The sequence below is a fragment of the Microbacterium sp. EB106-03-03-XG65 genome (assembly GCF_058791955.1).
The window spans coordinates 644695-871637 of the sequence record NZ_JBYTEB010000001.1; the positions used below are offsets into that span (position 1 = coordinate 644695).

The 226943-nt window shown below is 68.3% G+C and carries 213 protein-coding genes and 1 pseudogene (2 of these 214 only partly in view); 123 read left to right on the forward strand and 91 right to left on the reverse strand.

Annotation, left to right across the window (positions count from 1 at the left end):
* Both AC3WS6_RS03115 and AC3WS6_RS03120 read left to right on the forward strand, forming a co-directional pair.
* A protein-coding gene (locus tag AC3WS6_RS03115; RefSeq protein ID WP_492499608.1) for a tyrosine-protein phosphatase crosses the window boundary here: on the forward strand, positions 1 to 10 show its end. 758 nt of this gene lie to the left of the window's left edge; only the last 10 of its 768 coding nucleotides appear in the window; the start codon falls outside the window, past its left edge; its stop codon occupies positions 8 to 10.
* Positions 11 to 126: 116 nt separating this feature from the next.
* Positions 127 to 747: a TetR/AcrR family transcriptional regulator gene (locus AC3WS6_RS03120; protein WP_492499609.1), complete on the forward strand. Its 621-nt coding sequence runs from the start codon at positions 127 to 129 to the stop codon at positions 745 to 747.
* Positions 748 to 1110: 363 nt separating this feature from the next.
* Here AC3WS6_RS03120 and AC3WS6_RS03125 read toward each other — a convergent pair whose 3' ends face one another.
* Positions 1111 to 3651, reverse strand: coding sequence for an MMPL family transporter (locus tag AC3WS6_RS03125; protein WP_492499610.1), 2541 nt, complete (start codon positions 3649 to 3651; stop codon positions 1111 to 1113).
* Between the two features lie 72 nt (positions 3652 to 3723).
* On the opposite strand from AC3WS6_RS03125, the gene AC3WS6_RS03130 reads away from it, so the two are divergent.
* Positions 3724 to 4293: a TetR/AcrR family transcriptional regulator gene (locus AC3WS6_RS03130; protein WP_492499611.1), complete on the forward strand. Its 570-nt coding sequence runs from the start codon at positions 3724 to 3726 to the stop codon at positions 4291 to 4293.
* 25 nt (positions 4294 to 4318) lie between these two features.
* Here AC3WS6_RS03130 and AC3WS6_RS03135 read toward each other — a convergent pair whose 3' ends face one another.
* The 6 genes from AC3WS6_RS03135 to AC3WS6_RS03160 form a co-directional block, all read right to left on the reverse strand.
* Positions 4319 to 4528 carry a hypothetical protein gene (locus AC3WS6_RS03135; protein WP_492499612.1) on the reverse strand — a complete coding sequence of 70 codons (210 nt, stop codon included), beginning with the start codon at positions 4526 to 4528 and terminating at the stop codon, positions 4319 to 4321.
* 62 nt (positions 4529 to 4590) lie between these two features.
* Positions 4591 to 5298: a DUF2786 domain-containing protein gene (locus AC3WS6_RS03140; protein WP_492499613.1), complete on the reverse strand. Its 708-nt coding sequence runs from the start codon at positions 5296 to 5298 to the stop codon at positions 4591 to 4593.
* Between the two features lie 273 nt (positions 5299 to 5571).
* Positions 5572 to 5715, reverse strand: a complete 144-nt coding sequence (locus AC3WS6_RS03145; RefSeq protein ID WP_492499614.1) for a hypothetical protein — start codon at positions 5713 to 5715, stop codon at positions 5572 to 5574.
* Positions 5712 to 8045, reverse strand: coding sequence for a phosphoribosylformylglycinamidine synthase subunit PurL (gene purL / locus AC3WS6_RS03150; protein WP_492499615.1), 2334 nt, complete (start codon positions 8043 to 8045; stop codon positions 5712 to 5714). Before purL ends, AC3WS6_RS03145 begins: the two co-directional genes overlap by 4 nt.
* Before the next feature lie 108 nt (positions 8046 to 8153).
* Positions 8154 to 8852, reverse strand: a complete 699-nt coding sequence (locus tag AC3WS6_RS03155) for a helix-turn-helix domain-containing protein (protein ID WP_492499616.1) — start codon at positions 8850 to 8852, stop codon at positions 8154 to 8156.
* Complete coding sequence (locus tag AC3WS6_RS03160; RefSeq protein ID WP_492499617.1) at positions 8839 to 10377, reverse strand: APC family permease; 1539 nt, start codon at positions 10375 to 10377, stop codon at positions 8839 to 8841. Before AC3WS6_RS03160 ends, AC3WS6_RS03155 begins: the two co-directional genes overlap by 14 nt.
* A 238-nt stretch (positions 10378 to 10615) precedes the next feature.
* Here AC3WS6_RS03160 and AC3WS6_RS03165 point away from each other — a divergent pair, with 238 nt between their 5' ends.
* Genes AC3WS6_RS03165 through AC3WS6_RS03180 form a run of 4 tightly spaced genes read left to right on the forward strand, consistent with a single transcriptional unit; the run spans position 10616 to position 14934 of the window.
* Positions 10616 to 12088, forward strand: a complete 1473-nt coding sequence (locus AC3WS6_RS03165; protein WP_492499618.1) for an APC family permease — start codon at positions 10616 to 10618, stop codon at positions 12086 to 12088.
* 4 nt (positions 12089 to 12092) lie between these two features.
* Positions 12093 to 13298 (forward strand): ornithine cyclodeaminase family protein, encoded by a 1206-nt coding sequence (locus AC3WS6_RS03170; RefSeq protein ID WP_492499619.1) that lies wholly within the window; start codon positions 12093 to 12095, stop codon positions 13296 to 13298.
* The gene (gene solA, locus AC3WS6_RS03175) at positions 13295 to 14506 is read left to right on the forward strand and encodes an N-methyl-L-tryptophan oxidase (protein WP_492499620.1); all 1212 of its coding nucleotides are present in this window, start codon (positions 13295 to 13297) and stop codon (positions 14504 to 14506) included. The genes AC3WS6_RS03170 and solA overlap by 4 nt, the downstream gene beginning before the upstream one ends.
* Before the next feature lie 17 nt (positions 14507 to 14523).
* The gene (locus tag AC3WS6_RS03180) at positions 14524 to 14934 is read left to right on the forward strand and encodes a RidA family protein (protein ID WP_492499621.1); all 411 of its coding nucleotides are present in this window, start codon (positions 14524 to 14526) and stop codon (positions 14932 to 14934) included.
* Positions 14935 to 14953: 19 nt separating this feature from the next.
* Here AC3WS6_RS03180 and AC3WS6_RS03185 read toward each other — a convergent pair whose 3' ends face one another.
* Positions 14954 to 15901: a helix-turn-helix transcriptional regulator gene (locus AC3WS6_RS03185; RefSeq protein ID WP_492499622.1), complete on the reverse strand. Its 948-nt coding sequence runs from the start codon at positions 15899 to 15901 to the stop codon at positions 14954 to 14956.
* Between the two features lie 100 nt (positions 15902 to 16001).
* Between AC3WS6_RS03185 and AC3WS6_RS03190 the strand changes: the two genes are divergently transcribed.
* Positions 16002 to 16463: a VOC family protein gene (locus tag AC3WS6_RS03190; RefSeq protein ID WP_492499623.1), complete on the forward strand. Its 462-nt coding sequence runs from the start codon at positions 16002 to 16004 to the stop codon at positions 16461 to 16463.
* A 270-nt stretch (positions 16464 to 16733) separates the two neighbouring features.
* On the opposite strand, the gene AC3WS6_RS03195 is transcribed toward AC3WS6_RS03190, so the two are convergent.
* The gene (locus AC3WS6_RS03195; protein WP_492499624.1) at positions 16734 to 18233 is read right to left on the reverse strand and encodes a serine/threonine-protein kinase; all 1500 of its coding nucleotides are present in this window, start codon (positions 18231 to 18233) and stop codon (positions 16734 to 16736) included.
* Positions 18234 to 18545: 312 nt separating this feature from the next.
* On the opposite strand from AC3WS6_RS03195, the gene AC3WS6_RS03200 reads away from it, so the two are divergent.
* The 4 genes from AC3WS6_RS03200 to AC3WS6_RS03215 all read left to right on the forward strand — a co-directional run bounded on the left by AC3WS6_RS03200 (position 18546) and on the right by AC3WS6_RS03215 (position 22082).
* Positions 18546 to 18773: a DUF2188 domain-containing protein gene (locus AC3WS6_RS03200; protein WP_492499625.1), complete on the forward strand. Its 228-nt coding sequence runs from the start codon at positions 18546 to 18548 to the stop codon at positions 18771 to 18773.
* Between the two features lie 4 nt (positions 18774 to 18777).
* Positions 18778 to 19524, forward strand: coding sequence for a 3-keto-5-aminohexanoate cleavage protein (locus tag AC3WS6_RS03205; protein ID WP_492499626.1), 747 nt, complete (start codon positions 18778 to 18780; stop codon positions 19522 to 19524).
* 171 nt (positions 19525 to 19695) lie between these two features.
* A complete protein-coding gene (locus tag AC3WS6_RS03210) occupies positions 19696 to 20880 on the forward strand; it encodes a MalY/PatB family protein (RefSeq protein WP_492499627.1) in 1185 nt (394 codons plus the stop codon).
* Positions 20881 to 20945: 65 nt separating this feature from the next.
* The gene (locus tag AC3WS6_RS03215; RefSeq protein ID WP_492499628.1) at positions 20946 to 22082 is read left to right on the forward strand and encodes a GntR family transcriptional regulator; all 1137 of its coding nucleotides are present in this window, start codon (positions 20946 to 20948) and stop codon (positions 22080 to 22082) included.
* A gap of 111 nt (positions 22083 to 22193) precedes the next feature.
* Here AC3WS6_RS03215 and AC3WS6_RS03220 read toward each other — a convergent pair whose 3' ends face one another.
* The 6 genes from AC3WS6_RS03220 to AC3WS6_RS03245 all read right to left on the reverse strand — a co-directional run bounded on the left by AC3WS6_RS03220 (position 22194) and on the right by AC3WS6_RS03245 (position 29266).
* On the reverse strand, positions 22194 to 23312 hold the full coding sequence (locus tag AC3WS6_RS03220; protein WP_492499629.1) for a glycoside hydrolase family 76 protein: 1119 nt from the start codon (positions 23310 to 23312) through the stop codon (positions 22194 to 22196).
* A 148-nt stretch (positions 23313 to 23460) separates the two neighbouring features.
* Positions 23461 to 24714, reverse strand: a complete 1254-nt coding sequence (locus AC3WS6_RS03225) for an ABC transporter substrate-binding protein (protein WP_492499630.1) — start codon at positions 24712 to 24714, stop codon at positions 23461 to 23463.
* Positions 24715 to 24790: 76 nt separating this feature from the next.
* Positions 24791 to 25747 carry a carbohydrate ABC transporter permease gene (locus AC3WS6_RS03230; RefSeq protein WP_492499631.1) on the reverse strand — a complete coding sequence of 319 codons (957 nt, stop codon included), beginning with the start codon at positions 25745 to 25747 and terminating at the stop codon, positions 24791 to 24793.
* Positions 25747 to 26694: a carbohydrate ABC transporter permease gene (locus tag AC3WS6_RS03235; RefSeq protein WP_492499632.1), complete on the reverse strand. Its 948-nt coding sequence runs from the start codon at positions 26692 to 26694 to the stop codon at positions 25747 to 25749. The genes AC3WS6_RS03230 and AC3WS6_RS03235 overlap by 1 nt, the downstream gene beginning before the upstream one ends.
* Before the next feature lie 5 nt (positions 26695 to 26699).
* A complete protein-coding gene (locus AC3WS6_RS03240; RefSeq protein WP_492499633.1) occupies positions 26700 to 28040 on the reverse strand; it encodes a glycoside hydrolase family 125 protein in 1341 nt (446 codons plus the stop codon).
* Positions 28041 to 28240: 200 nt separating this feature from the next.
* Complete coding sequence (locus tag AC3WS6_RS03245; protein WP_492499634.1) at positions 28241 to 29266, reverse strand: G5 domain-containing protein; 1026 nt, start codon at positions 29264 to 29266, stop codon at positions 28241 to 28243.
* Between the two features lie 273 nt (positions 29267 to 29539).
* Here AC3WS6_RS03245 and AC3WS6_RS03250 point away from each other — a divergent pair, with 273 nt between their 5' ends.
* Positions 29540 to 30502: a hypothetical protein gene (locus AC3WS6_RS03250; RefSeq protein WP_492499635.1), complete on the forward strand. Its 963-nt coding sequence runs from the start codon at positions 29540 to 29542 to the stop codon at positions 30500 to 30502.
* Between the two features lie 254 nt (positions 30503 to 30756).
* On the opposite strand, the gene AC3WS6_RS03255 is transcribed toward AC3WS6_RS03250, so the two are convergent.
* Together AC3WS6_RS03255 and AC3WS6_RS03260 are read right to left on the reverse strand one after the other, a co-directional pair.
* The gene (locus AC3WS6_RS03255; RefSeq protein ID WP_492499636.1) at positions 30757 to 31944 is read right to left on the reverse strand and encodes a MalY/PatB family protein; all 1188 of its coding nucleotides are present in this window, start codon (positions 31942 to 31944) and stop codon (positions 30757 to 30759) included.
* A gap of 150 nt (positions 31945 to 32094) precedes the next feature.
* Positions 32095 to 33075 carry a hypothetical protein gene (locus AC3WS6_RS03260; protein WP_492499637.1) on the reverse strand — a complete coding sequence of 327 codons (981 nt, stop codon included), beginning with the start codon at positions 33073 to 33075 and terminating at the stop codon, positions 32095 to 32097.
* A 169-nt stretch (positions 33076 to 33244) separates the two neighbouring features.
* On the opposite strand from AC3WS6_RS03260, the gene gnd reads away from it, so the two are divergent.
* Positions 33245 to 34300: a phosphogluconate dehydrogenase (NAD(+)-dependent, decarboxylating) gene (gene gnd, locus AC3WS6_RS03265; RefSeq protein WP_492499638.1), complete on the forward strand. Its 1056-nt coding sequence runs from the start codon at positions 33245 to 33247 to the stop codon at positions 34298 to 34300.
* Between the two features lie 304 nt (positions 34301 to 34604).
* On the opposite strand, the gene AC3WS6_RS03270 is transcribed toward gnd, so the two are convergent.
* The 5 genes from AC3WS6_RS03270 to AC3WS6_RS03290 are packed head-to-tail and all read right to left on the reverse strand — an operon-like array spanning position 34605 to position 39830.
* Positions 34605 to 35411 carry an ABC transporter ATP-binding protein gene (locus tag AC3WS6_RS03270; RefSeq protein ID WP_492499639.1) on the reverse strand — a complete coding sequence of 269 codons (807 nt, stop codon included), beginning with the start codon at positions 35409 to 35411 and terminating at the stop codon, positions 34605 to 34607.
* Positions 35412 to 35419: 8 nt separating this feature from the next.
* Positions 35420 to 36313 (reverse strand): ABC transporter permease, encoded by an 894-nt coding sequence (locus tag AC3WS6_RS03275; RefSeq protein ID WP_492499640.1) that lies wholly within the window; start codon positions 36311 to 36313, stop codon positions 35420 to 35422.
* A gap of 2 nt (positions 36314 to 36315) precedes the next feature.
* Positions 36316 to 37320, reverse strand: a complete 1005-nt coding sequence (locus AC3WS6_RS03280; RefSeq protein WP_492499641.1) for an ABC transporter substrate-binding protein — start codon at positions 37318 to 37320, stop codon at positions 36316 to 36318.
* 60 nt (positions 37321 to 37380) lie between these two features.
* Complete coding sequence (atzF, locus tag AC3WS6_RS03285) at positions 37381 to 39102, reverse strand: allophanate hydrolase (protein WP_492499642.1); 1722 nt, start codon at positions 39100 to 39102, stop codon at positions 37381 to 37383.
* Positions 39099 to 39830: a GntR family transcriptional regulator gene (locus AC3WS6_RS03290; protein WP_492499643.1), complete on the reverse strand. Its 732-nt coding sequence runs from the start codon at positions 39828 to 39830 to the stop codon at positions 39099 to 39101. Before AC3WS6_RS03290 ends, atzF begins: the two co-directional genes overlap by 4 nt.
* Before the next feature lie 348 nt (positions 39831 to 40178).
* Here AC3WS6_RS03290 and AC3WS6_RS03295 point away from each other — a divergent pair, with 348 nt between their 5' ends.
* The 3 genes from AC3WS6_RS03295 to AC3WS6_RS03305 all read left to right on the forward strand — a co-directional run bounded on the left by AC3WS6_RS03295 (position 40179) and on the right by AC3WS6_RS03305 (position 41936).
* The gene (locus AC3WS6_RS03295) at positions 40179 to 40733 is read left to right on the forward strand and encodes a dihydrofolate reductase family protein (protein ID WP_492499644.1); all 555 of its coding nucleotides are present in this window, start codon (positions 40179 to 40181) and stop codon (positions 40731 to 40733) included.
* 100 nt (positions 40734 to 40833) lie between these two features.
* A complete protein-coding gene (locus AC3WS6_RS03300) occupies positions 40834 to 41421 on the forward strand; it encodes a hypothetical protein (protein ID WP_492499645.1) in 588 nt (195 codons plus the stop codon).
* Positions 41421 to 41936, forward strand: a complete 516-nt coding sequence (locus AC3WS6_RS03305) for an RNA polymerase sigma factor (protein WP_492499646.1) — start codon at positions 41421 to 41423, stop codon at positions 41934 to 41936. Before AC3WS6_RS03300 ends, AC3WS6_RS03305 begins: the two co-directional genes overlap by 1 nt.
* 1 nt (position 41937) lies before the next feature.
* Here the strand turns inward: AC3WS6_RS03305 and AC3WS6_RS03310 are convergent, their stop codons facing one another.
* Complete coding sequence (locus AC3WS6_RS03310) at positions 41938 to 42399, reverse strand: hypothetical protein (protein WP_492499647.1); 462 nt, start codon at positions 42397 to 42399, stop codon at positions 41938 to 41940.
* A 74-nt stretch (positions 42400 to 42473) separates the two neighbouring features.
* Here AC3WS6_RS03310 and AC3WS6_RS03315 point away from each other — a divergent pair, with 74 nt between their 5' ends.
* From AC3WS6_RS03315 to AC3WS6_RS03330, 4 genes are all read left to right on the forward strand, one after another.
* Positions 42474 to 43043, forward strand: a complete 570-nt coding sequence (locus tag AC3WS6_RS03315) for a TetR/AcrR family transcriptional regulator (RefSeq protein WP_492499648.1) — start codon at positions 42474 to 42476, stop codon at positions 43041 to 43043.
* A 78-nt stretch (positions 43044 to 43121) separates the two neighbouring features.
* Positions 43122 to 43586: a hypothetical protein gene (locus AC3WS6_RS03320; RefSeq protein ID WP_492499649.1), complete on the forward strand. Its 465-nt coding sequence runs from the start codon at positions 43122 to 43124 to the stop codon at positions 43584 to 43586.
* 67 nt (positions 43587 to 43653) lie between these two features.
* Positions 43654 to 44409, forward strand: a complete 756-nt coding sequence (locus tag AC3WS6_RS03325; RefSeq protein ID WP_492499650.1) for a GIY-YIG nuclease family protein — start codon at positions 43654 to 43656, stop codon at positions 44407 to 44409.
* A 129-nt stretch (positions 44410 to 44538) separates the two neighbouring features.
* Positions 44539 to 44949, forward strand: coding sequence for a DUF1428 domain-containing protein (locus AC3WS6_RS03330; RefSeq protein ID WP_492499651.1), 411 nt, complete (start codon positions 44539 to 44541; stop codon positions 44947 to 44949).
* A gap of 6 nt (positions 44950 to 44955) precedes the next feature.
* On the opposite strand, the gene AC3WS6_RS03335 is transcribed toward AC3WS6_RS03330, so the two are convergent.
* Together AC3WS6_RS03335 and AC3WS6_RS03340 are read right to left on the reverse strand one after the other, a co-directional pair.
* Positions 44956 to 45339, reverse strand: coding sequence for a hypothetical protein (locus AC3WS6_RS03335; protein ID WP_492499652.1), 384 nt, complete (start codon positions 45337 to 45339; stop codon positions 44956 to 44958).
* A gap of 32 nt (positions 45340 to 45371) precedes the next feature.
* The gene (locus AC3WS6_RS03340) at positions 45372 to 45683 is read right to left on the reverse strand and encodes a hypothetical protein (RefSeq protein ID WP_492499653.1); all 312 of its coding nucleotides are present in this window, start codon (positions 45681 to 45683) and stop codon (positions 45372 to 45374) included.
* Between the two features lie 105 nt (positions 45684 to 45788).
* Here AC3WS6_RS03340 and AC3WS6_RS03345 point away from each other — a divergent pair, with 105 nt between their 5' ends.
* Positions 45789 to 46271, forward strand: coding sequence for a hypothetical protein (locus tag AC3WS6_RS03345; RefSeq protein ID WP_492499654.1), 483 nt, complete (start codon positions 45789 to 45791; stop codon positions 46269 to 46271).
* Between the two features lie 629 nt (positions 46272 to 46900).
* Here AC3WS6_RS03345 and AC3WS6_RS03350 read toward each other — a convergent pair.
* Entirely contained in the window at positions 46901 to 47902 is a 1002-nt protein-coding gene (locus AC3WS6_RS03350; protein WP_492499655.1) for an SDR family NAD(P)-dependent oxidoreductase, read from the reverse strand.
* Positions 47903 to 48135: 233 nt separating this feature from the next.
* Between AC3WS6_RS03350 and AC3WS6_RS03355 the strand changes: the two genes are divergently transcribed.
* The 5 genes from AC3WS6_RS03355 to AC3WS6_RS03375 all read left to right on the forward strand — a co-directional run bounded on the left by AC3WS6_RS03355 (position 48136) and on the right by AC3WS6_RS03375 (position 56597).
* Positions 48136 to 49305, forward strand: coding sequence for a DNA cytosine methyltransferase (locus AC3WS6_RS03355; protein ID WP_492499656.1), 1170 nt, complete (start codon positions 48136 to 48138; stop codon positions 49303 to 49305).
* 63 nt (positions 49306 to 49368) lie between these two features.
* On the forward strand, positions 49369 to 50829 hold the full coding sequence (locus AC3WS6_RS03360) for an ATP-binding protein (protein ID WP_492499657.1): 1461 nt from the start codon (positions 49369 to 49371) through the stop codon (positions 50827 to 50829).
* Entirely contained in the window at positions 50816 to 53566 is a 2751-nt protein-coding gene (locus AC3WS6_RS03365) for a Z1 domain-containing protein (RefSeq protein WP_492499658.1), read from the forward strand. The genes AC3WS6_RS03360 and AC3WS6_RS03365 overlap by 14 nt, the downstream gene beginning before the upstream one ends.
* The gene (locus AC3WS6_RS03370) at positions 53563 to 54525 is read left to right on the forward strand and encodes a PD-(D/E)XK motif protein (RefSeq protein WP_492499659.1); all 963 of its coding nucleotides are present in this window, start codon (positions 53563 to 53565) and stop codon (positions 54523 to 54525) included. The genes AC3WS6_RS03365 and AC3WS6_RS03370 overlap by 4 nt, the downstream gene beginning before the upstream one ends.
* Positions 54522 to 56597 carry an AIPR family protein gene (locus AC3WS6_RS03375; RefSeq protein ID WP_492499660.1) on the forward strand — a complete coding sequence of 692 codons (2076 nt, stop codon included), beginning with the start codon at positions 54522 to 54524 and terminating at the stop codon, positions 56595 to 56597. Before AC3WS6_RS03370 ends, AC3WS6_RS03375 begins: the two co-directional genes overlap by 4 nt.
* A 553-nt stretch (positions 56598 to 57150) precedes the next feature.
* On the opposite strand, the gene AC3WS6_RS03380 is transcribed toward AC3WS6_RS03375, so the two are convergent.
* From AC3WS6_RS03380 to AC3WS6_RS03400, 5 genes are all read right to left on the reverse strand, one after another.
* Positions 57151 to 58071 carry a metallophosphoesterase gene (locus AC3WS6_RS03380; RefSeq protein ID WP_492499661.1) on the reverse strand — a complete coding sequence of 307 codons (921 nt, stop codon included), beginning with the start codon at positions 58069 to 58071 and terminating at the stop codon, positions 57151 to 57153.
* Positions 58072 to 58108: 37 nt separating this feature from the next.
* Entirely contained in the window at positions 58109 to 59134 is a 1026-nt protein-coding gene (locus AC3WS6_RS03385) for a LacI family DNA-binding transcriptional regulator (protein ID WP_492499662.1), read from the reverse strand.
* Entirely contained in the window at positions 59131 to 60924 is a 1794-nt protein-coding gene (locus AC3WS6_RS03390) for an ABC transporter permease (protein WP_492499663.1), read from the reverse strand. The genes AC3WS6_RS03385 and AC3WS6_RS03390 overlap by 4 nt, the downstream gene beginning before the upstream one ends.
* A gap of 118 nt (positions 60925 to 61042) precedes the next feature.
* Positions 61043 to 62059: an ABC transporter ATP-binding protein gene (locus AC3WS6_RS03395; protein ID WP_492499664.1), complete on the reverse strand. Its 1017-nt coding sequence runs from the start codon at positions 62057 to 62059 to the stop codon at positions 61043 to 61045.
* Positions 62060 to 62095: 36 nt separating this feature from the next.
* Positions 62096 to 63175 carry an extracellular solute-binding protein gene (locus AC3WS6_RS03400; RefSeq protein WP_492499665.1) on the reverse strand — a complete coding sequence of 360 codons (1080 nt, stop codon included), beginning with the start codon at positions 63173 to 63175 and terminating at the stop codon, positions 62096 to 62098.
* An 838-nt stretch (positions 63176 to 64013) separates the two neighbouring features.
* On the opposite strand from AC3WS6_RS03400, the gene AC3WS6_RS03405 reads away from it, so the two are divergent.
* The 16 genes from AC3WS6_RS03405 (at position 64014) to AC3WS6_RS03480 (ending at position 83494) form a co-directional block, all read left to right on the forward strand.
* Positions 64014 to 65714, forward strand: a complete 1701-nt coding sequence (locus AC3WS6_RS03405) for an ABC transporter substrate-binding protein (protein WP_492499666.1) — start codon at positions 64014 to 64016, stop codon at positions 65712 to 65714.
* 2 nt (positions 65715 to 65716) lie between these two features.
* Positions 65717 to 66691, forward strand: coding sequence for an ABC transporter permease (locus tag AC3WS6_RS03410; protein ID WP_492499667.1), 975 nt, complete (start codon positions 65717 to 65719; stop codon positions 66689 to 66691).
* Positions 66688 to 67686, forward strand: coding sequence for an ABC transporter permease (locus AC3WS6_RS03415; RefSeq protein ID WP_492499668.1), 999 nt, complete (start codon positions 66688 to 66690; stop codon positions 67684 to 67686). The genes AC3WS6_RS03410 and AC3WS6_RS03415 overlap by 4 nt, the downstream gene beginning before the upstream one ends.
* Positions 67683 to 68588 (forward strand): ABC transporter ATP-binding protein, encoded by a 906-nt coding sequence (locus tag AC3WS6_RS03420; RefSeq protein WP_492499669.1) that lies wholly within the window; start codon positions 67683 to 67685, stop codon positions 68586 to 68588. Before AC3WS6_RS03415 ends, AC3WS6_RS03420 begins: the two co-directional genes overlap by 4 nt.
* Positions 68588 to 69520, forward strand: coding sequence for an ATP-binding cassette domain-containing protein (locus AC3WS6_RS03425; protein ID WP_492499670.1), 933 nt, complete (start codon positions 68588 to 68590; stop codon positions 69518 to 69520). The genes AC3WS6_RS03420 and AC3WS6_RS03425 overlap by 1 nt, the downstream gene beginning before the upstream one ends.
* Positions 69517 to 70824 carry an alpha/beta fold hydrolase gene (locus AC3WS6_RS03430; RefSeq protein WP_492499671.1) on the forward strand — a complete coding sequence of 436 codons (1308 nt, stop codon included), beginning with the start codon at positions 69517 to 69519 and terminating at the stop codon, positions 70822 to 70824. Before AC3WS6_RS03425 ends, AC3WS6_RS03430 begins: the two co-directional genes overlap by 4 nt.
* Positions 70821 to 72263, forward strand: a complete 1443-nt coding sequence (locus AC3WS6_RS03435) for an aminopeptidase P family protein (protein WP_492499672.1) — start codon at positions 70821 to 70823, stop codon at positions 72261 to 72263. The genes AC3WS6_RS03430 and AC3WS6_RS03435 overlap by 4 nt, the downstream gene beginning before the upstream one ends.
* Positions 72260 to 75133: a beta-L-arabinofuranosidase domain-containing protein gene (locus tag AC3WS6_RS03440; RefSeq protein ID WP_492499673.1), complete on the forward strand. Its 2874-nt coding sequence runs from the start codon at positions 72260 to 72262 to the stop codon at positions 75131 to 75133. The genes AC3WS6_RS03435 and AC3WS6_RS03440 overlap by 4 nt, the downstream gene beginning before the upstream one ends.
* A 109-nt stretch (positions 75134 to 75242) precedes the next feature.
* The gene (locus AC3WS6_RS03445; RefSeq protein WP_492499674.1) at positions 75243 to 76151 is read left to right on the forward strand and encodes a dihydrodipicolinate synthase family protein; all 909 of its coding nucleotides are present in this window, start codon (positions 75243 to 75245) and stop codon (positions 76149 to 76151) included.
* A 16-nt stretch (positions 76152 to 76167) separates the two neighbouring features.
* Positions 76168 to 77169, forward strand: a complete 1002-nt coding sequence (locus tag AC3WS6_RS03450; protein ID WP_492499675.1) for a proline racemase family protein — start codon at positions 76168 to 76170, stop codon at positions 77167 to 77169.
* Positions 77166 to 78176 carry an ornithine cyclodeaminase family protein gene (locus tag AC3WS6_RS03455; RefSeq protein WP_492499676.1) on the forward strand — a complete coding sequence of 337 codons (1011 nt, stop codon included), beginning with the start codon at positions 77166 to 77168 and terminating at the stop codon, positions 78174 to 78176. Before AC3WS6_RS03450 ends, AC3WS6_RS03455 begins: the two co-directional genes overlap by 4 nt.
* Complete coding sequence (locus AC3WS6_RS03460) at positions 78163 to 78867, forward strand: GntR family transcriptional regulator (protein WP_492499677.1); 705 nt, start codon at positions 78163 to 78165, stop codon at positions 78865 to 78867. Before AC3WS6_RS03455 ends, AC3WS6_RS03460 begins: the two co-directional genes overlap by 14 nt.
* Positions 78867 to 80033 carry an NAD(P)/FAD-dependent oxidoreductase gene (locus AC3WS6_RS03465; RefSeq protein ID WP_492499678.1) on the forward strand — a complete coding sequence of 389 codons (1167 nt, stop codon included), beginning with the start codon at positions 78867 to 78869 and terminating at the stop codon, positions 80031 to 80033. Before AC3WS6_RS03460 ends, AC3WS6_RS03465 begins: the two co-directional genes overlap by 1 nt.
* A complete protein-coding gene (locus tag AC3WS6_RS03470; protein WP_492499679.1) occupies positions 80030 to 80536 on the forward strand; it encodes a (2Fe-2S)-binding protein in 507 nt (168 codons plus the stop codon). Before AC3WS6_RS03465 ends, AC3WS6_RS03470 begins: the two co-directional genes overlap by 4 nt.
* Positions 80529 to 82028, forward strand: a complete 1500-nt coding sequence (locus AC3WS6_RS03475) for an FAD-dependent oxidoreductase (protein WP_492499680.1) — start codon at positions 80529 to 80531, stop codon at positions 82026 to 82028. The genes AC3WS6_RS03470 and AC3WS6_RS03475 overlap by 8 nt, the downstream gene beginning before the upstream one ends.
* Positions 82025 to 83494: an aldehyde dehydrogenase (NADP(+)) gene (locus AC3WS6_RS03480; RefSeq protein ID WP_492499681.1), complete on the forward strand. Its 1470-nt coding sequence runs from the start codon at positions 82025 to 82027 to the stop codon at positions 83492 to 83494. The genes AC3WS6_RS03475 and AC3WS6_RS03480 overlap by 4 nt, the downstream gene beginning before the upstream one ends.
* A 290-nt stretch (positions 83495 to 83784) precedes the next feature.
* Here the strand turns inward: AC3WS6_RS03480 and AC3WS6_RS03485 are convergent, their stop codons facing one another.
* From AC3WS6_RS03485 to AC3WS6_RS03500, 4 genes are all read right to left on the reverse strand, one after another.
* On the reverse strand, positions 83785 to 85686 hold the full coding sequence (locus tag AC3WS6_RS03485) for a glycoside hydrolase family 127 protein (RefSeq protein WP_492499682.1): 1902 nt from the start codon (positions 85684 to 85686) through the stop codon (positions 83785 to 83787).
* 382 nt (positions 85687 to 86068) lie between these two features.
* On the reverse strand, positions 86069 to 87565 hold the full coding sequence (locus AC3WS6_RS03490; protein WP_492499683.1) for a SulP family inorganic anion transporter: 1497 nt from the start codon (positions 87563 to 87565) through the stop codon (positions 86069 to 86071).
* Positions 87566 to 87694: 129 nt separating this feature from the next.
* Complete coding sequence (locus AC3WS6_RS03495; protein WP_492499684.1) at positions 87695 to 89110, reverse strand: MFS transporter; 1416 nt, start codon at positions 89108 to 89110, stop codon at positions 87695 to 87697.
* A gap of 79 nt (positions 89111 to 89189) precedes the next feature.
* Positions 89190 to 89753 carry a TetR/AcrR family transcriptional regulator gene (locus tag AC3WS6_RS03500; RefSeq protein WP_492499685.1) on the reverse strand — a complete coding sequence of 188 codons (564 nt, stop codon included), beginning with the start codon at positions 89751 to 89753 and terminating at the stop codon, positions 89190 to 89192.
* 237 nt (positions 89754 to 89990) lie between these two features.
* Between AC3WS6_RS03500 and AC3WS6_RS03505 the strand changes: the two genes are divergently transcribed.
* From AC3WS6_RS03505 to AC3WS6_RS03520, 4 genes are all read left to right on the forward strand, one after another.
* Positions 89991 to 90749: a DUF2520 domain-containing protein gene (locus AC3WS6_RS03505; RefSeq protein WP_492499686.1), complete on the forward strand. Its 759-nt coding sequence runs from the start codon at positions 89991 to 89993 to the stop codon at positions 90747 to 90749.
* The gene (panC, locus tag AC3WS6_RS03510) at positions 90746 to 91600 is read left to right on the forward strand and encodes a pantoate--beta-alanine ligase (RefSeq protein ID WP_492499687.1); all 855 of its coding nucleotides are present in this window, start codon (positions 90746 to 90748) and stop codon (positions 91598 to 91600) included. The genes AC3WS6_RS03505 and panC overlap by 4 nt, the downstream gene beginning before the upstream one ends.
* Positions 91597 to 92466 carry a 3-methyl-2-oxobutanoate hydroxymethyltransferase gene (gene panB, locus AC3WS6_RS03515; protein ID WP_492499688.1) on the forward strand — a complete coding sequence of 290 codons (870 nt, stop codon included), beginning with the start codon at positions 91597 to 91599 and terminating at the stop codon, positions 92464 to 92466. Before panC ends, panB begins: the two co-directional genes overlap by 4 nt.
* Before the next feature lie 134 nt (positions 92467 to 92600).
* Entirely contained in the window at positions 92601 to 93575 is a 975-nt protein-coding gene (locus AC3WS6_RS03520) for a hypothetical protein (protein ID WP_492499689.1), read from the forward strand.
* 208 nt (positions 93576 to 93783) lie between these two features.
* Here the strand turns inward: AC3WS6_RS03520 and AC3WS6_RS03525 are convergent, their stop codons facing one another.
* Positions 93784 to 94992: an MFS transporter gene (locus tag AC3WS6_RS03525; RefSeq protein WP_492499690.1), complete on the reverse strand. Its 1209-nt coding sequence runs from the start codon at positions 94990 to 94992 to the stop codon at positions 93784 to 93786.
* Positions 94993 to 95084: 92 nt separating this feature from the next.
* On the opposite strand from AC3WS6_RS03525, the gene AC3WS6_RS03530 reads away from it, so the two are divergent.
* Entirely contained in the window at positions 95085 to 95390 is a 306-nt protein-coding gene (locus tag AC3WS6_RS03530; protein ID WP_492499691.1) for an ArsR/SmtB family transcription factor, read from the forward strand.
* 56 nt (positions 95391 to 95446) lie between these two features.
* Here the strand turns inward: AC3WS6_RS03530 and AC3WS6_RS03535 are convergent, their stop codons facing one another.
* Positions 95447 to 95722: a helix-turn-helix domain-containing protein gene (locus AC3WS6_RS03535; protein ID WP_492501440.1), complete on the reverse strand. Its 276-nt coding sequence runs from the start codon at positions 95720 to 95722 to the stop codon at positions 95447 to 95449.
* Between the two features lie 38 nt (positions 95723 to 95760).
* Between AC3WS6_RS03535 and map the strand changes: the two genes are divergently transcribed.
* Positions 95761 to 96531: a type I methionyl aminopeptidase gene (map, locus tag AC3WS6_RS03540; RefSeq protein ID WP_492499692.1), complete on the forward strand. Its 771-nt coding sequence runs from the start codon at positions 95761 to 95763 to the stop codon at positions 96529 to 96531.
* Between the two features lie 25 nt (positions 96532 to 96556).
* Here the strand turns inward: map and AC3WS6_RS03545 are convergent, their stop codons facing one another.
* A complete protein-coding gene (locus tag AC3WS6_RS03545) occupies positions 96557 to 98101 on the reverse strand; it encodes a glycosyltransferase family 2 protein (RefSeq protein WP_492499693.1) in 1545 nt (514 codons plus the stop codon).
* 142 nt (positions 98102 to 98243) lie between these two features.
* On the opposite strand from AC3WS6_RS03545, the gene AC3WS6_RS03550 reads away from it, so the two are divergent.
* From AC3WS6_RS03550 to AC3WS6_RS03560, 3 genes are all read left to right on the forward strand, one after another.
* Positions 98244 to 98843 carry a PadR family transcriptional regulator gene (locus tag AC3WS6_RS03550; protein WP_492499694.1) on the forward strand — a complete coding sequence of 200 codons (600 nt, stop codon included), beginning with the start codon at positions 98244 to 98246 and terminating at the stop codon, positions 98841 to 98843.
* Between the two features lie 24 nt (positions 98844 to 98867).
* Complete coding sequence (locus AC3WS6_RS03555) at positions 98868 to 100556, forward strand: ABC1 kinase family protein (RefSeq protein ID WP_492499695.1); 1689 nt, start codon at positions 98868 to 98870, stop codon at positions 100554 to 100556.
* Between the two features lie 95 nt (positions 100557 to 100651).
* A complete protein-coding gene (locus AC3WS6_RS03560) occupies positions 100652 to 102709 on the forward strand; it encodes a BCCT family transporter (RefSeq protein ID WP_492499696.1) in 2058 nt (685 codons plus the stop codon).
* A 120-nt stretch (positions 102710 to 102829) separates the two neighbouring features.
* Here the strand turns inward: AC3WS6_RS03560 and AC3WS6_RS03565 are convergent, their stop codons facing one another.
* Positions 102830 to 104443, reverse strand: a complete 1614-nt coding sequence (locus tag AC3WS6_RS03565) for an SDR family oxidoreductase (protein ID WP_492499697.1) — start codon at positions 104441 to 104443, stop codon at positions 102830 to 102832.
* A gap of 91 nt (positions 104444 to 104534) precedes the next feature.
* Between AC3WS6_RS03565 and AC3WS6_RS03570 the strand changes: the two genes are divergently transcribed.
* The 3 genes from AC3WS6_RS03570 to AC3WS6_RS03580 all read left to right on the forward strand — a co-directional run bounded on the left by AC3WS6_RS03570 (position 104535) and on the right by AC3WS6_RS03580 (position 106702).
* The gene (locus tag AC3WS6_RS03570; RefSeq protein ID WP_492499698.1) at positions 104535 to 104786 is read left to right on the forward strand and encodes a hypothetical protein; all 252 of its coding nucleotides are present in this window, start codon (positions 104535 to 104537) and stop codon (positions 104784 to 104786) included.
* Positions 104787 to 104839: 53 nt separating this feature from the next.
* Entirely contained in the window at positions 104840 to 105010 is a 171-nt protein-coding gene (locus tag AC3WS6_RS03575; RefSeq protein WP_314427939.1) for a CsbD family protein, read from the forward strand.
* Positions 105011 to 105109: 99 nt separating this feature from the next.
* Entirely contained in the window at positions 105110 to 106702 is a 1593-nt protein-coding gene (locus AC3WS6_RS03580; protein ID WP_492499699.1) for an MFS transporter, read from the forward strand.
* Positions 106703 to 106909: 207 nt separating this feature from the next.
* On the opposite strand, the gene AC3WS6_RS03585 is transcribed toward AC3WS6_RS03580, so the two are convergent.
* Complete coding sequence (locus tag AC3WS6_RS03585) at positions 106910 to 107467, reverse strand: MarR family winged helix-turn-helix transcriptional regulator (protein WP_492501441.1); 558 nt, start codon at positions 107465 to 107467, stop codon at positions 106910 to 106912.
* Positions 107467 to 107730 carry a hypothetical protein gene (locus AC3WS6_RS03590; RefSeq protein WP_492499700.1) on the reverse strand — a complete coding sequence of 88 codons (264 nt, stop codon included), beginning with the start codon at positions 107728 to 107730 and terminating at the stop codon, positions 107467 to 107469. The genes AC3WS6_RS03585 and AC3WS6_RS03590 overlap by 1 nt, the downstream gene beginning before the upstream one ends.
* Positions 107731 to 107881: 151 nt before the next feature.
* On the opposite strand from AC3WS6_RS03590, the gene AC3WS6_RS03595 reads away from it, so the two are divergent.
* The 8 genes from AC3WS6_RS03595 (at position 107882) to AC3WS6_RS03630 (ending at position 114354) form a co-directional block, all read left to right on the forward strand.
* Positions 107882 to 108286 carry a MarR family winged helix-turn-helix transcriptional regulator gene (locus AC3WS6_RS03595; RefSeq protein ID WP_492499702.1) on the forward strand — a complete coding sequence of 135 codons (405 nt, stop codon included), beginning with the start codon at positions 107882 to 107884 and terminating at the stop codon, positions 108284 to 108286.
* Between the two features lie 118 nt (positions 108287 to 108404).
* Positions 108405 to 108737: a DUF7882 family protein gene (locus tag AC3WS6_RS03600; protein WP_492499703.1), complete on the forward strand. Its 333-nt coding sequence runs from the start codon at positions 108405 to 108407 to the stop codon at positions 108735 to 108737.
* Between the two features lie 3 nt (positions 108738 to 108740).
* Positions 108741 to 109034: a hypothetical protein gene (locus AC3WS6_RS03605; protein ID WP_492499704.1), complete on the forward strand. Its 294-nt coding sequence runs from the start codon at positions 108741 to 108743 to the stop codon at positions 109032 to 109034.
* A 99-nt stretch (positions 109035 to 109133) separates the two neighbouring features.
* The gene (locus AC3WS6_RS03610; RefSeq protein ID WP_492499705.1) at positions 109134 to 110357 is read left to right on the forward strand and encodes an MFS transporter; all 1224 of its coding nucleotides are present in this window, start codon (positions 109134 to 109136) and stop codon (positions 110355 to 110357) included.
* Between the two features lie 112 nt (positions 110358 to 110469).
* Positions 110470 to 111777, forward strand: coding sequence for an ABC transporter substrate-binding protein (locus tag AC3WS6_RS03615; protein ID WP_492499706.1), 1308 nt, complete (start codon positions 110470 to 110472; stop codon positions 111775 to 111777).
* 72 nt (positions 111778 to 111849) lie between these two features.
* Positions 111850 to 112722, forward strand: a complete 873-nt coding sequence (locus AC3WS6_RS03620; protein WP_492499707.1) for a carbohydrate ABC transporter permease — start codon at positions 111850 to 111852, stop codon at positions 112720 to 112722.
* Complete coding sequence (locus tag AC3WS6_RS03625; protein ID WP_492499708.1) at positions 112719 to 113627, forward strand: carbohydrate ABC transporter permease; 909 nt, start codon at positions 112719 to 112721, stop codon at positions 113625 to 113627. Before AC3WS6_RS03620 ends, AC3WS6_RS03625 begins: the two co-directional genes overlap by 4 nt.
* 1 nt (position 113628) lies before the next feature.
* Positions 113629 to 114354, forward strand: coding sequence for an alpha/beta fold hydrolase (locus AC3WS6_RS03630; protein ID WP_492499709.1), 726 nt, complete (start codon positions 113629 to 113631; stop codon positions 114352 to 114354).
* A gap of 159 nt (positions 114355 to 114513) precedes the next feature.
* Here AC3WS6_RS03630 and AC3WS6_RS03635 read toward each other — a convergent pair whose 3' ends face one another.
* The 3 genes from AC3WS6_RS03635 to hisD (AC3WS6_RS03645) are packed head-to-tail and all read right to left on the reverse strand — an operon-like array spanning position 114514 to position 117340.
* The gene (locus AC3WS6_RS03635; protein ID WP_492499710.1) at positions 114514 to 115254 is read right to left on the reverse strand and encodes an HpcH/HpaI aldolase family protein; all 741 of its coding nucleotides are present in this window, start codon (positions 115252 to 115254) and stop codon (positions 114514 to 114516) included.
* The gene (locus tag AC3WS6_RS03640) at positions 115254 to 116012 is read right to left on the reverse strand and encodes an SDR family NAD(P)-dependent oxidoreductase (protein ID WP_492499711.1); all 759 of its coding nucleotides are present in this window, start codon (positions 116010 to 116012) and stop codon (positions 115254 to 115256) included. Before AC3WS6_RS03640 ends, AC3WS6_RS03635 begins: the two co-directional genes overlap by 1 nt.
* Entirely contained in the window at positions 116009 to 117340 is a 1332-nt protein-coding gene (gene hisD / locus AC3WS6_RS03645; protein WP_492499712.1) for a histidinol dehydrogenase, read from the reverse strand. Before hisD (AC3WS6_RS03645) ends, AC3WS6_RS03640 begins: the two co-directional genes overlap by 4 nt.
* 106 nt (positions 117341 to 117446) lie before the next feature.
* Between hisD (AC3WS6_RS03645) and AC3WS6_RS03650 the strand changes: the two genes are divergently transcribed.
* The 4 genes from AC3WS6_RS03650 to AC3WS6_RS03665 all read left to right on the forward strand — a co-directional run bounded on the left by AC3WS6_RS03650 (position 117447) and on the right by AC3WS6_RS03665 (position 121628).
* Complete coding sequence (locus AC3WS6_RS03650) at positions 117447 to 118442, forward strand: LacI family DNA-binding transcriptional regulator (RefSeq protein ID WP_492499713.1); 996 nt, start codon at positions 117447 to 117449, stop codon at positions 118440 to 118442.
* A gap of 134 nt (positions 118443 to 118576) precedes the next feature.
* Entirely contained in the window at positions 118577 to 119557 is a 981-nt protein-coding gene (locus tag AC3WS6_RS03655) for a nuclear transport factor 2 family protein (RefSeq protein WP_492499714.1), read from the forward strand.
* A gap of 30 nt (positions 119558 to 119587) precedes the next feature.
* Positions 119588 to 120757 carry a cupin domain-containing protein gene (locus AC3WS6_RS03660; RefSeq protein WP_492499715.1) on the forward strand — a complete coding sequence of 390 codons (1170 nt, stop codon included), beginning with the start codon at positions 119588 to 119590 and terminating at the stop codon, positions 120755 to 120757.
* Positions 120750 to 121628, forward strand: coding sequence for a nitrilase-related carbon-nitrogen hydrolase (locus tag AC3WS6_RS03665; protein ID WP_492499716.1), 879 nt, complete (start codon positions 120750 to 120752; stop codon positions 121626 to 121628). Before AC3WS6_RS03660 ends, AC3WS6_RS03665 begins: the two co-directional genes overlap by 8 nt.
* A gap of 4 nt (positions 121629 to 121632) precedes the next feature.
* Here AC3WS6_RS03665 and AC3WS6_RS03670 read toward each other — a convergent pair whose 3' ends face one another.
* On the reverse strand, positions 121633 to 122595 hold the full coding sequence (locus AC3WS6_RS03670; RefSeq protein WP_492499717.1) for a LysR family transcriptional regulator: 963 nt from the start codon (positions 122593 to 122595) through the stop codon (positions 121633 to 121635).
* 40 nt (positions 122596 to 122635) lie between these two features.
* Here AC3WS6_RS03670 and hisD (AC3WS6_RS03675) point away from each other — a divergent pair, with 40 nt between their 5' ends.
* Positions 122636 to 123952, forward strand: coding sequence for a histidinol dehydrogenase (gene hisD, locus AC3WS6_RS03675; RefSeq protein ID WP_492499718.1), 1317 nt, complete (start codon positions 122636 to 122638; stop codon positions 123950 to 123952).
* A gap of 148 nt (positions 123953 to 124100) precedes the next feature.
* On the opposite strand, the gene AC3WS6_RS03680 is transcribed toward hisD (AC3WS6_RS03675), so the two are convergent.
* From AC3WS6_RS03680 to AC3WS6_RS03690, 3 genes are all read right to left on the reverse strand, one after another.
* Positions 124101 to 124853, reverse strand: coding sequence for an SDR family NAD(P)-dependent oxidoreductase (locus tag AC3WS6_RS03680; protein ID WP_492499719.1), 753 nt, complete (start codon positions 124851 to 124853; stop codon positions 124101 to 124103).
* Between the two features lie 199 nt (positions 124854 to 125052).
* A complete protein-coding gene (locus AC3WS6_RS03685; RefSeq protein WP_492499720.1) occupies positions 125053 to 126099 on the reverse strand; it encodes an NAD(P)-dependent alcohol dehydrogenase in 1047 nt (348 codons plus the stop codon).
* 76 nt (positions 126100 to 126175) lie between these two features.
* The gene (locus AC3WS6_RS03690) at positions 126176 to 127036 is read right to left on the reverse strand and encodes an IclR family transcriptional regulator (protein WP_492499721.1); all 861 of its coding nucleotides are present in this window, start codon (positions 127034 to 127036) and stop codon (positions 126176 to 126178) included.
* Between the two features lie 113 nt (positions 127037 to 127149).
* Here AC3WS6_RS03690 and AC3WS6_RS03695 point away from each other — a divergent pair, with 113 nt between their 5' ends.
* Genes AC3WS6_RS03695 through AC3WS6_RS03750 form a run of 12 tightly spaced genes read left to right on the forward strand, consistent with a single transcriptional unit; the run spans position 127150 to position 138773 of the window.
* Positions 127150 to 127815, forward strand: a complete 666-nt coding sequence (locus AC3WS6_RS03695; protein ID WP_400862890.1) for an ABC transporter permease — start codon at positions 127150 to 127152, stop codon at positions 127813 to 127815.
* Positions 127808 to 128854, forward strand: coding sequence for an ABC transporter ATP-binding protein (locus AC3WS6_RS03700; protein ID WP_431074620.1), 1047 nt, complete (start codon positions 127808 to 127810; stop codon positions 128852 to 128854). The genes AC3WS6_RS03695 and AC3WS6_RS03700 overlap by 8 nt, the downstream gene beginning before the upstream one ends.
* On the forward strand, positions 128851 to 129648 hold the full coding sequence (locus AC3WS6_RS03705) for an ABC transporter permease (RefSeq protein ID WP_492499722.1): 798 nt from the start codon (positions 128851 to 128853) through the stop codon (positions 129646 to 129648). Before AC3WS6_RS03700 ends, AC3WS6_RS03705 begins: the two co-directional genes overlap by 4 nt.
* A 50-nt stretch (positions 129649 to 129698) precedes the next feature.
* Positions 129699 to 130631 (forward strand): glycine betaine ABC transporter substrate-binding protein, encoded by a 933-nt coding sequence (locus AC3WS6_RS03710; protein WP_431074618.1) that lies wholly within the window; start codon positions 129699 to 129701, stop codon positions 130629 to 130631.
* Positions 130631 to 131155, forward strand: a complete 525-nt coding sequence (gene fae, locus AC3WS6_RS03715) for a formaldehyde-activating enzyme (protein ID WP_492499723.1) — start codon at positions 130631 to 130633, stop codon at positions 131153 to 131155. The genes AC3WS6_RS03710 and fae overlap by 1 nt, the downstream gene beginning before the upstream one ends.
* 4 nt (positions 131156 to 131159) lie before the next feature.
* Positions 131160 to 132122, forward strand: coding sequence for an NAD(P)-dependent oxidoreductase (locus tag AC3WS6_RS03720; RefSeq protein ID WP_492499724.1), 963 nt, complete (start codon positions 131160 to 131162; stop codon positions 132120 to 132122).
* Positions 132119 to 133591 (forward strand): NAD-dependent succinate-semialdehyde dehydrogenase, encoded by a 1473-nt coding sequence (locus AC3WS6_RS03725; RefSeq protein ID WP_492499725.1) that lies wholly within the window; start codon positions 132119 to 132121, stop codon positions 133589 to 133591. The genes AC3WS6_RS03720 and AC3WS6_RS03725 overlap by 4 nt, the downstream gene beginning before the upstream one ends.
* 55 nt (positions 133592 to 133646) lie before the next feature.
* Entirely contained in the window at positions 133647 to 134423 is a 777-nt protein-coding gene (locus AC3WS6_RS03730) for an SDR family oxidoreductase (RefSeq protein ID WP_431074614.1), read from the forward strand.
* A 37-nt stretch (positions 134424 to 134460) separates the two neighbouring features.
* Positions 134461 to 135942, forward strand: a complete 1482-nt coding sequence (locus AC3WS6_RS03735) for an FAD-binding oxidoreductase (RefSeq protein ID WP_492499726.1) — start codon at positions 134461 to 134463, stop codon at positions 135940 to 135942.
* The gene (locus AC3WS6_RS03740; RefSeq protein WP_492499727.1) at positions 135939 to 137345 is read left to right on the forward strand and encodes an FGGY-family carbohydrate kinase; all 1407 of its coding nucleotides are present in this window, start codon (positions 135939 to 135941) and stop codon (positions 137343 to 137345) included. The genes AC3WS6_RS03735 and AC3WS6_RS03740 overlap by 4 nt, the downstream gene beginning before the upstream one ends.
* 43 nt (positions 137346 to 137388) lie before the next feature.
* Entirely contained in the window at positions 137389 to 137793 is a 405-nt protein-coding gene (locus AC3WS6_RS03745; RefSeq protein WP_492499728.1) for an ArsR/SmtB family transcription factor, read from the forward strand.
* A 2-nt stretch (positions 137794 to 137795) separates the two neighbouring features.
* Entirely contained in the window at positions 137796 to 138773 is a 978-nt protein-coding gene (locus AC3WS6_RS03750) for an SRPBCC family protein (protein ID WP_492499729.1), read from the forward strand.
* An 80-nt stretch (positions 138774 to 138853) separates the two neighbouring features.
* On the opposite strand, the gene AC3WS6_RS03755 is transcribed toward AC3WS6_RS03750, so the two are convergent.
* The 11 genes from AC3WS6_RS03755 to AC3WS6_RS03805 form a co-directional block, all read right to left on the reverse strand.
* Complete coding sequence (locus AC3WS6_RS03755) at positions 138854 to 139267, reverse strand: DoxX family protein (RefSeq protein WP_492499730.1); 414 nt, start codon at positions 139265 to 139267, stop codon at positions 138854 to 138856.
* A gap of 24 nt (positions 139268 to 139291) precedes the next feature.
* Complete coding sequence (locus AC3WS6_RS03760) at positions 139292 to 140674, reverse strand: NtaA/DmoA family FMN-dependent monooxygenase (RefSeq protein ID WP_492499731.1); 1383 nt, start codon at positions 140672 to 140674, stop codon at positions 139292 to 139294.
* Positions 140671 to 141972 (reverse strand): acyl-CoA dehydrogenase family protein, encoded by a 1302-nt coding sequence (locus tag AC3WS6_RS03765; protein WP_492499732.1) that lies wholly within the window; start codon positions 141970 to 141972, stop codon positions 140671 to 140673. Before AC3WS6_RS03765 ends, AC3WS6_RS03760 begins: the two co-directional genes overlap by 4 nt.
* Positions 141969 to 143633, reverse strand: a complete 1665-nt coding sequence (locus AC3WS6_RS03770; RefSeq protein ID WP_492499733.1) for a dipeptide ABC transporter ATP-binding protein — start codon at positions 143631 to 143633, stop codon at positions 141969 to 141971. The genes AC3WS6_RS03765 and AC3WS6_RS03770 overlap by 4 nt, the downstream gene beginning before the upstream one ends.
* Complete coding sequence (locus tag AC3WS6_RS03775; protein ID WP_492499734.1) at positions 143630 to 144529, reverse strand: ABC transporter permease; 900 nt, start codon at positions 144527 to 144529, stop codon at positions 143630 to 143632. Before AC3WS6_RS03775 ends, AC3WS6_RS03770 begins: the two co-directional genes overlap by 4 nt.
* Positions 144526 to 145494 carry an ABC transporter permease gene (locus AC3WS6_RS03780; RefSeq protein WP_492499735.1) on the reverse strand — a complete coding sequence of 323 codons (969 nt, stop codon included), beginning with the start codon at positions 145492 to 145494 and terminating at the stop codon, positions 144526 to 144528. The genes AC3WS6_RS03775 and AC3WS6_RS03780 overlap by 4 nt, the downstream gene beginning before the upstream one ends.
* A gap of 23 nt (positions 145495 to 145517) precedes the next feature.
* Positions 145518 to 147179 carry an ABC transporter substrate-binding protein gene (locus tag AC3WS6_RS03785; RefSeq protein ID WP_492499736.1) on the reverse strand — a complete coding sequence of 554 codons (1662 nt, stop codon included), beginning with the start codon at positions 147177 to 147179 and terminating at the stop codon, positions 145518 to 145520.
* A gap of 240 nt (positions 147180 to 147419) precedes the next feature.
* Positions 147420 to 148160 carry a ribonuclease H family protein gene (locus AC3WS6_RS03790; protein ID WP_492499737.1) on the reverse strand — a complete coding sequence of 247 codons (741 nt, stop codon included), beginning with the start codon at positions 148158 to 148160 and terminating at the stop codon, positions 147420 to 147422.
* A 106-nt stretch (positions 148161 to 148266) separates the two neighbouring features.
* Positions 148267 to 148497 carry a hypothetical protein gene (locus AC3WS6_RS03795; RefSeq protein ID WP_492499738.1) on the reverse strand — a complete coding sequence of 77 codons (231 nt, stop codon included), beginning with the start codon at positions 148495 to 148497 and terminating at the stop codon, positions 148267 to 148269.
* Between the two features lie 59 nt (positions 148498 to 148556).
* Positions 148557 to 148883: a protealysin inhibitor emfourin gene (locus tag AC3WS6_RS03800; protein ID WP_492499739.1), complete on the reverse strand. Its 327-nt coding sequence runs from the start codon at positions 148881 to 148883 to the stop codon at positions 148557 to 148559.
* On the reverse strand, positions 148858 to 149922 hold the full coding sequence (locus AC3WS6_RS03805; protein WP_492499740.1) for a M4 family metallopeptidase: 1065 nt from the start codon (positions 149920 to 149922) through the stop codon (positions 148858 to 148860). The genes AC3WS6_RS03800 and AC3WS6_RS03805 overlap by 26 nt, the downstream gene beginning before the upstream one ends.
* Positions 149923 to 150124: 202 nt before the next feature.
* Here AC3WS6_RS03805 and AC3WS6_RS03810 point away from each other — a divergent pair, with 202 nt between their 5' ends.
* Complete coding sequence (locus AC3WS6_RS03810) at positions 150125 to 151642, forward strand: SDR family NAD(P)-dependent oxidoreductase (RefSeq protein WP_492499741.1); 1518 nt, start codon at positions 150125 to 150127, stop codon at positions 151640 to 151642.
* 168 nt (positions 151643 to 151810) lie between these two features.
* On the opposite strand, the gene AC3WS6_RS03815 is transcribed toward AC3WS6_RS03810, so the two are convergent.
* The gene (locus tag AC3WS6_RS03815; RefSeq protein ID WP_053098511.1) at positions 151811 to 152149 is read right to left on the reverse strand and encodes a winged helix-turn-helix transcriptional regulator; all 339 of its coding nucleotides are present in this window, start codon (positions 152147 to 152149) and stop codon (positions 151811 to 151813) included.
* 78 nt (positions 152150 to 152227) lie between these two features.
* On the opposite strand from AC3WS6_RS03815, the gene AC3WS6_RS03820 reads away from it, so the two are divergent.
* Entirely contained in the window at positions 152228 to 152884 is a 657-nt protein-coding gene (locus tag AC3WS6_RS03820) for an FMN-dependent NADH-azoreductase (protein ID WP_492499742.1), read from the forward strand.
* Positions 152885 to 153200: 316 nt separating this feature from the next.
* On the opposite strand, the gene AC3WS6_RS03825 is transcribed toward AC3WS6_RS03820, so the two are convergent.
* Positions 153201 to 154313: a sensor histidine kinase gene (locus AC3WS6_RS03825; protein WP_492499743.1), complete on the reverse strand. Its 1113-nt coding sequence runs from the start codon at positions 154311 to 154313 to the stop codon at positions 153201 to 153203.
* Entirely contained in the window at positions 154306 to 154977 is a 672-nt protein-coding gene (locus AC3WS6_RS03830) for a response regulator transcription factor (RefSeq protein ID WP_492499744.1), read from the reverse strand. Before AC3WS6_RS03830 ends, AC3WS6_RS03825 begins: the two co-directional genes overlap by 8 nt.
* Before the next feature lie 102 nt (positions 154978 to 155079).
* On the opposite strand from AC3WS6_RS03830, the gene AC3WS6_RS03835 reads away from it, so the two are divergent.
* The gene (locus AC3WS6_RS03835; RefSeq protein ID WP_492499745.1) at positions 155080 to 155682 is read left to right on the forward strand and encodes a M15 family metallopeptidase; all 603 of its coding nucleotides are present in this window, start codon (positions 155080 to 155082) and stop codon (positions 155680 to 155682) included.
* A 20-nt stretch (positions 155683 to 155702) separates the two neighbouring features.
* On the opposite strand, the gene AC3WS6_RS03840 is transcribed toward AC3WS6_RS03835, so the two are convergent.
* Genes AC3WS6_RS03840 through AC3WS6_RS03855 form a run of 4 tightly spaced genes read right to left on the reverse strand, consistent with a single transcriptional unit; the run spans position 155703 to position 159833 of the window.
* Positions 155703 to 156527, reverse strand: coding sequence for a galactosyltransferase-related protein (locus AC3WS6_RS03840; protein WP_492499746.1), 825 nt, complete (start codon positions 156525 to 156527; stop codon positions 155703 to 155705).
* Positions 156524 to 157537: a glycosyltransferase gene (locus AC3WS6_RS03845; protein ID WP_492499747.1), complete on the reverse strand. Its 1014-nt coding sequence runs from the start codon at positions 157535 to 157537 to the stop codon at positions 156524 to 156526. The genes AC3WS6_RS03840 and AC3WS6_RS03845 overlap by 4 nt, the downstream gene beginning before the upstream one ends.
* Complete coding sequence (locus AC3WS6_RS03850) at positions 157534 to 158691, reverse strand: glycosyltransferase (protein WP_492499748.1); 1158 nt, start codon at positions 158689 to 158691, stop codon at positions 157534 to 157536. Before AC3WS6_RS03850 ends, AC3WS6_RS03845 begins: the two co-directional genes overlap by 4 nt.
* Positions 158688 to 159833: a glycosyltransferase gene (locus AC3WS6_RS03855; protein ID WP_492499749.1), complete on the reverse strand. Its 1146-nt coding sequence runs from the start codon at positions 159831 to 159833 to the stop codon at positions 158688 to 158690. The genes AC3WS6_RS03850 and AC3WS6_RS03855 overlap by 4 nt, the downstream gene beginning before the upstream one ends.
* 40 nt (positions 159834 to 159873) lie before the next feature.
* Here AC3WS6_RS03855 and AC3WS6_RS03860 point away from each other — a divergent pair, with 40 nt between their 5' ends.
* From AC3WS6_RS03860 to AC3WS6_RS03870, 3 genes are read left to right on the forward strand one after another with little or no spacing between them, the layout of a single operon-like run.
* Positions 159874 to 160803, forward strand: coding sequence for a WcbI family polysaccharide biosynthesis putative acetyltransferase (locus tag AC3WS6_RS03860; RefSeq protein ID WP_492499750.1), 930 nt, complete (start codon positions 159874 to 159876; stop codon positions 160801 to 160803).
* Entirely contained in the window at positions 160800 to 161771 is a 972-nt protein-coding gene (locus AC3WS6_RS03865; protein WP_492499751.1) for a hypothetical protein, read from the forward strand. The genes AC3WS6_RS03860 and AC3WS6_RS03865 overlap by 4 nt, the downstream gene beginning before the upstream one ends.
* A complete protein-coding gene (locus AC3WS6_RS03870; RefSeq protein ID WP_492499752.1) occupies positions 161768 to 163090 on the forward strand; it encodes a glycosyltransferase family 2 protein in 1323 nt (440 codons plus the stop codon). The genes AC3WS6_RS03865 and AC3WS6_RS03870 overlap by 4 nt, the downstream gene beginning before the upstream one ends.
* Here AC3WS6_RS03870 and AC3WS6_RS03875 read toward each other — a convergent pair.
* The 3 genes from AC3WS6_RS03875 to AC3WS6_RS03885 form a co-directional block, all read right to left on the reverse strand.
* Positions 163087 to 165594 carry a DEAD/DEAH box helicase gene (locus AC3WS6_RS03875; protein ID WP_492499753.1) on the reverse strand — a complete coding sequence of 836 codons (2508 nt, stop codon included), beginning with the start codon at positions 165592 to 165594 and terminating at the stop codon, positions 163087 to 163089. The two genes, AC3WS6_RS03870 and AC3WS6_RS03875, sit on opposite strands and share 4 nt — an antisense overlap.
* A gap of 125 nt (positions 165595 to 165719) precedes the next feature.
* Complete coding sequence (gene deoD / locus AC3WS6_RS03880; RefSeq protein ID WP_492499754.1) at positions 165720 to 166433, reverse strand: purine-nucleoside phosphorylase; 714 nt, start codon at positions 166431 to 166433, stop codon at positions 165720 to 165722.
* Positions 166434 to 166467: 34 nt separating this feature from the next.
* On the reverse strand, positions 166468 to 167136 hold the full coding sequence (locus tag AC3WS6_RS03885) for a DNA alkylation repair protein (protein WP_492499755.1): 669 nt from the start codon (positions 167134 to 167136) through the stop codon (positions 166468 to 166470).
* 99 nt (positions 167137 to 167235) lie between these two features.
* On the opposite strand from AC3WS6_RS03885, the gene AC3WS6_RS03890 reads away from it, so the two are divergent.
* Positions 167236 to 167427 carry a hypothetical protein gene (locus AC3WS6_RS03890; RefSeq protein ID WP_492499756.1) on the forward strand — a complete coding sequence of 64 codons (192 nt, stop codon included), beginning with the start codon at positions 167236 to 167238 and terminating at the stop codon, positions 167425 to 167427.
* A gap of 13 nt (positions 167428 to 167440) precedes the next feature.
* On the opposite strand, the gene AC3WS6_RS03895 is transcribed toward AC3WS6_RS03890, so the two are convergent.
* Positions 167441 to 168475: an FUSC family protein gene (locus tag AC3WS6_RS03895; RefSeq protein WP_492499757.1), complete on the reverse strand. Its 1035-nt coding sequence runs from the start codon at positions 168473 to 168475 to the stop codon at positions 167441 to 167443.
* Positions 168476 to 168627: 152 nt separating this feature from the next.
* On the opposite strand from AC3WS6_RS03895, the gene AC3WS6_RS03900 reads away from it, so the two are divergent.
* The 11 genes from AC3WS6_RS03900 (at position 168628) to AC3WS6_RS03950 (ending at position 179032) form a co-directional block, all read left to right on the forward strand.
* Positions 168628 to 169578, forward strand: coding sequence for a manganese catalase family protein (locus tag AC3WS6_RS03900; protein ID WP_492499758.1), 951 nt, complete (start codon positions 168628 to 168630; stop codon positions 169576 to 169578).
* 112 nt (positions 169579 to 169690) lie between these two features.
* Positions 169691 to 170146, forward strand: coding sequence for an SRPBCC family protein (locus AC3WS6_RS03905; RefSeq protein WP_492499759.1), 456 nt, complete (start codon positions 169691 to 169693; stop codon positions 170144 to 170146).
* A 182-nt stretch (positions 170147 to 170328) separates the two neighbouring features.
* Positions 170329 to 170580, forward strand: coding sequence for a hypothetical protein (locus AC3WS6_RS03910; RefSeq protein ID WP_492499760.1), 252 nt, complete (start codon positions 170329 to 170331; stop codon positions 170578 to 170580).
* 68 nt (positions 170581 to 170648) lie between these two features.
* Positions 170649 to 171137: an AAA family ATPase gene (locus AC3WS6_RS03915; RefSeq protein WP_492499761.1), complete on the forward strand. Its 489-nt coding sequence runs from the start codon at positions 170649 to 170651 to the stop codon at positions 171135 to 171137.
* 81 nt (positions 171138 to 171218) lie between these two features.
* Complete coding sequence (locus AC3WS6_RS03920; protein ID WP_492499762.1) at positions 171219 to 173534, forward strand: helix-turn-helix transcriptional regulator; 2316 nt, start codon at positions 171219 to 171221, stop codon at positions 173532 to 173534.
* Positions 173535 to 173611: 77 nt separating this feature from the next.
* On the forward strand, positions 173612 to 173815 hold the full coding sequence (locus AC3WS6_RS03925; protein WP_042538190.1) for a cold-shock protein: 204 nt from the start codon (positions 173612 to 173614) through the stop codon (positions 173813 to 173815).
* Between the two features lie 287 nt (positions 173816 to 174102).
* The gene (locus AC3WS6_RS03930) at positions 174103 to 175137 is read left to right on the forward strand and encodes an iron-siderophore ABC transporter substrate-binding protein (RefSeq protein ID WP_492499763.1); all 1035 of its coding nucleotides are present in this window, start codon (positions 174103 to 174105) and stop codon (positions 175135 to 175137) included.
* A gap of 32 nt (positions 175138 to 175169) precedes the next feature.
* On the forward strand, positions 175170 to 176213 hold the full coding sequence (locus AC3WS6_RS03935) for a FecCD family ABC transporter permease (RefSeq protein ID WP_492499764.1): 1044 nt from the start codon (positions 175170 to 175172) through the stop codon (positions 176211 to 176213).
* Positions 176210 to 177289 (forward strand): FecCD family ABC transporter permease, encoded by a 1080-nt coding sequence (locus AC3WS6_RS03940; RefSeq protein WP_492499765.1) that lies wholly within the window; start codon positions 176210 to 176212, stop codon positions 177287 to 177289. Before AC3WS6_RS03935 ends, AC3WS6_RS03940 begins: the two co-directional genes overlap by 4 nt.
* The gene (locus AC3WS6_RS03945; protein WP_492499766.1) at positions 177286 to 178086 is read left to right on the forward strand and encodes an ABC transporter ATP-binding protein; all 801 of its coding nucleotides are present in this window, start codon (positions 177286 to 177288) and stop codon (positions 178084 to 178086) included. Before AC3WS6_RS03940 ends, AC3WS6_RS03945 begins: the two co-directional genes overlap by 4 nt.
* On the forward strand, positions 178076 to 179032 hold the full coding sequence (locus AC3WS6_RS03950) for a siderophore-interacting protein (protein WP_492499767.1): 957 nt from the start codon (positions 178076 to 178078) through the stop codon (positions 179030 to 179032). The genes AC3WS6_RS03945 and AC3WS6_RS03950 overlap by 11 nt, the downstream gene beginning before the upstream one ends.
* A 35-nt stretch (positions 179033 to 179067) precedes the next feature.
* On the opposite strand, the gene AC3WS6_RS03955 is transcribed toward AC3WS6_RS03950, so the two are convergent.
* The gene (locus AC3WS6_RS03955; RefSeq protein WP_492499768.1) at positions 179068 to 179670 is read right to left on the reverse strand and encodes a GrpB family protein; all 603 of its coding nucleotides are present in this window, start codon (positions 179668 to 179670) and stop codon (positions 179068 to 179070) included.
* A 107-nt stretch (positions 179671 to 179777) separates the two neighbouring features.
* Here AC3WS6_RS03955 and AC3WS6_RS03960 point away from each other — a divergent pair, with 107 nt between their 5' ends.
* Entirely contained in the window at positions 179778 to 180644 is an 867-nt protein-coding gene (locus tag AC3WS6_RS03960) for an alpha/beta fold hydrolase (protein WP_492499769.1), read from the forward strand.
* Between the two features lie 216 nt (positions 180645 to 180860).
* On the opposite strand, the gene AC3WS6_RS03965 is transcribed toward AC3WS6_RS03960, so the two are convergent.
* Positions 180861 to 181868, reverse strand: a complete 1008-nt coding sequence (locus tag AC3WS6_RS03965; protein WP_492499770.1) for a LacI family DNA-binding transcriptional regulator — start codon at positions 181866 to 181868, stop codon at positions 180861 to 180863.
* A gap of 215 nt (positions 181869 to 182083) precedes the next feature.
* On the opposite strand from AC3WS6_RS03965, the gene AC3WS6_RS03970 reads away from it, so the two are divergent.
* The 5 genes from AC3WS6_RS03970 (at position 182084) to AC3WS6_RS03990 (ending at position 190864) form a co-directional block, all read left to right on the forward strand.
* On the forward strand, positions 182084 to 184090 hold the full coding sequence (locus AC3WS6_RS03970; protein WP_492499771.1) for a beta-galactosidase: 2007 nt from the start codon (positions 182084 to 182086) through the stop codon (positions 184088 to 184090).
* A 95-nt stretch (positions 184091 to 184185) separates the two neighbouring features.
* On the forward strand, positions 184186 to 185412 hold the full coding sequence (locus AC3WS6_RS03975; protein ID WP_492499772.1) for a sugar ABC transporter substrate-binding protein: 1227 nt from the start codon (positions 184186 to 184188) through the stop codon (positions 185410 to 185412).
* 126 nt (positions 185413 to 185538) lie between these two features.
* Entirely contained in the window at positions 185539 to 187161 is a 1623-nt protein-coding gene (locus AC3WS6_RS03980; protein WP_492499773.1) for an ABC transporter permease subunit, read from the forward strand.
* Positions 187161 to 188072 (forward strand): sugar ABC transporter permease, encoded by a 912-nt coding sequence (locus AC3WS6_RS03985; RefSeq protein WP_492499774.1) that lies wholly within the window; start codon positions 187161 to 187163, stop codon positions 188070 to 188072. Before AC3WS6_RS03980 ends, AC3WS6_RS03985 begins: the two co-directional genes overlap by 1 nt.
* 29 nt (positions 188073 to 188101) lie before the next feature.
* The gene (locus tag AC3WS6_RS03990) at positions 188102 to 190864 is read left to right on the forward strand and encodes a glycosyl hydrolase 53 family protein (RefSeq protein ID WP_492499775.1); all 2763 of its coding nucleotides are present in this window, start codon (positions 188102 to 188104) and stop codon (positions 190862 to 190864) included.
* Between the two features lie 217 nt (positions 190865 to 191081).
* Here AC3WS6_RS03990 and AC3WS6_RS03995 read toward each other — a convergent pair whose 3' ends face one another.
* Positions 191082 to 191924, reverse strand: coding sequence for an alpha/beta fold hydrolase (locus AC3WS6_RS03995; RefSeq protein ID WP_492499776.1), 843 nt, complete (start codon positions 191922 to 191924; stop codon positions 191082 to 191084).
* Between the two features lie 96 nt (positions 191925 to 192020).
* Between AC3WS6_RS03995 and AC3WS6_RS04000 the strand changes: the two genes are divergently transcribed.
* The 3 genes from AC3WS6_RS04000 (at position 192021) to AC3WS6_RS04010 (ending at position 193958) form a co-directional block, all read left to right on the forward strand.
* Positions 192021 to 192584: a TetR/AcrR family transcriptional regulator gene (locus AC3WS6_RS04000; RefSeq protein WP_492499777.1), complete on the forward strand. Its 564-nt coding sequence runs from the start codon at positions 192021 to 192023 to the stop codon at positions 192582 to 192584.
* Between the two features lie 272 nt (positions 192585 to 192856).
* Entirely contained in the window at positions 192857 to 193654 is a 798-nt protein-coding gene (locus AC3WS6_RS04005) for a TspO-related membrane protein (RefSeq protein WP_492499778.1), read from the forward strand.
* A gap of 31 nt (positions 193655 to 193685) precedes the next feature.
* Entirely contained in the window at positions 193686 to 193958 is a 273-nt protein-coding gene (locus AC3WS6_RS04010) for a DUF1905 domain-containing protein (RefSeq protein WP_492499779.1), read from the forward strand.
* A gap of 25 nt (positions 193959 to 193983) precedes the next feature.
* Here the strand turns inward: AC3WS6_RS04010 and AC3WS6_RS04015 are convergent, their stop codons facing one another.
* The 6 genes from AC3WS6_RS04015 to kdpF all read right to left on the reverse strand — a co-directional run bounded on the left by AC3WS6_RS04015 (position 193984) and on the right by kdpF (position 202047).
* On the reverse strand, positions 193984 to 194655 hold the full coding sequence (locus tag AC3WS6_RS04015) for a response regulator (RefSeq protein ID WP_492499780.1): 672 nt from the start codon (positions 194653 to 194655) through the stop codon (positions 193984 to 193986).
* Positions 194652 to 197171, reverse strand: coding sequence for an ATP-binding protein (locus AC3WS6_RS04020; protein WP_492501442.1), 2520 nt, complete (start codon positions 197169 to 197171; stop codon positions 194652 to 194654). Before AC3WS6_RS04020 ends, AC3WS6_RS04015 begins: the two co-directional genes overlap by 4 nt.
* Before the next feature lie 14 nt (positions 197172 to 197185).
* Entirely contained in the window at positions 197186 to 197785 is a 600-nt protein-coding gene (kdpC, locus tag AC3WS6_RS04025) for a potassium-transporting ATPase subunit KdpC (protein WP_492499782.1), read from the reverse strand.
* 74 nt (positions 197786 to 197859) lie between these two features.
* On the reverse strand, positions 197860 to 200277 hold the full coding sequence (gene kdpB, locus AC3WS6_RS04030) for a potassium-transporting ATPase subunit KdpB (protein WP_492499783.1): 2418 nt from the start codon (positions 200275 to 200277) through the stop codon (positions 197860 to 197862).
* A 1-nt stretch (position 200278) separates the two neighbouring features.
* Positions 200279 to 201958, reverse strand: a complete 1680-nt coding sequence (gene kdpA / locus AC3WS6_RS04035; protein WP_492499784.1) for a potassium-transporting ATPase subunit KdpA — start codon at positions 201956 to 201958, stop codon at positions 200279 to 200281.
* The gene (gene kdpF / locus AC3WS6_RS04040) at positions 201958 to 202047 is read right to left on the reverse strand and encodes a K(+)-transporting ATPase subunit F (protein ID WP_375087795.1); all 90 of its coding nucleotides are present in this window, start codon (positions 202045 to 202047) and stop codon (positions 201958 to 201960) included. The genes kdpA and kdpF overlap by 1 nt, the downstream gene beginning before the upstream one ends.
* 326 nt (positions 202048 to 202373) lie before the next feature.
* Here kdpF and AC3WS6_RS04045 point away from each other — a divergent pair, with 326 nt between their 5' ends.
* The 3 genes from AC3WS6_RS04045 (at position 202374) to AC3WS6_RS04055 (ending at position 205133) form a co-directional block, all read left to right on the forward strand.
* Positions 202374 to 203552 carry an SLC13 family permease gene (locus AC3WS6_RS04045; RefSeq protein ID WP_492499785.1) on the forward strand — a complete coding sequence of 393 codons (1179 nt, stop codon included), beginning with the start codon at positions 202374 to 202376 and terminating at the stop codon, positions 203550 to 203552.
* Positions 203553 to 203745: 193 nt separating this feature from the next.
* Positions 203746 to 204429 carry a GntR family transcriptional regulator gene (locus tag AC3WS6_RS04050; RefSeq protein ID WP_492499786.1) on the forward strand — a complete coding sequence of 228 codons (684 nt, stop codon included), beginning with the start codon at positions 203746 to 203748 and terminating at the stop codon, positions 204427 to 204429.
* Between the two features lie 71 nt (positions 204430 to 204500).
* Positions 204501 to 205133 carry a GntR family transcriptional regulator gene (locus AC3WS6_RS04055; protein ID WP_492499787.1) on the forward strand — a complete coding sequence of 211 codons (633 nt, stop codon included), beginning with the start codon at positions 204501 to 204503 and terminating at the stop codon, positions 205131 to 205133.
* Positions 205134 to 205139: 6 nt separating this feature from the next.
* Here AC3WS6_RS04055 and AC3WS6_RS04060 read toward each other — a convergent pair whose 3' ends face one another.
* From AC3WS6_RS04060 to AC3WS6_RS04070, 3 genes are all read right to left on the reverse strand, one after another.
* Positions 205140 to 205721: a GNAT family N-acetyltransferase gene (locus AC3WS6_RS04060; RefSeq protein WP_492499788.1), complete on the reverse strand. Its 582-nt coding sequence runs from the start codon at positions 205719 to 205721 to the stop codon at positions 205140 to 205142.
* A 203-nt stretch (positions 205722 to 205924) separates the two neighbouring features.
* Entirely contained in the window at positions 205925 to 206524 is a 600-nt protein-coding gene (locus AC3WS6_RS04065) for an FMN-binding negative transcriptional regulator (RefSeq protein WP_492499789.1), read from the reverse strand.
* The gene (locus tag AC3WS6_RS04070; protein WP_492499790.1) at positions 206524 to 207471 is read right to left on the reverse strand and encodes a DMT family transporter; all 948 of its coding nucleotides are present in this window, start codon (positions 207469 to 207471) and stop codon (positions 206524 to 206526) included. Before AC3WS6_RS04070 ends, AC3WS6_RS04065 begins: the two co-directional genes overlap by 1 nt.
* Here AC3WS6_RS04070 and AC3WS6_RS04075 point away from each other — a divergent pair.
* Positions 207470 to 208876, forward strand: a complete 1407-nt coding sequence (locus AC3WS6_RS04075; RefSeq protein WP_492499791.1) for an aminotransferase-like domain-containing protein — start codon at positions 207470 to 207472, stop codon at positions 208874 to 208876. The genes AC3WS6_RS04070 and AC3WS6_RS04075 overlap by 2 nt on opposite strands.
* Positions 208877 to 209095: 219 nt before the next feature.
* On the opposite strand, the gene AC3WS6_RS04080 is transcribed toward AC3WS6_RS04075, so the two are convergent.
* Positions 209096 to 211183, reverse strand: a complete 2088-nt coding sequence (locus AC3WS6_RS04080) for an APC family permease (protein WP_492499792.1) — start codon at positions 211181 to 211183, stop codon at positions 209096 to 209098.
* A gap of 97 nt (positions 211184 to 211280) precedes the next feature.
* Positions 211281 to 211640: a nuclear transport factor 2 family protein gene (locus tag AC3WS6_RS04085; protein ID WP_492499793.1), complete on the reverse strand. Its 360-nt coding sequence runs from the start codon at positions 211638 to 211640 to the stop codon at positions 211281 to 211283.
* A 98-nt stretch (positions 211641 to 211738) separates the two neighbouring features.
* Here AC3WS6_RS04085 and AC3WS6_RS04090 point away from each other — a divergent pair, with 98 nt between their 5' ends.
* From AC3WS6_RS04090 to AC3WS6_RS04110, 5 genes are all read left to right on the forward strand, one after another.
* Positions 211739 to 212437, forward strand: coding sequence for a GTP pyrophosphokinase (locus tag AC3WS6_RS04090; protein ID WP_492499794.1), 699 nt, complete (start codon positions 211739 to 211741; stop codon positions 212435 to 212437).
* 78 nt (positions 212438 to 212515) lie between these two features.
* On the forward strand, positions 212516 to 212791 hold the full coding sequence (locus AC3WS6_RS04095) for a hypothetical protein (protein ID WP_492499795.1): 276 nt from the start codon (positions 212516 to 212518) through the stop codon (positions 212789 to 212791).
* Positions 212792 to 212876: 85 nt separating this feature from the next.
* Positions 212877 to 214535, forward strand: a complete 1659-nt coding sequence (locus AC3WS6_RS04100) for a molybdopterin-dependent oxidoreductase (protein ID WP_492499796.1) — start codon at positions 212877 to 212879, stop codon at positions 214533 to 214535.
* A gap of 56 nt (positions 214536 to 214591) precedes the next feature.
* Positions 214592 to 215077 (forward strand): MogA/MoaB family molybdenum cofactor biosynthesis protein, encoded by a 486-nt coding sequence (locus AC3WS6_RS04105; RefSeq protein ID WP_492499797.1) that lies wholly within the window; start codon positions 214592 to 214594, stop codon positions 215075 to 215077.
* Positions 215077 to 215517 (forward strand): molybdenum cofactor biosynthesis protein MoaE, encoded by a 441-nt coding sequence (locus tag AC3WS6_RS04110; protein WP_492499798.1) that lies wholly within the window; start codon positions 215077 to 215079, stop codon positions 215515 to 215517. Before AC3WS6_RS04105 ends, AC3WS6_RS04110 begins: the two co-directional genes overlap by 1 nt.
* A 422-nt stretch (positions 215518 to 215939) precedes the next feature.
* Here AC3WS6_RS04110 and AC3WS6_RS04115 read toward each other — a convergent pair whose 3' ends face one another.
* Genes AC3WS6_RS04115 through AC3WS6_RS04130 form a run of 4 tightly spaced genes read right to left on the reverse strand, consistent with a single transcriptional unit; the run spans position 215940 to position 218660 of the window.
* The gene (locus AC3WS6_RS04115; protein ID WP_492499799.1) at positions 215940 to 216173 is read right to left on the reverse strand and encodes a MoaD/ThiS family protein; all 234 of its coding nucleotides are present in this window, start codon (positions 216171 to 216173) and stop codon (positions 215940 to 215942) included.
* Positions 216170 to 216649: a cyclic pyranopterin monophosphate synthase MoaC gene (gene moaC / locus AC3WS6_RS04120; RefSeq protein ID WP_492499800.1), complete on the reverse strand. Its 480-nt coding sequence runs from the start codon at positions 216647 to 216649 to the stop codon at positions 216170 to 216172. Before moaC ends, AC3WS6_RS04115 begins: the two co-directional genes overlap by 4 nt.
* Entirely contained in the window at positions 216646 to 217893 is a 1248-nt protein-coding gene (locus tag AC3WS6_RS04125) for a molybdopterin molybdotransferase MoeA (protein WP_492499801.1), read from the reverse strand. The genes moaC and AC3WS6_RS04125 overlap by 4 nt, the downstream gene beginning before the upstream one ends.
* Complete coding sequence (locus tag AC3WS6_RS04130) at positions 217890 to 218660, reverse strand: HesA/MoeB/ThiF family protein (RefSeq protein WP_492499802.1); 771 nt, start codon at positions 218658 to 218660, stop codon at positions 217890 to 217892. The genes AC3WS6_RS04125 and AC3WS6_RS04130 overlap by 4 nt, the downstream gene beginning before the upstream one ends.
* Positions 218661 to 218778: 118 nt before the next feature.
* Here AC3WS6_RS04130 and AC3WS6_RS04135 point away from each other — a divergent pair, with 118 nt between their 5' ends.
* Genes AC3WS6_RS04135 through AC3WS6_RS04150 form a run of 4 tightly spaced genes read left to right on the forward strand, consistent with a single transcriptional unit; the run spans position 218779 to position 221803 of the window.
* On the forward strand, positions 218779 to 219171 hold the full coding sequence (locus AC3WS6_RS04135) for a TOBE domain-containing protein (RefSeq protein WP_492499803.1): 393 nt from the start codon (positions 218779 to 218781) through the stop codon (positions 219169 to 219171).
* Positions 219172 to 219174: 3 nt separating this feature from the next.
* The gene (gene modA, locus AC3WS6_RS04140) at positions 219175 to 219960 is read left to right on the forward strand and encodes a molybdate ABC transporter substrate-binding protein (protein WP_492499804.1); all 786 of its coding nucleotides are present in this window, start codon (positions 219175 to 219177) and stop codon (positions 219958 to 219960) included.
* Positions 219957 to 220745, forward strand: coding sequence for a molybdate ABC transporter permease subunit (modB, locus tag AC3WS6_RS04145; protein ID WP_492499805.1), 789 nt, complete (start codon positions 219957 to 219959; stop codon positions 220743 to 220745). Before modA ends, modB begins: the two co-directional genes overlap by 4 nt.
* A complete protein-coding gene (locus AC3WS6_RS04150; RefSeq protein WP_492499806.1) occupies positions 220742 to 221803 on the forward strand; it encodes an ATP-binding cassette domain-containing protein in 1062 nt (353 codons plus the stop codon). Before modB ends, AC3WS6_RS04150 begins: the two co-directional genes overlap by 4 nt.
* 144 nt (positions 221804 to 221947) lie before the next feature.
* Here the strand turns inward: AC3WS6_RS04150 and AC3WS6_RS04155 are convergent.
* Positions 221948 to 222121 (reverse strand): annotated as a pseudogene (locus AC3WS6_RS04155) (RpiB/LacA/LacB family sugar-phosphate isomerase); the annotation flags it as partial.
* Positions 222122 to 222244: 123 nt separating this feature from the next.
* Here AC3WS6_RS04155 and AC3WS6_RS04160 point away from each other — a divergent pair.
* Positions 222245 to 222676 (forward strand): hypothetical protein, encoded by a 432-nt coding sequence (locus AC3WS6_RS04160; protein WP_492499807.1) that lies wholly within the window; start codon positions 222245 to 222247, stop codon positions 222674 to 222676.
* A 134-nt stretch (positions 222677 to 222810) separates the two neighbouring features.
* Positions 222811 to 223896 (forward strand): GTP 3',8-cyclase MoaA, encoded by a 1086-nt coding sequence (gene moaA, locus AC3WS6_RS04165; protein WP_492499808.1) that lies wholly within the window; start codon positions 222811 to 222813, stop codon positions 223894 to 223896.
* 9 nt (positions 223897 to 223905) lie between these two features.
* Here the strand turns inward: moaA and AC3WS6_RS04170 are convergent, their stop codons facing one another.
* On the reverse strand, positions 223906 to 225120 hold the full coding sequence (locus AC3WS6_RS04170; RefSeq protein ID WP_492499809.1) for an amidohydrolase: 1215 nt from the start codon (positions 225118 to 225120) through the stop codon (positions 223906 to 223908).
* 10 nt (positions 225121 to 225130) lie between these two features.
* On the reverse strand, positions 225131 to 225778 hold the full coding sequence (locus AC3WS6_RS04175; protein ID WP_492499810.1) for a TetR/AcrR family transcriptional regulator: 648 nt from the start codon (positions 225776 to 225778) through the stop codon (positions 225131 to 225133).
* A gap of 167 nt (positions 225779 to 225945) precedes the next feature.
* On the opposite strand from AC3WS6_RS04175, the gene AC3WS6_RS04180 reads away from it, so the two are divergent.
* Positions 225946 to 226943, forward strand: the 5' portion of a protein-coding gene (locus tag AC3WS6_RS04180) for an ABC transporter substrate-binding protein (protein ID WP_492499811.1). The gene runs 670 nt beyond the window's last position; 998 of the gene's 1668 nt are visible here — the first part of the coding sequence; its start codon is at positions 225946 to 225948; the stop codon falls past the right edge of the window.

Sequence of the window (226943 nt, forward strand, 5' to 3'; positions counted from 1 at the left end):
CGCCGCGTGACCCTGCTCGCTTCGGGTGGTGTCGTGGGCGTTCCGGTCGCAGTTGGTGCCGCTTCGGACCCCCTGCATGCGGCACGAACTGCAACCGGAGCGCGGGGAACCGCACGACCAGCAGGCATGACGGATGCCGAGGTGGCGGTTCCCCGCCGCCCCGGCCGTCCGCGCGATGAGGACATGGACGGCCAGATCCTCGCGGCGACGCTCGACATCATCGATGCGGGTGAGGATGTCACCGTCAGCCGCGTCGTGACGCGGAGCGGTGTGAGCCGGGCCGCGCTGTATCGGCGGTGGCCATCGCTCACGACGCTGATCGCGGCAGCGCTCGACGTCGGACGAACGATTCCGCCGGAGTACCCGCAGGGCGCCGATCTTCGCGAGGCAGTGTTCGACGGGTTCGGTATCGGCGGGTCTGGACTGGCCATGTCGGTTGCGGCATCCGGCTACTCCGAGGAGCGATTCCGTCAGCGCATCCGGCTCGTGATGGCCGACCGCGCTGTGCAGAAGGAGTACTGGCAGTCGCACGTGTCGCGGCGCCGGGTGCCACTGCTGAACGCGCTGCGCGCCGGGATCGCTCGTGGAGAACTGCGGGCCGACCTCGACGTCGAGGCGTGCTTCGACGCGCTCGCCGGCACGGCCTACTATCAGATCGTCGTGCGGGGCGATCGAATGGACGACCCCGCGGTGACGGCGCGCATGCGCGCAGCCGTCGACGTGCTCTGGCGCGGGATGGTCGCCTGACTCTGGCTCTGGCTCTGGCTCTGGCTCTGGCTCTGGCTCTGACTCTGACTCTGACTCTGACTCTGACTCTGACTCTGGCTCTGGCCTGGTGCTCTGACCTCACGTGCAGGCTGCCTTCGTATGGCACCTGTTGTCGCAATCGAGACGTAATTCTGACAACAGGTGCCAACTGAACCCCGAGCACCGATCTTCAGTTGGCACCTGTTGTCGCTTGGGCGGCGTAATTGCGACATGAGGTGCCAACTGAGCGGGCACGAGGTCCTAGGCCCTCCAGGTCCAAAGGATCCTCAAGCGTCCAAGCCTTCAAGCCCACAGCCCAGGGCCCGGAGGCGTGCGAGGCGCACTGAGGCACCTCAGTGCGCCTCAGTGTGCGGCGGGCTTTTCGGCGTTCGCGACGACCGGCACCGCATCCGTGCGCACTCCGGGGTGCTCGCGCTCGAGCGCTGCGCCCTCCATGTCGACGTTGGGCAGGATGCGGTCGAGCCACCGCGGCAGCCACCAGGCCGAACGATCGAGCAGGTGCATGAGCGCCGGCATGAGCAGCATTCGCACGACGAACGCATCGAGCAGCACACCGAAGGCGAGGCCGAATCCAATCGAGCGGATGATGGTCGACTCCGAGAAGATGAACCCGCCGAAGACCGACACCATGATGAGCGCGGCCGCGACGACGACCGAGCGTCCGGCCCGGAAGCCCTGCGCCACGGCATCCCGTGCGGAGGCTCCGTGCACATACGCCTCGCGCATTCCCGAGGCCAGGAACAGCTGATAGTCCATCGCGAGTCCGAACAGGATGCCGACCAGGATCACCGGCAGGAAGCTGAGGATCGGTCCTGCGCTGTCCAACCCGATGAGGTCTGCGCCCCAGCCCCACTGGAAGACGGCGACGATCAGGCCGTACGTCGCGAACAGCGACAGGACGAAGCCACCGGTCGCGATGATCGGCACGAGCAGCGACCGGAAGACGACGATCATGATGAGCAGCGAGAGTCCGACCACGACCACGAGGTAGAGCGGCAGCACGCCGGCGAGCGCCTCCGAGATGTCGATGTTGGTCGCCGCCTGGCCGGCCACGCCGAGCGTGATGCCGCCGTCGAGCTGCGGCAGGGCACGGATGTCCTGCACCAGCTTCTCGGTCGACGCACTGTTGGGGCCTTCGGCCGGCAGGACCTGGAACGCGAGCAGCGTGTTGTCTTCGGATGCCGCGACCGGCGCGACGGCGACGACGTCGTCGAGGTCGGAGAGCGTCTGCGCGACCTCGACCTGGGTGGCGAGCAGATCGTCGTCGCTCACCGCGTCATCGAGCGTGGCGGTCACGAGCAGCGGCCCGTTCGCGCCTTCGCCGAACTGCTCGTCGACGACGTGGAACGCGCGGTAGCTCGTGGAGTCCGAGGGCTCGCTCGCGCCGTCGGGCAGGCCGAGGCGCATCGACATCGAGGGAATCGCGACGATCAGCAGCGCCACGACGCTGACGAGCACCGTGACGATCGCGCGCAGCGTCGACATGCGCTTCACGGGCTTGCCCGCAGCGTGCGGCTGCCCGATCGTGGCCCGGGCCTTGCCGCTGAGCAGTCGAGTGCCCACGAGGCCGAGGATCGCGGGGGCGAGCGTGATCGCGACGAGCACGGCGACCGCCACGCAGACCGCGCCCACGGTGCCCATGAGTCCGAGGAACGGAACACCCGTGACATTGAGGGCGAGCAGCGCCACGATCACGGTGGTTCCCGCAAACACGACCGCCGTGCCGGAGGTGCCGGTGGCCAGCCCGATGGATTCGCGTACCGGAACGCCGTTGAGCAGCTGCTTGCGGTGCCGGTTCACGATGAAGAGCGAGTAGTCGATGCCCACGGCGAGACCCAGCATCACGCCGAGCACCGGGGTCACGGATGCCATGTCGACGACTCCCGAGAAGGCGAGGGATGCCGTCACACCCACGCCGACGCCGACGACCGCCGTGACGATCGGGAGTGCCGCGCCGATGAGCGAGCCGAGCATCACGATCAGCACGACTGCCGCGAACGCGAGGCCGATCGCCTCGCCGACGCCGAAGATCTCGGGCACGCCCTGTGCGATGTCGGTGCCGAAGTTCACCTCGACGCCGTCGATCGGCGAGGACTCGAAGTGCTCGATCGTGCCTTCCTTGACCTCTTCCGAGAGCTCGAGGCGCGGGTCTTCGAACGAGACGTTGACGATGGCGGCCGAGCCGTCGTCGGACACGACGCCGATGCCGTTCGTGAGGTCGAGGAGGGTCGAGCCGAGTTCGGCCTGCTCGGCGTTCTGCTCGAGCTCGGCACGCGACTCGTCGAGGGTGTTCTGCTGCGCGTCGAGCTCGGCGGCCTGGGCGGTGAGCGCGTCGATCTGGGCATCCAGTGCCGCGAGCTGCTCGGCCGGGGCTCCGCCGGCCTCTGCCTGCGCCCGAGCCGCGGTCAGCTGCTCGAGACCCGCATCGAGCTGCGCACGACCCGCGTCGAGCTGGGCCTGCCCGGCATCGAGCTGCGTGCGACCGTCGGTGATCTGCTTCTCGCCGTCGGCGAGCTGCTGCGCCTGGTCGGACTGCTGCTGCTGTGCGTCGAACGGGTCGACGACCGAGGCCACGCCGTCCAGATCCTCGGCGCTCGCCGCGAGGGCCGAGATCTCCTGCTTCTGCTCGTCGGTGAACTCCGAGCCGTCGGTGGTCTGATAGACGACCGTGCCGGTGCCGCCCGCGGTGTCGGGCAGCTTCTCGGCGAGCTGGTCGGTCACTGCGCCCGAGGCGGTGCCGGGGATGTCGAAGCTGTTGCTCAGTGTGCCGCCGAGTGTGAGGAAGGCGCCGACGCCGAGCCCGAGGATCACGATCCACGACACGATCACCGTCCATGCCTTGCGTGCAGCGAGCGAACCCAGGCGGTACAGCAGTGAAGCCAAAACGATCTCCTTCAGACGAATAGATCATACGGTGCGTATCGTCTAGGGTTCTGTGGTTATCCTGAACGGGTGGTGAACGAGCATCGAAGCGGACCTGTGCGCAGCACGGCTGCCCGCGAGGCGATCCTCGACGCGACGGCGCGGCTGTTCCACAACCAGGGGTACGACCGTCTCACGATCGAGGGGATCGCGAAAGAGGCCAGCGTCGGCAAACAGACGATCTACCGATGGTGGCCATCCCGCGGTGCACTGATCGGCGAATGCCTCGCAGAAGGACGTCTGATACCCGTCGACTTCGTGGTGCCCGACACCGGTGACCTCGCTGCCGATGTCGAGACGTGGCTGCGCAGTGTGCTCTCGATCCTCGACGCGCCGGAAGGCGGCGCGCTGCTGCGCTCGCTGGTGGCAGCGGCCACAGAGGATGCCGGCGTCGGCGCGCACCTCGGCGACAGCCTGGGCGTCGAGAAATACCTCACGGAGCGCATGCGGGGCGGCATCCGCGACGGACAGCTGCCCGCAGACGCTCCCGTCGAGCAACTGGGCCGAGCGATCCTCGGGGCGATCATCGTGGAGTCCCTCGGCCGGGAAGCCCACGATCCCGAGTCGATCGTGCAGCTGACGCGTTACCTCTTCGGGCGCTGACCTCGGCCGTCGAGGTGCGCCGTCGTCACGCCGACGGCGTCTGCGCGCCGGCGGCGGTCTGACGACGAGCCGCACGCCAATCCAGCCCGCCACGGGTGAACATCACGGCAGCACCGGCGAGGGTCACGACGATGGTCAGTATCGACCACCACTCCGACTGCGCGGTCGACATCGTGAGCATGAATGCCGTGAGGCTCGATGCTCCTCCGAGGAACCAGTAACCGGATTCGTCCATGCGGGCAGCATAGCTCTCGCACGACGACGGGCACATCTCGGATCCGCCGCGCGGACACGAGGTCATCTCGATGCCACCGAACGACCACCGGTCTGCGCCTGCCGTCCTGATCGATGCCCGTGCGACCACGAGCCGGCATCCGCGGTGCGTCGACGCCGTGCGTGCGAGGTGTGCATCTCGTCGACCGCCGCATCGACGCGGCTCCGCCGGGAGGCGAGAACGAGCTCTGTGCCCGTGCCGCTCTCTTCGACGGTGACGCGGCGACTCTCTTCGATCCGGCTCATGGCGCCGACGGCGAATCCGCGCAGGAATCCGCTGCGCGCACGCCGTTTCACCCCTTCGCGTTGCTCGACGTAGAAGTGGCGGTGTTCGAGCCACCAGCTGCGCATCGCGACCATCGCCTGCACCTGCAGGCTGGCGGTCAGCGTCTGCACCTGTGCGACATCGGACGAGTGGCCCACCAGCAGCAGTCCGGCGATCGGCGGGTACTCGGCCAGAAGCGGCCGCACGGCGCCGAGCCCCCGGGCCACCCCGATGCCGATCTCACGCAGATCCTTCGCGTAGACGCCGCGGAACAGCATCCGTTCTGTGACGATCTGCTCCTGCGTCTGCCCGAGCCGCCCTCGTCGCTCGTCGATCTGCGCCTGCTCGATCCCGTATTTCACGATCAGGCGCTCGGCGTGCTCGGTCAGCGCCTCGGCTTCTTCGGGTGTGGTGCTCTCAGCCTTCGCCAGCAGCTTGGCGATCAGGTCGAGTTTGGCTTCGGTCATGGCATCCCCCTGGAGTTCGTGGTGCCGTGAATGCTCCCCGGCGGCACCGACATTCGGATGCCGATTTCCGGTGCCTGTGCAGAACCCCAGGTGACGGATGCCGGTGCAGAAGAGGATGCCGGGGTCGGGCCGGGCACAAACTCGGAGCCCGCCGCCGACTCGCCGTCACAACGGCCCGGTGCGCCGGGGTGTTGCCCGGGTGCTCCGAAGTTGTGCCCGGGGCCCGGGGCCCGGGGCCCGGGGCCGGGGGTGGGGTGGAGAGGCGAGACCGACTCAGCCGAGAAGCAGAGTGATCACGGTCGCGCCGCCGCCACCCAGGATGAGGGCGATGATGACGGTCCAGGCGACGATGCGCAGCCGGCGATTGCGCTTCTCGCCGAGATCGCCGTAGTCCTCGCTCAGACCGTCGCCGCTCATGCGCTGACCGGCTCGGTGACCGTCGGCCCGAAGGCGGCGGGCAGCGTGGCCTGCGAACGCTCGCGGATCTCGGCGATCGGCACCGTGAACACGTCCTGCACCTCGAGCTTCGCGCCCTCGGAGTCGGTCACGCCGATGCGCATCACCGGGTAGTCGCGGCCCTCGCAGAGTCCGCGGAACTTGACGTCGTCTTCGCGGGGCACGGTCACGATGACGCGGCCGGTCGACTCGGAGAACAGGGCGGATGCGGCATCCACACCGTCGCGCTCGATGATCTCGTTCAGCCAGACGCGCGCGCCGACGCCGAAGCGCGAGACGCCCTCGGCGAGGGCCTGCGCGAGGCCGCCCTCGGACACGTCGTGCGCCGACGAGATCAGCCACTCGTCACGGGCGGCTCCGAGCAGACCCGCGAGGCGCTTCTCGCCCGCGAGGTCGACCTTCGGGGGCAGCCCGCCGAGGTGCTGGTGCACGGTCTCGGCCCACGCCGAACCCGACAGCTCGGTCGAGGTCGTGCCGAGCAGGTAGATGTTCTGGCCCTCGTCCTGCCATCCCGAGGGGATGCGGCGCGAGACGTCGTCGATGATGCCGAGCACGCCGACGAGCGGGGTCGGGTGGATCGGCACGTCGCCGGTCTGGTTGTAGAACGAGACGTTGCCGCCGGTGACCGGGGTGCCGAGCTCGTAGCATCCGTCGGCCAGGCCGTCGACGGTCTGCCCGAACTGCCACATGACCTCGGGGTTCTCGGGGGAGCCGAAGTTCAGGCAGTCGGTGATCGCGGTCGGCACCGCTCCGGTGACGGCGACGTTGCGGTACGCCTCCGCGAGGGCGAGCTGTGCACCGGCGTACGGGTCGAGCTGGCAGTAGCGGCCGTTGGCGTCGGTCGAGATCGCGAAGCCCAGGCCCGACTCCTCGTCGACGCGGATCATGCCGGCGTCATCGGGGAACGAGAGGGCCGTGTTGCCGAGCACGTAGTAGTCGTACTGGTTGGTGATCCAGCGGGTGTCGGCGAGGTTCGGCGAGGCGACGAGGTCGAGGAACTGCTCGCGCAGCACCTCGGGGTCGTTCGACCGGGGCAGGTTCTCGGCGGCATCCGCCTGCAGTGCGTCGATCCACGTCGGGTACGCGACCGGACGGTCGTAGACCGGGCCGTCGACCGCGACGGTCGAGGGGTCGACGTCGACGATGCGCTCGCCCTGCCAGTCGATGACGAGGCGGCCGTCTCCGGTGACCTCACCGAGCACGGAGGTCTCGACGTCCCACTTCTGCACGACGGCGAGGAACGCGTCGAGCTTCTCGGGAGCGACGATCGCCATCATGCGCTCCTGCGACTCCGACATGAGGATCTCCTCGGCCGTGAGCGACGGGTCGCGCAGCAGCACGTTGTCGAGCGAGACCTTCATGCCGCTGTTGCCGTTGGCCGCGAGTTCGCTGGTCGCGCACGAGATGCCGGCGGCACCGAGGTCTTGGATCGCCTCGACGAGCTCGTCGCGGTACAGCTCGAGGCAGCACTCGATGAGCACCTTCTCGGCGAACGGGTCGCCCACCTGCACCGCGGGGCGCTTGGTGGGTCCGCCGTCGGCGAAGGTGTCGGATGCCAGGATGCTGGCGCCGCCGATGCCGTCGCCACCCGTGCGGGCGCCGAAGAGCACGACCTTGTTGCCGACGCCGGTCGCGTTCGCGAGCTTGAGGTCTTCGTGGCGCAGAACGCCGACCGCGAGCGCGTTCACGAGCGGGTTGGCCTGGTAGACCGAGTCGAAGACCGTCTCGCCGCCGATGTTCGGCAGGCCCAGGCAGTTGCCGTAGAAGCTGATGCCGCTGGTCACGCCGTGCACGACGCGGGCCGTGTCGGGGTGGTCGATCGCGCCGAAGCGCAGGGCGTCCATGACCGCGACCGGGCGTGCGCCCATCGAGATGATGTCGCGGACGATGCCGCCGACGCCGGTCGCCGCACCCTGGAACGGCTCGATGAACGAGGGGTGGTTGTGCGACTCGGCCTTGAAGGTGACGGCCCAGCCCTCGCCGACGTCGATGACGCCCGCGTTCTGGCCCATGCCCACCATGAGGCGTTCCTTCATCTCGTCAGAGACCTTCTGGCCGAAGCGGCGCAGGTAGTTCTTCGACGACTTGTACGAGCAGTGCTCCGACCACATGACGGAGTACATCGCCAGCTCGCCGGAGGTCGGGCGGCGGCCCAGGATCTCCTTGATGCGGGCGTACTCGTCGTCCTTGAGGCCCAGCGCTGCGTACGGCTGCTCCTTCTCCGGAGTCGCGGTGGCGTTCTCGACGGAGTCGGGGACGTGCTTGTGGGCAGGTGCAGGGGCGGTGGTCACGCGCACTCCTAGATGAGGGGCCGGCGGGGCAGGGCCAGTCTACCGGGGGATGCTGCGGGCCGCGGTGCGTGCGTCGGGGCGACGGATGCCGGCATCCGCTGCCCGTGTCTAGGTCAGGAGCGGTCCGAGCTCCCGTGCTGCCGCGATGACGGCGACGGCGATCGAATCGGACTCGTCGATGTATCTGCGCGGACCCGAGTAGGACAGTCCTCCGGCAAGCGCGCCGGAGGCGTCGGTGATCGGCGCGACCAGGCACCCGCGCTGACCGTGGCGGGCACGGATCACGCCCTGCTCGCGCAGCTCGGTGACAGGGTCGTCGGCGACGTGCTCCCCGCCGACGACCTCCCCTCGCACGACGAGCGGCAGCAGCCCCAGTGCGTATCGGGTGGGTTCGTGCTGCAGGCCCTGCCGGTTCGAGAGGGGGAAGTCGGGGTCCTCATCGGCGATGACGACTCTGTGGTCGCGGTAGAGGACGAGGTGGATGCCGCCCCGCGCGGTCGCCCTGGTGCGCTCGAGCACGTCGAGCGCGGCGCGGGGGACGCGCTCGACGGCGATGCTGCCGGCCAGCAACGCCACTTTCGTGCCGAGGGCGAAACCGGTGAGATCCGGTGTGCGGACGAGGTATTCGTCCTGCACCAGCAGATTGAGCAGCCGATAGGTCGTCGCGCGCGGCATGCCCAGATGCTCGGCGAGTTGCCGCGCCGTGACGCCGGCTCCCATCGCCGCGACGGCTTCGAGCATCGACAGCGCACTGTGGATGGCGGTGGGCTGGCGGGCCGAGATCGATACCGCCTCACCGCCCGTCATCGGTGGCGTCCCCCGGCTCGCCCCCGTCTGCGCTGCTGTTACTGCTGTCGCCGGGACTGCCGCTGCGGGCGACGCCGCCGAGCACGTGAGCGGCGACCGGCTCGTCGTAGCGTCCGAGTTCACCGAGGGGCGCGCGACGCCGCCATCGGATCAGTGCCGCCGCGATGACGGCGATGCCGACCGTGAGCCACACTCCCGGATTCCCCGCCGTGGCCTCCGCGGCGAGATACACGGTCAGGCATCCCGTCAGGGCTGCCGCCGCGCTGACGGCCACGATCACGGATCCGGCGGTGACCTCCCCGATGCGGCGCAGGAACAGAGGCGCGGCGATGCAGACCAGCACGTACGCGACGATGTAGCCCGAGGCCGAGATCAGCAGGACGACCCGCATCGCGTCCCAGGGCGACACCCCGGCCGCGACGACCGCGATCGGAACCAGGGCGATCGGCGGGGCGGCGATGGCGATCGCGCGGATCGGAGTGCGGTGGCGGCGGTGCGTGCGTCCCAGCTCGGCCGGGGCGACGCCGTCGCGGGCGAGTGCGAACACGATGCGGGTGAGGGCGGTCGTCGATGCGATGGCGCAGGCCAGGCCCGAGGTGGCGATGCCGACGTCGGCGACGGCGGCCCAGGCGGAGAGGCCGAAGCGCGACGCCAGCTCGTCGAGGAGCGCGACCGATGTCGTCCCCCCGATCGCGGCGGCCCCGGCGATCTGCGTGTAGCCGGCGATGAGGTAGAAGACGCCGGCCACGCCGACGCTCCACACGATGGCGCGGGGGATGTTCTTCAGCGGCGAGCGCGCTTCGACGCCGAGCGTCGCCGAACTCTCGAAACCGACGAACGCGGTGATCGCGAGCACTGCGCCTCCCGCGACGCCCGCGACCGACACGTCGTCGGACGAGAAGACCGCCGCCGGATGGATCGGTCCGATCTGCACGAGGAGCACGATGAGGAGGAGCAGGATCAGCGCGACGGAAACGAGCTCGACGACGAGAGCGACCCGGGACGAGAGACGGATGCCGCGCACGAGCACGATCGCGAGCACGGCTGCCTCGACGACGAGAGCGCCGAGGGCGATCGGGGTCGCGGGGAGCTGCGGCCACAGCCGGGTCACGAGCATCGTCGCGTAGTGCGCACCGCCGAGGAGCGCGAAGACCGAGATGAAGGCGTACCCGACGACGATCGCCGCGCCCGTCGCGAGCCCGGCGGTCGTGCCGAGTCCCCGTGCGGCATACGTGTAGAGCGAGCCGCTGGCGGCGAACCGTCGCGTGAACTGGTTGATCGTCCGAGCGACGAGGAATGTGATGACCGTCGCGAGGGCCATCACGAGGACTGTCGCTCCGCCGGCCAGATCCGCGACCATCAGCACGGCCATCGCCGACGCCGCAGCAGGGGCGATCGCGGCGACCGACTGCGCGAGGACGTCGGCGAAACCCACGGTGTGCCTGTCGAGCCCGTGCAGCGGTGAGCGGCCGGCGAACGATCGAACGGTCTCGGGCCGCTCGATCGCGTCTTGGAGTGCAGACATGGGGCCTCCGCCTGTCGAGCGATGAACGCTGCTGCGCGATGAGAAGAGGCTACGAGCGGCCGGTTGCAGGGACGCTTCAGGCGTGTTTCGCGCAGATCTCACCCGAATGAGACAGCCCGCATCCGGATGTCCCGTTCACGGCGACCGCAGACGTCACTCCTCCGAGACGGCCGGGAAACCCCGTCGCGGCAGGGTGAGGGAATCGCTCCGCTCCACTTCTTTTCCGAAGGGTTTGCACATGGTTCAGATTCAACCCAGCGCCGCCGAGGCCTCCTCGAAGAAGGTCCTGTCGGGATCACTCGGCGCCACGGCGATCGTCTTCATGGTCGTCGCCGCCGCCTCGCCCCTGACCGTCATCGGCGGGTCCGCCCCGCTCGGCATCCTGCTCGGCAACGGCTCGGGCTTCCCGGCGCTGTACGCGATCAGTGCCGTGGTCCTCCTGCTCTTCGCCGTCGGAGTCTCGGCCATGGCCAAGCACGTCCCCAATCCCGGTGCGTTCTTCACCTACGTCGGATACGGTCTCGGACGCTCGACCGGCCTCGCCTCCGCATGGATCGCGATGCTCACGTACACGACGATCCAGGTGTCCGTGTACGGCTACATGGGGTACGTGCTGAGCTTCACGTTCGAGGGCTTCGGCATCTCGCTTCCCTGGTGGCTGTACTCCGTCGCGGTCGTCGCTCTCGTCGGCTTCCTCGGCTACCGCCACATCGATCTGTCCAGCAAGGTGCTGGGTGTGCTGCTCTGCGCCGAGGTCGGCATCGTCCTCATCCTCGTCGCTGCCGTCGTGCTCTCCGGCGGCCCCGAGGGGCTGAGCCTCGCGCCGTTCGAGCCGGTGAATGTGGCGAGCGGTTCGCCGGGTGTGGGCCTGATGATGGCGATCGCCGCCTTCATCGGGTTCGAGGCGACCGCAGTGTTCCGCAGCGAGGCGCGCGACCCCGACCGCACGATCCCGCGGGCGACCTACATGGCGGTGATCGGCGTGGGCGTCTTCTACACGCTCGCCTCGTGGGGCCTGGTGATGGCGTGGGGGCCCTCGAACATCCTCGATGAGGCCGCTGCCGACCCCGGAACGCTCATCCTCCGGACGATGTCGGCGTATCTCGGACCGGTCGGCGAGATCATCACCAACATCCTCCTCATCACCGCGATGTTCGCGTGCGTGCTGTCGTTCCACAACGTCGTCGCCCGCTACCAGTACTCCATGGCCGGCGCCGGCGTCCTGCCCGACCGTGTGGCCTCCGTGCACCCGCGGCACATGTCGCCGCACGTGTCCTCGCTCACGCAGACCATCACGGCGGTCGTCCTCGTCGCGCTGTTCGCCGTGCTCGGCCTCGACCCGGTGCTGCAGGTGTTCACCTGGTTCGCCGGCGTCGCGACGGTCGCCATCGCCATCCTGATGGCCGTGACCTCGATCGCGGTGATCGTCTACTTCGCCAGGACGCGCAAGGACAGGCGGATCTGGAACACCGTGATCGCCCCGGTGCTCGGGTTCATCGGGCTGGTGCTCTCGGTGGTCATGATCGTCGTCTACTTCCCGATCATGGTCGGCGATGCGGATGCCGAGGGCAACCCCGTCTTCGGCGCGGTCAGCTGGTGCCTGCTCGGGCTGGTGATCGTCTTCCCGATCCTCGGATACATCCAGGCGGCGTGGATCAGAACCCGCCGACCCGCCGCCTACGCCAAGCTCACCGACGCGATCGCCGGCTGAGGCCATGAGCACGACCACCACGTCCACGGCCACTCCCTCCCCGACCACCCCCTCCCCGAACAGGAACCTCATGCCCCTGCCCCACGTCGATTTCCTCTACCTCTCCGAAGCCGACATGATCGCGGCGGGCGTGACCGACATGCACCAGTGCGTCGACACGATGGAGGAGATGTTCGCGCTGTTCGCCGCCGGCGACTACCGCATGACCGGTGAGAGCAACGATTCGCACGGTGCGATGATGACGTTCCCCGAGACGTCGCCGTTCCCGAACATGCCGGTGCCCACCGAGGACCGACGGTTCATGGCGATGCCGGCGTACCTCGGCGGCGACTTCCAGACGACCGGCGTCAAGTGGTACGGCTCCAACATCGCCAACCGCGAGAAGGGGCTTCCCCGGTCGATCCTCATGTTCACGCTCAACGACACCGACACCGGGGCGCCGCTCGCCTTCATGTCGGCGAACCTGCTGTCCGCGTACCGCACGGGCGCCGTGCCGGGTGTCGGCGCTCGGCACTTCGCGCGCAAGGATTCGCGCGTCGCGGGGATCGCCGGACCCGGCGTCATGGCGCGCACCGTCTTGCTGGCCTTCATGGACGCATGCCCGTTGATCGACACGCTGAAGATCAAGGGTCGCGGGGCCGAGAGCCTCGCGCGTTTCCAGGAGTGGGTGCGCGATGAGTTCCCGACGATCACCACGATCGAGGTCGTCGACACGATCGAGGACGTCGTCCGGGGAAGCGATTTGGTGAGCTTCTGCACCACGGGCACCGGCGCCGGCGGGTCGGAGAACTACCCGACGATCCAGCGGGAGTGGATCAAGCCGGGGGCGTTCTTCGCGATGCCCTCGCTGTGCAACACCGATGACTCGCTCCTGGAGGGCGACATCACCAAGGTCGTCGACGCGTACGGGCTGTACGAGACCTGGTACGAAGAGTTCCCCAAGCCCTCCTTCGAGTACATCCCGATGGTCGGGCAGAAATGGATGGACCTCGTGAAGGCGGGAGAGCTCGCGCGCGAGGAACTCGTCGACATCGGCGACGTCGTCTCGGGGAAGCGGCCAGGGCGGCAGAGCGACGACGAGATCGTCATCATGTCGGTCGGCGGGATGCCGGTGGAGGACGTCGCCTGGGGCACGAAGGTCTATCGCAACGCGCTCGAGCGCGGCATCGGCCAGAAGCTGAACCTGTGGACCGAGCCGGCACTCGCATGAGCGCGGGGGAGGTCATCCGGATCGTCGACGTCGCGGTGGTGGGCGCCGGCTCCATGGGGTCGATGGCGCTGTGGCACCTCGCGAAGTCGACGGGGCTGTCGGTGCTGGGCATCGAGCAGTACGGGCCCGCGCACGGCCACTCCGCTTTCGCCGGTGAGTCGCGTCTGTTCCGCGCGGCGAACAAGGAGGGTGCGCTGTACACGACGGCGGCTCTCGAAGCGCGGGCGCTGTGGACCGAGCTCGAACGCGAGTCCGGGCGCCAGCTGCTGCTGAAGACCGGCGTCCTCGCGGTCGCGCCGGAGGGACATCCGTTCCTCGAGTCGACACGCCGATCCATCGCGGACGGCGATCTGCCGCACAGGTTCCTCGACGCCACGGAGCTCCGGCGCGAGTATCCGCAGTTCGCGGTCGATGACGGCGATGCCGGGGTCATGGACGTTCTGGGCGGGGGACTGCGCTCCGAGCTGGCGGTGGCGACCGCGCAGCGGGCCGCGATCCGCCGCGGGGCGGAGATCCTGTACAACACCCCGGTTCTCGACATCGAGGAGAGCGGCGACGGCGTTGCGATCGAGACATCGGCCGGGATCGTCCACGCGCAGCGGGTGATCGTCACGACCGGTGCGTGGACGACGAGGATCGTGCCGGAGCTGCGTGATCTGGTGAGCGCGATCGCCATTCCGCTCACGTGGTTCATGCCGGAGGACGTCAGCCAGTTCACCCCGGATCGCTTCCCGTGCTGGATGCGGGACATGGACGGCGAGCATGCGTTCGGCGTTCCCTCGCTCGACGGCTACTCGGTCAAGATCGCCCCCACGACCGACATCGAGGCGATCGACGACCCCGCCACAGATCTCCGCGAACTGTCGCGCGAGCAGCTGAGGGAATGCACGGCGATCGCCACCCGGATGTTCCCCGGCATCCTGCCCGAGGTGGTCCGGTCCTCCATCCACCCCGAGTCGACGACGGCCGATCACGTCCCGATCCTCGATGTCTCCGACTCGGGGCGGATCGTCATCGGCGCCGGGTTCTCGGGAAACGGCTTCAAGTTCTCCCCCGCCTACGGACGCGTGCTGGCGGAACTCGCCGAGAGCGGGTCGAGTCGGCTGCAACACCCCCTGTTCACGCTCGATCATCATCGTCGCCGCGCCCGAGCGCGCGCCGACGATCTGGTGCTCGCAGACGACTACCCGGTCCTCCAGGGCCACTGACACGAAGGACGCCACCGATGTTGATCACCAGTGTGAAGAGCGGAAGCAAGTTCGAGACCCTCGCGAGCTACTCGCGGGCGGTCGCGATCGGCGACTGGATCTTCGTCTCGAACACCGCCGGCATCGACTACGAGACGAGGACCCTCCCCGATACGGCCGCGGAGCAGCTGCGTCTCGCGATCGCCACGGTCGAGCGGGCGCTCGGCGCCGTGGACGCCACGCTCGCCGACGTCGTGCGCATCCAGGTGTTCGTACCCGACGAGTCCCATGTGGACGAGGCGACAGAGGTGCTCGGCGAGGCGTTCCGTGGCATAGACCCGGCGCTCACCATGACGCGCAGCCCGCTGGCGGGCGAGTACAAGGCCGAGATCGAAGTGACGGCGTATCGCGGAGCCGGATCGGTGCAGCGCGTGCGGATCGATCTGTGAGTGCTCCGGTCTCGCTCTGTCAGGACGATGCGGCGGCGAAACGCGCGGCGAGGGCGCGAGAGGCCTCTGCCAGCTCCGGCGGCCCGACCACGGTGAACGGCGCGTCGAAGCGAGCGATCGACGCCAGGATGCCGATCCACGACCACGATCCGACGGTCACGCGACATGAGGTCTCGTCGACGGGCTCGACCGTGCCGTCGCGACCGATCCACTGTGCGACCTCGTGGGCGGGCAGCTCGAGCACGAGCTCGCCGATGCGCGGCCAGCGGTCTTCGGCATCCGACCCCTTCGCGCGAGCGGCGAGGTAGGTCTGCGCGTCGGCTGCGGGCAGCTCGCGCGGGGTGAACGCCAGACCGGTCGGCAGACGCGGGGTCAGGCGATCGAGGCGGAAGGTGCGCCAGTCGTCGGCATCGAGATCCCAGGCGAGCAGATACCAGCGACCTTCGCGAGCGACGACGGCATGGGGCTCGGTGCGCCGCGCCGGGCGGTCATCGCGGTCGCCGTAGTCGAAGCGCAGCACGTGTCGGCTGCGCACCGCCGAGCTCGTGGCTTCGAGCACCGCGGGATCGACGCGGGTCTGGTTCTCGACGCCGGAGAAGCGGATGCCGTCGACCCGATGTCGCAGGCGAGACGGCATGACCTGTCGCACGGTCGCGAGAGCGCGCGCGGCGCCCTCGTCGATGTCGATGCCCGTCGCGGGCACGCTCTGCAGCGCGACGGCGATCGCCACCGCCTGCTCGTCGTCGAAGAGCAGCGGCGGCAGTTCCGACCCGGCGGCCAAGCGATAGCCGCCGTCGGGGCCCTTGATCGCGGAGATGCGGTAGCCGAGCTCGCGAAGGCGCTCCACGTCTCGTCGCACCGTGCGCGGGGTGACGTCGAGGCGGTCGGCGAGCACGCGGCCCGGCCAGTCGCGCGGGGTCTGCAGCAGCGAGAGCAGGGCGAGCATGCGTGAGGAGCTGCCGGTCATGAGTCCATTCTGCGTCAGATAGAGGACCGAATCTGACCTCTTCTGCTGTGAGTGTTGATCTCAGCGGCATCCGCCGTGCATCACGATCTGAGGAGATCTCATGACCATCGCAACCACCACTCACCTGAACTTCCGCGGTACCGCTCGCGAGGCGCTCGAGTTCTACGGAACGGTCTTCGGCGGCGCGGTCACGCTCGCCACCTACGCGGACTTCGGTATGCCGGCAGACGTTCCGGGCGCCGACCGGATCGTGTTCGGTCAGGTCGAGACCGCCGACGGGTTCCGGCTGATGGCGTACGACATCCCCGGCGCCGACGACGCCGGGGTCACCGCGGGCACGACCTCGCGGCAGAACGGCATGACCATCACCGACCGCGCGTTCTTCCAGTCGCTGCGCGCCGATTCGCTCGACGAGCTCTCCGGCTACTGGCACGCCCTGGCAGACGGCGCTTCGATCGTGGAGCCGCTGGCCGCGTCGGCGTGGTCGCCCGGCTTCGGCATGCTGACCGACCGCTTCGGCGTGACCTGGGTGCTCGACGTGCGGGCGTCGTACGCGGGCTGAGCGCGGGAGCCGGGACACCTCTGGTCCTTGCCGGTGCCTTGAGGGCTGGAGTGGTGCCTTGGGTGGGAGTGGTGCCTTGGGGTGGGAGTGGTGCCTTGGGTTGGCACCTGTTGTCGGAACGCAGGCTGAATAGCGGCAAGAGGTGCCAACTGAGGGACTTGAGGGGGCTTTGGGCTGGCACCTGTTGTCGGTGTGCGGTCTGAATAGCGACGACAGGTGCCAACTGGGGGCTGGGGGGCTGGGGGACTGAGGGGCTGGGGGGCTGGGGGACTAGTCCTTGGCGGGCTTGTCTTTGTTGCCCTTTTCGGAATTGCCCTTGTCGGGTTTGTCAGCCTGGGCGCCCTTGTCGGCCTTGTCGGAGTTGCCGTTGTTGCCGTTGTTGCCGTTGTTCCCCGAGTTGCCGTTGTCGCCGGCGTTCTCGCTCTTGCCGGGTCCGCCCGTGTCGGTGACGACCTCGACAGGCGTGACGTCGGTGACGACCTCGACCGGCGCGGCGGGAATCTCTGCCTCGACGGGCGCGGCGGGCGCGTCTGCGGGGGCTGCCTCGACCGGCGTCACGGCGGTGCGAGCGACGACAGCCGACGTGGTGCGGCTCAGCTCCGACGTCGGCGGCGCGCTGAAGGCTGCGACCCCGGTGAGGACAGCTCCGGCCACGACGAGTCCGGCCGCCCCGGCGATCACGCGGGTGCGGGTGCGGGCGCGGGCGCGGGGGCGGGCCGTGGGCTCGGCGACAGCATTGGCCGGAAGCACGGCGGTCGCGCCGCTCGGCGCCACCTCGGCATCCGACGTCTGGCTCTCCGACAGTGCCGCGGCAGCCGGATCCGCAGCGGCAATCGCATCCGCATCCGCATCCGATGACGGCGCGATCGCGGCGCCGGCGACGATCGCGGCGGATGCTGCGGCGACAGCGGCTCCGTCGCGGTTCGCGGCGTACTCACGCAGCAGTGCGCGGGTGGTGCGGGCGACCTCGGCCGCACTCGGCCGCTCCTCGGGTTCGAGGCTCGTCATGCCGGTGAGCAGTTCCCGCCACTCGACAGGCACCGTGTCCGAGATGGTCGGCGGGTGCGTCACGCGCGCGATCGCGGCGGCGCGTCCTGAGGCGAGCGAGGGGTATCCGGGCTCGCCGGTCAGAGCCTCGAGCACGACGAGGCCGAGCGAGAAGATGTCGACCGGGGTTCCGGGTTCGGCATCTCGCAGCTGCTCGGGTGCCATGTAGGTGAGCGTGCCGAGCACGATGCCCGGCGTCGTGAGGCGGGTGTTCTCGATCGCGCAGGCGATGCCGAAATCGGCGAGCTTGGCCGTGACCGCACGGTCCGACGGACCCTTCGCGAGCAGCACGTTCGAGGGCTTGAGGTCGCGGTGCACGATGCCCGCGGCATGCACTGCGGTGAGTCCCGCGGCGAGGTCGCGGGTGACGCGGGCCACGTCTATCGGGGTCATCGGCCCTGCGGCCATGCGGTCGGCCAGGGTGGGGCCGTCGACGAACTCCATCACCAGGTACTGCGGTCGTCCTGGACTGAGCTGGGCGTCGTACAGGGTCACCAGCGAGGGGTGACTGAGCGACGCGAGCAGCGCCTTCTCGGTGTGCGCCCGCTCGATCGACGCGACAGGGCCCTCGCCCTCGTGGATCATCTTGATCGCGACGACGCGCCCGAGATGGGTGTCCTCAGCGCGGTAGACGGTCGCCATGCCGCCTCGACCGACGCGATCATGCAACACGTATCGTCCATCGAGCAGTGCCGCGGTCGGCGACATCACTTCCAGCGTCATCACTTGCTCCTTGCGGATGCATCCGGGTCATGCATCGGTCGAGACAACCACGAGGGGCTCAGGACGTCATCGGGGTTGACGTGGAGGCGATTTCGTGGATCGTTCGGTGATCGCATGCCGGAATGCAGAGATCGGGCCGTTGGCGCCATAGACCGGCCGGCGCGGCGTGAGTACCCTCGGTCTCGACACACGCGCGACGTCGACGCGGCCCTGCGCGTCTGCGCCCGGACGAGCGAAAGCGCAGGCCTGTCAAGGCCCTCCTCAGGCGTCGGACGTCTGGGATAGGAATGAGGCAGACCGAAAGGACGTGCCATGGCCGCAGGCGACATCGAGACGTTTCAGCGTGACGGAATCTGGTTCAACCGCATCGAGGGCGAATCCCGCACTCTGGGGTCGAGCTTCGAGACCGAGGCAGAGGCGGTTCGGGTCGGTCGTGGCGCCGCCACAGCACGCCAGGTCATGCACACCGTGCGCCTCGAGGAGGGGCCGTCCGATACGGGCAACCTGCATGACTGGCACCCGCGCGACCTCATGAACTGACGCCGTGTCAGAGCTCGACGCACCGGAGCGGATGCTGCTCCAGGCGTGCATCAACGGCGCGCGACCTGTGGCGCAGCATCCTGCCCTCACGGCCGACACGACCCTTGCCGCCGCCGATGCCGCGCGTGCCGTCGCGATGGGTGCACGCGAGATCCATGTGCACCCGAAGGATGCCGAGGGCGACGACAGCCTCCGCGGTGACGATGTCGAGCGGTGGGTGCGCGCGTTGAGATCCGCCTGCCCAGGAGTCCGCATCGGCGTGACGACCGGCGCGTGGATCGAGCCGGATGTCGATCAGCGCCTCACTGCGATTCGTGAGTGGAGGGTTCTGCCGGACTTCGCGTCGGTGAACTGGCACGAAGCCGGGGCCGACGAGGTCGCGGCGCTCCTCGCGAGCCGCGGCATCCGGATCGAGGCAGGCATCTGGGACGCGACCGCGCTCGACGCGTGGAAGCGCTCTCCGGTGCACGACGAGACTCTGCGCGTGCTGGTGGAGCTCCCCGACGAGGCGGCAGACGTCGTGCGGCAGCATGCCGAGGGGCTCATCGCCCACGTGCGACTCGATGACCCCGACATCCCGCTGCTGCTGCACGGCGAGCAGCGTTCGGCCTGGCCCGCCTTCACTCTCGCGGTCGAGCTCGGCCTCGACGCGCGCATCGGCCTCGAGGACACCCTGCTGCTGCCCGACGGACGAACGGCACCCGACAATGCGGCGCTCGTGCGAGCGGCTGCCGCGTTCCTCAACGCTTGAGTCGATTCGAGAGAGCGACGCTGCGGCGTCACCAGACGACACGCGACTCGCGGTGGATCCGTCGCTTCCGTAGCGTGGAAGCTCTCGCCGAGAAGGAGTACGCGTGTCCGAGATCCAGAGCTGTCGCGTCCGAGTCGTCCGATGTCGGTTCGTGGGCTGACGAGGCCCGCCATGACCGACCCGCGCACGCACACTGATCCGCATCCGTTCGACTCCCGGTCGAGGTTCGACCTCGACCGGCCGGAGAGTCGCAAATGGAGTCTGCACCCCGGCCGCATCGGCGCCTGGGTGGCGGAGATGGACTTCGGCGTCGCGCCGGTGATCGCCGAGGCACTGCATCAGGCGATCGGCGAGGAGAACCTCGGGTACCTGTCGCCGCCGCTCGCCGCCCGACTCGGTGACGCGACGGCCGAGTGGATGCGTGGCGAGTACGGCTGGACGATCGACCCCGAGCGCGTGCATCCGGTCTCTGACGTGATGGCGGCGCTGCGGGTGGCGGTCGAGGAGTATGCACCCGCCGGATCGCCGGTGATCGTGCCGACGCCGGCATACATGCCGTTCCTGACATATCTTCTTGCGATCGGGCATCCGGTCATCGAGATCCCCGGCGTCGACATCGACGGGCGCTGGCATCACGACCTGCAGCGCATCGACGAGGCCTTCGCCGCGGGTGCCCGCACGCTGGTGCTCTGCAACCCACATAACCCGACCGGCACCGTGGTCGATCGCGCAGAGCTCGAGGCGCTGGCCGAAATCGTCGAGCGACATGGCGGTCGCGTGTTCGCCGACGAGATCCACGCGCCGCTGCGCTTCGACGGGCGACCGTTCATCCCGTACGCCTCGGTGTCGGAGGCGACCGCGGCCCACACCATCACGGGCACGAGCGCGTCGAAGGCGTGGAACATCCCGGGACTCAAGACCGCGCAGCTGATCACCTCGAACGACGCGGATCAGGAGCTCTATCGCCGGTTCGGATTCTCGGTGCAGCATGGGGCCGCGACGCTCGGCGTGGTGGCGTCGACCGCGGCATATCGCCAGGGCAAGCCGTGGCTCGACGGCGTGCTGGCGTACCTGTCGGAGTCGCGGCATCTGCTGGGGGATCTGGTCGCCGAGCAACTGCCCGGCGCGGTGTATCGCCAGCCCGAGGCGACCTACATCGGGTGGATCGACACGGCGGCGCTCGAGATCGACGGCCCGCCCGCGGCGTTCTTCCGCGAACACGCCGGGGTGGTGCTGACCGAGGGCGCGCTGCTCGGGCACGGGTATGACGACTACGTACGAGTCGTGTTCGCGACGCCCCGGCCGATCCTGAGCGAGGCGTTCGCCGCGATGGGGGCTGCCGTTCGGTCGCGCTGATGGCGTGCGGGGTGAGTCGCAACCTGGGCGGCGGAGCACCACGGCCTGTAGATTCAATATAACTATTGGCGGACGGATGGATCGACGTGCTGTACAAGCGGGTGTATGAGGCGTTGCGCGAGTCGATCGTGCAGGGGGAGTACGCGGTCGGAGACCGGCTCCCGTCTGAAGCCGAGCTGTCGAATCAGTTCGAGGTCAGCCCCATCACCGTGAAGCGCGCGCTCGAACTGCTGCGCTCCGACGGCATGATCATGCGCCGCCCGCGCATCGGCACGGTGGTCACGAGCGCTACACCGACCGAGGCCCAGCCTCCCGCTCGCGCGCACGCCGAAGCCGACCGTCGCCCGTCGTTGATCGGCTGTGTCATCACGAGCTTCGATGACACCTTCGGCAACAAGGTGATCGAGGGCATCCTCGCGGCCGCCGGCGCCGATACGCACGTCGTCTTCAAGCGCTCAGGCGGCGATCTGGCAGAGGAGGACGCCTGCATCCGCGCCCTCGTCGAGGCAGGAGTCGAAGGGCTCATCCTGCTGCCCAGTTCGTCGGAGTACATCCCGCCCGCGGCGCTCGAACTGGTCGCGAAGAAGTTCCCGGTGGTGATCCTCGACCGACTGTTCGACGGGATTCCGGTCTCTGCCGTGTGTTCCGACAATCTCGCGGGCGGTCGTGCGGCGACCGAGCATCTGCTGGGTCTCGGGCATCAGACGGTCGGCTTCGTCAGCTCGACGAGCCATGTGTCATCGAGCGATGATCGACGCAACGGATACATCCACGCGCACGCGTCGAATCACCTGCCGCTCGAGAACAGCGCCGAGCTGCGCACGATCGGCTCGACGGTTCCCGGCAGCTCCGACACGCTCGAACGGGACATCGCGCGCCTCGTCGACTTCGTGCAGCAGAACCCCGACATCACGGGGTACGTCGCCGCGGAGTACAACATCGCGCTGATGCTGAGGGAGGCGTGCCACCGACTGGGACTCGATGTGCCGACCGACATCTCGATCGTGGCGTTCGACCACCCGGACGCGACCTTCGACACGCGACTCTTCCGCTACACCCACGTTCGTCAACAGCAGCGGGCACTCGGCGAGAAGGCCATCGAGTCGGTGCGCCGGCAGATCGGTGCACCGACCGAGATCGAGAAGATCGTTCTGCCGGTCGAGCTCGTCACAGGCGGATCATCGGCAGCTCCTCGCTCCTGACGCCTCGCGCCTCGCCGACTGCGCATCGGCACGACAGAATCCGCCCGCAAGCCGAAGCTCACGGGCGGATCTGACTGCTGCGTCTCAGGTCGAGCCGCGATCCGGATGCCGTCAGCGCGTCGCGCTCCCTGCGCCGACCGCGGCTTCGGACACAGCGCCTTCAGCATCCTGCGCCTCGAGCCGTGCCCGCTGCTCGATGGCGAAGATCGCGCTGACCATCGTCGAATACGGGATCCACTCGAGAGGCGGCTTCGACCAGTCGTTGCCGGGACGCAGATATCCGTCGACCACGCCGTTCTGCCACAGCGCGTCGGTGCCGGCCCGCAGGAAGCGCTCGAGTTCCTGCCTCTCGACGGAATACGACTCCCCCTTCGCGAGCACGGCGAGCAGCTCCCCCAGGTAGCGGTAGTACACGCCCTTGAAGAGGCCCTCGTCGCCGCCGTCGCCCTCGTCGGGAAAGACGACGCCGTCACTCAGCTCGCGTGCCGCGGTGACCGCCGTCTGCACGGCGCGCTGCAGGAAGACACCGTCGGCCGTCGCGGTGAAGAGCTCGATCGCCGCCCCGACGTAGAGTCCCTGGTTGTAGGTGAATCGCCACTGGGTGTCGACCGTGCCGTCGCCCTCTCGGTTGATGCCGTCTTCGACGAAGCCGTCGTCGCCGACGAGGTTCGCGGTCAGCCAGTCGAACGCCCGCTGCGCATACGAAAGGTAGTCGCGCGAGGAGTCGAGACGACTCAAGCGCACACCGAGAATCACGAGGGGCCCGTTCGCGGGAGTGTTCTTGTACGCGAGCTGTTGCTTGCGCCACGCGAGGCTCCACCCGAGAGTGTCGTTCCATCCCTCGGCGATGACGTGGTCCCAGATGGCGATCCCCTCGTCGAGATATCGCTGCTCGCCGGTCGCGCGGTGTACGCGCTCGAGCGCCAGGGCGAACCACAGCATGTCGTCGAAGTAGTCGTTGAAGAGCTGTCCGCCGTTGCGCTCGACGATGTTGTCTCGCGCGGCGATCGCCTGCTCGATCCACTCGTCGTCGCCAGTTCGCCCCCACGCGTCCACCCGCGCATCGATCACGTGCGCGAGCCACCAGTAGTTGAACACCTCGGTGTTGCCGCGGTCGTGGGGGTGGCTGTTCGCGAGGAACTGGACGCCGGGGGTGCCGAAGAAGTGGTCGAGGCTCTGCTGCGCGGTGTCGGCTCGGGCCGACCACGTGTGCGCGGGGGTACTGGTCATGTGTCCTGTTTCCTGGGTCGTCGGTCGGTCTTCTCGTTCGAGTCGCGCACTTTGCAGTTTCCGGGCCGGGATTATGCAAAGTGCGCGACTTGAAAGGAGGGGTTGGGAAGGAGGGTTGGGTGAGGGAAGGAGGGGAGGCGGGGCCGAGTCAGCGGTTCTGCTCGAGCAGCTGGTCGCCCTGCTCCTGAGCATCCTTCAGAGCCTGTTCGGCCGAAATCTCACCCGACAGGAAGCGCTCCAGCGCCGGTACCAGGGCCTTGCCCTCGACATCCGAGAATCCCTGCACGTTGGGGCGGGTCTGCGCGTAGTTCATGGTCTCGATGAACGCTGCGTAGTGCTCGTCGTCGGTGAAGTACGGGTCGTTGGCCGCTTCGATGTTGGCGGGGATCCAGCCCGAGATCTCTCCGAACGCCACGCCGTTCTCGGCCTCCGTCGTCCACCACTTCATGAACTCCCACGCCCCTTCGGCGTTCTTCGCGCCCTCGGGGATCACGAGCCCGAAGCCGCCCATGTAGGCGCCCTGGTCGCCGTTCGGCCCGGCCGGTGGCTGCACGACCCCGTACTCCAGGCCGTCGACCTTGTCGAGCGTCGACAGCGCCCACGGGCCGTCGAGCTTCATGGCCGTGCGGCTCTCGGCGAACGAGTCTCCGGTGTCTCCGAAGCCCTGCTCGTAGACGTCGGCATCCAGCAGGCTCTGCCAGAACTCCAGCACTTCGAGGCCCTCGGGGCTGTTGAAGGCCGTCTTGGTCTGGTCGTCGTTGAGCAGCTGACCGCCCGCCTGGGCGAGATACATGTTGAACAGACCGGGGTCGCTGAGGTCGAGGCCGGCCCGGGTCAGCTTGCTCCCCTCCGAGACGGCCAGTGCCTCGGCGGCGGTCTTCAGCTCGTCCCAGTTCGTCGGGGGCTGCACTCCGGCATCCGTCAGCAGCGTCTGGTTGAACAACAGCGACCGGTTGTCGACGAGCAGAGGCAGGCCGTAGAGCTCGCCATCCACCTCCATCTCACCGAGCGCAGGCTGGTAGAAGATGCTCGTGTCGACCGAGTCCTTCTCGACGAACTCGTCGATGGGTGCGAGCGCGCCCTTCGGTGCGTAGAGCGAGGTCTGATAGCGGTCCCACAGCACGACGTCGGGCACCTGTCCGCCGGCGAGCGAGGTCAGCAGCTTCTCCTCGACGAGTTCCTGTGGCACGTACGAGACTTCGTAGTCGTCCTGCGACTCGTTGAATCGCGCGGCCTGCTCTTCGAGCTGGTCGACCTGGTCGCCCGACCAGGATCCCCACATGACGACGGGCTCGGGGCCGTCGCCGCTGCCGCCGGTGTCGCCGCCGGACGCGCAGCCCGCGACAGTGACGGCGAGGGATGCCGTGGCGATCACGGACAGGACTCTCAGGTTCTTCTTCATCGAATTCTCCTTGGTGTGGTGAGGGGGATGCGTGTGGTGAGGGGGATGCGTGTGGTGGGAGGAAAGAGGACGGGGCTCACTTCGAGCCGACGTGCGCGACGCCCTCGATGATGTAGCGCTGCGCGAACAGGAACACGAGCAGCACGGGGAGGCTGGCGATCACGGTGCCGGCCATGAGGGGGCCGAACGCGGTCTCGTAGTTGTTGACGAACGAGGCGAGTCCGACCTGGACGGTCATCATGTCCTGGCTGTTGAGCACGATCAGCGGCCACAGGAAGTTGTTCCAGCCGGCCTGGAAGCTGATGATGCCGAGCACAGCGAGTCCGGCCTTCGCGAGGGGGAAGTAGATGATCGCGAAGATGCGGAACTCGCTCGCGCCGTCGATACGTGCGGCCTCGCCGAGTTCGTCGGGCAGCGTCTCGAAGAACTGCTTCATGAAGAACACCGCGAAGGCTCCGGCGGCTCCGGGGATGATCACGGCCCAGTAGGTGTTGATGAGTCCGAGCCCGCCCTGACCGAAGACGTCGTTGCCTCCGGCGAAGGGGATGCCGCGCAGAATCAGGAACGACGGGATCATCGTGATGATGCCGGGGATCATGAGCGACGACAGGAACACCGCGAAGACGGCCGCGCGACCCTTGAACCGCAGCTTGGCCAGGGCGTAACCGCCCAGCGCGCCGAAGAAGATGTTCGTCGCGGCACCGCCGATGCCGAGCACGAGCGAGTTCACGAAGTAGCGACCGAACGGCACCTCCTCGAACACCTGCAGGTAGTTGTCGAGCGTGGCGTTCGCGGGAATGAGGTTGAGCGCGCCCGACAGGATCTCGGTGGCGGGCTTCAGCGAGGTCGAGATCGTCCAGACCAGCGGGGCGACGGTGACGACGCTGATCAGGATGACGCCGATGTACCAGCCGACCGTCGCCAGACGTTTGCGGGCGGTCGGCCGGCGGCGGGTGGGCGGGATCGGCGCGAGAGGGGTACCCGCGGCGAGGGCGGTCTCGAGGGCGCGGCCCCCGTTGAGCGTGTTCGTCATCAGACGCCCTTCCGGTTGGTGAGCTTCGCGTTCAGCAGCGAGAACACGAGGATGATGAGGAAGAGCACGAACGACAGGGCCGACGCGTAACCCATCTCGAGCGCGCCGAAGCCCTTGTTGTAGATGTAATAGACCATCGTGACGGTCGAGTTGCCGGGCCCGCCCTTGGTCAGCACGTAGGCCTGGTCGAAGACCTGGAAGGCGCCGATGATGAGCAGGGTCGACACGAGGAACGTGGTGCGGGTCAGCGACGGCAGTGTCACGTAGCGGAACTGCTGCCACGCGTTCGCGCCGTCGAGCCGAGCCGCCTCGTAGAGCTCGCCCGGCACGCCCTGGAGGCCGCCGAGGAAGATGATCATGTTGGCGCCGAACCCGGCCCACACGCTCATCATGACGATCGCGATCATCGCCCACTGCGACTCGTAGAGCCACGCGGGCCCGTCGACGCCGAACCAGCTCAGCGCCACGTTGAGCAGGCCGTTCTGCGGATTCAACATCCAGAACCAGATCGTGGCGGTGGCCACCGTCGACGCGACGACCGGGATGTAGAAGAGCGTGCGGAACAGCCGCACCGCGCGGTGGCGGCGGTTGAGCAGCAGAGCGGTGGCGAGTGCGACGACGAGGCCCGCCGGCACGTAGAGCAGCGTGTAGTACGCGGTGTTGCGGAGGGCGATCCAGAAGAACGGGTCGACGGCGATGTCGAGGTAGTTCTGGATGCCGAGCCACTCGAAGTCGCCGACGATCGCGTAGTCGGTGAAGCTGATCACCAGCGCCATCACGATCGGCAGCGCCATGAAGACGAGGAACAGCACGCCCGGCACGAGCAGGAACAGCCACGCGTGCCACGTCATCTGACGGGCGCTGGGGTTGCGGGACTTGCGGGGACGGCGAGGAGCGGATGCCGTGGCGTCGCCCCGATCGTCGAGCGCAGGGCGAGCGGTGGTCATGACGCTCATGCCGGTCGGCCATCAGTGACGGGTTCGCGCCGAAGCGCGCCCCGGTCGAGCGTCTTCAGGCCCGTGATGTCGAGCACGAGTTCGCAGAACATGGCGTTCGCCCACGAGAACCACTCCCGGGTGAAAACCGTCGGGTCGGTCACGAGAAACGACTCGTGCATGAGGCCGGTGCCGGCATCCGTCTCGAGGAGCAGCCGCAGGATGCGCTCTTTCTCTTCGCGGTCGTCGGTCGTGAGGCCTTCGATGCAGAGTCCGATCGGCCAGACATGATCGACCGGGGTGTGCGGGCTGCCGAGTCCGCTCGAGTCGGTGCCCGAGGCGAGCGTGCCCGTGAAGTACGTGGGGTTGGCGGTGCTGAGGATGAAATCGCGAGTCGCGAGGTAGAGCGGATCGTCGGTGCCGCACCATCCGATCAGCGGCAGCGAGAGAAGACTGGGCACGTTCGCGTCGTCGAGGAGCAGGATGCCGCCGCGGCCGTCGATCTCGTAGGCGTAGACCTCCTCGCGAGACGGACTCCGGGTCACGGCGTGCTCGTCGATGCCCCGTTCGATGTCGGCGCGCAGGTCGCGGGCGCTCGTCGCGAGCTCTCCGTCGCCGAGCACCTCGACGGCGATCGCCTCGATGTGCCGCAACGCGACCGCGGCGAACATGTTGCCCGGCACGTTGTAGCCGTATTCGCAGGCGTCGTCGCTGGGGCGGAACGCCGACCAGGTGAGACCGGTCGGTGCGGTCTCGCTGCCGCGTCCCTCACGCACGAGGGTGTCGCTGGGCGGGCAGTCGAAGCGCTCGAACCGGTAGGTCGAGTGGGCTTCGTGGTCCTGCTCGGTGCGCCACAGCTCGATGATGGTGCGTGCGGCTCGGGCGAAGGATTCGCCGAGGTGGTCGGTGCGACCGGTCGTGACCCAGAGGTCGTGCGCGAGCTGCACGGGATAGCAGAGGGAGTCGACCTCGTACTTGCGCTCCCAGATCCACGGCGACTGCTCGGTGAGGTCGCTCTGGTGTCCGCTGCCGTCGGGGGCGGCGTTGAAGGCGTTGGCGTACGGATCGAGCAGCACGTACTCGATCTGCCGTCGAGAGACCGCTGCGATCATGTCGCTGATCGTCTGGTCTTCGGCCGCGAAGTGCAGGTAGGGGCCGAGTTGAGCAGCCGAGTCGCGCAGCCACATCGCAGGGATGTCGCCCGTCAGCATGAACAGCGTGCCGTCGGGCATCTCCTGCAGCGTCGTGCCGAGGGTGTTCTCGAAGCAGCGCTCGAACATCGCCGCCGTGGCCGCGTCGGTGCGCGTTCGCACGCGTTCCGCGACGGAATGGATGAAGGCCGAATGGGTCTGAGCCACGATGCTCCTCGGTGAACCTGAGGTCGCCCCGCTCTGGGCGACATCGCCGAGTGTAGCTCGTAATTCAGATTAAATCTATTTATATCTTTACGTATGTGTGCGGGTGGGGCTCTCCCGCGTCAGTGCACACGAGATTGCGCCAGAACAGGGGGCGCAGGAGCATAATAAGTATATCTATTGACCCCGGCCGGCCCTCCGTGTTACTTGTCGCAGGCGATGCCGTCTCCGTCGCGGTCGAGGTCGTAGATGTCAGACCCGACGATCCGCACCGGACCCTGCACGTAGCCGGGGCCGTCGCCACTGCCGCCTGCGCAGTCGACGTCGCTCGCGATGGGCACGCAGGCATCCGCGTAGTTCGGGTCGCATCCACCGGGCTGGGGCACCGCCGGAACCGGAGCAGCCGGCACCGGCGCAGGAACGACCTCGGGCGCCGGTGCGGGCGCGGGTTCTGCGGCCGGTGCGACGGGTGCGGGAGCGAGCACCTTGCTTCCGACTGCGGTCACTTCGTTGACGGGCGCCGTCTGCAGGACCTCGCTGACGACCTCGCGCGCGGTCTCGAGGCCGTCGACCACGGTCACGCGATAGGTGATGACCTTCACTCCGTCGACACCGGCGCTGACCAGCGCGGTCGTGCCGTGCGCGAGTTCCGGGTCGTCGATCGTCGACGCCTCGAACGGCACGAGCACCTCTTCGGTCGCCGTCTGGAACGTGGTCGGGACCGGGGTCGGGGTCGGCGTCGCAGATGCCGAGGGAGTCGCGGTGGCGGTCGGCAGCGTAGCGAATGTCTGCGCCTCGGATGCCGTCGGGGTGGTCGTACCGCTGCTCGCGCTCGCGATGCCCCCGCCGGTCACGAGCAGGGCCGCGACGCCGAGGGCTGCGAGTCCCGACCGTCGCGACCGCAGGCCCAGCGCGGGAGCCGGTCGTACCAGAAGCACGAAAAGAGCGACGATGATCGCCGCGACGATCGCGAAGATCATGACGACAGGTGCGACGCGCGCGAGGATGCCGCCGACGACGAGCGACGCCGCGATGAGGCCGGCGATGCGCCATCCGCTGCGGCGCTTCCCGGCATCCGGTGCCACGGGCTCGACGGGTTGGTTGCGCTGTGATGTGACGGCCGCCGCGGGTGACGGGGCGGTGGCCGCGGTCCAGCGATGCCCGTCCCACCAGCGCAGCTGATGCGGGTTCTCGGGATCGGGATGCCACGCGGCAGGCGGCTGAGACATGAAGGTTCCCCTCGACGATGAGGCGACGAATCGCCGGCGCCCCCAGAGCGCCTCGAACCTGTATATCGGTTGCGAGACGCACCGGACAAGTAACGATTCAGTCGGCCCTCGTGGCGCTGGGAAACCGTGCGGGGTCAATGAACCACCGGAATCGGTCCCTACGGATGCGTTTTTGACCCCGCACGGCGGAAAGGGTGCGTTATTGACCCCGCACCGCGACACGAACCACCCGGGCTTCGCGCCCGAACCGGCATCCTGTGCCAGCCTGCTGTCATGACCGCCGACACCGCCGCCCACGCGACGACGCCGCCCTCCCGTCTGCTGCCGTTCCTCATCGGGGTGGGTGGCGGCATCCTGGGCCTGCTGCCGTGGATCCTCAGCGGCGCCCGCCTGCCGCTGCAGAACCTCTGGGTGCTCTCGACGATGCCCGACGACATGCCTCTCGTGCTGCTGCCGGTCAGCCAGTACTACGTCGTCGTGATCCTCGCGGTCCTGCTGCTCGGCGGGGTCTTCGCCGGCCTCGCGGTGCGTATCGTCGCCCGCCGCCGCGCACTCGCGGTCTGGCCTGCCGCGCTCGGCGTGCTGGCGGTCCACGTGGTCGCGATCGTCGAGAGTTTCGGGATGACGGCATCCGGCCTTGCGCTCGGCTCCGACCCGCAGGCCGTCATCTACCTCGCCGGACTGCTCGGCGGCACCGTGGTCGTCGCGGCACTCGCTCAGCTCGGGTTCTGGATGACCTCGCACCGGTCCGTCGGCATCGCCGCCTTCGGTGTCGCGCTCGCCGCGGTGCCGTTCGGGGAGTGGCTCGGTCGCTGGTTCCTCGCCTTCACGGGTGAGGTCTTCCCGCCGGTGTTCCTACCGGCCGTCGTGCAGTGGGTTCCCGCGATCGTGGTCGGCCTCGCGCTCGCCTGGTGCGGCGTGCGCCCGCTCCAGCGACTCCTCGTCTGGGCCGCGTCGCTGCTTGCTCTGTGGCTGCTGCCGGCGCTGCTGATGTCGATCGCGTACTCGCTCGGGTTCCGGCTGATCCTGGGCGACTTCCCCGAGATGATCGCCGCGGGCGTGGGTGTGTTCCCGGCGGTGCTCGCAGAAGACGGCGTGCTGCCGGTCATCGTCGCCCTGGCGATCGCGATCGTCGGCACGGTCGGTCGGATGCTGGTGGGGCGGACGGGCGGGAACTCGATGCCCGATCCGGCGGCATCCGACCTGCAGCGAGTGACCGGCAGCGGATCCGCATGATCGGCGGTCGACAGCGGCGATGTCGAACAGGCGGATCGGTTGCTCGGGCGCGTGAACGAGGCTGCGACCGAGCGGCCGGAGATGTTCCCGGTCTGGAGCGCTCCCCTCTCCCTCCACTGGCAGGATCCCGTCTTCCGGGAGAGCGGAGAATCGGGCCTCTGCGCGGCGTGGTTCGAGCGGGAAGAGTCCACGCAGGGCTGACGATGCCTCGACGTGCGGGGGCGGGCGCGGGGTCTTTCGCCAGGCCGCAGGAGTTACGCGGCGCCGGACTCTTCCGCAGTCCGCTCGGCGAGCGCTCGCGCGATCCGCTCGACCGCCTCGGCCATGACGGGTCGGGGCAGCGCGAACACGAACCGCGTGTACCCGATGCCGGCCTCACCGCACGCCGCGCCATCGGTCATCGCGACGCCCGCGTGCTCGCGGAACCATTCGCCGAGATCGCCCTCGAGGCCGGTCTCACGGAAGTCGAGCAGTGCGATGTAGCTGCCCTCGGGCACGGTCATCCGCACACCGGGCAGCTTCTCCTCGACAAGCTGCGCGAGCATCCGCCGGTTGCCGTCGAGGTAGTCGACGACGCCGTCGAGCCATTCGCGTCCGCCCGTGTAGGCAGCGATGTTCGCGATCACGCCGAGGGTCGAGGTGCCGTGTCCGGGCCAGAATCCGAGACGCTCCCAGAGCTCGGCATCCGCATCGTTCGACAGGATGACCTGCGCGCACTTGAGGCCGGCGAGGTTCCACGCCTTCGAGGCCGACGTCGCGGTGAGGGTGTGCGCGGCGGCATCCGCAGACACCGACGCGTAGGGGATGTGCTGCGCCGGGGCGTAGACGATCGGCGCGTGGATCTCGTCGGAGAACACCCGGCCTCCGGCCTCCGTCACGACGGATGCGATCGCGATCAGCTCGTCGCGGGTCGCCACGGTGCCGAGGGGGTTGTGCGGGTTGCAGAGCACCAGCATCTCGCCGCCGTCGCGGAACGCCTGGGCCACCGCATCCAGGTCCATGACCCAGCGGCCGTCGACCTCGATGCTCGGCACCTCGATGACGCGGCGGTCGTGCATGGGCGGCACGATCAGGAACGGCATGTACGCGGGAGTCGGCACGATCACTGCCGATCCCGGCGTGGTGAAGTTCTCGATCGCCAGCTCGAACGCGGCGATCACATCGGGAACGTGGTGGATGCGGTCGGCGGGCACTTCCCATCCGTACGAGTCGGAGTACCAGCGCGATGCCGCTGCGGAGAGGTCCTTCGCGAGCTTCTCGGGCAGGTAGCCGGTCACGCCCAGGTCGAGAGCGTCCTTCAGCGCCCCGTTGACCGCGGGGGCGAGTCCGAAGTCCATCTCGGCGACGAACGCCCCGATCATGTCGGGGAAGGTGGTCCATTTGAGGCTGCCGGCGGCTCGCAGGTCGTGTTCGGTGAGCAGATCGAAGGCGCCGGATGTCATGACTCAATCCTTCCACCCGGCGGGGTGCCGCGGCCCGCCCCGGGCACAGCTTCGGATGCCACACCCGACACGCCGTCGAGGGTCGGCATCCGTCTGCGTGTCGTCTCACGGCTCCGAAGCCGTGCCCGCAGAGAGACGGCCGATCCGCCGCTACTTGCGTGTGTACGACACGACTCCGTCGGCATCCCGGGTGATAGTGCCCTCGTAGACGGCGGGCAGCGGGTAGACCTCACCGTCGAACTGCACCGTGAAACCCTTCGAGTACTCGACCACGCCGTCGCCGCCGCTGAGGCCGTAATCCGGCATGCGGAACCACTGCACGGTCGACGGGTCGATCAGGGGCTTGCTGTACTCGATGAGCGAGGCGGGGCACGAGGGGCCGACGAGCAGCTCGGCGACGCAGGCAGTCTTCAGCTCTTCGATCTGCGCGTCGACGGCATCGGTGATGTCCTTTCCGACCAGCGCCATGACAGTGATGTCGTTGGCACTCACACTGATGCGGTCGGGGAGGTCTGCGTCGGACGGCGGGGCGTCCATCGGCCATGCGGCGGTGAAATCGTTCGTGCCGTCGGGGTCGAGCTGAGTGGTGCCGGTCTGGTCGTCGTAGGTCCAGGCGTAGAGCGCCGGCAGGAGGAACACCCGGGGGGCGTCCGTGGAGATGGGGTACTCCATCTCGTCGTTGAGCACGAGGCGCCCCGGCGAGCCGACGTTGATCACGACGAATGACTCGTCGAACCACGAGATCAGGCGTTCGCCGTCGGTGTTCTTCACCTTGTAGGTCGCGGTCATCGGGTTCTCGGGATCATCGAGCACGTACTCGACCCTCGCCGTGACTGTGTGCTCATCGCTGCCCTCGACGTCGACCACCTTCGCGTCGGTCGGCAGGGCGGCGGATGCCGCATAGAAGTCCGCGTCGATGAACTCCTCGGGGAAGTCGATGCTGGTCATAGCCGCCGCATCCGCTGATTCCCCTTTCTCGAGGTGCGCGAAGAACTCGTCGAGCAGGGCGACGCTCTGCTCCGTCGGGCCGTTGCCGCTGGTGTCGGCGGACGCGGCGCAGCTCACGAGGGCTGCGGAACCGATCCCTGCGACGGCGAGCGCGGCGAGCGCGCGAAAGCGCGGTGAAGGCATCAGATCTCCGGTCGTCAGTTCGCGCAGCTCCCCCGCGCGGTCAACGCCCCCAGGCTATCGGGACGCATGGGGAACGCCCGGGCGCCGCGCAACGCCATTGAGCACCATCCGTGACCGTGCCAGGATTGCCCCGACTCGGCCCACCGGGGGCGAGGACGAAGGGAATCTCATGCAGCTGGCGATGATCGGACTCGGCAGAATGGGCGCCAACATCGTGCGCCGCCTCATGCGCGCGGGGCACGAGTGCGTGGTCTACGACGTGAATGCGGATGCCGTGCAGGCACTGGTCGCCGAGGGAGCGACGGGTGCCGACAGCATGGCCGACCTGGCGTCGAAGCTCGAGGCGCCGCGTGCCGTGTGGATGATGGTGCCCGCATCGCTCACCGGCGCCGTGGCCGACCAGGTCGCCGAGGTGCTCGACGAGGGCGACATCATCATCGACGGCGGCAACTCGAACTACCGCGACGACGTGCGGCGCGCCAAGGCGTTCCGCGAGCGCGGCATCCACTACGTCGACGTGGGCACGAGCGGGGGAGTCTTCGGACTCGAGCGCGGCTACTGCCTCATGGTGGGCGGGCCGGATGCCGCGGTGCAGCGCATCGAGCCGATCCTGCGCTCGGTCGCTCCGGGCGTCGGCGAGATCGAGCGCACGCCCGGGCGCACCGGCGACCTGACCCCCGAAGAGGAGGGCTTCCTGCACTGCGGCCCCTCGGGTGCGGGACACTTCGTGAAGATGGTGCACAACGGCATCGAGTACGGCATCATGGCGTCGATCGCCGAGGGACTCAATCTGCTGCACAACGCGGATGCCGGAGTGCGCGAGGCCGAGCACTCGGCCGAGATCGCCCCACTGGAAGAGCCGGAGTTCTACCAGTTCCCCATCGACACGTCGAAGGTCGCCGAGCTCTGGCGCCGCGGGTCGGTCATCTCGTCGTGGCTGCTCGACCTGACCGCGGCCGCGCTCGCCGAGAACCCGCAGCTCGACGGTCTGGCCGGCCGGGTGTCGGACTCGGGGGAAGGCCGCTGGACGGTCAAGGCCGCCGTGGATGTGGGCGTGCCCGTGCCGGTGCTCGCGGCATCCCTGTTCGAACGCTTCGCCTCGCGCGACGAAGACCGCTTCGCGAACCAGGTGCTGTCGGCGATGCGCCTGCAGTTCGGCGGACACCAGGAGCTGCCGGCGGGTGACGTGCTGGAAGCGGGTGCGCGGAAGGCCGAGTCGGACTAGCGGCCGCCCCGGTCGTTGAGCGAGGCCCGCGAAGCGGCCCGAGACGAAACGTGGTGAGGTGTTGAGGTGGACTCTCGACGTTTCGTCTCGGTCGACTTCGTCGTCCTCGCTCAACGACCGAGGGGGTGACGTGCTGGAAGCGGGCTCGCGCAAGGCCGAGTCGGACTAGCGGCCGGTGCCGGTCGTTGAGCGTGGCCCGCGAAGCGGCCCGAGACGAAACGTGGTGAGGTCCTGAGGTGGACTCTCGACGTTTCGTCTCGGTCGATTTCGTCGTCCTCGCTCAACGACCGGGCCGCCCGACGGATCAGACGAGCGTGGCATCCACCCGGTGGTCGTTGCCGGCGTGCACGAGGGCGTCGATCCGGCGCTCGACGGCGTTGAACTCCGGGGAGTTCACGTCGCGCTCGCCGGGGAGGTCGACGGTCACGATGTCCCGCACGTGCCCCGAGTTGCCGTGGGCGGTGCCGCCGGCCATGACGAGCACGCGGTCGCCGAGGTAGACGGCCTCCTCGATGCTGTGCGTCACGAACAGCACGGTGATGCCGGCATCCCGCTGGATGCGCTGCAGTTCGTGCTGCATCTCGGTGCGCGTGAGCGCGTCGAGAGCGCCGAACGGTTCGTCCATGAGCATCACCGACGGGGTGTTCGCGAGCAGTCGCGCGATCGCGACGCGCTGCTGCATCCCGCCCGAGAGCTGGTGCGGGAAGGATGCTGCGACGCGACTGAGTCCGACCGAGTCGAGCGCGGCGGTCGCCCGCTCCTTCACGACCGCGCGGGGCAGGCGGGCCTGCTTCGGGCCGTACTCGATGTTCTCGCGCACCGTCAGCCAGGGGAACAGCCCGTAGTCCTGGAAGACCACTCCACGGTCGGGACCGGGACCGGTGACCTCGGTGCCCGCGACGGTGAGGGAGCCCTCGGTGATCGTCTCGAAGCCCGCGACCATGCGCAGCAGCGTCGACTTGCCGCATCCGGAGGCGCCGACGATGCAGACGACTTCGCCGGCCGCGACGGTGATGTCCACACCGTCGACGGCGGCGATCGGCGAGCCGGGGTATCGCTTGCCCACACCGGTCATGACGATGTCGGCGGCGTGCTGGGGAGGAATGCTCATGCGATCTCTCACTTCTGGATCGGTCGGCGCCCGAAGGCGATGGCGAAGATGAGCGTGAGCAGGCGGTCGGCGATGAAGCCGGCCAGGCCGATGACGACCATGCCCACGATGATGAGGTCGGTGCGCGACTGCTCCCGGGCCTGGGTGATGAGCGCGCCGAGGCCCGTGCTGATCCCCACCGTCTCGCCGACGACGAGGATCACCCACGAGAGCCCCATCGCGATGCGCATGCCGCTGATGATCTGCGGAGCGGCAGCCGGGATGACGACCTTGTAGAGCGACTGCAGTCGGGGTGTTCCCAGCATCGCGGCGGCTTCGAGCAGACGCCCCGGCACCTGGTGCACTCCGCTGATGGTGTTCAGCAGGATCGGGAACACCGCGGCGATGAACACGAGGAACACGGTGGAGCGGTCACCGAAGCCGATGATCAGCAGTGTCAGCGGCGCCCAGGCCGTGACGGGGATGGGGCGGACCAGGTTGACCGTCGGCTCCAGCATGCGGAACAGGAGCTTCGATCGGCCCATCAGCACGCCGAGCGGCACGGCGACGGCGACCGCGAGGCCGAAGCCCTGCAGCACCCGCAGCGCCGACGCGCCCAGGTGGCCCCAGAGCGTGCCGCTGAACGAGTCGTCGTAGATGCCGCCGACGGCGAAGTCCACACCCCGCAGGGCGACCTCTCCCGGTGTGGGCAGGAACGTCATCTTGATGTCGAACGGCAGCGTCCAGGCGTTCTGCACGCCCAGGTGCCAGCCGATGAGGATGAGGATCGGAACGGGAAGCGCGATGGCCCATCCGAGTGACAGGCGGCGTCGGCGGCGCGGCCGGGGGGAGCGGATGCCGTCGGGCTGCGTCTCGGCGTTCGCGACGCCCTGAGGCGGATCGGCGAGTGCGGTGGTCGTCATGGTCACTCCGTCCGTGCGGTCTCGACGAAGCTGTCGTCGGTGAGGAGGTCCTGGTCGACCTCGGCCGAGACCTGGTCGAAGGCGAGCATCTCCTCGCTCATCGCGGCGAGCGTCGAGAGGTAGTCGGCGTCGAGGTTCCAGCGGGGCCAGATGTTCTCGATCGCCAGGTCGACGATCGTGGGGTCGAGGGCGAACTCCTCGACGAGGCCGTCGGCCCAGGCCGCGGTGTCGTCGGCCATGTGCTCGACCGCTGCGATGTGGGTGTCGACGACGGCCTGCACGAGCTCGGGGTCCGACTCGATCAGGCTGTTGCTCGTGGCCAGCACGATGTTCGTCTGCCCGATCGGGGTGTCGTAGGCCGACATCAGTTCGTGAGCGCCGCCCTCGATCGCGATCGACGGGCCCACCTCGGCGGAGATGAACGCGTCGATCTGCCCGGAGGCGAACGCGGTGGCCATGTCGGCGAAGGGCAGGTTGACGAGCTCGACGTCGCTCGCGGGGTCGATGCCCTGCGCCTCGAGCGTGCGCTTGAGCAGGATCTCCTGTGTGGCGCCCATCGGGAAGCCGACCTTCGCGCCCCGGAGGTCGTCCGGGGTCTCGATGTCCTCCGTGGCGACGATGCGCGTGCCGCCGTCGGCGGCGGAGGCGACGATGCGCACATCCTGCTTCTCCGCGACGCCGGCGATGACCGATGCCGCACCGGTCACCCCGAAGTCGACCGATCCCGAGACGATCGCGTTCTTGATGTCGCTGGAGGTGTCGAAGAGCACGATCTCGACGTCGATCCCGTCTTCGGCGACCACCTCGTAGAAGAAGGGGCTGAACAGGTGGGGCTGCGCGCGCAGCGTCCCGATCGTGATGGACTGGCCGCCGCCTTCACCGCCGTCGGAGTCGGCCGAGGATGACGACGCGGAGCAGCCGGTGAGCACGAGCGCGGCGGCGGCGAGAGACGCGACGGCGAGCGACGGGGTGCGGAAGGAAGTGCGGGAGGGAGTGCGGAAGGTCATGTGTTCTCCTGGTGGGGGCGGTGTCAGGACGTGTGGGGCAGGGCAGGGTCGGGGGTCGGGTCAGGCGGTCGCGGGGACGACGGATGCCGCGCGGTAGGCGCGCCAGCCGCCGAAGTCGGTGATGTCTCGTTCGGTGAGGTCGACGGATGCGGTGAAGCCGAGCACCGACGAGCCGTCGGAGAGCTCGATCTCGCCGAGTGCGAGAGGAGCGGCGATGCTGCGCAGCAGCGTCGACAGCGCGAGGGGCGACAGACGCCACAGTTCGCCGGGGAGCTCCGCGCCCTCGGCCGATCGGATGACCGCCGGGCGGTCGACAGCGCCCTCGACCAGCAGCATCCGGAACCTGTCCGAGGTGCGGACCTCGCCGACGAACCGGGCTCCGAGAGCCTGCAGCTGCGGGTTGAGCGGTTCGCCGCTGAGGTGCGCGCCGAAGACGGCGACGTCGACGCCCGGGGCGTCGAGCGCGGCATCCTGTTCCGCCTCGCCGAGCAGGCGGGCCGCGAGATCGAGCGCGACCTGGTCGTGGAATGTCGGCGTCACGATCGAGACCCCGAAGTGGCCCTCGCCCGCGACTTCACCCGTCGGCACGGCGACGGCGGCCATGTCCATGAGGTTCACGAAGTTCGTGAAGGTGCCGACGGTGCTGTTCACGCCGAGCGGATCGGCCGCGACCTCGGTGACGGTCGGGTGGATCGGCGCGGTCGGGATGATCAGGGCATCCGTGCCGTCGAGAGCCTGCCGGGCGAGGAGCGTCGCGGCGGCGACGGCCTGCTGTGCATCGATCACCGTGGTGCCGTCGATCTCTGCGGCGCGGGCGGCGATCGCGGCGACCGAGGGGTCGGCCTCCTCCGGGTGCGCGGCGAGGAAGGCGCCGTACGACCAGGCCCGCTCGCTGACCAGGCCGCCGCCGTAGAGCAGGCGGGCGGTGGCGAGGAACGGAGAGATGTCGATCGTGCGGGTCTCGGCGCCCAGCGCCTCGAAGCGTGCGATCGTCTGGTCGAACGCCGCCAGGACCGCCGGCGAGAGCGAGGCGAGGTCGGCGCGTCGAGGCACGGCGATCACGGGTCGCGGGGGTGCCGCCTGCGGAGCGTCGAGCGCCCACGGCCTGCTCTTCGGGTCGGTCGTCGACGGGCCGGCGACGACCGACATCACGCGGGCGGCGAGGCCGGTGGTGCGGGTGAAGACCGAGACGGTGTCGTACGAGGGAGAGGCCGGGAGTACTCCGTCGAGAGGCAGCAGTCCGAGGGTGGGCTTCACGCCGAGGATGCCGTTGAAGGCGGCCGGAACCCGCCCCGAGCCCGCGGTGTCGGTGCCGAGCGAGAAGTCGACGAGGTCGTGCCCGACGGCGGCGCCGGATCCCGAGCTCGATCCGCCGGAGACGCGCTGGGGGTCGAGCGCGCTCGTGACGACGCCGTAGGGGCTGCGTGTTCCGACGAGCCCCGTGGCGAACTGATCCATGTTCGTCTTGCCGACGAGGATGGCTCCGGCGTCGAGCAGCCGCGTCACGACGGTGGCGCTCTTCGCCGGGATCCGGGCGAAGGCGGGGTGTGCGGCTGTGGTCGGGAGGCCTGCCACGTCGATGTTGTCCTTGACGGCGAAGGTCAGACCGGCGAGGGGGAGGGCTGCGCCGGCGGCGACGCGATCGCGCACGCTCTCGGCATCCGCCTGGATCTCTGCGGCACTGCGGCGGGTGATCCAGATGCTGGCGGGTGCCGCGTCCAGTGCGGTCTCGAGTGCCGCGATGTCGGCTGCGGCGGATTCGGAAGAGGAGAGGGAGATCATCGGTGCGGGTCCAATCCGTGGTTCATGTGGGAGATCTGCATGGCGCGAGCTGCGCGGGCCTCGACGATCGACTGCGACTGGCCGACGTGCGTGCGCAGGAAGTCGCGGGCTTCGCGGAGGCGGCCGGTGAGCACGAGCTCGATGATCTCGAGGTGCTCGCTGATGGTCGCGTCGACCCGGTCCTGGGTGAGGTAGTCGTGCATGCGGATCGGGCGGATGCGGCGGTTCACGCGCTCGAGCGCTCCGACCAGCTCGCGGTTGCCCGCGGCGCCCAGGAGCGCGAGGTGGAAGTGCTCGTCGGCGTCGACGAAACCGGGATCGGGGGTGATGCCGGCCTCGAGCCGAGAGATCCAGAGGTCCTGCTCGGCGGTGAGCTGGGCCCGCTCATGCGTGATCGTCGGGTCGGCGATGGCGCGGTCGATGCCCTGCGACTCCAGCAGGATGCGCAGCTCGTAGAGGTCGGTGAACTCCTCGAGCGTGGGCATGTAGCGGTACAGCGCTCCGTCGCGCTTGACGAGGAGGCCGTCTGCTTCGAGCCGCGCCAGAGCATCGCGCACCGGGGTGCGGGAGAGCTCGAAGCGCTCGGCGACGTTCTCCTCGGTGAAGCGGTGGAAGGGCGAGTACGCCGCGGTCAGCAGCTCGGCCCGCAGCTGCTCGTAGACGCGGATGCGGGCGGGACGCCGGCGCTCGGAGCCCGGATCCTGCGATGTGGCCAGTGATGTATCCATTGATGGACATCGTTCGGTATCCATGTTTCGGCGGTGTATCCGCGTCGCACTCTCCGCGTTACGTTCTCCTCACATCCGACGCGTCCCCGTTCGCCGAGCGGCCGCCCCCGGTCGTTGAGCGAGCCCCGCGGAGCGGCACACCCCCGGTCGTTGAGCGAGCCCGGCGGAGCCGAGCGAGACGAAACGTGGTGAGGTTTCGAGGTCGGCTTCTGACGTTTCGTCTCAGTCGACTCCGTCGTCTTCGCTCAACGACCGTGAGGTTTCCGCCCGAGACGTGGCCCGCGCTGGTTGGCTACGCTGACCCATATCCCGCACCACCCACCGCCCGCATCGAAGGAGATCGGCGAGATGAGACCACTGCGCTACGCGATCAACGTCACTCTCGACGGCTGCGTGCACCACGAGGCGGGGGTTGCCCCCGATGAAGAGCTGATGCAGTTCTGGACCGGCGAGATGCAGCGGGCGGATGCCGTGCTCTACGGCCGCGTGACCTACGAGATGATGCAGTCCGCCTGGCGCCGCCCGGCATCCGGAGAATGGCCCGACTGGATGGACGAGTGGGAGCATCCGTTCGCCGACGCCCTCGACCGCATCCCGAAGCACGTCGTGTCGAGCACGCTCGACGCGGTCGACTGGAACGCCGAGCTGGTGCGGGGTGACCTGGGCGATGCGGTGCGCGCCTTGAAGAAGCAGCCGGGTGAGGGGCTGTCGGTCGGTGGCGCGACTCTTCCTCTCGCGCTCGCCGAGTTGGGGTTGATCGACGAATACACGTTCGTCGTGCATCCGGTCATCGCTGGACGTGGCCCGCGGCTGCTCGACGGACTACCCGAGACGCGACTCGAACTGGTCGACCGACGCGAGTTCGGATCGGGGGCGGTGGCGCAGCGGTATCGGCCGAGCTAGCCAGTGGCAGAAAGACCGCCGCGTTCCTGACAGCTCGGACAGTACGCAGCCTTGCGGACATGTACTGCACAAAGAATGTCCGCGAGAGAGGCTTGCACCGATGAACGACAGTGAACTGGGAACGCTGCTGCGCGATGCAGCACCGCAGGTGACGACCCCCGGCAACCTCGACGCTCACAGCCACCGAATCCTGCGAGAGGCCAGGCAGCGTCGAGGGCGTGGCATGCGCTGGGTGGTCGGAGCGGTCGCCGGCATCGTGGCCATCGGCGGCGGTTCGGTCGCGATGGCCGGGGGCGGCAACGAGACGCCGTGGGGATGGGTCGCCGACAACGTCTTCAACATCGAGAGCGCCGACGGCTCGGCCTGTTTCCAAGGCTTCCTGGTCAAGTGGGAGGGCCTGGCCGAAGACGACCCCATTGTGCAGGACGCGAAGACGATCGTCGACACGATGGATCTCGAAGCACTCGACCTCACGGCCGCAGAGGCTGCGGTGCGCGACGACTACGCGAATGCCGTCGACGAAGACGGTGAGCTGAGCCCGATCGAGGCCAGCGATACCGAGGTCACGCGCGACGCCGTCAATCGCGTCGTCGCTGAGACGCTGTTCGCGGAACTCGAGGCTCGCGGGCATGAGATGTCGCCAGGACACGAGGTCAGCCTCTACTCGCAGTCGACGGAGTGCCGTTGATGGGCGGCGGTGAATCGGCTGTTCGGTTCGATGCCCTCATCCGGCAGAACGGCGAGGATCTGTCTCGTTACTTTCAGCGACGGATGCTGAACTCAGCCGACGCCGCTGAGGCCTATGGGGAGCTGCTTCTCACCGCGTGGAAGATCAGGCGCAAGATGCCGGCCGATGAGCTCGATGCCCGGATGTGGCTCTTCGCCACCGCGCGAAACGTGCTGCTGAACTCGCGACGCTCGCTTGCTCGGCGCTCAGCGGCTGTCCAACGGTTCGTCGACGATGCGCGGTCGACGCATCCGGTGGCTGACAGCGACGGCCTGTCAGCTGAGGTCAGGGAAGCGATCGAATCGCTGAGCGCCGATGACGCGGAGCTCGTGCGGCTCGTCTATTGGGATGGCTTGCGTTCGCATGAAGCGGCGGCCGTGCTGCGGATCAACCCCTCGACCGCTCGATCTCGCCTGTCGAGCGCGAAACGTCAGATCCGCGTGAGGCTCGAAGCGACCTCCAAGGCGTCGACGTGAGTCACGCGGTGCGTTGCTGGCGCCTGGCAAACAACGCGGTGAACCCCGCATAGGCGCCGAAGATCGCGATGTATCCCAGCACGAGGATCCACGGCCCGGGACCGTTCTGGTACCACCAGGCCACATAGAGCAGGAACGGCACGCTGCCTATGGCTCCACCGAGGCCCGCGCCGACGCTGACCTGCCAGCCGACTGTTCCGACTGACCCGTCCGTCGACATGCGCCTGCCGATGTATGCGCCGAGTGCTGCGGTCAGACCCGAGACGATGCCCGTGATGACCGTCGGAATCATGATGAGCGTGACGACCCAACCGATGGAGGCTCGTGAGTCCGGCAGGTGAGGGATCATCATCACCGCCTGCACGGCAGCCATCACCGAAGGGAAGAGCACGAAGCCGAAGACGGTGAGGGCGAGTGTCGGGATGCGCTGTGCCGATGTCTCGACTGCCACGGATTCCCCCATGCGGTGACTCTATCCTCCGCGGCGCCCCCACCGCCGCGACGAGCAGCGCCCCCGCACCTGAGTAGCCTTGTCTGGTGCCCCGTCCCCGAAGTGAAGCCGCGCGCCAGTCCGTGCTCGAGGCGATGCGCGCCGCCGTCGTGGCCGGTGCCTATGAAGCGGTGACGATCGAGGGACTCGCGGAATCCGCGGGAGTCTCGAAGCAGACGATCTACCGGTGGTGGCCGTCGAAGGCGGCGATCCTCGGAGAGGCGCTGCTCGAAGGCGAGGTGCCCCTCGCGGAGGCATCCGTCGCGACGAGCGAAGACATCCGAGCCGACCTGCACTCCTGGTTCTCGGCCATGTCTGCCGGACTCGCGAGGCCCGAGGGTGTGGCGCTCGCCCGGGCACTGATCGCGGTGACCGCCACCGACCACGAACTCGGGCTCGCGCTTAACGAGCGGCTTGCGGCGCCTATTCGCTTGTGGGTCGCTGAGCGGATCGCGCGCGGACAGGTCGACGGGCAGGTGCGGGCAGACGTGGATGCCGACGCGATCGCCGACCAGCTCATCGCCATGGCGTCGTACGCGGCGCTGATCGGACAGCCGTTGAGCGCGGGGCGGGTCGAGGAGACGGTGACGCGGTTGCTCCGGGGGATCGCGCGGTAGGGAACGTCCTTTGGTCTGCTCGTTGCGAAGCGGTAACGACGCCATTACGGGGCCAGGGTGACCGATACGTTTGGGCCGATGAAAACTCCACTGCGCCTTGCGGCGTCTCTCGCTGCCGTCTTCCTTCTCACGTCCTGCAGCGCTCCCGCTGCTGACACGACGACAGACTCGACGTCGGCTCCCGCCGAACAGGTCGAAGAGGTCGAAGAGACTCCTGAGCCCGTCGATCTCACCGGGGAGTGGAAGCAGACGAACTCCGCCGCTGAAGACAGCTTCCAGTCAGCCACGATCACGGGCGAGACCATCGAGGTCTTCTGGAACTCTCCGGACATGCAGGCGATTTACTGGGCCGGAACGATCGAGGTTCCGGTCGACGGATCGACGTCGTTCACGTGGGATTCCGTGAACGACAAGACCAAGACCGACAACGCTCTCATGGCCTCGAGCGATGAAACGAAGACCTTCACCTATACAGACGGTGAGCTCTCGTATGAGCTGACGGCTCTCGGCACAACGATGACGGTTCGCCTAGCGAAGCAGTGATCGGCTTCCTCTGATGCTCTCGCTGGACTGGATTCTCCGAAGCGCCGGCATCCGGCCTGAAGAAGCCATGGTGATTCGCCATGCCTACGTGCGTGAGCATGAGGACAGCGGGCTCCAGGGCATCCACGCCGACTCGACCGACGACGAGATCCTGTTCTACACGAGTCGGCAGAGCGCGAAGCAACGGGTCTTTCCCGTCACGCCCTCGCGGTACTGGGTCGTCTTCATCCGTGAAGACGGAGGGCGAGCTCGGTTCTGGTCGGTCGTCGAGAACCACGGTGAGGCGTGGGACGATGGACGGCAGCGCGCGTTCACCCTGACGGTGTCGGAGCAGATGGCCGATTTGCGAAACAGGCTCGTCATCGGGTGGAAGTCTCCCCGGGCCTGGTGGATCAACGGCGTGACGGCGGCTCCGTACCCAGTACTGGAGATCGCAGATGCGAAGCCGATTCCGTTCCCCGGATTCGACGGACTTGTTCTCGACTACCCGCAGCTCCAAGCGGTCATGCGCGATCATCGGTATGCGTCGTGGCGGACCGCACTCGCGTCGGTGAAGGGGATATACCTGATCACTGATACTCGCGACGGTCGTCACTACGTCGGTAAAGCGGATGGGGCTGAGAGCATCCGTCAGCGTTGGGCGGTCTATGCGGCAAACGGGCATGGCGGGAACGTCGAGCTACGGAACCTCGAGCCCTCAACCTTCCGCTATTCGATCCTCCGAGTCTTCGATCCGGCGACGCCGGAGAGAGACGTCAACGAGGCTGAGGAGCACTACAAGCGGGCGCTCGACTCGCGCCGCTGGGGATTGAACCGCAACTGAGCGCCGAGCGCATCGAGTGGACGGTGAGGCGGTTGCTGCGGGGCATCGCGCGGTAGGGAACGTCTGGTCGGGTGAGGCCGGCGGTGGTTACCCTTGCCCTGTACTCGACACCGAGGACGGGAGCTGAGGATGACGTTCGCTGACATCACCGTCGTTCCGGTGGCGACCGAACGCAAGGCCGCCTACCTGGACTTCTCGAAGCGCATGGCCCAGGTGTATCGCGATCATGGGGCGATCAGCGTCGTCGACTACTGGCAATCGAACGAGTCAGCCGACCCGTCCGACTTTCACGCAGACGGTGCGTCGTATGAGTCGGGCGAGCTGAAGAGCATCGCGGGCCTCGTCGGAGCGAGCGCTGAGGAGTCCGTCGTGGTCACGGTGACGACCTGGCCGTCACGCGAGGTTCGAGATCGAGGGACCGCTGCCGTGACGCGGGATCCACGCGTGACCGAGACGCTCGATGAAGACCCGGTGTTCGACGGCGGGCGCGTGATCGGCGACAGCTTCGAGATCGCGATGAGCGTGCAGCAGAGCGAGTGACGGGGCTCAGTTCGGGGTGCAGTGGGCGACCATCGCGTCGGTCGCCGTGCGCAGCTGGGCGGATGCCGCATCCATGCCGCTGACGTCGCCCGTGACGGCCTTCTCGCCTGCGGTGGCGAACGCGTCGATGCTCGTCGTCCACTCGTCGCGGAGCGTGACGAACTCCGCGGGACCGTCGATGCCGCGGATCTTCTCGGCCACCGCGCGAACCTCGGTGAGAGCCGCCTTCGCGGCCTCGGGGGTCGGCGAGCTGAAGCTCTCGAGCACGCCGGCGACCTGCACCGCCTGGGCGGCGACCTGACCACAGGCCGCGACGGTCGACGCCTGCGAGCATCCGGAGAGCAGCAGGATGCCGACGGCGAGCGACGCGAGCGCGGGGAGCTTCTTCATGGGAGTCAGGGTAGCGAGCGGAGATGTGAGCTCTACTGCGTGCCCCTGGTGACGCCGACGAAGGTGATGGGCTTGCCCGCGGCCTCTGCGTAGGCGATCTCGCGGAGGGTGGATTCGCCGAAGTGCTCGCCCCGGTTCACGACTTCCACGCGGTCGGCCAGGTCGATCCTGCGCAGGTGCAGCTCGCCGAGCGCTGCCTTCTGCTCGTCGGTGATCGGGGTGTCGATCTCGGCCGGCATGAGAACGATGAAGCCATCGAGCGTGAGGATCCGGCTCAGCGCGCGCATGTCTTCGGCGTAGCGCATCGAGCCGCAGATGCAGACGATCTCGGGGCGGGTGTGCATGAGGTCAGTCTGTCATCCGCGCCCAAGCGCGAGATAAGTGTCAAGGTATCTTGCGTTCGGAGCGGCGGTGCGGTTTACTGATCCCAACGTACCTCGCAACATACCTTGGAGATCTTGATGATACCGATCACAGTTCACGTGCCCGAGCGGCGTGTCGAAGAGTTCTATATTCGATTCGGCGAGTTCGTTGCCGAGATCCCAGACACCGCTGACCCCGTGCGGATCGAGTCGGGAACCGTCCCCTCCTGGGCAGTGGCGGATAACGCAGAGGAAATCGCTGTACGGCTATGGAACGGAGTATCGGGACCCGGTCGTTCGGTGCTCTCCTTCCTCAGTCGATCTGCAACGCGGGAAACGGCCCACTTCACTCCAGACGAACTGGCCTCTGCGCTCAACCACCCCAACGGCGTCTCGGGTGTCGCCGGCATTCTCGGAGGGGTCGGCAAGGCGATCCGTCGCGCGGAGCTTCCGCTGTACCGCACCCCGAAGGGCGGGGTGTGGCACTACGTCTGGGACTGGGACGGCGAGAAGTACTCCATGACCCCCGAGGTCGCCAAGCTGCTCCGCGACGCCGAGCGCGCAAGCTGAAGAACATTTGAATCCTGATCAAAGAGCAAGGGAATGAACGTGCGATATCAAGACATGCTGGTCGAGACACCGTATCCGTTGGACCAAGTCGCCGACAGGCGGGTGCGACCAGGTAACGAGGACACAGGCCATTGCACGTACTGCGGTGTGCAGGAGAACGATGAGTGGCATCCAGTTCAGGAACTCACCGTGTACCGAATCTGGACAGCAGATTCGGTGTACCGGCCGGACGCCGTCGGAGTTCACGAACAGGGTGGCAAGTGGCAATGGAGATGTTCCGAGCATCCGAAGCGCTCTTGGTCTCCATGGAGTCATCTCGCGCCGGAAGAGTTGCAACCGCCGGACCGGAATCCTTGCGAAGAGGTGGATCGACTCTCGAGGAAGAAGTGCGGGACGACCGAGGGGACGCGGCATTTCGAGGAAGGCTGGTTCTGCACGGAGCACAGCCGGAAGTACGAGATTCTCGATTGGCAACGTCGGGCAACGAGGGGCGAAGATCCGGAAGCTGGTGAAGGCGGAGAGGCTTAGGGGCCACCGGCCGCCCAACGCACTCTCTTCGGAGCCAGAGCCAACGGAGCGAAGAAGAACGCCCCTGCCGTTCGGGCGGCAGGGGCGTGGTCTCAGGGTGCTTACTGCACCGACCATCCCCCATCGGATGCCAGCACGGCACCGTTGATGTTCACGGCGTCGTCCGACAACAGGAACGTGATCGACGCGGCGAGGTGCTCGGCGGTCGCGACCGTCGGGATCGCCTGCTGGAACGGGGCCAGACGACCGGAGCCGTACTCCGACATGTTCGGGGGCATCGGGATGCCGGTGGCGACGCCGCCCGGAGCGACGGAGTTCACGCGGATGCCCTTCGGCCCGTACATGAACGCCGCGGACTTCGTGACGCCGATGATGCCGTGCTTGCTGGCCGTGTAGGCGTTGCCCGACGAGTTGCCGCGCAGACCCGCTTCGCTGGAGACGTTGAGGATCGAGCCGCGGCCGGCTTTCTCCATGATCGGCAGCACCGCGCGCATGAGCTTGAACGGAGCGGTGAGGTTGATCGCGATGACGCGGTCCCAGACGGCATCCGTCGTCTCGCCTGCGGGGGAGAAGTCGTCGTTGATACCGGCGACGTTCGCGAGGGCGTCGATGCGGTCGCCCGCAGCGGCGATGACGGCGTCGATCGCGTCCTGCTTGGTGAGGTCGCCGGCGACGGTGGTGATGTCGGCGTCCGGCAGCTCGGCCTTCAGGGCGTCGAGCTTGTCGGCGGCGATGTCGGAGGCGATGACACGTCCGCCTTCACGGGCAATGCGGGATGCCGTGGCCTTGCCGATTCCGGATGCTGCGCCAGTCACGATCACGGTCTTGCCGGCGAAACGTCCGCTGGTGGGCTTCTCGGTCCAGCCCGCGGACTCGTTGGCCTCTGGGATCTCGCCGCCGTTGGCTGCGCGCACGAGGTCGTCGACGACCGACTGCGGCAGTGCGCCCTGGCTCATCGCGACGAGCTGCTGCAGCGGAAGGCCGAGCACGGGGGTGAGGAGCTCGGGGTCGGCGCCCGTCTGCTCGAAGAGTGCGCGGATGAGCGGCCCGCCGGTCGGGTCGTTCATCCAGTCGCCGATAGTGGAGTGGGCGGTGAGGGCCATGAGGGTGCTCCTTGAGGCTTGGGTTTCGCAACGGTGCGTCCTGTAATTCTAGCTCTACGGATTCCAGCACACGGCGGAAGCCTTCTTTACTTGCCCGCGATGGCGGAGCCGATTTCGTCTGTGCGTCTCGATGTCTGAGGGTCGAACTAATCTTCGAGCGTCGCCCGTGTCTTCCGACGGCAGTCGTTGGATGCCGGTAGGTTGCTAAGCGAGAGTCGAAACTAAGGAGCGTTGTGCCCGATATCACTTTCCGCATGGGCGAGTTGTTCAGTGGCCCAGGTGGGATGGCCCTTGGGGCGAGGCTTGCGGCCGCGGCTGTAGGAGATACCGAGCTTCTGCACGCTTGGGCGAACGATTATGACCTCGATACCTGCAGGACATACATGAGGAACATCCTCGCACCGGAGTTCGGTGACCAGGCGCGAGTCGTTGAGGCCTCGGCGGATCTTCCGCCGTCTGGGGGAGGAATTGTTCACCAGAACGTACACGATCTGGACATTGATTCTCTGGGAGAAATCGATGGTTTTGCGTTCGGCTTTCCTTGCAATGACTACAGTCTCGTCGGCGAATGGAAAGGTCTCACTGGCGAGTATGGCCCGCTGTATTCCTATGGTGTGAGGACACTCGCCTCGAAGCGTCCGAAGTGGTTTGTGGCAGAGAATGTCTCCGGTTTGCGAGGCGCTAATGAGGGCAGGGCCTTCAAGCAAATCCTCGAGCATCTCCAGGCTCCAGCAGATGACCTGCGCTATCGAATCGTCCCGCACCTCTACTCGTTCGACGAGTATGGGGTGCCGCAACGTCGGCAACGGATCGTAATCGTCGGAATCCGCGAGGACATCGATATCGACTTCAGAGTTCCGTCGCCCACGATCTATGAGGACGTAGACGTGACCGTGAAATCAGCACTCACGGTACCGCCGATCGGATCGCAGACCGCGAATCATGAGTTCACAAGGCAATCAGAGAACGTCATCGAGCGGCTCAGCTATATACTTCCGGGCGAGAATGCGTTCTCGCGACGAGCTTTGGAATTGATGCCAAAGCATCTTCATATCAACACCCGAACAACTATCAGCACGACCTATAAGCGGCTTGAGCCTGACAAGCCCGCTTACACGGTTACGGGGGCCGGTGGCGGGGGGTCTCACGTCTACCACTGGTCGCTCAACCGCGCGCTGACCAATCGCGAGAAGGCTCGACTCCAGTCATTCCCCGACGACTTCGTGTTCGAGGGGTTGAAGGACAGCGTCAGGAAGCAAGTCGGCATGGCGGTGCCCGTCAAGGGCGCAGAAGCGATCTTCACTGCGTTGTTCAGATCGTTCGCCGGGGTGGACTATCCCTGGATCGAGCCGAACATCGAAGTCTCAAAGATTCTGACCTCGAAGGAATCTCTGGTGGTCTAGGACTACGGTCAGTGAGTGCGCCAGAATGGTGCCGGACAATGACAGGCGGACGGGGAGGTCGGCGTGCAAGAGCAGGACGTCGCGCCCAGCGTGCACCTACTCGAGTCGATGCGCTCAGTTGGTTACTCGCTTGAGGCAGCCATCGCCGATCTCATCGACAACAGTATCTCCGCAGGCGCAAGCAAAATCGAGATCGATCTTGAGCCGACTGAAGCGCGGCACATCGCGATTCTCGACGACGGTGTTGGGATGTCGCCAGACATGGCCGTGGAAGCCCTGCGCTTCGCTGGATCAGTAGGGGAACGGGCGGCTTCAGATCTCGGCAGGTTCGGGCTCGGACTCAAGACGGCGTCCCTCTCTCAGGCTCGTTGCGTGACCGTCGTCACCAAGCACCTCGAAACGGTGACGACTCTGCGCTGGGATATCGATCACGTAAAGCGAACGGGGAGATGGAGCCTCCTGCGGTTATCCGAAGCTGAGTCGAGAAACCTGCACTGGGTTGACCGCTTGAACGAGCAGACTTCCGGGACCCTCGTCGTTTGGGAGAACCTAGATTTACTTCTGGGTGACAGTGCCGACCACAGCGAGTACATGCGAGCTCGCATCGCCCCACTGATGAGCAGTCTCTCGCTTGTATTTCACCGCTACCTCCATAACCGGAGCGGCGGAGTTCGAATCCGCGTGAATGGGAACAACATTAAGCCCCGTGATCCCTTTCTTCTCTCGAATTCGAAGACTCAAATTTCGCCTACTCAATTTATCCCCATCGGAGGGGCCGAGGTCAGTGTGACGGCATACACTTTGCCGCATGTCTCAGGGCTCACGCCCGCAGAGCGTCAACGGTCAGATTTAGGTGAGCGGATGCGCGAAGCGCAAGGCTTCTACGTCTATCGCAACGCCCGCTTGATATCTCACGGTCACTGGTATGGCCTGGCCCGGATGGACGATATCTCGAAACAGACACGCATTCAAGTCGACCTGCCGAATACCATCGACCATCTCTGGCAACTCGACATCAAGAAGTCTCGAGCGGAACCGCCGGCATCTTTCAAGGCCGAGTTAAGACGACTGATGACCGGCGTTATTGATAAGGGGAAGCGCGTCTATACTTTTCGCGGTCGCAAGGAGGATTCTGACTCGGCGCACCTTTGGCATAAAGTCCGCGAACGAGGCGGGTTTCGGTACGAGGTAAATGTTGACAATCCGCTTGTATCATCCTTGCTGAGCGGGTTACCAACTGCCGATGCCTCCCGAGTGGTTCGCTTGCTCGGGTCACTCGCCGACGCCTTCCCAGCAGATGATCTTCTCGCCGAGATGGCGGGAAACGCTACCGTGGTGGCGCGCAAATCTGCAGAGGAGTCCGTGATCGACTCACTTCGAGTATTTCGAGATTCTACGGAGGAACAGGCTTCAGTCGAGGTCGTTACGGCAATGCTTGCGCATGCCGAACCATTCAACACAATGACGAACCTGGGCGACTTCGTCCGACAAATCTGGGAGGAGGAGCCGCGTGGCTCTGAATGATCGGCAGCTCAGTTTGAAGCGATCGGTGAAACAACAGCTTGTGGAGGGCAATGCAAGAGTCGACTTTGTCGAGCTCTCGGAGGCCGCAACTCAACTGGCGGGACTATTCTTCAAGGAACTCACCCTCCCGGAGGTGATGGAGGTCGTCGGCGAGATTACGCAGGAGGAGGAGATCGTTCTGACGGGCGGCGCCACCGTATATGACCCCAACACATTCACGGAGTGGCTCGTAGATCGGCGCGCCTCCGTCTCGCACTCCAGGTGGAACGCGTACAAGCAACTACTCGTCTCACGAGACTGGGCGAAGTCGGTTATCGACGACCTCGGAGAGCAGGCTGACGAGGTCGTCGAGCTGCTAGGTGACCCTACAGATGCCGAAGACTGGGCCCGGAGGGGGCTACTCCTCGGGGAAGTGCAGTCGGGTAAGACCGCTACATATATCGGCATCCTGAACAAGGCGATCGACTACGGGTACCGATTGATAATCGTGATCGGAGGCCATACGAATGATCTTCGGCGTCAGACGCAGGTCCGGATGGACTCTGACCTCATCGGATACGACACCAGTCGAATCGGCGAGAACATCACCGCGACAGTACGTCCGCCCATAGGCGTCGCAGAGTTCGATCCGTCCATTCGCGCAAACGTCCTGACTACCGTCGATGGCGACTTCAGCAAGAGCAAGTCCCGGGCAGGCTTGAACTGGATCCAAGACACATTGCCGACCGTGCTCGTGATCAAGAAGAATGCGAAGGTCATTCAGAACGTCACTACCTACATCAAACAACAGACAAGCGGCGGGCGTCTGGACATGCCCCTCGTGCTCATCGATGATGAAGCAGACTGGGGCACGCCGAACACCGGCAGTGACACAGATCCGACAAAGGTCAACGCAGCAATCCGTGGGTTGCTCGACACGTCGCGGCGGAGCTCATACTTAGGAATCACTGCAACACCATTCGCGAATATCTTCATCGACCACGCGGCTGAAAATGTCGACCTTGGGCAGGATCTCTTTCCGGCAGACTACATACGCGTTATGAGTAGCCCGAGCAACTACCATGGGATCGGCCGCTACTTCTCCGATCCTCATTCAGCCATCCGCCTTAATGTCGAAGATTGCATCGAAATACTGCCGATAAAACACAAGAAGTCCCACCCGGTCGAAGATATTCCCGCAAGTCTCGAAGATGCGGTTATGTCATTCTATATCGGCACCGCCCTTCGACTGTTGCGCTCCCAGGGGGCGGTGAAGCCAGCGTCGATGCTCGTGAATATCTCTCGATTCAATGATGTTCAGTCCAAGGTTTGCGCTCTCCTCGAGAGTTTTTCTAATTCGCTCAGCGGGCTGGTCGCGATGGAGGCCATGCGTGCAGGCGGCGAGACATCTGCTCTAGGGGAACGCCTACAACGGGTCTGGGTCGCCGAGTACGCCGACAACGGTAGCGGCGAGCAGTGGCAGGACGTGATCCCGTGGCTCTCGAAGGTTGCCGAGCGAGTCCGCGTCGAGCTCGTGAACAGCGCGACTTCGGCCACTCGCGGTAAGCGACGGCGTTCCATGACTCCGGATCAGCGCGCGGACGAAGATTCCCGGCCGACCATCTTCGTCGGTGGAGACGTCCTGGCCAGAGGGCTCACGTTGGATGGGCTTCAAGTCAGCTACTTCGTGCGGGAGCCCCGAGCGATGGACACGCTCATGCAGATGGGTCGATGGTTCGGGTATCGGCCAGGGTACGAAGATCTAGTTCGAATCTGGATGTCGGAATCCACCGCGGCAGATTTTGCGTGGTCAGCTGATGTCGCTCAAGAGCTACGGGACCTTCTCGTGGAGATGCGCGCGAAGCAGCTGACTCCTCGGGACTTCGGTCTTCGAGTCAGAGCACATCCCGGCGGATTCGAGGTGGTCGCGGCCAATAAGCGCCGGAGTGCAGAGCTTACACCGGGAGACGTGCTCATCCATGGCAACAAATTTGAGTCGTATTATCTCGACGCCAGCCCGGACGTGCGACGGCAGAATCGCGTCGCCACGGCAGACCTAATCGGAAACCTCGTCGCTCATAGGCAATATACCCATTCCGCCGCAGGGTATCGGTCGTGGCGCAGTGTGCCATTGAGCTCGGTCGAGGACTTCTTCACCAAGTTCCGTGCCGACAAGCGAGACCCGTTCTTTGGATCCGCGAATGGGCGATCGGCTCCACAGATCGCCTCGTATCTGAGCGACGCTGAGGGCGCCGACGCCTGGGATGTGGTGCTTGTACACGGTGGCTCTGATGAGGTCACAATCACGGATGACATCAAGATAAATAGTAGCCTTCGGAATTCGCTTAGCCGAGTCGGCAATACGATTGAGATCGGCAACCGCCGTGTCGCGACGGCGACCAACCTCGCGGGCTCGCTGGCTCCGGGTGCGAGAGAAACTTTATACGCGTCGTTGGTGGACGACGAGAAAGTCACAGAGCACAAGGTGTTACAGAATTTGGCGCACCCCATGCTTATGATTTACGCGCTCACTACGCAGCGAGGTGGGGACGTCGATGATTTCTCCCGAGTGTCGATTCCGGCAGACGACCCGTTGATCGCGGTTGTGCTCGCATTCCCCGCGATCGATGTGGAGGACGCCGCAGAGCGGCTGAATGCTCATCGCGTTCAAAAATTTTGGGTAAACACCGTCTGGTGGAACAATATGCGAGGCTACTTGGACGACGGTGATGACCTCGAGACGGGAGAAGACGATTGACTTCCGTAACGCATGACGCCTTCATCTCCGCCCTGACTGGCAGAAATGAGAGGGTCGTACAGCTGTCTCACCCCAGGGTCACGTTTTTGGCACAGAACTTCAATGGCAGAGCATCCCTGCTCGCCAAGGTGACGCTTCGACCTGAGCAGTCAGTCCCTGACGGCAGAGGCTTCTCAGTCGCGACCTATCGGAGTGGCGTCGAGAACTTTGTGCGGATCGCCTCGAAAGACGCGGGTGTCAGCTTGCTCTTTTTGAAGCTCGTCGATTACGTCCTTGAACGCACCGCTGAAGCAACTGATGATGATGAAGTTGCGAGTCTGTTTGCCGCCGCCGTCGATGAGTTCAGGCGGTTCGGGCAACGCACGCCTGGTCGATTAGGCGAGGACGCAATTCGCGGTCTCGTACCCGAACTTCTGCTGCTGCTGGAACTGCTTGACGGGGATGTGTCGAAAACTTGGGAAGTCTTCCACGCGTGGGGCGGCCCGTTCGGCGCTCTGCACGATTTTCAGTTCGGCACTGGAAATGCCATTGAGGTCAAGTCGACGCATCGCCCACCGTCCGAAATCCGGATCTCCAATCCGTCGCAGACTCGGCCAATTCCGGACGGTCTGGACCTGGTTGTCCTGCCACTTGAAAGGGTGGCTCCGGGATCGGACGCCGACGTTGATCTTGTTCAACTGGTGACCGAGGTAGGAGCAGTTGCTCGAGACTTTGGCGGCGATGTTGCTGATCTGTGGGAGTCTGCTCTGACCGTCTTGGGGCTGGACGTCACCGATCGGTACTACGAGCAGTGGCGTTTCCTTCGAGGGGACTGGCTTCGCTTTAACGTCGGTCACGGTTTTCCGGGCATAGATGAAGCCGACATTCCGTCGGGCGTTGTGAAAGTCGCGTACTCCTTGCAGCTCAACTCGCTGACTGCTTTCGCGATGAAATTTTCCGAACTGAAGATCTTCTCGTGACAATTCAACAGCTCGCAGACCTGCGAAACGAGATAAAGATCGAGGCCGCCGGTTCAGCTGATTTCGAACTCACCGCGTTCGCTCGAGTATTCGCTCGCCGGCTCGAGGATGCCGAACAGGTTTTTGACCTCAGCGTGGAAGCCCTGCAATGCCGGGGGCCGAGGGGCAAGAGACTGGAGCTATTGGGATATGCCGAGGACGCTACTGATGGGTCTCTGACTCTCCTGGCAGGACGCTACTTCGGGACAGATGCAACCCTAACTCTGACTGATGCGAGAGACGTGCTGGCCCGGACTACGGCCTTCGTAGAGAGCGCAGCAGACGGTTGGCTCTCAGTGAACCTGGAAGCGTCATCACGGGAAGCGGAGTACGCGGACTACTTCAAGCGTCAATTCGACATGGGTGCGGTGTCGAAGATCCGGGTAGTCCTGATCACCGACGGCTTGATGAGCGATCGCATCCGGGAGATCGAGAGCGACGTCATCGCTGGACTGAGAACCTCTTACGAAATTTGGGATCAGAATCGTCTTCTCGATGCCGGCCGACCGGAGACGCGTAGCGAGGACATCGTGATTGACTTCACTCGCTGGATGCCAAACGGGTTGACGTGTCTGATCGCCAGCGAAGCAGACTCGTCACTGCCGAGCTTCCTCTCGGTTCTCCCGGCAAATGTTCTTGCCGACATTTTTGAAGAACATGGGAGTCTGCTACTGGAATCGAACGTACGTACGTTCTTGAGCGCTCGCGGCGCTGTTAACCGAGGAATCCAGGAGACGTTGCGTGAGGCGCCAGATCGTTTCCTCGCCTATAACAACGGGCTTACGACGACTGCCATCGAGGTTGAGGTTGAGGCCGTCAGACGCGGCACTTTCATTAAGTCCATGAAGGGCTGGCAAGTGGTGAACGGCGGACAGACAACCGCCTCAATCGCCCATTTCCTCCGTGGAGGAAAGGATCGCAGTGTCGACGGGGTCGCAGTCCAGATGAAGCTCGTTGTTGTCGACCCTGCGGAAGCATCTGGTGTAGTGCATGCAGTTGCAAAGTATGCGAATAGCCAGAACAAGGTCAGCGGTGCCGACCTCTTCTCAACGCATGACTTTCACGTGCGCATGGAACAGCTCAGTCGCCGTCTCCGCGCTCCAGCGAAAGAGGGACAGCAGTATCGGTCCGGTTGGTATTACGAACGCGCTCGAGGTCAATGGGAGAACGATCGTATCTCCCGAGGGTCCGTCGCCGAGCAGAAGAAGTTTGAACTCGAGTACCCGAGGTCTCAACGCGTCACAAAAACTGACTGGGCGAAGTACGCGTACTGCTGGGGCAAGAACCCTCACCTCGTGAGCCGAGGGGCGCAGAGCGTCTTCGCCGACTATGCGAGCGCGGTCGACAAGCAGTGGGACAGCGACGACGCGAAGTTCGGCGATGGCTATTTCCGAAACAACATCGGAAAGGCGCTGATGTATGAGCAACTTCGATCGGCGGTGCTAAGGGAGGAGTGGTACAGGGCGTCTCCGGGATATCTGGCCAACATCGTTGCGTACGCGATTTCGCGATTTGCCCTCCAGGTTGAGCTGCAGTTCGGCGGCGCCAAGTACGATTTCGACCAGGTGTGGCAACGGCAGGCGATAACCGATCAGACGATCAGGGCGTTGCTCGAGATCGCCGTTCAGGCTCAACTTCATCTCACAGACGAGACGAGGCCGCAAGCGAACGTCACGCAATGGGCAAAGCAACAGGCATGCTGGGATCGATTCTCTAAGCGCCGGATGCAACTTCCAGCCTCGATTGAAGGTGAACTGACGAGCATTGAAGAGTCACTGGCACTCCAGCGGGATGAGCGAAAGCAACGCGCGATGGATACGGGATTTGAGAGCATCCAAAAGGTCATGTCGGTCGCTCAGGAGACATGGGCGTCGGTGTATGCGATTGCAGGCCTTTCTCCGGTCGAAAGCGACCTGGTTAAGCTCTTTGGGCTCCGCAAGGGGGCGGTGCCGAGCGAAAGGCAGGCGGCGATTTTGATCCGTCTACTCAGCCGAGTTGCGGACAATGGCGGAATTAGACGAGACTCGTTCTGAATGAGGAGAGGTCTGTGGCGCGCGTAAAGAGAATTTCTATCGGACCGGTCGGCGCTGTGATGCACCCCACGGAAGTCGATTGCGAAGTGCGTCAAATCGTGACAACGGACGGAACGGTCTTTCTCCAGTTGAGCACCTTCGGTTCCGCAAGACGGGTTTCTGAGCCGAAGGTCAGTCAGACAGTTCAACTCGATCACGCGATGGCGATGCGTCTTCGTGAGCTCATAGATGATACTTTCGGGTTCTAGCCGCACGAAGTTCACGACGGGCAACTGCAACGCCTGCGCGACTTTGGTGATCCGCCGGATTGATCGTCGCACGGTCACTACCGAGGTCGAGACGGCCAAGAGATTGCGGAGTCCGTGCTTGGATCAGCTCGCCATGCCCCGACCATCGCGGGACCCGCTGCGGCCGGTCGGCTTGTCTAACTAGCCCATCGCCGCCCTAGCTGTGCCTGCTGATGCTGCGCAAAGGCTCTTTCACTGCATGCGACAACGACCTGCACTTCGACTGACTGTCGACGTTTCGTCTCGCTCGGCTGCGCCGGGCTCGCTCAACGACCGAGGGGGCGCTCCCGCCAAGAGATCCCGCGCCCAGCGATCCGCCGTCCGGCCTCCTCCGCCGCGACAGGCTCCCCGACATCCGCACCGACCTCGAGCCCCACAACCGAGTGCACGATCGTCCCGTCATACACGTGCACGAGGTTGTACCCCTGCGCTGCATCCTGCCCGCGCGTAGCTCCGACTGGCTGAGCCAGATCCTGCCCGTACGCGCTCGACGACGCGGCCGCCACCGGAATCCCCGCGAACGTGCCGAACGACGGGTGATGCACGTGTCCCGACAGGATCCCCCGCACATCCGACCCCGCCAGCACCTCGGCCAGCGCCGCCTGCTCGCGCAGCTCGACCGTCACCGCGAGGTCGAGCACGGTCGGCAGCGGTGGGTGATGGATCAGCAGCAGCGAACCCTCCGGCGCAGGCGTGGCCAGCTCCCCAGCCAACCAAGACAGTTGCTCCTCATCCACCCGTCCCCAGTGCTCTCCAGGAACGGTCGAATCCAGCACGATCACCCGCATCCCACCGAACCAGCGCACCTCGACCACAGCATCCGAAGAGCGACCTACGGTACCGGAAACCGGCGTTTCCTCCGCAAGCCCCAACTCCGCCCGCATTGCCCCGCGCTCGTCGTGGTTGCCCATCGCCCACACGACCTCGCACCCCAACGCCTCCACGGCCGGCGCCACCATCTCCCGCAGCCGCCGATAAGCCGACGTATCCCCGCGATCAGCCAGATCTCCGGTGAACAACAGCGCATCCGGCCGCAGCCCCGAAGCGACCAACCGCGACAAGACAGAAGCGAGGTTCGCATCGGCATCCGCCCCACTGCCATACAGCGGCGCGCGTTCACCGGGAAGGTGTGTATCGGAGATGTGCACGAAGGTGTGCGATGGGCGAGAGTGCTCGGTGAGGATCATTTCTCTTCCAGTGAGACGGCGAACAGTTACAGAAAAGTCAGACGGGAGCGGCGGTCGACCCGGGCACGAGAGTTCCGACGAACGGCTGCCGGACGGTCGGCGCGGAGTCGGCATCAGAACTCAGAAGAAGCTGCATCGTCTCGACAGCCGCCGCGGCAACAGCCTCGACCGGAATCCGCAGCGTCGTGAGCCCCAGCAGGTCGGCACCGGGAAGGATGCCGTCGCATCCCGTCACGCTCACATCGCCGGGTACAGACAGCCTCGCAGCACGCAACGCCCGCATGACAGCCAACTGCCGATAGTCCGACGCGCACATCACGGCCGTGGCCCCATCGCGCACGGCATCCAGCGCCTCCTCCACTCCATCGGTCGGCGCAGCGCCCGCAGAGAGTAGAGTCACCGAAGCCCCGCCGGCAACGAGCGTCGACTCCATCGCCGATGCGCGCAGATGCTCAGCAAAAGACACGTCAGCCGCCCCAGCCAGCACGACCACCCGCCGATGCCCCAACGACAAGACATGCGACGCCAACATCCGCCCATGCTCCGGATCGTCATAGTGCGCGGTATGAATCCCCGACGCCGTCTCGACGCGCCCCGCGCGCACGATCGGCACCTGGTCGGCGAACGGCTCGAGCTGCGCGGCCGTGATGCCACCGGTCGCGACGATCAAGCCCGCGACACGCATGCCGAGCAGTCGGTGCAGCGCGTTCACCTGTTCGGCTCCCTGCACATCGGCGCCGATCGTCACGGTCACGAGGTCGAGTCCGCGGCGGTGCGCTTCATCCTGCAGCCGCGAGAACAGCAGACCGTAGGCCGGGTTGCTCGCGTCGCGCAGCATCAGCCCGACCGTGCCGGTGCGGCCGGCGGCGAGCTCGGCGGCCATCGTGTTGCGCACATATCCGAGGCGCTCGGCCTCGGCGAGGATGCGCTCCTGCGTCTCGGGAGCGAACCTGCCCTCGCCCTTGAGTGCACGGGTCGCGGTGGCCCGGGAGACCCCGGCGGCCGCCGCCACATCGCTGACCGTGACGCGCAGCCCCGGCGCACCGGCATCCGCACCACTCACGCGCGAGCCTTCTTGGCCTTGCGGGGCGCGCCGGCGCGCGAACCTCGTCCATACACGAGATACATGGTGACACCCATGATGATCATCAGCAGCACTGTGTAGACGAACGTGATCGGCATCGCGTCGAGATTGTTCTCGCCGCGAGTGCTCTCTTGAATCGCCACACCGAGCGGCTTGAACAGCGGGTGATAGAGGAAGATCGCCGCGTCGTAGTCGTCGAGCAGGCTGTTGAAGTTCAGCGCCGTGATCGCCGCAGCGGTCGGCAGCACGAGCGGAACCAGCACCTTGCGGAACGTCGTCAGCGACTTGGCCCCGAGGATGCGCGAGGCGTCTTCGAGCGAGTCGGGCACCGACGCGAACCCGGCCTTCAGCAGGCGCAGCGTAAACGGGATCTTCACGCAGATGTAGGCGATGAGCAGCAGGATCGGCGTGCCGGTGAGCACGAGCCCGCCCACGATCGCCCGCGGCTCGTCGAACGCGGTCACCAGCGCGAGCGCGATCAGCACGATGGGCAGGATCCACGGGATGTGCAGCACGTACTCGATCGCGCTGGTCAGCAGGTTGCGGTGCTTCTGCAGCATCCGCGCCACGAACAGCAGACCGCCGACCACGACGATCGACGCCACGGCGCTGTAGACCACGCTGACGATGAACGGACGGATCGCCTCGGCGCTCGAGAACACGGTGACGTAGTTGTCGAGCGTGAAGCTGTCGAGGGTGATCGACCCGGCGAGGATGCTGCGCGCATCGACGAACGAGAAGATCACGATGAGCACGACGGGGATCAGGTAGATCACCCACAGCAGATACGCGACGACGTGAACGATGACGTTCGCGAACGGGTTGCGGATCCTCTGCTTCTGGATCGGCGTCGCGACCTTCGCGACCGAGAAATACACGCCCGACTTCTCGAAGCGGTTCATGATCGCGAGCAGGATGATCGTCGCGATGCCGAGCACGATGGCCAGCAGCGCTGCGATGTCACGCGTGATCGGACTGCGCGACAGGTCGATGATGAGCGGCGCGACGGTCTGGAAGTCGGGTCCGCCGAGAACGAGCGGAGCGGTCAGGGCACCGAGTCCGATGAGGAACGTCAGTACGGTCACCGCGAACAGCATCGGCTTCATCACCGGCAGCACGATGCGGCGCAGGATCGTCCACGTCGACGCGCCCATCAGCTTCGCCGCCTCGATCGACGCGTAGTCGACCTTGCCGAGCGACGACGAGAGGAACAGCATGTGGTTCGTCGTGGTCGCGAACGTCATCACGAAGACGACCGCGAAGTACCCCGAGAACCAGTCGCGGTCCATGTCGGGCCAGATGTTGACCATCAGGTTCGTGAAGAACCCGAACCGGCCGTAGATGAAGTTGTATCCCGCGGCCAGCACGATGCCGCCGTAGATCAGCGTGGTCGCGTAGCCGAGCCAGAGGATCTTCGCCCCGCGCACCTGGAAGTACTTCGTCACCAGCACGATGAACACGCCGACCACGTTGACCGTGATCGACAGGGTCACCGCGAGCAGGAAGCTGTTGCCGAGGGTCTTCAGCGCGCGCTCGCTGCCGAGCAGCTTCTCGACGGCACGCATGCTGAACTGCCCGTCGGGGAAGAACGTGACGCCGAGCAGGGCGGCGTTCGGCAGCACGAGGAAGGCGGCCGCGAACCAGATGACGATGATGCCGGTGATCCACGCGAGCGGGGAGCGGAGCATCGCCTTGACGCTGCCCGGCCGCCCCCTCGTGCGGAGCCGCGGTCCCGCCGTCTGACCCTCGACGACAGCGGTGGTCGTCAAGGAGCCGGCTTCTCCGGTCACGGCCGCTGAGGGCGGGACCGCGGGGTCTGTGGGGTTCTGGGAGTTCCCGGGATTCTGGGAGTTCTGGGAGTGCTGCGAGTTCTGGGGAGTCGACATGTCACGCCGCCGGGTACTGCAGGATCCACCGGGGGTCGACGTCGACGCGCACGGCATCGCCCGGGTTCCACTGGCGGGCGCTCGCCGCGGCCGGAACACTGACGCGCAGCGCCGCATCCTCCGCCGTCACCGTGTAGACACTGTGGCTGCCGTGGTACGTACGATCGACGATGGTGCCATCGAGTGAGGCGGATGCCGTCGAGGCGTCGCCGACCTCGGCGAGATGCAGCTTCTCGGGGCGCACATAGCTCTCGGCCGTGGCATCGAGGCCGCCGCCGAGGCTCGTGAGCTGCGCCGGGCTCAGGCGGTTGTTCTCGCCGATGAACCGGCAGACGAACGGCGTCGCGCTGCGGTCGTAGATCTCCTCGGGGGTGCCGACCTGCTGCAGTGTTCCGGCATCCAGCACGGCGATGCGGTCGCTGAGGGTCAGCGCCTCCTCCTGGTCGTGCGTGACGTAGACCGTGGTCACGCCGACCTCGTGCTGCAGCTCTTTCAACTGCTCGCGCAGCTGCACGCGCAGCTTGGCGTCGAGGTTCGACAGCGGCTCATCGAGCAGCAGGATGCTGGGAGTCAGCGCGAGCGCGCGGGCGATGGCCACGCGCTGCTGCTGCCCGCCCGAGAGCTCCGACACGTTCTTGTCGAGCTGGGTGAGCGCGAGGCCGGTGCGGTCGGCGATCTCGTCGACGCGGCGGCGCTGCTCGGCCTTCGATGTCTTCTGGATCGAGAGTCCGAACGCGATGTTCTCGCGCACGTTCATGCTGGGGAACAGCGCGTAGTTCTGGAACACCATGCCCACGCCGCGCTTCTCGCTCGGCACGCGCGTCACGTCGCGGCCGTTGATGTGGATGCGGCCGCCGGTCGGCTCGACGAACCCGGCGAGGGCGCGAAGGGCGGTGGTCTTGCCGCATCCGGACGGACCCAGGAGGGTGAAGAACTCACCCTCCTGGATCTCCAGATCGAGGTGCGAGACCGCGTGGTGATCGCCGAACGCGACCTCGACATCTTCGAAACGGATCATGCTGTCTTTCCGGTCTTGTTTGTATGGCTCGGTCGATCAGCCGATGTACTCGAGCGTGACCTTCTCGACCCAGGCACCGAGGTTCTCGCTCACGAAGCCAAAGTCGATGTCCTGACGGTCGAGCGTGCCCATGAGCTCGACGACCTCGGGGTTGGCCTGCTCGACCGCGCCCTCGTTGACGGGCATCGAGTTGAACTCGGCCGCGAACTCGCCCTGCACCTCGGCGCTGCCGAACCAGTCGATGAACTCCTGCGCCGTGGCCTCGTTGCCGGTGCCGTTGATCTCGGCGATCTGCTCGGTGACGTACGGCACGCCATAGTCGGGAACGATCATGCCGGTCTTCGTGCCGTACTCCTCGTCACGAGCCGCGATGCCGCTCGAGGGCAGCACGCCGTAGTCGACCTCGCCACGCGTGATGCGGGCGTAAAGGTCGGTGCCCTCGACCGCGGGAGAGCCGTTGGCGTAGTACGACTTCACGACATCCCAGCCCTCATCGCTCACGCCGAGGTCGCCGTCTTCATCGAGGTGACGCGACAGGATGCTGGCGAGCACGAGCTGCGGGGTGGCCTGGCCGAGCGCGGGGTTGACCTCGTAGCGGCCGGCGTACTCCTCGTCGGTCCAGAGGTCCTCCTCGTCGGAGGGAGCGTCGGTGATGGTGTTCTCGTCGTAGACCGTGACGATGGCCTGCTCGACGAGGGGCCAGAACGCGCCGTCGGCCGGATCGCCGGCATCCGCGGGAACCTCTCCGCTCCACTCGGGCTCATAGGCGGTGATCGCCTCTTCGGCCTTGAGCTGCTCGAAGAACATGTTGTTCAGACCGAACACCACATCGCCGACGGGATTGTTCTTCTCGGCGATGATGCGGTTGGTGAGGTCGGCGCCGCCGAGGCCCACGATCTCGATGTCGATGCCGGCATCCGCTGCCTTCTCGGTGATCCACTCGCCGCGGCCATCGCTGTTCGAGTTCGTGTAGACGATGAGGGTCTCGCCGGAGCCTTCTGCGCTGCTGTCGCCGCCGTCGGATTCGGTGCTGCCGCCTGCGCATCCGGTCAGGGTCACGGCCGCCACCGCAGCGATTCCCAGGAGAGACCAGCGCTTCTTTCGGATGTCGACCATGGTCGCCCTTTCTCATCATCGAGGTATGTCTGATCTGACTGTACCCCGGTTTTGTGGTGTTCGTACAACAACCGTCAGTTTTCTTAGCCGCGTTCGCGCGACCGCACTCAAGATAGGCGGCGGAGGTGAACGCTGGGGGAGGGCGAGGTGAACGGTCGCTGCGGCGGCATCCTCGGAAACCCGCATTCGGGTGCGAGACCCAGGTCCTGCACCGGGGTCTCGCCGCGCACGGTGGGTCTCACTCGCACGCCGTCCTCAGCAGCCGTCGGCATCCTGCGAAAGCCGCATTCCGGCGCGAGACCCATGTCCTGTACCGGGGTTTCGCCGCGCAAGGTTGATCTCACGCGCGCGCCGCCCTCAGCAGCCGTGGGCATCCTCCGAAACCCACGTCATGCAGTGAGGCCCATGTCCTGCACCGGGGTTTCGCCGCGCAAGGTCGGTCTCACTGACACGCCGTCTCAGCAGCCGTGGGCATCCTCCGAAACCCGCATCCGGTCGCGAGACCCATGTCCTGCACCGGGGTCTCGCCGCGCAAGGTTGATCTCACTGACACGCCGCCCTCAGCAACCCTCGGCGGCATCCAACGACCGGTGCGGCGCGTTTCGTCTCGCTCGGCTGCGCCGTGCTCGCTCAACGACCGGGCCCCGGATTACCCCAGCTCAGAACGGAAATCACCGACAGATCGTCGACCCATCCTGCATGACGATCCTGTTACAAAACCGCACCCCTCCACGATCCTCGACTAGAAAAGTCTCACCAGTACAGTTGTACATTGCACTGTCATGGGGTTCTATGGAAACCATTCGCAATGGCGCAATCGACAGAAAGGTCTGGTCTCGTGACCGCATCTAAGAGGCTCCCCGCATTCATCGCCGCGGCAGCCGCATCCGCTCTGCTCGTCACCGGCTGTTCTGCCGGAGGAGGTGAATCCAACGCCTCGCAGCCCGGCACCGACGGCACCGCTCAGTCGGGTGGCACGGTGCACATGCTGCAGAACGCCGACTTCTCGTACCTCGACCCGTCGCGCGGGTTCGACGGCGGTGTCAACGCGTTCTACCGCCTCATCTACCGCGGCCTCACGATGCAGGCCGCGGGTGACGCCGACGACCCGAACAAGATCGTTCCCGACCTGGCCGAAAAGCTCGGCGAGGCGTCGGAAGACGGCCTGACGTGGACCTACACGCTCAAGGACGACATCTTCTTCGACGACGGCACCCCCATCACGTCCGAGGCCATGAAGTTCGGCATCTCTCGCTCGTGGGACCCCCAGGTCGGCATCGGCTCGCCCTACCTGCGTCAGGTCATCGACGCTCCCGAGGACTACCAGGGCCCCTACGTCTCGGGCGATCTGCCCACGATCGAGACGCCCGACGACAAGACGATCGTCTTCCACCTGAAGAAGCCGTTCCCCGAGTTCGACAACGTGCTCGCCCAGCCCAACGCCGTGCCGTTCCCCGAGGGCACGGGCGCCGGCGACGAGTTCATCAAAGACGTGATCGCCTCGGGTCCCTACACGCTGGCCGAATACACCCCGGGCAGCTCGATCGTGCTCGAGCGCAACGAGTACTGGGACGAAGCGACGGATGACGTGCGCAAGGCGTACCCCGACAGCTGGGAGTTCGAGATCGGCATCGACGCTGCCACGATCGACGAGCGCATGATCGCCGGTCAGAGCGACGACAAGAACGCGATCGCCGGCACGGTCAGCGCGGCCACCCTGCCGCGTCTGCAGACCCCGCAGCTGAAGGACCGTGCGATCACGGCGGATGCCTTCTGCACGACCTACATGTCGATGAACACCACCAAGGCGCCGTTCGACGACGCCCAGGTGCGCGACGCGATCAACTGGGCGATCGACCGCTCGGCCCTGGTCAACGCCTCGGGCGGCACGCAGCTCGCCGACCCGGCGTACACGATCATCCCGCCGGTCGTCTCGAGCTTCAAGGACTTCAACCTGTGGGAGTCGGACGGCGACAAGGGCGACACCGAGAAGGCTCAGGAGCTGCTCGATGCGGCCGGTCTCTCTGACGGCTTCGAGTTCACCCTCGACATCCGCTCGCAGCCGCTCATGCAGGGGCAGGCCGAGGCGATCCAGCAGGCTCTCGAGCCGCTCGGCATCACCGTGAACCTCAACGTGATCGACACCTCGATCTACTACGAGACGATCGGCACGCCCTCGCAGCAGCACGATGCGGCGATCACCGGATGGTGCCCGGACTGGGCCTCGAGCGCCAGCACGATCATCCCGCCGCTGTTCGACGGACGGAACATCTTCGAGAAGGGCAACTCCAACCTCGCCCAGATCAACGACCCGGCCATCAACGACCGCATCGACGAGATCACCGCGATGACCGACGTCGACGAGGCGAAGACCGCGTGGGGCGACCTCGACGAGCAGATCATGGGCCTCTCGCCCATCGCGCCGCTCGTGTTCAGCAAGGGCATCTTCCTGCCGGGTGAGAACATCGCCGGCTACTACCCGAGCACCAACCTGACGGACCTGACGATCATCGGTCTCAAGGACCCCTCGAAGGGCTGAGCATGACCTTCAGCTCGACATCGCTCGAGTCCGAAGCCACGCCGGCGGGTGACTCCAGTCTCGCAACGACACTGGAGTCACCCCCGGCCTCTGGCCGGCGGCTGCTTCGCGCGTTCCTGACCGACTGGGGAGCCATGCTCTCCAGCGCCTACATCCTGCTCATCATCCTGATGGCGATCTTCGCGCCGCTGCTGACGATGCTGAGCGGATGGGGCCCATACCAGTTCGACCAGTCGGCGATCGACCCGAACCTCGGCGCCATCCCGATCGGACCCTTCGGCGGCATCAGCGCCGAGCACTGGTTCGGCGTCGAGCCCGGCAGCGGCCGCGACATCTTCGCCCGCATCGCCTACGGCGCCCGCGTCTCGATGACGGTCGCCCTCTCGGCCACGCTGCTCACCACCGTGATCGGCGTCGTGATGGGCCTGCTCGCCGGATACTTCGGCGGACTCGTCGACCTCGTGATCTCCCGCGTCATGGAGTTCCTGATGGCGTTCCCCGCCCTCATCTTCATGATCGCGATCCTCTCGGCCCTCCCCGCCGACAACCGCGTCTTCCTGCTCGTGGTCGTCATCTCGCTGTTCGGCTGGCCGTACCTCGCCCGCATCGTGCGCTCGCAGACGCTCTCGCTCAAGGAGCGCGAGTTCGTCGAGGCCGCGAAAGCATCCGGAGCGACCAGCGTGCGCATCATCTTCCGCGAGATCCTGCCCAACCTGCAGTCCACGATCATCGTCATGGCGACTCTCGCGGTGCCCGGCTACATCGGCACCGAGGCGGGGCTCTCGTTCCTCGGCGTCGGCGTGGTCCCGCCCACTCCCAGCTGGGGACAGATGATCGCGGCGGCCACCCCCTGGTACGCCGTCGACCCGATGTACTTCGTGATCCCCGGTGCGTTCCTCTTCCTCCTCGTGCTGTCGTTCACGACCCTGGGCGACCGCATCCGCACCATCGCCACCAGTGGGGAGGCCCGCTCATGATCCGCATCGTCGGCTCACGTCTGCTCGGCATGCTCGTCGTGCTGTTCCTTGTGACGCTGTTCACCTACGCGATCTTCTTCCTGCTCTCGGCCGACCCCGCCGTGCAGATCTGCGGCAAGAACTGCACGCCCGAGCGCATCGAGCAGATCCGCCTCAACCTCGGTCTCGATCAGCCGTTCTGGACCCAGTTCTGGGGCTACGTCGGCGGCCTGTTCACCGGCCGCACGTTCACGGTCGCGGGTGCCGCGGTCGAGTGCGCGGCTCCGTGCCTGGGCTACTCGTTCCAGACCAGCCAGCTCGTCGGCGACATGATCGTGCAGCGACTGCCCATCACCGCGACCATCGCGATCGGCGCGGCCATCCTCTGGCTGCTCGGCGGCGTGGTCGCCGGTGTGCTCAGCGCGGTCAAGGAGGGCAAGTTCCTCGATCGCTTCTTCGCGGGGCTCACTCTCGGCTCGATGTCGATCCCGAACTACGTGCTCGCCCTCGCGCTGCAGTTCATCTTCGTGGTGGCGCTCGGCTGGCTTCCGTTCCCGCAGGCCGTGAAGTTCTCGGACGACCCGGTGCAGTGGTTCCTCAACTTCATCCTCCCGTGGATCGTCCTGGCGGTCGGCTACGCAGCGGTCTACACGCGCCTCACCCGCGCGAACGTGATCGACACTCTGCAGGAGAACTTCGTGCGCACGGCGCGCGCGAAGGGACTGCAGCCCGGGCTCGTCTGGCGCCGCCACGCACTGCGCCCGGCGCTGACCCCGATCGTCACGATCTTCGGAATGGACGTCGCGGGCCTGCTCGGCGGCGCTGTGATCACCGAGACGGTGTTCGGCCTGAACGGCGTCGGCAAGCTCACCGCCGACTCGATCACCGCCAACGACCAGCCGGTCATCATGGCCGTCACCCTGCTGTCGGCGTTCTTCGTGATCATCGGCAACATGGTCGTCGACCTGCTGTACACCGCGATCGATCCGCGCGTCAGAACGGGGGCCACCGCATGAGCGGCATCCAGAACAGCACGCCCGAGGGCCGGATGCCGGAGGGCCGGATGCCGGAGGCACCCCCGCTGCTGTCGGTGCGCGACCTCACCGTCTCGTTCCGCACGGCGCAGGGCCCCGTGAGCGTCGTGAAGGACCTCGAGTTCGACGTGCCGCGAGGCGGCGCGCTCGGCATCGTGGGCGAATCCGGATCGGGCAAGTCGATGACGAGCCTGGCGATCATGGGCCTGCTGCCCAAGGGTGGCACGGCCACCGGATCGGTGACCTTCGACGGCACCGAGCTGCTCGGCATGCCCGAGCGCGAGAAGCGGCGCATCCGCGGCGACCGCATCGCGATGATCTTCCAGGATCCGCTGTCGTCGCTGAATCCCTATTACAAGGTCGGCACGCAGATCGCCGAGGCGTATCTGTCGCACCGCAGCGGAGTCTCGCGCAAGCAGGCGCGGGCCGTCGCGATCGAGGCGATGGAGCGCGTGCACATCCGCGACGCCGCCCGCCGCGTCGACCACTACCCGCACCAGTTCTCGGGCGGCATGCGCCAGCGCATCATGATCGCGATGGCGCTCAGCATGGAACCCGACCTGATCATCGCCGACGAGCCGACCACGGCGCTCGACGTGACGGTGCAGGCGCAGATCCTCGACCTGCTCGACGAGATCCGCGACGAGACCGGCGCGGGCCTCATCCTCATCACCCACGACCTCGCGGTCGTCAGCGAGGTCACCGATCAGATCGTCGTGATGCGTGCGGGCGAGACCGTCGAGCGCGGCGACGTCGAGCAGGTCTTCAGCGACCCGCAGGCCGACTACACGCGCCGCCTGCTCGACGCGGTGCCGCGCATCGACGACGAGATCGGAGTGCTGCGCACGACCGAGATCACGGTGCAGAACGGGAGAAGCGCATGATGACACCCACCACACCCCTGTTCCGCGGCACCGATCTGGTGAAGGAGTTCGCCTCGGGCTCGGCCGGTGTGCTCGGAAAGTCCAAGACCTTCCGCGCCGTCGACAACGTCTCGCTCGAGGTGCACCGCGGCGAGACGCTCGCGGTGGTCGGCGAATCGGGATCGGGCAAGTCGACGACCGCGCGACTCGTGGCCCGGTTGATGGATGCCACCAGCGGGAAGCTCGAGTTCGAGGGCGCCGACGTGACCCGCGCGAAGGGCTCCGAGCTGCGGGAGTTCCGTGGCGCGGTGCAGGTGATCTTCCAGGACCCGTACTCGTCGCTGAACCCCAAGCACACGGTCGAACGCCTGGTGACGGCGCCGCTCGTCTACCAGGGTCGCAAGATCCCGGGCGGCGCGCGCGCGTTCACGCGTGAGCTCATGGAGCGCGTGGGCCTCAACCCGATGCACTCCGAGCGCTACGCCTCGCAGTTCTCGGGCGGGCAGGCGCAGCGCATCGGCATCGCCCGGGCGCTCGCGGTGCGGCCCAAGCTCGTGATCTGCGACGAGGCGGTCTCGGCCCTCGACGTGTCGGTGCAGGCCCAGGTCATCAACCTGCTGCGCGACCTGCAGTCCGACGAGGGCTTCGGCTACCTCTTCATCGCGCACGACCTCGCCGTGGTCCGTCAGATCGCCACGCGAGTGGCCGTGATGTCGCAGGGCGCGATCGTCGAGACGGGCATGCGCGACGAGATCTTCGAGCGCCCCGAGCACGAGTACACCAGGACGCTGCTGCAGGCGGTTCCGCGCATCAACCCCGAGTGGGATGCCCGACGCCGGCGGGCCGAAGCCGCACGCGCGGGCCGGAACGCGGATGCGGTCACCCCGGATGCGGCACCGGATGCGGCGGCGTCGACGAACGCCCCCGCCTCGACCTCGGAGGAGACCCGATGACCCGCACCGCGATGACCGCGACTCCGACCGCGCAGTACATGCTGCCCGGCATCCGCGTGCGGGAGTACCGCACCACCGTGCCGCTCGACTGGAACGCCCCCGACGGCGAGACGATCGAGCTGTTCGTGCGCGAGCTGGTGGATCCGGCATCCGACACCGCCGAGCGCCCGCTGCTGACGTATCTGCAGGGCGGACCCGGCGGGGCGAACCCGCGTCCGCTCGGCCGCGACGGGTGGATCGACGAGGCGCTGCGCGACTACCGCGTGGTGCTCGTCGACCAACGCGGCACCGGCCTCAGCACCCCGGTGGATGCCGAGATCGTCGCCGCGCGCGGCGAGGCGGGCGGCGAGTACCTGGCATGCTTCCGTGCGGACTCGATCGTGCGCGACCTCGAGCATGTGCGCGCCTCTCTCTACGACGGCCGCCGCTGGGCGACGCTCGCGCAGAGCTTCGGCGGCTGGATCACCATGACGTATCTGTCGTTCGCGCCCGAAGGGCTGACCGCGAGCTACGTGTGCGGCGGGGTACCGGGCATGCCGCCCCGCGCGAGCGAGGTCTACCGCCGCACGTTCGACCGCGTCGAGGCCAAGACGGCCGAGTTCTACCGCCGCTACCCCGACGACGAGGCAGCGGTCGCACGCATCGCCGACCGACTGGCCGACGGAGACGTTCGCCTGCCCGACGGCGACGTGCTGACCGTGCGACGCTGGCAGTCGCTCGGCATCGACTTCGGCATGAAGCCCGGTTTCGAACGTCTGCACTGGCTCGTCGAGAAGGCCTTCATCGAGCCCGACCGTCTGTCGCCCGCGTTCCTGCAGGACGTGATGGCGCTGTCGTCGAGTGCGGGCAACCCCCTGTTCTGGACCCTGCAGGAATCGATCTACGGCGATGAGCACAGCGGCGCGACCGCGTGGGCGGCGCAGGCCGAGCGCGAGCAACGTGCGCAGTTCGACGAGACCCGCCGACCGCTGCTGTTCACGGGCGAGATGGCGTTCCCGTGGATGTTCGACGACGTGCGTCTGCTGCGCGGCTTCCGCACCGCGGTCGACCAGCTCGCCGCCAAGACCGACTGGTCGCCGCTCTACGACCGCGCTGCTCTGCAGCGCAACGAGGTGCCGGTGGCGGCGGTCATCTACTTCGACGACATGTACGTCGACGCCGGTCTGCAGCTCGAGACGCTGAAGGGCGTCGGCAACGCGCAGTACTGGGTGACCAACGAATACGAACACGACGGGATCGGATCGGGCCGCACGCTGACGCGCCTGAGAGGACTCGTGAGAGACCGCGGAGGAGAGCGCGCATGAGCCACACCACCACCCCGTCCCGCCCGCCGTACGCGGGAACCCGTTACCCCCGGCTGGCGCAGATCCCCGCCTTCCGCGAGTTCATCGCGCAGGGCTGGGACGACGTGCCCACGCGCCCCGACCTGCCGACCGGCACCGCGCAGGCCGCCGCCGCGCACCGCGAGCGACTGAGTGCGGCGATGCCCGGTCAGACCCTGGTGCTGAGCTCGGGCATCGCCCCGGTGCGCAACGACGACTCGTCATACGGGTTCCGCGCCGACAGCAGCTTCGTCTGGGCGAGCGGATGCCAGGTCGAAGACGCCACACTCGTGCTGTGGGCACGCCCCGGTGGCCACGACGCCGTGCTCTACATGCCCGCGCCCTTCCGCCCCGGCGACGACGGCTTCTTCAGCAACGCGCTGCACGGCGAGCTGTGGGTCGGACCCTCGGCGGGCCTCGCGGAGTGGGCCGACGAGCTGCAGATCACGGTCGAGCCGATCGAGGCTCTGCCCGCCCGCGCCGCCGACCTGCGCGGTGCGCTCGCCGCCCGTTCGGCTGCAGCGCTCGCCGCCGCGCACGACCTCGAGATCTCGGACGATCTCGAGCGCACGCTGTCACGCCTGCGCATGATCAAGGACGAGTGGGAGATCGGTCAGCTGCGACTGGCGATCGACGCGACCGTCTCGGGCTTCGCCGCGGTGGCCGCCGAGATCCCGCGCGCGATCTCCGACGGCCTGGGCGAGCGCTGGCTGCAGGGCACGTTCGACCGGCACGCCCGCACGCACGGCAACGGACCCGGATACTCGACGATCGTCGGCTCGGGCTCGCACGCGCCGATCCTGCACTGGGTGCGCTGCGACGGCCCGATCCACCCCGACCAGGCGCTGCTGCTCGACATGGGCGTCGAGGCGCGCTCGCTCTACACCGCCGACGTCACGCGCACGGTTCCCGCCGAGGGCACGTTCAGTGCGGCGCAGCGCGAGGTGCACGACCTGGTCGAGAAGGCGCACCGCGCCGGGCTCGCGCAGATCCGTCCCGGCACCGCCTATCTCGACTTCCACTTCGCCTCGATGCAGGTCGTGGCCGAGGGCCTGCACGACTGGGGGCTGCTGCCGGTGTCGGTCGACGAGGCACTGTCGCCCGAGGGGCAGCAGCACCGCCGGTACCTCGCGTGCGGCATCGGCCACCACCTGGGCCTCGACGTGCACGACTGCAGTCAGGCGCACTACGAGGACTACATGGGTGCCGACCTCGAGCCGGGCGTCGTCATGACGGTCGAGCCGGGCCTCTACTTCCACGCCCACGACCTGACCCTGCCGCCCGAGCTGCGCGGCATCGGCGTGCGCCTCGAAGACGACATCCTCGTCACCCCCACCGGCTCCGAGGTGCTCTCGGACGCGCTCCCGATCGATGCCGCGGGCATCGAGGAGTGGACACGGCGGCAGTGGAGCGCGCGATGACTGTCAGGTCGGCATCGGGCATCCTCTCGTCGGCTCCGCTGCGGCCCTTCCCGCTCGATCGCGTGCAGATCGGCGACGACAGCGTCTTCGCGCGAGCGAAGAACCAGATGCTGCACCTGGCGCGCGTGTATCCGGTCGATCGGCTGCTCGCCGTCTTCCGCGCGAACGCCGGACTCGACACCCGGGGCGCGCAGGCGCCCGGCAACTGGGAGGACTACGGCCACCCGCGCGAGCAGGCGTGGGGCGAGCACGACTACCCGGGCCGAGAGAACGCGCAGACCGCCAATCTGCTGCGCGGTCACTATGCCGGTCACTTCCTCTCGATGCTGTCGCTGGCCTCCGCGGGCGAGCGCGATGAGGCACTGCGCGCCAAGGTCGACGAGTTCGTGGCAGGGCTCGGCGAGGTGCAGCGCGCGCTCGCCGCGACCGGCCGCTACTCGCACCCCGGCTTCCTCGCCGCCTACGGAGAGTGGCAGTTCTCGCGGCTCGAAGACTTCGCGCCTTACGGCGAGATCTGGGCGCCGTATTACACGACCCACAAGATCATGGCCGGCCTGCTCGACGCCTACGAGCTCACGGGCAGCACCGAGGCGCGCGACATCGCCGTGTCGATGGGGCACTGGGTCGCGCACCGGCTGACCCGCCTCGATCACGAGCGCATCCAGCGCATGTGGTCGCTGTACATCGCCGGCGAGTACGGCGGCATGAACGAGACGATGGCGCGGTTGAGCGTCGTCGCCGACGAGCCGCTCTTCCTCGACGTCGCGCGGCTCTTCGACCAGGACGACCTGATCGCGGCCGGCGCCGAACATCGCGACGTGCTCACCGACATGCACGCGAACCAGCACCTGCCGCAGCTGATCGGCTACCTGCACGAGTACGACCTCACGGGCGAGCGCCGCTACCTCGACGCCGTGCTGGGCCTGTGGGATCAGATCGTGCCGGGCCGCACATACGCGCACGGCGGCACGGGCGAGAGCGAGCTGTGGGGCCCTCCCGGCACGGTCGCGGGAGATATCGGACACCGCAACGCCGAGACCTGCGCCACCTACAACCTGCTCAAGATCGCGCGGCACCTGTTCGCCCTCACCCGTGAGGCGCGGTTCATGGCGTACTACGAGCGGGGGGTGCTGAACCACATCCTCGCGTCGCGACGAGACATCGACTCCGACACGAGTCCCGAGGTCGCCTACATGTTCCCCGTGAACCCGGGCACAGTCGCCGAGTACGACAACATCGGCACGTGCTGCGGCGGTACCGGGCTCGAGAACCACGTCAAGTACCAGGACACGATCTTCTTCACGTCCAGGCACTCGGATGCGGATGCGGATCAGGATGCCGAGCTGTGGGTCAACCTGTTCACGCCGGCCACGCTCGACTGGCGCGAGCAGCGCGCGACGGTGCGACTGCAGAGCACGCAGCCGCTCGGGGGCGTCAGCGAGCTGCGCATCGACGGTGACGACTTCGTCGACGGCACCACGCTGACCCTCCGCATCCGGGTGCCCGAGTGGGCCGTCGAGACGCCGACACTCAGCGTGAGCGGCGCGACCACCGGTGAGGCGATCACCGCTCCGGTCGACGGCGGATACCTGGTCGTGCGCCGGCCATGGTCGCGCGGCGAGGTGCTGCGCATCGAGACCCGTGCCGCGCTGCGCGCCGTGCCGACGCCCGACGACCCGGCGCTGCAGTCGATCGAGTTCGGGCCGTCGGTGCTGGTCGCACGCTCGGATGCCACGACCACCCTCGACCTCGCGCTCGCTCAGCGACGCCGGCTCGACGGTTCGGTGCGCGCGGACGCCGACGGCGCGGTCGACGCGGGCGCTTCTGCGGAGCCGGTCGAGGCCGCGCTGCGTGCAGACCGTGCCGTGCACATCGCCGGCGTGCGGTTCGAACCGGTCTGGACAGGGAGCGACGCGCGGTACCACATGTACGTGCGGGCCTCCGGAGCCGACATCGGGTTCGTGGGTGCCGAGACGGCCGTGCCGGTGCGTGCTCGCCACGACGGCACCTCGCTGCTCGACGACGTGTGGCGCGAGCCCGCGCCGCGCACTCGCGGCGAGTTCCTCGACCGCGTCGGAGAGACGGCCACGGCCGCCCGCCGCGACGGACTGCTCTCGCAGAGCGAGCTCGTCGAGGTGCTGCGCGCGGCGGCCCAGGCCGATGTCGACGGCCACGGCCTGCACCCGGGTGGCACGGTGGTCGAGACCGACACCGGCTCCGCGGCAGACACACGCGCCGCGGCAGACACACGCGCCGCAGCAGACACCGTGACCTGGCGCGAGAGCGCCGACGCCGACGGCATCCGCGTGGTCGAGTGGTTCGTGCCCCGCGCGCTCGCCGATGCGCCCATCGCGCCGGCCGTCGCGATCACGACCACGGCGCTGCCCGCCCCGTCGGGCTGGTTCACCGAGGTCCCCCTGATCACCGTCACCGCCGACGACCTCGCGGGCGTCGGCGGCCTGCATGTCGAGGTGTCGCTGGGCGAGGGGGAGTGGATGCCGTACACGGCGCCGTTCCCGCTGCCGGGTGACGGCGAGCATCGCGTGCGCGCGCGGGCGACCGACGCTTCGGGCGCGGTGGGTCACGCCGCGCGCGACATCGCCGTGGACACCGGGGCGCCCGTCTCGCGGGCCACCGTGCGGCGGCTCGGATCCAGCGTCGAGATCACGCTGACCGCCACCGATGAGGTGTCGGGCGTCGAGCGCATCCAGTGGGAGGGTCCCGGCACGTTCTGGGCGACGTTCCAGGAGGCCTTCGTGCGTGCGCTCTCTGACGACGAGCAGGTCATCGAGTTCGCGGCCACCGATAGGGCAGGCAACGAAGAGCCTCGTCAGCGGCTGATTCTGCCGGCTCGGGGAGCCGACTCGTGAAGGATACCGGCGGGTCATGGACAGGACCGGTTCCGCCGACTAACATTGCAATTGTACTCACCACTCACTCTGGTGCCGAGGGGCGCCGACAGCACAGGAGTTCTGACTCATGACCGAAAAGAAGCCGTGGCACGGCGTCAACCTCGCCACGACCCTGCCGATCAATCCCGATCTCTCCGTCAACTACGACGCGTATGCCGAGCACATCCGCTTCACCACCGACAACGGTGTGACGGGCATCATCCCGAACGGCTCGCTCGGTGAGTACCAGACGCTCACCGAGGAGGAGCGCAAGCGCGTGTACCTCACCGCGGTCGAGGCGGCGCCCGAGGGCGTGGCCGTGATCCCCGGTGTCGGCGCCTACGGAGCGCTGGAGAGCGTGCTCTACACCGAGCACGCCGCCGAGCACGGCGCCCCCGCGGTCATGCTGCTGCCCCCGAACGCGTACCGCGCGAGCGATGACGAGGTCGTCGACCACTACCGCCGCGTGGCCGCCGTGGGCCTGCCGATCCTCGCGTACAACAACCCGATCGACACCAAGATCGACCTCCGTCCCGAGCTGCTCGCGCGCCTGTTCGACGAGGGCCTGATCGTCTCGGTCAAGGAGTTCTCGGGAGACGTGCGCAACGCCTACGCGATCCGCGAGCTCGCGCCGGGCCTCGACATCTCGATCGGCTCCGACGACGTCGTGCTCGAGCTCGGCATCAACGGCGCGGTCGGCTGGGTGGCCGGCTACCCCAACGCGATCCCGGCATCGACCGTCGAGCTCTACAACCTCTCGACCTCGGGCGACCCCGCCAGCTGGGCCAAGGCGCACGAGATGTACCGCGACCTGCACCCGCTGCTGCGCTGGGACTCGAAGACCTGGTTCGTGCAGGCCATCAAGCTCTCGCAGGAGGTCGCGGGTGTCGCCCCCGCCGGCATCACGACGCGCCCGCCGCGCCTGCCGCTTCCCGACGACGTGCGCACGCGTATCATCGCCGACACCGAGGCCGTTCTGGCCAAGGGCTACCGCTGATCCGGAGACACACCACATGCGAGCACAACGCGTCTTCCACGCCGTCGACTCCCACACCGAGGGGATGCCGACGCGCGTGATCGTCGGCGGCGTCGGAGTGATGCCGGGGTCGACCATGGAGGAGCGCCGGCAGTGGTTCATGGCGAACAGCGATGACCTGCGTCTGCTGCTCATGAACGAGCCCCGTGGCCACAGCGCCATGAGCGGTGCGATCCTGCAGCCGCCGACGCGACCGGATGCCGACTTCGGCGTGCTCTACATCGAGGTGTCCGGGTGCCTGCCCATGTGCGGGCACGGCACGATCGGAGTGGCGACCGTGCTCGTCGAGACGGGCATGGTCCCGGTCGTCGAGCCGGTCACCACGATCCGCCTCGACACGCCTGCGGGCCTCGTGATCGCCGAGGTGCACGTCTCCGACGGGCACGCCGACAGCGTGACTCTGCGCAACGTGCCGTCGTTCGTCGTGGCGCTCGACCAGGTCGTCGACGTGCCCGGGGTCGGAGCCGTCGAATACGACCTCGCGTTCGGAGGCAACTTCTATGCGATCGTCTCGCTCGAGCAGATCGGCCTGCCGTTCGACCGCGCGCACAAAGACGAGCTGCTCGCGGCCGGGCTCGCGATCATGGGGGCGATCGAGGCGCAGGGCGAGCCGGTGCATCCGGTCGACCCGACCATCCGCGGATGCCATCACGTGTATCTGAAGGCGCCGGGATCCACCGCGCTGCACTCGCGGCATGCGATGGCGATCTATCCCGGATGGTTCGACCGCTCGCCCTGCGGCACCGGCACGAGCGCCCGCATGGCGCAGCTGCATGCCCGCGGCGAGCTGCCGCTCGACCAGGACTTCGTCAACGAGTCGTTCATCGGCACGAGCTTCACCGGTCGACTCGTCGAGACGACCGAGGTCGCCGGCATCCCTGCCGTCATCCCGACCATCACCGGTCGGGCGTGGGTCACCGGGACCGCCCAGTACATGCTCGACCCGAGCGATCCGTTCCCGCAGGGGTTCGTGCTGTGACCTCTGTTCCCGTGATCGGCGTCGACGAGATCGACGCGGCGATCGACCGTCGAGGCGCGGTCGAGGCCATCGCACAGGCGTTGCGCGACGGGGTCGACATCGAGTCCGACGCCCCGCGCCTGTTCAGCCCGCTCGACAGCGGCGAGTTCCTGCTCATGCCGACCCAGTCGCCCGAGCACGCGGGCATCAAGGTCGTCACGATCGCGCCGCGCAACACCGAGCGAGGCCTCCCGAAGATCCAGGCCTGGTATCTGGTGTTCGACGCCGCGACGCTGAGCCCGCTCGCGATCCTCGAGGGTGCCCACCTCACCACTCTTCGCACGCCCGCGGTCACGGCGGTCGCGATCAGGGGGATGCTGCGGGCCGACGCCCGGGGAGCGAAGCAGAGCATCGATTCGCTCGCCGTGCTCGGCTCGGGCCCGCAGGCCGAGTCGCATGTGCGCACACTCGCCGACCTGCTGCCGGTGGGTGTCGTGAGCATCGTGGGGCGCACGCCGAGTCGCACGGCCGAACTCGTCGAGCGGCTGAGAGCCGACGGCATCCGGGCCGAGGCCGTTCGCGCAGAGGATGTCGAAGCAGGCGCGCTGCGTGCCGCCGACGTCGTGATCACCGCGACCTCGTCGAGCACGCCTGTTCTCAGCCGAGGCGATGTCGGCGACCATGCCGTGGTCGCGGCCGTCGGCTCGCACGGCATCGGTCATCGCGAACTGGCCGCCGACCTGGTGACCGACGCCGATCTGGTCGTCGAGGCCCGGGCGTCGGCCCTGCGCGAGAACGGCAACCTGCTGCAGGCCCGACCGCTCGCCGACTGGCAGGCAGGTGCGCAGTGTGTGATGAATCTGCGAGAGTTGGAGGCGGGTGCGTTCGTGCGCCGTGAGGCTCGGCCGGCTGTCTATACGGGCGTCGGAATGAGCTGGGAGGATCTCGCCGTCGTGGCGAGGATCCTGAAGTCGGCGCTCGGCGCCGATGCATCGCCTCAGAGAGGGAACACAGATGTCCGGAACTGACACGCGCAGCCTCGTACGGCTCAGCAAGCAGCCCAGCGTTCGCGACACGGTCACCCGTGCCCTGCGCTCGGCGATCATCAGCGGCGAGATGCAGCCCGGGCGGGTGTACTCGGCGCCGAGCCTCGGCGAGGAGTTCGGCACGTCGGCCACCCCGATCCGCGAGGCGATGCTCGACCTGGTGCGCGAAGGCCTCGTCGTCGCAATGCCCAACCGCGGCTTCCGCGTGACCGAGGTGTCGTCGCACGACCTGGCCGAGGTCACCGAGCTGCGCCTTTTCCTCGAGCCGCCCGCAGTCGAGAAGGCGACCCCGCTGATCCCCGAGAGCGCGTTCGCCGAGCTCCGCGGCAAGGCTGAGGAGATCGTCGTCGCGGCCGAGCGCGGCGACCTCGTCGAGTACCTCAGCGCCGACAGCGACTTCCACCTCGCGATCCTGCAGTATGCGGGCAACGCCAGGCTCACCCAGCTCGTGCAGTCCCTGCGCTCGCAGACGCGCCTGTTCGGCCTCGCCGAGCTCTATGAGCGGGGTCACCTCACGAGTTCCGCCAAGGAGCACCACACGATCATGGATGCGATCGAGGCGCGCGACGCCGTCAAGGCGCGCGACCTCGTGTTCTCGCACATCGAGCACGTGCGCGGCGACTGGTCGGGGCACACGGTGGGCGAACCCCACCCCGCGGAGGCGAACGGCTAGTGGCTCGATCGACAGCACGCGCCGACGTCGTGATCGTCGGGGCGGGAGTCGTCGGTGCCGCGACGGCGTATTTCGCGGCAGCATCCGGGCTCCGCACCATCGTCGTCGAGCGCGGGTCGATCGCCTCGGGAACCAGCAGCCGGTGCGAAGGCAACATCCTCGTCTCCGACAAGGAGGTGGGTCCCGAGCTCGAGCTGTCGCTCTATTCGCAGCGTGTGTGGCGGGAGGATCTCGTCGAGCATGCCCACCTGTGGGAGTTCGAATCCAAGGGCGGTCTCGTGGTCGCCGGCAGCGCGGGCAGCATGGCGGGGCTCGCAGCCCTCGTCGAGCATCAGCGCGAGCTGGGCATCCGGGCCGAGATGATCGACGGCAACGCCGGGCTGCGTGAGGTCGAGCCCTACATCAATCCCGCACTCGTCGGCGGCGCGTTCTACCCCGACGACGCGCAGGTGCAGCCACTGCTGGCCACCCACCACCTGTTGAAGCTCGCGATCGCCCATGGCGCCGAGCTGCACACCAGAACCTCGGTGCACAGCATCCTCACCGACCGTGGTCGTGCGGTCGGAGTCGACACGTCTCTCGGCCGCATCTCGGCCGACGCCGTGGTCAACTGCGCAGGCCCGTGGAGCGGCGAGGTGGCGGCGCTCGCCGGAGTCCACCTGCCCGTGCTGCCCCGACGCGGCTTCGTGCTGGTCACCGAGCCTGTGCCGATCACGGTGCACCACAAGGTCTACGCCGCCGAGTACGTCGGCGATGTCGCGAGCTCGGATGCCGGGCTCCAGGTCTCACCGGTCGTCGAGGGCACCCCGAGCGGCACGATCCTGCTCGGCGCCAGCCGCGAGCGCGTCGGATTCGATCGGTCGTTCTCGGCCGAGGCGGTCGCACGCATCGCGGCGAGCGGACTGGGGCTCTTCCCGGCGCTGCGCGACGTGGGGGTGCAGCGTGCGTACTCGGGATTCCGCCCGTACTGCCCCGATCACCTTCCCGCGATCGGGGAGGACGCCCGGATGCCGGGACTCTGGCACGCTGCGGGACACGAGGGTGCGGGTGTCGGCCTGTCCGTCGGCACCGGCAAGCTGCTCTCGCAGGCGCTGCGGTCACAGGCGACAGACCTCGACCTGACTCCCTTCCGCCCCGAACGACTCGAAGGACTCGTCGCCGCATGACCCGCACGCGCACAGACGACACCGCACCCGGCGGCGCACTCGACGGCGCGCCCGTCGCCCCGGCTGACGCCGGTATCGAGTTCGACGGCACCCGGGTGCCGTTCACGCCGGGCCAGACGATCGGCGGGGCACTTGCCGGGGCCGGCATCGTCTCGTGGCGCACCACCCGGCGCGACCACGCCCCCCGCGGGCTGTTCTGCGGCATCGGGGTGTGCTTCGACTGCCTCGTGACGGTCGACGGGGTGCGCAGCCAGCGCGCCTGCCTGGTCGAGGCGTGCGCGGGGCAGATCGTGCAGAGCTCCGATCCCGAGGAACCGCTGGCGCTGGCCGAGCTGCTCGAGGTTTCAGAGCTGGGCGAGGTCGCCCGCCCGCCTGCACCCGCCACGCCGCCCGCACCCGCCGCGCCGCCCGCACCCGCCGCGCCGCCCGCACCCACCGGTATATCGGATCCTTCCGCGCGGCCCGAGCCCGCCCGCCCGAGTGAGCAGGAGCCTCATGTCTGAGCAGAGCATGCCGGCATCCGATCTGCCGCTCGCCGATGTCGCAGTCGTCGGCGCGGGGCCCGCGGGTCTGAGCGCGGCGATCGTCGCCGCCGAACACGGCCTGCAGGTCGTGCTGATCGACGCGGGTCGCCAGACCGGCGGACAGTACTGGCGCCACCCCGACGAGCGCCACCGCGACGCCTTCGCGGCGCCCGAGAGCACCGGCCACCACCACTGGAAGCACTACACCGACCTGCGCGAGCGGCTCGCCGCATCCGTGGCATCCGGTCGCATCCGGCATCTCGCCGGACGCCAGGTGTGGCGCACCGACGGCTTCGGCGACCGGGTGGCGCTGCGCACCAGTGCCGTGAGCGGCGCCGACACCCTTCCCCTCGCCGAACGCACCACGTGGGCGCGTCGACTCGTGATCGCGACCGGCGCCTACGACCGGCAGCTGCCCGTGCCCGGATGGACGCTGCCCGGGGTCATGGCTGCGGGTGGCGTGCAGGCGATGCTCAAGGCCAACCAGGTGCGGGCCGGGCGTCGTGCCGTGGTCGCGGGCACCGGACCGTTCCTCCTGTCGGTCGCCGCGGGTCTCGCCGAGGCCGGGGTCGAGGTGGTCGAAGTGGTCGACGCCAACGCCCTGTCCCGCTGGGCGGCCACTCCGCTGCGTGCGCTGCAGGAGCCGGGCAAGCTGTGGGAGGGCGCGCAGTATGCCGCCACGTTCCTACGCCACCGGGTGCCCCTGCGCACGCGCACGATCGTCACGGCCGTGCGCGGCACCGGGCGGGTGTCCGAGGTCGAGCTGGCCCGCGTCGACGGCAGAGGGCGCGTGCGTCCGGGGTCGACGCGCACCGTGACCGCCGACCTCGTCGCGTTCGGGTGGGGCTTTACGCCGCAGCTCGAGCTGGCCGTCGGCCTGGGGCTGCGCACCCGCATCGATGTCGACGGATCGCTCGTGATCGACGTCGACGACGACCTGCGCGCATCCGATCCACTCGTCTTCGCGGCGGGCGAGGTCACCGGCATCGGCGGAGCCATCGCGTCATGCGCCGAGGGAGAGCTCGCGGGAGCCGCAGTCGCACAGGACCTCGGCGTCACGACCGACGCGCGACGGATGGCGCGGCATCGTCGGCGTCTGCGTCGGGGACGGCGCTTCGCGGTCGGCATGCACCGAGCCAGTCCCGTGCCCGAGGCGTGGGACCAGTGGCTGACCCCCGAGACCCACATCTGCCGCTGCGAAGAGGTGACCGCGGCCGAGGTGACGGATGCCGTCGACGGACTCCGCGCCGACGACGCCAGAGACGTTCGCGTCACCGCGCGCCCCGGAATGGGGCTCTGCCAGGGGAGGGTGTGCGGATTCGCCCTCTCGAAGCTCGTCGCCACCGGCACCGGAGGCGTCGTCGACGCCCCCGCCCTCGAATCCTTGACCAATCGACAGGTGGGCGTGCCCGTGTCGCTCGGCGATCTCGCCGCGCTCGTGCCGCACCACCCGAACCAGGAGGAGTCATGACCATGCACGACACGTCAGACGACAGCGTCGACCAGATCATCGATCGCGCGGTCCGCGCATCCGAGCAGTGGAAGAAGGCCGGCATCGACGAGCGCAGCCGTGCGCTCGTCGCCGTGGCGGACGCCCTCGACCAGCACGCCGACGAGCTCATCCCGATCGCGCAGCGCGAGACGCACCTGGCCGAGCCGCGACTGCGGGGCGAACTGCGTCGCACGAGCTTCCAGCTGCGCATGTTCGCCGAGATGCTGCCCGAAGGCCTCTGGCTCGACGCCCGCATCGATCACGCCGATGCCGAGTGGCCGATGGGCGCCCCGCGCCCAGACCTGCGCCGGCAGCTCGAGCCCATCGGCGCGACGCTCGTCTTCGCCGCGAGCAACTTCCCGTTCGCGTTCTCCGTCGCAGGAGGAGACACCGCGAGTGCGCTCGCCGCGGGCAACGCCGTGGTGCTCAAGGCGCATCACGGACACCCCGAGCTGTCCGACGCGACGTCTGCCGTCGTGATCGACGCCCTCGCCGCGGCCGGTGCGCCCGACGGTCTCTTCCAGACGATCCACGGCACCGAGGCGGGCGTGCGTGCTCTGCGAGCATCCGGAATCAAGGCCGCGGCGTTCACCGGATCGGTGCGCGGCGGGCGTGCCCTGTTCGACATCGCCTCGAGCCGACCCGAGCCGATCCCGTTCTACGGAGAGCTCGGCAGCACGAACCCCGCCTTCGTGACGCGGCGTGCGGCCGAGAGGGATGCTGCCGGCATCGCCCGCGACTTCGTCGCCTCGGTCACCGGCAGCGCCGGACAGCTCTGCACCAAGCCCGGAGTGCTCTTCGTTCCGACCGGCTCGTCGATCGTCTCGGAGCTCGAGGCCCAGCAGCTGCCGGCCGCATCCGCATTGCTGAACGGCGGGATCGAGAGCGGCTTCCGCGACTCGCTCGCCTCGACCCGGGGAGTCGCGGGCGTGCGCACGCTCTCTGCCGGTGCGGATGCCGGTGCGGATGCGGATGCTCCGTCGCCCGTGCTGCTCGCCACGTCGATCGAGACGCTGCGCGCCGAGATGCACACGCTGATGAGCGAGATGTTCGGTCCCGCAGCGCTCGTGGTGACCTATGACGACGAGAGCGAGCTGCTCGAGATCGCCGACCGCCTCGAGGGGCAGCTGACCGCGACGATCATCGGCGTGGACCACGACGAGATCGCCGTGGATCTTCTCCCCAAGCTCTCGGAGCGTGCGGGACGCGTGCTCTGGAACCAGTGGCCCACCGGAGTGTCGGTGACCTGGGCGCAGCAGCACGGCGGCCCGTACCCGGCGACGACCGCTGTCGGCACGACCTCGGTGGGGATGGCGGCGATCACGCGGTTCCTGCGGCCCGTGGCCTACCAGAACGTCCCCGAGGGCCTGCTGCCGGATGCCCTCAAAGAGGCGAACCCCCTCGGCATCGCGCGCCGCGTCGACGGCATCCTGATCCAGCCCTGACGCACCGCGGGGGCCGACCGCGCCGGCGCCGGTCGGCCCCGCCGGTCGCCGCATGCTCCGCATCCGGCGCGTATGCGTGCGTTTCCGGCCCCGCGTCGGTGCTGCTCGTGGTGGGTGGTCAATTCCGCATCCCGGGGGCCCGTTTCGGATGCGTTTTTGGCCCCGCACCCCGTCGCGTGTTCGGTGCGATGCGTTTTTGGCCCCGCATCGTCGGATCCGTGGTGGGTGGTCACTTTCGCATCCCGGGGGCCCGTTTCGGATGCGTTTTCGGCCCCGCACCCCGGGGCTGCTCAGCGCCGCGCCGTCGGCATCCACACCCGCATCGCGGTTCCGCCGTCGAACTCCGCGAACGGGCGCAGCTCGACGACGATCTCCTCGGATGCTGCGCGGTCGACCTCGCGTGCATACAGCGCCTGCGCATCGCCGGCGTCCGCCCGGTGCGCCGCGACGGTGATCCGCGGGCCGAGGAGCCCTCGCGCACCATCACCACCCGCAGCCGACCCCGCGACGGGCGTGGCGGCCAGAGCATCGGGCTCGACGATCAGGTCGTCGACGTCGCCGACCGCGCAGTAGACGACCGGTCCACGGCGCACGGCGACGGTTCCGCGTACCGCGTCGATCAGCGGGTGCGGGTGGATGACGTCGACCTCCACCGGCAGCCGCAGCTCGATCTCGGTGCCGTCGACGAGCGCGTCGTCGATCACGATCCACCCCTCGTCCACGTCTGCGTCCACGGATTCGCCACCCCGCAGCAGCGTCACCGCCCGGCCCGACACCCACTCCGGCACGCGAAGAGCCAGTCGTCGGCGGCCGGCGACGGCGTCTCCGCGCACACTGATGCGGATGGTGCCCTCCGCCGGATACGCGGTGTCGATCGTGACCGCTGCCCCGTGGGCCTGCACGGTGGCTGAGGCGTAGAGCACGATGTCGAGGCCGTCGGGACGCTCCGCCGCGACGTGGTGTTCGAGGGCGGCGAACGTGCGCATGAGGTTCGGCGGGCAGCAGGCGCAGCTGAACCAGCGTCGCCGCCCGGCGGGTTCCGCGCCGCCGTAGGGTCGCTCGTCGCGCACCTGCAGTGGATTGACGTACGTGAACGAGTCTCCGTCGGTCGAGATGCCCGCGGCGACGACGTTGTAGAGGGCCGTCTCGCCCGCATCCATGAACCGGGCCTCGCCGGTCGCCAGGTACATGCGCCAGGCCCAGCCGAAGAGCGCGACTCCCGCGCAGGTCTCGGCGTATGCGCGATCGGGCGGCAGCTCGAACGCCTCGCCGAATGCCTCGTCTTCGTGTCGGGCGCCCGTGCCGCCGGTGACGTACATGCGGCGCGAGACGAGGTCGTCCCACTGGGTGCGCATGGTGTCGAGCATCGTGACGTCGCCGGTCTCGAGGTACAGGTCGGTGATGCCCTGGTTCAGGTAGAGCGCTCGCACCGCATGTCCGCGCATGCGGGTGGCCTGCAGCGCGGGCTGCTCGTCTTGGTAGTACTCCGCGCCGAACGTCACTCCGCCGAGGAATCCCGAACCGCGTCGGCGCACGAATGCCTGGGCGAGCGCGAGCGGCGCGTCGGCACCGGTCGTGCGGTGCAGCTCGACGAGCGCGGCTTCGATGAGCGGATGCCCGCAGTACTCGACCGCGTCATCGGCACCGAACCGGGCGACGGCGTGGTCGACGAACCGCTCGGCGACCCGCAGCAGACGGTCGTCGCCGATCGCGCGGTGCGCGCCGACCGCGGCCTGGATGAGGTGGCCGAGGCAGTAGAGCTCATGACCCTGGGCGAAGTCGCTCCACGGCTGACGGTCGTCGCGCCGGAGGTAGGCCGAGTCGAGGTAGCCGTCGTCCTGCTGTGCTCGCTCGATGAGTGCGACGGCGGCGTCGAAGAACGCCCGGATGCCGGCATCCTCCTCGCGTCCGAGTTCCCACGCCGCGGCCTCGAGGGTCTTGTAGATGTCGGAGTCGGCGAACAGCATGCCTCGGAACTCGGCGTCGGACTCACCCGTGAGTCGCCGCAGATTCTCGAGCGTGCCGTACTCCTCGAGCATCCGAATGCCGTGCGGCAGTGTGACCTGCCGGTTGCGCCGGTGCCACTCGTGCACGAGTCCGCGTTCGATCAGAGGCGCGGAGTGCAGGGGGCGGCGCAGTCCGTGCGCTGCGGAGCCGACCGGGGCGGGGGCGGTCGTGGGGGTCTCGGGCATGTCGTGACTCTTCTCCGAGGCGCGATGCGGCACCTCTCGTCGCGAGTGCAATTGTACTTGTACAGCCCCGATCGGACTAGACTTTTCCAGAATGCCGGAGTGCTGCTTGGCCGCCCGCGGGTGGAGGCGCCCTCTTCGCGGCCATCGACGGCGCGAAGCACGCCGCTCTTCCACCGAAACCCCTTCCCCGTGACGAGACCCGTGTCGCGGCGGTGGGTCTCGCTGCGAACGGTTGGTCTCGCTGCGAGCGGTGGCGGTTGCGGCCGGCGTACGGCGAGACCCGCCGACGGTGATGAGACCCGTGTCCTGGCGGTGGGTCTCGCTGCGAACGGTGGGTCTCGACCGGAGATGGCCGATTCACCGGGGTGGATCGCCCGCCGCGCTACTCGAACCCGCCGGTCAGCCTTCCCCGCATCCTCTGGCTGCTCTCGTTCATCCCGACGATCTCGACGGTCTTCCCGAGAGCCGCATACTTCGTCTCGATCGCGTCCAGCGCCGCGACCGTCGAGGCATCCCAGATGTGCGATCCGGTGAGGTCGATGACGATGCGATCAGGGTCATCCGGGTACGAGAACAGCGTCGTCAGGTCGTTGCTCGAGGCGAAGAACAGCTCACCCGTCACGGTGTAGGTGACGACGTCATCGGCGACAGTCCGCGACACCGACACGAAGTGCGCCACCCGCCGCACGAACAGCACCGAGGCGACGAGCACACCGCCGACGACGCCGATCGCGAGGTTGTGCGTCAGCAGCACCAGCACGACTGTGGCGACCATCACGAACGTCTCGCTCTTCGGCATCCGCCTGAGGGTCGAAGGCTTGACGCTGTGCCAGTCGAACGCGCCGATCGCGACCATGATCATGACTGCGACGAGCGCCGCCATCGGGATCGTGCCGACGAAGTCGCCGAACACCACGACGAGCAGGAACAGGAAGACGCCCGCGAAGAAGGTCGAGATGCGGGTGCGCGCACCGGATGCCTTCACGTTGATCATCGTCTGGCCGATCACCGCGCATCCGCCCATGCCGCCGAAGAATCCCGAGAGCATGTTCGCGACGCCCTGAGCCCACGACTCCCGGCTCTTGTTCGAGTGGGTGTCGGTGATCTCGTCGACGAGCTTCGCGGTGAGCAGCGACTCCATGAGCCCGACCAGCGCGACACCGAGCGCGAACGGCGCGATGATGCCGAAGGTCTCCCATGTCCACGGGATGTCGGGCAGGAAGAGCGACGGCAGGCTCGTCGGCAGCTCGCCCTGGTCGCCGACGGTCGGCACGGCGATACCCATCGTCAGCACGACCGCGGTCACGATGATCACCGACACGAGCGGCGCAGGCACGATCTTCGTGATCTTCGGCATCACGATCATGACGACGATTCCGAGCGCGACCAGCGGATACACCAGCCACGGGACGTCGATCAGCTGCGGGAACTGCGAGCTGAACACGAAGATCGCGAGCGCGTTGACGAAACCGACCATGACGCTGCGCGGGATGAAGCGCATGAGCTTCGCCACGCCCAGCACGCCCAGGATCACCTGGAAGATGCCCGCCAGAATCACGGTCGCGATGAAGTAGTCGAGGCCGTAGGTCGGCGCGACGGGGGCGATCACGAGAGCCACGGCGCCGGTCGCCGCGGTGACCATCGCCGGGCGTCCGCCGAGGAACGCGATCGACACGGCCATGATGAACGACGAGAAGAGGCCGACCTTCGGGTCGACCCCCGCGATCACCGAGAACGCGATCGCCTCGGGGATCAGCGCGAGACCCACGACCAGACCCGCGAGAACCTCGCGCGTCAGCATCCGGGGGCTCTTCAGGGCGTCGAGCACAGAGGGCTTCGCGCGGTAGCGCGCACGATCATCGACCGCGAGTGCAGACATGGGGATGCTCCAGAGAAGGTGCCCGGGGATGGGGCAGGACACTCAAGGGTACGGCGGATGCCGGGGGCTCACGGCCGCCCGGCATCCGCCGTCGTCTGAGATCGGCGTACGGAGCGCCCCGGGGTGCCGTCACCCCTTGCGCGAGAACCCGGCGACGACGGCGCCGACCACGGTGATGGCCGCGGCCCCGAGGAACAGCCACGAGAATCCGCCCGTGAGGGCCTCGGGCGTCTCGACGCCGGCCGCGCTCAGCGATTCGGTCCGCAGCGACGCCACGGTGCCGAGCACGGCGAGCCCCAGTGCGCCACCGATCTGCTGACTGGTGTTCACGAGACCGCCCGCGAGCCCGGCCTCCCAGCCCTCGACCCCGTCGACCGACAGCTGCGTGGCGGTGACGAACGCGCCACCGAGACCGATGCCGATCAGCAGGGTGGGTCCGAGCAGCTGCGCGACGAATCCGGCATCCGCGGACGCGAACGACAGCCACACGAGGCCCGCAGCCAGGACGAGCAGCGATCCGACCAGTGTCGTCTTGAGCCCGATGCGCTGCACGAGCGCGGGCACGACTCCGGCGACGACCACGAGAGCGCCGGCGAGCGGAAGCTGCGAGAGCCCGGTGGTGAGCGCGTCGTACCCAAGCACGGCCTGCATGTAGACCGACAGGGCGAAGAACAGCGCGACCATGCCCGCGCCGACGAGCAGCACGACCGCATTGCCGAGCGAGAGGTTGCGGTTGCGGAACACGGAGAGCGGCACCAGCGGGGATGCCGTGCGCCGCTCGATCGCGACGAACGCTGCGCCGAGGGCCGCCGCGGCGACGAGCAGACCGAGCGGGAGTGGATGTGCGATTCCGACCTGTTCGACCGCGCTGAGCGCCCCGACCACGGCGACCAGGGTGCCGGTGATGGTGACCGCACCCCACACGTCGAGCCTTCCGGCATCCGATGCGGTGTCACGCGAGATCAGCAGCGGCACGGCGACGAGCACCAGGATGCCGACGGGTACGTTCACGAAGAACACCGACTGCCATCCGAACGTCGCGGTGAGCACGCCGCCGAGGAGCACGCCTGCGGCCGAGCCGATGCCGGCCACCCCGCCCCACACGCCGAGGGCCTTCGAGCGATCGCGGGAGTCGGGGAAGAGCTGGGTCAGCAGGGCGAGCGCCGACGGGGCGAGCAGCGCCGCCGAGGCACCCTGCAGTGCACGAGCCGCGAGCAGCATCTCGCTCGAGAACGACAACCCCGCCAGAGCGGATGCCGCGACGAACCCGACCACGCCGAGCAGGAAGATGCGGCGGTGGCCGTAGCGGTCGGCCAGGCGTCCGCCGAGCAGCAGCAGGCCGCCGAATGCGAGCACATAGGCCGTGATCACCCAGGCGAGAGCCGCGGTGCTCATGGCGAGCTGCGCGCCGAGCACCGGCAGGGCGATGTTCACGATCGACGCATCGAGCACGACGAGGAACTGGGCGAGAGCGAGGAAGCTCAACGCGAGCCAGCGTCGGTCGCTGCGTACCGTCGCGGTGGGGGTGGGGCTGGTGAGGGTCATGATGATCTCCTTCGTCTGATGGTTAGTGAGTGATCACTCACTCTTGAAGGCATGAAAAAGGGAGGCGGGAGGGGGCGGCTCACTCGGGGTGACGGATGCCGTGCGCGACGATCTTCGCCCACGGCGCGCTGCTCTCGTCGACGCGGGCGGTGACGATCAGGTGGCAGAGCTGCCCGTAGGCGATGAAGCGCTGCACGGCGTCGTCGCTCCCCGCCGACCGCTGCCGCACGAACTCGGTCACCTTCGCGAGTCCCGCGCGGAGCGCGTCCCCGATCTCGGGCGTCTCCGCTGCCGACTGGGCGTGCACCTGCAGCATGAGCAGCGAGCGGTCGCGGATCAGGTCGGCGTAGGCCTCGCCCATCGCGTCGAGCACATCGTCGGGCCGCGGCGATTCGGCGGTGTCGGCTCCGGCATCCAGGGCCTCGACGATCCGCTCGAAGCACGTGTCGAGTGCCGCGACGAACAGCTGCTCCTTGCTCGAGTACAGCTTGAACACGTAGGCCGGCGAGATCTTCGCTTCGCGAGCCACGTCGGCCACTGTCGTGCGGAAGTACCCACCCCGGGCGAACGCGGTCAGCGCCGCCGCCGCGACGAGAGGGCGGCGGACGTCTGCGGTCGAGAGGATCGGGCTGCGAGTGGTCATGCGTCGACTGTACATCGCAGTTAGTGATTGGTCAATCACTCATGTGGAGCGGGCGAAGGATCCGATCCGGTCGCCCAGCGGTCGAAGCGAAGAGTCATGTCTCCTCGCATATGAGTGCGCAGAATGTCAATCCAGCGTCCACTCGCACTTGGCTACCTGCTCCCAGATTTTGCGCACACCCTGTCTCGGGCGGATACTCGACGCATCCGCGCCGACCTTCTCGGCCCGGGAATCGACATGCACAGCATCCCTGCCCTCACTCCTGACACGACCATCGCCATCGTCGGCGCCGGCCGTCTCGGCGGCGTACTCGCCCGCGCCCTGCGCGCCGCGGGCTTCGTCGTCCTCGGGCCGCTTCGTCGAGAAGACCGGATGCCTGATGCCGATATCGCGCTGCTCTGCGTACCGGATGCGGCGATCGCGGCGGTGGCCTTCGCAGCGCGACCGCATGCTCGTCTCATCGCGCACGTCTCGGGTGCGACGCCTCTCACCGACGTCGACTTCAGCCTCCACCCGCTGCAGACCTTCACGGGGAAGGAGTCGTCCGGGGTCTTCCGGGGCATCGGGGTCGCCGTCGACGGACGCACCCCCGAGGCGCTCGCGGTGGCGGAGCAGCTGGCGCGGGCCCTGGGTGCGAATCCGTTCCGTGTCGACGACGCTCACCGCGCGGAATATCACGCGTCGGCGTCCTTCGCCTCGAACTTCGTGCTCACGGTGCTCGATGCGGCCGAAGATCTCGCGAAGGATGCCGGAGTCGACCGCGCACATCTCGCACCGCTCGTGCGGCAGACGGTCGACAACTGGGTGGCCTCGGGCGCCGTTGCCGTGCTCACGGGACCGATCGCGCGTGGCGACGACGCGACCGTGGCACGGCAGCGCGCAGCATCCGCCGAGTATCGAGACCTCTTCGACGCGCTCGCCACCGCCACCCGGGCGGTCGCAGGGCGCACTGCCGGCGTCGCCATCACTTCCCCCACCGAGGAGCCCGAGGCATGAGAATCCTCCGTACGATCGCCGAGGTGCGAGCCGCGGTCCGCGAAGCCAAGGCGGCGGGCCGGTCGGTCGGACTCGTGCCGACCATGGGCGCCTTCCACGACGGCCACCTCTCGCTCATGCGTGCGGCGCGCGAGCAGAACGACCTCGTCGTCGTCTCGCTGTTCGTCAACCCGACCCAGTTCGCCGCGAACGAAGACCTCAGCACCTACCCGCGCGATGAGCACCGTGACGCCGCGCTCGCCGAGGCCGCGGGCGTCGACATCCTGTTCGCCCCCGAGCCCCCCGAGATCTACCCCGACGGCTTCGCCACGAACATCCACGTGGCCGGCATCACCGAGGTGCTCGATGGGGCGAGCCGCGGTGCGCACCACTTCGACGGCGTCGCCACCGTCGTCACCAAGCTGTTCGGCATCGTCGCGCCCGACGTCGCGTTCTTCGGGCAGAAGGATGCGCAGCAGGTGCTCGTCGTGCGTCGGGTCGTGCGCGACCTCGACCTCGGCGTGCGCATCGTGGCGTGTCCGATCGTACGAGAAGCCGACGGCCTCGCGATGAGCTCGCGCAACGTCTATCTCGACCCGGATGCGCGCACGCAGGCGACCGCGCTGAACCGTGCGCTCAGTGCGGCCGACGCAGTCGTCGCCTCGGGGAACCGTGACCGCGACAGCATCCTCTCCGCCGCGCGCTCGGTGCTCGAGGGCGCCGCGATCGATGCCGAGTATCTGGAACTCCGGGATGCCGAGACCTTGGAGCCGGTGGATGCTGTGGAGCGCGATGCGCTTCTGCTCGTGGCCGCTCGCGTCGGCGCCGCCAGACTGATCGACAACCACCTGATGAGAGGGGTCGCCTCATGAGCGCCCATGCCGCACCGACGTCGCGCGTGACCCTCGGCGACCTCGGCACGAAGAAGGGGGCGGCCGAGCCGATCGTCATGGTCACGGCGTACGACCACCCGAGCGCGCAGATCGCCGAGGAGGCGGGCGTCGACATGGTGCTCGTCGGAGATTCTGCGGCGATGACGGTGCTCGGCTACGACAGCACCGTGCCGGTCACGACAGACGAGATGCTCATGCTCACCAAGGCTGTGCGGCGTGGCCTCTCGCGCGCGCTGCTGGTGGGCGATCTGCCGTTCGGATCGTATGAGGCGTCTGACGAGCAGGCCATCGCGACAGCACAGCGCTTCGTGAAAGAGGCGGGTGTCGACCTCGTCAAGATCGAGCGAGGCGGCACGACCGTCGATCGCGCCCGCGCGCTGGTGAATGCCGGCATCCCGGTGGTGGGTCATGTCGGCCTCACGCCGCAGACCGCCACGGCCCTCGGTGGATACCGCGCTCAGGGCCGCACGGCCGAGGCGGCCCTCGCCGTGATTGACGACGCCCTCGCACTGCAGGAGGCAGGGGTCTCGCTGATCGTGGTCGAGGCGGTTCCGGCGCAGCTCATGGCGCTGCTCGCACCCCTGCTGCGGGTTCCGACGATCGGGATCGGTGCCGGAGCGGATGCCGACGGCCAGGTGCTCGTCTTCCACGACCTGCTCGGGATCTACGACGGCCCCGCAGCGAAGTTCGTCAAGCGCTATGCCGACGTGCGGAGCGTCTCGGTCGACGGCGTCGCCGCCTACGCGGCGGAGGTGCGCGCGGGCGCATATCCGGCGGCCGAGCATACGTACGGGATGCCGGCCGAAGAGGTGTCGCGGCTGCAGGAGCTGCTCACCGCGCGCTAGCCGAGCGACCAACCGGCCGGCCTCCGGCCACCGCCCTCGCGGCAGCCCATTCCGATATATCGCACTGCGCGTGCGCGCGGCTGGCTATCGTCCGCCGGGAGGCCTCGCGAGCGACGGGGCAGGAAGTGGGCGCCGTGGCCGACATCTTCACTGAAATCACGACCCAGAGCATCTCCGCATTCATCGGGGGAGGGGCGGTCGCCGTCATCCCGCCGCTCACGCAGCTGATCCGTCGGCGGCGCCGAGGTGCGCGCAGACCGGATGCCGCCACGCGCGACCTGGTGATCTTCGCCGGGTCATCGCTCACAGACCCTCAGACCGACAGCATCCGAGGCGATGACAGCATCCGAGTCAACAACAGCCGCCACATCGACAACCGCAGCATCGTCATCAACAACATCCGCGACTCCGGCGGCGCGAAGGGGGCGGCGAGCAGCGACGGCTCCACAGAGAATGTGTGGCTGATCGTGTTCGCGATGCTCGCCGCGGCGGCGCTCTTCGCCAACTACTACGTGATCGTCAGCTGGTTCGCGCTGGGACTCGGAATGGGTATCGCCGTGATCGCCGCGCTCGGCGTCATCCGGGCAGTGCGATGGAGGCTCTGGGATCGAGGCGCCGCCATCGCCCTCGCCGAAGCGACACTCGCCATCGTCGCCGTGATCTGGACGTGGGTCGCCGTGTTCACGTCTGAGCGCCGTGGCTCGACGCTCGAATCCCTGCGCGTGCAGATGGCCGCCGAGATCGCGCGGGCGTCGATCGATCCCGGCCCCACGGAATGGATGCAGCGGCACCTGCTCGCTCCGATCACCGCCTTCATGAACGTGGCCATCGCGAACGGGCAGCTGGTCTTCGTGGTCTCCCTCTTCGGGGCGTTCGTGATGTCGTCGATCGTGATGCTGCTCGTCTGGGTGCGGCTCTACAACTGGTACGTCTACCTCGGCTTCCTGTTCGGTGTCGCAGGTGGGCGTGCGGCGAAGCGCGCGCAGCGGCATGCGGATCTCGCCGTCGTCGATCTCGGGATCGTGCTTCTCCTCGCGGCGCTCACCGTGTTCTTCGCGAGTGGCTTCTTCGTGACCATGGCGGATGCCGGGGCCTCGGCGGGGGGTTGACTCCTGTCGGCACCTGGCGGATGCGGGGTCGCCGAGGTCCGCGCGTCGGGCGGCCGAGGTCCGCGCGTCGGGCGGCCGAGGTCCGCGTCGGGCGGCCTTCTCCCTGTCGGGCGGACGTCTCGCGCCTGAGCATCCGCCCATCGCCGAGATCGCCGCCCGTCCCGTCGTCCGGGGTGGGCCGCCCGTCCCGGACGACGCGGACCCGCGCCTACTCCGACCGGCGCACGCGCAGCACCAGCGCGATCACTGCGAGCACGATGACCACCGCTCCGTAGCCGACGCACACCGTGCCGAGTCCGAGCGGCGCCACGAGCAGACCGGCGACGACGGCGGGCACTCCGAAGGCCGAGTAGGCGAGCACGTAGATCACGGCGAACGTGTCGGCGCGCTCGGCGGGCGGGATCCGCGGCGCGAGCGAGGCGACCACGCCCGAGAACGCCGTGCCGAAGCCCATACCCGTGATCGCGGTCGCCGCGAGGTAGAAGGGCAGCGATCCGAGGCTCAGTGCCACGAGCGAGAGCGCCGTGCCGGTCGCGAGGGCTGAGGTGCCGAAGATCACCGACGTGCGAGGGCTGCGGCGGCGCATGAGGAACGCCGTGATCGCGCCGACGCCGGCGAGCATCCCGACCGCGAGGCCCTGCCACGAGTGTGCGACGCCGCCGAGTTCGCTGTGCACGATCGTGGCGCCGAGCGAGAGGAACAGGCCGCCGGTCGCCCAGCCGGCGATGACGGCCGGGGCGCCTCGCCAGAAATCGCCGCGCACTTCGGCCGGCACCGAGAGGCGGAACCGCAGCGATGCCCACGCCCCGGCCCGCAGTGGTGCCGTCTCGGGTGCGAGCACGAAGAGCCCGGCGAGGAGCACGTAGATCACGGTCAGCGGCGCGAACACGTCGAGCAGCGGTTCTCCGGTGACGTCGAGCACGATGCCGGCCAGCACCGCGCCGAGTCCGAGGCCGATTCCGGGGCTGAGCGCGTTCCACAGCGCCGCGATGCGCGCCTTGCCCTGCGGTGCGAGGTCGAGGGCCGCGGCCGACAGGGTCGAGATCAGCACGCCGCTCGCCGCGCCCTGCAGCACCCGAGCGAGCACGAGGGTCGCCACGGTGTCGGCATGCCAGAACAGCACCATGCTGGCAGCGAGCAGCAGGAAGCCCGAGATCGCGACCGGTCGCCGGCCGATGTGGTCGGAGAGCGACCCGGCGCTGAGCAGGGCGAGCAGAAGCGCGATCGCATAGACGGCGAAGACTGCGCTGATCACGATCGAGTCGAACCCGATCTCGGCAGCGAGCACGGGGTAGAACGGCGAGGGGGCGCTCGCGCCGACCATCATCGCGATCTGGGCGGCGACCGCCAGCACGAAACCGAAGCGTGAACGACGGGCGGATGCTGTCGCGACGGGCGTCGGGGCTGTCATCGTCATCCGTGCTCCTCGGTTCGGAAAATTCGGTTCGACAATCATCGAACTGTTGGAGCGTACTCGCCCTGGCTCGATTGTTCAACTATTCTCGAACCATGCCTGGCGACCTGCCTCATCCGGATCGCTCCGAGATCCAGCTGACCGACGTGCTCTTCGCGCTCAGCGACCCGGAGCGACTCGCGATCGCGCGCCAGCTCGCCGACGGTCCGCTCGACATGGCGGAGTGTCACGCGACGGATCCGAATCTGCCGAAGTCGACGAAGTCGCACTTCATGAAGGTGCTGCGTGAGGCCGGAGTGATCCGCAATGAGCCGAACGGACGTCGGCGCATGCTGACGCTGCGGCGCGATGATCTCGACGAGTTGTTCCCGGGGCTCCTGGAGTCGGTGCTGCGGTCGTGATCCGCGGGGTGGGCGAGCTCGATTCGACGTGGCCGCGTGACGAGGAGGAGGGTCGCTCAGGAAGCGACGCGCGTGCTCGCGGCTGCGTGTGCCGACTCGACCTCGGCCCAGACGGCGTCGAGGGAGAGGTGCAGCACTCCGGCGACGGCGGCGATCGTCGAGAACGAGGGGGTGGCCACCCGGCCCGATTCGATCTTGCGAAGGGTCTCGGGTGAGATCCCGGCGTCGAGCGCGACGCTCAGCATCGACCGCGCACCGCGAGCTCGCCGAAGCAGCGCGCCGAGGCGTTCTCCGCGTTCGACGTCGGCGGGGGTGAGGGGCATGCGAACCATCATGCGCCCATACTATTACCGGTATAGTATTACCGCTTATGATCGAGATCCTGAATCCGGAACAGGTCCGCAGAGCACGAGAGACCGGCGCGCTGGTCGGCTCGATACTCCAGACCCTCAAGAGTCGGTCGGTGGTCGGAGTGAATCTGCTCGACCTCGACCGGTGGACCAAGCAACTCATCGAACAGGCCGGCGCCGAGTCGTGCTACGTCGACTATGCGCCCTCCTTCGGGCGTGGACCGTTCGGGCACTATGTCTGCACGGCGGTCAACGATGCTGTCCTCCACGGGATGCCGCACGACTACGTGCTGGCCGATGGTGATCTTCTGACGCTCGATCTGGCAGTGAAGCTGCACGGTGTCGCGGCAGACGCGGCGATCAGCTTCGTCGTCGGCGCGACGGCCGCACCTGACGACCTCGCGATGATCGACGCGACCGAGCGCGCCCTGGCGGCGGCGATCGCGATTGCTCGCCCCGGTGCTCGCACGGGTGACCTATCGCACGCGATCGGAGCGGTGCTGGCTGAGGCCGGGTACCGGGTCAACCTCGAGTTCGGCGGGCACGGCATCGGATCGACGATGCACCAGGACCCGCACGTCGCCAACGATGGGCGCCCCGGTCGCGGCTACGTTCTGAGGCCGGGACTGCTGCTGGCCCTCGAGCCCTGGGTCATGGCCGACACCGACCGCCTCGTCACCGACGCCGACGGGTGGACGCTGCGCAGCGCGACCGGATGCCGCACCGCGCACAGCGAGCACACCGTCGCGATCACGCGAGACGGAGCGGAGATCCTCACCCTGGCGCGCTGACGAATCCGCCCCGCGGGGCGAGCAGTCAGCGCCCGCGCGACCTGCTGCGCACCCGGCGCGCGGCCCGGCCGGCGAGATCCTTGAGCCGTCCGCCCGGCCAGACGCGCCGCAGTTCGACGGCCCCTCCGCGGGTCGCCACAGGAGTGCACGTCCGACCCGCGAGCAGCGGGGAGTGCCCGGCCGCGGCGAGTGTCGCGGCATCCGATTTGAGGGGGACATCGAACGTCCAGCCCGCCCGCCGCACCTTGGCGACGAGTCGCACTTCCCGCGTCTCGTCCGACGGGCCGAAGATCTTGAGGGGGTCGACCGCGATCGTCGCCGAAGTGCGGTCCTGCAGCGACGATGCGGCGATGCGACGCTCATCGCCGGTCGAGGTGTCGCGCAGGAACAGCTCCAGTTGGTCGTTCTCGAGCTCCCGGCGCGCGAGCAGCAGATCCGACGGCAGCTCGGCGGTCGAGAAGGGCAGTGAGGTCAGTCGTCCCGAGCCCGGCTCGAATGCGAGTGCGTCTGCGCCGTCGCGCGTGATGTCGACGCGGATCGTCAGATACAGCCCACCTCCACGCGACCAGCGCGCCTTCGTGACGGCGGCCCGGCAGGCCATCTCCGCCTCGTAGCGGGCGAATTCGAGCAGGTCGTCGCGACGTCCCGCCTTGAGCAGCGCGGCCCGGATGCGGTTGGGGAACGCCAGACCGCGGTCGACGCCCGGACCGAAGCGCCGCTGCACGAGAGGGGTCACCACGTCGAGCAGCCGGTCTCGGTAGTCGGCGGGGTAGTTGACGAGCCGCTTGCCCGCGATCCGCTGGAGGATCTTGCCGCGGAACCAGTGCCGCAGCAGTCGGTCGCGCAGCCGCCCGGGCTCGGTGTACTGCTCCACCAGGTCGAGCACGGCATCCAGGTGCGGGAAGTACGTCTCGGGATCGATGCGCGACGAACTGGCGCTGCCGGGCTGCTTCACCCATGCGTAGCAGGGCTCGCTCGCGAAGATCGAGATCGTCTCGGCTTCGAAGTACGCCCGCATCACGAAGAGGTGATCCTCGAGGCGCACCTTGCCCTCGGGGAAGCGGATGCCCTTCTCGCGCAGGAAAGAGGTGCGGAACATCTTGTGCGGCGTCAGCATCTCGAGCAGCGGATCCTCGCCGAGGCGGGCGTGCGGCACGTCGCGACGGAAGATCCGGCTCGGCAGGCGGCGGCCGATGCCGACCTCTTTGCCGACGATCACATCCGACCCGTGCTCGTCGCCGAAGTCGCTCAGTCGCTCGAGCGCGGAGTCGAACAGCCAGTCGTCCTGATCCACGAACTGCACGTAGGTGCCGCGCGCGGCTTCGACGCCACGGTTCCGAGGGGTGCCCGGCCAGCCGGAGTGCGGCAGATCGAGCACCCGCACGTTCGGCCGCTCGGCAGCCACCGCGGCGAGGAGTTCTGTGGTCTCATCGCCCGAGCCGTCGTCGCACAGCAGGACCTCGAACTGCGACGCATCGAGAGTCTGCCGATCCAGAGACGCGATGAGCGCATCGATGGCCTTCCCGGGGCGGAAGACGGGCACGACGACACTCACACGCAGATTCGACATCCCCCGCAGTCAAGCACCGAGACCTGTGGAGCACACGGGGGTTGCGTTCAGCAGCGTGTGCGTGCAGGCGGCGGATCCACACCCCACTCCCAGGGTTAACGATATATCGTTGACTATCGCTCACCACTCCAGGGAGGTCACCATGAACAACGCATTCCCCTCGAACCCCTTCGGCGGATCCGGCTTCGGTGCAGGCTCCGGAGGCCCCGCATCCGCCATCTTCGACGCCATGGACCAGCTCCGCAAGAGCTTCGAGAAGTCCTTCGAACAGCGCCCCAGTGGCGGATCCCGCATGGCCAAGGGCGACGTGCGCACCGCCGTGCTCTCGCTCCTCGCCGAGAGGCCCATGCACGGCTACCAGATCATCAACGAGATCGCCGAGCGCAGTGGCGGATCGTGGAAGCCGAGTGCCGGCTCGGTCTACCCCACCCTGCAGCTGCTCGCCGACGAAGGTCTCATCGTCGCCGAGGAGCAGAACGGGCGAAAGACCTACTCGCTCACCGAGGCCGGTCGTGAGGTCGCGGTCGAGAGCACCGAGACCCCCGCGCCGTGGGAGTCGCAGTCGAAGGGCGAGAGCCTGCACGACAACCCCCGCTATAGTGCTCTTCCCAAGGCCGGCGTCGACCTCGCGGCCGCCGCGGCTCAGGTCGGACGCAGCGGCAGCACCGAGCAGGTGCAGCAGGCGGTCGAGATCCTCGATGAGGCCCGCCGTAGGCTGTACACGATCCTCGCTCAGGACTGATCGCACACGACCCAGGGACGACACATGACGGATGCTGCGGCGCAGGGCGCCCATCGTGCCCGGTACCGCCGCATCCTGTCGTTCGCGGCGCGCGAGTTCCTCAAGGTCTGGTGGTTCGAGCTCGTCCTGCCGCGGTTCGGGATGAGCTCGATCGCCGAGCGCTCCAGGGCCTCGCGCATGCAGCGTTTCGCCCGGCGGTTCCACGTGCTGGCGGTCGATCTCGGCGGCCTCATGATCAAGGTCGGGCAGTTCATGTCGTCGCGCCTCGACGTGCTGCCGCCCGAGATCACCAAGGAGCTCGAGGGGCTGCAGGACGAGGTGCCCGCGGTGCCGTTCGCCGACATCCGCGCGGCGGCCGAGGCCGAGCTCGGGCGCTCGCTCGATGAGGCCTATGCCTGGTTCGACGAGACGCCGGTGGCCGCGGCATCCCTCGGGCAGGCGCATCGCGCCCGTCTCGACGCCCAGGACGCCGTCGACACCGGTCTCGGAAACGTCGTCGTCAAGGTGCAGCGTCCCGGCATCGATGAGATCGTGGCGGTCGACCTCGCCGCCCTGCGTCGCGTCGCCCGCTGGGCGATGCGTGTGCGTCTGGTCTCGGACCGCGTCGACGCTCCCGGTCTCGTCGAGGAGTTCGCACACACCAGTCTCGAAGAGATCGACTACCTGCACGAGGCGGCCAGCGCCGAGCGGTTCCGCGAGAACTTCGCCGGAGATGCGCGGGTCGATGCCCCCGAGATCGTCTGGGAGCGCTCGACCCGTCGTGTGCTCACGCTGTCTGACGTCACTGCGATCAAGATCAACGACACGGATGCTCTGCGTGCGGCGGGCATCGACCCGTCGGAGGTCGCCGATGTGTTCGCCGAGGTCATGTTCGACCAGGTGTTCACGCACAGCTTCGTGCACGCCGACCCGCACCCCGGCAACATCTTCGTGACGCCGGAGCCGGCATCCGCCACCGGCCGCAACTTCCGCCTCACCTTCATCGACTTCGGGATGATGGCCGAGGTGCCTGACAACCTGCGCGACGGACTGCGCACGCTGCTGATCGCGGTCGCCGGTCGCGACAGCCGGGGGCTCGTCACCGCGGCGCAGGAGATCGGCGTGCTGCTGCCCTCCGCGGACACGGCCGAACTCGAACGCGCCCTCCGCGCGCTGTTCGCCCGCTTCGGCGGCATGGGCTTCGCCGAGCTCAGCAAGGTCGATCCGCGGGAGTTCACCGACTTCGCGGACGAGTTCGGCGACATGGTGCGCTCGCTTCCGCTGCAGCTGCCCGAGAACATGCTGCTGCTGATCCGCGCGGTGTCGCTGACCTCGGGCATGTGCTCGAGCCTCGACCCGTCGTTCAACGTGTGGGATGCCGCAGAGCCCTACGCGGGGCGACTGCTGCGGGACGAGTCGGCGGGCCTCGTGCAGGACATGGCGCAGCAGGCCATGGAGACGATGGCGGTCACGTATCGCCTGCCGAAGCGGATCGACGCCATCATCACGCGCGTCGACGACGGCAACGTCACGTTCGACACCTCGGCACTCGAACGTCGCCTCGACCGGCTCGAGGGCATCGCGCGCCGCATCGGATCGGGCGTGCTCTTCGCCGCGATGCTCGTGGGCGGCGCGCTGCTCGTCACGCCGCTGCCGCCGCTCGGCATCACCCTGATCAGCGTCTCGGCGCTGCCGCTGCTGCACTCGGTCTTCGGCGGTCGCCGCCAGCGCTGAGGCGCGCGCGACGTTTCGTCTGAGTCGGCTTCGTCGTCTTCGCTCAACGACCGGGCCTCAGGGCCCAGAATGCCGGCATGGGAGAATGGGTTCCCATGGACACTCCGGATGAGAAGACGCCCCCGCGGAACGACCCTCCGAAGACCTCCACCGCCGCGATCAGGCAGGCCGCCAAGGCCACCGAGGCCGCCCAGAAGATCGTCCGTGATATCGCCGCGGTTCCGCCGCGCGGCGTGCATCCGGCTCTCGTGCCCGGTGTCTCGGTCGAAGAGACCGGACGCACCTACCGCACCGATCCGCTCGTCTTCGGCGTCGCCGTCGCGCTGACACTCGCGTTCATCGCGTGGGGCGTGTTCGCGGGCGACAACCTCTCGGGCACGACCTCGACCGTGCTCGCCTGGGTCGTCGAATACTTCGGGGTCTTCTTCACGACGATCGCCACCGTCATCCTGGTCTTCATGCTGTTCGTCGGCTTCAGTCGGTACGGACGCATCCCGCTGGGTCGCGATGACGAAGAGCCCGAGTTCTCGATGTTCTCGTGGATCTCGATGCTCTTCGCCGCAGGAATGGGCATCGGGCTCGTCTTCTGGGGCGCCGCCGAGCCGCTCACCTTCTTCGAGAACCCGCCGCCCGGAACGGTCGAGGCCAACACCCTCGAGGCCATGCACACGGCGCAGGCGCAGGTGCTCTATCACTGGGGTCCGCAGGCGTGGGCGTTCTACGCGCTGGTCGGCGGCGCGATCGCGTACGGCGCGTTCCGTCGTGGCCGCACGCCCCTGATCTCCTCGATCTTCGCGCCACTGCTCGGCGAGGGCCGCACCACCGGACCCCTCGGCCGCACGATCGACATCTTCTCGATCATCGTCACGCTCTTCGGCACCGCCGCCTCGCTCGGCCTCGGCGCCCTGCAGATCGGTCATGGCGTCGAGATCGTCAGCGGCATCGGCGAACTCGGCAACGGCGTGCTCATCGCGGCGATCGCCGTGCTCACCGCCTGCTTCATCGCCTCGGCCGTCTCCGGCGTCTCGAAGGGCATCCGTGCGCTGTCGAACATCAACGCGGTCGTCGCGCTGCTGCTCGCGTTCTTCGTGTTCTTCGTCGGGCCGACGCTGCTGATCCTCAACGTCATCCCCTCGGTGGCCGTGCAGTTCCTCGGCGATCTGCCCGAGATGGTCGCGCGGTCGGCGTCGCAGGGCGACGAGGCGCAGATGTTCCTGTCGAGCTGGACGATCTTCTACTGGGCGTGGTGGATCTCGTGGTCGCCGTTCGTGGGCATGTTCATCGCCAAGATCTCGCGAGGCCGCACGCTGCGCCAGTTCGTCTCGGTCGTCATCCTGGTTCCCGCCGCGATCTCGCTCGTCTGGTTCGCGATCTTCGGAACCACGGCGATCCAGCAGCAGATGGACGGCGCGGGTCTCACCGTGGACCCGCCCGAAGAGGTGCTCTTCGGCGTGCTCGAGAACCTGCCGTTCCCGCTGATCACCAGCATCGTGCTGATCCTGCTGATCTCGATCTTCTTCATCACCGGCGCCGATTCGGCCTCGCTCGTGATGGGCACGCTCTCGCAGCAGGGGCGCCCCGAACCGTCGCGCTGGGTCGCCGTGGTCTGGGGAATCCTGGTCGGCGTGATCGCGGCCGTGCTGCTCGTCACCGGCGAAGAGGGCAGCGGACTCAAGTCGCTGCAGAACGTCACGATCATCGCTGCGCTGCCGTTCGCGGTGATCATGGCGTTCATGATGGTGGCGTTCATGAAGGATCTGCGGCGAGACCCCATGATCCTCCGCGAGCGCTATGCCCGCATGGCCGTGCGCCACAGCGTCATGGCGGGTCTCGAGGAGTACGGCGACGACTTCGCCCTCGTGCCCGTCGAGTACGACCACTCCGAAGACGACCTCGCCTGGATCGATGAGGCCGACGTCGACGACAGCCTCGCCGAGGTCTACGCGACCGCGACCGAGGCGATCGACATCATCCCGGATGCGGATGCGGATGCGGATGCGGATGCCGGCGCGGATGCCGGCGCGGATGCGGATGCCGGTGCGGATGCCGGCGCCGACCCCGCGGGTCTAGCCGAGCAGTCGGCCGAGGCCGGTGCCGCGCCCGGTGCCCCGCACGGTGGCCCGCCGCGCACGCCCGATCGTCCGGTCGACTGAGCCTGATCCGCGCGTGCGGGGTCAATAAAGCATCCGAAACGGCCACTTCAGGTGCGAAATTGACCACCGACGCGGTCGGGGATGCGAAAGTGACCACCCACGCGTGGGGATCGACTCGGGTCAGGCGACGGCGGGCGTCTCGGCAGAATCCGACCCGCCCGGTGCGACCGTCTCGACAGGGAGCGCGGCGGCGTCTGTGATCCGAGCTGCCATGCCCGCGAAGATGAATCCGTGGAAGGGCAGCACGGCCAGCCAGTACAGGCGTCCGAAGAGTCCTCGGGGGAAGAACACGGCTCGCTGCTCGTACCGCGCGCCGTCTGCGTCGGGCACCGCGCGCAGCTCGAGCCACGCCTCGCCCGGCACCTTCATCTCGGCCCGCAGCCGCAGCAGTCCGCCGCTCGCGGGCGAGTCGTCGGTCGCGCGCCCCGGTTCCTCGACGGCCTCGACGCGCCAGAAGTCGATCGCGTCGCCCACGCGTGCCTCGACACGGCTGCGGCGCCCTCGACGCAGGCCCACTCCGCCGACGAGTCGGTCCATCCAGCCGCGCACCGCCCACAGGAACTTCGACGAGTACCAGCCGTTCGAACCTCCGATGCCGATGATCACCCGCCACAGTGCATCGACCGGAGCCTTCGTGCGCAGTGCGCGTGCATCGGTGAACACGGTCCTTCCTGCCCAGTCCGGGTCGCTCGGCAGGGGATCGCTCGGCGCACCCGAGACCTCGGCGTCCTGCCAGCTCGTCTCGATAGTGTCGGCATCCACGCGTCCGAGGGCCATCGCGACGGCCCGACGATACGGTGTGAGCCCTCCTTCGGGTCGGGGGATCAGCTCATCGACCGCCCGATCCTTCACGATGCACTCGTTCTGCAGCGAGGCGACCAGGGGCCGCGCGATCGACCGCGGCACCGGCGTCACGAGGTTCACCCAGTGCGAGGCCAGCCCCGGCGTCAGCACAGGCAGCGAGGCGATCGCCCGCTGGCGCAGGCCTGCCTCGAGCGCGTAGCCGTTCATCATCTGGCCGTAGCGCAGCACATCGGGTCCACCGATGTCGACCGCGCGGTTTACATCGTCGTCGACGCGCGCGGCACCGAGCAGATAGTGCAGCACGTCACGCACGGCGATGGGCTGGATGCGGTTGCGCACCCACTTCGGCGCCGGCATGTACGGCAGCACGTCGGTGAGGTGGCGGATCATCTCGAACGATGCCGACCCCGAGCCGATCACGACTCCGGCCTGCAGCACGACGGTCGGCACTCCGGACTCGAGGAAGATCTCACCCACCCTGACCCGCGAGCGCAGGTGCGGGGAGAGCTTCGCATCTTCAGGATGCAGTCCCCCGAGGTACACGATCCGACGCACGCCCGCCTTCGCCGCGGCATCCGCCACCGTCGTCGCCGCGCGCTCGTCGCTCTCTTCGAATCCCTTGCCCGCGGTCATCGAGTGGATCAGGTAGTACACGACATCGACGTCGCGCATGGCCTCTGCGACGGCATCCGCATCGTCTGCCGAGCCCTCGACGATCTCGCACTCCGTGCCCCAGGGGAAGGATGCTGCGCGCGCAGCGTCGCGGGCGAGGGTGCGCACCCGGTATCCGGCGTTCAGCAGACGCGGGGTGAGGCGACCGCCGATGTATCCGGTGGCACCGAGCACGAGTGCGCGCGGAGCCGATCCGTCAGCGCGGGCGTGTGCTCGCAGTGCGTCTTCATGCCCCGTGGGCTGGGTGAGCTCTGTCATGTGCTGAGCGTATGCGGGAAATCTGAGATTTTCACTAGGTTGGTATATGACTAGTTCATCTAGTAATCTTCTGCCTGAGGAAAGGAATCCCATGTCCACCGTGACGCAGACCCGCAGCGCAGACACCCGCCGTGCGCGCCGCGCGCTTGCCACGACCGACTCGATCAGCCTCGCCCCTCGCGCCGCCCGCGAAGCCGTCGGCCGCCGCACGGGCATCGAGCCCGTCCCCGTCGGAGTCGCTCGCTCACCTCTGTGGAGCGCGATCGCCGTCGCCGGACTCGTCGCCCTCGTCGCCGCCGGATCGCTGCCGGTGATCGCCGGCTTCCTGTCGATTCCGCTCTGAGATCGCAGAGCGAACGGCCCCCAGACCACCGTTGGAAGAGAGAAAGGCCCCTCATGGGACTCGATGACAAGATCAAGAATGCCGCTCAGGACCTCACCGGCAAGGCGAAGGAAGCCGTCGGAAAGGTGACCGACAACGAGAAGCTGGAAGCCGAAGGCCGCGCCGACCAGGCCAAGGCCAACGTCAAGAAGGCCGGAGAGAACGTCAAGGACGCTCTCAACTGAGAGCAGTCCACCATGCGGGGAGGCGACGATCGTCGCCTCCCCGCAGTCTGTTCCGGCGGGTCAACGACGGCGCCGGGATGCACGAGAGAAGAGGGCACCATGTCGCACGTCGACACGAACAGCACTGCGAAGAGAGAGACTCTGTGGCGTCGTCTCGGTCGCCGATTGGGGCTCGTCAAAGATGACGAGCTGCGCCGTCTGACTGTCGATGACGTGACGGTCGTCGACCGCCCCATGCTGCGCCGCGCGGTCGCGGGCACCGTGGTCGGCAATCTCATGGAGTGGTACGACATCGGCGTCTACGGCTACCTCGCGGTGATCATCGGACGAGCGTTCCTCCCCGACGCATCGGCCGGCGCGCAATCGCTCTTCTCCCTCGGCGTCTTCGCGGTGACCTTCGTGGCACGTCCGCTCGGCGGCATCGTGCTCGGTCAGCTCGGAGACCGCCTCGGGCGCCAGCGCGTGCTCGCGTTCACGCTCATCATGATGGCCGCGGCCACTTTCCTCATCGGCGTACTCCCGGACTTCTCGGTCATCGGGGTGTGGGCGCCCATTCTGCTGATCGTGCTCAAGCTCGCGCAGGGCTTCTCGACCGGTGGCGAGTACGCCGGCGCCACGACCTTCATCACCGAATACGCGCCCGACAAGCGCCGCGGCTTCTACGCATCGCTGCTCGATCTCGGCTCGTACATGGGCTTCGCGATCGGAGCGGCCTTCGTGTCGATCCTGCAGCTCACGCTGTCGGCCGAGGTCATGCAGGGCTTCGCCTGGCGCATCCCGTTCCTCGTCGCACTGCCGCTCGGACTCATCGCGATCTACTTCCGCCTGAAGATCGAAGACACCCCCGCCTTCCAGGAGGCTCAGGATGCGGCGGCCCGCGCTGCCGACGATGCGAAGGCCTCGGCGGATGCTCCCAAGGGTGTGATCGCGCTGATCCGTGCGTACTGGCGCGAGCTGCTCACGGCCTTCGTGCTGGTCGCCGCGGCGAACACGGTCGGGTACGCGCTCACGTCGTACATGCCGACCTACCTCACCGGGACGCTCGGCTACGACGAGGTGCACGGCACGCTGCTCACGCTGCCGGTGCTCGTGGCGATGGCGCTCAGCATCCCGCTGACCGGCAAGCTCTCCGACCGGATCGGGCGCAGGAAGGTGCTGTTCATCGGGTCGGTCTCGGCCATCGTGCTGGCCGTGCCCGCGTTCCTCTTCATGATGCACGGCGAGATCTGGTCGACCCTGCTGGGGCTCGTGCTGCTCGCTTTCCCGGTGACGTTCTACGTCGCGAACCTCGCATCGTCGCTGCCGGCGCTGTTTCCCACGTCGTCCCGATACGGCGGCATGGGCATCTCGTACAACCTCGCCGTCGCGCTCTTCGCGGGTACCGCTCCGGTCGTGATGGAGGCGCTCGTGCAGATGACGGGCTCGTCGCTGGCGCCCGCCTTCTACGTGATCGGAACCTCGATCGCCGGCTTCATCGCCGTGGTGGTGCTGAAGGAGTCGGCACGCAGGCCGCTGCCCGGCGCGATGCCGAGCGTGCAGAGCATCGAAGAGGCGGTCGAGCTCGTCGAGACCCAGGAGGAGAACCCCGATCTCGATCTGGACGAGCTCTTCCCCGAGCGCATCGAGCAGCGGGCCCAGGATGCGGATGCGCAGCCGGACGGCGCAGCGCGCGGACCGGTCGCCGACGCCTGACCGGTGGGGCGTGCCGAGATCCGGCGGGGCGTCGTGTGTGAGTCCTGCCGAGATCCGGCGGGGCGTCGTGTGTGAGTCCTGCCGAGATCCGGCAGACCGCGCCAGATGCGGATGCTGGGGGCGGAAACGTCCGCGTCTCGCGCGGTCTGCCGGATCTGGGGCGGCCGGGTCTGGCGCGGCTGAGTCGGCTGAGGCGTCCGGGCCGAGCTACTCGCCGGCCGACTCCGACTCTTCGTGCGTACGGATCACGTCGCGGAGCTCCTGATCGAGATCGGACGCCTCTTCGATGGCCGAGGTCATGCCGGCGAGGAACCGCGTGACCACGGCGCGCTCCTTGTCGGTCATCTCGTCGACGAGCGAGAGCATCCGGCGGTGCATGGCACCGAGGGTCTCGCGCACCTCGTCGTCACTGCTCACCGTCGGGACGACCACACCGGCGCGGCGGTCGGTGGGGTGCGGCTCACGGCGTGCGTGGCCGCCCTTCTCGAGGCGGTCGATGAGGGTGGTCGTGGATGCCGTCGAGATGTCGAGTGTGCGGGCGAGATCGATCGGGCGCACCATGCGGCCGGCGCGCTGTTCGCGCAGCAGGAAGCGGAGGGCGATGAGGTCGGTCTCGTTCATGCCCATCGACGCCCGCGTGCGGGCACGCATCGCGGTCTCTGCCGAGCGGTAGCGGCGCAGCAGGTTGAGGACATCGACCGTGCTGGCGCTGTCGGATTCGGGGTACCAGTACCCCGAGCGGGAGAACTCCTCAGAACCGGCCATCATGCCACCTCGCCGTCGTCGTTCAGGCCCTGCCGGTGTTCGCGCTCGAGCATCTCGATCGCGCCGGATTCGACCTCGGAAGGCACGATCTGCAGGATGCCACCGGTGATCGCGTCGTGCTCCGCGGTGACGATCTGCTCGAGACGCCACGTCGGGACCGTGGGGAACCGCTCGCGCAGGCGCTCGAGCATCTCGGCATACAGGATGTATCCCGCCTCCTCGAGGGTGAATCGCTCGACCATGACGTCCTTTCCGACAGACATCTATCCTCGCATCCACAAGGAGTCCCTGGTGGCATTACCTTTTGCTAGTCTGACTCGTTACGTGTCTTTCGAGTAGCATGGATGTGTCAGGGGGTGACGAATGTCCAACACGACGCACGGGGACACCCGAACGAGAACGTCGGAACTCGTCATGAGAGTAGATGAGCTCCGCAGAGCCGAAGCGCAGTTCGCGCGACGGCTCTCTGCGGTGCGCGCCCCCAACGACACCGACCGTGAAGCCATGCGCTTCATCGTCGAGGCGCCCGTCGATGCTCCGGCGACCCCGGGCGGCCTCGCCGCGCACCTGAGCGTGAGCACGGCGGCGGTCACGAGCATCCTGCGTCGCCTGCAGGACCGTGGGCAGGTGGTCGTCGCGCCGCATCCCTCCGACGCGAGATCGAAAGTGCTTCGTGCATCGCTCCGCGACCTCAACTCGCCCGGCGACGACCTCACGCAGCGCATCGAATCGATCGCCAGTGAGTTCACGCCCGAGCAGGCCAACGTCGTGGCGCGGTTCCTCAGACGTCTCGCCGAGGAGATCGACGACCTCCCATGACGTCGTGTGTCTGAGCCTTCACCCTCCTTTGCAATTTAGCTAGGTAACCTAGTAATCTTTCTTCTAGGCCATCTGCCAGCGATCTTCGCGATCGAATCGTCTGCGACGAGGAGAAATCATGGGTTACCTGACATACGGAAGTACCAGCACGCCGATCGAGGTCGTCGACGAGATGATGGCGCATCTGCGCACGGTGATCGTGACCAAGCTCCGCCGTAACGAGTCTTTCCCCCTGACGATCGAGACCGCTTCCGGTGTCGCTGAGACGCTGTGGATCCACGCGTCGATCCCGCTGCGTTTCGTGATGGATGATGACGATCACGAGCTCGACCGCTCGCTGCTCGTCTCGCTGATGAATGCCGCGAACTCGGCGCGCGGACTCGATCTGACGACCGATGAGTTCGCCTCTGCTCTCGGTGTCTCGCGCGGGCTGCACGCACTGAGTGCATGAGTCATGTCCACTCGCATACGCAAAGCCGCGAAGGCGGCGAAGAAGTCGACGACGAAGCGCGGCACCGCGTCGGTCGCTCCGCGCGGTCTGTGGGTCGAGGTCGATCCCGGATTCCACGTGGGCAACGACCGTCGTCAGTTCCTCGGTTCCATTACGCGCGAGGGTGAGGGGTTCAGTGCCTTCGGGCCGAGCTCCGAGTTCGTCGGTCGGTTCGATGAGCTCGACGAGGCCAAGGAGGCCGTGATCATGGCGGCCGGGGCGAGCGCACCGGCAGTGGCTCCGGAGTCGCTGGTCTGACGAACGCGCGCGATGCCGTAGGGGATCGCCGTGCTCGGCGTGGAACGTGGGCGCCGAAGCGTGTTCGGCGCTCCCGCGAATGCATGTACGATCGTACGCATGACCTCCGCCGAATCGATTCGACGAACCGTGCCCGATCGTGCCGCCCGTCGTGCACGCATCGCCGTATCGGCGCTGTTCCTCACCAACGGCGCGCTGTTCGCCAACATCCTTCCGCGCTATCCCGAGATCAAATCGGCGCTCGGTCTCGACAACGTCGGCTACGGGTTCGCGATCGCCGCCTTCCCCGCCGGCGCGATCGCCGCGGGCCTTCTGGCGGCCGTGCTCATCCGCCGGTTCGGGTCCGCGAAGATCGCCGTCATCGGCACCGTCGCCACGGGACTCGGCCTGCTCGCCGCGGCGCTCGCGCCGTCCGGCATCCTGTTCGCCCTGGCCCTGCTTCTCGGCGGAGCATCCGACGCCATCACCGACGTGGCCCAGAACGCACATGGCCTGCGCGTGCAGCGCCGATTCGGGCGCTCGATCATCAACTCGTTCCACGCGATCTGGTCGATCGGCGCGGTGCTGGGTGGGGGCATGGCGGCGCTCGCGATCGCCCTGCAGCTGCCGCTCGGGGTGCACCTCGGCATCTCGACGGCCGTGTTCGCGACCGTCGCGATCACGGCGCTCGGCTTCTGCCTGCCCGGACGCGATGAAGAGGCGGATGCCGAGACGACGGCTGACCCCGCCGAGCTGCAGGGCGCCGTGCGGCGGGGTGTCGCACCGCGCGTCGTGTTCGCGGTGATCGCCCTCACCCTGATCGCGATGGCGGGAGCGGTCGCCGAAGACGCGGGCAACTCGTGGGCGACTCTGTATCTCTCGGAGTCGTTGGGTGCGGCCGCCGCCGTGGCGCCGCTCGGATTCATCGCCCTGGTCGGAGCGCAGTTCGTCGGACGCATGCTCGGCGACGGCATGACCGATCGATTCGGGCAGCGCGCTGTCGCCCGGGTCGGTGGGCTCATGGCGACAGGTGGCATGACGCTCGCGCTGATCTTCCCGAGCGTGCCGGGGACGATCGCCGGATTCGCGGCCGTCGGTTTCGGCATCGCTACGCTGATCCCTGCAGCCATGCATGCGGCCGACGAGCTGCCGGGTCTGCGCGCGGGCGTGGGCCTGACGATCGTGTCGTGGCTGCTGCGCCTGGGGTTCCTGCTCTCACCGCCGTTCGTCGGTTTCATCGCCGAGAACGAGAGTCTGCGTGCCGGACTGATCGTCGCGCCCGCCGCGGCCTTCGTCGCCGTGCTGCTCGCGGGAGTGCTCGACGGGCGCAAGACCCGCAGCTGAGCGGGCTGGAGGCGCGCGGGCGTTGGCATGGTGCAGTATACGTATTCAACGGTCAGGAATTCTTAAAACATAGGCTTCCCTAAGTCAGTTGCATACGTATACCATCAGCGTCATGGGACACATCAAGCATCGGGCACTGCCGGTAATCGCCCTCGCAGCCGTGGGCATGATCGCCCTCTCCAGCTGCGGCGCCGGAACCCGCACCGACAACGCGAACTCGACAACGGTGTCGTGTGACTACACGGCTCCGGAGGGCAAGACCACGGTCAACGTCCTCGCCTACAACTCCTCGGCGATCGACCCGTTCACCGACACCATGGTGTCGAGCTGTTCGACCGACGACGTGACGCTGAAGCACGACCCGATCGACTTCGGGGGGCAGGTGACCAAGACCACCGCGACGCTCGCCGGCGACTCGGGCACCTACGACATCCTCGAGACCTATGGATTCGTCATCCCGGGCTTCGCCGAAGAGGAGAAGCTCGTTCCGCTGAACGACCTCTGGGACGAGTACGCCGACGACTACGGCCTGGGAGAGATCAGCGAGTCCATGGTCGAGGGCATGTCGTACGACGGCGATATCTACGCGATTCCGATGCAGGCGCAGATGTTCGTCATGGCATATCGCACCGACATCTTCGAGGATCTCGGGCTCGAGGTGCCGACCACCTTCGACGAGATGATCACCGCAGCCGAGGCGATCCAGGCAGAGGGGCTCATGGACTACCCGATCGCGTTGCCGTGGCTCGCGACGAGCGATGTCTCGACCGGCTTCCAGGCCGCGATGAACTCCCTCGGAGCCGACTTCGTGAACGCCGACGGCGATGTGACGCTCGACGGCCCCGAGGCCACGCAGGCCGTCGAGGCGATGCTCGCGCTCAAGCCGTACATGGATCCGCAGGTCACGACCTTCGACCAGCCCAAGGTGCAGCAGCAGATGTTCAACGGCACGGCCGCCATGTCGATCATGTTCTCCGGCCGGATGATCGACCTGACCCTGCCGGAGAACTCGAAGCTCTCGGACTCCTTCGGGTTCGCGGGCGCACCCAAGCTCACCGCCGACGCGGACTACTCCTACAACCGCCTCTCGATCGATGGCTGGTCGATTCCGTTCAACACGAAGCTCGATCACGACATGCTCTTCCAGATGATGGCCTCCGCCGTGAGCGAGGACGCATCGAAGGCATCTGTTCCCGCGGCCTACCCGGCACGTGAGGGAATGGTGACCGAAGAGAACTCGCCCTACGGCGCCGCCGCCAACGACTCGATCGCCTCGACGATGCCGCCGATCGTCTCACCGGTGCTCGCGGATCTGACGAACGAGATCCGACCGATCCTCGTTGAGATCCTCAACGGCAACGTCTCCGTCGATGATGGCCTGGCCCAGATGCAGGCCACGGGCGAGGCATTCGTCGGCTGATCCAGGACCGTCGGTCCGTGGCTGTGGCCTGAGCGCGAGTTCAGGCCACAGCTCGTCCAAGGGAGGACGCTTATGAAGACACGCGAGTTCTGGTTGCTCTTCGCTCCGAGCCTGCTGGTGATGGGAGCGCTCCTCGTGCTTCCGCTGGTGCGCACGGTGCAGTGGAGCTTCGAACAGGTCCGCTACGGCTCGCCAGGGTCGTTCGTCGGGCTGGACAACTTCGTCTACGCGCTGACCGATCCGCGTTTCCACCGGGCGGTCGCCTTCACCGTGATCGTCACGGTCATCACGACCGTGATCCTGCTCGTGTTCGGGTACATCATCGCGACGGGTGTGAACAGGATCACCACGTCCCGTCCGCTGGTGCTCGGCATCCTGCTCGTCTCGTACGTGCTGCCCAACCTCGTCGGAGCCGTCGCGTTCTCCTGGTTGTTCGACGACAGCTTCGGCGGCGTCGTCAACCGGTTCATCGGACTGATGGGCGGCACCCAGGTGCTGTGGTTCACCGATCAGGTGCCGAACGCGATCCTCGTGATCGCGAACACGGTCTGGTCGATGCTGCCGTTCGCGATGCTGATCATCCTGGCGGGGCTGCAGGGGGTGCCGAACGAGCTGAAGGAGGCCGCCAAGATCGACGGCGCGAACGCGTTCCAGACCCACCTCAGCGTGATCATCCCGACCATCCGCGGAGTGCTCGGGTTCGTGACGCTCATCACGATCATGGACGTCCTGAGGATGTTCGACAACCTGATCCCCCTGTCGCCGCAGGCGCAGTCGATCGGCAACGAGTCGATCATGCTCTACGTCTATTCGGTGGCCTTCGCCGACGGGGCCCAGAACCTCGGCCTCGGCAGCGCGATCAACGTGCTCACCATCGTCCTCATCCTCATCATGCTGATCCCGTTCATCCGGGGCATCTTCAAGGAAGCGAAGGCAGAACGATGAGCCTCACCACCTCAGAGCTCTCCGACTCCGAGCTCTCCACCCGGGCGATCATCACCAGCGGCGCATCGAAGCGCAAGCGGCGCGGCCCGAACCGGCCTCCGGTCGTCACGGGGCTGCTCCTCGGCATCCTCTGCATCGTGATGCTCAGCCCGTTCATCTGGATGGCGCTGTCGGTCACGAAGCCCACCGACGTCGCGTTCTCGAACCCGCCGGTGTTCTGGGACTACGAGCCGACGCTGCAGGCCTTCGTCAACCTCTGGGAGACGACCTACTTCGCGGACTACCTCGTCAACACCCTGGTGGTCGCGGTCGTCTCGACGGTGCTCGCGCTCGTCATCGGCATTCCGGCTGCCTACGCCCTCTCGCGGTTCCCCAGCTACGTCTCGGCTCTGCTGCTCGTGCTCGCCCTGATCTTCCGCGCGCTCCCGCGCTTCTCGGTGGTGCTGCCGATGTACGACATCAGTCGGGCCCTCGGCATCTACGACACGACGTTCGCTCTCGCCATCGCCCTCGTCGCCATCAATCAGCCGTTCACGATCTGGCTGCTGCGCAACTTCTTCGCCGAGATCCCGAGAGAGCTCGACGAGGCCGCCATGATCGACGGCTGCACCAGGATCGGGATGCTGCGCCGGGTGATGATCCCGCTGATGGGACCGGGGATCCTGACCGCCGGGATCTTCGTGTTCCTCTTCGCGTTCCAGGAGTACCTCACGGCTCTCGTGCTGACCGACACCTCGTCGAAGACGGTGCCTGTGTTCATCGCGACGCAGCTCGGGCAGACGCTGCCGATGCTGCAACAGGCGGGAGCCGCATCCATGCTGCTCACGATCCCGGTGTTCGTGATCGCGTGCATCGCGCAGAAGTACCTCGTCGCCGGCCTCAGCGACGGTGCCGTGAAGGGCTGACGTGTCGGGCTCCGTTCCACCGCTCGTGCTGCTCGCGGGCATGAACTGCACGGCCGACCTCTGGGCGGATGCCGGACTCGACTCGGAGGGTGGTGGGGTGATCCGGCCCGTGCTGGATCGCCCCACTATCTCGGATCAGGTCGGGGCGCTGCTCGGTGACCTCCCTGACACGTTCGTGCTCGTCGGTCACTCGCTGGGCGGCATCGTGGGCATGGCGCTCGCTCTGGTCGCGCCGGAACGCGTGGCGGGACTCTGTCTGGCCTCGACGAACGCCGAAGCGCCGACGGAAGCGCAGCGGTCGGGGTGGCGGGAGTGGCTGTCGAGACTGGATGCCGGTGCGGATGCGCGTGCGCTGCAGCAGAGCATCCTCGCTCCTCTCCTCGGACGCGAGCTCACCGCGGCTCGTCCCGACCTGGTGGAAAGGACGCTGCAGATGGGATCCGTCACCGGTGAGGCGCTGCTCCGGACTCAGCTCGAGATGCAGCTCACGCGCGTCGACATGCTCGCCCGGCTCGGGAGGCTCCGTGTGCCGACGCTCGTCGTGTCGGGGCTGGACGACGTGATCTGCCCGCCGCACTTCCACACCGAGATCGTGTCGGCGCTGCCCGACGCCCGACTGGTGACTCTGGATGCCGGTCACCTGCTGCCCCTCGAACGCCCGCGGGAGTTCGGCCGCCTCGTGCGCTCGTGGCTCTCCCAGCAGCGATTGACCACGGTCGTCGCCTGACCGCGGCCGAGCGGCGGTTCCGACGGCTACCCTCCCTCACCTTCGGGAGGAGAAATGCCTCTGGGGAGGAGAGAATCCGAGAACTCCTCCTCCCCAGCCGCAGTTCTCCTCCCGACGGGGCGAGTGGATGCCGGTCGGAGGATGCCGACGGATCGGCGGTCAGCGCTCGGGTGAGGCCAAGCCGCGCAGGTGCGCCATGAGTGACGAGGCGAGGTTGTAGACGACGAGGCCGGCTCCGTCGGCGAAGGCCGCGCTCGCCGCATCCCGAGTGCCGACGATGTCCATGCGCAGCGAGCCGGCGCGCGCGAGCGCCGAATGCACGGCTGCGATCGCCTCCGGCACGGGCTGATCGTCGGGGCCCGAGCTGGCGGCGAGGTCGGCGGGCCCCACCATGATGCCGTCGAGCCGCGTCGTCGAGACGATCTCGTCGACGTTCGCGACCCCGCCCGGCGACTCGATCATGCCCAGCACGAGCGTGTTCGCGAGCCACCAGTCGCGGTGGTCGGAGGGCGCGACGAGCCCGAAGCGCCCTGCCCGGCTGTAGGTCGCGAAGCCGCGGTTGCCGACGGGCGGGTACATCGCCGCGTCGACCAGCGCCGCGGCATCCGCCGCCGTGTCGAGGTGAGGGGCGAGGATCCCTTCCGCGCCCTGGTCGAGCACGCGGAGGATCTGCCCGCGATCGCCCTCTCCGACCCGCACGATCGCCGGCACTCCGTGCACCTGGGCCAGCGCGATGTGCTGGCGCAGGGCGACGAGGTCGGCCGGGCCGTGCTCGCAGTCGATCAGCACGAAGTCGAACTCCGCGACCGCGAGCATCTCGACGAGCTCTTCCGACGGCATGCGCAGCAGCGCTCCGATCAGCTTGTCGCCGGCGAGCGCTCGGGCCCGCAGAGAGGGCATCAGGCCACCATCCCGGCCGAGAGATCGACGTCGGCTCCGCACATGCCGGGCATGCCCAGCATCGCGATCACGGCGGCGCCGACCTCCTGCTCGGTGACCATGCGACCGAGTGCCGCACGAGAGACGAAGGCCTGCTCGGCATCGTCGATGCTCGTGCCCGATCGCTCGGCCTCGAGGCGGAAGTTGCGCTCCATGCGCGGTCCCTGCACCGGGCCCGGCGACAGCGAGTTCACCCGCACGCCTGAGGGCCCGACCTCGAACGCGAGCGTCGAGGTCAGTCCGATGACTGCCATCTTCGACGCGCAGTACGGGGTGCGGTGCGCGAGCGGACGCTTGCCCGAGACGGATGCCACGTTGATCACGTCTCCGTCGCCGCGCTCGATCATGCCGGGCAGCAGCGCCTTGCACAGCAGGAAGGTCCCGCGCACGTTCACCCCGAACACCTCGTCCCAGTCGTCGACCTCGATATCGGTGAGGGCTGCGACGGGACCCGGGATGCCGGCGTTGTTGACGAGGATCGACACCTCCGTGTCGGCGAGCTGCTCCCGCAGCGCATCGACGGATGCCGCGTCGGCGACGTCGCACGGGAGCGCTCGTGCCCTCGACCCGAGCTCCGCGACGACGCGATCGAGCTTCTCGGCATCCCGCCCGACGATGACCACCTGCGCACCGGCGGCGTGCAGCGACCGGGCGATGGCCGCCCCGAGTCCGCTGCCGCCGCCGGTGATCACGGCGGTGCGACCGGTGAGGTCGGTCATCGCGACTCCGCGCCGACTGCCGCGTGGCTCTCGTCGATCCAGGCGAACTCGGTGCCGGCATGCCGCCAGGCGCGGGCATCACCCGAACGAGCGTGGCCCTCGAACAGCTCGACGCGTGCGGCTCGGCCGCACACCGCGCCGAGCTCGGCGGAGGATTCGGCGTTCTGGATCTCCTGGTAGGTCACGGTGCGCAGGTACTTGCCCACCCAGAGACCGCCCGTGTAGCGCGCGGCCCCGAGCGTGGGCAGCACGTGGTTGGTGCCGATCACCTTGTCGCCGTACGAGACGCAGGTGTTCTCACCGAGGAAGAGCGCACCGTAGTCGTGCATCCGCTCCAGGGCCTCGCGCGGGTTCTGCGTGAAGATCTGCACGTGCTCGAAGGCGAAGCCGTCGGCGATCCGATAGGCCTCGTCGAGGTCGTCGGCGACGATCACCTGGCCCCAGTCACGCCAGGCGGGCCCGGCGTAGTCGCGTGTGGGCATGCCGGGGAGAATCTTCTCGATCCAGTCCATGACCTCCTCGGCCAGCGACTGAGATGTGGTCACCAGCACGGCGGGGGAGTCGGGGCCGTGTTCGGCCTGCGAGAGCAGATCGACCGCGGTGAAGAACGGGTCGGCGTGCTCGTCGGCGACGATGAGGATCTCGGTGGGGCCGGCGAACAGGTCGATGCCGACCTCGCCGAACAGCTGGCGCTTGGCCTCGGCGACGTAGGCGTTGCCGGGGCCGGCGATCATGTTGACCGGCTCGATCGAATCGGTGCCGACCGCCATCGCCGCGACGGCCTGCACGCCGCCGAGCAGGTAGATCTCATCGGCGCCGGCCATCTTCATCGCCGCGATGGTCGCAGCGGGGATCTCGCCGCGGATGGGCGGCGTGCACGCCACGACGCGGGGGACCCCTGCGACCTTCGCGGTGATGATGGTCATGTGCGCGGATGCGGTCAGCGGGTACTTTCCGCCGGGGATGTAGGCACCGGCTGCCTGAACCGGGACATGCTTCTGTCCGAGGAACACCCCGGGCAGCGTCTCGACCTCGATGTCGACGAGCGAGTCCCGCTGCGCCTGCGCGAAGCGGCGCACCTGGCTCTGCACGAACTCGATGTCGGTGATCACCTGCGGGTCGAGGGTGGCGATGATCTCCGTGATCTCCTCGTCGGACAGCCGGTAGGAGTCGCGGCTCCAGTTGTCGAACTGCTCGGCGTACCGCCGGACGGCGGCATCGCCGTTCTCGCGGATGTCGCCGATGATTCCCCTCACTCGCTCGGCGACGTCCTGCTGAGCGGTGTCCGCGAACGTCTTCGTCGGCGCGGTCTTCAGATGCAGGGGCATGGCCCTTCCTTTCATTGCATACGTATGTGCTGATTATGACCGCGTATGCATTGTGAGGTCAAGAGCGGTAGAATCCGGAGGATAGAGGGGGAGGCGGCACATGGTCGTGACCAGCCGAGACGTGGCCCGCTTGGCGGGAGTCTCACAGCCCACGGTCTCTCGCGCGCTGCGCGACGACGCGCGGGTGTCCGAGGCGACGAAGCTCCGGGTCCGCGAGGCCGCCCAGCTTCTGGGATACGTGCCGAGCGAGGCGGGGCGTGCACTGTCATCGGGGCGCACCCGGCGTATCGGCCTCCTGCTGACCGATCTCGACAACCAGTTCTACTCCCACATCATCGCCCCCGTGCACCGCGAGCTCGAGACCCTCGGGTACCAGCTGATGCTGCACACGGAGTCCGCCGACAACGACACGATCGTCGAGCGACTCCTGGCGAACGGCCTCGACGGTGTGATCCTCGCCACCACCACCGTCGAGTCGGTCGCGCCGCTGCGCTTCAAGGACCGCGGGCTGCCGTTCGTGTACTTCAACCGCACCGGATCGTTCGTCGAGGCGGATGCGACGGTGGTCGACCCGGCGCCCGGATACCGTGAGGCCGTCAGGCGCGCGGTGGAGCTCGGACACTCCCGGGTCGGCGCGGTCCTCGGCCCCAGCAACACGAGCACGGCGCAGAGTCGCGAAGCGGCGCTGCGGGAGGCGCTCGCGGCGCAGGGCGTCGCGCTCGACGAGAGTCTCGTGCGGAGGGTCCCCTACGGAGCGGCGGAGGGCGAGGGGGCGGCGGCGGAGATCCTCGCGGGTGCCGACCGACCCACCCTGTTGTTCTGCGGTAACGACGTGGTGGCCTACGGGGCATTGAACGCCGCCCATCGAGCCGGACTGCGCGTGCCCGAGGACCTCTCCGTCGTGGGCTTCGACGATCTTCCCGAGGCGGCCTGGCCGATCATCGACCTGGCCACGATCGGCTACGACATCGCCGGCATGGCCCGCACGGCGGCCGACCTCATCGTGCGGCGCATCGAGGATCCCGCGGCCGACCTCGAGAACCCCAGGTTCGAATCGGCGTTCGTGCCGCGGCGCACCCTCGACGCCGCCCGCGCGTCCTGACCCCCTCCGCTGCAATGATCACCGTGTGCGCAGGATCTTCTCTTGCGCTGCTTTGTGCATACGCATACACTGACGAAGACGGAGCCAGCGATCACCGATGAACCGCGGCTCCGCATCCTGAAGGAGTGAAAAGCGTGTCTCTCGACCCGGTTGCCTACCTGCCGTACAAAGACCCCGACGACTTCATCCGTGAGGTCACCGATCTGATCTGGGTCGATCGGTCGATCAGCTTCATCCGTGAGAACTACGAGCCCGACTCGATCGTGCACGGCGCCTACGGAACCTCGACGACGCGACAGGAGGTCATCGAGGGCACGCTCATGCGCATCTCGGCGACCCCCGATCGCACGGGGCAAGCCGAAGACGTGATCTGGGAGGCGCGCGGCGACGATGCGTTCCTCAGCTCGCACCTCGTGCTGTCGGGGCACCTGCAGACGTCGGCGCACAGCCGCACGATCGCCAACTGCCTCTACCGCAAGGGCCGCATGGTCGAGGAGTGGGTCGTGCGCGACTCGCTCGCCGGCGCGCTCGAGAGTGGACTCGACGTCGATGAGCTGGCCCGTGCGCAGGCGTTCCGCGGGTACACGGGGTCGTGGACCGAACCGGCGCCCGCCGACCCGATCGCGAAGGGGGACTCGGGCGTCCGTCCCGATGACTACCGCTCCGAGGTCGAGACCGTGATCGACATGATCCAGACGGTCTGGAACGAGCGCGACCTGCAGAAGGTCGAGAAGTTCTTCCACCGCGACCTCGTGCTGCTGACGGTCGGCAACCGCGTCGTCATCCGACCCGAGGGCTACCGCCGAGCGCTGCTCCGGTTCCTCGAGTCGTTCCCCGCGGGACAGTTCGAGATCCGCGACATCCAGACCAACTACGACGTGCGCTACGCGGGCCTCCGCGTCGCCGTCACGTGGAAGTTCGTCGGCGACTACAACGGCGTCCCCAACTACGGCAGCCTCACCGGCAAGCCCGTCGACGTGCTCGGCATCTCGCAGTTCACGTTCCACCAGGGAGCCCTCGTCAAAGAGGTGCGTCTGTGGGACGACATCGCCCTGCGCGCTCAGATCGCCGGCACTCGCGGCGACGAGCCCGCGGCATTCAACAACATCTACTGATCAGCGACTGATCGACAAGGAGAAGAAGAAATGAGCAACGCCATCGTCGACCAGGTCGACGTCATCGTCGATGCAGACGAGATCGCACGCCGCACCATCCGCCGTTCTGACTGGGTGCCGTGCAACTCGGCCTTCATCGACTGTCGGACCCCGGGCTCCGACCGCAAGGAGAACTACTCCTTCATCGGCGCCGGTGTCTCGCAGAACGCGAGCCAGTACGTGAACCTCGAGGTGAACCACGGCTTCAACACCGGTGCCGCCGGCATGCCGAACGGCATCTCGAACAACCTGCACCTGCACTTCACGGCAGAGGTGTTCATCAACCTCGGCGGGGAGTTCCGGCTCCGCTGGGGCGTCGACGGCAAGCAGGGCGAGTACATCAGCCACGACGGCGACATCGTCACGATCCCCACGTGGATCTTCCGCGGCTTCACCAACGAAGGACCGGATGACGGCATCCTTTACACGGTGCTCGGCCGCGACGACAACGGCGGCATCATCTGGGGCCCGTCGGTGCTGCGCGAGGCGGAGTCGTACGGACTGCACCTCACGGCCGACAACAAGCTCATCGACACGGTCGCGGGTGATGTGCTGCCCGACGACGTGCCGCTGATCACGCCGATGAAGCAGCACTACATCGACGAGCTCACGACCTACACGGTCGAGGACATGCGTTCGCGCGTCATCCAGCCGGGCGACCGCACCTACTCGTCGGCGGCGCTGCTGTGCGCGGCGGTCGACGGGGGCCGCGTCGAGCTGGCCACGGCGATCGGCTACGGCATGAGCGAGAACCGTCGCCAGGTGCCGAATGTCACCGAGCCGCACTCGTTCAACCTCGCGTGGGTGCGTGCCGAAGCAGGACAGGGCGTGCTGCGCCACCGTCACGACAAGACCCAGGCGCTGCTGTTCAAGACCGGACGCTGGGAGGTCACCCTCAACGGCGACCCGTCGACCGCGGTCACGCTCGGCGCCGGCGACACGTTCTCGGTGCCCGAGGGCAGTTGGCGTTCGTACGTCTGCGTCGAGGGCGATGAGACCGGGACGGGGACCGTGCTCGTGATCAACGGCGGCGACGACCGTGTCTACCTCGAGTGGGCTCCCGAGGTCGTCGAGGCCGCAGCAGCCGCCGATTGGACCATCGACCCCAACGGCTACCTGGCCCCGCTCGGAGTGATGGTCACCGCCACCGAAGATGACTGAGACCACAGGGGCGCGAGGGGGTTCCGGCTCCTCGCGCCCCGGCATCTCCGCTTCAGGCGCCAGCGCAGCGGATGCCGCGGGGCTGCGCGTTGCGGCCGTGTCGCCCGAGGTCATCATCGGCGACGTCGAGGGCAACCTCGACCGCATCCGCTCGGCCATCTCGGCGGCCGCCCGTCGCGGTGCGCAGCTGATCGTGCTGCCGGAGCTCGCGACGAGCGGCTATGTGTTCGCGGATCGCGACGAGGCGCGAAGCGTCGCAGTCACGGCCGACGACCCACGATGGTCGTCGCTGCAGGAGGCGATTCCCGAAGGCGCGGTCGTCGTGGTCGGCTTCGCGGAGAGCGCCGGCGAGCAGCTGTTCAACACCGCGGCCGTGCTCACCCGTGACGCCCGCCTGGCCGACTACCGAAAGTCGCATCTGTGGGGTGCGGAGACGCTCATCTTCGACCGGGGGTCGGATGCCGGTCTCGTGGTCGATGCGCCGTTCGGCCGTCTGGGTGTGGCGCTCTGCTACGACAACGAGTTCCCCGAGGTGCCTCGTCGCCTCGCGCTCGCCGGCGCCGACGTGCTCGCGCTGCCGGTCAACTGGCCTCTGGTCCCTCGCCCCGAAGGCGAGCACGCTCCCGAGCTGATCCAGGCGATGGCGTCGGCACGGTCGTCGAGGCTGCCGGTCGTGATCGCCGATCGGTGGGGTTCCGAACGTGGGGTCGACTGGACCGACGGCACGGCGATCATCGACGAGCAGGGGTGGATCGTCGCGTTCCGAGCTGTGATGGGCGCGACCGCGGTGCTCTCGCTCGACGCCGTCCGCAGCAAGGCGCTGCCGCCGCACAACGACCTGTTCGCCGACCGTCGGGAAGACCTGTACTGACGGCTCAGGCGAGAGCCGTGCGTCCCTCGTGCTCGGGCAGGCGTTCGCGCAGCATCCGCTCTGCCAGCTCGGCGAGCTTCTGCGTGGCGGGTGACAGCAGCACGCCCTCGCGCTGCACCAGGGCGATCGTGTCGTGCATCGGCTCCGCGAACGGGAACGTCCGGATGCCGGCAGGAAAGGCCTCGGACTCCGCGATCGATCGCGACACGATCGTGTCGGCCGTGCCTGCGGTGACCAGGCTGAGCGCGGTCTCGACATGCTCGACTTCGACGGCCGGGTCGATCGTGAGACCGTGCAGTCGTGCGCGCTCGAGCAACTGACGCCTGGTCGGATCGTCCCATCCGGCGAACGCGTCGTAGAGCACCAGCTTGGCGTCGGCGACGTCGTCGATCGTGACGGGCGGCGCGTCAGCCTCCCGCGTGGCCGAGGCGTAGAGCACTTCGTCGCGGAAGAGCGGGCGCACGTCGAGGCCGTCCTCGTCGACGGGCAGCACGAGTAGGCCGGCGTCGAGCTCGCCCGCGGCGATCGAGCGCGCGACGTGCGCGGAGTTGATGCCGACCAGCCGCAGTCGCACGTTCGGATGCCGGTGGTGGAAGGTCTCTGCGAGATCGGCGAGCGCGTAGTAGGCCGCGTTGCGCAGCACGCCGAACGTGCAGGTGCCGCGTTCGAGCGAGGCCAGCGCCTGGATCGTGTCGATCCCGTTCTGCACTGCGCTCACCGCCTGTGCCGCGTGCGGCCGTAGTTCGAGAGCCGCCGCCGTCGGCACGAGGCGCCTGCTGCCGCGAGCGAAGAGTGTGACGCCGAGCTCGCGTTCGAGCCGCGCGACCAGCTCGGAGACCGAGGCCTGCGTCATCCCGAGGCTTCTCGCCGCCGCCGTGAACGATCCGTCGTCGAGTGCGGCGAGGAAGGCGGTCAGCTGCGTGATGGTCACACCCAATGGTAAACCCGATGCCTGGCTCAGGATCATCAGGGTTGTCTCGTAGATCCCGCGGATCTAGCCTTCCTGCATGCGTTACTCCTCTGCAGTGCTCGACCGCTTCGACGGCGACTTCCACCACCTCAAGACCCCGCTCATCGATGCACCCGCCGCGCAGCGCGATCCCGCAGTGATCGAGACCGTGACGAACATGCTCGCCGACATCCGCGAGCGCGGTCTCGACGCGGTGCTCGACTACGCCCGGAAGCTCGACAACTACCAGGGCACCGACATCGAGCTCACCGCCGCGCAGATCGCGAGCAGCGGAGACCGGCTCGATCCGGACCTGCGTGCGGCGATCGAGCTGGGGGCCGCGCGCACGCAGGCGTTCGCCCGCGCCTCCCGCGAGCACCTGACCGATTTCGAGACCGAGTTCGTCCCCGGCATCGTGACCGGTGCGAAGTACATCCCCGTCTCGCGCGTCGGGGCGTACCTTCCGGCGGGTCGGTTCCCGCTCACGGCCAGCGCGTTCATGACGGTCGGCGTGGCCAAGGCCGCCGGCGTGCCGACCGTGATCGCGTGCACGCCGCCTCAGCCTGACGGCGGGGCGAATGACGCGGTCGTCTACGCCGCACATCTGTCCGGCGTCGACCGGGTGTTCGTGATCGGTGGTGTGCAGGCGCTCGCCGCCATGGCCTACGGCCTCCTCGGTGATCTGCCGGTCGACATGCTCGTCGGCGCCGGCAACGCGTTCGTCGCCGAGGCGAAGCGTCAGCTGTTCGGCACGGTCGCGATCGACCTGCTCGCGGGTCCCAGCGAGGTCGCCGTCATCTCTGACGAGACCGCCGATCCCGTGCTCGTGGCCGCCGACCTTCTCGGGCAAGCAGAGCACGGGCCGAACTCTCCCGCGGCGCTCATCACGACATCCGAAGAGCACGGTCACGCCGTGATCGCCGAGATCGAGCGGCAGCTCGAGACGCTGGCGACCGTCGACATCGCGGGTGCCGCGTGGCGCGACTACGGTGTCGTCACGGTCGCGAAGGACCGCGAGACGGCCGCAGCCCTCATGGATGATCTCGCCCCCGAGCACCTGGAACTGCTCACGGCCGACGACGACTGGTACCACGAGAACCTGCGCAACTACGGCTCGATCTTCATCGGACCGTGGAGCACCGTCGCCTACTCCGATAAGGGGATGGCCGGCACCAACCATGTGCTGCCGACCGCCGGCGGGGCCAAGCACAGCGCCGGGCTGTCGGTGTCGCGCTTCCTCAAGCCGCTCACGTATCAGCGCATCAGTCGTGAGGCGACGCCTGAGCTCGCGAACGCGGTGCAGGTGATCTCGGACTCCGAGGGGATGGCCGCGCACAGCGCGACGGCGACGCTGCGGCTGGACCGCCTGGGCTGATCGCCCGTCAGCTCGCCTCATCCGGTGTCGACGGGTAGGTCGGTGCCAGATGCAGGGCGAAAACACGGATGCAGGCCGAGATCGGCGATCTCGGCCTGCATCCGTCTCCTGAACCTGCAGGTTGTGGCGTCGGTGCGCCGACCGAAGGTCAGGGAGCGGTGTAGCCGCCGTCGACGAGGTGGTAGCTGCCGGTGATGAAGCTGGCGGCGTCGCTGGCGAGGAACGCGATGAGGTTCGCGACCTCTTCGGGCTGGCCGAGGCGACCGATCGGGTGCTTGCTCACGAGGAACGCCTTGGCTTCTTCGCCCATCGTGGCGAGCAGCGGGGTGTCGATGAAGCCGGGGCCGACCGAGTTCACGCGCACACCCTGTGCCGAGTACTCGAGGGCGGCCGACTTGGTCATGCCGACGACGGCGTGCTTGGCCGCGACGTAGGCGGGGGAGTTCGCGAAGCCGACGCTGCCGAGGATCGACGCGATGTTGACGACCGAGCCGCCGCCGTTCGCGAGGATCGAGGGGATCTGCGCCTTCATGTTGCGGAACACGGCGTTGAGGTTGATCGAGATGACCTTGTCCCACGCGGCGTCGTCGTACTCGGCGGTGGGCGCGGATGCTCCCCCGATGCCCGCGTTGTTGACGCCGATGCGCAGCGGGGCGAGGGTGTTGGCGAGTTCGACCGAGCTGGCGATCCACTCGACATCGGTCGCATCGCCGACGGATGCCTCGGCGATGCCGCCGGCGGCGCGGATCTCGTCGACGACCGCGTTCGCGTTGTCCGCGTTCAGGTCGTTCACGACGACGGATGCGCCGTTCTGGGCGAGCAGCAGAGCGGTCGAGCGGCCGATGCCGCTGCCTGCTCCCGTCACGATCGCCGAGCGGTTCGAGACGTCGTACTGAGCCACGAGTGACTCCTCTTCCGGACGGTCGCGGTGCCGGGAGATCTTCTCGGACGGTCCGTCCTAGGGTTCCAGCCTACGCCTGCCGAAGGGGGATGGATGCGCGTGAATGGAAACTGTCAGGCCTCGAGGCTGTCGCGCAGGCCGAAGAGGGCAGCGGCCGCCCCGGCTGAGCCCGGGGCGGCCGCTGATGCAGGACTCGCGTCTACGGAACGATCACCGCACGGCCGCGGATGCTGTTCGAGGCGAGGTCCTCGTAGGCCTTCGGGCCGTCGTCGAGCGAATAGGTCTCGGTCTGCACATGGATCTTGCCCGCGCGTGCGAGCTCGAGCACCTCGATCAGCTCCGAGCGCGAACCCCAGTAGGGGATGCGCACGGCGGCGTCGTAGGCGATCGTGCCGAATCCGAGCGACATGGTCCCCCCGCCGATGCCGACGATCGTGACGTCGGCGTCGAGCGCTGCGACGCTCTGCGCCAGGGCCATGGTCGGGTTCGCGCCGACGAAGTCGAACACCGCGTTCGCGCCGAGGCCGCCGGTGATCTCGCGGATCTTCTCAGCCGCAGACGCATCGCTGATGAGCACGTGGTCGGCGCCGACTTCGGTGGCGAGCTCGAGCTTGGTGTCGTTCACATCGAGGGCGATCACCGTGGTGGCCGAGATCGCCTTGAGGATCTGGATGCCGACGTGGCCGAGCCCGCCGGTGCCGATGACGACCGCGAAGGTGCCGGCGCCGAGCTTCGGGAGCGAGCGCTTGATCGCGTGGTAGGGGGTGAGGCCCGCGTCGGTCAGCGAGACGTTCTGCACGGGGTCGAGGTCGCCGAGCGGCACGAGGTGGCGCGCGTCGTCGACGATCATGTACTCGGCCATCGAGCCCTGGCTGCCGAGACCCGGAGGGCGGATGCCTTCGGCCGCGGCGTTCGTGCAGTAGTTCTCCATGCCCTGCGAGCAGTTGTGGCAGCGACCGCAGCCCCACGGGCCGTAGACCGCCACGGCGTCGCCGACCTTGAGCGTGGAGTCGACGCCCTCGCCGATCTCGTGCACGATGCCGGCACCCTCGTGACCCAGCGTCAGCGGCAGCGGGTAGCTCTGCTCGAGGTAGTCCTTCTCGGGAAGACCCATGACGTAGTCGTCGGAGTGGCAGACACCGCCCGCGGTGATCTTGAGCAGGACCTGACCGGGCCCGGGCTGCGGGATGGGGATATCGACGACGACGGGGGGCTTGCCGATCTCGACGTAACGGAGAGCTTTCATGTGGTTCTTCTTCCTGGCGCTCGAGCGGTCTGCCGCGCGGTGCGGAGGCGTGGGCGCTCGAAGGCCGTCTCTTCCATTATCGATCCGGGGTGGCGCCGAGGCGTGAGGACAGCTCACGGGATGCTCGACCCACGAGGGTGCCGAGCGCATCCAGGCGCGATCCGATTCTGACCTTGGGGGCGCTGACATTGATCGCCGCGACGACGCGCCCCGTGAAATCCGTGATCGGTGCAGACGCGGCGACGACGCCGAACTCCAGCTCCTCGTCCGAAAGCGCGTAGCCCTGGTCGCGGATCCGCCCCAGCTCGGTGAGGAGGCTGGCGAAGTCCGTCACCGGGGCGTTGCCGGGAGGCGGCGCATCGAGCACCGGGAAGACGGAGTCGTCGGATTGGTCGAAGCGTCCCACGAGCGGCTGATCTCGTCCGTGGTCGTCATACCACTGCTCGAGCGCATCCTCATCCCAGTCGCTGAGGAGCGCGCGACCAGACGGGGTGCGCCATGCGGCCGTGGTGGTCCCCGCCCATCCGGTCGTGCGGACATCGTGAGGGCTCAGCTCGCTCATCAGAGTGAGCACGTTGCCACCTCTGAGTACGCACAGGTGGCTCGTCTCCCTCGTGGACTGCACGAGACGTCGGAGGATCCCCCGCGACGCATGCACGAGCGAGGTGCTGGCGGTTCGGGCGGCCAGTGCGTACAGCCGCGAGCCGAGCATGTAGCGAAGAGTCTCGTCATCGCGTTCTACGAGCCCGGTCTCGGCGAGAGTCGCGAGGGTTCGTGACGCGACGGCCTTGTCGCGTCCAGTCAACTGCGCGACCTGCGAGACGCCGAGTCCACCGGACCTCAAGGCCTCGTCGGAGCCGAGGATCTCGAGGATCTCGAAGTCCCGAGCCAACCCCGACGAGTTGCGGCGCACACCGTTTCCCACTGAGCGATTCATCCTCGAAGTCTAGATGCAGTTGCCATACGCGCAACACCCTTTGACCAAATGGATACAGCCAGTACCGTGAGTACACACCCGGTACCGGCCTCAACGACGAGACAGGAGCCCTCTTGACCGGATTCAACTGGGAAGACCTCACGGCCTTCCTCACACGCCGCGCTGACGACATCCTCGAGCTCACTCGGGATCACCTCGTCGTCGTCGTCATCTCTGTGCTGCTCGCTTCGGTCATCGGTGTCGGCCTCGGCATCCTGGTGCGCAACAGGCGGATCGCCCGGACGTCGGTGCTCACTGCCGCGGCCATCGCGATCACCATTCCGTCGCTCGCTCTGCTCGCTCTCCTCAGCCCCGTGCTCGGCCTCGGCTGGCTTCCTACTGTCGTCGCTCTCGTCTTCTACTCGCTGCTGCCAGTCGTCCGCAACACCGTGGTCGGACTCAGGGAGGTGCCGGTCTCCGTGCTGGAATCCGCTCGCGGGATGGGACTGGGGCCGACCCGCGTGCTGTTCACTGTGCAGCTTCCGATCGCGTGGCCGGTGATCATGACGGGGATTCGCGTCGCCGCGCAGCTCACGGTCGGCATCGCGGCGATCGCCGCCTACGTCGCCGGCCCCGGTCTCGGCGAATACATCTTCAAGGGGCTGTCGTCGCTCGGGTCCAAGAACGCGCTCAACTATGCGCTCACCGGCACCGTCGCCGTGATCATCCTCGCGCTCGTCCTCGACGGCATCCTCATCCTCGTCGCCCGTCTCACCACCTCAAGGGGTCTCCGTGCCTGACATCACCACGAACACCGGCGTTCTCACTTCTCTCGCATCGCAGCAGGCGGGCGTCGACATCGTCCTCGACCAGATCACCAAGCAGTACCCCGGGCAGGCGAATCCTGCCGTCGAGGACTTCTCAATGCGGATCGAACCCGGTGAACTCGTCATGTTCGTCGGTCCGAGCGGATGCGGCAAGACCACGACGATGAAGATGATCAACCGCATCATCGAGCCGACCTCGGGGTCGATCCGAATCAACGGAGACGACGTCCTCTCGCTCGACGGCAACGAGCTTCGCCGCCACATCGGCTACGTCATCCAGCAGATCGGGCTCTTCCCGCACTTCACGATCGCCGAGAACATCGCGGTCGTTCCGCGGCTGCTCGGCTGGTCGAAACAGCGCACCGCAGCCCGAGTGGAAGAGTTGCTGACGACGGTGCAGCTCGACCCCGGCATCTTCGCCGACCGCTATCCGCGCCAGCTGTCGGGCGGTCAGCAGCAGCGGGTCGGCGTGGCTCGTGCCCTCGCCGCAGACCCGCCCGTCATGCTCATGGACGAGCCGTTCGGCGCGACCGATCCGATCACCCGCGAGAAGCTGCAGGCCGAGTTCCTTCGGCTGCAGGCCGATATCGGCAAGACCATCATCTTCGTCACGCACGACTTCGAAGAGGCGATCCGCATGGGCGACCGCATCGCGGTGCTCAGCGACCGCAGCCGGATCGAGCAGTTCGACACCCCGGCTCGCATCCTCGCCGAGCCCGCCAACGACTATGTGCGCTCGTTCATTGGCGAAGGTGCCGCCCTCAAGCGCCTCGCGCTGATCCCCGTCGAGACGGCGCGCATCGGCTCGATCGACCCGACAGCACCCGATGCCACGATCGATGAGACCTCGTCTCTGCGCCAGGCGCTCGACCTGCTCGTGCTCACCGGTGCGCCGCGCATCACCGTCTCACGCGCGGGTCGGCCTGTCGGCTCGATCGATCAGGCGGCCATCTCGGCAGCCCTCGGTGCAGAGCCCCGCCCGCACGACGCCCAGCGCACGGCGGAGGCATGACGATGACAACCGACCAGGTCGTGCCGTCGGCGACGACGGTGCTGCAGACCCAGCGCGCTCCGCGTCGAAGGATGCCGACGCTGGTGAGACGGACGATGCCGCTGATCGTCGTCGCCCTCGTGCTTCTGGCGACATTCCTGTGGGTATCGAGTCTCGAACTCGACTCGATCGAACAGCGCACCCTCAACGGCGACTACATCATCGCCCGCATCGGCGAGCACCTGGTGCTATCGATCCTCGCCGCGGTGCTGGTCGCCATCCTCGCGATTCCGGCGGGCATCGCCGTCAGCCGGTCGCGCTCTCGGGTCTTCCGCGCAACGGTCATCGGCATCGCCAACATCGGGCAGGCGACGCCCGCGATCGGCGTCGTGATCCTGCTCGCCATCGTCTGGCAGACGGGCTTCACCACCGCCCTCGTCGCGCTCGTCGTATATTCCTTCCTGCCCGTGCTGCAGAACACGATCACGGGTCTCGCGCAGGTCGATGCCAGCATCAAGGAATCCGCCCGCGGCATGGGGATGCGCCCCGCCCAGGTGCTGCGCCGGGTCGAGCTGCCATTGGCATCGCCCGTCATCCTCGCGGGTCTTCGCACGGCGCTCGTCTTCGCGGTCGGAGTCGCCACCGTTGCGACCTTCATCAACGCGGGCGGGCTCGGCGACATGATCATCAACGGCTTGAAGCTGCAGCGGTACCCGGTGCTCGTCGTCGGCGCCGTGCTCGTCGCCTCCATCGCGGTCCTCATCGACTGGGCCGCCGGCCTCGTCGAGGAGGTCGTCCGCCCCAAGGGTCTCTGACCTCTCTGAACTGCACGAACACACCCGAATCCCTCCGAAAGGAACTCGACATGAAGACATCCAGATTCGCCTCATCCTCGATCGCCGTCCTCGCTCTCGGCGCCATCGCCCTCACCGGCTGCTCGGCCGGCGCCGGCGGCGGCGCGGGCGCACAGGGCGACGAGCTCGAAGGTCTCACGGGCGAGATCGGCTCCAAGGACTTCTCCGAGCAGTACATCCTCGCCTACCTCACTGCAGAGCTGCTCAACGCTCACGGCGCGGATGTGGAAGCGAACACCAAGCTCGTCGGTTCGGCGAACGTGCGCCAGGCGCTCGAGAACGATCAGTTCCTCGGCTACTGGGAGTACACCGGCACGTCATGGATCACCTACAACGGCAACACCGCACCGGTGCAGGGAGCCGAGGCGCAGTTCGACGCCGTGAAGGAAGCCGACGCGGAGAACGACATCGCGTGGCTCGACCCGGCGCCGTTCAACAACACCTACGCCTTCGCGATCCGCGAGTCCGAGGCCGATGCGCTCGGCGTCGAGACTCTCAGCGACGTCGCGGCCCTCCCGGCCGGCGACCAGACATTCTGCATCGAGAGCGAGTTCTCGACTCGGGATGACGGTATGCCGGGTCTCAGCGAGGCATACGGCTTCGATGCCTCCATCACCATGCTCGACACCGGCGTGATCTACACCGCGACCGAGAAGGGCGATGACTGCAATTTCGGCGAGGTCTTCCAGACCGACGGGCGCATTCCTGCTCTGGGACTCGTGGTGATGGAGGACGACAAGGAGTTCTTCCCGAGCTACCAGGGCGGATTCACGCTCAAGCAGTCGACGCTCGACGAGTACCCGGCCATCGCCGACGTGATCGCCGAGGTCAGCCCGTTGCTCACCACTGAGGTGATGCAAGAGCTCAACGCCCTCGTCGACGTCGAGGGTGAAGACCCGGAAGATGTCGCGATCGAGTGGCTCGAAGAGCAGGACCTGATCTGATGACCTCCGCGCTGCAGATCGGCGAGAGCTTCATCGGAAGCGGCGTGAACGCTGCGCACATCAACACCGTCTTCGGTCACCGCGACGGCCCTGCGGGCACGGCGTGGGCCACGGCACTGGCCACGCCGACCGCCGGGCATGTGCCCTTCGTCGCAGTTCTCCGACCGTCACTGCCCGTGAAACCCCTCACGCTGTTCGTCACGAAGTCGGCGCCGGCGAGCGACGGCCACGGCCTCCTCATCTGGGGGCCGGCGCAGGCGGGAGTCGCCGCCGGCGTGGCCGACGCGGTGGCTGAGGGGCACGTCTCCGCAGAGCAGGCCGACACCCACGCGCTCGTCGCGGCGGTCTGGGTGAACCCATCCGCCGACGACGCCGACCTCGTGTATCTGAACAATCGCGAGGCCACGAAGACCGCGCTCGCCAACGGGGCGCGTTCACTCCCCGCGCTCGACGACGTCCTGGCCGCACGGCACAGCCCGACGAATCCCTTCTACACCCCGAACCTTCCACCGAAAGATGCATAGCTCCATGAACGCTTCCACCGGGTCACCGCATGGCCCCCTCCCCACCGTCGGGTTCATCGGACTCGGCAACATGGGATCTGGCATGACCAAGAACCTTCAGGCCGCGGGCTATCCCCTGGTCGTCACCGATCTGCGACGAGAGTCTGCAGAAGGGCTGCTCGCCGAGGGCGCCTGCTGGGCCGAAAGTCCTCGGGAGGTCGCGGCCTCCAGCGATCTCGTCATCACGATGCTGCCGACACCTAAGCACGTGGCGGCGGTGGCATCCGGAGCGAACGGCATCGTCGCCGGCCTCCCCGACGGCGGCACCTGGGTCGACATGTCGACGTCGGTGCCCGATGTGCTCGACGGCATCCGCCGCACCGAGGCGCATCGCGGCCTTCATCTGCTCGACGCTCCGGTCAGCGGGATGTCGGTCGGTGCCGCGAAGGGGATGCTGCAGATCTTCGTCGGCGGCGATGCGGTCGACGTCGCTCGACTGCGTCCCGTCTTCGAGGCGATGGGCGACCCCGAGCGGATCCTCCACGTCGGCGGCCACGGTGCCGGCTACGCCGTGAAGCTCATGATCAACCAGCTGTGGTTCTCTCACCTCGTCGCGACGGCCGAGGTGCTCTCGGTAGGCGTCGCCTCCGGCGTCGATCTCGGAGTGCTCCGCGATGCGCTCGTCGCGAGCCCGGCGAACAGCACATTCGTCTCGCGCGACGTGCTCTCGATCCTCGACCACGGCGACTACGACGAAGGATTCGCCATCGCCCTGGCGTGCAAGGACCTGGGGCTCTCTGTCGATCTCGCGCGATCCGTCGGCATGCCGGTGGAGCTGTCGTCGCTGGTCGAGCAGATCTTCCGCAGGGCGCGAGCGCGATTCGGCGACCTCGCGGGCGAGATGACGCCGGTGCGTCTCTATGAGGAGATGCTCGGACGAGACCTGCGTCGCGAGGCCGGCGAGCACGCGGCGGAGGTGGCGGCATGACCGCCGCTCGGGAGCAGGAGCTGCTGGCGTCCCTGCCGAACGGGCTGTTCATCGGAGGCGAGTGGCGGGAGTCCGCGACCGGTGCGACCTTCGCTGTGCACGACCCGTCGACAGGCGAAGTGCTCGCCCACGTCGCAGACGCTGCGCCTGAAGACGGCGCCGCCGCGCTCGACGCCGCAGCATCCGCGCAGGCCTCCTGGGCGGCGACTCCGTCGCGCGAGCGCGGTGAGATCCTGCGCCGCGCCTTCGAGCTCGTCACCGCCCGTGCTGACGACTTCGCCCTCGTCATGACGCTCGAGATGGGAAAGCCCCTGGCCGAGTCGCGAGCCGAGGTCGGCTACGGCGCCGAGTTCCTGCGCTGGTTCTCGGAAGAGGCGCCGCGCATCTCAGGGCGCTATGCCACGGCTCCCGACGGTCGCAACCGGCTGCTCGTCGCAAAGCGACCCGTCGGCCCCAGCCTGCTCATCACGCCGTGGAACTTTCCTCTGGCGATGGCGACCCGAAAGATCGCGCCCGCGCTCGCCGCCGGGTGCACGTCGGTACTCAAGCCCGCGGCCCTCACTCCGCTCACTGCCCTGCTGTTCGCCGAGGTCCTGCGTGAAGCAGGGGTGCCCGACGGCGTGGTCAACGTCATCCCGACGACGCGCGCCGGCGCCGTCACCGGACCGCTCATCAAGGATGCGAGGCTGCGCAAGCTGTCGTTCACGGGCTCGACAGAAGTCGGTCGACGGCTGATCGCCGACGCCGCCGACCAGGTGCTTCGCGTGTCGATGGAACTCGGCGGCAACGCTCCGTTCATCGTGTTCGAGGACGCCGATCTCGACGCCGCGGTCGACGGCGCGCTGATCGCGAAACTCCGCAACGGCGGGGAGGCGTGCGTCGCCGCGAATCGCTTCCTCGTGCACGAGAGCATCGTCGACGAGTTCTCGAGCCGTCTCGTCGAACGGATGCGGCAGACGGTGCATGCCCGCGGCACGGATCCAGCGTCGACGCTCGGCCCGCTGGTCGACGAGTCGACTCGCGAGAAGGTGGCCGAACTCGTCGGCGGAGCGGTGGAAGACGGCGCGCGTCTCGTGCTCGGTGGTGTGACGCCAGAGGGGGCAGGGTACTTCTATCCAGCGACGGTGCTCGTCGATGTGCCGCAGTCCGCGCGCATCCTGCAGGAGGAGATCTTCGGTCCGGTCGCGCCCATAACGGCGTTCCGCGATGAGGACGAGGCGGTGCGCCTCGCCAACGCGAGCGAGTACGGCCTGGTGTGCTTCGCATACACGCGCGACCTGAATCGCGCGCTTCGTCTCGCCGAGCGACTGGAGACGGGAATGCTCGGGCTCAACACGGGCCTCGTCTCGAACCCCGCGGCCCCGTTCGGCGGCGTCAAACAGTCGGGTCTCGGCCGCGAGGGCGGTTTCGAGGGAATCGACGAGTACCTCGAGACGACGTACATCGGCATCTCGGATCCGTTCGCGTGACTCGGCGCGCCGGCATCCGGATCCCCGCAACCCCGCACTTCTGAAGGAGCATCTCTTGCACATCTCCGACTTCTCCCTGGATCACTTCTCTCTGCACGGGAAGCGCGCGGTCGTCACCGGCGGCAACACGGGGCTCGGTCAGGCATTCACCCTCGCACTCGCGAAAGGCGGAGCCGATGTCTTCGTTCCCGGCCTCTTCGACGACCATGGCGAGACCGCAGCACTGGTCGAGGCCGAGGGCCGTCGCTACGCCGAGCTGACGGTCGACATCACTGCTCCCGGCGCCCCGCAGGCGGCGATCGCTGCTGCCTGTGAGGCGTTCGGCGGAGTCGACATCCTGGTCAATTCCGCCGGGATCAGTCGGATCGCGGACGTGAGCGAATTCGGACGTGCGGACTGGGACCCGATGGTCGCCGTCAACCTGACAGCAGCGTTCGAGATGGCGCACGAAGCGGGCAAGCGGATGATCGCGCAGGGCTCAGGCAAGATCATCAACATCGCCTCGCTGTTCGCGTTCCTCGGTGGCCTGGGCTCGCCCGCCTACGCAGCGACGAAGCATGGGATCGTCGGCCTCACGCGGGCCTACGCCGATGAGCTCGGCGGTCACGGGATCCAGGTCAACGCGATCGCCCCCGGATACTTCACGACTCGCATCACGGAGCAGTCCCGAGCGGATGCTGAAGTGAACCGCCGGATCATCGAGCACACCCCAGCCGGCCGGTGGGGTGACGTCGCAGACCTCATGGGCGCGACCGTGTTCCTCGCCAGCTCTGCATCCGACTTCGTCAACGGTCACACCCTGACCGTCGACGGCGGCTATCTCGTGCGCTGACCGCGCCCCACCTCTCTACGAACAGGACATCACCCTCATGGTTGCTTCACGATCCGCCCTTTCACGCGACGAGATCGTCACCCGACTCGGCAAGCTGATCGGCTCGGCCAAAGTCGACACCGACCCGCACGAGCTGCGGGAGGCGAGCGTCGATCGCTTCAAGAAGTACACGGCTGTGCACGACATATTCGATGGTCCGATCCCGGCGGCCATCGCGTACGCCGAATCGACGGACGACGTCGTCGCGATCCTGCGTTTCGCCGACGAGAACCTGGTCAACGTCGTCCCTCGCACGGGCCGCACGGCGACCGAGGGAGGGCTCGAGACGATCGTCGACGACACGATCGTGCTCGACGGTTCGCGCATGAACGCGATCCTCGAGATAGATCCGGTCGACATGATGGTGACGGCGCAGTGCGGCGTGCCGCTGCAGACGCTCGAAGACGCTCTTCGCGCGCAGGGCCTCACCACAGGGCATTCGCCGCAGTCGAAGCCCCTCGCGCAGATGGGCGGACTCGTCGCCACCCGCTCGATCGGGCAGTTCTCGACCCTGTATGGCGGCATCGAAGACATGGTCATCGGCCTCGAGGCGGTGCTTCCCGGCGGTGACGTCGTGCGGATCAAGAACGTGCCCCGACGAGCCGCTGGCCCCGACATCCGCCACATCGTGATCGGCAACGAGGGTGCGCTGGCCGTCATCACCGAGGTCACCGTGAAGGTGTTCACCTACCAGCCGGAGAACAATCGTTTTCTCGGATTCCTCGTCGACTCGCTGCCGACGGGGGTCGCAGGCTTGCGCGACCTCATCGTCGCCGGCTACCGCCCCTCGGTCGCACGGGCGTACTCGGAGGAAGATGCAGCCCAGCACTTCTCGCATTTCGCCGAGGGGAAGGCGGTCGTGGTCCTCGTCGCGGAGGGACCGAAAGGCGTGGCGGACGCGACGGCGGCCGGCATCGAAGCCATCTTCGCCGGCATCCCGCATGAGAAGGTCGACAGCGCGCTCATCGAGTCATGGTTCGACAACCTCAACTGGGGCCAGGAGAAGATCGACGCGGAGAGGCGGGAGATGCTGGAGAAGGCGCATCTCGGCTACACGACAGAGGTCTCGATCGACTGGTCGGGCGTCGAAGAGCTGTTCGAGTCGGTGATGCGGCGGGCGCGGACCGAGTTCCCGCGCGCAGCCGATCTGACGATGCTCGGTGCGCACTCCTCGCACAGCTACCAGACCGGAACCAACCTGTACTTCGTGTACGACTACGACATCAGCTGCGAGCCGCGCGAAGAGATCACCGAGTACCACGAGCCCCTCAACGCGATCGTGGTGGAGGAGGCTCTGCGCCTCGGTGGGTCGATGGTGCACCACCACGGCATCGGCAAGTACCGCACGCCGTGGACCCACGAGGAGCACGGGACGGCGTACTCGCTGCTGCACACGCTGAAGCAGGGACTGGATCCGAACGGCATCATGAACCGCGGAACCATCTACCCGCTCGATGACGCCGAGGTGATCCCCGCGTGACTGCGCCGGCTGCGGGATTCGTCGTCGCGATCGACAACGGCTCGCAGAGCACCAAGGTCCTCATCGTCGACGAGGCGGGGGCGGTGCATGCGAGCGCACGTGTGCTGCTGAGGCCGTATGCCTCTCCAGCGCCGGGGCGGTGGGAGCATCCGGACGACGACCTGTGGGACTCGATCGTCGCCGCGCTGCGGGCAGCGATGGGCGAGTTCCGTGGCGATCCGGCAGAGATCCGAGGGGTGGGCCTCTGCACCATACGATTCTGTCGGGCCGTGCTCCGAGCCGACGGGCATCTTGCCCAGCCCGTCATGAGCTGGATGGACGAGCGAGTTCCGCGGGCGTATGAACGCGAGACGGACGACGCCGTCTTCGTGACCACGTCCTCGGGGTACATCGGTCATCGGCTGACGGGGGAGCGGCGGGATGCCGCGGGCAACGTGCAGGGCGTCTGGCCGGTGGACACCACTCGATGGACGTGGAGCGCGGATGCCGAGGATTACGTCCGCTGCGGCATGGACCCGTCGATGCTGTTCGAGCTCGTCGCCCCCGGGGAATCGCTCGGCACGGTGACGCCAGAGGCGTCCGCCGTCACAGGACTGCCGGTCGGCATCCCCGTGATCGCCACCTCGAACGACAAGGCCGTCGAGGCGCTCGGAGCGGGGCTGCGAGCCGAGGGCGATGCGCTGCTCTCGCTCGGCACCTATGTAGCCACCATGACGCCGGGCCGTGAGGTGCGTCAGAGCGACGCTTTCTGGACGAACTTCGCTGCTGAACCGCAGGGGTATCTCTATGAGAGTCACGGCGTCAGGCGTGGCATGTGGACCGTCAGCTGGTTCCGCGATCTGCTCGCCTCACCGTCAGGGGGATACTCCGAGACAGACCTCAACCTCGGCGCCGAACTCGTGCCGCCAGGGTCGGGCGGTCTGTTCGTCGCCCTCGACTGGTTGGCGTCCGTCGATGAGCCCTGGAGGAGGGGCGCGATCGTCGGATTCGATGGAACCCAGGGCCGATTCCACGTCTACCGCGCGATCCTCGAGGCGCTCGCGATCGAGACGTCGCTCGCGGATTCGCGCGCTCGCGGGGCTCTGGGGCGACCGCTCGGCGGTCTGATCGTGACAGGCGGAGGCAGCGCCTCCGATCTGATGCTCACCATCCTCGCCGCCGTCTACGGCGTCCCGGTGCGCACCCCTGCGGTCTCCGATGCGGCGGGAATGGGGGCGGCGATCACGGCCGCAGTGGCTACGGGGTTGCACCGATCCGCTGACGAGGCGGTGGCTTCCATGGTGCGGATCGACAAGCAGGTCTCGGTCGACCCGAGGCTCAGGGAGTCGTACGTGGCGGTGGCGAAAAGATACGCCACCGTGCTTCCCCGTGTTCGTGAGCTTTTCGCGGGAAGCGACTCCTAGTTCCTCTTGACATCCGCCTCGCTCAGGCATAACGTACAACCAAATGGTTGCACAACGAGAACTGAGCGAAGCGGAGGTCGACCGTGTGTTCCACGCACTGGCGACGTCGACCCGGCGCGACATCCTGCGACGGACGATCGAGCGGGAGCAGTCCGTCTCGACCCTCGCCTCCGAATACGACATGTCGTTCGCCGCGGTGCAGAAGCACGTCGCCGTGCTCGAAGCGGCCGATCTCATCGTCAAGCGCGCCGAGGGACGCGAGCGGCTCGTCCGCGCGAACCCCGAGATGATCGCCCGCGCCAGGGCGCTCCTCGCCCGGTACGAAGAGCTGTGGCGGTCGCGCATCGCCCGACTCGACGACCTGCTGGCCGAGAGGCCGGCATCCAGCACAGACAGCACCACCAGCACCGACATCCCAGAAGATCCACGCAACGAAGAAGGAGTCTGACAATGCCTGTCACTGACGTCGTAACCGATGCCGAGAACCTCACGATGACCGTCGTCGCCGACCTGGCGGCACCGATCGAACGAGTGTGGGACGCATACACCGACCCCCGCCAGCTCGAGCGCTTCTGGGGCCCTCCCGGGTGGCCGGCCACCTTCACCGCCTGGGACCACACCGTGGGCGGCAAGGCGAACTACACGATGCACGGCCCCCGTGGCGAGAAGGCATCGGGCACGTGGGAGTTCCTGCGCATCGACGCTCCGCACAGCTTCGAGGTGCTCGACGCCTTCGCCGACGAAGACGGCACGCCCGACGCCGACCTGCCCTCCATGCGCATGGTCTTCACGTTCGAGTCCACCGCCGAGGGCACGCGCATGGTCAACACGAGCCACTTCGCGACGGCCGACGCGCTCGAGCAGGTCGTGGCGATGGGCGCGGTCGAAGGCACCACGCTCGCGATGAGCCAGCTCGATGCCGTGCTGCAGGATCTTCGCGACTACGCACAGGGCAAGGGCACTCGGGTCGAGCTGCTCGACGACGTGCATGTGCGCATCACCCGCCTGGTCGAGGGACCGCGCGACCTGGTCTGGAAGGCTCACAACGACCCCGAGCTCATGAAGAAGTGGCTGCTCGGTCCCGACGGGTGGGAGATGACCGAGTGCGTCGTCGCGACCGAGGTCGGCCAGACGTATCGCAACTCGTGGGCTCCGGTCGGCGACACCGAGGGGCAGCCCTTCGGATTCGAGGGAGAGGCTCTGCTGATCGACGCACCTCGTCGGTCGGTGCAGACCGAGCGGATGATCGGGATGCCGGTCGAGACGCTGAACGACCTGAACCTCTATGAGGAAGACGGCGCGACGCTCATCACGCTCTACATCGAGTATCCCGACAAGGAGACGCGCGACATGATCCTCGCCACCGGCATGGCCGACGGCATGGAGACCTCGTACGAGCGCCTCGAGCGGGAGCTGCTCACGGTCTGACGCCGGTCGTCAGCGGCTGCGGGGTCGGGATGCGGGGTCAAAAACGCATCCCGGCTCCGATGCGGGCCGAGCGGCAGTCGCTACGAGTCGACTGAATCGGCGCCGCGACGCGGGGCGCGGGTCGACCAGATCGCCAGCGGGATGAGCACCGGCTGGAAGAACAGCCGCACGAACCGCTTCATGTCGGTGTCGAGTCCGAAGGCGTCGCGGTGATGCGTCCACTGGGCGATGTTGCCCGGGAAGACCGCGACGAAGAACAGCGCGGCGATCACACCGACGAGTCCTCGATGCTTGCGTGCGACGAGCAGCGCGGTGCCGAGGCCCACCTCGACCACACCGGATGCGAGCACGGTCACGTCGGGGTCGATCGGCACCCATTCGGGCACCTGCGCCTGGAACTCGTCGCGCGCGAAGGTCAGATGCGAGACGCCCGCGAAGACGAGCGAGGAGCCGAGAAAGATCCGGCCGATGGTGCGTGCGACATTCTTCGCCATGGTGCGAGTGTACGCGGGGCCCTGTCAGTGCACGGGCTGCGTGCGCCAGGCGGGGTGCGTCGGATGCGGCCGCGGGCCCGCCGATCCCCGCGACAGGCGCTCGCGCAGCGTCTCGCCCTCGCGATAGCTCGACCGGGCGAGCCCGCGCCTGCGCAGCTCGGGGACGGCGAGCTCGATGAAGTCGCGCGCCGATTCGAAGCTCACGTCCTGACTGAGGTTGAACCCGTCGAGGTTCGCGTAGTCGGCGATCTGCTCGAGCCGGGTGGCCACGTGCACCGGATCTCCGACGATCTTCCAGTCGCCGCCGATCCCGCTGCGCGGCGCCGCCTTCTCGGTCACATCGGCGACCGTCTGTCCTGCGCGCCAGCCGCGGATCAGGAGTCGGTATCCATGGTCCTCGCGTCGGATGATGTCTTCGACGAGCTCGCCGGGCTCGTACCGGCTGAGGTCGGGGGTGCGCCCCGGCTGTGCGAGCGCCTCGCGAGGCGTGCGGTAGCGGGCATACTCGGCATCCTTGTCGTGCGCGGCCTGTTCGGTCTCGGCGACGACCACGTGCGCGGCCGAGAGGAATGAGATCGTGTCGGGATCACGGCCGAACAGCTCGGCCTTCGTGCGAATGGCAGCGACGTTGTCGCGGATGTCGTCGAGAGTCGATCCGCCCACGAACACGACCTCCGCGTGCGTCGCGGCGAAGTCGAGCCCGCGCAGTGAGCTGCCCGCCTGGAACAGCACCGGCAGCCGCTGCGCGCTCGGCGCCGTCAGGCTGGGGCCCGCCACTCGGAACCGGGATCCGACGTGATCGATGTATCGCACGGCATCCGATTCGGCGTACACGCGACGGTCTCTGTCGGCGACGATCGCCTCATCGTCCCACGACTCCAGCAGCAGCCGATAGACGACCTCGAGGAACTCGTCGGCGATCGCGTAGCGAGCGTCGTGCTCGATCTGATCGTCGAGTCCGAAGTTGCGTGCCGCGTTGGTGAGGTACGACGTGACGATGTTCCAGCCGATCCGGCCCTTCGAGAGGTGATCGAGCGTGGCGAGTCGCCGTGCGAATGAGAACGGCGGCTCGTACGTGGTCGAGAACGTCGCGACGAGTCCGAGGTGATCCGTCGCATCGGCGAGCGCGCCCAGCACGATCAGCGGGTCGAGCGCGGGGATCTGGAACCCCTCGCGAACCGCGGTGCCGAGGCCGTCGTCGAACACGTCGTACGCGCCCAGGACATCGGCGAGGAACAGCTCGTCGAAGGTGCCGTACTCGAGCAGCGAGCCGAGCTCACGCCAGAACGAGAGGTCGGCGATGCGGTGACGCTGATCTTTCGGATGCGTCCACAGGCCGTGCGACAGGTGCACGGGCGATGCCATCTCGAAGAGGCTGAGCACCAGGGGGCGGTCGCGCTCGGTCATTCGTCGCCCGCCTTCTCCGCAGGGGACGCTGCCGCGTCCGCATTGGTCCCCGCGTCCGCGGCAGCATCCGTCTCCGACCTGCGCGCCTCCCGTTCGGCGAACGCATCGGGAAGCTCGCCGAACAGCGTCCGATATCCGACGGCGCGCTCGCGTGCGGCGATCGGGTTGTGCACGCCGATGGTCCGGGCGTTGCGCCAATGCCGGTCGAGCACTCTGCTCTGCGCGACCGACGACGACCCGCCCACGTCGAAGACGTCGCTGGTCACCGACAGCACGAGCGGAATCACCGCGACTTGCGCGGAGTAGGCAGCGACGTCTGCCGCCTCGAAAGGCGCCTTCCCTTCCGCTCCGTCGAGCGCAGCGTGGTGCGCGTCGTCGATCCGCTGCGCCGCGTGCAGCACAGCCGCCTCGGCGGCGAACGCCGTACCCGCGGCGCGGCCGAGCACAGCCTGCGACAGAGGGTCGTCCTGCGCGGCGGCCCCGGTGATGAGGGAACGCGTGCGCGAGCGCACGTAGTCCGCTGCATCGTCGACCGCCGCGTGCCCGATCCCGGCGACGACGGCGAGCAGGAAGAGCTGATAGAACCCCGAGATGTAGCTGCGATCCCGCGATCCCGGCGAGTACACCGTGAGGTGGGCGCGGTCGACCTCCACATCGGTGAACGTGGTCGTCCCGGTGCCGGTCAGGCGCTGGCCGAAGCCGCTCCAGTCATCGTGCACGGTGACTCCCTCGGCATCCAGCGGCACCGCGATGGTGGCGTGCTCGTCTCGGAACCTCGCCGTCACGTTCGCCCAGTCCGAATAGATCGTGCCCGTGCTGTAGTACTTCTCGCCGTTCAGCACCAGGGTGCCGTCGTCGCGCTCGCTGATCACGGTGTTGCTCTCGGCCGGTGAGGGGCTGGCCGATTCGCTCTGTGCGTTGCCCACGACGACGCCGGCCACGGCCTGTTCGCCCCAGTGCCTGCGGTACTGCGGATCTTCGTGGGTCAGGCGCACCTCGAGAAAGGCGAAATGTCCTCGCCAGATGTGCGCGACGTTCGAGTCCGCCCGCGCCAGCTCGATGATCAGACGGAAGAGATCGACGGCGGATGCTCCGGCTCCGCCCCACTCCTCCGGAACACGCACCGCGCCGAAGCCGGCATCGCGCAGCAGCTGCACCTGTTCGAACGGCAGCGTTCGGGTGATCTCTCGCTCTGCAGCACTCGAGGCGATCTCGGCGAAGAGCGGGCGGAACCGCTCGGCCAGACGCTCGTACGAGTCCGCGGATGCGGGCGGCGCGATCGTTGCAGGGGTGGTCATACGTGGCTTCCAATCGTGAGGGCGCCGGTGGGGGCCGGGCGGGAGAATCGTGGGATCGCTGTGAGGAGCTCTCGCGTGTAGGCGGCCTGCGGGCGATCGAACACGTTCGACACCGTGTCGTGCTCGACCACTGCGCCGCCCTGCAGCACGAGCACCTCGTCGCTGATCGCGTTGACCACGCCGAGATCGTGCGAGATCAGCAGCAGGGCCACCTGCGTCTCACTCTGGATGCGCACGAGCAGGTCGAGGATCTGCGCCTGGATCGACACATCGAGCGCCGAGACCGGTTCATCGCCGACGATGATCGTCGGCTCCAGCGCGAGGGCGCGGGCGATCGCGACGCGCTGTCGCTGACCTCCCGAGAGCTGGCGGGGGCGCCGGTCGAGCAGTCCCGTGCTGAGCTCGACGTGATCGAGCAGCTCGCGCACGCGAGAGCGGCGTGCGCGACGGTCGTGACGACCCAGCACGCTCACCGCTTCGGTGAGGATCTGCTCGACCGAGTGGCGCGGGTCGAAGGAGCTGAGCGGATCCTGGTACACCGCCTGGATGCGCTGACGCAGCGCCGCACGATCACGCCCCCGCACATCGCCCCATCGGGTGCCGGTCACGGTCACCTCGCCCGCATCGGCGCGGTCCTGACCGAGCAGGATGCGGCCGGCGGTGGTCTTCCCCGATCCGGACTCGCCGACGAGGCCGAGCGTACGCCCGGGATGCAGTTCGAACGAGACGTCGTCGAGCGCTCGCAGGGTGCCGCCGGTCGGCAGACGGAAGGTCCGGCTGATGTGCTGCACACGGGCGACGGCTTCGCCACGCGGCGCGGGCGCCTCTGGACGATCGGAAGACGGATGCTCGACGACCGTCGCCGCGCGTCGAGGACGGTTCGACGGGATGGCCGCGATGAGGCGGCGCGTGTAGGGGTGCTCGGCGCGGGTGAAGACGTCATCCGTCGTTCCGGTCTCGACGATGCTCCCGTCTTTCATGACGATCACGCGGTCCGCGATCTGAGACACGACGGCGAGATCGTGTGTGATCAGCAGCAGCGTGCGGCCCTCGTCCTTGAAGCGTCCGAGCAGGCGGAGGATCTGCGCCTGCACAGTCACGTCCAACGCGGTCGTCGCCTCGTCGAGGATGAGGAACGGCGGTCGCGCCGCGATCGCGCTGGCGATCAGCGCACGCTGGCGCAGGCCGCCCGACAGCTCATGGGGTCGCTGGCGTCGGCGCAGCTCGGGCTCGGGCACGCCGACGTCGCGCAGCAGCTTCAGCACTTCCTCCTGTCGGCGCTCCGCGCTCCAGGAGAAGTGCTCGCGAAGCGGCTCCTCGATCTCGCGGCCGATGGTGCGCAGGGGATCGAGCGAGACCAGCGCATCCTGCAGCACGAATCCGATCTCACCGCCCCGGATGCCGCGCCAGGCGCGCTTCGAGGCGGAGCGGAGATCATGATCGCCCAGACGCAGACCGTCGGCGTGCACGGTGCTGACCTCGCCGGTCAGCCCGACGAGCGTGCGGGCGGTGACGCTCTTGCCCGACCCCGACTCACCCACGATGGCGACCGTCTCACCGGCGTCGATCGAGAAGGAGATGCCGTGGACGACCTCGGTGTGCTCGGCCCCGCGGCCGAATCCGATGCGCAGGCCCGCGACGTCGAGCAGTGGAGCGGTCATCGCTTGCCCTCCAGACGCTGTTGCAGAGTGCGTCCGATCGTGGTCGTCGAGATGACGAGTGCGGTGATGGTGAGCCCGGGGAAGATGCCGTACCACCAGGCCCGCTCGAGGAAATTGCGCGAGACCGACAGCATCGAGCCCCACTCGGGTGTGGGCGGAGCGACGCCGAGCCCGAGGAAGGTCAGCGCTGCTCCGGCCAGGGTCGCCGTGCCGATGCCGATCGTCGCGAGCACGAGCACCGGGCGGATGGCGTTCGGCAGCACATGCACGAGCGCGACCCGCGTGCGGCTGAGACCGATCCCGTGCGCGGCCTCGATATAGCCCGCATTGCGGATCGCCAGCGTCTGCCCCCGCACGAGCCGGGCGTAGCTCGGGATGCCGGCGATGCCGATCGCCAGCAGCGTGTTGACGAGCCCTCCTCCGAAGATCGAGATGATCAGCAGGGCCAGCAGAAGCTCGGGGAACGCGAGCGACACGTCCGTGAGGCGCATGAGCGCAGCATCCAGGAACCTGTTGCCGAGCCCGGCGGCGAGTCCGATCAGGCTGCCGACCCCCAGCGCGATGAACGTCGCGCCGATGCCGAGGAACAGCGCCGGCTGCGCCCCGTAGATGATGCGGCTGAGCACATCGCGTCCTGCTTCGTCGGTGCCGAGCAGATGTGCGCCGCTGGGAGGGGCGAGCACGTTCGAGGTGTCGGTCGAGAGGGGGTCGTAGGGCGCGAGGGCGCCGGGCGCGAGCGCCGCGACGACGATCAGCCCGAAGAACCCGAGTGCCACCCAGAAGCCGACGGGAAGACCGCTCAGTCGGCGTCGTCGTCGTGACGGACCGGGGTCTTCGACCGGCGCAGTCGTCTGCGCGGTGAGCAGTGTGGGTGGGGCGAGCTCTGTCACGCTCATGCGTGCGCCTCCGTTCGGATGCGGGGGTCGATCAGCGGATACAGCAGGTCGACCACGAAGTTCACGCCGACGTACGCGACCGCCGCGAGCAGCACGAGCCCGAGAACCAGCGGAACGTCGCTGGCATTCGCGGCTGTCACGAGCACGCGGCCGATGCCCTGGCGGCTGAAGAGCGTCTCGGCGATCACCGCACCACCGAGCAGCCCGCCGATGAGAAAGCCGCTGAGCGTGCTGAGCGGGATGAGCGCGTGACGCAGCGCGTGACGCAGCCGCACCGTGATCTCGCTCACGCCCCGGGTGCGCGCCGTGACGATGAAGGGTTCGTCGAGTGCATCCTCGAGGGCGCCACGGAAGACCTGGATCAGGGCCGGAGCGGTACTGAGGGCGATCGTGAGGGCCGGGAGCACGAGGGTCGCCGGCCCGTCGCTGCCGACCGACGGCAGCAGGTGCAGCGAGTACGAGAAGATCGTGAGCAGCACGATCCCGATCCAGAATCCCGGCGCGGAGAGGAAGAAGATCTCGACGGCCGACGAGACCCGGTGCGCGACGCGTCGCTTCGCCGTGAGCAGCGCCACGGCGAGGGTGAGGGCGATCGTGACCACGGCGGCGGTCCCGGCGAGCTGCAGAGTCGGGCCGAGCTGCTCCCCGATGACGTCGACGACGGGGAGGTCTCGCTGATACGAGGTGCCGAGGTCGCCGGTGAACAGCCGGCCGAGATACGTTCCGTACTGCACCCAGAGCGGCTGGTCGAAGCCGTACTGCTCGCGGATCGCCGCCTCCTGATCGGCCGTCAGGCTGACCTCCGCGCCGCCGACGACCGCGTAGACGCGGTCGCCGGGCAGCACGTACAGGGCGACGAAGGCGAGGGTGATGGCGCCGAAGAGCACTCCGACTCCGGCGATCGCGCGTCCGAGCGCGTGGCGCAGATATCCGGCCACGTCGCGCGGGGCTCGTGTCGAGGTCATCAGGGCTCCGTCGGCGCCGCAGGTCAGGAACCCGCGCCGTCCTTCCAGGTGTTGTAGAACCACAGGTTGCCGTAGGCGCGGTCGAACGCGAGGCCGTGCACCGAGTCCTGGTACGAGACCAGCGACGGGCGGTAGTACAGCGGAATCGAGGGGACGATCTCGGTCAGGCGCTCCTGGGTCTGTGCGTACAGGTCGGCGATCTCGTCGGAGTCGATCGAGGCCCGTGCGTCGGCCACGAGTGTGTCGAGCTGCGCATCGGCCGTGTTGGTCTGGTTCGTCCCTCGACGCTCCGGCGTGGTCACCTCTGTGGAGCTGTACTTGATGAACAGCACGTCGGCGGTGTTCGTGGTCCAGATGCCCGCGCTGATGTCCTGCTCGCCGGCGGCGACCCGTGCCTTCTGATCTTCGGAGGAAAGTACGTCGATCTGAATCTCGACGCCGATGTCCTTGAGCTGATCCTGCACGATCTCGAGGATCTGATTGGCCTGCGCCACGTCTCCCGTGGTCGGGAAGTAGAGCGAGAGCCGCTCCCCGTCCTTGACGCGATAGCCGTCGGCATCCCGCTCCGACCACCCCGCGTCGTCGAGCAGGTCGTTCGCCTGGTCGACGTCGTAGGTGAAGGTGGCCGCGCTGTTCTCGGCGTAATTCGGCGTCGAGGGCACGAGGAAGCCCTCGGCGACCGTCCACTGGCCGAACGACACGGCGTCGATGATCGCCTTGCGGTCGAGACCGGCGAAGAGCGCCTGGCGCACGGCCGGGTCGTCGAGCGGGGCATTGTTCTCGTTGAGCCAGAGGGAGTACGGGTGACCGGGCCGGTCGAACTTCGTGAACCCGAGACTGTCGTTGCTCAGCACCGACTCGACGTTCTGCGGGGGAGTCCAGTCGATGACGTCGAAGTCACCCGCGACCAGCCCGTTGTACCGCACGCTGTCTTCGGCGACGAAGCTGATGTCGATGCCGTCGAGGTAGGCGGCTCCCGTGCGCCCCGCGTCGGACTCGGGTGCCCAGGCGTAGTCGTCGTTCCGCTCCAAGCTGAGCGACTCGTCGGTGCGCCAGTCGACGACCTCGAACGGGCCGGTGCCGATGGGGCGGTCGACGATCGTCTCGGGCGCCTCGGCGAGCTGCGTGCCCGAGATGATGCTCAGATACGCCTGCGACAGCACGTTGATCAGCGCCGAGTACGGCTCGGACAGCGTGATCTCCAGGGTCAGCTCGTCGATGGCCTTCGAGCTCTCGTACGGTCCGAGGTACGACGCCTGCAGTGGCGCTTTGGTCTCGGGGTCGAGGATGTGCTCGATGTTCTGCTGCACGACCGCCGCGGTGAGCGGCGACCCGTCATGGAAGGTGATGTCGGGGCGCAGGTGGATCGTGTACACGCGGCCGTCATCCGAGAGGTCGTACGACTCGGCGAGGAGCCCCTCGAAGGTGCCGTCCTCTTTCTGCCAGAAGAGCGTGTCGAAGATCGCGCGGAAGATCAGAGGGTCGTTCGAGTTGCCCTGCTGGTGGGGGTCGAGATTGGTCGGCGCCCACGCGTTGAGAGCGACCTCGAGAGTCCCACCCGATTCCGGCTCGTCTGCGCTGGTGGGAGCAGCCGAGCCGCCGGTGCCCGTCGAGCACGCGGCGAGCGTGACGGTCAGCAGGGTCGCTGCGACGGCTCCGAGAAGGCGGTGGCGGGACGCGGGCATGGGACTCTCCTAGGGGTCGCGACGAGACGCCGACCGCGCGGGATCGCAGGTCGTGCATCGGTCTCGGCCGGGTGAGGCTCTGCCCCGCACCGGTCGACGTGCTGAAACGATAGGGGAGGCGGAAGCTCGGGCCGGGGTGGGAGTCGAGGGGTTACTGCCGATTACCCGCGGTTACCTCGGCCGTCATTCTGCGTCACGCCCGTCGCCTTCGGCGGGCGCGTCGGATACGGCGTTCGAGAGTCAGATCAGGCGGCGCAGCGCCTCTTCGAGCGAGACGCCCTGCGCCTCAGCGCTGTCGCGAAGGCGCGCGTGCTCATCCGGCGAGAGCGCCAGGCTCACCACGATCGGATCGTCGACCGACGAGTCGAGGCCGTCGAGCAGATCGGATGCCTCGGCCCAGAGCGGCTCATCGAGGGTGGTCGTCGCGGTGGAGCGAGAAGGCGCGGATGCGGTCGACGACGAGGGCGCTGCCGCAGCGATCGGTGCGGATGCTGCGACCGACGCCCCGGCATCCGTCGCCATCGTGAAGCCGGGCCCCCGGCGGGGCTCGTGCTTCGCCTGGTAGGCCTTGGCTGCGGCGTTCGCGCGCTCGTCGGCGGCCTCGTTGAGGGGATGCCCCGCGTGTCCCTTGACCCACGAGAACTCGACGTCGCGTCCGCGGATCGCCTCGTCGATGCCCTCGAGCAGATCACGGTTGAGCACGGGGCCGCCGTCGGACTTGCGCCACCCCTTGCGCTTCCATCCCGGCATCCACTTCGTCACGGAATCGATCACATAGCGGCTGTCGCATTCGATCAGCAGCTTCTCGGAGATGCCGGCAGTGGCCTGCAGCAGCTCGAGCACGGCACGCAGCTCGCCCTGGTTGTTCGTGCCGTGCGGGGATCCGCCGGCCGCCCAGTTGGCGTCGTCGATGTACCAGGCCCAGCCGTTGGGGCCGGGGTTGCCCAGGGCGGAGCCGTCTGCGGCGGCGGTGATCGTCATCCTCCCACCGTAGCCGCGGCGGGCGACACCGCCCTTTCTTTCGAATCGCCTACTTCGCAGTTTTCGGTGGCGCAGGACTGCACAGTGAGCGATTCGAGTTCCGGTGTCAGTCCTCGGGTTCGCCCGAGTCCGCGGGTGACTCGGCGGCAGGCGGCGCGGGGGCGACCGGGAAGACGATCGAGGTCACCGACCCGCCGGATTCCAGCCCGATGCCGAGCGACAGCGGGTCGACGGTCGGTGCGGTCGCGAGCACCTCGGCCTCGGAACGCTCGAGCGGCTCAGAGGGCAGAGCCCACTCGTTCTCCTGCTCTTCGGGACGCTGTTGGAAAAGACCCATGGGCACCATTGTGACCCCGATCACGGTCGGGGCAGGTGGATTCACACCGGATTGATCGGTCAGTCGGCGGAGGCCGCCGCCTTCGCCGCCGTGCGCACCGCGTCGACGAGATCACGCCAGGGGCCGTCGAGGGCGGAATCGGGCAGCTCGCGCTCGCGTTTCTCCGACGGCGTGCGCACCCGGATCAGCCAGACGAACCGGTCGGCACCGGTCGACTCGTCGTCTGTGTCGTCATCCCACGGACAGCTGTCGACCATGGTCAGCCATTCCGGAGCGTCGGCGGGGTCGGGCTCGACCCGCCATTGACGACGGATGCCCGCGATGCCTCCCGTGCGCACCACCGCGATCACGACCTGGCGCTCAGTCGGTTCGGGGGACTCGCTCATCTTCATAGACTCCCACGGTCGTCCAGGCGCGTCGAGCGGCTGCCGCCGTGGCATCGTCGATGGCGGATGCCGCGGCGACCGTCGCGTTGGCGAAGTCCGTGAAGCTCGCGGTGCTCGACAGCCCTCCCGTGAGCGCCCGATACCAGACCGTTCCCGCGGTCTCCCAGGCGTTGCCGCCCAGATCGATCGCGAACACGGCGAAGGCCCGGTTCGGGATGCCGGAGTTGATGTGCACCCCGCCGTTGTCCTCCGTCGTGCGCACGAAGTCGCTCATGTGCGCCGGCTGCGGGTCTTTGCCCAGCTCGTCGTCGTCGTATGCCGTGCCTGGTTCGATCATCGACCGGAGCGCCTTGCCCTGCACGGCATCCGTGAAGATCTCGGCGCCGATGAGCCACGTCGCCTCGGCCGCGCTCTGCCCGAGCAGATACTGCTCGGTGAGGGCACCGAACACGTCGGCGATCGATTCGTTCAAGGCCCCGGGCTGCCCCTGGTACTCGAGGTCGGCCGTGTACTGCACGACGCCGTGGGCGAGTTCATGCCCGATCACCGTGGTGGAGGCCGTGAAGCCCACGAACACCTCGCCGTCTCCGTCGCCGAAGACCATGCGCTGACCGTCCCAGAACGCGTTGTCGTAGTCGACGCCGTAGTGCACGGTCGCGTCGAGCGGGGCGCCTGCGTCGTCGAGCGAGTTGCGGCCGAATGCCGTGAGCAGCATCTCGAACGTCGCACCGAGACCGTCGAAGGCCTGATTGACCGACTCGTCGGCGACCGGTTCCTCGTCTTCGCGGCGCACCACCGCACCCGGGAGGTTCTGCGTGTTGCCCGCGTCGCTGATCGTGCGGTTCGGGGCGTCGGAGAGCTCGGCGACCAGGTCGCCGTTCTCGTCGATCGACAGATCGAGGCGTGCGCGGAAAGGCGGCCTGCCCGCCGTGAGCGTCTGGCGGGCGGCGGCTGCGGCGCCCGGATAGCGGCCCGACTCGGCCAGCCGCGCGAGCAGGTAGGAGGGGACGATTCCCGGGGATGTGTCGTGGCGGCTCATGTTCAGACCCTACGCCGGGGGTGCGACATCGGGGAGGCGGTGTTCCGGGGCGTCGCGATGGGCGGAGATCTCGGTGTGAGGCGGAGGAACACGCGCGATTCGTCCGCCCGACACGGAGGAGGCCGCCCCTCGGGCAGTGCCGGTTCCGAAGCCACCGCGCACCAGGGACGCGCCCCCAGGTTCCTCGCGTAAAATCGGCACAATGACCGATGCGCCCGATGCCACTTCCGACCTGGGTGCCGGCGTCGACCCCGACGACCTCGCCACCACGCTGCGGGTGCTCTCGGAGCTGCACCGGATCGACAACGAGCATCCTGACTTCGTCGCTGTGCGCCATGCGACCGCCGCGATGTTCAAGGCCGTCAAGCGCGTGCGCCGCAAAGAGATCCGCGATGCGATCGCCGAAGCCGACAAGGCGGTCGTCGCTCGCACGGCGACCGGTGCCCCCGATCGCATCGATGACGAGACCCGCGGACACGATCTGGCGACCAGCGTCGTCGACGCCCCGATCGCGGGCGAGCTGCTCAAGCCCCGCAACTGCTACATCTGCAAGCAGCCGTACACGGTGGTCGACGCCTTCTATCACCAGCTCTGCCCCGACTGCGCGCGCTTCAGCCACGGCAAGCGCAACGCCCGCACCGATCTGACCGGCAAGCGCGCGCTGCTCACCGGAGGTCGCGCCAAGATCGGCATGCACATCGCACTGCGGCTGCTGCGCGACGGCGCCCACACCACGATCACGACGCGCTTCCCGCGTGATGCGGTGCGGCGCTTCTCGGCGCTGCCCGACTCGGCCGACTGGCTGCACCGCCTGCGCGTGGTCGGCATCGATCTGCGCGACCCCGCGCAGGTGATCGGCCTCGCCGACTCGGTCGCCGCTCAAGGCCCGCTCGACATCCTCATCAACAACGCGGCGCAGACCGTGCGTCGCTCGCCGGGTGCCTATTCGCTGCTGGCGGATGCCGAACTGCAGCCGCTTCCCGACGGCCCCCTGCCCGAGATGGAGACGTTCGGTCACACGGCCGACCCGCATCCGCAGGCGCTGCAGGCCTCGGTCGACGCGCACCCGCTGCTCTCGGTCGCGGCTCTCGGCGGCACTGTGGCCGAGCAGGGCGGCCAGGCGCTGACCGCCGAAGACCTCGCGCGGCTGGCGATGGCCCCCGGATCGTCGTCGCTCGAGAAGCACGCCGACGGCACCGCGATCGACGCCGGCGGACTCGTGCCCGACATCAACCGCACGAACAGCTGGGTGCAGTCGATCGATCAGGTCGATCCGCTCGAGATGCTCGAGGTGCAGCTCGCCAACACGACGGCTCCGTTCCTGTTGATCAGCCGTCTGCGGGCGTCGATGGCGGCATCCGATGCGCACCGCAAGTACGTGGTCAACGTCTCGGCCATGGAGGGGCAGTTCTCCCGGCGCTACAAGGGCCCCGGCCACCCGCACACCAACATGGCGAAGGCTGCGCTCAACATGCTCACGCGCACCAGCGCCGGCGAGATGCTCGAGACCGACGGCATCCTGATGACCGCCGTCGACACGGGCTGGATCACCGACGAGCGCCCGCACCACACCAAGGTGCGTCTCGCGGAGGAAGGCTTCCACGCACCGCTCGACCTCGTCGACGGAGCCGCCCGCGTGTACGACCCGATCGTGCGCGGCGAGGCCGGCGAAGACATCCACGGCGTGTTCCTGAAGGACTACGAGCCCAGCCCCTGGTGACCCTGGCCCGGGGTGGTTCCCGTCCGGGTCCGGGTCTGGGGCCTGGTAGGTCGGCCCCTCCCGAAGTTTCGAATAGCGCACTTCGCAGATTTCCGCCCCCGGATTCTGCAAAGTGCGCTACTCGAAAGCAGCCGGGGAGGGCGGAAGACCGGGAGCGGATGCCGTCGGCTAGTGCGCGCGGATCTCGAGGTTCTCTGACGCCCAGGTGCCCAGCTGGTCGAGGATCGGCAGGAGTCCGCGTCCGCTGTCGGTCAGCGAGTACGAGACCGTGACGGGCGGGCCGGCATCGACCGCGCGGGCCACGAGCCCTGCCTCGGCGAGTTCGGCCAGCCGGTCCGAGAGCACGGTGTCGCTGATGCCGGAGACCCCGCGACGCAGCGCGACGAAGGTCGAGGGGCCGCCGCCGAGCGACGAGACGATCATGCCGTTCCAGCGCTTGCCGAGCACGCTGAAGGCCAGTGTGACGGCGGCGTCGCAGACGTGACGCTCTTCGTCGATCTCGGCCATGCGACCATCATACCTGTGCTACGTTAACGCGAGCCGCTAAGAAAAACAGAGTGGCTACGAAAAACGAAAGGTACGGTCATGTCCCTGTTCCGCCTGGATGCCAGCATCCTTCCCGCGTCGTCCGCCAGCCGTTCGCTCGCCGACCTCGTCGAAGCCGAGTGGACAGCATCCCACCCCGACTCCACCGTCACCCGCCGCGATCTCGCCGCCGATCCCGTGCCCGCGACGGCATGGGCGGATGCCGTGACCGGCGGATTCGTCGACGACGCTCAGCGCACCGACGCTCAGCGTGAGGCCCGTGCCCTCGCCACCACCTTCGCCGACGAGCTGATCGGCGCCGACGCGCTGCTGTTCGCGGTTCCGCTCTACAACTACGGCGTCTCGCAGCACTTCAAGACCTGGTTCGACCTGGTCTACACCGACCCGCGCATCGACCCGCAGGGCACCGCACTGCGCGGCAAGCCCGCGACCCTCGTCACGGTGCTCGGCGGCAACTACGCGCCCGGTACCCCCAAGGAGGGCTGGGACCACTCCACCGGATGGCTGCGCCGCGTGCTCGAGGACGTCTGGGGACTCGACCTGCGCGTCGTCGAGCGTCCGTTCACTCTCGTGGGCGTGAACCCGGCACTGGATGCCTTCGCCGACACCGCCCGCGAGCTCAAGGAGAACGCCGAGCAGTCGGCGCGCACCTACGGCCGCGAACTCGCCGCGCTGCGGGGCGACCAGGTCGCCTGACCGCCCACGGCTGCATCCTGTGCGCGCCCGCGTGTCCGCCCGCGTCGCCCGCCTGTCGTCGCCCGCCTGTCGTCGCGAGGGTGGCGTCTCGCGCAGCGTGGCGCTGTGCTTCAGTGGGCACCTGTTGTCGCTCTGAGGCTCGGATAGCGACGAGAGGTGCCAACTCAGAGCGAGGCTGCTCGGTTCGGTTGGCACCTCTTGTCGCTACTGCATCCGAATAGCGACAACAGGTGCCAACTCAGCCAGCCAGCACCAGCACCAGCACCAGCACCAGCAGCACCAGCAGCAGCAGCAGGCACTGCGCACCACCTCCCGCTCAGAAGCGGGGATTCGGATGCGGCAGCCACACCGTCACGTTCAGTCCGCCGGCCTCGCGCGGCGTGAGCACCAGCGACCCGTCGTGCGCCTGGGCGATGCGCTGCACGATCGCGAGTCCGAGGCCGATCCCCGCGTGGTCGTCGCCGCGCGTGCGCTCGGCTCCGCGTTGGAACGGCTCGGCGAGCGTCGACACGACATGTGCGGGCAGCACGCTGCCGGTGTTCTCGACCACGACCGCCACGGCTTCGGGCAGCACATGCGTGCGCACGACCACGGTGCCGCCGGATGCGTCGTTGTGCACGATGGCGTTGTGCACGAGGTTGGTGAGCAGCTGCTGCAGCAGCGGTCGGGATCCGAGAACGTTCGCCGTGTCGCCGCCGACGTCGATCGTCACGCCGCGGCGCTCGGCGAGAGGCAGCAGGGTCTCGGCCGACTCCTCGGCCAGCAGCGAGACCTCGACCGGTTCGCGGGTGAAGGCCCGGCGCTCGGCGCGGCTGAGCAAGAGCAGGGCCTCGGTCAGCTCGATCGCTCGCGCGTTCACCTCGCGCAGTCGGTCGATCAGCGCGTCGACATCGCGGTCGGGATCGTGGCGGGCGACCTCGAGCATCGTCTGCGAGATCGCGAGAGGTGTGCGCAGCTCGTGCGACGCGTTGGCCGCGAACCGCTGCTGCTCGGCGATGTGCGACTCCAGCTGCTCGAGCATCGAGTCGAAGACGTCGGCCAGATCGCGGAACTCGTCGCGCGGGCCCGCGAGCGCGATGCGATGCGACAGGGAGCCCTGTGCGGCCAGCTGGGCGGCCCGCCCGATGCGGTCGAGCGGAGCCAGCATGCGTCCGGCGATCAGCCAGCCGCCCGCGAGACCGATCGCGAGCAGCACCAGCATCGCCACGACCGCCGCCGGGATGAACGCCCGAATCAGGTCTGACCTGTTCGGCACGAACAGGCCGCTCTGGGTGGAGATCTGCACGTCGGGCACGTAGCGCAGCAGATAGAAGGCGACCGCGGCGAGCAGCCCCACGCCGGTCACGACGACGACCCCGACGTACGTCAGAGTGAGCTTCCACCGGGCGCTCAGGCCTCGGCGGCGCAGAGCACTCGAGGGGTCAGTCATCGGCATCCGATGCGATGCGGTATCCGACGCCGGGCACGGTGAGGATCAGCCAGGGCTCACCCAGTCTCTTGCGCAGCGAGGAGACGGTGATGCGCACGGCGTTCGTGAACGGATCGGCGTTCTCGTCCCACGCGCGTTCGAGCAGCTGCTCCGCGCTCACCACTCCGCCGCCCGCGTCGACCAGCACCTCGAGCACCGCGAACTGCTTGCGGGTGAGGGCGACGTACCGTCCGTCTCGGAAGACCTCGCGACGGAACGGATCGAGCCGCAGGCCCGCGAGCTCGAGCACCGGCGGACGCGAGCGCTGGCGCCGCCGATCGAGAGCCCGCAGGCGCAGCACCAGCTCGCGCAGCTCGAAGGGCTTCGTCAGATAGTCGTCGGCGCCGATCTCGAACCCGCTCGCCTTGTCGTCGAGACGATCGGCCGCGGTGAGCATGAGGATCGGGATGCCGCTGCCGGAGGCCACGATCGTCCGTGCGACGTCGTCGCCGGAAGGCCCCGGAATGTCGCGATCGAGCACGGCCAGATCGTAGGAGTTGATGCTCAGCAGCTCCAGCGCGGTGTCGCCGTCGCCCGCGATGTCGGCGGCGATCGCCTCGAGCCGCAGCCCGTCGCGCACCGCCTCGGCCAGATACGGCTCGTCCTCGACGATCAGCACGCGCACGGCAGGACTCCCATGTGCTCAGAGCTTACGCATCCGCGCATATCGCGAGCATATGAAGAACCGCATACGCCGTCGCAACAGCCGTCTTCGTTGACTGGACGCATGAACTCACGCACCACCCTCACTCGTCCTGGCGTCGTCGCCGCCGTCGCCGTGTTGATGCTCATGGGCCTCATCGCCGCAGCGCTCGTGCTGTGGGGGCAGCAGTCGGATGCGGCGGTCGCGGCGCCCGTCTCGCGCGAGGCGCTCGGCGAGGCCGACGGGATCATCCGCCACGAGGGCGCCGTGTCGGTCTTCGACGACGTTCCGGCCGTGTCGAACCTCGACTCCGATCTGCTCGCGGCCGTCCGAGCGGCGGCCGACGCGGCGGCGGATGACGGAGTGCCGATGCACGTCAACAGCGGATGGCGCTCGGCCGAGTACCAGCAGCTGCTGCAGCAGGAGGCCGTCGAGCAGTACGGGTCGGCCGACGAGGCGGCCCGCTGGGTCGCGACTCCCGAGAACTCCGAGCATGTCTCGGGTGACGCGGTCGACCTCGGGCCCCTCGCCGCACAGGACTGGCTCGCTCAGAGGGGCGCCGAGTTCGGACTCTGCCAGATCTACGCGAACGAGCGCTGGCACTTCGAGCTGCGCCCGGCGGCTGCCGCGAACGGCTGTCCCGTCATGTACGACAACCCGACGACCGACCCGCGCACGCAGCGCTGAAGGTCGCTCGCATCATGCCGTCAGGGGGTCGCGCGGCGGTATCCGCCCTCGTGCGCCTCGACAGCACCCGCAGCCACGAACTCGTCGATCCAACCGCCCATCGGCCATTCGCCCCAGTGCTCGGCGAACAGTGCGCCGTTGCGCAGGATGTCGTCGAGGTGGCGCCAGGGCGGAGAGCCCGCCGGATGCCACTGGTGGTAGGCGTGCGCCCCGCCGACCCAGTGCAACGGGATGCCGAGAGACCGCGCGCGGCGGCCGAGATCCGTGTCTTCTGCGCCGTATCCCTCGTACCGCTCGTCGAATCCGCCCAGCCGCGCCCAGGTCGCGGGAGTCACCGCGAAGGACAGCGACCAGAAGAGGTCGTACTCGGTCGATGCCGCGGTCTCGACGATGCCGGTCGGCGGGTTCGGACGCACCGGATGCGGGCGGGTGGCCGCCTCGAGGTCGTCGGGCGATGACGGCCTCTGCACGCTCTCGAGGTAGGTGACCGGTCCGCACAGCAGACCGTCGGGGTGCGACAGCGACGCGGCGACGTACCGGTCGAGGAGCTCGGGCCCGGGAAGGCAGTCGACGTCGAGGAACACGAGCAGGTCGACGTCGGCGGCGAGTGCGACCTCGGCGGCGGCGTTGCGTGCGGCCCCGACCCGCATGCCGTCGCGTCCCGGGGGCACGTGCACAGGCACGGCACCGTCGAACGCGGGCGGCGTCGAGTCGTCGAGCCAGGCTTCGATGCGCACGACCTCGTGATCCGCGGGGGAGACCTCGCGCAGGAAGCGGCGCTGGCGGTGCAGATGCGAGAGCCTGTTCTCGGATGCCGGGGTGATCACCGCGATCCGCGCGGTCACGAGCCCGCCTCCGCGATCGTGATGGCGGCCCGGGCGGCGGCACCGGCGACGCCCCACCCGCTCCAGTCGGGTGTCGAGGCCGCTGCGCGCTCGACCAGCTCGACGACCTCCTCCGGCGTCGAATCGGCCGACCCCGTCGACGCGTAGCCGTCGGACAGCAGCACGCGCCCGGTGTGGAACTGCTCGCCGAACGGGCGGTCCTGGGGGAGCACGACCGCTCGCGCCCCGACCGCAGCGAGGTCGGCGACCCCGTTCTGACCGGCTGCGCTCACGACGACCGTGGCCCGGCACAGCATCGGCCAGACGTCATCGACCCGGTCGTCGTCACGCGCGCCTGCGGTCTCGACCACCCAGCCCTGCGCCGTCAGAGAGTCGATCGTCGCCGCGAGTTCGGGGGGATCGAGCGTGCGGCTGAGGAAGAGCACTCGTCGCGCCGTGTCGTGCGGGTCTGCCGTGTGATCGCGTCCGTCATACCGCGAGATCGCGCCCACGTGTTGAACGCGCTCGCCGCGCCGGGTCAGCTCTGCGGCGTCGATCGTGCCCGGTGCCCAGGGCGCCACGATCCGATCGGCGATGTCGTAGGCGAGCCGGTGCGGGCGGTCGGTACGGTCGCCCGGTTGTGCGAAGACCACGGTCGGCACTCCCAGGAGCCGCACGAACGCGGTGACCTCGACGCTGACGTCGACGACGAAGACCGACACCGGGTTGCGGGCGATCCATTCGGCGATGACGGCGAGCCGCTCCTGGTGGCCGGGGTGACCGACGGGGGCCCAGTGCAGGGCGCCGCCCGCGGTGACGTCGCCGAGCTCGTGCGCCTCGCGGATCACGCCGTCGGCGTCGACCACGGGATCCGCATCTGCCGGCAGATGGATCCAGGTGGTGCGCTCGTCGAGGTTCGCCGGGGCGGGGAGGCTCGAGAAGACCGTGACCTCGTCGTCGAGATGGCGGCGGATCGCCTGCATCCGCGTCACATGTCCCCATCCGTGATGATGCACGTACCAGCCGATCATGCGCCGACCGCCTCCACTTCTTCGACGGTTCTGATCTCGTCAGCGGCCATGGCAGGATTCTGCGCCGCGACCGCGAGCACTCGTTCGACCTCACGGTGGCGACGCGCGAGAGAGTGCCGGGCGGTCGCCGCCGCGCGCACCCGATCACGCTGCGCGCTCGATGCCGAGCCGCGGGCCAGACCCACCGCCGCCTCCGCGAGCGCGCGCACGTCTCCCCCCGGCACGACCGCGCATCCGGGCAGCCCGGCGAGCACCTCGCCCGCACCGCCTTCGTCGAAGGCCACCACCGGAGTGCCGGTCATCAGGGCCTCGGCCAGGACCAGGCCGAAGGGCTCCGACCAGACCGGAGTGACCAGCGCGACCGATGAGGTGCCGACGAGAGCGCACAGCTCGGGCTGACGCAGCGGCCCGACGTATTCCACCCCGTCGCCGAGGCGCGGTTCCACCTCGCGGGCGAAGTATTCGGGATCGCCGATGCGGCCGGCGATGCGCAGCCGCGCTCCGGCCGATCGGGCGGCGAGGATGGCGAGGTGCGGAGCCTTCTCGGGCACGATGCGGCCGAACCACACCCAGGCGTCGCCGCCGGGCCCCCGTTGCCACTGCGCGCTGTCGACGCCGTTGGGGAAGACGAAGGCGTCGACCCCCTCCGCCGACCACGCGCGAGCCGTGTACTGGCTCACCGCGAGGAAGCGGTGCGGCGCGGATGCCGGCAGCGACCGGGCGGCGAGGACCATGTCGGCGAGGGGTGGCGTGTGCAGGGTCGTCACGACAGGTACGCCCGCGTCTCTGCTCCACAGGATCGGATCGCCGTGCAGGCTGTGATTGTCGACGACGTCGACGCGGCCCCGCAGATCGGTGAGTCGCGCGCGCACGCGGGCGAAGGCATCCGACATCCGCTCCCGATGACCGGCGGGATTCTCGGTGTCCGACGCGTCGAGCGCCCGGTGCCAGCGGGGGCTGGGCAGGTGCAGATCGGTGGACGGACCGAGGAAGTCCGACCCCTCGGCGGCGCACAGCTCGACGTGGTGTCCGCGGCGCCGCAGCCACCGCACCCGGTTCCACACGACGGCTTCGAGACCGCCGGCGTGCGGCTGTCGGAGAGCGTGCCGCTCGGGCGCGACGACGAGCACCCGCAACCGCTGCCCGGCGGTCACTTCGAGACCTCGTCGATCGCGTCGGTGTAGAGGCGGGTGTGCGCGTCGCGGACCTGCTGCCTCTCGTCGAGTCGTTCTGCGCGGCGCGACGCGAGAAGGTCGCGCGCGCGAGACGACGGATGCCGGGAGTCACCGGACCACGTCACCGCATCGGCGAGCGTGGCAGGGTCGTCGAGATCGATGACGCGGAACTCCGACGGGTGCTGCGACCGGATGTGTCCCACGTCTGTTCCGGCCACGCGCACCCCCAGGTCGTAGCACAGCTCCACCCATCCGGAGTGCGTTCCGTGGCGATACGGCAGGACGAACAGGTCCAGGCCGGCGAGCCACTCCTCGACCTGCGCGTCGTCGAGGTACGCCGTGCGGCGCACCCGCACGGCGGTCTGCCCCTCGGTCGCGGCGACCACGCGGTCGGCGGCGCGGTCGTCGCGCACCCGCTCGTTCAGCAGCACCTCGAACACCACGGGCCTGCCGTCATGCTGCAGAAGGCGCGCTGCGCCCACCGCCGCGACGACAGCCTGCTCCGCGTCGATGTTCGGGCGCAGATCGCGCAGATGGATGCCGACGCGCACGACGTCGTCGGCGATGCGCCGCGGCGGCGTGGCCTCGTCGAGAAGCGTCGGGTGGGGGAGGACCAGGCTCGGGCGGTCCCATCGACGTTCGATCTCGGCGGACGCCGACGACGTGAGCGTCACGAGTCGGTCTGCCGCCGGCACGATCACGTCGAGCAGTGCGCGGTACGGCTCCTGGTCGACGAGCTGCGGGTTGTCGAGGTCGTGCACCGTGAACACCACGGGCCTGGCGGCCCGCCGTGCCGCATCGAGTCCCGCTCGGAGCTGGCCCGGGGTGAATGACTCCAGGCCGAAATGCACGTGCAGCACGTCGTAGTCGTCGGCGTGCTCGCTGAGCCACGGGGCGGTCATGGCGACCGGCGGCCACCACTGCTCGGGCGGGGCGCCGGGAACCGGAGGGTCGGGCAGCAGCGCGACCTGGCGCGGGTCGATGATCGCCGCGACGTAGGGGTGGGACGACGGGATGGAGGCGACCCGAATGGGCGCAGAAGTTGTACCGATGGGAGTCTTCCTTGCATGACTGAGCGCTCTGAGTTCACGGATCGCAGGGGCGGAAGCGCCGAAATGCAACGGGGTTAAGGGAAAAAAGAGGGAGGTATACGTTCGAATCATGAACTCCGCTCCCCCCGACGTCACGACCATTGCGCCCGCCGGGTCGGCGGTGCTAGGGCGCCGTCTGCACTACGGGGAGTTCTACGGTCTCGCCCCTCTTCCCGAGAGCTTCGGGGTCGTGCTCGGCAACTGCCAGGCCGAGTCGCTGCGACTCGTCATCGACGCCCCGGATCGACGGTTCATCCGCGTTCCTCCCGTGCACGAGATGACCGCGGAGGATGCGCGGCGTCTGCACGATCTCGTCCCCGTCGCGCACACCGTGATCACGCAGCCGGTGCGCGACGACTACCACGATCTTCCGCTCGGCACGCGGCAGGTGGCGGCCTCGACCTCGGCTCGGGTGCTCACGGTCCCGCCTGTGAGGTTCGCCGGGCTGCACCCCTTCCAGGCGGCGATCCGCGTTCCAGGCATCGACGAGGATCCGCCCGTCGTGGCGTACCACGACGTCCGCACGCTCGCAGCGGCGGCCGGCATCGCGGTGTCGCCGTCGATCGCCCCCGATGCCGTGCGAGCGATCGGACACTCCTCGGTCGAGGTGCTCCGCACGCGCGAGGCCATGGCCGACGTGCAGGTCGCCGACCTCTTCGACACGGTCACCGTCGACCATGCGCGCACCGTCAATCACCCGGGAAACGCGGTCTGGATCCCGCTCGGCGCGCGTGTGCTCGACGCACTGGGCGTCGCGCACGGACCGGTCGACCCGGGGCGTCCGCTGCTCGACGCCGTGCGGGCGCCGCTCGCCCCCGAGGTCGTCGAGGCGTGGGATCTGCCGGATGCGCCGCGGGCGGAGTGGATCGTCGAGGGAGAGACCGTCGACGATGCCGAGGTCCGGGCCGCGCATGCGGCCTGGTATGCCGCGCACCCCGCGTTCGTCGCGGCGGCGATCGAGCGTCTCGCGCCGCTGCTCGCGGTCTGGCGTGCCGCGTGAGCCGCGCGCCGCTGCTGCTCGTGCACCCCGGTGATCACGGGGTCGCCGTGTACGCCCGCGACATGGCGCGTGCGGTCGGAGGTCTGGCCGACGTGCGCGCGGTCGATCCCGACGCACTCGCCCGGGTGCCCGACGGCACCGCCGTGCACGCGCACTTCACGGATCGCCTCTGGGGGACATCGCCGGAGGAGGCGGCGCGGGCGTTCGTGGCCCTCGCGACCCGCCTGCGCGTGAGTGTGACTCTGCACGACGTGCCGCAGGAGTCCGACGGCGCACAGAACCGTCCCCGCCGTCGTGCCGCCTACGCGCTGGTCGCGGCCGCCTCCCACGGCGTGGTCGTGAACAGCGAGCACGAGCAGGCGCTTCTCCGCGAGGAAGACGTGTGGGCGGGGCCGGCTGCGGCCATCCCGCTGCCCGTGGAACTCGGGACGGAATCCGAGCGGGGTCGCGCGGACGGATCCGTCGGGGTGCTCGGCTACTTCTACCCCGGCAAGGGGCATGACGAGGCGGCGGATGCGGCGGCGGCGGCCGGGATCCGCAGGCTCACCGTGCTCGGGCGCGCCTCCGACGGCCACGCCGCTGAGCTCGAGACCTTCGTGCGCCGAGCGGCGAGCCTCGGGGTCGAGGTCGACGTCACAGGATGGCTGGACGACGACGAGATCGCCCGGCGCGGACGCGCGGTGACGGTGCCGGTGATCGCTCATCGGCATATCTCGGCATCCGGCTCTCTGGCGTCATGGATCGGCTGGGGCCGGCGCCCCGTGGCCGTGCGCAACCGGTACATCGACGAGATGGCGGCGCTGCGTCCGGGAACACTGACGACGGTCGAGGAGACGGACCTCGCAGACGCTCTGAGCGACGCGGTCGCCGACCCCGAGACCACCTGGCACGGTATCGCGCGGCTGCCCCACTCGCGGGCGGATGCGGCGGATGCCTACCTGCGACTGTGGGACGAGCTGGGTTCATGACGACGCCGTGGGTGGTCGGCAACGGGTGGGACGCGCGGGACGGGGTCGTCCCCGCGGCGCTGCCACACGTCTCGGTGATCGTCGCGCACTACGACCAACCGGGGGAGCTCGCCCGTACGCTGCACGCGTTGACCGCGCAGGACTATCCGCCCGAGCTGCTCGAGATCGTGGTCGCGGACGACGGCTCGCCCGGTGACGTGGACGTGCCGAACGGCGTGATCCTCGTGCGGCAGGAGGACCGCGGATTCCGGCTCGCCGCCGCGCGCAATCTCGGCGTGCGTGCGAGCAGCGGAGAAGTGCTGTGCTTCCTCGACGCCGACACGTCGCCCGAGCCCGGGTACGTGCGCGCACTCACCCGGCTGCCCGCTCTGCTGCCCGAGGCGGTCGTCGTCGGGCGGCGCCGCCATGCCGACTTCTCGGGTGTCGAGGTGGGGGAGCCGGTCGTCGAGGCGGCGGCCGGCCGTGAGCTGCCGGAACCCGCCTGGCTGGCGGAGGAGTACGAACGGAGCCGCAACCTGCTCGACGCCGATGACCGCTCCTACCGCTTCGTGATCGGCGCGGTCATGGCGTGCTCACGACGGCTGTTCGACGAGGTCGGCGGTTTCGACGAGACGTTCACAACGTATGGCGGCGAGGACTGGGAGTGGGCGCACCGCATGTGGCAGGCGGGCGCGGTGTTCTCGCATGTGCCGGATGCCGTCGCCTGGCACGACGGCCCGGAGTGGGCCGGCCGTGACGGCGCGAGCATGGATCGCGCCAACGCCCAGACGCTGCGGCTCCAGGCGTCGATCCCGGTGCCGGGGTCGTCGCCGCGCGCGCTGTGGCCGGGGGCGGCGGACCTCGTCGTGCGCGTGCGCGGTGAGCATTCGGCGGCGGCGCTGTTCATCGCCGCGGATTCGCTGTTCGAGGCCTTCCCGCGCGCGCGACTGCTCGTGGATCAGGTGCCGGACGTGCTCGACGATGACCCACGGGTGTCGGTCGAGGCGGACGACATCGACGCCCGGGTCGTCTGGGAGACGCCGCGTCCGGTCGTGGTGCTCGACAAGACATGGATCGTCGAGGCCGTCCGGCACCTCGGTGCGGGGAGCGTGGGTTCGGTCGAGCTGATCGACGCCGACGGCTCGTCGCTCGGCGTCCTTCGCTCGCGCAGGGCGAGGCGTCGCGCGGCGCGCTGGGGAACGGAGAGCGGGTTCGAGACCGCACGGATGCCGGCCGACGGCATCCACGCTCTGCGAGCCGATCCGCGCGTCGAGGCATGGGTCGGCGGGTGGGGCGGCGTCGAGTCGTTCTGCGCGATCGCCGACGCCGGAGCGTTCTAGAGCCGGTCGACGCCCGTCACGGTGACGACCGCGGCGCCCTCGTCGTCAGAGGCCGCGAGGTCGACCGTGGCCGAGATGCCCCAGTCGTGGTCGCCGGCCGGGTCGTCGAGGATCTGACGCACGGTCCATTCGGTCGCCCCCTCCGTCAGGAGCAGCAGCTGCGAGCTGCGGGCATTCGCGCCGGTGAGGATCTCGTCGTGGTCGGCGAAGTAGCCGTCGAGCGCATCAGACCAGGCATCCGCCCCGAATGCGGGGTCGAGTTCTTCGAGCGTCGCGACGTCTTCTCGCGCCGCCAGCTGCACGCGACGGAAGAGCTCGTTGCGCACGAGGGTGCGGAAGGCGCGGACGTTCGAGGTCAGTCGCTTCGGTGCCGGCGGCACGATCGGCTCGTCGTCCGGTCCGTGCAGGACGCCGTTGACGAGCTCCTCCCACTCGTCGAGCAGGCTCGAGTCGACCTGGCGCACGAGTTCTCCGAGCCACTCGATGAGGTCGCGCAGGTCTTCGTCCTTGGCCTCTTCGGGAATCGTCTGCGAGGCCGCGCGATACGCGTCGGAGAGGTAGCGCAGCACGACGCCTTCCGAGCGCGCGATCTTGTAGTACGCGACGTATTCCCCGAACGACACGGCTCGCTCATACATGTCGCGCACGACGGACTTCGGATGCAGTTCGAAGTCGCGGATCCACGGCTGCGCCGCGCTGAACGTCTCGAACGCGGCCGTCAGCAGCTCGTCGAGGGGTTTCGGGTAGGTGATCTCCTCGAGCAGCTCCATGCGCTCGTCGTACTCGATGCCCTCGCGCTTCATCGCCGCGACCGCCTCGCCGCGCGCCAGGAACTCCTGCTGCCCGAGGATCGCCCGGGGGTCGTCGAGCGTCGACTCGACGATCGAGATCATGTCGAGGGCATACGATCCGGTGCCCGTGCCAGCCGCCGGATCGCGGTCGAGCAGCTCGAACGCAGCGAGGGCGAATGGAGACAGCGGCTGGTTCAGGGCGAAGTTCGGCTGCAGGTCGACCGTCAGGCGGATCTCGCCGTCCGGAGTCTGCTCCACGACACCCGATTCGAGCAGCGTGCGGTAGATGCCGATGGCGCGCAGGGCGAGCTCGCGCTGCCGCTTCCTCGGCTCGTGGTTGTCATATACCAGGGCGCGCATATTGCCGAGGACGTCGCCGCCGCGGCCGATCACGTTGAGCATCATGGCGCTCGTGATCTGCATGTGCGAGGTGAGTGTCTCGGGCTCGGCGTCGATCAGCTTGCGGAACGACGGCTCTCCCCACGAGACGAAGCCGTCGGGCGCCTTCTTGCGCACGATCTTGCGCTTCTTCTTCGGGTCGTCGCCGGCCTTCTTGATCGCGGCGACGTTCTCACTCTCGTGCTCGGGTGCCTGGGCGACCACGGTGCCGGCGGTGTCGAAGCCGGCTCGGCCCGCGCGCCCGGCGATCTGGTGGAACTCGCGGGCGCTGAGCTGCCGCATCCTGGTGCCGTCGAACTTGGTCAGAGCCGTGAGCAGCACCGTGCGGATGGGCACGTTGATGCCGACGCCGAGCGTGTCGGTGCCGCAGATCACGCGCAGCAGTCCGCGCTGAGCGAGCTGCTCGACCAGGCGCCGGTACTTCGGCAGCATCCCGGCATGGTGCACGCCGATGCCGGCACGCAGGAAGCGCGACAGCGTCTTGCCGAACGCGGTGGTGAAACGGAAACCGCCGATCAGCGCTGCGATCTCGTCGCGCTGCTCACGGGTCGCGACCTTCGTGCTCGACAGCGCCTGCGCCCGCTCCATCGCAGCGGCCTGCGAGAAGTGCACGACGTAGATCGGAGCCTGGCCGGTACCGAGCAGGTCTTCGATCGTCTCGTGGATCGGCGTCGTCTCGTAGAAGTAGTGCAGCGGCACGGGCCGCTCGACGCCCGTGACGGATGCGGTGTCGCGGCCGGTCCTGCGGGTGAGGTCGCTCGACAGCTGCGACACATCGCCGAGGGTCGCCGACATGAGGATGAACTGCGCCTGCGGCAGTTCGAGCAGCGGCACCTGCCATGCCCATCCGCGGTCGGGGTCGGCGTAGAAGTGGAACTCGTCCATCACGACCTGGCGCACCGCGGCACCCGTGCCCTGGCGCAGAGCGAGGTTCGCGAGGATCTCGGCGGTGCAGCAGATGATCGGCGCATCCGGGTTCACCGAGGAGTCGCCCGTGATCATGCCGACGTTCGAGGCGCCGAACACGTCGACGAGGGAGAAGAACTTCTCGCTCACCAGCGCCTTGATGGGGGCCGTGTAGAACGAGCGGCGTCCCTCGACGAGTGCGGCGAAGTGCGCGCCGACCGCCACGAGCGACTTTCCGGTGCCGGTGGGCGTCGAGAGGATCAGGTTGTTGCCCGAGACGATCTCGATGACCGCCTCATCCTGCGCGGGGTAGAGGCTGATGCCGGTCGACTCGGCCCATTCGACGAACGCCGTGTAGACGGCATCCGCATCGGATCCGTCGGTCAGCGTGGTCGGGTCGAGCGTCATGTCTCGATCCTTTCATCCCGACGGGCGGACAACTCTGTGTGGGGCGGTGAACAGCAGCCGGATCATCCGCCCGACGGCGAGATCTCCGCCCGACGGGGTGGGTGCCGAGCGCCCCCGGCGACGCCTCAGACCGATGTCGCGGCGCGCAGCGCGATGCGGATCATGTCGCCGAACGTCTGCTCGCGCTCCTGTGCCGTGGTCTCCTCGCCCGTGACGATGTGATCCGACACCGTGCAGATGGCCAGCGCCCGACGCCCGTGATACGCGGCGAGGGTGTAGAGCCCCGCTGCCTCCATCTCGACGCCGAGGGCCCCGTGCTGCACGAACGGCTCGGTCAGCTCGGGGCGGGTGCTGTAGAACTGGTCGCTCGAGAACAGCAGGCCCACGTGCACGCCGACGTCGAGGGGCTCGGCCTCGCTCGCCTCGACCGCCGCGCGCAGCAGTCCGAAGTCGGCGACGGGGGCGTAGTCGAGTCCGTGGAAGCGCACGCGGTTGATGCCAGAGTCGGTGCACGCGCCGTTCGCGATGATGATGTCGCGCACCGCGAGCTTCTCGGTCAGGGCCCCGCACGACCCGACGCGCACGATCGTCTGCACGTCGTACTCCTCGAACAGCTCACTCGCATAGATGGCCATCGACGGCTGGCCCATGCCCGAGCCCTGCACCGAGACGCGGTGACCGTTCCACGTGCCGGTGTAGCCCAGCATCCCGCGGGTCTCGGAGTACAGCTCGGCGTCGTCGAGGAAGTTCTCGGCGATCCACTTCGCCCGCAGCGGGTCGCCGGGGAACAGGACGACGGGGGCGATCTGACCGGGCTGTGCGGCGATGTGCGTGCTCATGGCTTCAGCGTACGAGGCGTTCCGATGAGGATGCTCAGCCCTCGCGCCGCCGCACGATCTCGCCGATCCACGCCGGAGCGAACGGCGAGGTGCAGCCGGGAGCGGTGGGGTAGTCGGCGAGCACCTGCAGGCGCTCACCGATCTCGAGCGCCCGCGGCCGCAGCTCGGGGTGGAAGATGCCGATGTTCGCGAGCGTCTCGTTCATCGCCCACTGCAGGCGTTTCGGGGCATCCTTGAGATCGCGCTCGATCAGGTCGAGCAGGTGATCGAGGTCGAGGCCTTCGGCATCCTTCGAGACGCGGACCGTCGTGAGCGACCACGCGGCCGCGGCGACCGTCGGGTCGGCGTCGTCGAACCAGCGCAGCCGAAGCTCCTCGGCCAGAGGGGTCTTCTTCGCGACGTAGTTCACGAACCAGTCGTTGACCTTGGGGGCCTGCGTCTGACGCAGCATCGCGTCGAGCTCATCGGCGGTGAACTGCTTCGGGGTGCAGATCAGCAGCGCCAGCAGGCGGGCGGCGGTGTCACCCGTCTCCCAGAGCTCCTTCGCCAGCGGCTGATCGGTCTTGATCCGCTTCGCCAGCGTCCGCAGGCGGCTGAGGTTGATGCCGTGATCGTCACCGCGCTTCTCGTTCGCGGCGCGCATCTTCGGGTCCTCGAGGGCGGCGAGTTCCGTGAGCGCCTCGGGAGCGGTCATGTCTGACATGTCATCAGAGTAGGCCCGGAGCGCTTGTCAAGGCCCGGGCCTCGGCGTGCATCCGGCTCTACTCTCACGGGAGATCGAACTCCGACGAAGGGAAATGCCATGAGCCGCGACAGCGACGACATCAGCACCGACCGCACCGACATCAGCTCGGAGCCGTCGCCCGGCCCCGAGGAGAACGACAACCTCGGCGCCGAGGACAACAAGGGCGAGCCGCCGACGGTCGTGCCGTCCGGCACGGGCGACGAGACCGACGATGACGAGGTGCTCGCCGACGACCCCGAACAGGACTGACGCCGGAGCGCACTCACTCCTCGTCGACGAGCTCTCCGCGGATGCGGCGGAGGTCTTCCATCAGCGATCCGATCAGGATCCAGTGGCTCGACGACGGAGGGCGGATCACGAGCGGCGCCGTCAGGGCGGGGATGGCCGACGTCAGAGCCTCGGGCTCGGGTGACACGTCGGCGATCTGCACCGCCAGGCGCACGTCGTGCCCTGCTCGGCGCAGCTGCTCGGCGATCGCGGTGGCCGCCGGCTCCTGGCCGATCGAGTCGTCGTAGTGGTCGAAGTACGCGCGCGTCATGCCGATGGTCTGCGTCACGATGGGCGACAGGCGCTCGAGCAGGGCGCGCATCTCGACGAGCTCCTCACGGTGCGTCGAACGGCGCGGGTTGAGAGTCAGCGACTCCTCGCCCGCGGCGATCGACGCCTCGGCGGCATCCTTCATCGGGCGCAGCAGTCGCGCTTCGAGCAGAAGCTCCTGCAGCCTGGCGGGCGTCTGCGGCTCGGGCAGCGCATCGGCGAGCCGGTCGAGACTCGCGGCGAGCTCTCTGCCGAGCAGTCCGAGATCGCGGCGGGCGGGAGCGACCAGCACCGGAGGCACGATGAGCGCGTTCACGACGATGCCGATGACCACGCCGATCAGGGTCTCCAAGATGCGCGCGATCGCATAGTCGGGGGTCGACCCGAGGGCCAGCACCAGCATCGCCGAGATCGCGACCTGGTTGCCTGTGCCGGGCGTCGCCCTGAACGCCCACGCCACGAGCATGGCCACGACGATCGCGAGCAGCACGATCCAGCTCGGTGACCCGAGGAGCAGGCCCAGCGCCACGGCGATCACCACGCCGACGATCACGCCGATGCTGCGCTCGAGGGCCTTCGACAGCGACTGATTGACGCTCGGCTGCACGACCAGCAGCGCCGCGATCGCGGCGAACACGGGCAGTTGACCCGGCACGACCCAGCCCGCGAGCAGCCACGCGGCGATCGTGGCCGCGGCGGACTTCACCACCTGCAGCAGGGGCGAGCGCTTCGAGGCGCGGATCGCGGCATGGATGCGCATGCGGTCAACGCTACTCGCGCCGGCACCCGGTCCGGCATCCGACGAGTGCCCGCCGCATGATAGACGCGCTGACCGGGTTCGTCCACGGGGGCAGTCCCGCGGTCGATCGGGCGCAGAGTGAGCCGCCCACCCCCAGATCACGAGGAGACACCATGTACTTCCACCTCCAGCAGCTCATCAACGACATCGAGGTCGACGAGCCCGATCCCGCAGCGGCGAACGCGCTGCAGGAGGGCCTCGGCGGCCAGTTCGGCGAGATGCGCACGATGATGCAGTACCTGTTCCAGAGCATCAACTTCCGCGGGCCTTCGGCCAAGCCGTACCGCGACCTCATCCAGGGCATCGGCACCGAGGAGATCAGCCACGTCGAGCTCATCGGCACCACGATCTCGCGTCTGCTCGACGGCTCGCCCGAGTACCACGGCAAGAAGGATGCTCCCGTCGACGCTCCGGGCGCCGGCGGTGCGGTGCCGCTGAACATCGCCCTGGACCACAGCAACATCCACCACTACCTGGTCGGCGCACAGGGAGCGATGCCGGTGGATGCTGCGGGCAACCCGTGGCTGGGCAGCTACGTGTACAACTCGGGCAACCTCGTGCTCGATCTGCTCTACAACCTGATGCTGGAGTCGACGGGCCGCCTGCAGAAGTGCCGCCTCTACGAGATGACGGCGAACAAGACCGCGCGGTCGACGATCTCGTACCTGATCGTGCGCGATCAGGCCCACGAGAACGCATACGCCAGGGCCCTCGAGACTCTGGGCGTGAACTGGCGGACGGCCCTCCCCATCCCTAAGACCAACGCCGAGAGCTTCCCCGAGGTCAAGCGGCTGCTGGACCTGGGGCTGCAGAGCAAGCAGTACTCGTTCGACCTCGACGATCTCTCCGAGGCGGGGAAGATCTTCCAGGGCATGTCGCCCTCCGGCGACGGCACGACCCTCGACGCGAGCGAGCAGGCGCCGGAGGGCGTCCCCCTGGTGATCTCGCCCGAGCGTCCTGAGGAGTTCGCACCGGGGGCGGATGACGACCTGCGCGCACTCATCGAGGCCACAGCGGCGATGGAGATGGCCGACATCGACGCCACGTTCGGCCGTATGTCCTGACCCGTGCAGGGTGGTCCGCCGAGCCGCCCGTGTCAACCCCGTGGCCGATTCCGCGCGGACGAGGCTGAATCGAACCAGACGAACACGACCGACGAACAGTGAGGAGCATCACATGGTGCAGATCATCGAGACCATCGACGTCCACGTTCCCATCGACGTGGCCTACAACCAGTGGACGCAGTTCGAGAGCTTCCCCCAGTTCCTCGACGAGGTGGAGTCGATCGTCCAGATCGACGACACGCACACCCGCTGGAAGGTGAACGTCGGCGGGGCGACCCGCGAGTTCGACGCCGAGATCACCGAGCAGCACCCCGACGAGCGTGTCGCCTGGAACAGCATCGGTGGCGAGACCGAGCATGCGGGCGTCGTGACGTTCCACAAGATCGAAGACCTCACGACCCGCGTCACGGTGCAGATCGACTGGGAGCCCGAAGGGCTGCTCGAGAAGGTCGGCTCGCTGCTGGGCGCAGGATCGCACGCGGTGAAGAAGGATCTGCAGAACTTCAAGGAGTTCATGGAGAAGCGCGGCACCGAGACCGGTGCCTGGCGCGGTGACGTCGAGGCCTGAGGCCACGCGTCGCGAGGCCCGAACGGCGGATGCCCCTTCCGCCGGTCGGGCCTCTTTCTCTGCGCTGCGTGGGTATGCACGGCGGTCTAAGGACTCCTCGAGCCCGAAGATAGGGCATCCTCCCGATGTCGTGAGGGTGACTCAGAGCGGATTCTGAAGACATCGCACACCGAGGAGATGTCATGTTCGAGCACCCGTATCTCGCCTTCAGGTCGACCCCGTTCGACCAGGAGCAGCTCGCACGCGCGGCCGAGCTCCGTCGCGTCATCGAGGAGCACCCCGACCAGATCGTCGGACGGCGGTCCGGCCCCATCCGGCGTCTGATCGGCCGCCTGCTGCGGGCGGACGACGCATCGCGCGGCGCGGTAACGGACGCCGGTCGGCACGCCGCGCACCGGGCATCCGTCACGTGCGATCCGGCTCCCGCGCGGTGATCGCCGCTCCGTTCTCGGCCGCAGGCAGCACGACCCCGGATGTCGGCGGGGAGTGGCACGATGAATCCATGCCCCCGTCCGCCCCCAGTGCCGCGATGGTCGGCCGAGAGTCCGAGCTCGCGATCATCCGCGAGCTCTTCGGGCGAGCGGTCGACGGGGTGCCGGTCGCCGCTCTCATCGAGGGTGAGGCGGGCATCGGCAAGTCGCGACTGCTGCGCGAGTTCAGCGCCGAGGTGGCGAGCCGGGCCGACGTGCATGTCGGCTGGTGCCTCGATCTCGGGGCTTCTCGCACCCCTTTCGGGCCGCTCGCCGGCATCCTGCGCTCGATCGTGGCGAGCATGGGAGCCGATCGCGTGCGCGCCGAGATCGGCGTCGGCGTCGAGGCGCTCGGCATGCTGCTGCCCGAGCTCAACCCCACCGACCGGTCGCAGACCAGCCCCGAGCGCCTGCGCGACGCGATCGCCGCTCTCATCGAGGCGGCAGCCGAACACGCGCCGCAGGTGCTCGTCGTCGAAGACCTGCACTGGGCCGACGAGTCGACCCTGGCGCTGCTCTAGTACCTCCTGCGCACGCTCGCGCACGGGCGCATCCTGCTGCTGCTGACCTGCCGCTCCGACGACGTGAGGCGCGGCGACGCGGTGAGCCGCTTCATCGGCGAGTCGGCCCGCGCGCGTCTGCTCGAGCGAGTCGCGATCGATCGCCTCGACACCTCGGCTGTGCGCGCGCTGGTCGAATCCCTCACCGGGCAGCCGGTCACCGACGCAGCCCTCGACCGCATCCATGATCGCGCCGAGGGCGTGCCGTTCTTCGTCGAAGAGCTCGCCGGATGCTCGACGGGGCCCCTGCCCGGCAGCCTGCGCGATCTTCTGCTCGCCCGCTTCGACCGCCTCGGCGACGATGCCAGGCGGGTGGTGCAGGTCGTCTCGGGAGCCGAGCGGCCGCTCGCGCACCCGCTCGTCACCCGTCTCGCCGGTCTGCCCGACGCGCGCCTCGACGATGCGATCCGCGAGGCGACGCTCAGCGGCATCCTCGTCGTGGTCGACGACGACTACCGGTTCCGCCATGCGCTGCTGCGCGAAGCCGTGCACGACGACCTGCTTCCCGGCGAGAGAGCGCGACTGCACCGGGCGTATGCCGAGGCGCTCGAAGACGTCGGCTCAGACACCGACACCCCCGACTCCGCGGCGCTCGCGTATCACTGGCAGCTCGCTCAAGACGACCGGCGTGCGCTCGCCGCGGCCGTCACGGCGATGGCCGACGCCAAGTCGCGGTTCGCGTTCGCGAGCGCAGCGCGGTTCGGCGAGCTGGCCCTCGACCTCTGGATACAGGTGCCCGATGCCGAGGCCGTCGTGGGTGTGGCGCGCCTCGAGGTGCTGCGTACGCTCGGCTCCGTGCTGCGCAACGCGGGCGACGGCGAGAGGGCGCTCGCGGTGGTCGAACTCGCGCTCGCCGAGGTCGATCCGACGACGGTCGACCCGCGCATGCACGCCCGGCTGCTGCGCGACAAGGCGTACTACATGATGAATCTCGGCCGAGCCGGGGCGATTCCGCTGCTGCAGCAGGCGCTCGAGATCCTCGAGGCGCGGGTCGACGACGACCGGCTGCGCGCCTCGGTGCTGAACCAGCTCGCCAGCCGACTCATGATCTCCGGGCGCCTCGAGGAGGCGATCGCGATGGCGGAGGAGGCGGGAGAACGTGCCGCGCGCGCCGGGTCCGACGATGAGGCGTCGATAGCGGCGAACGTGCGGGGCGGAGCCCTGGCGCACCTCGGGGAACTCGACGAGGGGCATCGCGAGTATGCGCTCGCGCTGCAGCTCGCCTCGGGCACGAACGCCGAGATGAGGTACCGGGTCAACTACTCCGATCTGCTCGGCCTGCTCGGGCGCTATCGCGATGCCGTCAGGGTGGCCGAGGAGGGGCTCGCACCTGCGCGCGCCTTCGGTGTCGAGCGCACCACGGGTGCCCTGATGACGCAGAACATGGCCGTGCCTCTGCTCGAGATGGGCGAGATCGACCGGGTCGAGGCGATGCTGACGCGCGAACTCGCTCAGCGGACGCTGCGCATCTCGCACATGTACTCGACGATGACGCGCGTGCGGGTGCTCTCGTGGCGAGGCAGGCATGAGGAGGCCGCCGAGATCGTGCGCGAGTGGCACCCCGCGTTCGACGAGACAGGCCGGGTGGAGCGCCAGATCTGGTACGACGAGGTCATGATGCGCGTCGCCGTCGCCGAGGGGCGAGGCGACCTCGCCGGCGCGCTCGACGAGGTCAGAGCGATGCTCGCCGATGAGGGGCCGGTGTTCCTGCATCAGCGCCGACTGCTTCTCGAGGCGGCATGGTTCATCGCCGAGCTGCGGGCGAGCGGCGTCGAGGTCGAGGCGGCGGTCACCGACGTGCGCGAGGCATGGTGCGCCCAGCCGCCGCAGCTGCGCGGCGACACGTGGGAGCAGATCGTCGAGGCTTTCCTCTCTCCGTCCGTCTCCGCGCTGCGGCAGGCGGTCGAACTCGCCGACGATCCCGACGTGCCCGTGACATTCGCGGCGATCACGCGGCTCGCCCTCGCCCGCAGGCTGGTCGACGCCGGCGATCGCGGTGCGGCCGGCACTGTGCTCGCTCACGCGATGCGAGAGGCCGAACGTCTGGGGCACGTGCCCTTGGTGCAGATCATCGGTGAGTTCCGTGCTGCGGCGGGGCTCGCCGCGGCATCCGGACTCCCCGGCGCAGAAGGCGACGCCGACCCGCTCACCGCCCGGGAGCGACAGGTGCTCGAGCTCATCGCCGAGGGGCTGAGCAACCGCCAGATCGGGGAGCGGCTGTTCATCAGCGTCAAGACCGTGAGCGTGCACGTGTCGGCCGTGCTGCGCAAACTCGGGGTCAGCACCCGCACCGAGGCGGCCGTTCTGCAGAAGAATCCGAAGTTCCTGACCAATGCGCAGCATGCCGTGGTACGTTGAGCAGGCGCGTATGTCGGACGTTCCGTCACGGCGCGGGTCGCGTAAGCGGCCGTTTGAAAACAGAAAGTAGAAAACACATGGCCACTGGCACTGTGAAATGGTTCAACGCGGAAAAGGGCTTCGGCTTCATCGCTCCCGATGACGGCACGGACGACCTCTTCGCCCACTACTCGGCAATCACCGGCTCCGGTTTCAAGGAGCTTCGTGAGAACCAGAAGGTCGAATTCGACGCTGAGCGTGGCCCCAAGGGCATGCAGGCGGCGAACATCCGCGCTCTCTGAGCGCGCATAGGCTTCCTGAAACCGGCCGGATCCTCACGGATCCGGCCGGTTTTTTGCGTACCCGGGTATGCGCAGTGCGGTCGGATGCCGTGCGGGGTCAGTTCGGCATCCGAATCGCTGATTTGCGGTGCGGAAATGGCCCCGACTGGCCGGTGGGTGCGGAAGTGGCCCCGGCTGATCTCGCCCCGAGATGAGGCTTGCCTAACTTTCTGTTAGATTAGGCGAGGCTTACCAAAGCCTGGCGCACTCTGCGCCCCGCCCCCTCACCTCGAACCGAAGGAACGCCTGTGCGCACCTCTCGCCTTCTCGCCGCCGGTGTCGCCGCGGCCCTCGCCGTCGGCCTCACGGCCTGCGCGACGCCCGCCGCCGACTCGACCTCTGACTCCGCCGGCGGCAACCCCGCCGATGACGGTGCCTTCCCCGTCACGATCGAGCACGTGTTCGGCGAGACCACGATCGAGGAGAAGCCCGAGCGCGTCGCGACGATCGCATGGGCGAACCACGAGGTTCCCCTCGCTCTCGGCATCGTCCCGGTCGGCATGAGCAAGGCCACGTGGGGCGACGACGACGACAACGGCATCCTGCCCTGGGTCGAGGACAAGCTCGACGAACTCGGCGGCGAAGAGCCCGTGCTGTTCGACGAGTCCGACGGCATCGACTACGAGGCCGTCGCCGACACGCAGCCCGACGTCATCCTCGCGGCGTACTCGGGTCTGACGCAGGAGGAGTACGACCAGCTGTCGAAGATCGCACCGGTCGTCGCCTACCCCGAGGTCGCCTGGGGCACCCCGGTCGACGAGATGATCGAGATGAACTCGAAGGCGCTCGGCCTCGAGGAGGAGGGCGACGCCCTCATCGAAGAGCTGCACGCCGACGCCGAGGCCGCCCTCGAGGAGAACAGCGCCCTCAAGGACAAGAAGGTGCTGTTCGCGTACGTCGACCCGAGCGACCTGAGCCAGGTCGGCTACTACACCGCGATCGACACGCGCCCCGGCTACCTGCACGACGACCTGGGTCTTCCGCTTCCGTCGATCGTCGAGGAGAACGCGGACAGCAAGGAGTTCTACCTCTCGGTGAGCTCCGAAGAGGCTGACACCTTCGACGACGTCGATGTCTTCGTGACCTACGGCGACGACTCGCTCATCGCCACCATGCAGGCCGACCCGCTGCTGTCGAAGATCCCCGCGATCGCCGCCGGCAACATCGTGATCCTGCCCGACTCCACCCCGATCGCGGCCTCGGCGAACCCGTCGCCGCTGTCGATCCAGTGGGGCCTGTCCGACTACCTCGGCCTGCTGGCAGCACCGCTCGCCGCGAAGTGACCGTCGGCGTCACCTTCGCACACTGAATTCCCGTGACCGCTGTCACCGTTCCCCTGCCGGGCGTCGCAGATCTGCGACGCCCGGCATGGGCGCGCACGCTCTGGCTGCTCGTCGGCCTGGGAGTGCTGCTCGTGCTCTGCATCCTGTCGATCTGCTTCGGCGTGCGCTCCGTGAGCATCGACGACGTCTTCGCCGCCCTGGCGGGGCAGGATGACACGCTCGCGCAGGCTGCGATCATCAAGCGCCTCCCGCGCACGGTGCTCGCGATCCTCGTCGGGGCAGCCCTCGCTCTCTCCGGCGCGACGATGCAGGCGGTCACCCGCAACCCGATCGCCGACCCCGGCATCCTCGGCGTCTCGAACGGCGCCTCGCTCGCCGTCGTCTTCGGCCTCGCCTTCTTCGGCCTCACCGACGCCTACAGCCAGATGGCGCTCGCGATCATCGGCGCTGCCCTCGCCGCAGCCTTCGTCTACACGGTCGGCTCACTCGGACGCGGCGGCGCCACCCCCCTCAAGCTCGCGCTCGCGGGTGCCGCCACCTCGGCCGCCTTCGCCTCGCTCATCAGCGCGGTCATGCTGCCGCGCGTCGACCTGCTGCAGGCGTTCCAGTCGTGGCAGATCGGCGGAGTGGGCGGCGCAGAATGGCCGCGCATCGCGCTCACCGCTCCCGTGCTGGCGCTCGGCGCACTGATCTGCTTCGCCAGCGCCCGGGGCATGAATTCCCTCGCGCTCGGCGACGACATGGCGAAGGGGCTCGGCGAGCACGTCTTCCGCACGCGCCTCCTGTCGGCGGTCGGCGCCGTGATCCTCGCGGGAGCAGCCACGGCCATCGCGGGACCCATCGGCTTCGTCGGTCTCGTGATCCCGCATGTGTGCCGGATGCTGATCGGCACCGACCACCGCTGGCTGCTGCCGTTCTCGGCCATGGCCGGCGCCGCCCTGCTGCTCGCGAGCGACATCGTCGGCCGCGTCATCGCGCCGACCTCGGAGGAGATCCAGGTCGGCATCATCACCGCCATCATCGGCGCCCCGTTCTTCATCTGGATCGTCCGTCGTCAGAAGGTGCGTGAACTGTGAGCACCATCGACCGCGCCGCCGCCCAGACTCCGGCAGCATCCGACCGCACCAGCGACGTCGCGGCCCTCATCGCGGGCCGCCGCTCACGCCACCGCCGGCACGCCGTGGCCACGATCGTGCTCGGGGTGCTGCTGCTCGTGCTGTTCGCCGTGGCGCTGATGATCGGCAACACGTTCTATCCGCTCGACGAGGTGATCCGCGTGATCCTTGGCGAGACCGTGCCGGGGGCGTCGTTCACCGTCGGCGAGCTGCGCCTGCCCCGCGCGGTGCTCGCGATCCTCGCGGGCTTCGCGTTCGGCATCGCCGGCGTCTCGTTCCAGACGCTGCTGCGCAACCCGCTCGCCTCGCCCGACATCATCGGCATCTCGAACGGCGCCGGCGCCGCGGCGGTGTTCGGCATCATCGTGCTGTCGCTCAACGGGCCGATCGTCTCGCTGCTCGCGCTCGGCGGTGCGATCGTCACGGCAGGAGTCATCTACCTGCTGTCGATCAAGAATGGCTTCGCGGGCACCCGGCTGATCCTGATCGGCATCGGTGTCGCGGCGATGCTGCAGAGCATCATCTCGTACATGCTGTCGAGGGCCGCGAACTGGGACATCCAGACCGCGATGCAGTGGCTCACCGGCAGCCTGAACAATGCCTCGTGGGAGCGCGTGATGCCGCTCGCGATCGCTGCGGTCATCATCGTGCCGCTCCTTCTCCTGCAGGGCCGGGCGCTCGGGGCGATGCAGCTCGGCGACGATTCGGCGTCCGGTCTCGGGGTGCGGGTCAACACGACTCGTCTGCTCTTCATCCTCGGCGCAGTCGCACTGCTGGCGTTCGCCACCGCCGCGACCGGCCCCATCGCGTTCGTGGCGTTCATGGCGGGTCCGATCGCGGCCCGCATCACGGGGCCCGGAGCGAACCTGCTCGTCCCCAGCGCATTCATCGGCGCTGTGCTCGTGCTCGGAGGCGACCTGATCGGTCAGTTCGCGTTCGGCGAGCGCTACCCGGTCGGCGTGATCACCGGTGTGCTCGGCGCTCCGTACCTCATCTACCTGCTCATCCGCACGAACCGCTCGGGAGGCTCCCTGTGACCGAGGCGCACACTCTGACGGCGGAGTCCGTCACTCTCGCCTACGGCGACCGGACGATCATCGACGGCCTCGACCTCTCGATCGCGCCGGGCAAGATCACCACGATCGTCGGAGCGAACGGATGCGGCAAGTCGACGCTGCTGCGCTCGCTCGCGCGCCTGCTCTCGCCGACCGCCGGTCAGATCGTGCTCGACGGCAGGTCCGTGCACGCGCGCCCCACCAAGGAGGTCGCGCGCATCCTCGGCCTCCTGCCACAGTCGCCCGTCGCGCCCGAGGGCATCGCCGTCGCGGATCTCGTCGGCCGCGGCCGGCATCCGCATCAGAAGATGCTGGCTCGCTGGAGCGCTCACGACTACGAGGTCGTGGCGGATGCTCTGGCCGCCACCGGCACCACGGAGCTCGCCGACCGCAGCGTCGACGAGCTCTCGGGCGGCCAGCGTCAGCGCGTGTGGATCGCCATGGCGCTCGCGCAGGAGACCGACATCCTGCTGCTCGACGAGCCGACCACGTTCCTCGACGTCGCTCACCAGGTCGAGGTCCTCGATCTGCTCACCGACCTGAGCGTCTCGCGCGGCACCACGATCGTCATGGTGCTGCACGACCTCAACCTCGCCGCACGCTACTCCGATGAGCTCGTCGCGATGAAGGAGGGCAGGGTGCACGCCACCGGCGCTCCGCAGGACGTCGTGACCGCCCAGCTCGTCGAAGAGGTCTTCGACCTCGCGAACCAGATCACCATCGACCCCGTCTCGGGCAAGCCGATGGTCACCCCGATCGGAAGGCATCATGTCCGCTGAGACCACGACCGAACGTCCCACCTACGTGCTGGCCCGCGCCGAGGTGCGCCGGGTCGAACGGGTGTCGCCGAACTTCGTGCGGGTCACGTTCGGGGGCTCCGAGCTCGACGAGTTCGGCACCCCGGGCGACACCTTCGACTCTCGGATCAAGCTCGTCTTCCCGCCGGCATCCGGCATCCTCCCCGACCTCGACCGCGACACCGACGACTGGTGGGGCTCGTACCTGGCCGTTCCCGAGGCGGAGCGCGGCTCGATGCGCACCTACTCGGTGCGCGACCTGCGGCTGACCGAGCAGGGCACCGAGCTCGATGTCGATTTCGTGCTGCACCTGGCACCGGGTCTGAGCGGTCCGGCCTCGCGCTGGGCGGATGCTGCGGCTGCCGGGCAGGAGCTGTTCATCGTCGGTCCGCGTCGTGGTGTGTCGGCCGCCGATCATCACGGTGCCGAATACGAGCCCGGTTCTGCGGCTTCGGTCGTGCTGGCCGGCGATGAGACCGCGGCACCGGCGATCGCGCGCATCCTCGAAGACGCGCCGCGCGACCTGCGCGGCTGCGCCTTCATCGAGGTGCCGGTGCCCGCCGATGTCCTCCGCATCGACGCCCCGGCCGGGGTCGAGGTGCACTGGCTGCCTCGCGAGGTCGGAGAGTCGCACGGGGTGCGCCTGATCCCCGCGGTGCTCGCGTACCTCGGTGATGCGGATGCCGGCGAGGAGATCGCCGTGGAGGACATCGAGTCCGAGGATCTGCTCTGGGAGACGCCCGAATACTCGGGTCTCGGTGAAGAGATCGCGGTGACGGATGCTTCCGCGGAGCGCTACTTCTGGATCGCCGGCGAGAGCGGCGTCGTCACGACACTGCGCCGCCACCTGGTCAAGGACCTCGGCATCGACCGTTCGCAGGTCGCCTTCATGGGCTACTGGCGCCACGGCGTCGCCATGCGCGGCTGACGGCTCGCATCGGCGCTCGCATCGGCGTGCCGCCGTCATCCGCGCTGCGACGCCCATGCCTCGAACTCGGACTGCACCTCGTCGAAGAATTCCGTCTTGGCTCGGGTGTAGTCGTCGTAGTCGGCCTTGCCCCGCTGGGCGGCGCTGAGCTTTCGCTTCTCGGCCTCGTAGCGGCGTCGCGCATCGGGGTCGGCTCGCAGCCAGTCGCGGAACCAGATCGTGTACTGGCCCCAGGGCGAGTCTGCGCGTCGCACATGGAGGATCGCCTTCTCTCTCTCGTGCCAGAACAGCAGCTTCTGCCAGACGTCCGGATGTGCGGGGGTGGAACCTCGGGGAATGTCGCGGTCGACTCCCGGTGAGTCCGGCCGGGCCCCGCGGGCGCGCTCGTAACCGAGCGGAGCGAGCCGTCGCACGAGGTCCGCCTCCTCGGGGAGGATCACGGTGCGCAGCTGCAGATCGAGGAACGGCTTGGCGGGAAGGCCGGCGACCGCTGTCGAACCGATGTGATCGAGTGTCGCGGACTCGGCACCGGCCATTCCGTCGAGCGCCTCGCTGAGCTCCGCCAGAAGCTGGGACGCTCGCGGCGCCCAGTCCGTCTGATGCTCGACGAGCGCGGCGGGATTGTGTTCGTCACTCACCGGGCCAGTGTACGGATTCGGTCGAGCGGAACACCGGAACCGCTGGCGCACGGGGATGCCGCGCCGTAGCATCCGAGGGAATCGATCGATGCCGAGGAGGCCGTCTGATGACCCCGCACACGCTCGAGCTCCCTGAGGTCGACCTCGTCTACGACGTGCACGGCCCACTGCCGACAGCCGATGGTCGCCCGCCGCTGATGATGATCGGCCAGCCGATGGATGCGAGCGGATTCCAGGCGCAGGTGGCGCTGTTCGACGACCGCACCGTCGTGACCTATGACCCGCGCGGGCTGGGCCGGAGCGTGCGCAAGGACGGCGGGGCCACGAACGCCCCCGAAGTCCAGGCCGAGGACGTCCACGCGATCATCGAGGCACTCGGTGCAGGCCCGGTCGACATGTTCGCGAGCAGCGGTGGGGCGGTGACCGCACTCGCCCTCGTCACCGCTCACCCGCACGACGTCGCCACCCTGGTCGCTCATGAGCCGCCGATCGACAGTGTGCTGCCGGATGCCGAAGAAGTGCATCGCGCCCGGGTGGCCTATACCCGGGCGTACCAGGACAGGGGCTGGGGTGCCGGGATGGCGGCGTTCGTCGCGATGACCTCGTGGGAGGGCGAGGTCACCGAGGAGTTCCTCGCTCAGCCGGCCCCCGACCCCGCGGCGTTCGGGATGCCGACGGACGACGACGGCAGGCGGGACGATCCACTGCTGTCCGAGCTCTCGTGGGCGGTGCCGCTCTACGAGCCGGACCTGGAGGCGCTGACGGCGTCCCCGACGCGGATCGTCGTCGCCGTCGGGGAAGAGTCCCTGAAGGGGTACACCGGACGCACCTCGATCGCACTGGCCGAGGCGCTCGGCCAGCAGGCGACGGTCTTCCCCAGTCACCACGGCGGCTTCATGGGTGGCGAATTCGGCTACGCCGGTCAGCCCGAGGCCTTCGCCGCCACGCTCCGCGAGGTGCTCGACCGGCCGTAGGGGGCGAGCGAGACCTCGTCGACGCGTCCTGTCATCAGCCATCGCACGCACCGAAGGAGATATCGCGCTGCGAAGGGCCTCACGCGGCCTTCGGCCCTTCGCTGCGGGAGATCACCTTCGCAGCGCGCGCACGAGCGGGAGCGCGAGCGGGGGCGGCAGCGGGAGCGGGAGCACGAGCGGGAGCGGGAGCGGTAGCGGGAGCGGAGCGAATGCCGCCTATGCGGTCGCGCGCACCACGAGTTCGGTGTCGAGGACGACCGAGCGGGGGGATGCCCCGGCGATGACCTCGAGCAGCACGGCGACCATCTGCGCGCTGATCTGATCCCACGGCTGGCGCATGGTCGTGATGGGCGGCTCATGGGTGGCGGCGAGGCCTGAGTCGTCGAAGCCGGCGATCGCGATGTCCTCGGGCACGCGGCGCCCTGCGCGGCGGGCGGCGGCGATGGCTCCGGCCGCCATCCGGTCGGATGCCGCGAACACCGCGTCCACATCGTGCTCGAGCATCCGGGTCATGGCGGCGAGTCCTGATTCGTAGGAGTAGTCGCCCTGCTCGACCAGCGACTCGTCGTAGAGCTCGCCGAGTTCCTCGCGGAATCCGACCAGGCGGTAGCGCCCACCGGGGGTGTCGTCGGGGCCGGTGATCATGCCGATGCGGCGGTGCCCCTGTGTCACGAGGTGTGCGGCCATCGTGCGCGCGGAGGCGACCTCGTCGACCGAGATGGTCGACAGCTCTCGTTCGTGCCCGAGGGGCACGCCGCAGCACACGGTCGGGATGCCGACCTCGATCAGCTGGTCGAGCAGCGGATCGGACTCGTGCGACGAGATCAGCATCACACCGTCGACGTGCCCGGCGCTGAGGAACTGCGCGACGCTCTCCCGCTCGGCGGGGGTTCCGGCGACGAGCAGCACGAGCGTCATGGCCCGCTGAGCGAGTGCTTCGGCGGCGCCGCGCAGCAGCAGGGCGAAGGTCGGGTCGTCGAACAGCAGCTGCTGAGGCTCGGTGAGCAGGAAGGCGAGGGATCCGGCACGTCCGGTCGCGAGGCTGCGTGCGTGGTGGTTGGCGGTGTAGCCGGCGGCGAGGATCGCCTCTTCGACGGCCTGCCTGGCGTCGGGGGACACCCAGTGCCCGCCGTTGATCACTCGCGAGACCGTGCTGCGGGACACCCCCGCCTGCGCCGCGATCTGGCGGATCGTCGGCTTGCGCTTCGCGCTGACATCACTCATCGCCTGTGACTCTACCCACAGCATCCGGTGCAGCGGTAGTCCACCCTGGGACCGGTCTCAGTTCGGTAACGACGGTTGTGTCGGGCGATGATCGTGGGGTAGAACTGAGACCGGTCCCAGTCATCTCCGCATGACAACCTGAGACCGGTCCCAGTCGAATGAACGACAGCACGTCGGGACACGCACCACGACCGCACCGACCCGATGGAGTGCCGATGACCTCCCCCCACGCCTGGCCCGCCCTGAGCGGAATCGCCTACGGCGGCGACTACAACCCCGAGCAGTGGTCTCGTGAGACCTGGCGCGAGGATGTCGTCCTGATGCGCCAGGCCGGGGTGAACCTCGTCAGCGTCGGCATCTTCTCGTGGGCGCTCATCGAGGTCGCCGAGGGCGAGTTCGACTTCGACTGGCTCGACGAGCTGCTCGACCTGCTGCACGAGAACGGCATCGCGGTCGACCTCGGCACGCCGACGGCCTCGCCGCCCGCCTGGTTCTTCGCGAACCACCCCGACGCCCACGTGATCGACCGCGATGGGCGCACGATGGGCTTCGGCTCGCGCGGCATGGCCTCGCACTCGTCTCCGGCCTATCGCGAGGCCATCGTGCGGATCGCGGATGCTCTCGCGGCGCGCTATGCGCAGCATCCGGCCGTCGTGCTCTGGCACGTGCACAACGAGTACGGCGTTCCCGTCGGCGAGGACTACTCGCCGAACGCGGTCGCCGCCTTCCGGCTCTGGCTCCAGGAGAAGTACGGCTCGCTCGACGCGCTCAACAGCGCATGGGGCACCGCCTTCTGGGGCCAGCACTACTCGGCATGGGAGCACGTCGGGGCCCCGGCCATCGCTCCGAGCGTCGTGAACCCCGCTCAGCGCCTCGACTTCGCGCGTTTCACGGATCACCAGCTGCGCGCGTGCTTCGCCGCCGAGCGCGATGCGATCCGCGCGCACGCCGACCAGCCCGTCACGACGAACTTCATGGCGAACCAGAGCTGGACCACCGACCTCTGGGCCTGGGGCCGCGAGGTCGACATCGTCTCGGACGACCACTACCTGTGGGCCGCCGACGAAGACGCGCACATCGGCCTGGCCATCGCGGCCGACCTCAGCCGCTCGGTCGGTGGAGGCAAGCCGTGGATCCTCATGGAGCACTCCACCTCGGCCGTGAACTGGCAGCCGCGCAACATCGCAAAGCGCCGGGGAGAGATGAAGCGCAACTCCCTCACGCACCTCGGCCGCGGCGCCGACGGCATCCTGTTCTTCCAGTGGCGCGCAGGGCGATCCGGTGCCGAGAAGTTCCACTCGGCGATGCTGCCGCACGCCGGCACCGAGTCGCGGGTGTTCCGCGAGGTCGTCGATCTGGGCGCAGCCCTCAGCCGCCTCGACGAGGTGCAGGGCAGCGTCGTGAAGGCCGACGTCGCGATCCTCTGGGACTTCGAGTCGTTCTGGGCGCAGGACCTCGAGTGGCGTCCGTCCGAAGACGTCACGCATGCCGCGCAGGTGCGCCGCTTCTATGAGCAGCTCTGGCGCGACGGCATCACGGTCGACTTCGCTCTGCCCGGTCAGGACCTCTCGGGCTACCGTCTGGTCGTCGCCCCGGCGCAGTACCTGCTGAGCGCCGCGGATGCCGCCAACCTCACCGCCTATGTGAACGACGGGGGCACCCTGCTCGTGTCGTTCTTCTCGGCGATCGTCGACGAGAACGATGCCGTGCACGCGGGCGGCTTCGTCGCTCCGCTGCGCGAGGCGCTCGGCCTCACGGTCGAGGAGTTCCTGCCGCTTCGCGAGGGCGAGAGCCACGGCCTCGACTGGGTCGACCACGAGGGCGTCGTCGCCGACGTCTGGCAGGAGGACATCGCGCTCGAGGGAGCCGAGGTCGTCGCGAACTTCTCGGGCGGACCCGGCGAGGGCGAGCCGGCCATCACGCGTCACCGCCATGGTGCGGGGACCGGCTGGTACGTCGGCACCCGGCTGGATGCCGCGGGCATGCGCGCACTCCTGCACGAGGTCTACACGGACGCCGAGATCACCCCGGCCGGCACCCCCGACGGCCTCGAGGTCATCACGCGCCACGGCGCCGACGCGGTCTACCGCATCGCCGTGAACCACCGAGACGACGACGTCGAGTTCGAAGCCGCAGGCGTCGAGCTCCTCAGCGGCGACGAGGTCGCGGGCTCCCTGACGATCGCGGCGGGCGGCGTCGCCGTCATCCGCACCTCCCCCTGACAGCACGGACAGCACCACCCGCTTCACCCAGCACCACCCCACCCCGGTCGCGATGACGCGCAGCGCATCGTCGGCCACGACAGATAGGAAAACGCATGCGCAAGCACATCGGAGTCGGCGCACTCGCTCTGGCCGCGGTCGTGGTCCTGGCGGGCTGCTCCGCCGGCGCCCAGGACGGCGGCGACGACGCGGCATCCGGAGACGGCGCCGAACTCGTGATCTGGACGGATGCCGAGCGCGAAGCTGCGATCACCGCAGCCGCCGAGGCGTTCGAGGAGGAGACCGGAGCCAAGGTCACCCTCGTGCAGAAGAACTTCGAAGACCTCCGCAACGACTTCATCGCGCAGGTTCCGACGGGTGAGGGCCCCGACATCACCGTCGGCGCCCACGACTGGCTCGGCGCCCTCGTCGCGGCCGGAGTCGTCGACACGATCGATCTCGGCGACAAGGCCTCGGAGTTCGAGCAGGTCGCCCTCGACGCCATGACCTACGACGGCCAGCTCTATGCGCTGCCCTACTCGCTCGAGACCATCGCGCTGATCCAGAACACCGACCTCGTCGGTGCCGAGGCTCCCGCGACGTGGGACGACCTGATCGCGAAGGGCGTCGCCGCCGGAACCGAGCGCCCGGTCGTCATCAACACCGCCGGAGAAACGGGCGACGGCTACACGATGTATGGCCTGCAGACGTCGTTCGGCGCTCCCGTGTTCGTGCAGGACGACACCGGCTCGTACACGACCGAGGTCGGCATGGGCGGAGCACCCGGCGAGGCCTTCGCGACGTGGCTCGGAGCCAACGGCGCGAACGGCACCGGCTACATCTCGACCACGATCGACTACGACATCAACAACGAGCTGTTCGCGTCGGGCAAGGCTCCGTACACGATCCAGGGTCCGTGGGCGATCAGCGCCTTCGAGGGCGTCAACGTCGCCGTGAACCCGATCCCCTCGGCCGGTGGCGAGGCGGCGGCTCCCTTCGTCGGCGTGCAGGGCTTCTACCTGTCGAGCAAGAGCAAGAACGCGCTTCTCGCTCAGGAGTTCCTGACGAACTACCTCGGCACGGAAGACGCGCAGCGCGCGCTGTACGAGGCCGACCCCCGCATCCCCGCGTGGTCGACGCTCGCCGACGAGGTCTCGTCCGACCCGATCACGGCCGGCTTCGTGGCCTCCGCGCAGGGTGGCGTGCCGATGCCGTCGATCCCCGAGATGGGTTCGGTGTGGGATCTGTGGAACGCCGCGCAGGTGCAGATCATCAACGGCGCCGATCCCGTGTCGACGTGGAACACCATGGTCGCCGACCTCGAGACGACTCTCGCCGGCTGACCCGACTCCATGCCCGGTCGTTGAGCGAGGACGCGAAGCGACCGAGACGAGACGCGTCATCGCACGCGGGCGCGTTTCGTCTCGCTTCGCTCGCTCAACGACCGATGCATCGACAGGACTGATGACATGACGATCCAGGCACCGCCCACCGAGGCGCCCACCCCCGTGGTGAAGCCCTCGCGTGAATCCCACGCCCGCCGCTTCCGCGGTCTCGGCTGGGGTTTCCTCATCAAGCTCGCGCTCATGGCGCTGGTCAATGCCTTCGGCATCATGACGGCCATCTCGGCGTGGAGCGCCGAGTCGTGGATCGTGCTCGGCGTCGTCGTGCTGCTCGTGGTCATCGCCGACTGGGTGTATTTCACCCGCAGGGCGCTGCCCCTCAAATACCTGCTGCCCGGGCTGATCTTCCTGCTCGTGTTCCAGGTCTTCATCTTCGGTTACACGGCCTACATCGCCTTCACGAACTACGGCACCGGCCATGTCGGCACGCAGGAGCAGGCGGTCGAGGCCGCGCTGATCCAGGGGGAGCGCCGCGTCGAAGGCTCGTCCGAGTACCCGCTGTCGATCGTCGAGCGCGGCGGCGAGCTCGGCTTCGCGATCGTCGACGACGACGGCGACGTGCAGGTCGGCTCCGCGACCGAGCCGCTCACCGACGTCTCCGGAGCCGAGGTCGGCACCACCGGCGCCCCGAGCGAGGTGCCGGGCTGGACCGTGATCCCGCGAGCGTCGGTGCTCACCGACGCGACCCTGGGCGCGACGATCCAGGACCTCCGCGTTCCGGTCTCCGACGACCCGAACGACGGCTCGATCCGCACCCGCGAGGGATCCACCGGTTCGGTGTACGAGCCGACGCTGGTGTGGGATGCCGAGGCGCAGACCATCACCGACACGCAGTCGGGCACGGTCTACACCGCCACAGAACTCGGCGCGTTCGTGGCCGAGGACGGCACGGCGCTTCCGACCGGCTGGTCGGTGAACGTCGGCTTCGCCAACTTCCTGAAGCTCTTCACCGACGCGAATCTCGCGGGCACTCTGCTGAGCGTGACCGTCTGGACCTTCGCGTTCGCGATCCTCTCGGTCGTCCTCAGCTTCGCCGTGGGGCTCGGCCTCGCGATCGTCTACAACGACCCGCGGGTCAAGGGTCGCCGGTTCCTGCGAGCGCTGTTCATCCTGCCCTACGCGTTTCCCGCGTTCATGGCCGCGCTGCTCTTCCGCGGCATGTTCAACGCCGAGTTCGGCGTGATCAACGACCTGTTCTTCTTCGGCTCGAGCATCAACTGGCTCGGAGATCCGTGGCTCACCCGAGCCGCCGTGATCTTCGTGAACGTGTGGCTGAGCTACCCGTACTGGTTCCTGGTGTGCACCGGTGCGCTGCAGTCGCTCCCCGGCGAGACGCTCGAGGCCGCCGAGATCGACGGCGCCAACAAGCTGCAGCGTTTCCGCGCGATCGTGCTGCCGCTGCTGCTCGTCTCGACGGCGCCGTTGCTGATCGCCTCGTTCGCCGTGGCGTTCAACAACTTCACCGTGATCTACACCTTCAACAACGGCGGGCCCGCGATCGCGGGAGCACCGTATGCACTCGGATCGACCGACATCCTCGTCTCGGCCATCTACGACGTCTCGGGCGTCTCAGGCGGTGCGGCCGACTACGGCCTCGCGAGTGCGCTGTCGATCGTCGCCTTCATCGTGGTCGGTCTCATCTCGGCGCTGAGCTTCCGACAGACCCGCAAGCTCGAGGAGTACCAGTGATGAGTGAGACCAGAGTCGTCGTGACCGGTTCGTCGAAGGACGCCCAGGCTGCCCGCGCCGGTGCGCGTCGACGGCGGTGGTGGAGCGACGTCGGCTGGAAGTACATCCTCGCCGCGGTCGTGCTCTTCTTCGCCGCGTTCCCGCTCGTCTACGTGCTCTCGGCGTCGCTCAACCCGAACGGCAGCCTCGCGGCATCCAGTGCACTGTTCAGCGCCTTCGATCCCGCGAACTACATCGCGCTCGGGGAATCGCGCTACTGGGTCTGGTTCGGCAACACGCTGCTCATCGGCGGCGTGACCGCGGTCGGTTCAGTGCTGATGGGCGCCTGCGGCGCGTACGCGTTCTCGCGGTTCCGCTTCAGCGGGCGGCGGGCCAGCCTCACGACGCTTCTGGTGCTGCAGATGTTCCCGCAGGCGCTCGCGTTCATCGCGATCTTCCTGATGCTGCAGACGATCGGCGACGTCGTGCCGGCGCTCGGCATCAACTCGAAGATCGCCCTGATCTGCGTGTATCTCGGCGGCGCACTCGGTGCGAACACCTTCCTGATGTACGGGTTCTTCAACACGATCCCGGTCGAGATCGACGAGTCGGCGAAGATCGACGGAGCCTCGCACGCGCAGATCTTCTGGCGGCTCATCATGCCCCTGGTCGTGCCGATCCTCGCGGTCGTCGCGCTGCTCGCGTTCCTCGCGGCCTTCGGCGACTTCATCCTGTCGAAGATCATCCTCACGTCCGAGGACAACTGGACCCTCGCCGTCGGCATGTACCAGTGGGTCTCGAACCAGCTGACCTCGCGCTGGGGGCTCTTCGCCGCCGGTGTCGTGGTCGCCGCCGTGCCCGTGCTCGCGCTGTTCTTCTCGCTGCAGAAGTACATCGTCGGCGGGCTCACCCAGGGATCCGTCAAGGGCTGATCCTCACCTCCACCGCTCGAAAGGCCGTCATGCACCGTCGCACGCGTTCCCTTCTCTCCACCGCCCTCGCCACGGTGACCGTGGTCGCCCTCATCGGGGTGGGGCTGCCGGCCTCGGCCTCCGCGTCATTCGCACCCGCGGCTGTCGCCGTCGCCGAGCCGGTCGATGCCACCATCACCGTCCCCCGCGTCGAGAACCTGCCCGACGACTTCATCGGCGGCGTCGACGTCTCGTCGGTGCTGGCGCTCGAAGCGTCCGGTGTCGTCTTCCGCGACGAACAGGGCGCACCCGGCGACCTGTTCGAGATCCTTGCTGATGCCGGGGTCACCGACGTGCGCGTGCGGGTCTGGAACGACCCGTTCGACGCGAACGGCAACGGCTACGGCGGCGGCGATGTCGACGTCGATCGGGCGATCGAGATCTCGCAGCGCGCGACGGATGCCGGACTCGGTGTGCTCGTCGACTTCCACTACTCCGACTTCTGGGCCGACCCCGCGAAGCAGCAGGCACCCAAGGCGTGGGAGGGGATGACGGCTGATCAGGTCGCCGCAGAGGTGGGCGTCTTCACCCGCGATGCGGTGCGGCGTCTGGTCGATGCCGGCGTTGACCTGCGCATGGTGCAGGTCGGCAACGAGACCAACGGCGGAGTCGCCGGAGTGCGCGGCTGGGACGACATGGCGAAGGTGTTCTCGGCCGGTTCCGCCGCGGTGCGCGCCGAAGCGCCCGACACGCTCGTCGCGCTGCACTTCACGAACCCCGAGCGCGCGGGCTTCTACGCCGACGTCGCGGCTCAGCTCGACCGTCGTGATGTCGACTACGACGTGTTCGCGTCGTCGTACTATCCGTTCTGGCACGGGACGCCCGAGAACCTCACGTCGGTGCTCTCGCACGTCGCCGAGACCTACGGCAAGAAGGTCATGGTCGCCGAGACCTCGTGGGCGTTCACGCTCGACGACGCAGACGGCCACGGCAACGTGATCGACCTGCCGTCCGAGACGACGGAGTATCCGGTGAGTCGCCAGGGGCAGGCGGATGCGGTGCGAGCGGTCGTCCAGGCCGTCGCCGACGTGGGCGAGGCCGGGCTCGGGGTCTACTACTGGGAGCCCGCCTGGCTGCCCGTCGGCCCGCCCTCGCAGCTCGAGCAGAACAAGGTGCTGTGGGAGCGCGACGGGTCGGGATGGGCGTCGAGCTTCGCCGGCGAGTATGAGCCGGAGGATGCCGGGCACTGGTTCGGCGGATCCGCGTGGGACAACCAGGCGCTGTTCGGCTTCGACGGCACGGCATCCGACGTGCTGAACATCTTCTCGTACGTGCGCACCGGCGCTCGGGCTCCGCGAGCGGTCGAGTCGGTGCAGCCGGTCGCGTTGCCGCTGACCGAGGGCGACGCGGTCGAGCTTCCGGCCGAGGTCACCGTGCTCTACAACGACGGGTCATCCGAGCAGCAGTCGGTCACGTGGTCGACGGCCGTCGACTTCATCGAGGGCGTCGGCGAGTACGCGATCGCGGGAGTGACGGATGCGGGCCTCGCGGCGTCAGCAGTCGTGACGGTCTCGGCGCGCAACTTCCTGCGCAATCCCGGCTTCGAGGACGCCGACACGAGCATGTGGACGGTCACCGGGTCGGGTCTGTCTCTGCGTGCGTGGGACGACCCCCGCAGCGGCACGCACTCGGCGCACTTCTACTCGGCATCCGCATACTCATTCGACCTCTCGCAGACCGTGACCGGGCTCCCGGCGGGGTCGTATGTCGCACGGGCGTCGCTGCAGGGCGACGGCGAGGGCGCCGACGGGCGTGCGTCGCTGTCGCTGTCGTCTTCTGCCGTCTCCGGATCGCCCGCGCCCTTCGGCCTCGACGGCTGGCGGGTGTGGTCGACGCCGACGACGCAGGCGCTGCAGGTCGGTGCCGACGGAACGGCCGTGGTGCGCGTCTCCGCGGTACTGCCGGCGGGCGCGTGGGGCACGATCGACGACCTGGAGCTCGTGCGCGAACCGGTTCCGGGTGCCGACACCTCGGCGCTGCGGGAGCGGCGGGATGCTGCTGCAGCACTCGACCTCGCAGCGTACATCGAGTCGTCGACGGCCGCGCTGCCCGGTGCGGTCGATCGCGCGGACATCGTGCTGGCCGCGGCGAGCCCGAGTGTCTCTGCTGTCGCGGGCGCGCAGGACGCGTTGGATGCTGCCGTCGACGCCCTCGTCCTGAAGGATGCGGCGACAGCAGCACCGGCCCGTGGCGTGCTGTCGCACGACAACGGCCACGACACGGGCCTGCTCGACGGCGACTACACGGTCACGATGAACCTGTGGTGGGGGCAGAACGCCACCAAGCTGCGTGTGTTCGAGAACGGGGAGCTGATCGAGACGGTGCCGCTCACGTTCGGGGGCACGTCGGCGCAGGTCGCCCGCCTCGCCCTGACCGGCAAGAAGAACGGGTCGTACGTCTACACGGGCGAGCTCGTGAACTCTCGCGGCGTGACCGCGGTGCAGCCCGTGACTGTGAAGGTGAAGGATGCCGCGCCCGGCACGCCCGTGCTCTCGGCGGACAACGGGGACGGCGACGGCTCGTACACAGTGACCGCCGACATGTGGTGGGGCACGAACGCGACGTCGTACCGCCTGTACGAAGACGGCGTGCTGCTGAAGGAGGGAGCTGTAGTGGCGAACAGCCCCTCCGCCCAGCGCGTGTCGGTGGCCGTCGACGGCCGGTCTGTCGGCACGCACACGTACCGCGTCGAGTTCGTGAACGCGACCGGGAGCAGCGAGAGCAAGACGCTGACGGTCAAGGTGACGCGCTGACGGGATCCCCCGGGGCGACCTCGCCCCCCGGTTGGGGTTGTGGGTGGGATGCCGGGTGGCGCGCAGCATCCGTGCGTGGATGCCGCCTCGGCTCCTGTGACCCCGTCGAAACCGACACCAACTGTGACCCGAGCCCGCGATCGGGGCCCACACGGCGCACGACAGGCGGATGCCGCGGCATCCGGTTCGGGTCCGGATGCCGCGGCAGTCGCAGCGATTACTTGCTGAGGAAGTCCTTCAGCGCGGCGTTGACCTCGTCGGCGTGCGTCCAGAGCAGGCCGTGAGGAGCGCCCTCGACCTCGACGTAGGTCGCAGCCGGAACGGCCTGGTGGAAGCGGCGAGCGGTCGCATCGATCGGCAGGATGTTGTCCTTCGTGCCGTGCAGGATGAGGGTCGGCTTCGCGGCGTCGCGCACGGCCTCGACGTCACCGCGGAAGTCCTCGATCCAGCTCGGGACCACGGCGTAGGCGGCGACGGGGGCGCTGCCGATCGCGACGTTCCAGCTGCCCGTGACGGCCTCCTGGCTGATGCGCGATCCGAGGTTCTCGTCGAGGTTGTAGAAGTTCTTGTAGAAGTCGGTGAACCAGGCGAAGCGGTCGCCCTTGGCTGCGGCCTCGATGCCGTCGAAGACATCCTGCGGCACGCCCTCGGGGTTGTCGTCGCGCTGCACGAGGAAGGGCTCGAGCGAGGCGAGGAACGCGAGCTTGGCGACGCGCTCGTGGCCGTACTTCGCGACGTAGCGGGCGAGCTCGCCGGTTCCCATCGAGAATCCGACGAGCACGACGTCGCGCAGGTCGAGGGTCTCGAGCACGGTGTTGAGGTCGGCGGCGAAGGTGTCGTAGTCGTAGCCGACGTTGACCTTCGACGACTGACCGAAACCGCGGCGGTCATAGGTGATGACGCGGTAGCCCTGGGCGAGCAGCTCGCGGGTCTGGCGCTCCCAGCTGTGTCCGTCGAGCGGGTAGCCGTGGATCAGGACGACGGGCTGACCCGAACCCTGGTCTTCGTAGTAGAGCTCGATCGGGGCGCTGTTCTCGTTTCCGACGGTGATGTAACCCATGATCCTGATCCTTTGCGGTCTGGTGAGAACGGGCGTTCTCGGTTGATGTTCTCCACAGTAGAGAACGCTCGTTCTCATGTCAAGTACACTGGAAGAATGACCGACGGAACACTGCGTGAACAGATCCTCGCGGCGGCTGACGAGCTCTACTACCGCAAGGGCTACGCGGCTGTCGGCATGGATGAGCTGCGAGCGGCGGCCGGCGTGTCGCTGCGTCGGCTCTACGCACTCTTCCCCTCGAAGACCGACATCGTCACGGCTGTCCTCGCCCGCAAGCACGGGGAATGGGAGTCGGGACTCACGCGGGCGGTGGCGGAGGCCGGGGCTGACCCGCGCGACCGACTGCTCGCCGTCTACGGGTACCTCGAGGACTGGTTCTGCACCGATGACTTCCGTGGCTGCGCGTTCATCAACGCCTTCGGCGAGCTCGGCGGCACGAACCCCGAGGTCGCCGAGATCGTGCGCGACCACAAGGCGTCATTCCAGGCGTACATGGCCGACCTCGTGGTGGATGCGGGGGCGCCTGCGTCTCTCGCGGCGCAGCTGTCGATCCTCGCGGAGGGTGCCCAGAGCACCGCGGCGATCGCCGCCGACCCGCAGGTGGCTGTGCAGGCCCGCAACGCCGCCGAGGTGCTGATCGACGCGGCCGTCGCAGCCTGAATCGAGCCCCCCGTCGAGCCGGCCCTGGCGGCTGCGCCCGCCCCGATGGGCGGTCTTCTCTGTGAGGGGCGGAGGGACGCTGTCGCAGCATCCGCCCGTGGGGGAGTTCTCCGCCCGACGGGGGTGGCAGGGGAGGGGTGGCCAGGGAGGGGTGGCCAGGGACGGGTCGCAAGAACTGGGGAATCCAAGTCTTATTGCTAGCCTGGCTAGCTGTTCGCCTGGCAAGAGTCAAGGGTCTGTGTGAGAGTCGCTCCCGCGCGTAGCGTACGTGCATGGAATCCCGGACGCAGGACATCGCCCGCCAGTCGGCCATCATCGCCTCGGCCACCTTCATGCTGATCGCCGCAGCCGTCGGCTCCGGCGCGTTCGGCGGCACCTCGGTCAGCGAGTTGCAGGACGGAGCCCTGTCGGCGCAGGGCTCATACCTGGCGCCGGCCGGCCCCGCCTTCTCGATCTGGTCGCTGATCTACATCGGGCTCATCGCCTACACGGTGTGGCAGGCGCTTCCCGCGCAGCGGGCGGACGAACGTCAACGTGCAGTCGGCGGATGGATCGCCGCATCCATGGTCCTGAACGGATTGTGGCTGGTGACGGCGCAGTTCCTGTCGCTCCCCCTGACCGTGCTCGTGATCGCCGTGCTGCTCGCGACGCTCGCGCGAGTCATCGTGATTCTCGGGCGCAGCCGCGCCCGCACCTGGCCCGAGCGCGTCGTCGTCGACGGAGCGAACGGCCTGCACTTCGGCTGGGTCACGATCGCGACCGTCGCCAACACGGCGGCATGGTTCACCCAGATCGCCCCCGCGAGCTGGGAGGAACAGGCCGAGATATGGGCCGTGGCGGTGCTCGCAGTCGTGCTCGTGATCGGAGTCGCCAGCGCACTCGTCACCAGACGTCTGGCGCCGGCGCTCGCGACGGCCTGGGGTCTGAGCTGGCTCGCCGTCGGCCGCCTCACGGGTGAGCCCGAGAGCACTGTCACAGCGATCGCCGGCATCATCGTCGCCGTCGTGCTCGTCGCCGCCGGCATCGTGGGCGGGGTGCGCCGGTCGCGGATCAACGCTGCTGCCGCGTGACTCTCCGCACGGTCGCGAATAGCCTGAGCTCATGACAGCTGATCAGAAGACATTCGAGGCGCCGATCGGCGTCGAGGTCAAAGGGGAGACGTGGAGCTGCGTCGAGATCCCCGGATCCGCGGAGTTCTTCGGAACGGGTAAGACGGTTCGGGTCGACGCCCTGATCGACGACGTGAAGCTCGAGAACGTCGGAGCGATGGTCACGGGTACCGGCGCCCACATGGTGTCGCTGAACGCCACGGTGCGGAAGTCGCTGGGCAAGGACATCGGCGACACGGTCGCGGTCACCATCACTCGCCGGTAGCCGACGCCCCGACGCGCGAGCGCCCTCAGACCACGAGCCGGTAGCCCATGCCCGATTCGGTGAGCAGGTGCGCCGGGGCGCTGGGCGCGGCCTCGAGCTTCTTGCGCAACTGCGACATGTACAGGCGGAGGTAGCCCGAGTCGGACACCTGCTCGCTGCCCCAGATCTCCTTGAGCAGGTCCTGTCGGGTGACCAGTGCTCCAGGATGCCGGGCGAGATGCTCGAGCATCCGCCACTCGGTCGGCGTCAGGTGCACGCGGGTGCCGGCTCGGGTGACCGTCTTCGTCGCGAGGTCGACCACCACGTCGCCGAACCCGACCGTGGATTCGCCGCCCGCCGGCACCGCCCGACGGGACAGCGCCCGCAGCCGCGCGAGCAGCTCGTCGACCTGGAAGGGCTTGGTCACGAAGTCGTCGGCTCCGGCATCCAGCGCCTCGACCTTGTCTGCCGACCCGGTGCGGCCCGACACGACGATGATCGGCACAGTCGTCCAGCCGCGCAGCGCCTGGATGACCTCGATGCCGTCGAGCCGCGGCATGCCGAGGTCGAGCATGATCAGGTCGGGATGCGTCTGCGCGGCGGCGGCGACGGCGGCGGCACCGTCGGAGGCGACGACCACCTCATACCCGTGGGCGGCGAGCGTGATGCGCAGCGCGCGCACCATCTGCGGGTCGTCGTCGGCGATGAGGAGCTTCACTCCGTCTCCTCCTGCATGGGTTCGGGGTCGGCGGCCAGAGGCAGCGAGATGACCATGGTGAGCCCACCGCCGGGGGTGTCCTCGGGTGTCAGAGTACCGCCCATGCCCTCGGCGAATCCGCGTGACAGAGCGAGGCCGAGTCCGAGGCCGGTGGTGTTGTCGGTGTCGCCGAGGCGCTGGAACGGCTGGAAGATCTCGTCGCGCATCTCGGCGGGAACACCGGATCCGCGGTCGATCACGCGGATCTCGGCGCGCTCGCCGAGGGCGCTCGTCGAGACGATGACGCGGGCGTCGGCGGGGGAATGGCGGTGCGCGTTCGCGACGACGTTCACGAGCACCCGCTGCAGCAGCACCGGATCCGCCGAGACGGCGGGCAGATCGGCATCCAGAGCCAGCTCCACGTCGCCCGGTCCGAGGCCCAGCTCATCCACCGCCGCGAGCACGGGACCCGCGACATCCAGTCGCATGCTCGAGACGGCGAGCACCCCCGCCTGCACCCTGCTGACGTCGAGCAGATCCGTCACGAGCGACGACAGAGTGGCAAGGCTCTCGTCGGCGGTCGCGAGCAGCTCTTCCCGGTCGGATGCCGACAGCGTGTGCGCCCCGCGCAGCCCGCCGATCGCGGCGACGGCCGAGGCGAGCGGGCGGCGCAGGTCGTGACTGACCGCCGACAGCAGGGCGGAGCGCACCTGGTCGGTCTCGGCGAGGGCGGCGGCCTCCCGCGCCGTGGCCCGCAGATCCGTGTGCTCGATCGCCGCCGCCAGCTGGGCGACGATCGCATCGAGCAGACGTCGGGCGGGGGTGTCGAGCGGTTCGCCGTGCAGTTCGAGCACGGCGGCAGTCGCTCCTGCGCCCACCGGAATCGTGGTGGCCCGACCGTCGGGCACGGGTTCGCCGTCGCTGGCCAGCACCTCGCCGTCGGGCGAGAGCAGGCGCACGCCGGTGAGACCGAACGCCTCGCGCGTGCGGCTGACGAGGGCGAGCACGGCGTTGTCGCCGCGCAGCACGTTGCCCGCGACGGCGGCGAGCAGCTCGGCCTCGGCCGCGGCGCGTTGAGCGGTGCGGGCCCGGCGGGCGGCCTGGTCGACGATGATGCTCACGAGAATGGCGATCGTCACGTACAACGCGAGAGCGAGCACGTGCAGCGGATGCGCGATCGTGATGGTGAAGAGCGGCGCGACGAACAGGAAGTCGAGGGTGACGCCCGACAGCACCGCCGCGAAGACGGCCGGGCGCACTCCTCCGACGAGCGCCACGATCACGACGAGCAGCTGGAAGGCCAGCACCTCGACCGTGATCGACTCGGGGCTGCGGAACGCGAACATCGCCCACGAGAGCAACGGCCCGAAGACGAGCGCCACCGCGAACCCGAGCAGCTGACGCCGCCAGCCCAGCGCCCCGCCGGTGATGCGGGGGAGAGCGACCCGACCGCCCGCGGCGGCATGCGTGACGATGTGCACGTCGATGTCGCCCGAGCGGCGGATGACCTCCGAGCCGATGCCCGGGCCGGTGAGTGCTGCGGCGAGACGCCCGCGGCGGCTGACGCCGATCACGAGCTGAGTGGCATCCACCCCGTGTGCGAACTCGACGAGTGTGCCGGGGATGTCGTCGCCGATGATCTGGTGGAAGCTGCCGCCGAGCGATTCGACGAGCGACCGCTGCGCCGCCAGGGCGCCGGGTGTCTCGTCGCGCAGACCGTCCTGCGCCGCGATGTGCACCGCGAGCAGCTCGCCGCCGGCCGAGCGGGCGGCGATGCGGGCGCCTCGGCGCAGCAGCGTCTCGCCCTCGGGCCCGCCGGTGAGCGCGACGACCACCCGCTCGCGCGCCTGCCACGTGCCCTCGATGCCGTGGTCGGCGCGATAGCTGCGCAGCGCGCTGTCGACCTCGTCGGCGAGCCACAGCAGCGCGAGCTCGCGCAGCGCCGTGAGGTTGCCGAGCCGGAAGTAGTTCGACAGCGCGGCGTCGATGCGCTCGGCCGGATACACGAGCCCGGCCGACAGACGGTCGCGCAGCGACTGCGGCGCCAGGTCGACGACCTCGATCTCGTCGGCCGCGCGCACCACGGCATCCGGGATCGTCTCGTGCTGTGCGATGCCGGTGATCTTCTCGACCACGGCGTTCAGCGACTCGATGTGCTGCACATTGACGGTCGTGACGACGTCGATGCCTGCGTCGAGCAGTGCGCTGACGTCCTGCCAGCGCTTCGCGTTGTGCGAGCCGGGGGTGTTGGTGTGGGCGAGCTCGTCGACGAGCGCGATCTCGGGGCGCCGCGCGAGCACGGCATCCAGATCCATCTCGCTCAGCGGCACGCCCCGGTGCAGATCGGTGCGACGGGGAACCTCGGGGATGCCGATGGTCTGCGCCGCGGTCGCCGCGCGCTCATGCGTCTCGACGATCGCGATCACGACGTCGCGGCCCTCGTCGAGCAGCCGGCGTCCCTCGACGAGCATCTCGAAGGTCTTGCCGACTCCGGGGGCTGCACCCAGCAGCACGCGGAGTCGGCCGCGCCGCGGCATCCGCTCTGCCGTCATCAGCCCTCCTGCTCATCGAGCGCGAGATTGAGTTCGGCGACGTTGATGCGTTCTTCGCCGAGGAATCCCAGATCCCGCCCTTGAATTCTAGACTCGACGAGGTCGCGCACCTGCTGCTCCGCGAGGCCCCGCTCGGCCGCCACCCGCGGCACCTGCAGCAGGGCGTAGGCGACGCTGATGTGCGGGTCGAGGCCCGAGCCGGATGCCGTCACGGCGTCGGCCGGCACGGCATCCGCGCTCACGCCTTCGCGCTCGGCGATGGCCGCCTGGCGATCGCCGATCGCCGCCACGAGGTCGGGGTTCTCCGGCCCGAGGTTGCTGCCGCTGGACGCGGCTCCGTCATAGCCGTCGCCGGCGGCCGAGGGACGCGACTGGAAGTACTCGGGCAGCGCCTCGCCGTCGGCGTCCGTGAAGGACTGCCCGATCAGCGCGCTGCCCTTGTCGTCGGCCAGCGGCGAGCCGTTCGCCTGGAACGGCAGCAGCAGCTGACCGATGCCGGTGACGACGAGCGTGTAGCCGACGCCGAGCACGAGGGTGAGCACGAGCATCGCGCGGATCGCGACGCCGGTGGTGCGGGCGACGGTGCGGGAGGAGGACATGGGATGCCTTTCGAAGAAGTCGGTCGTTGAGCGAGGAGCGAAGCCCCGAGACGAAACGCAGAGGCGGATGCCGGTCAGAAACCGGGGATGAGGGTGACGGCGAGGTCGATCAGCTTGATGCCGATGAACGGCGCGATCACCCCGCCCAGGCCGTAGACGAGCAGGTTGCGCTGCAGGATCTGCGACGCGCTCGCCGGCCGGTACTTCACGCCTCGCAGCGCGAGCGGGATGAGGAAGACGATCACGATCGCGTTGAAGATGATCGCGCTGGTGACGGCGGATGCCGGTGAGTGCAGCTGCATGATGTTGAGCGCCGCGAGTCCGGGAAAGACCCCCATGAACATCGCCGGGATGATGGCGAAGTACTTGGCGATGTCGTTCGCGAGCGAGAACGTGGTGAGGGCTCCGCGGGTGATGAGCAGTTGCTTGCCGATGCGCACGATGTCGATGAGCTTGGTCGGGTCGGAGTCGAGGTCGACCATGTTGCCGGCCTCTTTCGCGGCCGATGTGCCGGTGTTCATCGCCACCCCGACGTCGGCCTGGGCCAGTGCCGGGGCGTCGTTCGTGCCATCGCCGGTCATGGCGACGAGTCGGCCGCCCTCCTGCTCGCGCTTGATCAGTTCGAGCTTCTGCTCGGGCGTCGCCTCGGCGAGGAAGTCGTCGACGCCCGCCTCCTTCGCGATCGCGGCGGCCGTCAGTGGATTGTCGCCCGTGATCATGACGGTGCGGATGCCCATGCTGCGCAGCTCGTCGAACCGCTCGCGCAGGCCGTCTTTCACGATGTCCTTGAGGTGCACGACGCCGAGCACACGTCCGCCGCCCGCCTCCGCCCCCGAGCGAGGAGCGAAGCCGTCTGTTTCGGTCGTTGAGCGAGGAGCGAAGCCGTCTGTTTCGGTCGTTGAGCGAGGAGCGAAGCCCCGAGACGAAACGCGGTGAGCTGCGTCGAACACTTCCTCACCGCGTTTCGTCTCGCTGCGCTCGCTCAACGACCGGGTCTCGCTGCGCTCGCTCAACGACCGGGTCTCGCTGCGCTCGCTCAACGACCGGGTTTCGCTGCGCTCGCTCAACGACCGGGTGGTGGTGTCAGGCAGCTTCACGGCGACCACCAGGGGGGTGCCGCCGCTCGAGGCGACACCGTCGGTCAGCGCGGTCAACTCGGCATCCGACTCGAGTCCGAGCCACGCACTGATCGCGGAGCCTGCGCCCTTGCGGATCTGTGTGCCGTCCGGCAGGTCGAGCCCCGACATGCGGGTCTGTGCGGTGAACGGCACGGTCACCGCACCGGCGGGTTCGTCGACGTGGATGCCGTGCGCGGCCGCCAACGCGACGATCGAGGCGCCCTCCGGCGTCGGGTCGGCGAGCGACGACTGCGCGGCGAGAGACAGCAGCTCCTCGGCGTCGACGCCCGACAGCGGCAGCACCTCGTGAGCCTGGCGGTTGCCGTAGGTGATGGTGCCGGTCTTGTCGAGCAGCAGGGTCGTGACGTCACCCGCGGCCTCGACCGCGCGGCCCGACATCGCGAGCACGTTGCGCTGCACGAGACGGTCCATGCCGGCGATGCCGATGGCCGAGAGCAGGGCGCCGATCGTGGTCGGGATGAGGCACACGAGCAGGGCGATCAGCACCGGGATGCTGACGGGCGAGGCCGCGTACGACGCGATCGGGTTGAGGGCGAGCACCACCACGACGAACACGATCGACAGGCTCGCGAGCAGGATGTTCAGCGCGATCTCATTGGGGGTGCGCTGGCGACTCGCGCCCTCGACGAGTGCGATCATGCGGTCGACGAACGTCTCGCCGGGCTTCGAGGTGATGCGCACGACGATGCGGTCCGACAGCACGCGGGTACCTCCCGTGACGGCGCTGCGGTCGCCGCCCGACTCGCGGATGACCGGGGCGCTCTCGCCCGTGATGGCCGATTCGTCGACGGTCGCGATGCCCGCCACGATGTCGCCGTCGCCGGGGATCAGCTCGCCCGCCGTGACGATCACGATGTCGTCGCGCTGCAGCTCGGCCGACGAGACCTCGGCCGTCTCGGTGCGCTCAGCCGTCGCATCCGCACCTGCGTCGTACCGCACGACCTTGCGCGCCATGGTGCTCGTACGGGTCTTGCGCAGGCTGGCGGCCTGGGCCTTGCCGCGGCCCTCGGCGACCGACTCGGCGACGTTGGCGAACAGCACGGTCAGCCACAGCCAGATCGCGATGCCCCATGTGAACGGGGCCGGCACCGGGGTTCCACCCGAATCGGCGGGGCCGCCGAGGAACGGCTCGGCGATCGCGAGCACGGTGGTGAACGCGGCGCCCACCCAGACGAGCAGCATCACGGGGTTGCGCACGAGAGACGCCGGGTTCAGCTTGCGCAGTGCGCCGGGCAGGGCCCGGGTCAACTGGGCCCAGCCGAACGACCGGGCGGGGGCTGCGGGCTCGGAACCGGATGCCGCGGCATCCTGCTGTTCCGAGGGTGTTTCTGATGGCGTGGTGATGAGGGTCATGTCAGACGAGTCCTTCAGCGAGGGGTCCCAGTGCGAGCACGGGGAAGTAGGTGAGTGCCGTGATGATGACCGCGACGGCGGTGAGGAGGCCGACGAACTGCGGTCGGTGCGTGGGCAGGGTGCCGGTGTTCTCGGGCACGCGCTGCTGCGAGGCGAACGACCCGGCCAGGGCCAGCACGAGCACGATCGGGATGAACCGGCCGAGCAGCATGGCGACACCCAGCGCGGTGTTGAACCAGGGGGTGTTGGCGGTGAGGCCGGCGAAGGCCGAGCCGTTGTTGTTCGCCGCCGAGGTGAAGGCATAGAGCACCTCGCTCATTCCGTGGACGCCGGGGTTGAGGATGCTGGTCGACTCGACATCCGATCGGATGCCGGGGATCGCGAAGCTCAACGCGGTGCCGGCCAGCACGAGAGTCGGCGTCACGAGGATGTAGAGGCTCGCGAGCTTGATCTCCTTCGGGCCGATGCGCTTGCCGAGGTACTCGGGAGTGCGACCCACGAGCAGCCCGCCGACGAACACCGCGATGATCGCGAGCACGAGCATGCCGTAGAGACCGGTGCCCACGCCGCCCGGGGCGACCTCGCCGAGCATCATGTTGAGCATCGGCATCATGCCGCCGAGTGCGGTGTACGAGTCGTGCATCGAGTTGACCGCACCGGTCGAGGTCAGCGTGCTCGCACTGCCGAACAGCGTGGAGCCGAGGATGCCGAAGCGCACCTCCTTGCCCTCCATCGCGGCACCTGCGAGTTCGGGGGCGCTGCCGCGTCCGGCGAGTTCGAGGGCCGAGAGGGCGAAGGTCGAGACCAGGAAGATCGTGCCCATAACGGCGGCGACCGCGTAGCCCTGGCGGTTGTCGCCGATCATGCGGCCGAACGTGCGGGGCAGCGCGAACGGGATCACGAGGATCAGCAGGATCTGCAGGAGGTTGGTCCATCCGGTCGGATTCTCGAAAGGATGCGCAGAGTTGGCGTTGAAGAAGCCGCCGCCGTTCGTGCCGAGCAGCTTGATGGCCTCCTGCGAGGCGACCGGACCGCCGGGGACCGTCTGCGTACCGCCCGAGATCGTGGTCACATCGGTGAAGCCGGCGAAGTTCTGCACGACGCCGCCCGCGATCAGGGCGATGGCGCCGAGCAGGGCGATCGGCAGCAGGATGCGTCCGAGTCCGCGGATCAGATCGACCCAGAAGTTGCCGATCGTCGTCGAGCCCCGGCGGGCGAAGCCGCGGATCAGCGCGACCGCCACGGCCAGGCCGACGGCGGCCGAGACGAAGTTCTGCACCGTGAGTCCGGCGAGCTGCACCGTGTAGCCCATGGTCTGCTCGGGAGAGTACGACTGCCAGTTCGTGTTCGCCACGAACGACGCCGCGGTGTTGAATGCGAGGCCCTCGGGCACGGCGGGCAGGCCGAGTGATTCGGGCAGGAAGCCCTGCAGGCGCTGCAGCAGATAGACCAGCAGCAGGCCGACGACCGAGAACGCGAGCACGCTGCGTGCGTAGGCCCGCCAGGTCTGCTCGGATGCCGGGTCGACGCCGATCAGGCGGTAGAGGCCGCGCTCGGCCTTGAGGTCACGGGGGGTGCTGAAGACACGGGCCATGTAGTCGCCGACCGGGCGGTAGAGCAGCACGAGGGCGATGACGAGCACGGCAGCCTGCAGGATGCCGAACCAGATGCCGGCGCCCATCAGAACTTCTCCGGGGCGACGAGGGCCACCACGAGGTAGACGACGGCGGCCACGGCGAGGGCGGCGCCGATGATCTCGAAGACGATCACAGGCGTTCCACCCCCTTCGCAACCAGGGAGACGAGGGCGAACAGCGCGAGAGTCAGCGCGATGTAGATGATGTCGAGCACGAGACTCGATACAACTCCCGTGCTGACCGGTATATGACGATCCTCACGCTTTGCCTACAGCGGCGTGCGTGATGCATGCGAGTTGCTCACGCCCCGGGGATGTGGGCGGGTGGGGTGGTGTGGCCGGGAGGTGGATGAGCGCGCCGTGGGATGCGGTGGATGTGCCTGCCCGTGGTGACGCTTCCCTGGGACGAGGACTGAGCTGCCTTCGCCGGATCCCACCGCGACCGGATCTACACTCAGCGAGTGAGTACGACGCGACGGCGGCTGGGAGCAGGGACGATCATCGTCCTGGTGCTCATCGCCGCCGCCGCGCTCTGCCTGATCACGGGACTCCTGCCGGGGCCGGATGCGGGGGCGCTCGGTGCACGGATCGCACCCGTGCTCGGATTCGTCGTCGCGATCACGATCGTCGCCGAACTGGCCCGGGATGCCGCGGTGTTCGACGTGGTCGCGCAGCGCCTGGCGCGCTGGGGGCGCGGGAGGGTCGTGCTGCTGTGGATCGCCGTCGTGCTGCTCGCGGTCATCAGCACCGTGTTCCTGTCGCTCGACACGACCGCCGTGATCGTGACCCCGGTCGTGGTCGTGCTGGCGCAGAGCGTCGGCCTGCCGCCGCTGCCCTTCGCGCTCGTCACGGTGTGGCTCGCCAATACGGCCTCCCTCGCGCTGCCCGTCTCGAACCTCACGAACCTGCTGGCCGCCCGATCGATCGGCGACGAGCCGTTCGCGTTCCTCGCCCTCAGCTGGGCGCCGACGATCGTCGGTGTGCTCGTACCGGTCGCCATCCTCACGGTCGCCCACCGTGGCACGCTGTTCGGCTCCTATCGCGCGCCGCGCGGAGTCGCGGCATCCGATCGGGTGCTGTTCTGGGGTGCCGCCGGGACCCTTCTCGTGCTCATGCCGCTTCTGGCCCTCACGCACGATGTGTGGATCCCGGCGACAGGCGCGGCACTGCTGCTCATCGCCCTGTTCGCGGTGCGCCGACGCCATGTGCTGCGGCCGTCTCTCGTGCCGTGGCAGGCGATCGGGCTCGCTGCGGCGCTCTTCGTGATCGTCGAGACGGCGCATGCCGCCGGCATCCTCGATGTCCTGGCATCGCTGCGGACCGAGGGGCACGGGCTCGGCGAGATCCTGCGGCTCGCGGCGGTCGGCGCTCTCGCCGCGAACGGGATCAACAACCTCCCCGCCTACCTGGTGCTCGAGCCCGCCGCAGGCGACCCGGTCGCCCTGATGGCACTGCTGATCGGTGTGAACCTGGGCCCCCTCGTCACGCCGTGGGCCTCGCTCGCGACGCTGCTCTGGCACCATCGCGTGGTGTCGCTCGGGGTCGAGGTGCGCTGGTCGCGGCTGATGCTGTGGGGCGCGGCCGTGGCGGTCCCGACGGTGGTGCTCGCATCGCTCGCCCTCGCGATCGTCTCGGGATGAGCGATGGCCGGTGTGCGGAGAGGCAGCGACTCAGTTCAAGGGGATCTGGGGAAATCCGGGCGCTGAAAGGGGAGTCGCGCCGTCTGTGAGCCGCTGCCCCGTCTCACGACGCTAGGCGTAATCGCTCGTCGGCAGTGAAGTTTCAGTCTCTGATGTGTAGTGCGCGGTTGCGTCGCGGGCATACTCTGTGCCAGTGGACGATGTCAGCGCTCCTCTGCCGATCCGGCCGCGGCAGCTGATCCGCGACCAGGTCTTCGCCACGCTCGCCGAAGAGATCATCACGGGCGTGCGGTCGCCTCAGGAAGAGATCCGCGACCAGGACCTCCAGGCGGAGTACGGCATCTCGCGCACGCCCATCCGTGAAGCACTCAACCGACTCGCCGACCTCGGACTCATCGAGGTGAGCACGAACCGCTTCACGCGCGTCGCCCCGGTCGACCTGAACGCGCAGGCGGATCGCGTCGAGACGGCCGTCGCGATGATCGGCTACTGCGCGGTCAAGGTCGTGCCGACCTACAGCGATGAGCAGGTGGCGACGATGCACGCTCACATCGACGGCATCCTCACCACCGACCTCGCCTGGACCACGAACCGCGCAGGACTCGCGCTCTGGTACGCCCTGTGGGGTGAGCTCGTCCTCAGCGCGCACAACCAGACGATGGTCGACATCCTCGACGGACGCCTCGCCATGCATCTGACGAGGACCGTGCCGAACCAGCCCGTCGCCGACGATCTCATGGCGTACATGCGTTCGGCGCTCGAGCAGCTGCGCGGACTGCTGCGCGATCGCGATGGCGAGGGCATGCGCCGGGTCATCGAGCCCCTCTTCGAGCGCTCGGTGATCGCGCCGCTTCGGGCTGAAGCCGCGGCTGAGTGACCATGTCCGACGAGCGGAGCGACAGACTGCTCTCGACTCATCTCTTCGGAGGGACAGTCCCTTCGTTTCCGGTGATCAGGTCGCGGGCGGATGCGGTCGTCGACTCGCTCGCGAGCTCGATCGAGTCCGGTGAGCTCGGTCCCGGAGACTCCCTGTCGGTGACGGCTCTGGCGCAGCGCCTCGACGTCGCGGCGGCGACCGTGCGCTCGGCGCTCACCGTGCTCGACGCCAAGCATCTGGTGGAGCATCGCCCGAACCGCGCCTCCGTCGTGGTGCGGCCCAGCCCCTCGTGGTTCGTGGCGGTCGCCGCGGAGTGCTCGGGGCTCTCGATCGCCGCCGCGGATCTCGGAGTCGTGGCTGCGACGGATGCGCAGGTCGAGGCCTTCTCGCGGCGGGCGACCGAGGTCGCGGGGCTCTGGTCGACCGGCGATCAGGATCAGGTCGTGGGCGCAGAGGGGCTGTGGGACCTGCTCCACCTGCTTGCGGAGTTCTCGCGCAACCCGTACCTCGTCGAGCTGCACGCGTCGAAGCGCACAGCCCTGGTGCTCGGCATCCGTTCGCTGAGCAGGTCGCGGAATCCGGCGATGCTGAGATCCGCCGTCGACGCGCTCGCCGCGGCCGTGAGCAGTCGAGACCGCCACGAAGCCGTCGACATCGTGCGCGACCTCTTCATCTTCGTGATCGACGGTGTCACCGAGCTCTGAGCGGGTTCAGCCCTGCCACTCCTCGGCCAGGATGCCGTAGTTCATGCCGTCGAGCCATTCGCCCGATCGGTGCAGCGCGGTCTTGCGGCTGAACTCCTCGCGCCGCATGCCGAGGCGTTCCATCAGCCTCCATGACGGCTCGTTGTCGGCGAAGCATCCGGCGTGCACGCGCCGAAGCCCCATCGTGCCGAAGCAGACGTCGATCACCGCGCGGATGGCCTCGGTCGCGTAACCGCGTCCGGTGTGCGCGGGGTCGAGCACCCAGCCGAGCTCGGCTTCGACCCCCTTCGCCTGATCGGCGACCTCGAGCTGCGCCCAGCCGTCGCCGAGCCTGATCATGATGTCGCCGATCGGGGTCGCCTCGCTGTCAGCGCCCGTGAGCTCCACGAGGTGCATCGAGCCGAGTCGGCCGGGGTCGAGGTACCGCTCGCGGAACTCCTCGACCGTGGCCGGTGCGAGTCCGAGCCACCGGTTCACCTCTGGCAAGCGACGCCACTCCCACACCGCGTCGATGTCGGATGCCGTCATCGGCCGGATCCGCAGCCGTTCGGTGTGAACGGGCCAGGCGTCGGTGCGCGCAGAGGTCATCGTCCCAGCCTATTCACGCGGGGTGATCCGGGACCTCTCCTGGGTTGGCACCTGTTGTCGCTCTATGGCTCGCATTCCGGCAACAGGTGCCAACTGAATGGGTGGCGTTGTGCGTGAGCTGGCACCTGTTGTCGGAATGGGCCTCGGGATGCGGCAACAGGTGCCAACACGGCCCGCGTCACTCCCGCCAACCCAGCCCCCCGTCACTCGCGCGCACGCCGCATCTCGGCAGCCAGCGCCGCGTTGGTCTGGTCGAACCGTGCCGTGATGTTCTCCCGCACCTCCGGCGACTTGTTCTGGCTCAGCTTCGCGCGCGCATCGAAGCGGTCGACCCGCAGCCTGAGGCCGACGGTTCCCTTCGCCGCACGGCGCGTGCCGGCCTCGTCCTCCGACAGGCTGCGCCCGTGTGGCCGGCCGCTCTCGAAGTGGTCGGTCAGTTGCGAGAGCAGAGCGTAGTTCTCCTCCTCGCTGAGGATCTCAGGGGTGCCGTACAGGTGTGCCGTCACGTGGTTCCAGGTCGGCACGAGGTCACCGGGCGCATAGAGGCTCGGCGACACGTAATCGTGCGGTCCCTGGATGATCACGAGCACCTCATGACGGCCCAGCTCGTGCAGCTGCTCGTCGGGGCGACCGAAGTGACTCGCGATCACGATCTCGTGCTCGTCTTCGATGAGCAGGGCCGGGTAGTGCGAGGCCACCAGTCCTGTGCGGGCGGGCGAAACGAACGTGGCCCACGGATTGCCGCGGATCAGGCGCTTCACCTCGAGCGGGTCGGTCATCAGGTAGCGGGGTGTGTGACGCATCAGAGATCCTCATTCAGGGGTCGGGCGGTCGGGCGGGGAATGATCAGGCGGGAGCGCACGGCGAGTGCGGCGCACAGGATGACGGCGACACCGCCCAGTGCCGTGGACCACCCGATCTGCTCGTGCAGCAGCAGGGCGGCCCAGGTGATGCTCATCACGGGCTGCACGAGCTGGATCTGGCTGACCTGCGCCATGGGGCCGATCGCCAGACCGCGATACCAGGCGAAGAAGCCGAGGAACATGCTGGCCACCGCGAGGTATGCGAACGCGAGCCACTGCACCGGCGTTGCGGTCGGCGGGTCGGCGAATGCAGCGACCAGAGTCAGTGCGAGCATCAGCGGCGCGGCGAGCACGAGCGCCCACGAGACGGTCTGCCACGAGCCGAGCTCGCGCGCGAGCAGCCCACCCTCTGCATAGCCCACCGCCGCCGCGAGCACGGCGGCGAACAGCAGCAGATCGGTCCAGTGGAGTTCACCGAGCCCACCGTTCTGCAGCGACGCGAAGGTCACGGCCGCGGCGGCGCCGAGCCCGGCGAACCACCAGAAGGTTCGTCCGGGACGCTCGCGCGTGCGCAGCACGACCATGGCCGCTGTCGCCGCGGGCAGCAGGCCGATCACCACGGCGCCGTGGCTCGCGGGCGCCGCCGTCATGGCGAACGACGTCAGCAGAGGGAACCCCGCGACCACGCCGCCGGCGACGATCGCGAGCCGCCACCACTGCCTCGAAGTGGGCGGATGCTGGCGTGTGACGGCCAGCGCCAGTGCGGCTAACGCGGCGGCGACGACCGCGCGGCCCGCCCCGATGAACAGCGGCGAGAGGCCGCCGACCGCGATGCGGGTCAGGGGGAGAGTGAACGAGAAGGCCGCGACGCCGAGAAGCCCCCACCAGAGGCCTGCACGCGATAGCGCTAGGCGAGCGGGAGCAATAACGCTACTCTGTTCTCTCATGAGTCAGGATAGCAGCGATCGGATCGCGGGAGAGCTGCGGCGATGGATCGAGTCCGCGCCGCCCGGGGCTCGCGTGCCGTCGAACCGTGCGCTCGTCGCGGAGTACGGCGCGAGTCCTGTCACCGTGCAGAAGGCGATGGCGCGACTCGCCCGCTGGGGCCTCGTCGAGTCCCGACCGGGAGCGGGAACGTTCGTGCGCGCGCAGCGGGCGCCGCGCCCGGCCGACTACGGCTGGCAGACGTCGGCGCTCGGGGCTCCCTCCGCCCGGCTCGCCGGACTCACGTCGACGCAGCGCACCGTGGCGCCGGATGCGATCGGCATGCATTCCGGGTATCCGGCGGTCGATCTGCTGCCGGAGCGGCTCGTCCGCCAGGCGATCACGCGTGCGGCACGCACCTCGTCAGCGCTCACCCGATCGCCCGCCGCCGGGATGCCGGAGCTTCAGGCCTGGTTCGCCGCCGAGCTCGCGGCATCCGCACCGGCGGAAGTCACGCCGGCATCCGCCCGGGACGCGCTCGTGATCGCGGGCAGTCAGAGCGGACTGAGTTCGATCTTCCGCGCTGTCGTCGGCACGGGACAGCCGCTGCTGATCGAGTCGCCCACCTACTGGGGTGCTCTGCTCGCGGCCGAGCAGGCAGGGGTGGTCCTGGTGCCGATTCCCTCCGGTCCGCAGGGGCCCGATCCGGATGCCGTCGAGAGAGCCTTCGTCGAGACCGGCGCTCGCGCGTTCTATGCACAACCCACGTTCGCGAACCCGACCGGTGCCCGATGGCCCGCGTCGACGGGCCTCGCGGTCCTCGAGAGCGTGCGGCGCCACGGTGCCTTCCTCATCGAAGACGACTGGGCGCACGATCTCGCCATCGACGGAGACGCCCGGCCGATCGCCGCCATGGACGACGACGGCCACGTCATCTACCTCCGATCGCTGACCAAGAGCGTCTCGCCCTCGCTGAGGATCGCCGCCGTGATCGTGCGGGGGCCGGCGCGCGAACGCATCCTGGCCGATCGTGCTGCCGAGTCGATGTACGTGAGCGGGGTGCTGCAGGCGGCGGCGCTCGACGTCGTGACCCAGCCCGCGTGGCGGAGCCACTTGCGCGGCTTCCGCGCGCAGTTGAAAGCGCGACGCGATCTGCTGCTCGTGAGCCTCGCCGAGCTTGCGCCGACGGCGATCGTCGAGACGGTGCCGGCCGGCGGCCTCAACCTCTGGGCGCGGCTTCCCGACGGCGCCGATGTCGATGCGGTCGTCCGCGAGTGCGAGTCGCGCGGCCTCGTCATCTCGCCGGGCTTCGAGTGGTTCCCCGCAGAGCCCTCCGCGGAGTACGTGCGCCTCAACTATGCGAACGCCGACCCGTCACGTTTCGCCGAGGCGGCCGGCATCCTCGGCGACGTGCTCGCGGCGTCCTGACGTCAGGTCTCGCGCGGCCCGGGGTCGGGCCTTGGCGTTGTGCGTGAGTTGGCACCTGTTGTCGCTCTATGGCTCGCATTCCGACCACAGGTGCCAACTGAATGGGTGGCGTTGTGCGTGAGTTGGCACCTGTTGTCGGAATGGGCCTCGGGATGCGGCAACAGGTGCCAACTGAACGCCCTCCACCGCTACCCGACAGGCTCCAGCGGCGTCCTGACGTCAGTTCTCGGGCGGCCCCTCAGGGCGGTGCGCCCGCCGTCCCTGCACGACGACCGGGCGTCCGGCGCGTTCCTGCCCGGGCAGCGGACGCGAGCGCCGACCGTAGATGAGCTCCGACGAATCGAGCAGCCACGGCACAAGGGTGATCGAGACTCCGTGCACGAGCATCAGCTGGTTCGCCAGGCGTCGGGCGCGTCGGTTGTGCAGGAAGCTCTCCCACCAATGCCCCACGATGTACTGCGGCAGGTAGACCGTGACGACCGACGAACCGTGCTTCTCGCGGTACTGCGTGATGAACTGCGTCACCGGCTGCGCGAACGACCGATACGGCGACTCGACGATCACGAGAGGGATCGGCACCAGGTGATCGGCCCAGTCCTTCTGCAGCTGGGTGGCATCGTCGGAGGCGACGGCGACATGCACCGCGAGGGTCTTGCCGTGCTTGGCGGCGACCGCGTAGTCGATCGCCTTGACGACAGGCTTCTGCAGCCGGTTGACGAGCACGATGGCGAGGTCGCCGGTCGCGCCGAACTTCGTCGTGTCGTCGATCGCGATCTCGTGCTCGACATCGCGGTAGTACCGCTTGACGCCCAGCATCAGGAACGCCAGCACCGGGATCGCGAAGAACACCAGATACGCGCCGTGCGTGAACTTGGTGATCGTCACGATCAGCAGCACGGCGACGGTCATCGCGGCGCCGACCGAGTTGATGATGAGACCGATCTTTGCGGAACGGCGGTCCGATGCCGAGGCGCCGTCGATCCCGTCGCCGGCCGTGTCCTCGACCGGCCCGCGCAGCACCCGCCGCCAATGCCGCACCATGCCGATCTGCCCCAGCGAGAACGACACGAAGACGCCGATGATGTACAGCTGGATCAGCGTCGTCAGCCTCGCCTGGAACACCACGAGAACCACGATCGCTGCGATGCCGAGCACGATCATGCCGTTCGAGAACACCAGGCGGTCGCCTCGCGTATTGAGCGACTTGGGTGCATAGCCGTCGCGGGCCAGCACCGATCCGAGCAGCGGAAAGCCGTTGAACGCGGTGTTCGCCGCGAGCAGCAGCACGCACGCCGTGGCCGCCTGGATGATGAAGAACAGGATGCTGCCGCCGCCGAACGTCGCCGAAGCGATCTGCGCCATGAGGCTCGGCTGCGGGTTCGAGCAGTCGAACCCGATCAGGTCGCAGGGGTTCTCGGCGTAGTGCACGCCCGAGATCAGGGCGAGAGCGGTGAGTCCCGCGAAGAGGCACGCCGCGATCGAGCCCATCAGCACGAGGGTGGTCTGCGCGTTGCGGACCTTCGGCGCGCGGAACGCCGGCACTCCGTTCGACACGGCCTCGACGCCGGTGAGCGCGGAGCATCCGCTCGAGAACGCGCGCAGGATCAGCAGGATCACGGCCGCCTGTCCGAGGTCCTCGGAGTGCACGGCGAACTCGGCGCTGGAGGCGACGGGCGCGTCTCCGAGGAACGTGCGGAACAGCCCCGTCACGATCATGAAGCCGACCGAGCCGATGAAGACGTAGGTCGGGATGGCGAACACCAACGAGGCCTCGCGCACGCCGCGCAGATTCACGAGGATGATGAGGATCACGAAGCCGACGGCGAGTTCGACGCGCAGCGGGTCGAGGCCGGGAACGGCCGAGATGATGTTGTCGACGCCGGATGCCACCGACACGGCCACGGTCAGCACGTAGTCGACCAGCAGCGCCGCCGCCACGATGACGCCGGGGATCTCGCCGAGGTTCTTCGACGCGACCTCGTAGTCGCCGCCGCCCGAGGGATAGGCCTTGATGAGCTGCCGGTAGCTGAGCACGACGACGATCAGCAGCACGACCACCGCGACCGCCACGATCGGCGTGAACGAGAGGAACGTCAGCCCGCCGATCAGCAGGATCATCACGAGCTCCTGCGGCGCGTAGGCGACCGAGCTCAGCGCATCCGACGCGAAGATCGGCAGAGCCATCTTCTTGGGGAGGAGCTGATCGTCGACCTGCTCGCTCGTCAGAGGGTCGCCGATCAGGATGCGCTTGACGCGAGGCGGGGCGTCGGTGAGATCGCGGGATTCATCTGTCACGTGGGGCGACATTACGCCCGCACACGCATCCCTTACGCGATCCTCACGGAATCCCTACGGGTGGCCGACCCGCCCATACAGAATCCTGACGGCTGCCGACCGGAATGCGTCAGTCCTCGTGGGGGCGAGGCATGTACCACTCCGTGAACGCGGTCGCCCGCCCCTCGGCATCCAGTCGGACGATCCACAGATTCACGTAGTCGCGCTCGGCCGGGTACTTCGTGCGTCCCTCGATCGCCACGAAGTCATCGTCTTCGCGGACGATCCACCACTCGAACGTCCAGGTGCCGGGATCGTCGAGATCCTCGAGCCATCCCGCGACGATGTCCGCACGCCCGACGCGCGGTTCGGCGTCGGGGCTGGTCAGGTAGATGGCGTCGTCGCTGAACAGCGCGGCGATCTGCTGGGGATCGTTCGACTTCCATGCCTCGACGTATGCGGCGGTCCACGTCTCTCCCGGGGTGGTCATGTCCTCCGTTCTAGACCGGGCCTCCGACATCGTCAAGGTGCTCGACTCTCATCGAGGATCCACAGCCACTTCCGATCACAGACGGATAATGTCGACGCATGACGTCCCTCCAGGTCACCGACGACGCGATCCAGCAGACTCGGGAGCTCCGTGACGAGTTCCAGCGTTTCCTGCGCGAATACGAGTTCGGGATGCGTGAGGTCGAGACCAAGATCGGCATCCTGCGCGACGAGTTCACCCACCACCACGCGTACAACCCGATCGAGCACGTGAAGAGTCGGCTCAAGACTCCCGACAGCATCGTCGAGAAGATCGCCCGCAAGGGCATCGCCGAGCCCGACTTCGAGCGCATCCGCTCCGAGATCACCGACATCGCCGGCGTGCGCGTGACGTGCAGCTTCGTCGCCGACGTGTATCGGCTGTTCGACCTGCTCACCGCGCAGGACGACGTGACCGTGCGCACGGTGAAGGACTACATCGCCACCCCGAAGGAGAACGGCTACAAGAGCCTGCACGCGATCATCGAGGTGCCCGTGTTCCTGTCGACCGGGGCGCTCGCGGTGCCGGTCGAGGTGCAGTTCCGCACCATCGCGATGGACTTCTGGGCGAGCCTCGAGCACAAGATCTATTACAAGTTCTCGAATCAGGTGCCCTCGCACCTCGTCGAGAGCCTGACGGATGCCGCCGAGGCGGCCGCCGAACTCGACAACCGCATGGAGCGCCTGCATCGCGAGGCCCACGGCGTGCCGCAGCGGCAGCTGGCTCCGCCTCCGCCGCCGCACATCGTGCAGGTCTGAGCCGCACTTCGCGTGCGTCCACGGCGCAGCAGCTCGGCGCGGCTTGCGCGAGCATCCGCACCCTGACAGCATCAGCAGGTGGTCAGAACAGCAGAATCCCGGTCTCTCGACGCCGATCAGGCGGTCGATCTCGACGAACTCGCGGGCCTCGACCGCGGGCGGCAGCGCTGTGAGTGCGACCACGGCGACGACGAGGCCTATGCCGCGTGCGGTCGCAAGGCCAAATGGCGCGTGTCGATCGACTGCGACTGCGGTGAGAACCACCCGCGCACCGTCGAGATCCTGTGCTCGCGATGCCTGCGCACGCTGCGGCAGTCACAGGGGGCCGACACGATCACGGCGCGACCTCTCTGACCCCCGTGCCCCACCGCTCCATCCGATCGCCCCGCCGCTCCGAACAACCCCCGACCACAGTGTCGCGGCGAACGAGGAGCACAGCATGTCACAGCACGCAGAGCCACGCGGCAAGGGACGCCGATTCATCTTCTGGGCAGCCCTCGCGGGCCTGATCAGCGGTGCGGTCTTCCTCGCCGCCGCAGAGCTCTTCGCTCTGATCTTCGCGCGATCGGCGAGTCCGATCCTGGCGGTCGGCGGGTTCGTGATCGACATCGTGCCGCAGCCGTTCAAGGAGTTCGCGATCGCCACGTTCGGCGAATACGACAAGATCGCGCTGCTCGCGGGTCTCGGCCTGGCGGTCGTGATCGCGTCGGCGATCGGCGGCATCCTGCAGCTCGTGCGCCCGCCGCTGGGAGTCATCGCTCTGGTCATCGCGGGTGCGCTCTCGACCGCGGCCATCGTGACGCGGGCCGGTGTGACGCCGCTCGCGTTCCTTCCTCCCGTACTCGGCACCATCGCAGGCTCCGTCATCATGGTGCTGCTGATCCGTCGTCTCAGCGCATGGCGCGCGTCGGTCGCGTCGGTCCGTGCGGACCATGTCGACGCTGCGGATGCCACCGCTGATGCCGCCGCTGGTGCCGGTGCTACTGCGGATGCGAATGCGGATGCTGGTGCGACCACGGTCGTGAAGCCGATCGGCCGCAGGCAGTTCTTCCTCCTGGCGGGACTCGCCGGTGCCTCGGCCGTGATCGTCGGCGTCGCCTCGCGCGCCGTGAGCATGACCGTCGGCTCCGTGGCGACGATCCGTGAGGCGCTCAAGCTGCCTGCGCCGAAGTCGACCGTGACCGTTCCGCAGGGTGCCGAGCTCGACATCCCGGGTCTCAGCACGCTGTTCACGCCGAACAAGGACTTCTACCGCGTCGACACCGCTCTGACGGTGCCCACGATCGACCCCTCCACCTGGCGTCTCGTGATCGACGGCATGGTCGACGAGCGGGTCGAGCTGAGCTTCCAGGACATCCTCGACATGGGCGTGGATGAATACGCGATCACTCTGACCTGCGTGTCGAACGAGGTGGGAGGCGAGCTCGTGGGCAACGCCATGTGGCTCGGGGTGCCGCTGCGCGACGTGCTGAAGAAGGCGGGCGTGAAGTCCGGCGCCGACATGGTGCTGTCGAAGAGCATCGACGGCTACACGGCGAGCACTCCGCTCTCTGCGCTGACGGACGACAACCTCGACGCGATCCTGGCGGTCGGCATGAACGGCGAGCCGCTGCCGCTCGAGCACGGGTTCCCTGTGCGCATGGTGGTGCCGGGACTCTACGGATACGTGTCGGCGACCAAGTGGCTCACCGAGCTCAAGGTCACCACGTTCGAGAAGGACGAGGCGTATTGGACGCCCCGCGGCTACAGCGCCGAGGCGCCTATCAAGTTCTCGTCGCGCATCGACACGCCCAAACTCGGCTCTGCCGTCGATGCCGGGCGCATCCCGATCGCCGGTGTCGCCTGGGCGCAGTCGGTGGGCATCGAGCGCGTCGAGGTGAAGATCGACGAGGGCGATTGGGCGCCCGCGACGCTCTCGGCCCCGATCAATGAAGACACCTGGGTGCAGTGGTTCCTCGAATGGGACGCGACTCCCGGCACGCACTACGTGGCCGTGCGAGCGATCAACAAGAACGGCGACATGCAGATCGAGGAGCGCGCAGCCATCGCGCCGAACGGATCGTCGGGCTGGCAGCGCTCGCTCGTGCGCGTCAACTGACCCGTGCGCGACGGCAGACCCGTGCGCCTCGACGCGGCGCGCCCTAGGGTGGAGCCATGACGTCGCTGCCCGCCTGTGTGATCACCGTGTCGGATCGATCATTCGCGGGGGAGCGCGAGGATCGCGGCGGTCCGATCGCCGTGGGACTGCTGCGGGATGCCGGGTGGCACTGCCCGGATGCCGAGGTGATCCCCGACGGCGTCGACTCCGTCGCGGATGCGCTGCGCCGGGCCGTCGCGCGAGGCGTGCGCCTGATCATCACGACGGGAGGCACGGGGGTCGCGCCGCGTGACCACACCCCGGAGGGAACCCGCAAGGTCATCACGCGCGAGGTTCCGGGGATCGCCGAGGAACTGCGACGATCCGGTCTCGCCGACACCCCGCTGTCGATCCTGTCGCGCGGCATCGCGGGCGTCGTGGATCCCGCCGGCGCCCTGATCGTCAACCTCCCGGGCTCCACCAGGGCCGTCTCGTCGGGAGTGCCGGTCGTGCTCACCGTGGCGCGACATGTCGTGGACCAGACCGATGGAGGAGACCACTGATGAACGACGTGCGGATCGCTGCGATCTCGGAACAGAAGCTCGACCTCGAGCAACACCTCGCCGCGGTCGATGACCCTGCGCTCGGCGGAGTGACGACCTTCATCGGCCGAGTGCGCGACAACGACCCCGATGCGCAGACTCCCGTGGTCGGCCTCGAATACAGCGCGCATCCGGATGCCGAGGCCGCACTGCGGCGCATCGCCGAGCAGGCGGCGGGCGATGCGGTCGGCGAGCACCGCGTGGTCGTGGCGGTGAGCCATCGCATCGGTCACCTCGACGTGGGCGATGCGGCGGTCGTCATCGCGGTCGCGGCTGAGCACCGCGCCGAGGCATTCGCGGTGTGCCGTGCGGTGATCGAAGACATCAAGAGCGAGCTTCCCGTGTGGAAGCGCCAGCTCGAGTCCGACGGCACGACCGCGTGGAAGGGCATCGGCGGCTGATCGGCGACCCGGGATCCGGCGTGCCTCGCGAGATCCGGTCAACCGCGCGAGGTGCGGATGCTTCGGGCCCAGCGGTCCGGGTCTGGCGCGGTTGACCGGATCTGGCGCGGCCGGCCCGCGGCATCCGGCGTCCGGACTCCGGCCCCCGGGATCCGGCGACCGGGATCCGGCGTGCCTCGCGAGATCCGGTTAACCGCGCGAGGTGCGGATGCTTCGGGCTCAGTGGTCCGGGTCTGGCGCGGTTGACCGGATCTGGGGCGGTCGGGATCCGGGATCCGGGATCTGGCACCCGGCCTCCGGTGCCCGGCGTGCCTCGCGAGATCCGGTCGACCGCGCGAGGTGCGGATGCTTCGGGCTCAGCGGTCCGGATCTGGCGCGGTTGACCGGATCTGGGGCGGGGGAGACGGAGGCCGGCCCCGGCGTCAGCCCCCCGCGAAGGGCGGCAAGACATCGATGAGCTGGGCGTCGGCGAGCGAGCGGTCGTCGTCGCTGCGTACGCCGTCGACCATCACGGCGCATCGCGGCAAGATGTCGGCGAGTGCCGGATGCTCGGCTACGACCGCCGCGCGAAACTGTGCGAGCGTGCTCTCGCCGCGCTCCTCGGCATCCCGTCCCGCAGCCTCGGCCGCGGCGGCGAAGTAGCGCACGCGGGTCATCGCGTCTCTCCCTCGCGCACCCAGTCGCCCGAGCGCCCGCCCGACTTGGCGACGATGCGCACGTCTTCGATCACGACCGAGCGGTCGAGGCCCTTGATCATGTCGACGATCGCGAGCGCGCTCACCGACACCGCTGTGAGCGCCTCCATCTCGACGCCGGTGCGGTCGGCGGTGCCGACCGTCGCTTCGACGTGCACGCCGTCGTCGACGATGTCGAGCTCGACGTTCGCCCGGTGCACACCGATCACGTGAGCGAGGGGCAGCAGAGTCGGCGTCGACTTGGCGGCCTGGATGCCGGCGATGCGGGCGACCGCCAGCACATCGCCCTTCGGGGCAGTGCCGTCGCGCAGGGCGGCGATCACGTCGGTGCTGCACCGCACGAAACCGCGAGCCGTGGCGGTGCGGACGGTCGGCTGCTTGCCGGTCACGTCGACCATGCGGGCATGGCCGGCCGAATCGAGATGCGTGAAGGTCATTCGACCAGCATGACATCGATCGCATCGCCTACGGCGACGGCGTCGACCTCGGCCGGCACGACTGCGAAGGCCCGGGCGCGGGCGAGACCTCCTGCGAGGTGCGAGCCCGATCCGCCGCCGGTCGCAGGGCGCACGGTGCGCGCGACGAGATCGACGACGGCGGGGAGGTACTGTCGACGACCGGGCGGGGGCGTCCACGCGGCATCCGCGGTGAAGGAAGCGCGCGGGCGGTGGATCTGAGTGCGGCCCTGCAGGGCGAGCAGTGCAGGACGGACGAACACCTCGAACGACACCGCCACGCTCACCGGGTTGCCGGGGAGACCGAACACCAGGGTGCCGGAGTCCAGAACGCCGAACGCCTGGGGCTTGCCGGGCTGCATCGCGACGCTCGCGAACTCGACCTGGCCACGTCCGTCGAAGGCGCCGCGCACCGGCTCGTACGCCCCCGCGCTCACACCGCCCGTGAACACGATCACGTCGGCGCCGCGCTCGATCGTCGACTCGGTGACGGCGCGCACGGCATCCGCATCATCGGCGACCCGGGCGACGAGCACGACCTCGGCATCCGCATCCGCCACGAGCAGCTCGAGCAGCGGTCCGTTCGAATCCGGGATGCGCCCGCGCGTGACCGGCTCCCCGGGGGCCAGCAGCTCGCTGCCCGTCGACACCACGGCCACCCGTGGTGCGCGCGTCACCGATACGCGGTGCACGCCGGCGGCGACGGCGGCCGAGAGCTGGAAGGCGCCGAGCCGCTCGCCGGCGAGCACCACGGCATCCCCTGCCCGCAGGTCAGCGCCACGGCGGCGGATGAACGCTCCGGATGCCGTGGGCGCGCGCAGCACCCGCACGTCGCCGAGTGAGTCGGCGAGACCGCCCGCCGTGTCTTCGAAAGGCACGATCGCCTCGGCCGCGCTCGGTGCCGGCGATCCGGTCATGATGCGAGCTGTCTCGCCCGGCCCCAGAGGCGGATCGTCCGATGTGCCCGCGGGCAGATCCGCCACGACACGCAGCACGACGGGGTTCTCGGCGGACGCCGCCTCGACGTCGGCGAATCGCACGGCGAATCCGTCCATCGCGGAATTGTCGAAGAGCGGGATGTCGTGGGCAGCCGTCGCGGGCTGCGCGAGGGTCCGCTCGGCGGCGCCGCGGATCGCGCGGATCTCGGCCGGCAGCGGGTGCACGGCATCCAGTACGCGGGCGAGCTGATCCTCGACCGACCGCCGTCCGCCGCCTGCGGCGCTCATGCCGCCACCGCCGATCGGATCGCGATCTCGTGCTGTCGAGCCGACAGGCCGTCGATCATGGCGAGCCGGCCGAGCAACGGGTCTCCCGCGCCGGTGATGAGCTTCACGACCTCGCCGGCCAGCATCCCGCCGATCTGCACGCACAGCGCTCCGAGCACACCGACCTGCGCACAGCTGGGTGGCTCCCCCTCGGTGCCGAGGGGGAACAGGTCGGTCAGAACGACCGGTGCGTGGCCCTCGGGCGGAGCCGACCAGAACACCGTGGCCTGCCCGTGCCACTCCTGCACGGCGCCCCAGACCAGGGGGATGCCGAGGGCCTCGGTCGCCGCCGCGACGTCGCGACGGGTGGCGAACGAGTCGCTGGTGTCGACCACGATGTCGGCTCCGGCGAACAGGCGCTCGGCGTTCTCGGAGTCGAGTCGCTCGGCCTCGGCGGTGACGACGGCTCCCGGCGAGAGCGCCAAAATCGCGCGCTCGGCCGAGGCGGTCTTGGGGCGGCCGATGTCTTCGACCCGGTGGGCCAGCTGACGCTGCAGATTGGTGAGCTCGACGATGTCGTCGTCGATCACCGAGATGATGCCGATGCCGGCCGCCGCCAGCGCGAGAAGCACGGGAGAGCCGAGCCCACCGGCGCCGACCACCGCGACATGGGCGGCGGCGAGTCGACGCTGACCCTCTTCGCCGATTCCGGCGAGCACGGCATGCCTGGCGGTGCGGACCAGCTCCGCAGGGTCGAGTGAGGGGGCGGGGTCGACGAGCGGCTGCATGGCACCAGGCTATGCCGGGTCGGGGCACCAGAGGCGGTCTCGGGGACGTGCGGTCAAACCGCGCCGCAAGTGCGGTTGTTTATGCGTCATTAATCCGCGTCTGCGGTAGCATTCTCGAATGCAGTCCTATCGAATATCTCGCGCCGCCCAGTTGCTCGGGGTGAGTGACGACACGGTGCGCCGGTGGGTCGAACAGGGCCTGCTGCCGACGACGGATGCCGTACCCGCCGAGATCCCGGGCGACGCCTTGGCCGCACGCGCCGTCGAGCTCGCGGCAGAGGCGCAGGAGTCGGATCACGTTCTCTCGAGTGCCCGCAACCGGTTCGTGGGAATCGTCACCCGCGTGCAGATCGACGGGGTCATGGCGCAGGTCGACGTGCAGTCCGGGCCCCACCGCGTCGTCTCTCTCATGTCGGCCGAGGCCGCTCGCGAGCTGGGCCTCGAAGCGGGATCGCTCGCCACCGCATCCGTCAAGGCGACCAACGTCGCGGTCGAAGTTCCGAAGGGCTGACTGATGATCCGTACTCTCCGCCGCGCCACCGCAGTCCTGGCGACCGCCGCGGCGCTCGCCCTCACCGGGTGCGCTGCCGGTGCAGAGTCGCCGGATCCTGCTGGCAATGGCGGTACGCCCGACAACTCGGTGAGCGGTGAACTCACGGTGTACGCCGCCGCGTCGCTGTCTGCAGCGTTCGACGAGATCGGTGCGGCGTTCAGCGAGGCGAACCCCGACGTGGATTTCAGCGGCGTCTACGACGGTTCGTCGACCCTGGTGACTCAGCTGCTCGAGGGCGCCCCGGCCGACGTGTTCGCCTCGGCCGACGAGTCGAACATGGGAAAGCTCGAGGATGCCGCGGTCGACCCGACCCTGTTCGCGTCGAACACTCTCGTGATCGCGGTTCCTGCGGGCAACCCCGGCGGCGTCGAGACCCTTGCCGATCTGGCCGACGTCACCAGCGTGCTGTGTGCACCCGAGGTGCCGTGCGGTGCGGCGTCCGCGACGCTGCTGTCGAACGCGGGCGTCACGGTCGACGCCGCGAGCCTCGAGCAGAACGTCACCGCGGTGCTGACCAAGGTCGCCGCCGATGAAGCAGACGCCGGCCTCGTCTACGCGACCGACGTGGTGGGCCGTGACGATGTCGAAATCATCGTGCCCGACGGTGCAGACGACGTCGTGAACCACTATCCGATCGCCGCACTGTCAGAGGCGTCGAACCCGGTGGCCGCCGAGGCGTTCGTCGCCTTCGTGCTGTCCGACCGGGTCCAGAGCATCCTCTCCGAACACGGCTTCGGCGCCCCGTGAGCGACGCTCGAGCCCAGGGCTACGCGCCGCGCGCGCTGGCGATCCCCGCGGCGATCGGCCTGGCGTTCCTCATCCTGCCGCTCGCGGCTCTGGTCGCGCGCGTCGAATGGTCGACCTTCGTGGCGGATGTGACCTCAGATGCCGCGCGTTCGGCGCTGCTCCTGTCGCTCGGCACCGGGCTCGTCGCGACTCTGCTGTGCATCGTGATCGGCGTTCCGCTCGCGCTGACGATCGCCCGCTCGGGCCCTCGCCTCGCGGCCGTGCTCCGGGCCGCCGTCACGATTCCACTGGTGTTGCCTCCCATGGTCGGCGGTGTCGCGCTGCTCTATCTGTTCGGGCGGGCGGGGTGGTTCGGTGGGTTGGGGCTCTCGTTCAGCACTCCCGCCGTCGTGCTCGCCCAGACGTTCGTGGCGCTGCCCTTCCTCGTGCTCGCGGTCGAAGGTGCCGTGCGCACCACGGGGGTGGAGTATGAACGCACGGCGGCCGCACTCGGTGCCGGACGCTGGACCATCCTGCGACGCATCACCCTTCCGCTCGCCGCCCCCGGCCTCGTCGCGGGAGTGGTGCTGTGCTTTGCGCGCGCGATCGGCGAGTTCGGTGCCACCGCGCTCTTCGCGGGCAACCGCCCCGGCGTCACGCAGACCATGCCGCTGGCGATATACACGGCCTTCAATGGGGCGGGCGTGACGCAGGGAGCTGCCGTCGCGCTCGCTCTGGTTCTGCTGGCGACGGCGATCGTGGTGCTGCTGCTCGTTCGCGGGTGGCGCCCCGGGGTAGGACGATGACCGGCGGCACGGGGCTGCGAGCGCACGTCGTGGTGCCGCGAGAGCACTTCACGGTCGACGCGACCCTGCGGGTGGGTGCGGGTGAGACGGTCGCGGTCATGGGGCCGAGCGGGGCCGGCAAGTCGACGCTGCTGCAGGCGCTCGCCGGCCTCGAGCCGCTGCACGGGGGAGAGATCGCGGTCGACGGGCGGATCGTCGACCGGGTCGCCTCGCCCCGCGTGCGCACAGAGCCGATGCGGCGGGGCATCGTGCTGCTCGGGCAGAAGCCGCGCCTGTTCCCGCACCTGTCGGCGTGCGAGAACGTCGCCTTCGGGCCCCGCGCGGCAGGTGCCGAGGCGCGGGCCGCGCGAAGGGACGCCGAAGACTGGCTCGAACGGGTCGGGCTGCCCGGCGCGGGTGTGCGCATGCCGCATGAGCTCTCGGGCGGCGAGCAGCAGCGCGTCGCGGTGGCACGCGCACTCGCCGCATCGCCCCGGGTCGTGCTGCTCGACGAGCCGCTCGTCGCGCTCGATCCCGACACCGCCGGAGACATCAGGCGGATGCTGCGCGATCAGCTCGTGTCGACCACCACGGTCGCGGTGACGCATGACGCCGCGGATGCCGTGGCTTTGGCCGACCGGCTGATCGTGGTCGAGCGGGGTGCGGTCGTGCAGGAAGGGCCGGTGCGCGAGGTGCTCGCCGCACCGGCATCCGGTTTCGTCGCGTCGATCGCCGAGGTGAATCGGCTTCTCGGGGTCGCCAGCGGGGGAGCGTGGCGCCACGGGGAGGTGCGGCTGAGCAGCGCGGATCCTGCCTCGCGTGCGCTCGCGGCGACGGAAGGGGCCGCGCTCGCAGCGGTGTTCCGTCCGGGGGATGTCCGCCTCGCCGACGCGAGTGCGGGAGTGAACACATGGGCGGCCGTGGCGACCCGGATCGAACCGACGATCGCCGGGGTGCGTCTGCACACGGATTCGGGTGCGGTCGACCTGCCGCTCACCGGTGCCCGGACCTTCGCCGTCGGCGACAGCATCCGGCTGAGGGTCGATCCGGACGTCGTGCGATTCGTCGCGATTCTCTGAACGCGTCCGATGGCTGTCAGTATCCCGGATGGCTGACCAAATGCGGTCGCGGATCCCGTCAGGCGGGGGATCATCAGCCGGGTGGCGGCATCGCAGCGAGGCGCGCGACGTCAGCGCTCCTCGTAGGAGCAGATCGCGTCGACCTTGGTTCGCGGCGATCGCGACCCCGACCCCTGTCCCGCAGATGAGGAGCGCGCGGTCTGCCGATCCGTCCGCGACGGCGCGCGCGGCATCGACCGCGACGTGCGGATACGCCGTGTGCTCACCGGCGGCGACGCCCACATCGACGACGGATGCGACGCGCGGATCTCTCTCCAGGCACCTCGTGGCCGGTGTCATGGCGGGAGCGGTCAAAGGCTGAGGATGATCACATGCGTGTCGTCGGCGTGGGCCCGTCCCTGGATACCCTGAGGTATGCGTCGATCTCGAACAGCCGCGCTGGTGCTTGCGACCAGTGCCCTCCTGCTCACCGCGTGCGCGCCACAGGCTGCGCCGACGACCGTCGAGAGCGCCTCGCCGAGCGTGGCCCCTCTGGAAGACCCGCAGGCGCCTGGCGTCGAGCGCACTCTCGAGGAGTTCCGCGAGGAGGTTCCGGAGCTGCCGGAGCTGCCGCTCGAGCAGGTCGAAGGGCTCACAGTCCAGCAGAACGACCGCCAGTGGGTGTTCGGATCCAGTGAGGGGATCGATCCGGCCGCTCCGCTGCATGATGCGGTGGTGGCGGAGTTCGGGGAGTTCCCGGAGTCGGATCTGGCGACGGTCGACGGTGGCACCGTCTATCAGACGACGGTCGATCCCCGCGGCCGCGCGATCGAGCTGACGCTGAACGACGTGGGCGGCGAGGCCTTCCTCCTCTACGTGCTCCTCGCAGAGTAGGCGAGCGGCAGCGCCCGATCCGCGCCCGCTGCGCGGGATCGCGACCTGGCAATATGCCGGTCGTCGTGCGCACACGGGCCCCGGCATCGGGCACGCCGGTAGTCTCGGAACATGTCGGGGAGAGGGAGACAACGATGACGGCCGTGCCGGTCGTGATCGGAGTGCGCTCGCCGAACCCGGTGATCGCCGGTGATGCCGCGCCCGCGATGCAGGGTCTCGTCGACACCCATGGTCGCGTCCACCGCGACCTGCGCATCTCACTGACCGACCGCTGCTCCCTGCGCTGCACCTACTGCATGCCCGAGCAGGGCAACGAATGGCTCGCACGCACGAGCATCCTCTCGACCGACGAGATCGTCGAGGTCGCGCAGGCCGCAGCGTCCCTCGGCATCCGCACCTTCCGCCTCACGGGTGGTGAGCCGCTGCTGCGCGCCGACATCGTCGACGTGGTGCGCCGTGTGTCGGCGATCCAGGGCGACGACGGCCCGGTCGAGGTCGCGATGACGACGAACGGAATCACGCTCGCGAAGCACCTTCCCGACCTGATCGAGGCCGGACTCACGCGGCTGAACATCAGCATCGACACGGTCGACCGTCAGCGCTTCGCCGATCTCACCCGCCGCGATCGCATCGACGACGTGTTCGAGGGGATCGCGGCCGCAGCGGCATCCGAACTCCGCCCGCTCAAGCTCAACACGGTCGCGATGCGCGGCGTGAACGACGACGAGCTGCCCGAACTCGTCGCCTTCGCCATGAGCGTCGGCGCACAGCTGCGCTTCATCGAGCAGATGCCGCTCGACGCCGGCCACACCTGGGATCGCGCCTCGATGGTCACGCGCGAGGAGATCCTCGAGAAGCTGAGCGCGCGGTGGAGCCTCGAGCCCGTGCCCGGACGCGGGGGAGCGCCGGCCGAGAAGTGGCGCATCGACGGCGGCCCGCACGAGGTCGGCGTGATCGCCTCGGTCACGGCCCCGTTCTGTGGAGCGTGCGACCGCCTGCGCCTGACCGCCGACGGACAGCTGCGCAACTGCCTGTTCTCGAACGCCGAGTACGACCTGATCGGGGTGCTGCGTGGCGACGCTTCGGCGGATGCAGGTCGGCGGACCGAGGGCATCGCTGCCATGCTGCGATCGTGCGTGCACGGCAAGCTGCCCGGACACGCGATCAACGACCCGTCGTTCCTGCAGCCTGCCCGCGGCATGAACGCGATCGGCGGCTGAGGCCGCCCCTCAGCCGAGGAACTCGCGCGCAGCCGACGACAGCGCGGTGACGCCGACCTCGATCGTCGGGTGGATCACCGGCGCGAAGAACGGCGAATGATTCGTGGGGATGTCCTTGTCGAGCGTGCCCGCGGCGGCGGATGCCGCGAAGGTCGCCGCGTCCACTCCGCCCCAGAACCAGAACACCAGCGGCGCTCCGGTGTCTCGGGCGAACCACGAGACGTCCTCGCTGCCGGTGAACATGCCCGGGTCCATGACCGAGGTCTCGCCGAGTGCGCGCTGCAGCGCCGACGTGACGCGTGCCGTGGCCTCCGCATCGTTGATCGTCGGCGGCAGGGTGTGGTCGGTGCGGATCTCGGGCTCGCGCTCTGCGCCGGATGCCGCGGCCTCGGCGCGCACGATGCGCTCGACGCTCGCGAGCACCTTGTCGCGCATCTCGTCGTTCGGGTAGCGCAGGCTCAGCTCGAGCTTCGCCTCGGCGGGGATGATGTTGTTCTTGAGCCCGGCGTGGATCGAGCCGACCGTCACGACGGCGACGTCGCGCGGGTCGACCTCGCGCGAGGCGATGGTCTGCAGGCGCATGACGGTCGCCGCAGCCATCACCACGGGATCGATCGTCGAGTGCGGACGAGAGCCGTGTCCACCGCGTCCGTGGAGAGTGACGGTCAGGCCGTCGGATGCCGCCATCTGGGTTCCGGGGCGCACCCCGATGGTTCCCGCGGGGAGGGGGGTCACGTGCTGACCGAGCACGATGTCAGGGCGCGGCACGAGGTCGAGCAGGCCGCCGTCGAGCATCGCGCGCGAGCCGGCGCCGTACTCCTCGGCGGGCTGGATCAGCACCACGAGCGTGCCCGACCACTCGGCGCGCTCGGCGACGAGCTTCTCGACCGCGCCGATCATCGCGGTGACGTGCATGTCGTGGCCGCACGCGTGCATGACGGGCACGGTGTTGCCGGCAGGATCGATGCCGGTGGCGGTGCTCGCATAGGCGAGACCCGTCTCTTCGCCGACCGGCAGGGCGTCCATGTCGGCACGCACCCACACGACCGGGCCGTCGCCGTTCTCGAGGACTCCGACCACCCCGGTGACTCCGATGCCCTCGTGCACCTCGAGGCCGAGATCGCGCAGGTGGCCGGCCGCGATGCCGGCGGTGCGCGTCTCCTGGAACGAGAGCTCCGGGTGCTGGTGCAGGTCGATGTAAAGCGCTTCGAGGTCGATCGTCATGGCCCCGAGCCTAGTCGTGGCGGTACGACTCCAGTGTGGGGCCGGGATGCAGCACGCCGTTCACGATCGACCGGATCGCGAACTCGCTCGCCTCTCCGAGGTCGAACACGTCGCGATGCAGCAGCCACTGCAGCTGCAGCCCGTCCATCACGGCGAGGATCGCGGCGGCGGCTGTCGTGATCGTCTCGGGCTCGGTCACCCCCTCCTGCGCGCACAGCAGGTGGAACGCCTCGGTGACCTCGCGGCGCAGCGTCGTGTAGCGGTCCTCGAAGTACTCGCGACCGGGATGGTTGTCGGTCACGGACTCCGACGACAGCACGGTGTAGGCCTGGACGATTCCGGGTCGGCGCTCGTTCGCGATCGCGGTGCGCACGAGGTGGAGGAAGAGCTCGGGGCCGCCGGGGATGTGCTTCTCGGCCAGGTCGGCGACATCGGCCTGGTCGCGGTAGGCGAGCACCTCGAGCAGCAGCTTCTGCTTCGAGCCGAAGTGGTGCAGCACGCCGGCGTGGGTCATGCCGACCTGCTCGGCGACATCCGCGAGAGTGCCGTTGGTCGACCCCTTGTTCCCGAAGATCTCGACGGCGGCCTTGAGGATCTGCTCCCGCTTCTCGCGGGTGGCAGGGCGAACGGACGTGTGAGCGACAGCATCCTGCGACATGGTCCATCCTCTTCTGCGCGAGATCCTGCATCGGATCGTACTTGCCAACTCTACTTACTGACGGGTAACCTCGCATCAGCTTACTTTCTCGCCAGTAAGTAAACGGCGTCGGGTGTCCATGCAGCCGACGGTCACACAGCACAAAGACCCGTGCCCAAGGAGAAGCAATGAAGCTCAGAAAATCCCTGATCGCCGCCGCGGCGGTCTCCGCGCTCAGCGTGTCGGTCCTCGCCGGTTGTGCAGCCGGAGGATCGGGTGACGCAGACGGCGCAGCAGGTGGCGCAGCCCTGACGATCGCCAAGCCCGACGGCGCGATCACCACCGAGTCGAACAACCCGTTCGTGGGCGACTCGTCGGCGTCGAAGTACGGCTACGGCAAGGTCATCTTCGAGACGCTCGGCCTCGTGAACCAGACGGGCGACCGCGAGGTCACCCCGTGGCTCGCCGAGAGCATCGAGTGGAACGACGACTACACGGCCGTCACCGTCGTGCCCCGCAAGGACGTCACGTGGAGCGATGGTGAGCCCTTCACCGCCGAAGACATCGTCTACACCTACGAGCTCGTCTCGACCCCCGAACTCGACACCGCCGGCCTCAAGTTCGAGGGCGCGACCGTCGAGGGCGATGCCGTGACGCTCACCTTCGGTGAGTCGAAGTACGTGAACCAGGCCCGCGTGCTGCACGTGCCCATCGTGCCGAAGCACATCTGGGAGAACCTCGACGAGCCCGCCACCGATCCTGTCAAGGGCGACGATCTCGTCGGCACCGGCCCCTACGCTCTCTCGAACTGGTCGACCGAGTCGGTCACCCTCGAGGCCCGCGACGACTACTGGGGCGGCGACCTCGCCGTGCCCGAGCTGCACTACGTGTCGTACGGCGACAACACGGCGCTGACCACCGCGCTCGCTCAGGGCGAGGCCGATTGGGCGCAGGCGTTCATCCCGCAGATCCAGGAGCAGTTCCTCGACGCCGACCCCGAGCACAACAAGTTCTTCGTCGCGCCGACCACCGGCTCCGCCACGCTGTTCATGAACCTGCAGGAGAAGCCGTTCGACGACGTCGCCTTCCGCCAGGCGCTCGCCTGGGTGATCGACCGTGACGCCTACGTCGACATCGCGCGTGAAGGCGCCAGCGAGCCGGTCTGGTCGGTGACCGGACTCTCGTC

Bases quoted from the DNA above. Each gene is read 5' to 3' on its own strand.
- AC3WS6_RS03550 (WP_492499694.1), top strand. From the start codon at position 98,244: ATGAACAACGCATTCCCCTCGAACCCCTTCGGCGGATCCGGCTTCGGT.
- AC3WS6_RS03470 (WP_492499679.1), top strand. From the start codon at position 80,030: ATGACCCGCACGCGCACAGACGACACCGCACCCGGCGGCGCACTCGAC.
- map (WP_492499692.1), top strand. From the start codon at position 95,761: ATGATCGAGATCCTGAATCCGGAACAGGTCCGCAGAGCACGAGAGACC.
- AC3WS6_RS03910 (WP_492499760.1), top strand. From the start codon at position 170,329: ATGTTCGAGCACCCGTATCTCGCCTTCAGGTCGACCCCGTTCGACCAG.
- AC3WS6_RS03490 (WP_492499683.1), bottom strand. From the start codon at position 87,565: ATGTCTGCACTCGCGGTCGATGATCGTGCGCGCTACCGCGCGAAGCCC.
- AC3WS6_RS03525 (WP_492499690.1), bottom strand. From the start codon at position 94,992: ATGACGATGACAGCCCCGACGCCCGTCGCGACAGCATCCGCCCGTCGT.
- AC3WS6_RS03380 (WP_492499661.1), bottom strand. From the start codon at position 58,071: ATGATCCTCACCGAGCACTCTCGCCCATCGCACACCTTCGTGCACATC.
- AC3WS6_RS04085 (WP_492499793.1), bottom strand. From the start codon at position 211,640: ATGACCACCCCGGGAGAGACGTGGACCGCCGCATACGTCGAGGCATGG.
- AC3WS6_RS03180 (WP_492499621.1), top strand. From the start codon at position 14,524: ATGTTGATCACCAGTGTGAAGAGCGGAAGCAAGTTCGAGACCCTCGCG.
- AC3WS6_RS03275 (WP_492499640.1), bottom strand. From the start codon at position 36,313: ATGACGACCACCGCACTCGCCGATCCGCCTCAGGGCGTCGCGAACGCC.
- AC3WS6_RS03395 (WP_492499664.1), bottom strand. From the start codon at position 62,059: ATGATCCGTTTCGAAGATGTCGAGGTCGCGTTCGGCGATCACCACGCG.
- AC3WS6_RS03300 (WP_492499645.1), top strand. From the start codon at position 40,834: ATGAACGACAGTGAACTGGGAACGCTGCTGCGCGATGCAGCACCGCAG.
- AC3WS6_RS03760 (WP_492499731.1), bottom strand. From the start codon at position 140,674: ATGACCGAGCGCGACCGCCCCCTGGTGCTCAGCCTCTTCGAGATGGCA.
- AC3WS6_RS03845 (WP_492499747.1), bottom strand. From the start codon at position 157,537: ATGATCGGCTGGTACGTGCATCATCACGGATGGGGACATGTGACGCGG.
- AC3WS6_RS03440 (WP_492499673.1), top strand. From the start codon at position 72,260: ATGACTGTCAGGTCGGCATCGGGCATCCTCTCGTCGGCTCCGCTGCGG.
- AC3WS6_RS03690 (WP_492499721.1), bottom strand. From the start codon at position 127,036: ATGAATCGCTCAGTGGGAAACGGTGTGCGCCGCAACTCGTCGGGGTTG.
- AC3WS6_RS03810 (WP_492499741.1), top strand. From the start codon at position 150,125: ATGACCGATGCGCCCGATGCCACTTCCGACCTGGGTGCCGGCGTCGAC.
- AC3WS6_RS03460 (WP_492499677.1), top strand. From the start codon at position 78,163: ATGTCCGGAACTGACACGCGCAGCCTCGTACGGCTCAGCAAGCAGCCC.
- AC3WS6_RS04115 (WP_492499799.1), bottom strand. From the start codon at position 216,173: ATGACCCGCGTGCGCTACTTCGCCGCCGCGGCCGAGGCTGCGGGACGG.
- AC3WS6_RS03975 (WP_492499772.1), top strand. From the start codon at position 184,186: ATGCGCAAGCACATCGGAGTCGGCGCACTCGCTCTGGCCGCGGTCGTG.
- AC3WS6_RS03770 (WP_492499733.1), bottom strand. From the start codon at position 143,633: ATGACCGCTCCACTGCTCGACGTCGCGGGCCTGCGCATCGGATTCGGC.
- kdpC (WP_492499782.1), bottom strand. From the start codon at position 197,785: ATGTCCTCCTCCCGCACCGTCGCCCGCACCACCGGCGTCGCGATCCGC.
- AC3WS6_RS03795 (WP_492499738.1), bottom strand. From the start codon at position 148,497: ATGGGTCTTTTCCAACAGCGTCCCGAAGAGCAGGAGAACGAGTGGGCT.
- AC3WS6_RS03435 (WP_492499672.1), top strand. From the start codon at position 70,821: ATGAGCCACACCACCACCCCGTCCCGCCCGCCGTACGCGGGAACCCGT.
- AC3WS6_RS03335 (WP_492499652.1), bottom strand. From the start codon at position 45,339: ATGAAGAAGCTCCCCGCGCTCGCGTCGCTCGCCGTCGGCATCCTGCTG.
- AC3WS6_RS03410 (WP_492499667.1), top strand. From the start codon at position 65,717: ATGACCTTCAGCTCGACATCGCTCGAGTCCGAAGCCACGCCGGCGGGT.
- AC3WS6_RS03595 (WP_492499702.1), top strand. From the start codon at position 107,882: ATGAGAGTAGATGAGCTCCGCAGAGCCGAAGCGCAGTTCGCGCGACGG.
- AC3WS6_RS03985 (WP_492499774.1), top strand. From the start codon at position 187,161: ATGAGTGAGACCAGAGTCGTCGTGACCGGTTCGTCGAAGGACGCCCAG.
- AC3WS6_RS03870 (WP_492499752.1), top strand. From the start codon at position 161,768: ATGACGACGCCGTGGGTGGTCGGCAACGGGTGGGACGCGCGGGACGGG.
- fae (WP_492499723.1), top strand. From the start codon at position 130,631: ATGACCTCCGCGCTGCAGATCGGCGAGAGCTTCATCGGAAGCGGCGTG.
- AC3WS6_RS03480 (WP_492499681.1), top strand. From the start codon at position 82,025: ATGACCATGCACGACACGTCAGACGACAGCGTCGACCAGATCATCGAT.
- AC3WS6_RS03270 (WP_492499639.1), bottom strand. From the start codon at position 35,411: ATGAGCATTCCTCCCCAGCACGCCGCCGACATCGTCATGACCGGTGTG.
- AC3WS6_RS03765 (WP_492499732.1), bottom strand. From the start codon at position 141,972: ATGACCACCCCTGCAACGATCGCGCCGCCCGCATCCGCGGACTCGTAC.
- AC3WS6_RS03800 (WP_492499739.1), bottom strand. From the start codon at position 148,883: ATGAGCGAGTCCCCCGAACCGACTGAGCGCCAGGTCGTGATCGCGGTG.
- AC3WS6_RS03685 (WP_492499720.1), bottom strand. From the start codon at position 126,099: ATGAAAGCTCTCCGTTACGTCGAGATCGGCAAGCCCCCCGTCGTCGTC.
- AC3WS6_RS04065 (WP_492499789.1), bottom strand. From the start codon at position 206,524: ATGCGTCACACACCCCGCTACCTGATGACCGACCCGCTCGAGGTGAAG.
- AC3WS6_RS04060 (WP_492499788.1), bottom strand. From the start codon at position 205,721: ATGACCTCTGCGCGCACCGACGCCTGGCCCGTTCACACCGAACGGCTG.
- AC3WS6_RS03915 (WP_492499761.1), top strand. From the start codon at position 170,649: ATGCCCCCGTCCGCCCCCAGTGCCGCGATGGTCGGCCGAGAGTCCGAG.
- AC3WS6_RS03225 (WP_492499630.1), bottom strand. From the start codon at position 24,714: ATGAAGAAGAACCTGAGAGTCCTGTCCGTGATCGCCACGGCATCCCTC.
- AC3WS6_RS03165 (WP_492499618.1), top strand. From the start codon at position 10,616: ATGGTTCAGATTCAACCCAGCGCCGCCGAGGCCTCCTCGAAGAAGGTC.
- AC3WS6_RS03705 (WP_492499722.1), top strand. From the start codon at position 128,851: ATGACGATGACAACCGACCAGGTCGTGCCGTCGGCGACGACGGTGCTG.
- AC3WS6_RS03625 (WP_492499708.1), top strand. From the start codon at position 112,719: ATGAGCCTCACCACCTCAGAGCTCTCCGACTCCGAGCTCTCCACCCGG.
- AC3WS6_RS03570 (WP_492499698.1), top strand. From the start codon at position 104,535: ATGTCCACCGTGACGCAGACCCGCAGCGCAGACACCCGCCGTGCGCGC.
- AC3WS6_RS04100 (WP_492499796.1), top strand. From the start codon at position 212,877: ATGTCACAGCACGCAGAGCCACGCGGCAAGGGACGCCGATTCATCTTC.
- AC3WS6_RS03615 (WP_492499706.1), top strand. From the start codon at position 110,470: ATGGGACACATCAAGCATCGGGCACTGCCGGTAATCGCCCTCGCAGCC.
- AC3WS6_RS03340 (WP_492499653.1), bottom strand. From the start codon at position 45,683: ATGCACACCCGCCCCGAGATCGTCTGCATCTGCGGCTCGATGCGCTAC.
- AC3WS6_RS03195 (WP_492499624.1), bottom strand. From the start codon at position 18,233: ATGACGCTGGAAGTGATGTCGCCGACCGCGGCACTGCTCGATGGACGA.
- AC3WS6_RS03445 (WP_492499674.1), top strand. From the start codon at position 75,243: ATGACCGAAAAGAAGCCGTGGCACGGCGTCAACCTCGCCACGACCCTG.
- AC3WS6_RS03805 (WP_492499740.1), bottom strand. From the start codon at position 149,922: ATGAGCCGCCACGACACATCCCCGGGAATCGTCCCCTCCTACCTGCTC.
- AC3WS6_RS03235 (WP_492499632.1), bottom strand. From the start codon at position 26,694: ATGACCACCGCTCGCCCTGCGCTCGACGATCGGGGCGACGCCACGGCA.
- AC3WS6_RS03135 (WP_492499612.1), bottom strand. From the start codon at position 4,528: ATGGACGAATCCGGTTACTGGTTCCTCGGAGGAGCATCGAGCCTCACG.
- AC3WS6_RS03545 (WP_492499693.1), bottom strand. From the start codon at position 98,101: ATGTCGAATCTGCGTGTGAGTGTCGTCGTGCCCGTCTTCCGCCCCGGG.
- AC3WS6_RS04075 (WP_492499791.1), top strand. From the start codon at position 207,470: ATGAGTCAGGATAGCAGCGATCGGATCGCGGGAGAGCTGCGGCGATGG.
- AC3WS6_RS03670 (WP_492499717.1), bottom strand. From the start codon at position 122,595: ATGATCCTGAGCCAGGCATCGGGTTTACCATTGGGTGTGACCATCACG.
- AC3WS6_RS03260 (WP_492499637.1), bottom strand. From the start codon at position 33,075: ATGCCTTCACCGCGCTTTCGCGCGCTCGCCGCGCTCGCCGTCGCAGGG.
- AC3WS6_RS04020 (WP_492501442.1), bottom strand. From the start codon at position 197,171: ATGCCGCGGCGCGGCCGACTCCGCGTGCTGCTGGGTGCAGCCCCCGGA.
- AC3WS6_RS03860 (WP_492499750.1), top strand. From the start codon at position 159,874: ATGAACTCCGCTCCCCCCGACGTCACGACCATTGCGCCCGCCGGGTCG.
- AC3WS6_RS03660 (WP_492499715.1), top strand. From the start codon at position 119,588: ATGAGCAACGCCATCGTCGACCAGGTCGACGTCATCGTCGATGCAGAC.
- AC3WS6_RS03145 (WP_492499614.1), bottom strand. From the start codon at position 5,715: ATGAGCGGCGACGGTCTGAGCGAGGACTACGGCGATCTCGGCGAGAAG.
- panB (WP_492499688.1), top strand. From the start codon at position 91,597: ATGAGCGCCCATGCCGCACCGACGTCGCGCGTGACCCTCGGCGACCTC.
- AC3WS6_RS03720 (WP_492499724.1), top strand. From the start codon at position 131,160: ATGAACGCTTCCACCGGGTCACCGCATGGCCCCCTCCCCACCGTCGGG.
- AC3WS6_RS03575 (WP_314427939.1), top strand. From the start codon at position 104,840: ATGGGACTCGATGACAAGATCAAGAATGCCGCTCAGGACCTCACCGGC.
- AC3WS6_RS03980 (WP_492499773.1), top strand. From the start codon at position 185,539: ATGACGATCCAGGCACCGCCCACCGAGGCGCCCACCCCCGTGGTGAAG.
- AC3WS6_RS03775 (WP_492499734.1), bottom strand. From the start codon at position 144,529: ATGAGCGTGACAGAGCTCGCCCCACCCACACTGCTCACCGCGCAGACG.
- AC3WS6_RS04005 (WP_492499778.1), top strand. From the start codon at position 192,857: ATGGAATCCCGGACGCAGGACATCGCCCGCCAGTCGGCCATCATCGCC.
- AC3WS6_RS03535 (WP_492501440.1), bottom strand. From the start codon at position 95,722: ATGGTTCGCATGCCCCTCACCCCCGCCGACGTCGAACGCGGAGAACGC.
- kdpA (WP_492499784.1), bottom strand. From the start codon at position 201,958: ATGGGCGCCGGCATCTGGTTCGGCATCCTGCAGGCTGCCGTGCTCGTC.
- AC3WS6_RS03950 (WP_492499767.1), top strand. From the start codon at position 178,076: ATGTCCGCTGAGACCACGACCGAACGTCCCACCTACGTGCTGGCCCGC.
- AC3WS6_RS03610 (WP_492499705.1), top strand. From the start codon at position 109,134: ATGACCTCCGCCGAATCGATTCGACGAACCGTGCCCGATCGTGCCGCC.
- AC3WS6_RS03555 (WP_492499695.1), top strand. From the start codon at position 98,868: ATGACGGATGCTGCGGCGCAGGGCGCCCATCGTGCCCGGTACCGCCGC.
- AC3WS6_RS03990 (WP_492499775.1), top strand. From the start codon at position 188,102: ATGCACCGTCGCACGCGTTCCCTTCTCTCCACCGCCCTCGCCACGGTG.
- AC3WS6_RS03255 (WP_492499636.1), bottom strand. From the start codon at position 31,944: ATGACATCCGGCGCCTTCGATCTGCTCACCGAACACGACCTGCGAGCC.
- AC3WS6_RS03400 (WP_492499665.1), bottom strand. From the start codon at position 63,175: ATGGTCGACATCCGAAAGAAGCGCTGGTCTCTCCTGGGAATCGCTGCG.
- AC3WS6_RS04010 (WP_492499779.1), top strand. From the start codon at position 193,686: ATGACAGCTGATCAGAAGACATTCGAGGCGCCGATCGGCGTCGAGGTC.
- AC3WS6_RS03970 (WP_492499771.1), top strand. From the start codon at position 182,084: ATGACCTCCCCCCACGCCTGGCCCGCCCTGAGCGGAATCGCCTACGGC.
- modA (WP_492499804.1), top strand. From the start codon at position 219,175: ATGATCCGTACTCTCCGCCGCGCCACCGCAGTCCTGGCGACCGCCGCG.
- AC3WS6_RS03350 (WP_492499655.1), bottom strand. From the start codon at position 47,902: ATGGCCCTCACCGCCCACTCCACTATCGGCGACTGGATGAACGACCCG.
- AC3WS6_RS03185 (WP_492499622.1), bottom strand. From the start codon at position 15,901: ATGACCGGCAGCTCCTCACGCATGCTCGCCCTGCTCTCGCTGCTGCAG.
- AC3WS6_RS03325 (WP_492499650.1), top strand. From the start codon at position 43,654: ATGGTGATTCGCCATGCCTACGTGCGTGAGCATGAGGACAGCGGGCTC.
- AC3WS6_RS03305 (WP_492499646.1), top strand. From the start codon at position 41,421: ATGGGCGGCGGTGAATCGGCTGTTCGGTTCGATGCCCTCATCCGGCAG.
- AC3WS6_RS04135 (WP_492499803.1), top strand. From the start codon at position 218,779: ATGCAGTCCTATCGAATATCTCGCGCCGCCCAGTTGCTCGGGGTGAGT.
- AC3WS6_RS03825 (WP_492499743.1), bottom strand. From the start codon at position 154,313: ATGACTGACCCCTCGAGTGCTCTGCGCCGCCGAGGCCTGAGCGCCCGG.
- AC3WS6_RS03295 (WP_492499644.1), top strand. From the start codon at position 40,179: ATGAGACCACTGCGCTACGCGATCAACGTCACTCTCGACGGCTGCGTG.
- AC3WS6_RS03890 (WP_492499756.1), top strand. From the start codon at position 167,236: ATGAGCCGCGACAGCGACGACATCAGCACCGACCGCACCGACATCAGC.
- AC3WS6_RS04125 (WP_492499801.1), bottom strand. From the start codon at position 217,893: ATGAGCGCCGCAGGCGGCGGACGGCGGTCGGTCGAGGATCAGCTCGCC.
- AC3WS6_RS03780 (WP_492499735.1), bottom strand. From the start codon at position 145,494: ATGACCTCGACACGAGCCCCGCGCGACGTGGCCGGATATCTGCGCCAC.
- AC3WS6_RS03155 (WP_492499616.1), bottom strand. From the start codon at position 8,852: ATGACGGGCGGTGAGGCGGTATCGATCTCGGCCCGCCAGCCCACCGCC.
- AC3WS6_RS03745 (WP_492499728.1), top strand. From the start codon at position 137,389: ATGGTTGCACAACGAGAACTGAGCGAAGCGGAGGTCGACCGTGTGTTC.
- AC3WS6_RS03665 (WP_492499716.1), top strand. From the start codon at position 120,750: ATGACTGAGACCACAGGGGCGCGAGGGGGTTCCGGCTCCTCGCGCCCC.
- AC3WS6_RS03500 (WP_492499685.1), bottom strand. From the start codon at position 89,753: ATGACCACTCGCAGCCCGATCCTCTCGACCGCAGACGTCCGCCGCCCT.
- AC3WS6_RS03785 (WP_492499736.1), bottom strand. From the start codon at position 147,179: ATGCCCGCGTCCCGCCACCGCCTTCTCGGAGCCGTCGCAGCGACCCTG.
- AC3WS6_RS03875 (WP_492499753.1), bottom strand. From the start codon at position 165,594: ATGACGCTCGACCCGACCACGCTGACCGACGGATCCGATGCGGATGCC.
- AC3WS6_RS03290 (WP_492499643.1), bottom strand. From the start codon at position 39,830: ATGGATACATCACTGGCCACATCGCAGGATCCGGGCTCCGAGCGCCGG.
- AC3WS6_RS04175 (WP_492499810.1), bottom strand. From the start codon at position 225,778: ATGTCGCAGGATGCTGTCGCTCACACGTCCGTTCGCCCTGCCACCCGC.
- AC3WS6_RS03905 (WP_492499759.1), top strand. From the start codon at position 169,691: ATGGTGCAGATCATCGAGACCATCGACGTCCACGTTCCCATCGACGTG.
- AC3WS6_RS03600 (WP_492499703.1), top strand. From the start codon at position 108,405: ATGGGTTACCTGACATACGGAAGTACCAGCACGCCGATCGAGGTCGTC.
- AC3WS6_RS03415 (WP_492499668.1), top strand. From the start codon at position 66,688: ATGATCCGCATCGTCGGCTCACGTCTGCTCGGCATGCTCGTCGTGCTG.
- AC3WS6_RS03190 (WP_492499623.1), top strand. From the start codon at position 16,002: ATGACCATCGCAACCACCACTCACCTGAACTTCCGCGGTACCGCTCGC.
- AC3WS6_RS03160 (WP_492499617.1), bottom strand. From the start codon at position 10,377: ATGTCTGCACTCCAAGACGCGATCGAGCGGCCCGAGACCGTTCGATCG.
- AC3WS6_RS03710 (WP_431074618.1), top strand. From the start codon at position 129,699: ATGAAGACATCCAGATTCGCCTCATCCTCGATCGCCGTCCTCGCTCTC.
- AC3WS6_RS03755 (WP_492499730.1), bottom strand. From the start codon at position 139,267: ATGGCGAAGAATGTCGCACGCACCATCGGCCGGATCTTTCTCGGCTCC.
- moaC (WP_492499800.1), bottom strand. From the start codon at position 216,649: ATGACCTTCACGCATCTCGATTCGGCCGGCCATGCCCGCATGGTCGAC.
- AC3WS6_RS03425 (WP_492499670.1), top strand. From the start codon at position 68,588: ATGACACCCACCACACCCCTGTTCCGCGGCACCGATCTGGTGAAGGAG.
- deoD (WP_492499754.1), bottom strand. From the start codon at position 166,433: ATGAGCACGCACATCGCCGCACAGCCCGGTCAGATCGCCCCCGTCGTC.
- AC3WS6_RS03750 (WP_492499729.1), top strand. From the start codon at position 137,796: ATGCCTGTCACTGACGTCGTAACCGATGCCGAGAACCTCACGATGACC.
- AC3WS6_RS03605 (WP_492499704.1), top strand. From the start codon at position 108,741: ATGTCCACTCGCATACGCAAAGCCGCGAAGGCGGCGAAGAAGTCGACG.
- AC3WS6_RS03210 (WP_492499627.1), top strand. From the start codon at position 19,696: ATGACCGACCCGCGCACGCACACTGATCCGCATCCGTTCGACTCCCGG.
- AC3WS6_RS03885 (WP_492499755.1), bottom strand. From the start codon at position 167,136: ATGTCAGACATGACCGCTCCCGAGGCGCTCACGGAACTCGCCGCCCTC.
- AC3WS6_RS03485 (WP_492499682.1), bottom strand. From the start codon at position 85,686: ATGCCCGAGACCCCCACGACCGCCCCCGCCCCGGTCGGCTCCGCAGCG.
- AC3WS6_RS03230 (WP_492499631.1), bottom strand. From the start codon at position 25,747: ATGACGAACACGCTCAACGGGGGCCGCGCCCTCGAGACCGCCCTCGCC.
- AC3WS6_RS03495 (WP_492499684.1), bottom strand. From the start codon at position 89,110: ATGACCCTCACCAGCCCCACCCCCACCGCGACGGTACGCAGCGACCGA.
- AC3WS6_RS04110 (WP_492499798.1), top strand. From the start codon at position 215,077: ATGAACGACGTGCGGATCGCTGCGATCTCGGAACAGAAGCTCGACCTC.
- AC3WS6_RS04090 (WP_492499794.1), top strand. From the start codon at position 211,739: ATGACGTCCCTCCAGGTCACCGACGACGCGATCCAGCAGACTCGGGAG.
- AC3WS6_RS03430 (WP_492499671.1), top strand. From the start codon at position 69,517: ATGACCCGCACCGCGATGACCGCGACTCCGACCGCGCAGTACATGCTG.
- AC3WS6_RS04070 (WP_492499790.1), bottom strand. From the start codon at position 207,471: ATGAGAGAACAGAGTAGCGTTATTGCTCCCGCTCGCCTAGCGCTATCG.
- AC3WS6_RS03310 (WP_492499647.1), bottom strand. From the start codon at position 42,399: ATGGGGGAATCCGTGGCAGTCGAGACATCGGCACAGCGCATCCCGACA.
- AC3WS6_RS04130 (WP_492499802.1), bottom strand. From the start codon at position 218,660: ATGCAGCCGCTCGTCGACCCCGCCCCCTCACTCGACCCTGCGGAGCTG.
- moaA (WP_492499808.1), top strand. From the start codon at position 222,811: ATGACGGCCGTGCCGGTCGTGATCGGAGTGCGCTCGCCGAACCCGGTG.
- AC3WS6_RS03965 (WP_492499770.1), bottom strand. From the start codon at position 181,868: ATGAGTGATGTCAGCGCGAAGCGCAAGCCGACGATCCGCCAGATCGCG.
- AC3WS6_RS03620 (WP_492499707.1), top strand. From the start codon at position 111,850: ATGAAGACACGCGAGTTCTGGTTGCTCTTCGCTCCGAGCCTGCTGGTG.
- AC3WS6_RS04150 (WP_492499806.1), top strand. From the start codon at position 220,742: ATGACCGGCGGCACGGGGCTGCGAGCGCACGTCGTGGTGCCGCGAGAG.
- AC3WS6_RS03925 (WP_042538190.1), top strand. From the start codon at position 173,612: ATGGCCACTGGCACTGTGAAATGGTTCAACGCGGAAAAGGGCTTCGGC.
- AC3WS6_RS03320 (WP_492499649.1), top strand. From the start codon at position 43,122: ATGAAAACTCCACTGCGCCTTGCGGCGTCTCTCGCTGCCGTCTTCCTT.
- AC3WS6_RS03895 (WP_492499757.1), bottom strand. From the start codon at position 168,475: ATGCGCATCCATGCCGCGATCCGCGCCTCGAAGCGCTCGCCCCTGCTG.
- AC3WS6_RS03560 (WP_492499696.1), top strand. From the start codon at position 100,652: ATGGACACTCCGGATGAGAAGACGCCCCCGCGGAACGACCCTCCGAAG.
- AC3WS6_RS03820 (WP_492499742.1), top strand. From the start codon at position 152,228: ATGTCCCTGTTCCGCCTGGATGCCAGCATCCTTCCCGCGTCGTCCGCC.
- panC (WP_492499687.1), top strand. From the start codon at position 90,746: ATGAGAATCCTCCGTACGATCGCCGAGGTGCGAGCCGCGGTCCGCGAA.
- gnd (WP_492499638.1), top strand. From the start codon at position 33,245: ATGCAGCTGGCGATGATCGGACTCGGCAGAATGGGCGCCAACATCGTG.
- hisD (WP_492499712.1), bottom strand. From the start codon at position 117,340: ATGCCCCTGCATCTGAAGACCGCGCCGACGAAGACGTTCGCGGACACC.
- AC3WS6_RS03995 (WP_492499776.1), bottom strand. From the start codon at position 191,924: ATGGGTTACATCACCGTCGGAAACGAGAACAGCGCCCCGATCGAGCTC.
- AC3WS6_RS03450 (WP_492499675.1), top strand. From the start codon at position 76,168: ATGCGAGCACAACGCGTCTTCCACGCCGTCGACTCCCACACCGAGGGG.
- AC3WS6_RS03280 (WP_492499641.1), bottom strand. From the start codon at position 37,320: ATGACCTTCCGCACTCCCTCCCGCACTTCCTTCCGCACCCCGTCGCTC.
- AC3WS6_RS04105 (WP_492499797.1), top strand. From the start codon at position 214,592: ATGACGTCGCTGCCCGCCTGTGTGATCACCGTGTCGGATCGATCATTC.
- AC3WS6_RS03505 (WP_492499686.1), top strand. From the start codon at position 89,991: ATGCACAGCATCCCTGCCCTCACTCCTGACACGACCATCGCCATCGTC.
- AC3WS6_RS03725 (WP_492499725.1), top strand. From the start codon at position 132,119: ATGACCGCCGCTCGGGAGCAGGAGCTGCTGGCGTCCCTGCCGAACGGG.
- AC3WS6_RS04080 (WP_492499792.1), bottom strand. From the start codon at position 211,183: ATGTCGCCCCACGTGACAGATGAATCCCGCGATCTCACCGACGCCCCG.
- AC3WS6_RS03330 (WP_492499651.1), top strand. From the start codon at position 44,539: ATGACGTTCGCTGACATCACCGTCGTTCCGGTGGCGACCGAACGCAAG.
- AC3WS6_RS03580 (WP_492499699.1), top strand. From the start codon at position 105,110: ATGTCGCACGTCGACACGAACAGCACTGCGAAGAGAGAGACTCTGTGG.
- AC3WS6_RS03590 (WP_492499700.1), bottom strand. From the start codon at position 107,730: ATGTCTGTCGGAAAGGACGTCATGGTCGAGCGATTCACCCTCGAGGAG.
- AC3WS6_RS03220 (WP_492499629.1), bottom strand. From the start codon at position 23,312: ATGACCAGTACCCCCGCGCACACGTGGTCGGCCCGAGCCGACACCGCG.
- AC3WS6_RS03245 (WP_492499634.1), bottom strand. From the start codon at position 29,266: ATGTCTCAGCCGCCTGCCGCGTGGCATCCCGATCCCGAGAACCCGCAT.
- AC3WS6_RS03200 (WP_492499625.1), top strand. From the start codon at position 18,546: ATGGCCGCAGGCGACATCGAGACGTTTCAGCGTGACGGAATCTGGTTC.
- AC3WS6_RS03475 (WP_492499680.1), top strand. From the start codon at position 80,529: ATGTCTGAGCAGAGCATGCCGGCATCCGATCTGCCGCTCGCCGATGTC.
- AC3WS6_RS03790 (WP_492499737.1), bottom strand. From the start codon at position 148,160: ATGACGATCACCGCCGCCGCAGACGGCTCCGCCCTGGGCAACCCCGGC.
- AC3WS6_RS03900 (WP_492499758.1), top strand. From the start codon at position 168,628: ATGTACTTCCACCTCCAGCAGCTCATCAACGACATCGAGGTCGACGAG.
- AC3WS6_RS03530 (WP_492499691.1), top strand. From the start codon at position 95,085: ATGCCTGGCGACCTGCCTCATCCGGATCGCTCCGAGATCCAGCTGACC.
- AC3WS6_RS03585 (WP_492501441.1), bottom strand. From the start codon at position 107,467: ATGGCCGGTTCTGAGGAGTTCTCCCGCTCGGGGTACTGGTACCCCGAA.
- hisD (WP_492499718.1), top strand. From the start codon at position 122,636: ATGCGTTACTCCTCTGCAGTGCTCGACCGCTTCGACGGCGACTTCCAC.
- AC3WS6_RS03640 (WP_492499711.1), bottom strand. From the start codon at position 116,012: ATGACCGACCTCACCGGTCGCACCGCCGTGATCACCGGCGGCGGCAGC.
- AC3WS6_RS03835 (WP_492499745.1), top strand. From the start codon at position 155,080: ATGAACTCACGCACCACCCTCACTCGTCCTGGCGTCGTCGCCGCCGTC.
- atzF (WP_492499642.1), bottom strand. From the start codon at position 39,102: ATGATCTCCCTCTCCTCTTCCGAATCCGCCGCAGCCGACATCGCGGCA.
- AC3WS6_RS03735 (WP_492499726.1), top strand. From the start codon at position 134,461: ATGGTTGCTTCACGATCCGCCCTTTCACGCGACGAGATCGTCACCCGA.
- AC3WS6_RS03635 (WP_492499710.1), bottom strand. From the start codon at position 115,254: ATGCCCTCTCTGCGGGCCCGAGCGCTCGCCGGCGACAAGCTGATCGGA.
- AC3WS6_RS03565 (WP_492499697.1), bottom strand. From the start codon at position 104,443: ATGACAGAGCTCACCCAGCCCACGGGGCATGAAGACGCACTGCGAGCA.
- AC3WS6_RS03420 (WP_492499669.1), top strand. From the start codon at position 67,683: ATGAGCGGCATCCAGAACAGCACGCCCGAGGGCCGGATGCCGGAGGGC.
- AC3WS6_RS03170 (WP_492499619.1), top strand. From the start codon at position 12,093: ATGAGCACGACCACCACGTCCACGGCCACTCCCTCCCCGACCACCCCC.
- AC3WS6_RS04170 (WP_492499809.1), bottom strand. From the start codon at position 225,120: ATGACGATCGACCTCGAAGCGCTTTACATCGACCTGCACCAGCACCCG.
- kdpB (WP_492499783.1), bottom strand. From the start codon at position 200,277: ATGACCCTCATCACCACGCCATCAGAAACACCCTCGGAACAGCAGGAT.
- AC3WS6_RS03250 (WP_492499635.1), top strand. From the start codon at position 29,540: ATGACCGCCGACACCGCCGCCCACGCGACGACGCCGCCCTCCCGTCTG.
- AC3WS6_RS04000 (WP_492499777.1), top strand. From the start codon at position 192,021: ATGACCGACGGAACACTGCGTGAACAGATCCTCGCGGCGGCTGACGAG.
- AC3WS6_RS03815 (WP_053098511.1), bottom strand. From the start codon at position 152,149: ATGGCCGAGATCGACGAAGAGCGTCACGTCTGCGACGCCGCCGTCACA.
- AC3WS6_RS03140 (WP_492499613.1), bottom strand. From the start codon at position 5,298: ATGACCGAAGCCAAACTCGACCTGATCGCCAAGCTGCTGGCGAAGGCT.
- solA (WP_492499620.1), top strand. From the start codon at position 13,295: ATGAGCGCGGGGGAGGTCATCCGGATCGTCGACGTCGCGGTGGTGGGC.
- AC3WS6_RS03120 (WP_492499609.1), top strand. From the start codon at position 127: ATGACGGATGCCGAGGTGGCGGTTCCCCGCCGCCCCGGCCGTCCGCGC.
- AC3WS6_RS03960 (WP_492499769.1), top strand. From the start codon at position 179,778: ATGACCCCGCACACGCTCGAGCTCCCTGAGGTCGACCTCGTCTACGAC.